Origin of the sequence: uncultured Psychroserpens sp. (assembly GCF_947500255.1) — a bacterium.
Lineage (GTDB): Bacteria > Bacteroidota > Bacteroidia > Flavobacteriales > Flavobacteriaceae > Psychroserpens.
In genome coordinates this window covers 1-230,686 of the sequence record NZ_CANMRL010000007.1, presented here as the reverse complement: position 1 = coordinate 230,686, position 230,686 = coordinate 1, and the positions used below count along the sequence as shown (strand labels likewise).

Below are 230,686 nucleotides of genomic sequence, written 5' to 3'. Positions count from 1 at the left end.
AATTGGAGTTGGCCCATCCAGCTCTCATACATTGGGACCATGGCGTGCTGCCGAACGTTGGATCAATGAGCTTAAAACCACAAAGAAGTTTGATAAAGTAGACAAAGTAACTGTTGATCTTTATGGTTCTCTTTCGCTAACAGGAAAAGGGCACGCAACAGATTATGCTGTGCTCCTAGGTTTAAGTGGTACCGATCCTGAACGCATTCCTGTTGAAACGATTGATGCTACTATTGCCACTATTAAAAACACCAATACATTAGTTTTTAATAATGAAAAACCAATTGATTTTGATATCAAAACCGATATTGTTTTTAACAGAAAGTTTTTACCATTTCATGCAAACGCGTTGACTTTTACAGCTACTATTAATGGTAGAAATTATAAATCTACCTTCTACTCCATAGGTGGTGGATTTGTTGTTAAAGAAGAGCGTACAAACCACAAGAAGAATTTTGAAATCAAATGCTCATTTCCTTATCCCATAGAAAAAGGCACAGAACTTTTAAAGTTTTGCAAGGATTTAAATAAGTCAATCTCTCAAGTCGTTTTAGAAAATGAAAAATCTATTCATTCTGAAGCCCATATCAACGCTGAGCTTAAGAGAATTTGGGACACTATGTTAGAATGCATGTATACAGGTTGTCATACAGAAGGTAATCTTCCTGGCGGACTCAATGTAAGACGTCGTGCTTATGATATGCATCAAAGTTTAAAAGGTGAAACCGCATATTCAAATCCTGTAGAATGGCTTTATGCTATACGAAACACCGAAGTAAAATTTAGACAAATCCTCAAATGGGTGAGCTGTTTTGCGCTTGCAGTAAATGAAGTCAATGCGTCTTTAGGTCGTGTGGTTACAGCACCAACCAATGGAAGTGCTGGAGTTATTCCAGCAGTATTAATGTATTACCTTGTGATTGAGAATCACGATGGTAATTTTGATGATATCAAACGATTTTTATTAGTTGCTGGCGAAATAGGAAGCATCTTTAAAAAAGGGGCAACCATTAGTGCTGCAATGGGTGGATGTCAAGCAGAAATTGGTGTATCTTCTGCAATGGCAGCAGGTGCGCTTTGTGAACTTTCGGGAGGAACACCTGAACAAGTTTTAGTTGCTGCCGAAATTGCTATGGAACATCATTTGGGACTTACTTGTGATCCTATTGGCGGATTGGTTCAAATCCCTTGTATTGAGCGTAATGCAATGGGAGCTATAAAAGCCATCAACGCTTGCGAATTGGCTTTAGATACAGATCCAAACAATGTTAAAGTGCCTTTGGACAAAGTAGTAAATACGATGTGGGAAACAGCTAAAGACATGAATACAAAGTACAAGGAAACCTCTGAAGGTGGTTTAGCTATTGGAGTAAATATGGCAGATTGCTAAATTCAAGCATTTAATATTAGATTAATCTAGCTAACATAGACATAACTATTTTTTCATACCACAAACTCCTTTTTTACATTTTATTAAATTTTAGTTTAGTTTCGGGTTAAGTCATATGCAGATATTTATACCTATTAAATACATGCAAAATGAAACATCTAAAGCCTTTACTACTTTTACCAATATTATTAATTTTTGTACTCCTCATCGAAGGAAAAAAACAAAAGCTTGAGACTGGAGACATCGCATTTTCCTCATTTCATTCAAAACATAATGACAGCTTTTCTATATTCACTTTAGAAGACATCCCAGCACATACTAAGATATATTTTACAGATTCTGAATGGAATGGTAATCGCTTTGGAATTGATGAGGGTAATCTCGTTTGGAATTCTGGATCCCAATCAATTTTATCGCATACAGAAATTGAATTTTCAGATATAAATAACACGCCAAAAACCAATATAGGTCTTGTACATGGAAGTTTAAATCTAAATCATAAAGAAGATGCCATTTTTGCGTACTCTGGGGAAAGCATAAAACAACCAACAGTTTTTATTGCTGCGGTATCTAACCATGCAAAAAGCTATGGAACTTTAATAAATACAAATTTAAAAGAAGGGCAAACCGCCATTACATATCCAAAAAATACATTCTCTGCAATCTATATAGGTGATCTAAAAGATGTTGAGAAAGTAGATGTATTAAAATCACTCAATGATTTTGATAACTACAAATTGAATCAGTTTAGTGACGGATTAGCAAAAAAATAAGACAAAAAAACTATTAGTCTTGCTTACAATCTCGTCTTCGCGTATCTATCAGGTAAATAATTTTCCATGTCCCTTCTTGCTTGAATAATTGGAATGAATTGACGCCACAATGACTAAAGTTTTTATCAAACCAAAAGTTATAAGGTGTCCACGCATGAGCCATATCACCATCTACTTGAATATTAAAACCTAGAAGTTCTTCCTTAAATGTTTTTTCTTTGGGAATAGATACAATTGAATTTAAAAACTTTTTAAATTCAGACGTGTTTAAAACAGCTTTACCTTCTCTGTTTTTTCCAATAGATTGCATTTTTATATCCTTGCCAACTGTTTCTAAAATGATTGTACTGTCCTGTTTATGAAAGCCTTCAAAAAAACGTTCGATAGTCGCTTTTACATTATCACTTTCTGAAGATTGAGAAAATGAAAATGACGTAATCATGATAGCAATAAAAAAGATATAATTTTTCATGTGTTTAAAATTTCAGTTAAATTATAAAATTAATAGTTTTTAGACGCTAGAATAAATAAAGTTTAACAAAACTCTGTATTTTTACACATAATTAATTTTCACACTATGTCTGTAGCAAAAAAAGATTACAAAAGAATTACAGTGAAGTCTCTTGTTGATATGAAAAAAAACAACGAGAAAATATCCATGCTTACTGCTTACGATTATACCATGGCCAAAATCGTTGATGAGGCTGGCGTTGATGTTATTTTAGTCGGTGATTCGGCAAGTAATGTGATGGCAGGACATGAAACCACTTTACCAATTACTTTAGATCAAATGATTTATCACGCGTCTTCGGTAGTAAGAGCTATTGACAGAGCCTTGGTTGTTGTTGACTTACCATTTGGAAGTTATCAAAGTGATCCTAAAGAAGCTTTACGCTCTGCTATTAGGATTATGAAAGAATCTGGTGGTCATGCAGTGAAAATGGAAGGCGGTAAAGAAGTCAAAGAATCTATTAAACGTATTCTAAATGCTGGTATTCCTGTAATGGGACATTTAGGATTAACTCCTCAATCCATATATAAATTTGGTACTTATACGGTTAGAGCTAAGGAAGAACAAGAAGCAAAGCAACTAAAAGAAGACGCCTTAATGCTAGAAAAAGCAGGTTGCTTTGGAATTGTACTTGAAAAAATTCCTGCAAAACTAGCTCAAGAAGTTGCTGAAAGTGTATCGATACCTGTTATTGGTATTGGTGCTGGTGCTGGAGTTGATGGTCAAGTTTTGGTTTTACATGATATGATTGGTATGACTCATGAGTTTAATCCTCGTTTCTTACGTCGTTATATGAACCTTTACGAAGATATGACAACAGCGATTGGTCAATATGTTGATGACGTAAAAGCAGTTAGCTTTCCAAACGAAAAAGAACAATATTAATTAAGATTTCTAGAATTGTCTAAAGGTAAGATCCTTTCAAATACATTTAATTTACAAGTACTCTACGAAGACAACCACATCATCATCGTAAATAAGCGCGCAGGTGATATTGTACAAGGCGATAAAACTGGTGACAAGCCGCTTAGTGATGTTGTCAAAGATTATATTAAAGACAAATACAATAAGCCAGGCAATGTCTATTTAGGTGTTGTACATCGTCTAGACAGACCAACAACTGGTGTTGTGTTGTTTTCCAAAACGAGTAAGGCTCTACCACGACTCAACAAATTGTTTGCTGAAAAAAAAGCAAATAAAACCTATTGGGCCATCGTAAAGAATCGTCCTAAAGTATCTCAAGACACTCTAATCCATTGGCTCAAAAAAAATCCAAAAAATAATAAATCTACAGCCTATCATAAAGAAATTAAAGACAGTAAAAAAGCCATTCTGCATTATAAACTGATTAAATCCTTAGACAATTATCATGTATTAGAAATTGAATTAGAGACTGGTAGACATCATCAAATTAGGAGCCAGTTGTCAACTATTGGGTCTCCAATAAAAGGAGATTTAAAGTATGGTTTTGATCGTAGTAATAAAGATGCGAGTATTAGTTTACATGCAAGACAACTACGGTTTATTCATCCTGTCTCAAAAGTTGAAATTGATGTTACTGCGCCATTACCAAAAGATGCTATTTGGCAGGCTTGCGAGCATTAATCATTAAATGGATATTTGATTCTAAGTTGAACACCTTCATTAGGTCGTGAAGTGATATCAAAAGTCGCATCAATCAATTCGGCTCTACTTTTCATATTAATAAGTCCTGACCCCTTTTCTGCGGAAGCTACATCAAATCCATTACCATCATCAGAAGCAATTATGGTCAATTGATTGGGTGTGTAACTTAAAACAACTTTTAAGCTATCGGCTTCAGAATATTTGACCGAATTAGAAAAGAACTCTTGAAGAATTCTAAAAATAATAATTTCATGTTTTTTCTCACTGAAATCTCTTTTTGAACCTTTGACTTCCAATTCTGCCGAAGAAAACTTCATACGTTTTAAACGGTTGAGCTCATTGTTAATAGATTCTTCAAAACCCATATTTAGTAGTACATCGTTATTTAAAGATTTGGACAACGCACGCACTTCCTTAAGACTATCCTTAACAATATCTGATGTTTCTTGTACTTTAGACTTAATATCTTCTGGGACTTTTGTGCCTAGCATGTTTAATTGCATACTGGCATAAGCGAGCAACTGACCAACATTATCGTGTAGTTCCCATCCAACATGTTTTAAGGTTTGTTCTTGTATTTCGGTTTGGGTACGAGAAAGTTCTTCATCAAACTCTTGCTGCTGTTTTATTTTATCTAAAAGCAATTTATTTTTTCGCTTCTGAAAGGTTACAAAAAACAATATCACCATTACAGATAGTAATAATAAGGCAAAAATGACATAACTAATTAAAGCAATTTGTTCTTCATTTATTGCTTGCTCTTCTTGAGCGAATACCAAAATCCAAAGGTGTAACATGAATAAGTAAATATGTTTATAATTAACAAAAACGAACTTCTAAACTCAACAAATTTCGTGTTAATTGCATAAAAATATGAGTCAAAGATAAATAATGGTGTAGCGCATAGATACCATAAAAGTAGCGCAACACTTATATAAAATGATGGTAATTTATTGTACACAAGAATATAATCACTTCTTATCAATTCAATAAAATACAAGACCACAAAAAGGCATATTATTATTGAACCTAAAACGTCATCGTATGGTATAGTTCTATAAAAAAACGCATCAGTAAAGGTATAAAAAAACACAGAGAATGCACTGTAGGCTATAACAATAGAGCGTATTAAAATTTTGAAATTTTTATTAGTGAGTAAATTAGAATAAAAGATTCCTAAAAGCCCTATACTCAAAAAACCATAAAGATTATACAACCATCTATTTCTGCAGAATACACTATTTTTCAGGTTTATATACCATTCATAATCATAGTTATTCTGCAGAATATATGAATACCTACCTATTAATTCAACGGCCACAATAAGCCATAAATAATTAACAAATAGTCTGAGCTTCTCATTTTTTGTTTTTCTTAGATAGATTGTCCCTGATATTGCAGCGATTATCTCCAGTGCATAATAGGTAAGAAAATCTAAGTTATTGAGAAGAAATTGCTTCAATCTAATTTTATATTATTGAGGGTAATTTGCTCCAGGTGGTTTACCTTCTCCTCCCATGTCTAATCCATTTCCATCAGGCATATCATCTCCTCCGCCTCCTTGCTTGAGACTGATCATATTACCTTCAGATTTGTCTAAATAGCCTGTTGGTACAAATAAAAATGTGGTATATCCTGGTCGTCCAGTTATAGCTGGAAGTGCTCCTGGATATATTCTTACACCATCCATAGTATATCCTTGCTCTGCCGCTTGTTTTTCTGCAAGCGTTAGATAGTTGCGTAAATCTTCTAAAGAATACCATGATGATCTGTTATCACCGCCTTCAACGCCTCTAAAAACAGTATTATTAATACTGTCATACCTAGAATTATAAGCTTCAGTTAATACTTTAATTTCTTTAGGCGAAATTATACCTTTTGGTGTTGGTGTGTCACTCATACCGTCAACATTTTTAATATTATGAAAGTAAAAATACATGGCAACAGCGCCAATAACAATCCCTAAAATAATTGGTCCTAATTTTTTCATAATTTGGTTAGTTTTGAATTAATTGTATCGTAATGTATTGAAAATCTAAATACAAAACCATTATTTATGTTAAAATTTAGGTTTTTTCTTACTATTTTATACGTTTAAACCGAATCATGTCACCCAAAAACTTTTGAGATAATACATTTATTGAGGCTTCTGTAAGTTGCAAAATTCTTGGATATCCACCTGTTATTTGACAGTCTCTCATTAAGACTATAACCTGCCCAGAAGGTGTTAATTGTATTGTTCCTGGTAACACCAAAGATGTGATGATACCTTCTAAAGAATTATGTAGGGTTTCGTTAAATTGATAAGCCATTCGGTTACTATTCACAGAGATTGTAAACTCTTGATTAACTAACAACTCTTGCAAATGTGTATCAAGTTTTTCATATTCAGGACCAATAGTTACCTCTATACTTTCATTATAAAAATGTGTCTTGTCAACTTTTATTGAAGAGAACATCTTCGAATCCACATAATGTCGCCCTACAATTGGCAGTATATCACCTTTTTTTAATTTTACATCATCAGTAATTCCCTTATACATACTCCTGCTATTCATAACCTTTTTAGTCTGAAAGCCTCCAGCAACGGCTATATAGATTCTGCAGCCATATTCCTTTTTTCCAAAACTTAATATATCATTTACTTTAACCGAAATTTCAATATTGTTTCTAACGGCATTTCCGTTTATAGCAGGCTGCATCTGAGCTCCTGTAATACAAATTGAAGTGTCTGCATGAAATTTTAGTTTAGGTCCGACTATCGTAGATTCGATAACTGCAGCATCACTAGGATTACCTAAGATAGAATTTGCCAATGCATATGAATAGTTATCCATTGCACCTGAAAACGGAACTCCAAACTCTTGGGAACCCACTCTGCCACTATCTTGAACAGTATCTAACAACCCAGCTTTAAGCACTTCAATCATCAACCACCTCACTTTCTAATTGATATGTACCCAAATCTATTTGAGTCAAGATATTTTGATATTCGTTCCTGTCTATTGGAAAAAACTGAATTTTATCACCTGAATTTGCAAAACATGGTCTGTCTTTGCTTAAATCAAAAAACTCTAAAGGTGTATTCCCAATGATATGCCATCCACCAGGACTCGAATTAGGATAGATTCCTGTTTGTTGTCCTCCTATTGCTACTGCTCCTTTTCTAACCTCAAATCTTGGACTCTTTTTCCTCGGAACATGTAAGCGTTTATCCAATCCGCCCAAGTATAAAAAGCCTGGTAAAAAGCCAATAAAAAAAACCGTATAATCAGCTTTAGAATGCAAAGAAACAATGTCAGTTTTTGAGCACTTTTTTTCTTCGGAAATTTCATCTAAATCCAATCCAAATTCATCATCATAGCACACAGGAATCTTCCATCGTCTTGTGATGTGCTTAGTTTTACTATTTCTACTGAAATAGAGTCTTTTTAAGATCGATATTTCATCATAGATTTTATCAATAGTGAAATTATAAATAACTAAAATCGAGCTATATGCGTTATTTACCTGAAGTATAGATTTAATATTTGAATTTTCTATATGATCTTTAAATATTAAGACATCGTTAAGGATGTTTAGAGCTATTTCGGCAGGCCATTCTATCAAAATAGAGCGCTCAGAAAATGGTTTATATTTAAGTTCAAAATCCATAACTCCCATTAAGTAATTTCGATATTATTTTGCTTCAATCTATGAATCAAATACTCTAAGTTTTGGACTACATTTTTCCCGTCTCCATGCACGCAAAACGTATCTGCTTTTAAGGCTACTTCTACTCCATTTATAACTGTCACTTTTTCGTCTAAAACAATCTGACTAACTTGCTGAAACATGACTTCCGCATCATGGATTAATGCATTTTCTTTGCGCCTTGACACTAAAGTCAAGTCTTGGTTATAATTTCTATCAGCAAAAGCTTCAAACTTGACTTGCAATCCTACTTGAGAAGCGATTTCTGCAATAACCGATTTATAAGGCGCATATAAAATCAAGCTCTTATCAATATCTCTAATCACATTAACAACGACCTTCGCTACTTCTTTGTTTGCTGAAACCCTATTATACAATGCGCCATGTGGTTTAACATGATGCAAACTAAGCTGTTTTTTGTCTAGGATTCTTTTTAAGCTCTTTATTTGATCATATAGAGTGTTATAGAGTGCTTCATCAGACATGTTCATTTCCTTTCGGCCAAAGTTATCTCTATCTGGAAATGAAGGGTGTGCTCCAATTTTGACTTTAAATTTTCGAGCCAAATCAGCAACAAAACTCATTGTAGCCTTATCTCCTGCATGACCACCACAAGCAATATTACATGAAGAAATTAAAGGCATAAGTAAATCTTCATTACCAATACCTTCGCCCAAATCACAATTGATATCTACTAGAATCATTACAATAGATTAAACACTTTTAGAATACTCTTTACACCTAAGAACAACGCTATTCCGAAAATAATGATTCCGAGACCATTTTGCAGAACCGAATTCTTATGCTTACCAAGAATCGATGATTTATTCATGATCCAAATTAAAAAGCCAGCAATAATAGGCAGTAATAAGCCATTAGCCACTTGAGCGAACTTTATAATTTCTATGGATTTAAACCCTACAGATGAAAATAACACACCTAAACCTAGAATAAACATCCAAACCGCTCTAAAACGAACAGATTTCATATCTGACTTCCATCCTAAACATCCAGAAGCAACATAAGCTGCTGCCAAAGGCGCCGTAATGGCACTAGTAATACCAGCGGCAAATAAACCAATCGATAAAAAATAGGATGCAAAATCGCCAAACAAAGGTTCTAAACCTTTAGCAAGATCTACTGCTCCATTAACTTCATACGTTTTTATTGCTGCAGCTGAAATAATAATACTCATCGAAACTATTCCTCCCAGAACAACAGCAATAATGGTATCTTTTCGAGCAAATTTTAGGTCGGATTCTTTTTTCCATTTTTCTTTTACCAAAGCCGCATGAAGAAATAAATTATAAGGAACCACTGTTGTTCCTACCAATGCAATGACTGTCAATACACTTTCTCCTGAAAACTTTGGTATAAATAACCCTCTAAATATCTCAGTTATGTTAGGCTTTGTAACTATCGCAGTAATTAAAAAGGCTAAACTCATTAAAATCACTAAAGTGATTAATGCTTTCTCTAAAACTTTATAATTTCCTATAAACAGTAACACAAAAGCAATAACGCCAATTATCACGCTGTATACAGCACTCGAATTAAATGATGAGCTTCCAAATAATGCTTCTAGACCTAATACACTACCGCTTATATTCCCTGCTTCATATGCGGCATTCCCAACAACTATTGCCGACAAAATTAAAATGATAGCCAAAGTCCTAAACAACGGGTTTTTAATTTCAGTTCTAATCACTTCCGACAACCCTTTTTGGGATACAATACCTAAACGTGCCGACATTTCCTGTAAAACAATTGTTGCAAAAATTGACAATAGCATTGCCCAAAGCAGTGAAAATCCAAAATTGACACCAGCAAGTGTGCAAACGGTCACCGTTCCTGGCCCAATAAAAGCTGCAGCAACCAGAGGCCCTGGACCAATATTTTTAAACCAACTCTTAATCACGATCTACAGAATTTAAAGCATAAATCGCAAAACTCCCTAGCCAGTGTCCGCCTTCATAGCTATCACCAACAATACTTGGCAACGAATAATTAATGTGCTGATTGGCTATGTTTTTAAGATGATTGTATTCTGGTAAATCGCGAGCAATTTCATTTAAACTCCATGCTCTTGAAAAATTCACACCATCTAAGTGTACTAGTTTTCCATCTGTTCTATCGCTTACTTTTCCAGTTTCAATACTGAAAGTATTATCTTTTAATTGTGGAAGAAATGAGTTAGCCCAAGTTTTAAAATCTTCTGTTGGCAATACACGTTTCATTAAAGCTGCTTCTTCAAGACAAGGTGACAAAAAATCAAAACCACTTGGCTCCCAAGATAGCGGACAATCAGCATCATTACTATAGAAATCTTTTGCGCGTTGCTCGATTATAGACTTTAAAGGTTCATGTCCAACGGTTTTAGCATAATCGTATGCAAATGAGAGTCCGAAAGCCGTATTAGGATGTTCACCTACGCGAATTGGATAATTCAGTTTGGGCAAGAATTCTAGATATTTGTTCACAATTAAATCGGTTAGCGGTTGTAGATTAGCTTCCAATGCTCTTGCGATAGGATCATCCCATGTATGCAACTCTTCAGCCAATTTTAAAAGCCAAGCCCAACCATAGGTGCGCTCATATGTTCCATTATATTTTCCGAAGAAATATGCTACCTCAGCTTTGATATTTGCCTCAGACATATTGTCAAGCAACATTTTTTTTGATTGCTCAGCAGACTCTAACTCAGGAAATTGTTTTAATAAGCTCACGAGACTCCAATGACCATGAACAGCCGAATGCCAATCAAAGCATCCATAAAAGGCTGGATGTAAATCTTGAGGTGATTGCAAATCGGCATCACTCCCAATTGTTTGATTGAGTTTATTTGGATATTCGGTTTGAATACAATGAATAGGCAATTGTGCTAAGCGATTGGCTTGCTCTAAATCAATTGTTGGAACCTGTGCTTGTTCAATTTTTGGTTTTACTTCAGAGGTTTCAGTAGTATTTTTTTCCGAAGTATTACAACTAAAAAAGCATAACAGCAGAACGAATAGCAAACTATAAGATTTCATTTAAAAAGGTATGGGTTAGTCAAGTAAAAATACAATTAAAATGTTCGTTTTATTAACTTTTAAAAACTATACCTATGAATTTTATGAATAGTGCTTATATTTACTTGTAAATTGAAATCATATTTTTAATTAGCTATTAAACATCTGAACAATGTCTACAGAGCCAAAAAGACAAAAGAAATGGATTAAGACCTTAAAAATTCTAGCAGCTTACCTTGTTGCCGCTTGGACCTTTTTACAATTTGTAGATTGGGTTTTAAATCGATATAATATTTCTCCTCATTGGGTTGATGTTTTACTTTGGTTATTTATTGGCATCATTCCTTCTCTTGCTATTTATCTGTATCACCAAGAACGCATTAATAAACGCATATTAAAGCTTCGCGAGAAAATACTCTTCCCTTTAAATATAGTTATCCTATGCATCGTCGTCTATTTTGGCTTTGGAAATAGTGACTTAGGTGCAACCACCAAGGAAATAAAATATACAAATGAAAGCGGACAAACAGAAAGCAAAACAATCACAAAAGAAGAGTTTAGAATAGGTATTCCGATTTTTGCATTTGAAAATTTGACCAATGATGACTCTCAAGAATGGTTACGTTATGGTATTGGCAGACTACTATATCAAGATCTGACGCAAAACAAAAGTTTGAGTCCAGATTTCGCTGACATCTCAAATACAACATCCAAGATTAAAGAGGCCAGTTTGTTCTATGACTTTTATGTAGATGGTACGTTTAATAAAATAGGTGATGATTATGAAATTAAAACATTCATAAAAAAATCTACCAATGGAAAAACCTTAAAAGAGCAAACATTTAAAGGACCAAATTTACTTGTGCTACTTGACGACATTAGCGTATTTATAACCAACCAGTCTGGTTTTGTAGAATCCAATACACTCAAGTATTTGGATTTTCCAATTAACGAATTTATGAGTAATTCTATGGAGGCTCTAAAAGAATTTATCCATGGAAATTATGACAAAGCCACATCTATAGACAATCGGTTTGCAATGGCTTATTTAGAAGACGCCAAACGTGCATTGCGTTTTAATCGTGGGAAATTAGAAACTCAAGATATTGCAGACAAAGCTTTCGCTCACAGAAACAAACTACCACTACAACGACAACTAGAAGTCAATATACAGCGTAATCTCGCTTATGAAAATTATGATTTAGCCGAAGAACAGGTAAAGCTTCAACTTGAAGTCGACCCAAACAACGACTTCTATAATCAGGTGCTATACGCCATTTATGGCGAAACACGTCAAACCAATAAATATTTAGAAACTACAGAACGCCTATTTACAAACGAACCAAATCCTGATAACGGTATTAACCTTGCTGTAGCATCAATGGTAAGAGGTGATGATGACCGACTGATCGCTGAGATTAAAAAATATGAAATTATTAATCCTTCGTTAAGCATATTTAAATTGCAACCTTTATTATTTAAAGGGAAGTTCACAGAGGCTAAAAACCTATTAAAGGACATTAAAACACTTCATCCAGGCTATGAAAACCGATGGCAAGTTTATGACACTGCTATTGCCTACCTAATAAAAAACAAGCTAGACACAGAACTCTATAAAGATTTTGTTGGTCGTTATCGCTATGATTACAATGAACAAACGCTCGATCTATGGATTGAAAATGACAGAATTATAAGATATGTCAAAAACCAGAGTATGGCGCCTTTACTTCTTGCTGGACCAAAATCTATTGTTGGTGGATTTATAAACAGTAGAACATGGCGATATGATTTAGTTTACAATAGTTCAGGGAAAGTAATTGCTATGAAAAATGCACAACATGATTATAAAAACTCTGTTTCCACTTGGTATTGGAAAGAAGACCAAAGTATACTCGATGCACACAGTGCTTTTGATGAAGGTAATTTAGAGGACGCCGAGAAGTTATATGAAATCGCGGTAAAAGAAAATCCAGAACACGCTTATCTCAAAAACATAGTTAAACATTTACAATACAGAAAAGCAATGACTCCCGATTCGTTACAGCTTCAGAACAAACATTTTGAAGGCAGTTATGGTCCACGCAAGTTTTGGGTTGAAAATGGAAAGTTTTATTATAAACGTAAGGAAGAGAATGTGAACTTGCCAAAGGTAGAGCTCCTACCAATTTCGGAGAATACCTATATGAACAATACAAAATTAGGAACGTTGATGACCTTTGAAACGACTGACGAAGGTAGGCTTGCGTCTGTACCCTATTCATTTAATACCGAGACCATGACATGGGATCGACTGGCTGATGAGACTAACAATTATTATGTAAAGGATAAGGATTAACTAACTCAGTCAATCTTCTCTATCTATTTGCCATATTTAATGACTAAGAAAATATGAACTCTTAAATCTGTAAACAGGAACAAAATGTCCTGATTACGGGAACATAGACCCAAAAACGCGTATATTTATCTCCATATAACGAGTTACCTGCAAGCTAAACAAACTATGTTCCAAGATTCAATAACACTGAAAAACCGACATCTGAAATTCATAAAAACTGTATCTGAAACGGAGATAGTTTACGGTTTGAAAAGTAAAAGTGGATTCGCCACATCTAGTTCAACTCAATATGAGGACGACGATGGAAATCCAATTGGAATGATATGCTTTTGGTCAGAAAAGGTAAGAGCTAAATCTTGTGCTAAAGACGAATGGAAAAAATATGAAGTGACTGAAATTTCACTATCTGAATTTATGGAAAACTGGTGTATTGGAATGGCAAATGACGAACTACTAATCGGAACTCAATTTGACCAAAATCTATTTGGATACGAAACTGAACCATTGGAATTGATTATAGAGTTAATTAATGAATTAAAATCAATCGGAAAAGAATTGAACTTTAGAAAGTTTAATGGAATTGTAGACTTGGAAAAACAAGTCAAAAAAGTAACTGAATGAAAAAAGTGGAACAAAAGATAGAAACACCTTTTAATGAGAAATTCTGCACTAAATTAGAGTTCAGGATTTGTAATGAATTAGAAAAATCGACTGACCCAGAATTAAAAGGGTTTTGGTGTGATGGAATTTCCTGGTTTCCAACTGAAAATCAGCTGACTAAAAAACACGTTAATGACAAGCGAAAGATAGAAACTAAAGCGTGGCTTGGAAAAACTGGACAAACAGAATTTAAAGCGATAATTAATTTCGGACAAAAAGCATTGAGCAAATATGCCAAAGAAATGGATTTAACAGAGTGCATTCCTGATTTGGAATCTCAAGCTGAATGGATTGAAATTGATATTGAGAGTAAAACAATAAAAATTGAACTGAATTAAAAAGCCAGCAGGTAACAACGTGTATAATTCATGCTTTACTCCTACTTCAATGAAAATTTGATATATTTAACTATCTGATTTGCTACATCTGAAAATCCTGTGGATTCTCAGCCGCACAAATCATACATAAGCACGTTAGCAAACATTTGATGAAACAATCCCAAATCATATTTATTCTATTTTTTTTATGCATAATCGCGTGCAAAAAGACATCGGAAAAAATTGTCGAAAAAGCAGATGTGAATAAAACGAAAACTGACACTACAAAGCGTTATCAAAGGATTACAATACAACAAGGTAATGAAAATGAATTGACAGCTGAATTCGAGGCTTATGTAACTAAGGAACATGACACATTTTGGAATACTTCGAAATATTATAAAAATGGAGTGATTGATAGTTCTAGAAGTAGTTTTTTTACTTACAAAATTGATAGACAAAAAGAAACAGACTCAATATTTAAAGGCGAAATTAAATTTTTCTCACCTGCTGACAGTATTCCTGATTCAAGGATAGACTCAAGAAATGTGACCTTCGTGTATTTACAAAAAGAAAAAGATTCTGTGTACGTAAAAGAAATTTATACTGATAAAAATACGATTGAATTTGAGTATAAAAACTATGAAAACTATAGCTTTGAAGGGCACATTATGGATTTACGGTTTATCAAAATGGATTCACTACCAGATGAATTGCTTTTAAACAGGAACTATTTCACAATTGATACCAAAGCTTGGACTGATAATATATTTGTAGACCTATTAAAAGAATAACGGAATATAAAAACGATTTGCTAACAACGTCTATAATCAATTGTTTGATTATAACTTACTCGGAAAATCCTGCGGATTTCCCTAACGGTTCGTTCCCTTTTATTATCTTAGACCTAGCCAACGCAACAACTATTAAAGCTAGTAGATTTTTGTTCGGCATTTTGAAAAAATGACGTTAACAAAAACGAACTAGGGAAAATAATCACCGAAGGTAAACCATACACGAACACGTTGGCAACAAGATGACAAACAGAATCGTAATGAATAATAATTTGAATATAATAATCTTATCTCTACTCGTTGTAAGTTTATTTTTTAGTTGTAAAACTGAAAATAAAAAGTCATCTGAATCAAAAAAAGGCTTTTACTCTATTAAAGCTGTTGGAAAGAAAAAAGACGCATCCTATACATTTTGCGGAGCTGTTGGTACAGAAGTAAACTATTCTTATCGGATTGGCACTTGGACATTTAAAACCAAAGACAATATTAAAATTGCGGAAGGGGAATATGACACGGTTATTAAAGTAAGTGATAGTACAAGTGGTAGTGGTTGCGAATTTACATACGTAGAAAATACTACTGATCCAGAAAAATGGAGATTTTGGAATAAAGATGGACAAATAATTGAACCAACAAATAGGCTAATTAATTTAATTGAATCTAATCAAGAAGAGCATAGTTTTTACTTGGAATAAACCCAGTTGCCAACAACGTGTATAACTAATTGCTAGTTCCGCTTGCACTCGCAAAACTCAACGGATTTTCATCTGGTTCGTTTTCTTTTACTAAATTAGTTCTAACCAACGTAACTATCCATAAACAAACACGTTAGCTGCACTATTCAAAAACCAACAACTGAATAAAATGATAAAAATTACTACTTTAATCACCTTTCTTTTAATGTCAAATAACATTTTATCTCAAACGCCTAAAAAATCCGGATCCGTTTCTGTAAATGGAAAAAATCTGTATTACGAAGTTTATGGAAAAGGGAAACCTTTACTTTTATTACATGGTTATACACAATCCTCTAAATCATGGAAACCTTATGTAAAAGAGTATACAAAAGAGCATGAAGTATATTTAATTGATTTAACAGGACATGGGAAATCAGAGCCATTTAAGGAGGATTTATCTATAAAATCTGTTGCCCAAGACCTTAACTCCTTAATTCAATATTTGCAATTGGAAAAAATCAAAGCCATTGGATTTAGTTTTGGTGGAGATGTGCTTTATCAACTAGCTTTAATCAATCCATCTCTAATAGAATCTATGATAACTATAGGTGCAGTTGGAACATGGACAATCAATGATTTTCCTGAATATTTAAAAGCTTTTACTTTTGAAAACCGAAATGATTTTCCTTGGCTAAAGATATCACACGATGGAGATGAGCACATAAAAGCAATGATGAATCAGTTTAAAAATTATACTATCAAAGTAAGTGATGAAGAGTTACAAAGCATAAAACCTGAGGTATTAATCATGATAGGTGATAATGATGAAGGTATGGATTTAGAAGAAGTGGTTCGCGTTAGGAAAAATCTACCCAAATCTGACCTTTGGATATTACCAAATGTAGCACATGGAGCTCACGAAGGTGAAACCAAAGATGAATTTATAATAAAATCAAAAACTTTTTTGTCAAAAAAATAATACAATGAATATTGAAATAAAACCTTTGACTAAAGATTTAAAAGAGGATTACCTGTTTCTCTTTGATAATATGGTCCACAAAGAAAACCCTGATTGGTCAAAATGCTATTGTAATGACTATCATTTCCTTGGAGATGTAGAAACATGTACGCGTGATACTAGTCGTTCTTTGATAATTAATCGTATCAATGAAAATGAGCTGCAAGGTTATTTGATTTTTGAAAATGATAACCCAATTGGATGGTGCAATGCAAACGACAGATTAAATTATCAAAGGTTATTGAGAGACTATGATTTGATTGATAATCCTGATGATAAAGTGTGTTCTGTTGTTTGTTTTTTAATACATCCTGATTACAGAAGGCAAGGGATATCCCAAAAGATTCTTGAAAAAGTTATTGCGGATTATTCAAATACAGACTATGATTATATTGAATCATATCCAAGGAAAGGAAAATCGAGCGCGAGTAATTTTAAAGGTCCCATAGAATTATATAAAAGAAACGGTTTCAAATTGCACAAAGAGTATGATGGTTATTATGTAATGAGAAAGACACTAAAATAATTACTGTGCAAAGTAGAGACCGTTGTATAACATTTGACCAAACGCCATAAGTTATAAAAGAATTATGTCGGCATTAGGCGAACTTATTATTTTCGGAATTTATGGGATATTAACTATTCCAATCATTCTGACTTTTATTGTGTTTATTAAACGAAAAAAGAAATGGAATGGCTTTATTTACTTGCTCATTTCTTCAATACCTCTAATGCTTTTTAGTTACAGTCAATATCAAAACAATAGAGAATCAGAATTACTATATGTTGGAACATATTATTTAACCGATTATTATGAGTGTAAATCCTGCATAATAAAACTAAAAGAAGATAATACGTATTCAGTAATTAATAATGATCACGAAATTGAAAGCGGAAAATGGAATTATAGAAGTGGTGGAGATTATTGGATTGTCGACTTGGGAGATTATGGACAACTAGGAAGCGGAAAATTTAAGTATACAAAATATAAAAACGGATTCTCAAAGGACTAAAAATAATTTATAAGCGTAAATCATAATTCAATACAATTTTGTTAATACCCTTGAATTCTTTATATTAGATCAATAAAGTGATTGACCTACAATCATTTAGCTTTATCGAACCCAAATCTGTGTCTTATGAAAACCTATTACACTATAGTCTTGTTTTCCCTATTGTCGTTTAATATTATTTCTGCAACCGACTATCACGTTGGTCCTGGACAACCTCTAACTAATATTTCCGAAGTGCCTTGGGATGCATTACAAGCTGGAGATAAAATATATATCCACTGGAAAAGCACGCCTTATTATGAAAAATGGGTCATAAATGCTCAAGGTACCGCACAAAATAGAATTGAAATTATTGGTGTGAGTGGTCCTAGCGGACAAAAACCTATAATTGACGGAAATGGAGCCGTCACTCCTACCTATTTAAATTATTGGAATGAAGTAAGAGGACTCATAAAAATAGGTGGTTCTAGTGTGCCTTCAGATGGTTTACCAAGCTATATTACTATAGAGAATTTAGAACTACGATCTGTAAGACCTGCCTACACCTTTACCACAGATAATGGTCAAACAGACACCTATGCTAGTAATGCTGCTTCCATTTATATAGAAAAAGGTGAGCATATCATTATTAGAGACTGCATTATTTACGATTCTGGGAATGGTATCTTTATTGGTGCTAATAATGGACAGTCAAAAGATATTCTCATTGCCAATAATTACATATACGATAATGGAATCGTCGGAAGTATTTTTGAGCACAACACCTATACAGAAGCTCTAGGAATTACTTACGAATACAATAGATTTGGTCCTTTAAGAGCTGGTGCCAATGGTAACAACCTTAAAGATAGGTCGGCCGGACTAGTAGTTAGATACAATTGGATTGAAAGCGGAAATCGTCAACTGGATCTTGTCGAATCTGGTACATCAGCATTGTATAACGATCCTTCGTATTCTACAACTTATGTTTATGGTAACATTCTCATAGAACCTAATGGTGCAGGAAACTCTCAAATCATCCATTATGGAGGAGATAATGGAACCACCTCACAATATAGAAAAGGTGATTTTTATTTTTATAATAATACAGTGATATCTACAAGAAACTCTAATACAACTCTAGCTCGACTTTCCACTCAGGATGAAACCATGCACAGTTTTAATAATATTATATATACGTCCAATAATGGGAGTAGTATGGCGATGATTAATGGTGATGGGACTATAAATAGTTATTACAATTGGATCAAAACAAATTGGGTAGATTCACACAGTGGATCGGGTACAGTAAACGATCAAGGTAATAATCTAACGGGCTCAGAGCCATTATTTGTAGATTTTAATAATCAAGATTTTAACTTACAAGACACATCTTTATTAATTGATGCAGGCAGTGCAATTCCGTCCATTCATCTTCCAGATCATGATCTGTTGAATGAATATGTTATGCACACCAATAGTGTTGCCAAACAGGTTGTAAATACGTTGGATATAGGTGCATTTGAAAACCTATCGGCTTTATCTGTTAGCGACTTTCCTCAAGAGCGCATCCTATTGTATCCCAATCCGAGTGCATCGTTGGTTTTTTTAAAAAACATTGAACCCAATACAATTAAGAGCATTGCATTTTATTCAGTGAGTGGGCAATTAGTTTTAACATCAACAGACACAGCTATTGATGTAAGAGCAATTGCTAGTGGGATTTATTTTGTAAAAGTTAATGCTTTAGATACTCAAGCCATATTCCGGTTTATAAAACAATAAACCCGTTGAATCCATCTTTAATATAGTTTTACGAAATAATTAGAATTCGCGGTATTATAAATTTGTAAACGGGAACAAAAGGTCCTGTTTATGGGAGTATAGACCCTAAAAACGCGTATATTTATCTCTATATAACGAGTTGGCAATCAATAAATAAGGAATATGAGTGAAATACACACAACAGAAGAATTAATTACTGCTATTGAGAAAGCGCCAGATTTCTTAGGTAGAAAATTAGTCAAGCTTGCTCCTAATAGAGTATTTGAAATCAATGAAACCATTTGGATTAGGCGTCGTATTATTTTAGAGGGGCAAGGTTCAGTATTACAATTTAAAGGAGAAGGAAACTGTCTAAAAATTGGAGAAGATTATAGTATAAATGACCCAAATCGTCCTGAACCAAAATTTGATTCAACATTGTCCACAATTCGTGACTTAGATATATTAGGAGACCCTACTATATATAATCCAGAAAATGACACTGGTTCTGGAATAGGAATCCTTTGTTGGTCTAATGGATTAAGAGTTTCTAATGTTCGTTTTTTGTATTGGAAAACTGGGATTGAGGTTTCTGGTTCAAACAATCAAAGAAATTCGAACAATACAGTTTTTAGGGATTTGTGGTTCGGTCAATGTAATACTGCCTTAAAGTATCTAGGCGGAGATGCACATGAAGGAATTTTAGATGGATGTCAAATAAGGTCTTGTCAAAATGGTATAGAATTAAGAGATATTTTTCACATGCTCTTTAGCGGAGTCTATGTAGATGGGACAGCAAAGCCAATCATAAATTCTCATGATTACTCTACTTGGATCGGTTGTAGTCCAGATGGTGCTGCTTTATCTAAAGATTTTAAAGGAGGTGGCGCAATCGTTGGTGGAGCTATGGTTTCGGCAGCAAGGAAGATAAAAGCCAAAGGAGACAGAATCGGACGAGGTGATAGTCAGCTTGCATTCACTGTTTTAAATGCAGATGATCCAACAAAAGGAATAAGAGTATTCGTTCCTGGAGAATATAATATAAAGGGAGAAATTGTTCAAGCTCCTATAAAATTTATACAAATTGAAAACCAGAATCCACCTGATGGCCCTAATTATGAATATCATGGAATAGTCTATAATCCAAGTGAAAAAAAATATTATTTAGGTAGTCAAAGATTTATCCCTACTTCTGTTCCTCCGTATGATCCAACTCTAAAAATTGGCGCAAAATGGGATGTAGAATAAAATCGATTGCTAACAACGTGTATAATTCATTGCGAAGCTGGTTAAGCAAAAGAAAAATTCCTACTTTTAATGAAAATCAAATCTAGCGGAAAATAACGTACGTTCTTTTCCGCAACTAATCATACACAAACACGTTACCCAACATTTCCGAAAAAAGTTAAATAAAAACTTAATTCTTAGTACTATATAATTTGATTTCTCTTTCAAAGTAAACTTTTTCTTTTTCATCTGGCTGATCTAACACATCACAATAGTAAACTTTACGAGCAAAAACTCTAACCTTTAAAGGCGTTTTTGGATTAACTTTCGCACAGACTATGTCACCTGATTTAAATTTATTTTCCATGATGATTTTTAAATTTTAATTTTTGCATATTTTCCTAATCATTCTTAATTGTAGTACAAATCATTTTAAACGGTTGGTTAGCCTCAATTGAACTGTTAACCGTACCTGGAATAAGGATTGAACTGCCCTTTTGCAAAAATGTAGAATTATTATTAATAACGACTTCGGCTTTCCCTTCGATTATATAAATAAATCTAGAGAACGGTGACTTTTTATATACCTGAACTTTCCCGAAATCAAAGAGCAATACTTGAATGACACACGTATTTCTAACCAATATATTTTTAACAACAATATTATTAGAAATATATTGTACTATATCAGACAGGTTAAATGTAACGTTTTCCTCAAACTCACCATTTTTCATCTTCCTTTTCTATTCTGAATGTTTTTTTAAATTTCTCTTCAAAATTTTGGCTGCTCTTTTTTCTTTGGCGGTTTTAGCCGCTGGAGTTTTTCCATTTTTTTGTTTCCCTTTTTCCTCTCTAGACATTGTTTTTAATTATTTAATGTGTTTGCCTTAAGTTAATATAAATATCCTTTATTATGTTATAATAAAAACTAAATAAGTTGCATACATCACAGATTGTCTTAGTGGTATAAATTTAAAAAGCAGACTGATTAGTCTGCTTTCTAATGCCAAATAAACTTATTACTTGGACTTCCCTAATTGATTAATAGCAACACAAATATGGTAATGAATTGCTCTACTTTAGTTACATACTTATTTCATTTAGTTACACATAATACTGATTTTATAATAATGAGAAATAATACATTCTTTTATCTTACAGAGTAATTATTCATTTTATAAATTTTCAAGATTACGTTTTCTTTTTTTACCTATTTTTTTGTAGTAAGAAGCTGTATGACCTGTCACTTTTTTAAATTGATTAGATAAATGTGCTGTACTACTATAATTCAGTTTAAAAGCAATTTCGGTGAGATTAAGTTCGTTATAAAGAATCAACTCTTTTGCCCTTTCAATTTTATGCTTAATAATAAAATGTTGAATAGTGATTCCTTTAACTTCAGAAAAAAGATTTGATAAATATGTATAATCATAGTCCAATTTTCCTGCAATATAATCTGAATAATTAGTTTTTGGTATTTCATCAGAATAATGAATCATTTCTATAATTATGTTTTTTATCTTATCAACTAGAATGCTTTTTTTATCATCTAATAATTCTAAACCTGACTTAGCTAAATTTGATTTTAGTTCTTGTCTTTGAGGTTCGGAAATATCTTCTTTTATTTCAATCATACCAAGTTCAACAATTATATAATGTAATCCTAGTTCCTCTAATTCATGTTTTACCATAAGCTTGCACCTTAAACTTACCATGTACTTGATATATAATTTCATTATACTATAACTTTACAATCTTAATTTCTTTTATATAATTTAGGTTGATTATACAAGAAAACCATCTTAATAGATGGTTTTTTCTTTTTAGACTTAGGTAAATTAAACTACACTTACTTTTATAGCGCTTAAGCCTTTTTCGCCTTTTTCCACATCGAATGTTACATTATCGTTCTCTTTTATTTGATCTATAAGATTTGATGTATGAACGAATATTTCTTCTTCAGAGTCTTTTACTGTAATAAAACCAAACCCTTTGGCGTTATTGAAAAATTTTACTGTACCTTCTTTCATAATTGTTTCTTTATTAGTTTTAATTAATTTATTTATAAATCTTTTTACCATAATTTCTAGTTTTAATTAATAACTATTATTAACCCAAATATTTTATTAATAGATGAGATTTGTTTGAGTTTTTGATTCTAAATATCGCTGACTCTTTGATTTGTCTAACTCGTTCTCTCGTTATTCCAAATAACTGAGCTATTTCTACTAAGGTCATTGACGATTCAAAACCTATACCATAATGAAGCTTAATGATGTCTGATTCTCTCTCTGATAGAGAATTCAGTACAGCTACTAAGTCTGTATGGAGCGAGTCTAATAATAACACATTATCTGGTGGAGGATACATATCTGTAATAATAATATTTTGCATATTAATATCTGTTTCTGGAGATAAAGGCGCGTCTATAGAAACACCATATGCTGAACTCTTAATGCAAATATCCACCTCTTCAACAGATACTTCAATAATTTTAGAAATTTCATATGAAGTAGGCTTACGGCCTTGTTTTTGTTCAAAAAAAGTTACTGCTTTTTTTATTTTGTTAATAACACCTATCTTATTTAGTGGCAACCTAACCATTCTTGAGTTTTCTGATAAAGATTGTACTATACCTTGTCTAATCCACCATACGGCATAAGATATAAATTTAAACCCACGAGTTTCATCAAATCGCTTAGCAGCTTTTAACAAACCTAAATTGCCTTCATTTATTAAATCAGGAAGTGACAACCCCTTATTTTGATACTGTTTCGCAACTGATACTACGAATCTTAAATTAGCTTTTGTGAGTTCATCTAAAGCAAGTTTATTACCTGCTTTGATTTGTATTGCTAACTCAACTTCTCTTTCTAATGATATTAAGCTAATTTTACTAATATCATTTAAGTATTTATTAAGTGAATCTTCATTTCTAATTGTAATTTGCTCAATTATTTTAAGTGATTTCATTTAAAACAAGGTTTTATTGAATCGTCCGAATAATAATGAGCCACCATTCTCAAAGGAACTTTTGTCATGAAAAGCATAAATTAACCACAAAATAACCTAGTAACAAATCTGGTTAGGAAGGAAAGTCATAAGTAAATATTATGCAATCTGAGTAAAGAAACGTCTTATTAATGGATTAATATGAGTAAGTCACTTTTATTTTCAGAAAATATCAAAACGTACAAATTAAATTTAAGCAAGCTCAACTATTTTAGGTTCAAAAATGATGAGTCTTAAGAATTATATTAAACGTTTCGAAAATACAGTATTGAATGAATAGGATCTAATATTAAACTGATTTAGAAACTGAAAGCCAATACTGAAATAAACTGTAGGTAACACCGTGTATAATTAACGACTAGTACAGCTTGTACTCAGAAAATCCTGCGAATTTTCCTAATGGTTAGTTCCCTTTTACTATCTTAGACCTAGCCAACATAAATAACCATACACGAACACGTTAGCATTCATTGCAAGCGAGAGAAAATTGAGCAATATAAATTTGAAAACTATGAACACTAATATCTTGCCTCATCACCAGCGTGCAATCAATAACCTTGTGAAAGAATACCAGAACGATAAGCGGTTTAAGGCTTTAATCATCGGCGGATCTGTTGCCAAAGGATGCGCCAGGCCGGATTCAGATATCGATTTTATGATGGTTGCTGCAGATGAAGAATTTATAAATCGACAAAAAGTAGGAGACTTTTTTATCAACCGAACAGACTTGACAGATTATCCCGGTGGCTTTGTGGATGGAAAAGTCATCGATATGCATTACCTCAGGCAAGTTGTTGACAGAGGAAATGAACCCACCCGATCGGCATTTGATCAAGCAATCATAGCTTTTTCAAAAGTAGATAAACTGGCTAGCATCATCCATTCTATCCAGCAATACCCAGAAGCTGACCGAGACCAAAAAATACGAAAATTCTATTCGATGACCTTTATTCAAAATTGGCTAATGGGTGAAGCAGAGCGGCATGGTAACATTTATACGAAAAGCCGAGCCGCATCACAGCTTGTCCTATTTGCCGGAAGGTTGATTCTCACATACAATCGCGTATTTTTCCCATATCATAAGTGGTTTTACGAATATTTGTCAAAATGTAATGCTAAACCCAAGAACCTGATCAAAGAAATGAATCAGGTTTTAAGCCAGCCTACTGTGGAAAATGCTAGTCGGCTGTTCGAAAACATCCGAGGATTTAGGAATTGGAATGTAACTGACATTGAAGCTTTTCGATGGTTTATGGAAGATGTAGAATGGTCCTGGAGAGATAACAAATCACCCCTTGAGGATTGGTAGTATATAAGAAAACGAACAACGAAATGCCAATAACGTGTATAGCTAATTGCTTGTTCTGTGTGTACTCGGACACAAGCGTAGCGAACTGGCGCTAGCAAAATCCTACAGATTTTCCTCTAATTCGTTTTCTATTTACTAACTTAGTCCTAGCCTACTCAACAACTATTAAAGCTAGTAGATTTTTGTTCGGCATTTTGAAAAAATGACGTTAACAAAAACGAACTAGGGAAAATAATCACCGAAGGTAAACCATACACGAACACGTTGTAGATAATTATTAGTATGAACGACTCTCCTGAAATAATAAGAAATAAAGCAACAGGAGACAGCATTGAATTTATTCAAACCGACAAAGGAACTGAAGGACGCATATCTGAATTCATTATGACATTATCACCCAAATCCTCTTGGGCTAAAAGCCCGAAGCACTTTCACGCTTTTCAAACAGAAACATTTAAAGTTATTTTTGGAGAATTAAATTTGAATGTAGGTAAAGAACATCTCGTTTTAACACCTAATCACAATAAAGTAACTGTAGATAAATTTGTGCTTCATAGCTTCTGGAATGACACTAATGAAGAGGTGAAATTCATTGCTGAAATTTACCCTCCTAGAAATATAGAAAAAGGTATTCGAATGACATATGAACTTGCTGGTAAAGGAAAAATCAATAAAAGAAATATTCCATACAACCCTTTTTATAGTTTGATATTGATGAAGCAATTTGATTCCTACTTCCCTTACATACCTTGGAAATTTCAAAGGCTGGTTTTTAATTTTGGCGCTGGAATCGCATCAATGTTCGGATATAAATAATTAATAATGAGTACAATCACAGTTAAAAATACCATCAACATTAAATCCACTAAAGAAAATGTCTGGGGTTTCACCCAAAACTTTGATAACAGAAAAGCTTGGGACGAGTCGATTTTGGAATGTCATGTTCTACAAAAAAAACCTTTTAAACTGATTTCGATAAAAACAATTGGTGGAATTAAAGCCAAACTGAAATATAAAATCTGTGATAAAGCGAATAAAACAACATTGAAACTTATAGATGTTAAATCCTTTATTATTAAAGGTGGTGGTGGATCTTGGAAATATGAAACAGAAAACAATGAAACAAAGTGGTCGCAAGTAAATTCACTGGTTTTTAAAAACAAGTTTTGGTTTTTAATCTTAGGCAATATTTTAAGAAATAGACTCGAAGCTAACACAAAAAAATCAATGGTGATTGCAAAGACTATGATAGAAAATAATAACAACCTACAACAACGTGTATAATTAATCACTTGTTCTGTGCATACTCGGACACGAGTGCAGCGAACTAGCGCTAGCAAAATCCTACAGATTTTCCTCTGGTTCGTTTTTGTTTACTAACTTAGTCCTAGCCAACGCAACTGAACCATACACGAACACGTTGGCAGCAATTACCAATTAAACTTTCGAATTTAATACCTGAATTATTTTTTGCAAAAAAAATTTGCGTAACCAAATAGTTACACATATATTTGTAACCGAATAGTTACATAATTTATGAGAAGAGATGTTTTTCAAGCGATTGCAGACCCAGTTAGAAGAGATATTATCGAATTACTAGCAAAGGATACTTTAAGCGTAAACGAAATAGCTGAACAATTTGACATTAGTAGGCCCGCAATCTCTAAACATTTAAAAATATTAAATGAGTGCGGAATAATAGATTATAACCAAATAGGAAGAGAACGTATATGTTTAATTCAACCACAAAAATTGATTCCTGCTTTTCTATGGATAAAACAATACAATAAACTTTGGGAAGATAGAATAGACTCTTTTGAAAATTATATTAATGAAATTCAAGCAAAACAAAAAAATGAATGATTTAAAAAACAGAACATTAACAATTGAAAAAAACTTTAATGCACCTTTACAGTTGGTTTGGGATGCTTGGACACAATCTGATCACATTATGAAATGGTGGGCACCAAAAGGAATCGACATTAAGGTTATCGAACACAACTTTAAAACTGGTGGAAAATGGAAATATTCTTCCATAATGCCTGATGGCAACGAATTTATAACAGAGGGGGTTTATACAGAAATTGTTAAGCTCAAAAAAATTGTTACTACTGCAGATTTTAAACCAATGACTGAGAATGTAATAATACAAGTATATTTTGAAGAAGATGGAGAAAGAACAAAATTTACTTTCAGTGTAGTCCACCCTACACAAGAATACTGCAAGCAACAAGAAGAATTAGGATTCTACAATGGTTGGGGTTCTGTTTTGAATAGATTAGATGAATTTTTAAATAACTACAAATAACTAAAAACATACAATTATGAAAACAATGACTTGTAACCAATTAGGGGGAGCATGTGAAAAAGAGTTTACTGCCAACACTTTTGAAGAAATAGCAGAAATGAGTAAAAAACACGGTATGGAAATGTTTCAGAAAAACGACAAACCTCATTTAGAAGCCATGGATAAAATGAAAGAATTAATGAAATCTCCAAACGCTATGAAAGAATTTCATGAAAGCAAAATAAGAGAATTTAACAATCTTCCTGAAAAATAATAACCACAAAACGAACTAGGGGAAATAATCACCGAAGGTAAACCATACAAGAACACGTAGGGTGTCATTATGAAAAAACTGATAGATAAAATATTTGGGGAAAAAAATAATATTGAAAAAACATCTTTTTTGACAGTTTCGGATAAGGATTTGACTATATCTGAACGATTTTCAAAATGGATTAATTTAATTGAATCTGGAAATCTGCCAACAGAAAAAATTCAGGGATTGAATTTTGGATTATTCCAATCATCTGATTCTTATATGATGTACTTGATTGGAGCCGAAATATTTGATGAGAAAGATGAAAATTGGGCGTGCGAAGTTGACTATGAACCTGAATATAAGTATTTGGATTTAAACGATTTAAAATTGAACGATTCTGATTGGAAATATGTATTAGATTACTCGGTTGAGTTGATATCGAACTACTTAAAACTTAACGATAGTTTTTTGAGTAAAATAGAAAATATCACGACTGGATTTGACAATGGAAATTTAATACGATTGAAATAAATAACGAACACGTTAGTATACATTAAAAATGACACTCTCCGAAGTTTACTTTTATATGATAATTATAATCTATCAGTTTTTAAGTCTTGTAATTTTGGTATTTACTGAAGATTTGAAAGATGAAAAGCGTTATAAGAAATATTTCAAAATTTCTTTTCTGATTGGGTTACTCGGAATTATTATGGAAGTATTGAATTGGAATTATTTCTGCCGATTTAATTGTGTTCTTATGACTTTTACTCCTTTTCTGACTTTGAATATAGCAAAAGGAACTATGATACTTTTCGAAAAGATTTTTAAAAAAGTTCCATATCAAACCCATCGTGGAAAATTGTCTGACGGAATTTGGATTGAAAACAAGGGAGATATTAAGTATAGAAATTATTACAACAAATACACTTTCAGTATTATGATTTTGCCGATTTTTATAATTACTGGATTATTCATACTGATTAAAGAAAACGTATGCTAATAACGTATATAACTCATTGCTAACTCTGTGTGTACTCGGACACAAACGCAGCGAACTGACGCTAGCAAAATTCTACGGATTTTCCCCTGGTTCGTTTTCTTTTGCTAAATTTAAACTAGCCAACGCATTTGAATGAATAAAACAATATTTGAAATTACCAAAATGGACTGTCCATCGGAGGAAAATTTAATCCGAATGAAATTGGACGGAATTTCAAGTATTGCCAATTTGGACTTTGACATTCAGAATCGAAAATTGATCGTTTTTCACAGCGGAGAAATTGACCAAATCGAAAAGTCCATTATCGAACTGAATTTAGGCGGAAAGAAAATTTCGACCGAACAAACAGACCAAACACAATTCAAAGAAAATACAAACCAAAAAAAATTACTTTGGTCTGTCCTTACCATAAATTTTGCCTTTTTTATTATCGAAATGACGACAGGAATTATATCTAAATCAATGGGATTAGTTGCCGACAGTTTGGATATGCTTGCCGATAGTTTTGTGTACGGAATTAGCTTATTTGCGGTTGGTGGAACGATAATAAAGAAAAAGCGGATTGCGAAACTTGCTGGATATTTTCAAATAATACTTGCTGTCATTGGGTTTGTTGAAGTTCTGCGGCGGTTTTTCGGAGCGGAAAAACTTCCTAATTTTTCGACAATGATTATCGTTTCAATTTTTGCACTTATCGCAAATGGAATCTGTCTTTATATTTTGCAAAAGTCAAAAAGTAAAGAAGAGGCTCATATGAAAGCGAGTATGATTTTCACATCAAACGATGTGATTATCAATTTAGGAGTAATAATAGCTGGACTTTTGGTAAATTGGATGAGTTCAAACAAACCTGATTTAATTATCGGAACAATCGTTTTTGTACTGGTAATTCAAGGAGCATTTAGAATATTAAAATTAAGTAAATAACACTAACCACAACAACGTATATAACTCATTGCGACTGATTTCATAATCGGAATTCATTGCAATTTGCTATCTTTCGGTTACGGTGGAAAATCATACTGATTTTTCTGAAACGAGCCATACGCAAAACCCTTAGCAACAAGCTAAAAAAACAATGCAAGATTATATTGATTTAGCCAAAAAAAATGGAGTGACTTTACTAGACCAAGGAAAATGTCAATTTTGTGGAGCAAATACGAAAAGAGGTATTCATGAATGCTTGGATATATTCAATCTTGGTTTTAAAGACATCGATTTTTCTAAAACAGAAAATCATATGTACAGATTTCTAATCGTTGACTCACATACTTTACAACATCCTGAAATACACGGAAGGTGGAACAACCACTTCCATCTTTCGAGATTGCATTTGATTTTTAAGTATGATGTTGAATGGACATACAGTTTATCACCAAAATTAAGTGCGTATCTTAATCAATATAAGATTTATAAGCAAGATGAATATTTGAATCCTCCTAAAGTTCTTGAAAGAGGAAATATAACAACCACTGACATTCTTGACAAACCCGTAAATGAAATAGAACGCAAGGATTTAATAAAAAAATGGGCATTAGAAGTATATGAGAAATGGGGTATTCATCAAAGTATCGTTGATAATATTGCAAAAGAGTTTTTAAAATTGAATTAAAGACTATCCCAACCAACCTACTCGATCCATACTTCGGTATTGAATGGCTTTAGAAATCTAGCATAATCAACAGCAGCTAACAAATTTGCAATCAGCAAATTTTGCTCCTGATTACGGGAACATAGAACCCAAAAACGCGTATATTTATCTTCATATAAAGCTATACGTTACTCAAGGAAACAGATTAAATAGATGAACTATCAGACATATAAACCAAATAGTAAATTAGAATCCATAGTCAAATTTTATTGGACTTTGGAAGTACCTTTTGACCCAAAAAATCAAAAGCAAAAAATTGTACCTGATGGCTGTATAGAAATGACTTTCAATTTTGGCGACAAGATTAAAAGATATACTTCAGAAAACGACTTTATCCTTCATCCTAATGCAATGCTAATGGGACAGAGAACAAAATCGTACTACATTTTGCCAGTTGGTAATGTTGAAACTTTCGCAATCTGTTTCTATCCTATCGGATTTATAAACTTCATAAAAACATCGCTTGAAAATTTAGTTAACAAGGAAACGCCTATTTCAAAACTTTTTGAACCAACAGAGGCTAATGATTTAGAGAAGCAAATGACTCAAGCTACTGATACTCAAGAAAGGATTAAAATTATTGAAACTTTTCTACTTAAAAAACTTAATGATAAAGATACGGTTAGCAACATTGTAAAATCTACAGTTGATGCTCTTCTCAAAACAAATGGGACAACTTCCATAAATGCTATTTTGAAAGATAATGTTTCAAAGAGAAGACAACTTGAAAGGTATTTTAGAAAACAAGTTGGAATTAGCCCTAAGCAATTAGGTAAGGCTATTCGATTGCAAACCACTTTAAATTTGTTGCTCAACAAAAAATCAGAAACTTTAACTGATATTGCATATGAGAATGAGTATTTCGATCAAAACCATTTCATAAAAGACTTTAAAGACCTTGTAGGAATTACACCAAAAGAGTTTTTAGGAAATGAACATATGGCTCTGTCTGCACTTTTCTACAAATAAATTTTATAGTGTCGCATTTCTACTATTTTGACTTTTAGCTTACCATTAATTTTGTATTTGAATTAAAATTAGCGCATCAATGACAGTCAAAAAAATAATTTTAGCTGCAATTGTTTCTGTAATGTGTTTTGCTTCCTGCAAAAATCCAAACAAAACAAATCCTGAAACAGCAACAAAAGACACTATAACAAAAGCAGAAGATATGAAAAATTACATTTCAATATTTGAGATTCCAGCAACGGACATTTCACGAGCGATCAACTTTTACAAGGAAATTTTAGAAGTAGAAATTGAAAAGTTAGATTTCCCAGAGATGGAAATGGGCTTATTGCCTTACCAAGACCAAATGGTTACAGGAGTAATTATGAAAGGTGAAGGTTACGAACCTTCTGTCAACGGAGTCACTATTTACCTGAATGGTGGAGATAATTTGCAAACTATTCTTGATAAGGTAGAAGAACATGGAGGAAAAATAATGATTCCTAAAACACCTCACGCTGACGAGAGTGGATATTTTGCTATTTTCCATGACTCAGAAGGAAACAAAATTGGACTTCATTCACCAAATTGAAATAGAGCGAATACACAACAATGTGCATAAGCAAAAGCGGTTTAAGTGCATACTTGAACCGTTTTTCATTTTATTAAAGTATATTGTATTTCGAAGCGTTGTCGTATAAAATCCGCCACTGCGCATACACCAACACGTTGTAATTAATCTTTTAAATTAAGTCTTATGCTGAAACTAATTTTTATAGCACTAGCATTTTCAACAAATCTGGTGTATTCACAGACAGAAAACAAGCCGTGTCCAAGAAATCAACCCGTTACAGCATATCATTCTAAGGAAAGTAAAATTTTCCTTTTCGGAGGTTATTGCAGTAGTGAAAAAAAAAGATTAAACGACTTTTGGAAATTTGACGGAAAAACTTGGAATGCTATACAAACAGATGTAGCTCCTGAACCTAGAAGCGGACATTCGATGATTTATGATTCAGCTAACAATCGTCTTTTAGTATTTGGTGGCAAAAATGAAAATGGAACTATTCTGAACGATTTATGGTCATGGAATGGTGATAATTGGAAAAAACTGAACGAATCCGGCCCAATTCCTAGGCAGTCACATAGAATGGTATTTAATACCGATAATGGTGATGTTTTTCTTTTCGGCGGATCAAACGCTTTAGGTCAGTCACTAAATGATACTTGGGTTTTCAGGAATGAAAAATGGTTGGAATTGAAATCAAAGGACTTACCTCCTCCTCGCTTACAACATACAATGGCTTATGATCAACAACAAAAAAAAGTAGTCCTTTTTGGAGGTTTCAGTAAAAATGGAACTGATAAAACTATTTACGGAGACACCTGGGAATGGCAATTACTAGAAGGTTGGAAACTAATTAATAAAAATGATCTATTGGCTAGAGACCACCATGCTATGGCATATGATGCAAAATCTAAAAGGATAATCCTATTTGGAGGATATAACAAACAATATTTAGGTGACACCCTGAGTTGGAATGGTAACAAATGGGTTTTAATTACAAATGAAGGTCCATCCAAAAGAGCAGGAAAACCAGCCTTGATGTATAGCTTTAAAGATGAATCATTAATTTTATTTGGAGGATGGGATAAAACTAATAAGCCGCTAATGGATTTTTGGAAATTTAATTCATATTCAAACTATTGGGAAGTCTACAATAAAAAATAAAAATCACTGACTATATAAAACAATTTAAAACTATGAGAGGAATAAGTATGTACCTCACGTTAAATACAGAAAAAAAGTAAATGAGTTTTTGGGTAATAACTTTTGGTATGATAACAGCGGATCCTTAGCAAATCGTGTTTTATTGCATCGAATTGAGAACAAATTAACAATGAGTAAATTGGTTAAATTATTGAATATAAGGTATCATACTATTGAACGGATTGAAAAAAAAGAAGTAATCAATTCCGAAACTATGAGGCAAACAGTTAACAATTTTATTAGTTAAATATTCATGAAAAGGTTATAGATTTCAAAACAATAATTAAAAAGGGCATGTTCTTAAATCCTTCGCTGAATGTCAATACATAGTAAAAAAGATGTTCATTTGAATATAGTCATTATTTTTATTCAGTTCTCTTATAATTCTGACCACTTTTAAACCCACAGTATGTTAGAAATATTAGTAATACTATTTGTGCTATTAAGAAGACACTAGATAATATTCCAAAATCATTTTCACTAGTATTATTAGTAGGAGGCTCAACTCCTTCCACACTCAAAGGCGGATAGATTGTCCAACCTGATACTCTATGCATTTCAGAATCTAAAATTGAAGTAATTTTACTTACCAATAAAATCAAAATAATTGTCACGGTAATTAAAATTATGTTTACCGTTAAATTTCTAAATTTCCAACGTAGCGTTCTGAAAAGATAAACTCCAAAAAACACAATAACGGCAAGAAGCAAAATAAAATTGATATTAGGAATTACAAAATAAGTATCGTGAACATTTATATCAAATACTGAATCAGATTTATAGCCACGAGTTCCAAAAGCAATGAGGTTAACGATTAATGCTAAGACGATGGTTCCGATCACCCAAAAAACTTCCTTTCTTTTTGATGAATTATTTAAGCATTTCTTTTCTGACATTATGTATAACGTGTTTGTATATGGTTAGCCTTTTAATTCTTCGAGTTTAAATTCAATATCACCTACTATATCAATAGAGTTATCATGAACACTGTATTTTTTAGATTAATAATTAATTTTTTGAAATAAACTCGGGTACGACAAATAAAATGATTTGTTCAATACAAAATATACGTAGAACTACGTATATTTATTTCAATACTTAACCCAACCAACCTTCTCTATCCATACTTCGGTATTGAATGGCTTCGGAAATGTGAGTTCCCATAATTTCCTCTGAAGCTTCTAAATCGGCAATAGTTCGCGATACTTTTAGAATACGATCATAAGCTCTCGCAGATAAGTTTAACTGCTCCATAGCATGTTTCAAAAGATCTAATGAAGCTTTATCGAGTTTGCAATACTTACGAATGTGCTTGACAGTCATTTGTGCATTATAATGCACTGTTTCCGAATTTGCAAAACGTAGGGTTTGTACCACTCTAGCTTCTGTCACACGCCTTCTTATCTCTACTGAAGATTCGCCTTTTCTATCATCGGATAATTTATCAAAAGGCACAGGTGTCACCTCTATATGTATATCGATACGATCCAATAATGGTCCAGACACCTTACTCAAATATCGTTGCATTTCCGCAGGCGATGATGTCACAGGAGCATTGGGATCATTAAAATAACCTCCCGGACTCGGGTTCATGCTGGCAACTAGCATAAATGATGATGGATAAGTTACCGTGAATTTTGCTCTGGAGATGGTGACTTCTCTATCTTCTAAGGGTTGTCGCATTACTTCTAGAACTTCACGCTTAAATTCTGGTAGCTCATCTAAAAACAACACACCATTATGAGACAACGATATTTCTCCTGGTTGTGGATAACTGCCGCCTCCAACTAGAGCGACATTGGAAATGGTATGATGCGGACTGCGAAACGGACGCTGTGACATGAGTCCTGTATGTGCTTTTACACGTCCAACAACCGAATGTATTTTAGTCGTCTCTAAAGCTTCGTGTAATGTCATTGGCGGCAAAATACTAGGCAATCGTTTGGCGAGCATGGTCTTCCCTGCTCCTGGTGGTCCAATCAAAATGATGTTATGTCCGCCAGCTGCTGCGATTTCCATACAACGCTTTATGCTTTCTTGTCCTTTGACATCGCTAAAATCAAATTCTGGAAAGTCTAAATTCTTATAAAATTCTTCTCGAGTATTGATAATAGTTTGTTCCAAAGGTTCTTCTTTATCAAAATAGTCAATGACTTGCTTGATATTATCTACACCATAAACATCTAAACCATCTACAATTGCTGCTTCTTTAGCATTCTGCTTCGGAAGGATAAATCCTTTAAAACCCTCTTCCCTAGCTTTAACTGCTATAGGCAAAGCGCCTTTTATAGGTTGTAGGTTTCCGTCGAGAGATAATTCACCCATAATAAGATAGTCATCAAGGTACTTGGCTTTAATTTGTTTGGATGCTACAAGAATACCAATAGCCAATGTAAGATCGTAAGCAGAACCCTCTTTACGTAGGTCGGCTGGAGACATGTTAATAATGATCTTCTTCCCTGGAATTTTATAACCGTTATTTTGAAGTGCAGCAGCAATACGAAAATTACTTTCTTTAATTGCATTATCTGGCAAACCTACCAAATGATAGCCAATACCAGAATCGACATTAACTTCTACAGTTATCGTGGTAGCTTCAACACCAAAGACAGCACTACCAAAAACTTTTTTAAGCATAAACAGAATATTTTTCTAAATATAGAAAATATTCTATAAATTATATAAATAGAAGTTATTTAATCAGATAGGTGAGATCACCTTTTATTTTTGAGCGCATCTGTAGGTTTAGGAACAAAGTGTCCTTTTCCACCTGCTCTATCATCATCAAACGTTACAGGAATATCATCATTAAGTGTGCGTTCATCCCAAGTTATATGTTGGGTACCATCATCCTTTTTGACCATTGTAATACAGTCTTCAACTGGGCAAACCAAAGAACACAAATTACATCCTACGCAGTTTTCTTCAATAATACTCGGAATTCTATTTGCTGGATCATCAGATAATGCAATGGCCTGATGCGCACCATCATCACAAGCTATATAACATAAATCACAGCCAATACATTTATCAGCATTAATTTCGGCTATGACCTTATGCTTTAAATTAAGGTGTTTCCACTCTGTAACATTTGGCAATGCTTTACCTGCAAAGTCATAAATGGTGTTGTATCCTTTGTCTTCCATAAACTGACGTAAACCAGCTTCCATCTCACGTACAATACCAAAGCCATAATGCATTACAGCAGTACACACCTGAACAGATGTAGCTCCTAACAAGATAAACTCTACAACATCACGCCATGTTTCAATGCCACCAATACCAGATAATGGTACTTTTCCAATTTCAGGATGCTGTGCTAAATCTTTTAGCATGTGCATAGCAATCGGTTTAACTGCTGGACCACAGTAACCACCATTTGTCCCTTTTCCATCTACAATTGGATATGGTGCATAGGAATCTAAGTCAATACCAACAATACTCTTAATTGTATTGATTAACGAAATAGAGTCTGTTCCACCTTGAACCGCAGCTAATCCAGGATCGGTGATATGAGATATATTTGGTGATAGCTTTGTAATTACAGGGATTTTAGCGGCCTCTTTAACCCAACCAACAATTGTTTTTAACACTTCTGGCTCTTGACCAACAGCAGATCCCATTCCTCTTTCACACATACCATGAGGACAACCAAAATTAAGTTCTATTCCATCGGCTCCTGCATTTTCAACATCCTTGATAATTTGTTCCCACTCTGCTCTGCTCTCCACCATTAAAGATGCGATAACAGCATGATCTGGAAAATATTTTTTTACTTCTTCGATTTCCCTGAGATTATCAGCTAAAGGTCTATCTGTAATTAACTCAATATTATTGAAACCCATCATTCTGGTATTTCTATAATTTACAGAACCGTAACGACTAGACACATTAACAACTGGCACACCTAATGTTTTCCATACTGCTCCTCCCCAACCTGCTTCAAAGGCCTTCATAATTTGGTATCCAGAATTTGTTGGTGGCGCTGAGGCCAACCAAAAAGGGTTAGGTGCTTTTATACCTGCAAAATTTATTGATAAATCTACCATGTCTATATCTTATTTATTTAACCAATTATGAATTCCTTGCGCTGCCATTTTACCATCATAGGCTGCATTTACAACTTCGGCTCCTCCATTTACGGCATCTCCTCCTGCAAAATACTTAGCATTGGATGTTTGAAATTCACTATTGATTTTAATTCTTGTTTTCTTATCTACATCTAAGCCATCAATTAAATCATATAAATGACCTTGTTTGGCTTGACCTGTTGCTTTGATAACCATATCACATCTAACAATGAATGTGTTATTCATATTTGTTTGCAATTTGCCTTCAACCAATTCTGTCTTGGCAAACTTCACACCTTCTACATGTCCGTTTCCAACAATTCCAATAGGTGTCACATTGAACAGGCTATCTACTCCAGCACTAATAGCTAAATCATATTCAAAACCATAAGCGCCCATATTTTCTTTCGAATTTCTATACGCCAAAACTGTTTTACGCGCTCCCATTCTAGCCGCTTCAGACGCAGCATCCATAGCTGTATTTCCACCACCAATAACCACAACTTTAGCTGGAACCTTAGTGTTATGATGTTTCATACGTAACTTTTCAATAAATTCAACTGCGCCAACAACACCTTTCTTATCCTCTCCTTCCAAACCTAAATGTCTAGTAGCTCCTAAACCGACACCAATAAATATGGCATCATAATTAGTTTCGAGCATTGTCAATTCGTCTTTTGAGTCAATTGTAGCATTATATTTAATGTTGAAACCTAACTGGTTTTGTAAATACTCAACTTCTTTTAATACTTCTTCATTAGTGATTTTATAAGGTGCAATACCATGAACCGTCAATCCAGAAGGCTTGTCTTTAGCTTCAAATAAATCAACCTCATACCCTAAAGTTCTTGCCTCACAAGCACAAGCTAGTCCTGCAGGTCCAGCACCAATAACGGCTATTTTCTTTCCATTAGATGCACCAACTTTAAATAGTGTTTTATTAGCATCTATTGTTTTATTGGTGGCATAATTTTGCAACCTACCTATTTGAATTGGTGGCACATCCTGATGGTTATATACACAGGCACCTTCACATAAAACACCAGTAGGACAAACGACACCACAAGCATTTCCTAACCAATTAGAATCAAAAATTGTTTTGGATGCACCTGTCACATTATCAGTATGAATTTGCTTTATAAATAACGGAATATCAATATGCGTCGGACAAGCCTGAATACAGGGTGCATCGTAACAAAATAGACATCGAGAAGCTTCATAATAAGCTTCAGTATCATTCATTAGCGGTTTTTTCTGCTTAAAATTCTTATCGAATTCGGCTTTTGTTGTTGGTCTTTTATATTCTGCCATATCTATAAATCTGTTAATCTACCATAAGTTTCTGGGCGTCTGTCTCTAAAAAATTGCCATGTAGAACGTACTTCTTCAATGAGATCCAAATCAAACTCGGCAACAAGCAACTCATCATCATCACGAGATGCTTCTGCAAAAATTTGTCCACGAGGATCAACGAAATAAGATTGTCCGTAAAACTTTCCAAGGTTCCAAGGTTTTTCTTCTCCAACACGATTAATACAACCCATAAAATAACCATTAGCTGCGGCATGTGCTGGCTGCTCTAGCTTCCATAAATACTCACTTAAGCCAGCAACTGTTGCCGAAGGATTATAAACGATCTCTGCGCCATTTAGCCCTAATGCTCTCGCTCCATCTGGAAAATGTCTGTCGTAACAGATATAAACACCAACTTTAGCGTACTTGGTTTGAAATACTGGGTATCCTAAATTTCCAGGTTTAAAGAAAAATTTCTCCCAAAATCCTGTTGTATGCGGAATATGATTTTTTCTGTATTTTCCTAAATAGGTTCCATCTGCATCAATTACTGCTGCAGTATTATACAAAACACCAGGCTGCTCTTTTTCATATATCGGAACAATAATGACCATATTATGTTTTTTTGCTAAAACTTGCATTTTCTCAGTAGTTGGACCTGGGACAGACTCGGCAGATTCGTACCATTTTCGGTCTTGGCCAGGGCAAAAATATGGTGTGTTAAAAATTTCTTGTAAACATAAAATTTGTACCCCTTGTCGTCCTGCTTCTTCTATGTAAGGAATATGTTTATCATACATAGCATCCATTATTTCTTGAATTGTTCCTTCTCCTTCAGTCATTGGAAGACTCATTTGTATCAATCCTGATTTTACTTTTCTTGGCATAATAGTTTAATTCTAAATTACTGTTTTTGATGTTTTTCCTCTCGGAATAAATTGTCCGTGACCTGCATTTAAAAGGCATTCTTCATTTTTGATAGCAACTTGACCTCTTAAAATTACAGTTTCAGTTTTTCCTGTTACTTTTTGACCCTCATAAGCAGAGTAATCACAATTCATATGATGGGTTTCTACAGAAATAGTATGTTCTTTTTTAGGGTCGAATATCACAATATCTGCATCACTGCCGATAGCAATAGTTCCTTTTCTAGGATACATTCCAAAAATTTTAGCTGCATTAGTTGAGCTCACTTCAACATATTTTGTCAAGGAGATCTTTCCTTTATGAACACCTTCTGAAAACAACAATTCCATACGGTGTTCTATTGCTGGATGTCCATTAGGTATTTTTGAAAAATCATCCTTCCCCATTTTCTTCTGTTCCCACATAAAAGGGCAATGATCTGTACCGACCACTTGAACCAAGCCTTGATTTATACCTGACCATAATGCAGCTTGATCTTTCTTTTCTCTTAATGGTGGACTCATCACCCATTTAGCGCCTTCAAAGTCATTTTCATATAAAGACGCATCTAGCATTAAATATTGTGTACATGTTTCAACAAAAACTTTTTGATTACGTTGTGTCGCCTTTCTAACAGCATTTAGAGCACCTTCACAAGTCATATGGACAATATAACCAGGGCAACCAGTATAATTTAGCATATCTGCAAAACGGGCAGATGCCTCCGCCTCGGTTACTTCGGGCTGAGACAAATAATGATATAATGGAGATAAATTTCCAAGAGCTCTATTTTTAGCAATTAATGAGTCAATCATATCACCATTAGTCGCATGTACAGTGACTAAACCGCCATGCTTTTTAACAACCTTCATGAGTTGTACCATTTGACCATCATCAATCATCAAAGCACCTTTATAAGCCATAAAGGTCTTAAAGGAGGAAATACCTTCCTCTTCAATCATCTCCACAACTTCTTTTGCAACATCATCATTAAAATCGGTCACAGCCATATGATATGAATAATCACCTATTGCTTTTCCATGAGATTTCTGTTGCCAGGTCTTTAATGCATTGTGAAGTGTATCACCTTGAGTTTGCAAAATAAAATCTATAACCATTGTAGTACCTCCATGAAGCGCAGCTCGTGTTCCTGTCTCGTAATCGTCACTTGAATAGGTCCCCATAAATGGCATATCTAAATGCACATGAGGATCAATACCTCCAGGAAACACAAGTTTATGAGTAGCATCAATTATCTTATCTGCTTGATAATTTAAATCTTTACCAATAGCGATAATCTTTTCAGCTTCGATATAAACATCTGCTATATAACTTTCAGAAGCTGTTACTATTTGGCCGTTTTTTATTAAAATTGACATGTCCGATATTAAATTTATAAGTTAATCGATTTCTTAAATTTACAAGTTTTTAATGAGTATCATCACTATTTAATTGACTTATTGATGTATTCTTTTCTGAAATTTTGCTCACGATTACTCCAACTATTATGGCTAAAATAAATGAAGGTCCTAGTTCTCCAAGTTTTTCAAAATAAACACCTATAGTATCTAAAGAGGCAAAGCCAAATTTAAAGAGTGGAACAGACAAAAATCCTGTAATCATAGAAGCAATGGCACCTTTTTCATTGAATCTATCCCAAAAGAGAGATAAAATAATTGTTGGGCAAAACGTAGCAGCAATACCAGACCAGCCAAAAATGACAAACCAAAATATGGTGCGTTCGGGAGTTGTAACTGCAACAATCATTGCAATCAATAGTGCGAATATTGCTAACAAAAATGTAATGCCTTTAGATATTTTCGCCAGTTCTTTTTCAGTTTTATTAGGCTTAAATATTTGCTGATAAAAATCCCTAGATATGGCACTAGACGCCACAACTAATAGAGAATCGATTGTAGACATAATTGCAGATAAAACAGCTGCAATATAAATCCCAATTAATGTAAGCGGCATTATTCTTTCAACTAAAAGTGGTAACACATTTTGCGCTCCATTACCTAAAATCACCTCAGGATCTGCATCGACAGATGTCAAAAGGTATCTACCAAAAATTCCAATAAGTACAGCACATGAATCTGTTAAGATGGTAAACACAAAAGCCACCCAACGTCCTTTTTTTATTTCTATTGTGCTTTTTATAGACATAAATCGCACAAATAATTGAGGAGATCCCATAAAGCCTAAACCAATACATAGAAACCCTAAAATTGTAAAGAGGTTTATTAAACTAAAGCCTCCTTCTCCCCAAATATTTAAAAATGAGGGGTCTAAAGCTATCAAACCTTCAGATATAGATACATTAGATGAAATTGAAAAATAGGCAACTATAGGCAATCCTACTAAGCCCAAAAGCATAATTAAGCCTTGGAATAAATCAGACCAAGCAACAGCCACAAAACCTCCTGAAAAAATATAAGCTAAGACTATAAAAAAGCCTACAATTGCTCCAGTAAAATAATTCCAGCCCAGAAACGATTCGAATGCTGATCCTGTGGCATCAATTTGTGCACTAACATATATCACTACAAATAATGACAATGCTGTTGCCGCAACAATGCGCAACGTGTTTGTTTTAGATTTAAATCGGCTTACTAAATAGTCTGGGATTGTTATTGAGTTATAGTCATCTGAAAGTTTTTTGAATTTCTCAGCCATAAAAAACCAGGAGACTGTTACTCCAATAACTTCTCCTAATACGACCCAAAATGCTGAAACACCGACCATAGCACCTAAACCAGTAAGTCCTAAAAGTAACCAAGCCGATTCTCCAGTAGCTCTTGCAGAAAATGCAACAACCCAAAAATTCAATTTCTTCCCTCCTACATAATAATCTTTAGTAGTCTTAATTCTTTTAGAAGCGATGTATCCAATAAAAAAGAGGATTGAAAAATAGATGAATAATATGATATACTTTGTAATCACTTTAGATAGTTTTTTTCATTAGAATACAGTACAAAACAAAAGAAATGATAAACCCTGTGAACCAAGATAATGAATACAAAAAGTTCAATGCTGGAACCCAGTATCCAATCAGAGCTGCAAATACACCAATAAACAATGCAATCATTGCCGCTTTATTAAATCCAGTTTTTTTATAAGAATAAATCCCATCTTCTTTATACAGTTCGGAGAGTTTCAACCGTTTTTTTCTTACTACGTAATAGTCTGCAATCAAAATCCCTAAAACAGGCCCTAGAAGTCCACTAACAAAAATTAAGAAGCCAGAAATTTCATTTAGTAACCACCAAGGCATAATAAGTATGCCAATAATTCCTGTAATCGTCCCTCCTTTTTTGAAGCTTATTTTTTTTGGCCATAGATTTGAAAATGCATTTGATGGTGCTATAACATTTGCTGCAATATTTGTACTCAAGGTTGCAATAATCATAAAAACTTGTGCTACAATTACAACTACTGGATTTTTAAACTTTGCGATTAATGACACTGGATCCCAAGGCGCATCATCAGCAATTAAGATCTCTTTAAAATTAATGATTGCAGCGCAAGTCACGAAGATACCAACAAAAGAGTACAACATCATTGTTGCTGGTAATCCAATAAACTGTCCTGCAATTTGGTCTTTTTGCGTTGCTGCATAGCGTGTAATATCTGCAATACTAATTGACATTGTTGCCCAAAATCCCACCATAGCAGTAAGCCACAGTAAATAACTCCACAATTTACTCCCAGAGTTTTCTGAAATTGCATTTGCAGTTACAACACTCGATAAAACATCATTGTTTCTAAATTGCACTTGGATATTTTCAGCAGAAGGAATTAGAATAGGATTTGAAGTAAATGTTTCCCAAGTTGAACTTTTATCTGATACGATATTATACTCTGAAGCTTTTAGCGCACCTTCTTTACTTTTTAAAACATTTAAATTAAGATAAAACTTATCGTCTTTTTCAGTGATGGTAGCTGCTGTTTTTTCTAATTGTACACTTTGATCCAAAACTACTGAAAAGCCTTCTGCCTTTGAATAACTCCAATAAATCAGAATCAATCCCATTATGATGAGTATTGGTGCAGAATAGGTTTCGAGCCATTTAATACTTTCTGTACCTTTCCAGATGAAGTACATGTTAACAAACCAAAATATAGCAAAGCCCACAAACTTACCAATAGACAATCCGAGCTCACCTGTAGAACCAGTTATAGCATTGAAAATAGCATAGATAGCCAAACCTCCTATCCATGTTTGAACACCAAACCAACCACAAGCAATAACACCACGAGTTACTGAAGCCAAATGGACACCTTTTGTTCCAAAAGCAGCACGACCTATCACTGGGAACGGTACACCATACTTCACTCCTGCGTGACCATTGAGCACCATTGGTATGGTAATAATTAAATTAGCTAAACCAATAATAATCAAAGCTTCATACCAATTTAATCCCGTTTTTATCATATAAGATGCTAACAGGTAGGTAGGAATGCATACAGCCATACCAACCCAAATAGCAGCTAAATGCCATTTACTCCAAGTACGTTGATTTGAAGGAACAGGAGCTAAATCATCACTGTATAAAGGTGAATCGGAAACGTCTTCGTGTAATTCTACTATATCTTTATTCATTTAGAAACAGGTATCTATTCTAATTTTCTTTTTCAAACCAAAGATTTCTTACACGACCATTTGTAACATAAAAACCTTGTATCTGATCCTTGGAATTTCGCTTAACCTTTATAACCACTCCCGGAACCATTTGCAATATATTTTTACCTATAAATTGCACAGGAAATTCTCCATGCCTTATATGCCTCCACTTTAAGTCACCATTTTCTAAGTAAAAACGATACTGTGTTTCTAATTCTGGACTATAATAGGTACCTACATAGGCTTTTTTGTCATTACTAGATGGTGAAACAGTATCAAATGCTTCCATGGTTATTGGTGCATCATCATCAATTAACACTAGCATTTCTTGCAGTTTATTGTTTTTAAAAACAAACTCTGTAACTAGGTCTACTTGAACATCTAACATTTTAAATTTAGACTTACCAATGGGTACAAGTTTATTTTCGTTTCCAGGCGCACGGTGATACATTAGCGTATCATTTTTAATATAGATTTTTCGTGCGTAACTTTCTTTATTGTTCCAAAATTGTCCTTCATACTTTTTCAGGTCTTTAGAATTGGAAGTTATAGCATCTGGAAGTTTAGATTTGAATTCATTTGTTTGATTATTTGCCTCTATAAATAATTGAGATAATGCATTATTCTTACCACCAATATTAGAAGACGAAAAATTAGATAAAATCACAATATTCAATTTTTCCTCAGGAAATGAACTAGCTGAGGCCCTGAATCCTCCAACAGCTCCATTATGCTGAATACGTTTTTTACCATTAAAGTCATCGATTACAACTCCGAAGGCATAGTTATTTGGTTTCCCATTATTAAATGTATCAAGGGTTTCCAACATTTTAAATGCGCTTTCCCATCCTTCCTTAGGCGCGTAAAAATTAGATAACCAACTTAACAACTCATTGGTATTAGAATGTACATTACCAGAACCCACATAACCCCAATATTCAACTGCACGTTCAAAAGCCTCTCCGTTATAATTATAAGACGTAGCATTATTAGGCACTATTCTATTATACTTATCTTCAGCATAAGAGTTAGTCATTCCTAAAGGATCAAATACTGACTTCTTCATCCAATCTGAAAATTTATCACCAGTAACTTCTTCAATAATATCTGCCATAAACATATAACCTGTGTTACAATACAAATATTCATCGCCAGGTTTAAAATTTAAATCTGTTTGATACTTCATAACTCGCCTTAAATCTGCATTAGTTTTAGAGTCATCATCACGCCATCCTGCAATTCCAAATAGCGCATGTAAACTTCTTAAACCACTTGTATGATGCAATAAATGTCTAATGGTGATTTTATGACCAAAATCTGGCAAATCAGTTAAGTATTTGCGAATATCGTCATCAACCGACAATTTGCCCTGTTCATGAAGTAATACGATACCCATGGCAGTAAATTGTTTGGAGACAGAACCAATATTAAATAAGGTTTCTGGAGAATTTGGAATATTGTATTCTAAGCTAGCTGCACCAAATGCCTTGGAATAAATTACTTCTCCATTTTTCATAACTCCAACGGCTCCGCCTGCCGATTTTGGATTATCCCATGACGCAAATATTTCATCTATTTGATCTTCAAGCGTAGTGGGTTTTTCTTTGACCTTTTCTGTTCGTTTAAAGGTTAGTGGTAAACTATTTCCATTCTGAGTGAACGTTCCATTAATTTCTTTACCCTTCAACTCTCCATTATAAATCACTTGAAGATCGGTAACTTCAACAGTTAGTTTAGGATTCTCAAAAGACAGGGATGATACAGGAATTTCTTGATTGCTTTGATCTGGGCTCATCATTATCGCTGAATAGTTATCGGCCGATTTATTAATTGTAAGATGAATTCGCAGTGAATTTCCTGGTATTTCTAAAAGGCCATACCATTTTCCTGTAATGTCTTGAGCATTTAGCGTTGTAGTAATAAATAATACAGCTAAGGTTTTTAAAAGTGTTTTCATGACCTATCAGATTTTAAATTAATTAGATTTAATCCGTTTTCTACTTAAGTAGAAATGTATTTAATTACAATATTCGTCAGCTATAGAAATTGCCTGGGAAATAATTTTTAAGCCTTCGTCCACTTCTTCTTTGGTTACATTTAATGGAGGCGCAATAAAAATCCAATTCCATCTCACAAATGTGAACATACCTAACTCTCTAATTTTAGAAGCCATTCTTTGTGTAGCTTCCATTTCATGAGGTTTAGCATTCCAAGGTGTAGTAGGTTCCTTGGTATTTCGATTTTTAACCAGTTCTATACATCCTAAAAGCCCAGTGTTTCTAAAATCACCAATAGAAGGATGTTTTGCTTTTAATTTTTCTACTTCTGCTTCAATATATAATCCCATTTCAGCAGCACGATTAACTAAGTTTTCTTCCTGTATAATTCGTATATTTTCTAGAGCAGCAGCACATAATGTTGGATGCGCAGAGTACGTTAGTCCAATAATCATTGGATTATCATTAAAATGCTCTGCAATTTTATCGGTCACTACAACACCACCTAGTGGTAAGTAACCTGAAGTTAAACCTTTAGCTAAACACATGATATCTGGTGTGACACCATGGTGATCAATTCCGAACATTTTTCCTGTACGACCAAACCCGCTCATGACCTCATCATCAATCATCATAATGCCATATTTATCACAAAGTTCACGAACATGTTTCAAATACATAGGCGGATATTTTAAGCAGCCGGAAGAACCAGACTCGCCTTCAAATAGAATAGCTGCAACACTATCTGGGTTTTCAAATTGGATGACACGTTCTAGGTGAGCTAAAGCGCGCTCACCGCATTCTTTTATTGAAGAAGAATTCCATGGACAACGATAAGCATAAGGATTTTCCACATGCACCACACTTGGCATTGCTTGTCCATCTACCGGAAATCTTCTAGGATCTCCTCCAGCAGTTATTGCTCCATATGTAGCGCCATGATATGCTCTGTAATGCGTAATAATCTTGTGACGACCTGTAACCATCCGAGCTAATTTGATACCATTTTCTATAGCCTCTGCGCCTCCAAGGGTAAAAAATGTCTTGGTTAAATTTCCAGGTGTTATTTCAGCTAGTTTTTTGCCCAAACGACCACGAATGTCAGTTGCCATTCCAGGGTAGACATAACTAACTTCTTGCATTTGTTTTGTTACTGCTTCTGTAATTCGTTGATCACCATGGCCAATATTTACATTCATTAACTGCGAAGTGAAATCTAGATATTTCTTTCCATCTCTATCGTATACATATGAGCCTTTAGCATGAGAAGCATTTATTGGGTTCAATCCTCCTTGTTTCCCCCAAGAGAATAAAGTGTAGTCTAAATTATCCTTTACGATTTGTTTATTATTCATTCATTTAAATAGTTGATTAATAGAGTCTTATTTGTTTTTATCTAAACAATAAATTAACTCATCCAGTTCGTTTGTGCTTCTGGATTCCATTTAGTAGTTGTCTTTTTATTCTGCGTCCAGAATTCAATTGAGCTACGTCCAGTAATATCGCCAACTCCAAATTTGGATTCATTCCATCCACCAAAAGAAAAAGGCTCTCTAGGCACTGGAACTCCAATATTAACACCAATCATTCCAGCACTTGCACGTTTCATGACTTGTTTTGCTAATCCGCCACTTTGTGTAAAAACAGCAGCAGCATTACCATAATTGGAACCATTTTCAATTTCAATAGCTTCATCCAAATCTTTAGCACGAATGATAGAAATTACTGGTCCGAAAATTTCCTCACGAGCCACAGACATATCTGTCGTAACATGATCTATAATAGTAGGCCCTACATAAAAGCCGCCTTCTTTACCAGGAACTGTTGCATGACGTCCATCTAATAATATCTTAGCTCCATTTCTTTCAGCTTCATCAATATAGCCTTCAATACGCTTTTTAGCCTCAGCAGTAATGACAGATCCGAGATTATCTCCAGGAACAATAGCTTTTGCATCTTCAACCATACGATCAATAATATGCTGTACTTTATCCACACCTACCATTACTGATGCTGCCATACAGCGCTGGCCAGCACAACCAGACATTGAAGCTACAACGTTAGACGCTGTCATTTCTGGGTTGGCATCAGGTAGCACCAACAAGTGATTTTTAGCTCCACCTAAAGCCACGCATCGTTTTAAATTAGACGTAGCGCGTTTGTAAACAATTTTGGCTACTTTGGTGGATCCAACAAAAGAAACAGCCTCTATTGAAGGATGATCGCAAATAGCTTCAACAACTTCTTTACCTCCATTGACAATATTAAACACACCATCGGGAAGACCTGCCTCCTTAAGAAGTTCGGCCATACGAACAGTGCTTAATGGCACCATTTCTGATGGCTTCATAACCATCGTATTTCCCAAAACTAAAGCGTTAGGAAGTGTCCAATGCGGTACCATATTTGGAAAATTAAAAGGCGTAATAGAAGCAACAACTCCTAGAGGTTTACGTTCAATTCGGCACTCTACACCCTTACTGACTTCCTGAACTTCATTAACAACAATTTGCGGCATAGATACAGCAAATTCACAAAGCTCCATGCTTTTTTCTACTTCTGCTTTGGCCTCACCATATGTTTTCCCGTTTTCAAGTTGCACTAAATTGGTAAGCTCCTCTATGTTTTGTTCTAATAGATTTCTATATCTAAAGAATATTTGAACCCGCTCTTTAAAGGTCATTTCTGACCAGCCTGGAAATGCTTTTTTAGCCGCTTGAACAGCAGCATCAACATCTTGTGTTGTAGATAATGGAATTGAAGAAATTTTGCTACCATCTAACGGACTTAAAACATCCATCGTATGTTGTTCATTTCTTTCAAATTTGCCATTTATATAATTTTTTACTTCGGAAAGTGTATCACTAACATTCATCATCAGCTTATCAGATTAATTTCATTAATAATTGAACAAAAAATAAGAATGCTATAAAAACCCCTTAGTTTTAAGGATTTCTAATCACACTCTAATCAAATATATGAAATATATATTGAAATACACCTTTTAGTGAAGTATCAATAATAATTTAAAAATTATACTGAATAATTATTAATTAAAACTTGATTTTCAAAAAATGTAATACAGACTTTTTGGCTCTATTATGCAATTACATCATCAATAATTGATTCTAAATCGTGATCATCATTGAGACTATTTAACCATGTAGAGGTATCTTGATGCATGACAAAGGAATTAAGAGCCTGACTTACACCATGCTTATTATCAGTTGGTAAGTTTTCAACCACAGTTTCTAAGTTTTCTAAGAGTTGTAATGGCGATACCTTTTCTTCACTTAGTTTAAAAGCTATCTTACCAGTAAGGTCTAAAAATTTCAGATAGTTGACCTTAGTTGTTATTGGTGAACTCACTCCTAACCTATCAAATACTTCTCTTGTAGCTGCTCTTGTTTGTGGTCCCGAAATACCATCAACAATAATTGATTTTCCGTAGATATATTTTAAAACCATTTGTAAATACAAGGTTTCAGATTTTGACGATTCGTTATAGTCTACATTAACACTAGTATCAAAGTGCCAATGATCGGCATGATTTGGGTACAAGTAATTGAGTACTATTCCGAAGTGTTTCCGCAAATAAGACTCTATACCTAAATACAGTTCTTTTTGGTGAATAAAATTATTGGTAATCAATGTATGATCGTCCCAAAAAATAGCATCTAAATCAAATGCCTTTCCTAAACCATGATGACCTGGTTTGTTTACTAAAATTCCAGCGCAAGTAATTACATTTGGTTTTCCTAATGGGCAATTTGTAAAGACCTCATCAAAAGCAGTCTTTAAAATTTCAAAGAAACCCTCTTCTACTTTAAAATCTTGTGGTCTTCCAATAGTTCCGTAAGGGTGTTGTGGCAATCTCGCATAATGCAAGGCAATACCATTAATAGCATTAATAGTTTTCATAACAAATGATTTAAAAGATTAATTATCTACTAATTAGTATTGTAAGGGAGAACTTAAATTTACGAAAAAGTTTTCAAGTTCAGGCTATAAAAGCATCCATTTAGATGGATTTAGTGATAAACTCTAAAGCTCGTTTTTCGTTGTAATAGATATTTCCGCGTTGTACAAACCCAACATGTCCACCATACTTTGGCATTTCTAAATAGAGATGTTTATTAGCTTTAGCCTCTTTAACAGGAAAACATTCATGAGACAAAAAGGAATCGTTAAGCGCATTGATAAGCAATGTTGGTGTTTGAATAGCTTTTAAAAACTGAAGGCTACTACATTTTTCATAATAATCAAGCGCGTTTTTAAATCCGTGAGCTTTCGACGTATACACTTCATCAAAATCTCTAAGGGTTTTAATAGAACGTATCTCTTCTTGAGAAATGTGATTAGGAAATGTCTTAATCTTATTTTTAAGTTTATCTACCAAATGTTTTCTAAATCTGATAGCAAAAGCCTTATTTTTTAATGTATGTAACTCTCTAGCCGAACCTGTAAGATGCACAGGAACAGATATCGCTATTGCTCTTTTAACCTCTTTGGGAATTAGTCGATCCTCTCCTAAAAATTTGAGTGTGATATTTCCACCTAAACTAATACCTTTAATATAAATCTTGGAATATCCTTTTTTCTTAATGCAATATTGAACCACATCATCTAGATCATTTGTTGCTCCAGAATGGTAACTATTATAAAACCGATTATCTTCTCCACTACAGCCTCTAAAATTTACTGAAGCTGCATCAATTCCATTCTCGTTGAATAATTTAGCTGTTCCAGTAATATAAGGTCGTTGTGCATGACCTTCTAAGCCATGAAGCAAGATCACTACTTCGTTTGATGTTTTTTTGGCATAACTCCAATCAATATCCAAAAAATCTTTGTCTCGGGTTTCTATGCGTTCACGCTCTTGTTTTAGTCCATTGACCTTGCGAAATAAACCTGAATATACTGTAGCTATAAATCCGTTTCTAAACAAAAACGGCACCTTATAGGTCGATTCTACTATAGGCATGCAGTTTGATCTATTATTTTAAAATAGTGAATTCAATTGACGAATCGTTATATACTTTATGAGTTTGCGTTTTGAAATCTTCTTCCTTCGCCTGAAAAATATTGTCGACATAGGTTTGCGGATTAGCATCTATATAAGGAAAAAATGTACTTTGAACTTGCACCTGTATTTTATGTCCTTTTTTAAAAGTATGAAATACATCCTGCAGCTCAATATTCACAGCTGTTTTTTGATTAGGAACAAAAGGTTCTGGATTACTCATGCTATTTCTAAAACGACCACGCATGGTTTCACTTCTCACCATCAAGTGATAATTACTAAGCTTCAAATGGTCTTGAACATCTTCATTATCATCAGGTGTTTCCATATCTGATGGATACACATCAATAACTTTCACAATCCAATCTGCTGCAGTCCCAGTTGTAGATACATTAAGTTTAGCCAAAATATCTCCAGCTAAGGTGATATCAGTTTCTAAAATTTCAGTTTCAAATACCAATACATCTGGACGCCGAGCTGCAAAACGCTGATCATCAGTCATAAACTTACGTGGTGTAAAGACGACCTTTATATCTTCGGTGTAAGGCACAGGTTTTTTGGGATCACTCACAAAATCTGATGTTGCAATCCTACGATTTGCTTGTTGTGTTAATCGTTCATAAGGCTGCATAAAATAACTTTCCTTTGTTGTATTCTCTGGTGGCCAAGTATCAAAACTCGACCATTCTTTTTTACCTGTATCAAACATATGTGCCTCTGGCAAGTTTACATTTTCACTAGCATCTCCTTTTAGAAAATGATTAAAGAAAGGCGTTTCTATGTCCTTCTGGAAATAATCTGAAAGGTTATCTCCAAAATGAATATTACCAATCACTTGTCGCTCTTTTGTTCTAGCCCAATCACCATGACTCCAAGGTCCAAATACAACAGAATTGAAATTGTCACTATTTTCCTCAATACTCGAATAGGTATTAAATGGGCCATATAGATCTTCAGCATCAAACAAACCTCCTACAATAAGTGTGGCTGGTTTGATATCTTTTAAATGTTGAATAATTCCTCTACTCTGCCAAAACTCATCATAGTTAGGATGCGCTTTTATTTGTTCATAAAATACGTTGTCTTCATCATAATATGTATCAAGATTGCTTAAAGGTCCAGCATCTAAAAAGAACTGATATTGATCTTCAGTTCCTATATCAGGGAACTCATACCAAGCTTCCTTTGTTGGAGTATCTTTCATATAACCAAAAACAGAGGTTGCTCTCCAATAACTCAATAAAAAAGCACCATTATGAATAAAATCATCAAAATAAAAATCACCAATACAGGCTTGAGGGGACGATGCTTTTAACGCTGGGTGTCCAGACAGTACAGAATATGTCGCATAAAACCCAGGATATGAAATACCGTAAGTACCAACATTGCCGTTGTTGTTATCTACATTATTGATTAACCATTCTATGGTATCATAAGTATCACTAGCTTCATCTGTTTGATCTCCAGTTTTATTTGGAATAAATGCTCTCATGTTATCATAAACACCTTCACTATTCCAGCGACCACGTACATCTTGGTAGACCATTATATTGCCTTCTTCCATAAGATATCTATTTGGTCCTACTTTTTTACTGAACTTATCTTCTCCGTAAGGTCGGCAACTATATGGCGTACGTTTCAAAAGAATTGGATACACTTTCGATGTGTCCTTTGGAGAATAGATAGTCGTATGGAGTTTGATTCCATCACGCATTTCTATCATGACTTCTTTTTTAGTGTAGTTATCTTTCGAATACGTATCTTCTACTTCTGTGGTTTCCGATCCCTCTACAACAGGTGTTTCAGTACGCTTACAATTAGTGAATATAATAGCTATTAAAGCAAGGATAATTAGTTTTTTCATTATAGTTGGAAATTTTTAAAGCTTAAAGATAATCTATTCTAAATTTATTAGAACACTAATTTATGATTAGATGATTCAAAAAAAAGCATATGTCGATTAATAGTTTAAATTTGCCAAATAATTTTAATTTATGGCAATTCTATCTTCTCTTGGCTTAATACTCATCACTTGTCTTGTTATTTGGCGTGCTTGTGATGGTTTTGAAATGGCTTCTAACTATTTAGGAAGGCATATGAAGGATGGTATTAAAGGTGCAACAATCAATGCCATTGGAAGTAGTCTACCAGAATTGTTCACCACTATATTTTTTCTATTTGTATTGAAAGATAAAGATGGATTTTCTGGAGGTATTGGAACCACTGCAGGAAGTGCCGTTTTTAATGCCATGATTATACCTGCAGTTGTAATTATGGTTGTGAAGGCAAAAGGTATTACATCAAAAATTAATATCTCACAAAAAGTAATTTTACGTGATGGTATTGCTTTGATCCTTGCCGAATTAGCGTTAATTTTTGTCATCACAGGTACTACTCTTAATTGGATTCATGGATTAGTTTTAATGCTTCTGTACATAGTTTATGTGAGTTATATGCTCTTAAGCCAAGGTGCAGGAGATGTTGAGAATGAGTATGAAGATGAAGCCGATGGTGGTAATAGAACTGTAGCACTGTTTAAAGGTGATCTAGCCACAGCTATACTTGGTGATTCTAAAATTAATACAACTAAAGCTGTTTTATTATTAATCGTTTCTGTTTTTTTTATAGGAATAGCATGCTTCTGGTTGGTTGAGGCTTGTGAGCAATTTGGGACTGCAATTGGAATGCCTATCTATTTTGTGTCAGTAGTATTAGCCTCTGCAGCAACTAGCGTACCAGACACTATAATTTCTTATAAAGATGCTATGAAAGGGAATTATGACGATGCCGTTGCCAATGCCTTAGGAAGTAATATTTTTGATGTTTGCTTTGCTTTAGGTTTTCCTCTTTTTCTATTCACACTTATTTACGGTCCGATAGAAATGAGTCCTGAAACCATAGAAAATGTAGGGCAGTTAAGGGTGTTATTACTTTTGTTAACTATCGTTGTGTTTTTGGTTTTCGTCTTCGCTAAAAAAGGGGTGGAACGCTCTCACGCCAAACTATTGATCACACTATATTTTATATTTGTAGCATATTCTATAGGAAAAGGAATCAACTATGACCTACCAGTTATTAGAGAAATTTCAGCATTCCTATCGGCTATATCACATTGGCTGACCTCATTGTTTTAACTGCTAGTTACAATTCGTCTTCACTCAATACAATGAGAAAGTCATTTTCATTGAGTTCAATCTCCATATTTTTATCTGGATTTAAAGTAATTCCAAAGTTGTCGTCAAGAGATTTACACTGATGTCCTTTCCTAATACCTAAACACACTTCATCTCGTTGCTGGGCACAAAATATAGCATCTACAAATTTGATATTCTGCGGAAAGGTATCAAAATACAAACTCGCAGGTTTCACATAAATCTCACTACCATCTTCTGAAAAGATATCATCATAAAATGCCTTCATCAAAGACTCCTCACTAAGCTGTGCTAAAATCATAGTAATCAACTTATTACTAATAATAAAGTCATCTACATTTGTTTGTGTTATGATTTCTTGATTTTCTGAATTTAATACTTGAGTTATAATTTGCAAGCCATCCTCTTCACTTACTACTTTTCTCAATAATAGCAAAATAATTAGTGTGTCAGAATCAATTTTATCAGCAGACTGTTCTTCCACACTTTGTGATAAAATAACAATGGTATCATAGCTTCCTGGATTTATATTCTCCAGATTTTCAAGATCCAAAGGATTAGAATCATGAAGCGAAATATTAAAATCTGAAAATTCTGAAGCGATGTCATCTATAGCTTCTTTTAATTCTTCAGTAGGCGCATTGAACATGATATCAAAATCTGAACCCTCTAACAAATAATCGGTAGCCTCTTCAATAAACACTTCCGCTACCTTGTGCCAACCTAAAATGAGAATACGTTTCTTGACTTGATCTAAGCGCTTATCGATAATTCTTTTCTCTTTATCAGGAAAGTAATACTGTTTGTTTTCATAAGCTATTGTAGAATCATCTTCTGCCAAAATAACGACACTGTCACCATCTTTTACAATGGTATCTTTTGCTGGTCTTAAGACTAAACCATCGTCTTCAGAATAAATTCCGAGAGGAATCCCATCTTTTAAATAATAGCTTAAATCGCTAAACAGTACATTATTCCAATTGTCTTCATAAAAATATACTTCACAACCATCAAAGGATAGAATTTCCTTATAGACAGTATCCAAACCACTAGTTAAAGATGTCTGAATGAGTAGTTTACCCATAATATTCCAACTATCAATCGCAATGATATTATCATCTTCAAAAAAGCTTATGATATCTCTTTTTTCTTTAGTAAATATTTCGGCAATAATTGGTAATTCATTGGTTCCATTTTGACATGCTGTTATAGCCAATATCGATTTCACTGATTGCACATCACTAGCAACTTTTTTATCGTTGGTAGCGCTTTCAGAACAATTCGCTAAAATAATAATAGACCTTGCTTGCTCTAAATTGATACGTTTCAACTCATTAATATTAGCGTAATCACCTTGCGTTGTAATCACTTCTGTTGTCATCATATCTGGAAGACGCTTAGTGATTAAATTATCCATGATCTCTTTATCTTCGCGAGATAAAATAACCACCGACGCTTTAGATTCACTCTCATTAGCCAAAATAAGTTCTCTAATTACATCTACCACACGTTCATTCCAACCTAAAATTATAGTATGGTTGCTTTCTATAACCTTTCCTCTACCCTTTCTGAAATCATACAGCATTGTATCTAAAGCAGTGGTAATAAAACCAATTAGCATGGAGAGCAAAATAACACCTGTTAATCCTGAAAGTACTGTTAATACTTTTAGATATGTTGGTGCCTCATTATCTTGATTCATATTACCTGGATCGGTCATCTCAAGGAAGGTTACCCATATATCTCTAAAAACATTGCCTGTATAATTTAAGCTTGGAAATATATTGATAAGTAATAGACGTAGCCCAACTAGGACAATAAATACGATAATGAAAATTATGAGCAAGCTTTTAAATATAGACGAACCGCCTTTACTTAAAAAACGTTCTGCTCTATAGTTCAAACGTTCTCTAAACGAATTTTTCATAAATAATGGTTAGTTAGTTTAATAGAAGATTAGTTGAGTTGCTCGACAAATTCTGCCATAATACCTTTAATGTGAGCTGATGACATTTCCATGATAGTTCCCATGTCTAGAATCATTTTTCGTTCAGACTCATCAAAATGACCATCAGAATAAGCCACATCAAGTGCACACTTAATTAAAAGTTCTTTTCCATGTTGATTTAAAGCTGGACCAACGTGTTTTAAATAGGTAGATATGTCACTACTATCTGCCTGAACTTCTTTGATATAATCATCTAATTGAAATGACGACATATCATTATGACCATACTTATTAATAATAGCTAAAACAGCTACTTTTTCATTGTTATCGATTACGCCATCTGCCAGCATGATTTTTACCATGACATGTCTAATAGCCTGTTCATACATAGCCATAAATGCTTCTTTATCTGTAGATTTAGAAGTGTCTAGAACACGAGTAATGAACGTTCCTTTACAGTGATTACATTCTACATATTCTCCTTTATTACCTAAAGGAATTAACGGAATAAAATATAATGTAAAAAATTGAGTGACTTTTCTGTGTCTGTAGCCTCTATCAGCTTCACATTGTGGACAATTAAAACTTCCAGTAGCTTTAGTAGAACGAACTCCGCGTGTTCCAAATATGATCATAAGTTAGATTTTTTTAGGTAAAAGTTAGATGTTAAATATAATAATCTTAATTATAATATCTAAACTTCTAAACTTACAAACTTAAAATCCTTACCATTAAATAATCCTTTATCACTTAGTTTTAATGAGGGAATAACTAATAATGCCATAAACGACAATGTCATATATGGTGCATTTAGAGAGCTCCCTAAGTCTTTCGCCATACGATCTAAAACTGCATAATCTTTTCCAATTGTTTGGCCGTCTTTATCACTCATAATTCCGGCTACAGGAAGTGGCACAATATGCTCTTCAGAATTGGAAACCGCGCAAATACCTCCTTTATGTGCTATGATAAGATTAACGGCCTTGCATATCATATCATCTGAGACACCAACAGCAATAATGTTATGTGAATCATGACCTACCGAAGATGCTATAGCGCCTTCTTTTAATCCGAAATTTTTAATAAATGCTAAAGCGGGTTTATCATTGTTGTAACGATTAACAACAGTCATTTTCAAAATATCTTGGTCTATATTAGACACTAGGTTACCGTTTTCGGTTTTTGTAGATGCTATCAATTCATTGGTAACCAATTGTCCTTCTTGCGCTTCAATAACTCGTATTTGTTTTGCTTCTGAAGGCACTCTAAAATCTGAAGACTCCTTTGGTAGAGTATTGAAGTTATTAAGAACTTCAAAAGGCACCGACTCTAAATTTGACACCCCATTTTCACTTACTAGTTGTCCATCAATATAGGTTTGCAGGACTTTAAACTCTTTTAAATCTTCAACAATAATACAGTCGGCTTGATCACCAACTTCTAATAAACCAACATCAAGACCATAATGCACAACTGGATTGACACAAGCCACTTGCAATACCTTAAACACATCTATACCATTGGCAACAGCTCTAGCGCAAAGTTTATTAATATGATCGACGATAAGATCGTCTGGATGTTTATCATCACTACAAAACATCATTCGTTCATAATCATCTGGCAACAGGTCTATCAAAGCATCAAAATTTTTGGCTGCACTACCCTCTCTAATCAAGACCTTCATACCTTTTTGAAGTTTCTCTAACCCTTCTTCATAAGTAAAACATTCATGATCGGTAGAGATGCCAGCATTGATGTATTTGGTAATATCATCACCAACCACACCAGGCGCATGGCCATCTATTGGCTTTTTATAATGTTTAGCCCAAGCTAATTTTTTAAGTACTTCTTCATCATCATAAATGACACCAGGATAATTCATCATTTCGGCTAGATACTTAATATCCGGATTAGCCATAAGTTGTTTAATTCCATCAGAATCTATAACAGCACCTGCTGATTCAAAAGAAGTAGCAGGAACACAAGAAGGTGCTCCAAAATTAAATTTGAATGGTGTCTTCTTGCCATTGTCAATCATAAAATTCACACCTTCAATACCAAGAACATTAGCAATTTCATGTGGATCAGAAACTGTAGCGACTGTGCCGTGATTTACGGCCAAACGCGCAAACTCACTAGGTACCAACATCGAGCTTTCAATATGAATGTGTGCATCAACAAAGCCTGGGAGAATGTACTGTTCATTTTGGTGTTCTTTTTCCATTATGGAGGTAATTTTCCCTTGAGAAATAAACACTTCTCCTTTAAAAATTCTATTGTTTTTTATATCGACTATCTGCCCTTGTAACTTTTTCATTTGAATCTTTTAATCTAAATCCATAGTAATTTTTAAAATACGCCTTGTTTGGTCTGTCACTTTGAAGCGATTGTCGGCACGCATTCCTACAACCCAAACAATAGCATTGTCAGAGCATAGCAACCAAGTATTTTCTTTATCTACCAAAGACAACTTTTCATCTTTAAAGTACTTACTAAGTTTCTTCTTGCCTGTCATTCCTAAAGGGTAGAACGTATCTCCTTCTTGCCAGTGACGCAATACTAAAGGGAACTTCAACATATCCTTATCAACAAAAATAGACATATCTATAGTTTTGGTTGCGGCATCTACATCATTAAATAATAGCATTCCCATAGGTGTTTGCAAACTCAAATCATCATCATGGATTAAAAAGGACTGCTCATTTTCAGAAGGCAATTCTGTTAAAATAAGATGCATTCTGTCTTTTATGAGTCGGTGCGTTTTAGAGTGCACTTGTTTCCCAGATTGGGCATCTAATAAGTGAACGATGTCACTCCATTCTGTAAACCCGTAATCTTTGAACATCTCATACATATAGGCTTTAGTATTATTCACCTTTTTAAATTCTGAAATTTTAAAGGTTATCTGTTGTTCATTAATAGTGTCAATAGCTCTTTTTGCAACCGCATTAAGACTTTCATCTACAATATCGGCAGTATCATTTAAGTTCTCTAAGGTTTGTTTGAAATTGGTTAGTAATTCTGGATTCACTTCTTTTAAAACTGGAATTACATGATGACGCAACTTATTTCGAAGGTACTTATCTGACGCATTGCTACTATCTTCTCGCCACTCATAATTATTGGCTTTAGCATATTTTTCTAAGTCTTCTCTAGAAAACGGAAGCAATGGTCTTACAATGGTATCATTTATTTCAGGAATTCCTGTTAACCCGCTTAAGCCTGTGCCTCTTGTGAGGTTGATTATAAACGTCTCGAGGTTATCATCAGCATGGTGTGCTGTGAGTATATAATCAAATTTGAGATCTTCAGCTAGATTATAGAACCAATCATAACGCAGTTCTCGAGCTGCCATTTGAGTAGACAATTTTTGCTGCTTAGCATAGGCTTCTGTATTAAAATGTTGTATAAACACTTCTAAGTTTAGTTGCTCAGCCAAGTTAACTACAAAAGTTTCATCTGCATCACTTTCGATACCACGTAAATTAAAATTACAGTGCGCTAATGCAACATTTAGCTTAAGCTGATGACATAGATGAGTTAGCACTACGCTATCTAATCCTCCAGAAATCGCAATTAAGAGTTTAGTTTCATTAAGAAACGGAAGGTTTTTATTAATATGACTATTAAAACTATGTAACATCCACCCAAAGGTATATTTTTAACAACTAACACAAAACTTTAGTTCTCCAAAACTTCGCGCATGGCTTTTGCCTTAACCAAACACTCCTCATATTCTTTTAAAGGATCGCTCTTGGCAGTTATTGCACCTCCTACAGAATAAGACACATAGTTATTGGTTGCATTATATAAAATACTACGTATCACGACATTAAAATCGAAATCATCATCAGGAGAAAAGTAACCCACAGCTCCAGAGTATAGTCCGCGTTTGGTCTCTTCCAAATCTTCTATAATTTTCATAGCTGAAATTTTCGGAGCACCAGTCATACTTCCCATTGGGAATGTAGTCTTGATAACATCTACAGGATGTGTACTACCATTAACATTTGAGGTTACCGTAGAAATCATTTGATGCACTTGATCAAATGTATATACTTTGCACAATTCCTCAACAACAACACTCCCTTTTGTTGCTGTTTTTGATAGATCGTTCCGTACCAAATCTACAATCATCACATTTTCGCTACGTTCCTTTATATCTTCGGAAAGTTCCTGTTTCAGACGTTTGTCTTCACTTTTATCTATTGAGCGTTTAGCTGTACCTTTGATAGGTTGTGATGTTATTTTTGAACCCTCTTTCTTGATGTAGCGTTCAGGCGAAGCCGACAATAAATATTTATCGTACACTTTTAAAAATGTGGCAAAAGGAGGTTTCGAAATCGCGTTGAGCTTATGATAGGTTTCTATGGGATTAATAATAGTGTCTTCAGCATAAAACTCTTGACAAAAATTAGCTTCATAAATATCACCTCTATGAATATGAGCTAACACGGTATTAATCTTTTTAAAGTAATCGTCTTTATGTATTCTTAGTTTTATCTTAACATGATGATCTTCTGAGGTTTTAGCATTCTCATTAACATGCGTCTCAGCTTCGATGTTCTTAAAATCTTGATCTAGTTCGTTTGCAACAACATTGAGATAGTGGGTTTCTAGCGTATTTCCTTTTAGAAAAAAGAGTTTTTTGGGTTGAAAAAACAACAACTCAGGGAACTGTAAACCATCAAAATTTCGTGACGTTAATTGCTCCACATCATTCTTTAAATCATATGAGAAATATCCAAAAATCCAATCGTTAACAGAAGACTGATACTCTTTAAACTGATTAAATGCATCATAATGATCGGTTTGGAAAACGGTTAGTGCTTCTACTGCTAAAACCGCATCATAACTAGTGTATGTTTGATGATAATCATTACTATCCAACCAAACGACTTCATCAAATTGCTGACTCCAATTTAAGAGTTGTACTTTAAATAATTCTGGATTTAAAATATGTTGTTTAGTGTGCGTTCTCAACTGAAAAATTTTGTGTAACAAATAACCGAATTAAAGCTGTGATTAACAAGTCTGTTTTTTCGAAGTAAAAAATTTACCTTTGCCACATGGAACAGCAAATTTCTTTTACCGATTTAAACTTGAACACACCATTGTATAATGCTTTGGATGACTTAGGTTTTGAAACCCCAACACCAATACAAGCACAAGCATTTAATGTGGTTGCTTCTGGTAAAGATGTGGTTGGTATTGCACAAACTGGAACTGGTAAGACATTTGCTTATATGCTGCCTATTCTACGTCACCTCAAATACTCTACTCAAGATCATCCACGAGTTTTAATTTTGGTTCCAACTCGAGAATTGGTAGTTCAAGTCGTTGATGAAATTGAAAAGTTAGCAGCTTATATCAATGTACGAGTGTTAGGTGTGTTTGGAGGCACCAATATCAATACACAAAAACAAGCTGTTGCTCAAGGTCAAGATATCATAGTAGCGACACCTGGACGCTTATTTGATTTAGCCGTAAGTCGTGTGTTACAATTAAAATCTATACAAAAATTAGTGATTGATGAAGTAGATGTGATGTTAGACTTAGGTTTTAGACACCAGCTTCTCAATATCTTTGATGTCTTACCAGAACGTCGACAAAACATTATGTTTTCTGCAACAATGACTGAAGATGTTGATGAGTTAATTAGTGATTTTTTCATAAAACCACAACGTGTTACAGTAGCAGTTTCGGGAACACCACTTCATAATATAGAACAGCAACGTTATAATGTGACTAATTTTTACACTAAAGTAAACTTACTAGATCATTTATTACATGATTCTGATATCTATGATAAAGTATTAATTTTTGTTGCATACAAGAAACTAGCTGATATGCTTTTTGATCAACTGGAAGAACATTTTCCAAATCAAACCTGTGTCATTCATTCTAATAAAACACAAAATTATAGATTGAGAAGTATAGAACAATTTCGATCGGGAGAACATCGTATTTTAATAGCTACTGATGTCATGGCTCGTGGGTTGGATATTGAAAACATTAGTCATGTCATTAATTTTGATACGCCTAAATACCCTGAAAACTACATGCATCGTATTGGTAGAACTGGACGTGCAGAGCAGCAAGGTCACGCTCTAACTTTTTCTACTGAAAAAGAACAAGAAGCCATACAGACTATTGAAAGTTACATGGACAAAACAATTACGCTTCTTGATTTTCCTGAAACTGTAGAAGTTTCTAAACAACTCATTGAAGAAGAGCGCCCGCAAATTAGAGAACGTAATAATCCAACAAAACGAAAAAAAGATGAAGATGCACCAGGACCAGCTTTTCATGAGAAAAAAGATAAAAACAAAAAAGAAAATCTAGGTGGCTCGTATAAGTTTAAAATTGCTGCAAAATACAAGAAACCTAAAACTAGAGGCGACAAAAATTACAACAAGAGAAATAAGCGTAAATAATATAGCTTTCAGTAACACTCAATTCCGTACAATGAAAATACAGTTTCTTACCTTACTTTTTTTAATATCAACATTTACGCTACACGCAACAACTCAGCCTGTTTGGGGAAAAACAGGTCATCGTGTAGTTGGTGCTATTGCTGATGATTATTTAAAAGGCCGAACCAAACGAAAATTAAAAAAATTACTCAATCACAAATCGTTAGCTTTAATCTCGACGTTTGCAGATGAGATAAAAACTGATGAACGCTATAAAAAATTTTATACATGGCATTTTTTGAATATGCCTTTGGATGGCACATATGAAACATCTAAAAAAAACCCAGAAGGTGATCTCGTAACAGGAATTGCATATTGTAAAAAAATAATTACTGATAAAACCTCTTCGGATGATGATAAAGCATTTTATTTAAAAATGCTTATTCATCTTGTTGGCGACTTACACCAACCTATGCATTTAGGACTACTAGAAGATCGTGGTGGGAATGATTTCAATGTGCAATGGCAATACAAGGATTCTAATTTACATCGCGTTTGGGATACCCAAATGATTGAATCGTATGGTATGAGTTTTTCTGAACTTGCTGATAATGCAGATCATCTTTCAAAAGCTGAAATAAAGCGTATTAGAAAGGGAACAGTATTAGATTGGATAGCAGAAACGCATCAATTAACTAAAGAGGTCTATACTTCGGTAAAGAAAGGGGATAATCTGCGTAATTCCTATTCTTACAAATATTTAAATGTTGCAAGACAACAAATGCAAAAGGCAGGTATACGCTTAGCTGAACTATTAAATACTATTCTTTAGGTACACTTATAATAGAAAACAATAAGGTTATGTGGCAAAAAATCCCTTTTCAAATTAATGAAAAGGGACCATGGAAAGCCCGGTAGATTAGATCATGTAATTGACATAATTAATCTATAACCCTAGATATCTAGTCTACAACCTTAATGTGGCTCTCCACTATATCTTTAACAGGGACTATAAGCTTTCCTTCTGAGTTCTTCAACACTACTGAGATATTTTCAATAGCATCAATTTCATATATTTTATTTTGAAACTCTATTTTTTTTCCAACTTCAAAAGTTTTTCTAGTATAAAATGTTTTTAATAAGCTACCAACTACTTCTTTGGCTCCAAAACCAAAAGCCAAGGCAAAAGCAGTTAAAAACGCTCCAAGTATTAATGTTAAGTTACTTGTAATAATATCTGTATTAATACCAGCTTGATTTAATGCTGTAATTGAGATAAATATGAGCAATAAAAAAAACACTAACTGACTTAGCATCTTACCACCAGATAAGTCCATAGACTCGAACAATGATTTCAGTCCGTTTTTGACAAAATTAGCAAAGAGTAATCCTATCATGAAAATTACAAGAGCAACTAGTAACTGAGGCAAATAACTTAAAAATTCGCCGATTTTTTCTGATAACATGTTAAGACCTAAAACATCAGAAATCACAACTATTATCATGATATATATGATGAACTTAACAAATTTGGTAACAACTTTTATTGTATTAAAATTAAGTTGCTTCCCTTCTACTATTTCAATCTCATTGATTTTTTCGTCTAGTTTGTGAACTTGAGCAAGTTTTAGAGCTTTTTTGATGATTTTTGTGACGATTTTTGTAACCAGCCAACCTATAACAAGAATAATAATCGCTATGACTACGTTCATTGCCCCATTAATTACATCTGGCCACATACTAGATAGTGAACTCAATGCAGTGTCTTTAAATTCTGATAACTTATCCATGATTAATTATTATTTATTTAATAGCTTATTTATATTATTTTTTATCTCTTCTACTCATAACCGTTTCTATAACATCTCCAAAATTATAAGAGAAAAGCTCTGCTAACTCCATAATCAATTTGGCAATGGCGATGTCATTCATAACCTTTGCTTTCAATTCCTCAGGAACCGATTTCAATGGCTTATCTATGTCTTTAAAAGGATTTTCCATCACTTAAAATTGTTAGCGTAAACGGTTAATAATTTATCTTTAGCACGCTTGATTCTCATCTTTACAGCGCTCTCCCCAACACCTAAAACCATCTCGATTTCCTTTATAGAAAGGTTATCTTGATATTTTAGTAAAAGTATCATCTTCTCATCAGGTGATACAAGTTCCAATGCTTTCTTGAGTTTATCAACTCTCATATCGCTAAAATCGGTCTCATCTGTTTCTTCAGATATGTTTTCTATATCGGCATAGTCAACAGATTGCTTTTCAAACTTTTTAGCAGTACTTCTCGTCACATAATTCACACAATGATTATATGTGAAAGCATATAACCAGGTTGAAAATTTAGACTTCCCCTTAAAACTGGCTAACTTTACAAAGAGCTTTAAAAATACATCTTGTGTTAAATCCTTAGCTTCATCTTCATCTCTTGCAAAACCGTAACATTTATTGTATACCAGAGTAGCAAAACGATCATACAGGACTTCGAAAAGTAATGTATCATTATTCTTTACTATAGCACTAACCAGCTCTTCGTCTGATAAATTTAAAATGTCACTAGAGGGTTGCAAAAATGTATTAGATTGGTTTAAGTGGTTTTTATTAAGACACCTGCCTTAGTATTAAGTCACATCTTTTTGAACTTGTATGTTAAATTTATGAAATTTAACAGTTGCAAACATTAAATATTTAAGATAAAAAAAGCGAACTCAATTGAGTTCGCTAAAGATGTCTATTTATCTCTTTATTTTTTTAAATCATCTAGCCTATCTTTATGATAAGAATTACCACTTATCATATAGGCTTTTTCCAAATAATCTATTGCGCTTACAGTATCACTTTTACTTATATAATAATCAGCCATGGCATCATAAGCATTGGCACTTTCGGGATAGTACTTAATAGCCATACTAAAAAACAAAAAGGCCTTTTCTGGTTGCCCCATTTGTAAATTCATGTAACCATAACCATTAAATAGTTCTTCAATCATTGGAGGCACTTTATACCTAAAGTTTTGGTTATAAACAATTTCTTGCTTATGAAGCAAAGCTTTAAGTTCACTTATAGTAGTTTTTGGATTATTATAAGTTTGAGGAGATTTAAATTGATACCATTTAAACAATGTTACAAGTCCGTCTCTCATAGCTGGTAATGGAATTGTTCCATGTAGATCTTCAGGATAGACTTTCCAATGAAAATTCAATTCATTTTGTGTTTCTGAGGTCACCAATTGTGAAAATTCAATTATTGATCGTGAAAACAGGCTAAATTCGGATGTATCCTCCATTAAATTCTCAATGGTCACTGAAGCATCTTGCATATGTAATTGTTCTGCTGCCAAAGCAACAAACAGGCCTTTGCCTTCTAAATTTTTAGTTTTCAATGTTTCTTTAGCTTCTTTCAAAAGTTTTTGATTATCCCAATCCAAACTTGGATCAATAGCAATATAATTGGTAAACAAGTGCGAATGGTTTAGTAACACGTTAATTGTAAATAAACCTGCATATGAATGTCCTATTAAAGTGCGATAAGTCGTTGTTGGATAGTTTTTATCGATATGAGTTATCAATTCATTCTCTAGAAATGACGTAAACATTTCAGCGTCTCCTGTCTCAGAATGCATAGCACTGCCACGGCGCATTTCAACTTTTGAAGTCGTTAAATCTCGTGTTCTATTTGATCTATTTGAAATACCTACCAAAATCATATGAGGCATGTAATGTCCCCAATAATTATCATAAACGACTTCCAAATTAGATTTTAACGAAAACCCATCCAATAAGTAAATCACAGGATATGTCATCTTGTTTTTTGGATTGTAATTATCTGGTAATTTCACCCAAAAATGGCGATAAGCACCTAATGTTTCAGAATAAATACTATCGGTAATCTCTCGATCTATTGGCTGAGATTCATTTTGATTTGTTTGCGCAAATAATGACAGACTAGAAACAATAAATAGGACTAAAATAATGTGTTGAAATGTTCGCTTCATGATATAAAATGTAATATTAGAAAATTATACTATAAGTTACCTCCATAAGATACAACAGCAGAACACATAACTTCTACGGCTTCGCCATTTTGGGTAGCAGGTTTCATAAGAGGTAGTTGTTTTATCACTCTAATAACTTCAGCTTGAATGACCACATTAGCTTTTCTCACCTTAAGTTTTGACGTTTTTCCGTCTCTACCAATTTTAAAAAACACCTCAACGTTTTGTGGTTCTGTAATTCCTAGATTTTTTGAAATATCAGAATTAAATTGAGTACCAACAAATGTATTAATACTCTCAATAAAACACGCTTTTAATTCTTGTTTAGAAAGACCTTCACAACCAGGGTAAATAGGACCATTTTCTACATCATCAAATTGAATGACATCTGTTATATCACTTTTGTAATTAACAAAACTATCATCAGCGAAAAGACTGGCAAGACTCAATATGGCTTGTTTTTCTTCTTCAGTTACATTGCCTTGAATCATAATTTGTTCATGAACAGCATTAATTCTATGTATCAGTTCACTATCAGAAGATTTAGTGCTATCCTTACAGGACAATAAGATGAATGTTATTAAAAATAGTAAACATCTAATATTTACTATCTTAAACTTTGGTAAATACGTCATACTGCTTTTGAATAACTATTCTGAAATATCTTCCGATTTCAATTTGAGTCTTAAAGCTATAATCCCAATTCTAGTAATGATAAACGTGAATAGTCCAAATGTCGCAGTTAATAATGATATTTTAAGTCCGGCCGCAAACATAGAAGGTTCAGCATTTCCCATTGCCTCTAAAGTATCAAACGCAGAGATCAACCCAATAATTGATGCAAAAAAGCCCATGACTAAGCCTAACAACCCAAAATCAATAGCTAGTTTTAATGATTTATGAGCTATAGATAATGATGTGTTTGCTTTTAAAAATCCTCTTATTACAAAGGCTAATGATGTTAGTAAACATATTAGAATGAGCGTCATAAACAATGGTCCACCATCTACATAAATATTTGCGCCTATTGGCATAAAACAAAAGTTTTTAATTGTGAGTGTTAGTGTATTCATAATGTATAAATTTAGTTATAGTTTTTTAAATAATAATGGTTTGTTATCGCCTCTTGTAAACCTTACGAGTCCGGTATCTGGATAAAAGTCAAGTACAACTCCTAAAGAGTCAAAGGTGAATTGATGTTGTTTGGTAGGAGTTAATTCTTTTAGATTGCTTTGTTCTGGTGCTCCAAGTAATATATTGCCTTTAGCTTTAAAAATAAGTTTGTATGGTACATCATCACATGCATATTCGCCTACATATAATTTAACCTGTTCTTCGGTAAGGTCAATATGCGTAAAGTTTGGAAGTGTAATTGGTTGTCCGTGACTAGACCCAAAAGCTGCGAGCATGATTCGCATTTTGCTAAAATCCAGACCATTACTCACTAGTGCAATAGTCGTTTTTGTTACAGGCACATGCACTAACATAGATTGAAATCCGTCAATACCACCTTCACTTGCATATAGATCGACCCCATTCATATTAGCATAAAAAAGTCCATGACAAACCTCTTTATTGTTGCTTTTTTTCATGGCTTCCAAACTTGATTTAGATATGAGATCACCATTAAAAAGTGCATCCATAAATTTTGTCAAATCACCAGATGTAGACACTATAGCTCCTGCACCTCCTGGATTAGACATATTGGTCTCAGGTTGAATCATCCAATCTTTATTCTCAATTTCGTATGAATTACTTTCATTAGCTTTAATATATATTTCACCACCATAATAGGTATGTTCCAAACCTATTTTCTTTACAATTCTTCTATCCAGACATTGCGAATACATATCTTTATCTAAACCTTCAATGATATAACCTAGTAACAGATAATTGGTATTACTATATGCTGTCTTTTCTCCTGGCTCAAAATCTAAAGTGTATTTTTTAATTCTCGATAACATTTGTCTTTTAGTAGAGGGGTTTAACATCCATTTACCAAAATCAGGATCATTAGTAATATTATACAATCCGCTACTATGATTTAACAGATTTGAGATTTTGATCTTTTCTGAACCAGGTACTTTTGGGTAAAACATTGAGAGCGGTGTTTCCAAAGTGATTTTTCCTTCATCTATAAGTTGAAAAACCATCACAGCCGTAAAAGCCTTAGTAATTGAGCCTATTCTAAATTTTGTGTTTGCACTATTTTTTGTTTTGGTTGCTACTTCAGAAAAACCAACAGCCTTATTATAAATTTCTTGATTATTTTTTGAGATAGTCATTGTAGCCATAAGTTTATTATTCTCCTCAAGAATATTTAAAAACTCATCTAATTGACTAAAGTTTGACTCTTGTGCTAAGCAACAATTGGAGAGTATTAAAATGATTAGAGTTAGCTTTTTGATTACTGATATCATCATCTGTTGTTTTTTGATTACTTACCAAAACTAAACACAAGATTCTAGCAAAATTATATTTTGCGACCAACTACCATTTTAAAACCCGATATGACGTTAATGTCAAAACCCTTGCTAAATTGGTCGTTCATCTCTAATTAGTGCTTATGCCTATAAAATTGTAGTATTATTGTATTGAGAATATTACATATGTTTACAAAACGGTTCATTCTAAAAAAAATCAGACAAGTCCTTTTACATCTTCTCTTTTGGGTTGGTGTTCTATTTTTCTACACCTATTTTTTTGGAGTTAACAATTCCACGTTTGATGACACATTACAGTTTTCGCTTTTTCTAATGCCAATAACAATAGCAACAACTTATGTTGCTACCTATAAATTAATTCCAGAATATCTCATTACAAAACAATATTGGCGTTTTACACTATACAGTTTATATACAATTATCATTTCTGTTTATTTATTAATGGTATCCATTTTTTTTAGTTTGATCTATCTATCAAATTTTGAATATGACGACATGAATCCTGCAACTAAAAATATCATCTTCATTTGCACAGCAGTATATTTGGTTGTTATTGTTGTTAGTGCATTTAAACTACTAAAACTTAATTTAGATCAAGCGTCTAGAACAAAGCAGCTAGAAACTAAAATATTAGACACCCAACTTAAATTAAAAGAGCAAGAACTTAACTATTTGAAGATGCAGATTCATCCACATTTTCTATTTAACACTTTAAATACCATGTACGGCTTTGCATTAAAAAAAGCAGAGCAAACACCAGATATGATATTAAAATTATCAAATCTATTAGACTATCTTTTGTACCAAGCCGAGAAACCTTTTGTTTTACTTACTGAAGAAATTGCGCATATTAAAGACTATATAGAATTGGAAAAAATGCGATTTCATAATACGCTAAACGTAGACATAAAAGTATCGGCAACTTCAGACGCTATAACAATCGCACCAATGTTACTAATACCTTTTATTGAAAACAGTTTTAAACACGGAAGTATTGTTAATGGTACTTTAAATATTGATATTCAATTAACCGCAAGTCTAGAGCATATCCATTTCAGTATAAAAAATTCAAATTCTGAAAACAACACCTCAAAGCCAGGTATTGGATTAGAAAACATTAAAAAGCGTTTAGAGCTTTTATACCCTGACAAGCATGAGCTTTCTATACAAAATGAGCAACATACTTTTGATGTCGAATTACAATTAAAAACCACGAGTAATGCCTAAAACACATCCCATTAATTGTTTAATTGTAGACGATGAAGCTATTGCAAGAGAGATTATTGAAACACATCTTTCTAACATTGAAAACATACATGTACTAGCCAGTTGTAGTAGTGCCATTGAGGCTTTTAACTATATAAGCAATCACACTATTGATCTTGTTTTTTTAGACATTAATATGCCTGAAATTTCTGGTATATCATTCGCAAAATCAATTAATACTGATATAAAAGTCATTTTCACGACAGCCTATAGAGACTATGCCGTAGAAGGGTTCGAGCTTAAAGCTGTTGATTACTTATTAAAGCCTATTTCATTTGAGCGCCTACAAAAAGCAATTCATAATTATTTTGAAATCTACGGAAAGACGGAAGAAAAAACCGCTCCAGCCATTGAGGAATCTAACTTTATGTTTGTGCGTTCTGAGCGCAAAATGATAAAAATAGATTATGAGGCTATTATATTTATTGAAAGTTATAGTGACTACCTAAAAATTCATTTAGATGATAAAATTATAGTCACAAGAGAAACCATAAGTGCCATTGAAGCTAAGCTACCAAAACTACAATTTCTAAGAATACACAGATCGTACATTATTTCGATAAATTCGATACAATCGTTTACAAACGAACACATTACAATTAGCAATCAATCTCTACCGATTAGCAGAAGTTATAAGAAAGATGTCTTAACGCATTTAGAAAAATTTTAGAAGTTATTCAATAAAAACGTATATTAGACGTTGCCTTATAAATCACTTTTTTTAAAAGTCCGCTAAATGAAAGAATACCTACACAAGACTATTCCTAATTTGAAGCCATTTGATTATGCACGTCATCACGATGATTTGTTTATCAATCAGCAGTGGGTTCTAGTTAACGGTATTTCCAAAAAGAAATCTATATATACGTTCAGAAAAGACAATATTCTTGAAATATCCAGAAAACGGTCTGTTATAGAAACCTCGTGGACTATTGATATTCAGAATGTCTTCTCTATTGAAACCGAAGACGGATTAATTACAGTTAAAGCCTATTTTAAGGATGATGATATCTTAGTACTTAATCACCAAAACAAGAAGGAATTTGCGTTGTTTATTAATACCACGAATTACGATGAAAATTTAAATTCAATTGAAGACGTACAAGCCTTTTTAAAAGAAAAATATAGGCAGAAAGTGGCCAATTTAATTTACGGTCATGAGTTTTATTACATTGAAAAATCTGAAGAATTTGGTCCCTTTACGGTTGAAGAGCTTGAAGAAAAGGCAAAAAAGGAAGAAATAAGTATGTATTGCTTCGTGAGAGATATTAACGAAAATGATTATAGTAAGCGCTTACGAATTTACGATCTCATAAAAGAGCTTTAAGACTCTTTATTTCTTCTTCAAATGGCTTTCTATGTCTCTTAAATGTAAACTCAGTGCCTGTGTAGATATTTGAATTTCTTTAACCAGCAGCGCCAAAGATAAAATCAATAGAATCAAAGCAATACCAAACACGTAGATAGCAAAAACGTGATAGTCAATGTATATCAAGAACATTGTCAATACACAGAGTAGTAAACTTGTGATTCCTAATATTTGCATCCATCTCGTTAGGCTTAGTCTTAATTTTAAGTTCTTAATTTGTTCAATTAGCGACTCATCCATTTTCTCCAAATATTTGTCGTGCAAATTTCTAATCACTGCAGCATAAGCCAAAAATCGGTTTGTATATGCCAGCATAATCAATGAAATTGCCGAAAACAGTAATGCTGGTGTGGTAAGTGTTAATTCTTCCATATGGTTTGTATAGATTATTTAGGAGGCAAAGTCATTACGTAATTGTAGCTTTCATTGAAATAGTCAACTAGTAACTGTATTTCAGTGTATAAAGCCTCAGGAACTTTTACATAATCACGCATCACAGCACCATACGATCTGTATTCTGTAGCATTATATTTCTCTTTAAATGCCTTTTGCGATGCTTTTGATAAACGAATACCTATTTCTGCATCTTTATTTAACAAAGTAAACATGTAGCCATTAGCAGAGGTGTAAATCATCTTCTTACCTTTTCGTTCAAAATCTGGACATTGTTCGACAATGCTATCGTAAAATTTCAATTGTTCTTCCCACATGATTGCTTATTTTGAATCTTAAATATAATAAAACCAAATATATAAGTTGGTCTTTTAGTTCCAACTATCATTCATTTCATTCCAACCATACATAAGCTCTTGTATATGAGCGAAACCATAGTTATTTTTAAAGTTCTTATATTAAGGGTAGAACTAATTTTAACTAAAACAACAAAGATGAAAACTAGATTTCTTTTTCTGCTTTGCCTCACCTTATCTTTTACATCCTGCAAAACCGATAAAGCTTCTAATGAAGAGGTTACCATTAAAACTCCTCCGCTACCAAAATATACCTGTGCACCAAGAATTACAGATGCAGATTGGTATAAAATAGACAATAAAGCCCCTTTGTTTGAAGGTCTTGGAACTCTTAATTATCCAATCACCACAACTAACGATTTGGTTCAAAAATATTTCAACCAAGGATTAACTTTGGCTTATGCTTTTAATCATGCCGAAGCTGCTCGTTCATTTTTTTATGCAACCAAATTAGATCCAAACTGCGCTATGGCTTTTTGGGGTTATGCCTACGTATTAGGACCAAATTACAATGGTGGTATGGAAGATAACCACTATGAGCGCGCTTATAATGCCATTCAAGAAGCAAAAAAACTATCCAATACTGTTACTGAAAAGGAAAAGGCTATGATTAATGCTATGGCTGAGCGGTATTCGGCTACACCTCCAGAAGATCGCTCACAATTAGATATTAATTATTCAAATGCCTTGAAAACGGTTCATGATACATATCCAGATGATTTAGAAATAGCAACAATGTATGCCGAATCTGTTATGAACCTACACCCTTGGGATTTAAATGAAAAAGACGGTACCGAAAAACCGTGGACACCAGAAATTGTAGCTCTATTAGAAAGCATTATAAAGGCTTATCCTACGCATCCTGGAGCTAATCATTTTTATATTCATGCTGTTGAAGCCTCTAGTACACCAGAGCGAGCCTATGCTTCTGCTAAAGTTTTTGATGATGGGACAATTCCTGGCGCTGGACATCTCGTACATATGCCTTCACATGTCTACATACGTACAGGCGATTATCATAAAGGGACTGTGTCAAATATCAATGCCGTAAAAGCCGATAGTACTTATGTAACGCTTTGTCATGCACAAGGTGCTTATCCGCTCGCCTATTATCCGCATAACTACCATTTTATGGCAGCTACAGCAGCTTTAGAAGGTAACAAGCATTGGGCAATGATTGGCGCAAATAAAGTATCAAAGCATGTTCATCCAGATATTATGGCCGAGCCAGGTTGGGGAACATTACAGCACTATTATGTGATTCCTTACTATTCTATGGTGAAATTTGGAATGTGGGATGAGATATTAGCGCATAAAGAATTGAGTAGCCTAAAATATCCTCTAGCGATGCAGCATTATGCTAGTGGTATGGCTTACGTTGCAAAGAATGAATTGGATAAAGCGAAGACCGAACTAGAAGCACTAAAAGTATATGCTAGCGACGAGGGTATGAATGAAATTACCATTTGGGATATAAACACAGTAGGCACCTTAATTGGTTTAGCTGATATGGTTTTAGAGGCCGAATTATTAGCTGCCCAAGGTGATTATAAAACGAGTATTGATCTACTTAAAGATGCTGTAGTTATTGAAGATGCTTTGAATTACAACGAACCTCCAGATTGGTTTTTCTCTATTCGTCATCATTTGGGAGATGTATTGATCAAAGATGGACAATATCAAGAGGCTGTTACTACCTATCAAGACGATTTAAAACGATTGCCAAAAAATGGTTGGGCTCATCACGGACTTAAACTCGCCTATGAAAAATTAGGTGACACCGAAAATGCATCTAAAATGGAAACTGCTTTAAAAAGTAGTTGGGCAACTGCTGATATTGAATTAGTTGGATCTAAGGTGAAATAAAAAAGATAATATCTTAAATATAAAGAGCGAATCATCGGATTCGCTCTTTATATTTTATTCTATTCTTTCAATTTAAGACCAAATGTTTCTCGCCCATTTTGGTTCAAGGTCATACTTTCAATATCTCCATTCGCATTTCTATTAAAAGTGACTTCTGCTTTTACTTCATCTACAAAGAATTTATCTTCAGACATTGGAATAAGCATAACCATACTTTGTCCTGTTGGTGTTGCAGTTAATTTATTTTCATCTCTTGCTATAGTAACTATAAACTCTGCTGCTAACTGATACTTACCAATGTAATCATCTAATTTAGCCGTATCAATTTCAAATGCTTTTGGTAAATTACTTATATCAACGTTTAGATTTTTTAATACCTGAACACCATTGGTATTTGCTGGATTGAGTTCCACCGATTTTTTGTAATTTATAATTGCTTCTTCTTTATTGCCATTGGTTAGGAGCGCTTCACCATAACTATCATAAACGTTTGATGATTCAGGAAATTGATCGACATTTAACTTAAAAATTGCCATAGCCTTATCAATCTCTTTTCTACTCATATAGTAGTAACCAAAACTATTCAATATGTCTTCGGAAAAATTATAAGCATCTGCATTATTTAGTTTTAGATTGTTATAAGCAGAAGCCAGATTATCGATACCTTCAGCATCTATAATTGTTTTTAGTTTGGCTGCAATAGATGGTTTGATAATACACCTATTCCCCATTGAAGCACCTGTTTTCCATTGAATCCAATCACAAAATACTTGTCTGTAAATATTATGACCAGAACCACCATTGGTAATCATAATAAAACCATCATTGGTATCTGGGTTGACTCTAAAAAATGCATGCCAACCTGTATTAGCGCCTCCATGGCCTTTTAAGGTATACGATACACCAGGAATACTCTGCACCTGATATCCTAAACCATAGCTGTCATTTGAAGCTGGAGCCGGTTGCATCATGTCTTTAAGAGTGCTCGACGTCAAAACACTATTGTATTTTTTGTTGTTTTTGTAGGCAAAAAGACTTGCATAAGCAAACCGTGTAAAATCTTCAATCGTTGTGTGCAATCCCGCTGCAGCTTGTGCTGTAAACAATTCAAAATCTATTCGTTCTCCAAAATTATCGTATTCAAAAGATGAGTTTTTAAGTATGGTTTTATCAATTTTATAGCTACTATTGGTCATGCCTAATGGCTTTAAAATTTGTGCTTGCATATAATCTTCAAACTTTTGCCCTGTGACTTCTTCCATAATGAGTTGCAAGATGGTATATCCGCCTCCAGAATACTTCCATTTTGTTCCTGGTTCCATAATCATTTCTACTCTGCCTGGTCCATTATTGCGACCATTTAAAGATTCTTCTATAGTAGATAAACGATCATCAGGTGTCCATCCAGGATAACCATGTAACGATAAACCAGCTGTATGACTTAACAATCGCCTTACGGTTACTTGTTTAGAATCAAACTCTGATTCTGGCAATTTCCAACGTGTTAAATAGTTTTCGGCTGGTGCGTCTAAGTCAATCTTACCTTCTTCTACTAGTTTCATAATTCCCCAAGCTGCAATTGTTTTGGAGATAGAACCAATATTAAAGCCCGTTTGCGCTGTTACTTTTGTTTTTGTATCTACATCGGCATAACCATAGGCTTTTTGTAATACCAATTCGCCATTTTCGATAATAGCAATTGCTGTACCTGGTACTGTAAATTCTTGCAGTAATTTTGGGATTTTTTGATCTAGATCTTTCGTAAAACTATTAATCTCTTGAGCGTTTTTTTGTCCGTAAAGCGCTAAAGACATTAAAAAGAAGAGAAGTGTGATTTTTTTAAACATGTCAATTGGATTAAAATGATTAGCAAAAGATAGTATACATCATATGACGACAGTATAACACTTTAGTTACAATAACTATCTGTCATTAAAGATAATATAATGTTACAGACCAAAGAAATATCCATAAAAAAAGCGAACCATGTGGTTCGCTTTAAATTGTTATGATGTTGACCTATGAGATTCCTCGACTACGCTTGGAATGACAGTCGTGGTGTTCTAAATATGCAACGGTCTGTCATCTGTTGCTGCTAAAGCCGCTTCTTTAACTGCTTCTGCAAACGTTGGGTGTGCATGAGACATACGCGAGATATCTTCAGCAGAGGCTCTGTATTCCATTGCTACAACAGCTTCAGCAATTAAATCGGCACAGCGAGCACCAATCATATGAATTCCTAAAACTTCGTCTGTAGTTTTATCGGCTAATATTTTTACAAACCCATCAAGGTCTCCTCCTGCTCTAGCACGACCTAGCGCTCTAAACGGAAACTGTCCAGCTTTATAGGCTACTCCTGCTTCTTTCAATTCTTCTTCCGTTTTACCAACAGCTGCAACTTCTGGCCATGTATATACAACTCCAGGAATTAAATTGTAATTGATATGTGGTTTTTGTCCGGCTAAAGTTTCAGCAACAAACACACCTTCTTCTTCAGCTTTATGTGCTAACATAGCACCTTTAACTACATCACCAATCGCGTAGATATTAGACACATTGGTTTGCAAATGATTGTTAACTTCTACTTGGCCTCTATCATTTAGCTTCACACCTGCAGCTTCAGCATTTAATCCATCAGTATATGGACGACGACCTACAGACACTAAACAGTAATCACCTTTAAACTCAACAACTTCACCTTTTTTGTTTTCAGCTTTTACGATAACCTCATCACCGTTTCGTTCAACCGATTGCACTTTGTGAGACATCATCATTTTGAATTTTGCCTTTTTAAAGACCTTATTCAATTCTTTTGAAAGTCCTGCATCCATTGTTGGAAGAATGCGATCCATATATTCAATAACGGTCACCTCTGCTCCTAAACGTCTATAAACTTGCCCAAGTTCCAATCCAATAACACCACCACCAATTACGATCATGTGCTTTGGAATTTCTTTAAGCTTCAACGCTTCAGTAGACGTAATGATACGTTCTTTATCTAAAGTGATAAACGGTAAATTTGATGGTTTCGAACCTGTAGCAATGATAATATTCTTTGCTTCAATCTCGCCAGCATCCTTTCCGTCGATCTTAATATGCGTTGCGTCTTTAAAGCTACCTAAACCTTCATAGACGTCTATCTTATTTTTTTTCATTAAGAAATCAATTCCGCCAGTAGTTTGATCAACAACAGCTTGCTTGCGTCCGATCATTTTTTCTAGGTTGACTTTTATATCTCCAGGAATTTCAATTCCATGGTCTTCAAAATGCTTTGTTGCTTCTTCATAATGATGAGAAGACGCTAAAAGCGCTTTACTTGGAATACAACCAACATTTAAACATGTACCTCCTAGTGTAGAATATTTCTCGATTATTGCTGTTTTCATGCCTAGTTGTGCACAACGAATTGCTGCCACATATCCACCAGGACCAGAACCTATTACTGCTACATCGTATGATTTCATAAGAAAATATTTATCAGTTTTAATAAAATGAGTACAAAAATACGACTATTTTTAACTGATAGCAATAGATTATTGGAGTAATGCTTTTGCCTTTTTTCTTACTATTGCCAAATTGATATTATTTCGATCATTTAAGGTCAATATTTTATTAAGATACAGTGTTGCTTCGGCCTTTTTATTTTGTTCTATCAACGCTCTAGCTAACCAATATTGTGTCAATGGATCGTTAGTATCGCATTCAAGCAATTGTTGAACAGCCATATCATAAGACGCTTTAGCAAACAACAATTTTGCTCTTAATAGTTTGGCAGCTTCTGTATCTTCTCCATGCGCCAAATTGAAGGCTTCTAGTTTACTCATGGCTCGATTAAAATCACCATCTATAAAGGCACTATAACTCTCATAATATAACCCTAGATCTAAAATACGCTTCTTTGTTTTTTCATTTTTAATTGTATTCTGAACGTAAGTGTTCCATTGTTGATACTCATTCCACCCTTCATCACTCTGACTATTCTCAAAATACAAACGTGTTTTCCTTAGGAAAGCGTAATAGATGTGAAATATAGGTTCTCGTTTATTCTTACCAGATAAACTTTCCTGTTTTTGTGCTTCGAGTGTTTTTGTAGCATTTTTATAATCGCCTTCATCCAAATAGGACACTATTTCTGAACGCCAACGGTGTCTATATTCATAATCACTCAGGGTTGATATATCTAAATCCTTAAGAGTCTGTCTTGCCTCTTTATGCTTGTCTAAGAAATTGAGATTAGCCGCAATTCCCATAATAGCCCATGGAAATTTTGTGTCAATTTCTAGAACATTATTGTAATATTCTATCGATTTTTGATATTCACCATTTCGCATAAAAATTTCGGCATACGTATCTAATGGGTTTACAGAATTAGGTAGTAATTCAATGTATACTTTTGCAATATCTTTTGCTTTTTCATAGTCTTTAACATCCATATATGCATAGGTTAATTCGTTATATGCAGCGGTGTATTGAGAGTTAATATCTATTGCTTTTTTAAAGTGTTTAATTGCCAACTTGGGGTTATGACCTCCATGATGCACATTAACAAATCCAAATAAATAATTGGCTTCCTCATCTTCTGGATACAATGCGACCAATTCTTTAAAGTAACCATACTCTTTTGACCCATCATATCCTAAAGAATAAAAATCTACGCGGCCTTTAATTAAGAGCTGTTCTCCCTCAGAAATTAAATCAATATATTTCAAAGCGTCATTTAGTTTTTCTCTTCGATAATCATAATTATCTCTCAGCATCGCCAAACGGAAATGTGCCATTGCAAATGTTGAATCTAATTGCAATGCGTTTTGATATAAGGTTTCTGCCTGATCTAAATTTAGTTCATTTTCAAATGTTCTTGCTTGATTATAGTGTCTAATAGCCTCAGTAGAATGTGATGTTATCGGAATTTTTGGCGATTGTCTAATTGCTGTAAAATCATCCCAACCTCGTTTAATCCATTTACCATCAATTAATAACTCTGTGTACCAATCTATGGCATTGTTAGATTTAGGTGTAAATGTTTCACGAAAGGTTCTTACCCAACCGTCTTTCTCGGGAAATGGAATGGTACTATCTCCTTTAGGATAATACACTTTGTACTCACGTCTTACCTTATTATCACCAAGCAATTGGTATTCGCCTTCAAAAAGCATGGAACCATCAATTTGATATTCTATCCAAACAATCTTATCTGTAGTTGGATTATAAGTAATGAGACCTTCTGACATTACTTTCTTTTTAGTAGCCGAATAGAATCCTGTCTTAGAATAGATAACCTTCCTGTCTGTTCCCCATTCAAAATCTATAACCTTTAGGTCTTTCATTTTAGGTTTCTTTTCTAACATTGGATGATCTGGAGAAGGCTGCCAAATGCCGATATAGTATGATAATTCTTCTAGCTTATTTTTATGATTTTGAGCGTTTGTATATGGGCTAAAACATCCTGTAATAATAAAGCATAGCGCTATTTTGGTTAATAAATTCATGTTCCTAATTTTTATATCTATTCAAATAAGACATTACATTGGTTTTTTCTTTTTCATTTTTAGTTAACAACAAAGCTTCATTAAAAGCTTTAATAGCCATTTCTTTTTCTCCCATCCATCCATGAGCATTCCCAATAAGCATTTTTGCTTTATAAGATTCTGGGAAATACTTTAAGGTAATTTTAAATAATTCTATAGCTTTTTTAGGTGAATTGTGATGTCCTAACGCTTCTCGACCTACATATAGAAACATATTTTCATTTCCTAGTTTTAAGGCTTCTTCCATTAAGATACTGGATTCATTGCCCTTACCCATTGAAGCCAAGATGAGTGCTTTTTGATACATGTTCTCAAACCTTCTTTCATAACTAATAGACCTATTAATTAACTCTAAAGCCAGATCAAGATGAGTATTATGTAACCAACAATATAATGCGGCTTCTCTGTTCCCTCTCCAAGAAAATCGTGGCAGAGTTCTTAATTCATCTTTAATAACATCTAGAGTGCTATTGATTTCATCAACTTCAATCTTAAAAGATACTTTTGTACTTGCCCAAAGCAAAGCAATATTTACACTATTCTCTTTTAAATTTTCAAAGTCATATTTTAAATACTCGATATGAGCATGTTCTTCAGGCTTGACCTGTATTCTTAGTGCATCTTCATTTTGATCGTAGTAAAAGCTTCCCCATTGCACATGATTGTTGGAAAAAATAATAGTCCATTCCGTTTTATTAGGAATCATATGTATCCCATAAACCCCTCTTTTTAGTTTGTTTCCATTAATAATCACATCATCTTGAAACTTAATGGTAGTAGATTCATTTGCTCCAGCTCTCCAAACCTTTCCATACGGAATGAGATTTCCAAATATTTGTCTGTTTCTAACAGCTGGTCTATGGTATTTAATGTCAATTTCAGTAATACCTATTGTTTGAGATATTTTAGCCAACTTACTGGTCTCAGGATAAGTAATATTATCATTAGTTATTATGTCTCTCGATTCCCACTGTGAAAATGCAAATTGAGATATGATCAAGAAAAAAACGAAGTAGACTTTTTTAGCTGTCATGATTAATTAAGAAATGTTTTCGAATACTTTAAAATAAAAACCTGATTGTCTGTAAAAGGCAATCTAGGGTTCAAACTATCTCGATTAATATTTGCATTGTGATTATAAACAATATATAAATCGGTTCCTTCTATTGGATTAAATCTAAATCGCAGATTTAGACCTAATTTTTCAGTTCTTGTATCATACTGAAAAAATGAATTCAATGAAGATTTTGATGAGAAGTTAAACTTTAGTCTAGTAAAATAGCGACTTAAATTAATTTTTCTTGATGTATCTACGGCGTAACTTTCTGGGAAACGAAGTTGATTATAAGTTCCTCCAATTTCGGCCTTGAATAGCTGACTAAAATCGTAAGACACATTAAGATTTGTTGTGAATTGGTTACCACCATAAAACTCTCCAACTTCTATGTCTAAGTTTGCGCGATACGCTCTAGCTCTTCCTGTATCAAAAATGGGATTAATTTTCCACATCACATACTGATTGGCAGGAATAGTAATGCCTTCGGAAATATTCCAATCTTGATATAAGTTATCTTCTTGGTATATTGGAAAAAACATTGTAAAACGTGCACCTTTTTTATGAATTGCAGTGAGGTAAATATTAGTTTGAAAAAATTCATGCTGACCAGTTGAGGACACCCAAAATTTATTGAAATAATGCCCTAAGGTTAGATATCTTAAAAACGTTGAATTGGTGTATGTTCTTCTCCAACCATTGTTTAACGTAAGCCGTTTTGTATCTGGTCTTGGTACAAAACCTAATTCTGGATTAAAATCTTTCGTGTATTCTCTAAACCTATAATTGATACCAAAGCCATTGGCTCGAAAGGTATTAATTTCGGCCCCATACATAGATTTCCAATTTCCTGTTACATCATCAAATGTCGACCCTACAGTAAAACGTGTTCTAATATTATCTGAAAATCTAATATTAGCATCAATAGCTACCAAATGATTACTCTTATCTCTATTAATTTTATTGGTGTTTATTATACCTATGTTGGAACCAAAATTCCCAATAGTATGCCTCAATCTGGTCACACTCATATTATTTGATAAAGCGATGCCCTCAACCTTATGTGTTTGCATACTTAACAAACCATATTGCCATTTTGATGAATTACCAGCATACCTCAACCCTGCTATAATTGGAATTGCTTGACCATCTTCAATACCAATACGTCGAGAATTAAACAAACGATGTCCGAACAGATTAGAATTGAATAAGTCTGCATTTTCGAGAAAGAACAGACGCTTTTCGGGTAAAAAAATAGGAAACCTAGAAATATTAATTATTCTATCGTCTGCTTCAACTTCGGCAAAATCTGTATTGATACTAAAATCTATGGTTTGATTAGCATTAGGTTTATATTTAATATCTAAACCTAAATTACTCAATACTTTATCAAGTACTTCATTTGAAGCATAGCCTTTTTCTTCTAAAAAAGTAGTCTCGTTTTCATAGGCTGTTTCATCTGCATTTAATTGATTTTGACTAATTACATTTGCTTTCACATACGGCGTGATATATAATGGCTTTGATCTAGGTAAGTTTTTAAAACGTACTTCCTCAGAGTTACTAAAGTGGTATTGAGCTGAAGCTAATTCGGTGTTATTTTGAGGTGCTATAACACGTTCGTTTTTTTGCTTATAATTAACTATTGCTTTAATTCGCATTATATTTTCCGAAGACACATTATAACGCAATGACGAGAAAGGAATACGCATTTCTGCACTCCAACCATCATCATTTATTTTTGATTTGGCATCCCAAAATGTGTTCCAAGACAAGTTAAATACATCGCCATTTCTATTAACTTCAAAATCTTGTCTTGCACTCAATGGGTTTGTTCTAAACACCAAAGTATTGAGCTTATCATTATAACTATCAATATGAACCTCAATATAATCATCATTATCAAGTGTTTTGTCACGTTCTAATGTTGCTGCAAAGATTTGATTTGGATCTTTAAAATAACAGTAAGCACCAACATATAAATATTGATCGTCATACATAAATTTCACAATCACCTTTTCAGTAGTATTTGCGCCAAGGTTTGGTTCTATCTGCTTAAAACCATTAAACTCAAATGCACTATCCCAACTTGTCTCATTTAATACGCCATCAAGTTGAATTGATGCATTAGATTTTGGCAGATCATCTTGTGAAAATGCAAGAAAACTGATTAAAAAAAAGAAAATAAACGTTTGTCTATAAAGCATTTCACAGAAATATTTGATTGATTTAATTATGGTTATGAGGTTATACTTTCTTTGCTACTAGTACCAAATCTGGTTCATGAACTGTCAATGACTTCACTCTATTGTTTTCAAGCTGAAATGTGATGTATACTGACGAAATACCATTGTATAAAAACTTATGCTCTTCTATTCTAATTAAACCACCTCCTGACTTTCCTAATTTCCCAAGAGATATCATTTTTCTCATATTAAGAGAGATCGAAAACCCATCATTCTCACCATCTCCATATCTATAATCACCAAGATATTTCTGCTTTTCAGATTCACTTAATGCGGTATATGTTTTAGTATCTGGAGCTTTAAAAGACCTTAAAAAATCGATCAGTTTTTCAGAGTTATTGATATTATCTTTAGACATGGTATCCTTCATTCGCAAACCAGCTCGTGCATGTTGAAGTAAGCTAATTCCATGAGGTCCTGGTTGTGACTCAATTCCAGGTGTCATGGTTATCATAGCTTTTACAATATCAAATGCACCAAGCATCGCATAGGTATACATAGTTGGTCTAGCACCTTTGCTCATTAGGTAGTATACTATGTCTCTTCTTCCAACATGTGATGCAGCGCCTATAGCAGATTCCCAATCTCCAAAACTCCAATCCCAGCTTGCTCTAGCTAATTCTGGTCTTTTATCAACTAACTTCTTAACTGTGTCGATATCAAAATGAGATTTACCAACAACCTCATTAACAACTTCATCATCAATTGAAGGGTAACGATTGTTTGGTTGTGGGTTTAATTTATCATCAGAAACTATAGATGATGCGTAAGTGACATTTGGGATAGATACTGCTAGAAGTCCAAAAATTGAACTTCCAACAAATTGACGTCTAGAACTTTTTAAATTATTCATCTAACTTGATTTTTAATACTATGGGCTGATATAATTTATTCATTGGAAATAAGTTGCCTTGTTCATCAAAACTTCCAAATTGTGCGTTAGCGATATAATAAAGACTACTGTTATGAAGCACTCCAGTTGTTGGATTATTCATCATTGGGTGACCAACTTCTAATAATGTATTGCCAATTATGGTGTCTAAGTTTTCATTAAGTATCAGTTTTTGCACCGATTTAATATCTGGATGTACACTAATTAATGTATTCATATAAAAATACACGCCATCTATACTTTCTCTCTTAGCTATTTTTACTGAGTTTGGGTTCTTAATCTCTTGGTGTTTTTTAGAGTCAACCTCAATACGCATAATGCCTTCAGAATGCGCTACAAATAAAAATCTATCGTCATTTGTGATTGTAATCCCGTTTGGATATTTAAGTCCGTTTGGAGTTAAAAACAGTGATAACGTATCATCTTTTTTCTGAATAGTATAAATTGAATGTTCATCAAACATATGCGTTACGTATACATTTCCTTCAGAATCTATAACGAGGTCATTAAAAAAATGCACCTCTCCTCTTTTATCTAATACATACCTCTTGATCAATTTACCTGTATCCAAATTGAATTTGAAAACACCAGCTGGTCTTCCGTCTAAGTCGTCCTTTAAATTATAACCTACTAGATTATCTCCTCCAGAGCTACAAACCCAAAGCCAACGATTATTTGTATCTATTTTCATACCTATAACCATCCACAAACCACCTTGCTTTGGGCTAATAAACTCAGTTTCGTTTCCGTTTTTATCTATTTTAACGACTTTTCCTTTTCTGGTACTTCCAACATAGTAGGTTTCCGTTTTCGGGTCGTATGCTATATTTTCTGGAAGCAAGTCTTTTTCTTCAAGATTGAATGCTATCTCACTATTGTTAATCGCATTTGATTTCTCTTGTCCTATCAGTAATAATGGGAAAGCTAGAAACCATAAAAAATAAAGATGTTTTCTCATGTGTTAATGGTATACCTTCAAATTTAGAGTTAACTTAAAATCTCTTTATAAAATTTATCTCAAACACATTTTTACTTATGCAAAACAAGCCTTTTCCTCAAATCGTCTTATTTACATAAAGAATTAAGGACTTTGCATAAATTTTAAGGCAAGCAATAAATAAACCATTATAAATCCAATAGATTTGTGCTATGAAAAGTTTGAACATTTGGTTTCATATAGGATTTTGGATAGCCTATACTCTTATCTATACGTTAATTCAAGCGAGCTATAAAGGTGATTACGAAGGTGCTTTTATTTACGAGTTAATGAACCTTCCTTTACGATTGGCTGTTGTCTACTTTAATTATTTCTATTTATTACCTAGGTTTTTACTGAAAGGAAAGGTGGTGAACTATTTTGTTTACACCATAATAACTTTATGTATTGCTGGCTTTTTTCAACGCATAATTAATTATGAACTCCTAAATATTCTAAATCCTGAAATGCGAGATTATGGTTTGTGGTTGCCATACAAATTTTTACAATCAACTGTTATTATAGCCTCTCCTCTCATTTTTGTAATAGGAATTTCAGTGGTATGGAAAGTATCTCAGTTACAGAAACGCACCAATGAACTTGAAAATGAAAAACTTCAATCTGAATTAAAATATTTAAAATCACAGATCAACCCACATTTTTTGTTCAATACATTAAACAACATCTATGGGCTATCACTAGAGAACTCAAAAAAAACACCAGAGCTTATTTTAAAGCTTTCTGATTTCTTAAGTTTCTCATTATATGAAAGCAACCAGAAGATGATTCCATTAGATAAGGAGATTGCACTAATGACCGATTTCATCACGCTAGAGAAAAGTCGGTTCGAAGATCGTGTTGCAATTGATTTTAGTAAGCCAAAATCTACCGAGAATATTTCTATACCTCCACTAATCTTAGTACCTTTTGTTGAGAATGCATTTAAGCATAGTTTAAAAGATGAAACAAAGATTGCAGATATCGCAATTGATCTTAAAATAGATAACGATATGTTGTTATTTGAAGTAAAGAACTCAAAATCGCATAATATAACTGAATCCAATACTAAAAAAGGTCTTGGATTAGAAAACATAAAAAAACGATTAGATATACTTTATGGAAGTGATTATGAGTTAGCCATAAATGACAGTAAACACCTGTTCTCTATTAATCTTAAAATCAAGTATTTATGAACACAAAGTGTGCTATAGTTGATGATGAACAAACGGCAAGAAATATATTGAGAACATATGTTAATGATGTTCCTCACCTAGAGGTTGTCAACGAATCAAAAAATGCACTTGAAGCTTTAGACTATATACAAAACAATGAGATAGACCTTATTTTTTTGGATATCGAAATGCCTAAATTATCTGGATTGAATTTTGCCAAACTCATTAATAAGAATACCAAGATTATATTTACAACTGCACATAGAGAATTTGCTATCGAAAGTTATGAATTAAATGCCACAGATTATCTACTCAAACCTTTTTCATTTGAACGTTTTCTAAAAGCTGTACAAAAAGTAGCTAAGCCAGTTTCTAAACATGTTGAGTCAAAAAACAGTACATACATTTATGTAAAAGTGAATAAGCAAATGGTAAAGGTGTCCTTTTTAGATCTATTGTATGTTGAAGGTATGAGCAATTATATCAAAGTGCATACAACTACTGAAGTTTTAGTAGTCTACGAAAAGCTAAGTACTATCATTAACAATTTGCCATCAAGCATGTTTGCTAGAATACATAAATCTTACATTGTTAACATTTCAGAAATTGAAGCCTACACAAAAGAATATGTCGTTGTTAATAAAAAACATATTCCAATAGGTCAAACCTATAGAAAAACTGTTTTAGAAGCTCTTAGATAAAAAGCTATAATAATTACCAAATACGTTCTTATTGTATGCCTATTATTCTTTAATAATTTTTATCACTCTTTGATCTCCATTCTCATGACTTACAACAAGGAAATTTAACCCAAAATTAAACACTTCTGCTTTTAATTTAAGTACGTTAATTCCATTTTTTACATAGTTCTCTTGAGTTGAACTGACAATACCATTTATGCTCTTGATAGTAATGGTTGCTTTACCTGAGTTTAAAGCAGTATATTCAACATTAAGAAATTCCTTATCCGTTGGTATTGGATTAGGGTAAGCAGACAACCTTGAATGATTACCATTTGCAATTTTATTTTGATCACAATTAATTTCATTAATATCAATAAGAAATTCTGATAAACTCTGGTGAGTTACTTCACCAAAGTCTGTAGAAATTCGCTCAGGGCTAAACACCAAATTATTTTCGACGTTTCCACTTTTCATTTCCAAATTGTTGGCACAAATTAGATTGCCATTAGCTATAACTGAGCTTAATGTATATCCTCTTTGATAAAAGAGCCTAAATGAAGATATCCCTTTTAAAATATATTTATTGTTGTCCATTGCAGGTACCATCGTCGTTGGATATGTGCCAAAAACAACTTGTTGTTCATAGTTTTGACGTTGAGATTTTATAATATTTCCATTATCGTCTACAGTCATTAAGATTGGTGATGCTGTATGATTGTTCCATGAGCCTAAAAGAATGTCGTAATTAGTATTCGTAATAGAGTTTCTCTTATAAATACTTGCACCATAGTATGCGAGCATACCTTCTTGCGCTGAATATCGTTTGCTCCAAACGGGCTCTCTGTTTTCATTCAACTTTGTCAATACCGCAAACTGAAATGTTTCCTCTACTAGATCTCTAATTAAATCATATGAGGCATAGGTAACTAAGAAACCATCTTCAACTGCTGTAATAGCTCCCATATGAGATATAGTACTAAAATGTCCAAACCTTTTATATAGGTTAGTTATGTTTCCATTTACAGGGTTAACGCCTAAGGTAAATAAACCTGCAGTTTCAAATTCATCATTAAAATTACCAATAAGAATAAGGTTTCCGTCGTCATCAAAAACAGCATCGTTTGGAACATCTCCTGTATTATCCCAAGGTGAGGTCTCAACATATCTCTTTTTCCAATATATGGTTCCATTTCCGTTCATTGAAAACGCCATTGTTCTTTGGCTAGCATCATTAGAGCCGTAATCTGCCGCTTCACCCAAAACAATAAATTTTGAATGTATTCCATCTTCTGTGATTTTCTTAATAGACCAAGCTCTGTCAATACTTTTTGGTTCTCCAAAACTTTTAGACCATACGATATCACCATTTTGTGTGTCAATAAGTAACATCAATACATCAAAATCTTTTAGGAGATGTCCAAATTGTGAATTAAAAAATCCGACTTCAATTTGTCCAACAATTAATGCATAATTGTCTTGAGCAAATACGCTTACACTATTTGCTGATTCTGTTTTCCCAGGTGTTCCATATCTTCTTTTCCAAATAACTTCTCCATTGGTACCAATTTTAGAAATCAAAACATCTGTATTCTCAAAGCCATCTTCCAAAACACCATCAACATTTATAACCTCACCTGATTGCATTGGTGCTATTGAAATTGTTGCTGGTTTACTGTATTCTAGAAATTGACTAGTTTGGTATGTACGAGCATATTGCTGTGCATTTACAGTAATACCACACAGAACTAAGAGTATTCTAAGGGTTATATTTTTTTTCATAGGTTTAGCTAATTACAAGGATAATGTTAGTGAAAATGCAGTGAATTCAATTTAATGTACTTCTCAAAAGAGTAACAGTTAGCGACATGCAACTCTTTTGATTTTTTCTACCGTTTTGTCTATTTTGTTAATCATAACATCAGTCATCCTTTTGGTAACACAACACATGGTATTGGTCACGGTTTTACCTATTTAAGAACAGACACAAAAGTGTTTTAGAATTCCTGACACATTATTATACAGACTCTTACAATTAAAACAAAAACCTCTTTTATTACTGTCCTTTAAAATAATTATATGCTTTGGTAATGGATTCAATCAATTTTTCGTACTCATCATTCATTTGTTTGTAACTGAGTTTATTAGTTACAATAGTCTCCATTCCTCGAACTCTACTCGTGTGAATTAAATAATCTGGATCGTTCTCTGGCATTGCATTTCTTCTATTATCAAGGGCATTTTGGAGGCCGTTTTTTGCTTTTTCAAGAAGTGAAAGAGCAGTATCTCCTTTACCTAAGACTTTATATGAGTTAAATTGGTAGGCAGGTAATAAAAAAGACTGATATGCACCATTATAGTCTATGGTTTTTAACTCTTCCTCTACCAACTCTACGACTTTTTTATGATTATTTTCACCTGCATGTTTGCCACAAACATTATTTACGGGTTCAAACATATAGTATTGATCTTTAGGGTTGGGTTTGAAATGCTTTCTAAATTCTGAAATCTGCTTTTCAACTTCCCCATGCTTTTCAAAAGCTCTGAAATTAATTTGCATAATTCGTTGCCATGCCGCTCTACTAATCTCGTCGTTACCATCCTTTACTTTAGAAAATGCGTCTAATGATTCTTGCGGCATAAAATTCCAAAAATAGACATCCCCTAAATAGAACTGTTCTTCTCGTGACAGTTCGGTAGTGATAACCCTTGGCAGATAGGGCTTAGTTGCATCAATCCTCTTCTTTTCTGGATGCATATTCACCTCATTCATCATAAGTGTTAATGCTTCAGAAGGTAACAGCATATTAGAGTTTGAATCTTCGTCTTGGGCAATTGCATTTGCATTAAAAAGTAGTATAAGGCATAGCAATAGTTTTGATAATTGATTTGCAGTTTTCATTTTGTCTTGTTTTAAATTATTAGGTAAATTAATAGTATCCTAATCACTTTAAGCGCTAATTTTAAGCCAAAACAAGTATCATTTTACGAAATGCAACCTTATCTTCTTTCGAGCAAGTATTTAAGTATATTATGATTTATTTTTCAGTCTATAGTTATAAGGAGTTGTTTCAACAATTCTCTTAAAGGTTCTATGAAAGCTAGCTTTGTTAGAAAACCCAGAATCTAAAGCCACGGCCAATATCTTAATATTTGTAGTTAATAGTAAGTGTTTTGCGTGTTCAACTCTAAATTCATTAACATATCTAAAAAATGTTTTATTAAATCCATTATTAATAATCTTAGATACAACATAAGCAGGCATTTCTAATTCCTCGGCCAAGTCATTAATAGTAAAATCAAAATCGAGAAATAATTGCTTTTGAGTCATTATGAAATTAATCCTATCCAGGTTTTTTTGATCAATGTTTATATTGGTCTCGTCAGGTTTATCTACGCTGTTTTCATTTTCTATTATAGATAATTCAAAGGGAATGATTTTATTTTGCATGATTACTATAACGGTTAATGCTATTAAGTTTATCGTTAATAGTAAGGACATTATATAGAAGAGGTTTGACGCGTCAAAAATTTGTAATTGTCTCAGAAAAACGGCTATAACGTAACCAAAGAGCACAATCAGACAAATAAATGAAAACCTTTGAAAATAGAATACCCAAATTCCTCTCTCGTTACTATGATATTGTTCTGTTAACCGTCTGTACTTTGCAATTTTTCTGACACTTACAAGAACATAAGCAAACATGCTTACCACTGACACCATAGAAATCAACGATGTTTTTATAAATAAACTATTGCCAAATGGCACATAATTCGAGAATAGATTCGCCTTATCTGTCTGACCTAGGAAGAAGAGGGGGAAAAACAAAATTACAGATATGAAGGCAGGTATAAAATGTACAGCGACTTTCCAAACGCTTAATTTATTTCTTTGCGTTAGTTTTATAGTGTAAAGCAAAAATAATGGTCCAATACTTAGTCGTATAGGATATCTGTAGCCAAATAAGTCAATCGCATTAAAAAAACCATTAGGAGTTAGAAAGAGGCTGTATTCGATTAAATGTATGCTAAACAAAAGAATAAGAAGCCCAAAAATTCGCTTATGACTATTCTCTTTACTCGAGAAAAGTAAAACTAATCCCATAAGCAGTCCTTGAGCTGCTCCTGCAAATAAAATGACACTTTTCCAATCAAATAACATTAAACGCGTAATTAAAGTTTTTCAAAAATGACTTTTAATGAAGTTCAGTAACATCTATTTGCATAATTACTCCATTCAACTCATAAAAAAAGTAATGTCCATCTGGGGACAAAGTTGGTGTTAACTCCCAATCATCAGGAGAGTTTATTTTATCAAGTCTCTTTGGCACTTTCCAAACATTTCCTTCTTTATATGATATATATAAATCAATTTCATTACTCGAATCGATATACCGATTAAATATTATAAACCGTTCATTAGGATCAATTACTAGATCATTCTCTGAATGAGTTGAGTTTATTTCTTTAATATTAATTGGCTTTTGGTATACACCATTATCATAATATGAAACGTATATATCCATTCCGCCTTTACCACCTGGTCTGTCAGAATTAAAATATAGATTATTACTACTAGCTATTGATGGATAGGAATCATAACTCGAAGAGTTTATTTGTTCTAGCAATCTTGGTTTAGACCAACCTTTAGGTGTTTTTTCAGAACACCAAATATTATGAGGAACAGATATGTTTATAGAATCTGGATGAGACCTAGAGTTAAAAAACAGTTTTTGATTATCAGTTGATAGTACCGGATGATAGGCATCTATCATAAAATCTATATTCAATGGAGTACTCCAACGTCCTTCATCATACTTATATTGGACTATTCCCATAAACGATTTACCGTTTTTAAATGTTTTGGCTTTAGGTTTAGATACGTATAAATCTTTTCCATTTTTGGAAAAATTGATTCCATTATTTGTAGTTATTTCTCCGTTTGCAAACTTAATGGGTGTTTTTAGTTCATAAGACAAACAATACGATGCATGACAATTGGTTCGATTATCCGAATGCTTACAACCTATAAATAAATATATTAATAGTAAGTATGATAAATACCTCATATTAGTTGAATTGTTATAATAAAATCTGTTATTACAAACGTATGTTTAATTTAATTATTAATGAATTCTGATAAAATCAAATCTAAGACAAATTTTGAGTTAGCCGTTTCCTCTCTAGATAGGAGTTTATCTGGTATACACCCATTACCTTCTAAGCGTTGATTGCTAAGCCTTAAATATTCTCCTGTAGGATAAAACAAGACCATACCATTATTTAATTTATAGCTTTCTCCAGATAGCACTTGTCCTGCTGTTTTATTCCCAATAATTTTTCCTCTTTGAACATCTTGCACACATGACGGAAAAACATCTCCACCACTACCAGAACGCTCATCTACTATAACAAAAATATTTCCAGAATATACTTTTAAGCTTGATTTTAATTTTAAAGGTTTAAATTCTCTACCATTATAATTTATGAGTTCAATTAAGGATTTTGGATTGCGATTATGTTTTTTAACAAATGCCTCATGATCTTCCCGATGCATGAAGTATTGACAAACTCTATCGCGAGGGATAATCATACTTAATAGATGCTGTACATTTTCAGAATTACCTCCTCCATTACTTCTTAAATCTAATATAATATTTTCAGTATGTTTAGCTTTGTCAAAAAAAGACTCAATAGCTCGCCTATCGTATACATTTGAAATAAATGAATTCACAGTAATTACAGTTGTATTTGCGTTTAGAGCGTACATAGAATCCTTAGAAAAAGATCTGAACGAAAAGTATTCTATATTCAACTTTAATAAGGTATCATTTCTAATAACTGATACTGTATCGACTTGACCATTATATCCTTTCAACAGGTCTTTAAATTTAATTTTTTTACTATTAACTTCTATAATATAATCGCCAGTTTTAATGCCAGATTTTTGAGCAGGACTATTGTCTACGATCTTTGTTACAAAGTATCCCAATTCTGTTTTTGCAAGATTCGCTCCTAAACCAAAGCTTGAATTATCTTTTAGTTCTTTGATCTCATCTGGTGTCCAAATCCAAAAATGCGACAATCCGTAAGAATCAAAAATTTCATTCATTGTTAGGACAAAAGTCTTAACTGTTGTCGTAGTATCAATATATTTTTGATGTTCTACAATTCTATCTTCAAAGTCATCAAAAGTTTGATTAAAGGCATAGCCTTCTTTTTTTACTTTTTTAATTGTCTTTGCAATTGCTTTTTGTTTTTCAGAAGTGTTCACGCTATTTTGAGGAGATACATAGCAACAATAAAAACATACAAAAATCAATACGATTGATTTGTTTTTCATAAATAAAACGCTTCTTATTCCAAGTTTACAATAATGTCATTTAATAAAACTAGCACAAATTCTTCTTACGAAAGTTATTTGAAAATAAAAACAGTTGCACTTTACAAAATGTGACCAAACTGTATTTTTAATCACATGAGTATACCAAAATATTTACTCGGTCTCTATAGCCTTCTTAGCGTTAATTTCGCTAAGAGTTTTCCAATTACCTTCTTCTGTAACTATCTCGTATTTCCATTGGAAAGAATCGTTAGTTATATTGTGAAAAGTTATTTGCCAAGTTTTAGTTGTATCACTTATTTTCAGATTATCATCCATTCGGTTCCCTTGAAATTGAGATGATAATTTATGTGGTCTGGAATTCATGACTGTAATCTCCCAAAGTGCTGTCTCTGGATTAAAAATAAACACTCCAGATGCAAAATACTCTTTTGTAACTGCATTCGGAGAATTGTCTTCTTGCCACCAATTGTTGAGTATAGCATGACCTCCTAAAATATACTCCCATTTCCAAAACGCTTTATTAGTATACCACTTTTCATTTCCATTTTCATCCTTTACCAAATCTTTTGAAACACAATCCCATAAGCCGACAAGTTGCCCAAACTCAATGGTTTGTTTTGGAGCTTCAGGATTAATCATTCCATAGTCGTAATTGTATGGATCATTATTATTCTCAGTTTCAATTTCCGTTGTTTCTTTTTTACCATTTGAAGTACCATTACAATTTAGCAAGCTTAATACTAATATGGCCATAAAATATCGTTTCATATATTCTAAATTGATTGTTAGACTACTTTCATTAAATAGCTATAACTGATTAAATTAAATGCTGTGTTAAAACTAAAGTTTAGTAGTTTAAAGTTCCGTTTTTATCATCTGGTGGTATTAAAACAAAATCGTAGCTAATCAAACCAAAGGCAACAATTTCATTCTTGGTATTGAGCTGTCCTTCAAGCATCATTTTTCTAATTGGTCTTAGATCTATTAGTGTCCATTTATTCTTTTTTCCTAAACTTAATACTATAGATAAGCTTTTAAATTGGTCATTATTAATAAGATCTTCACCATTCTTGTAACGTGGTAAATAGAAAAAAGATAAAAATTCGGTGTTATTGGCCTTTGCCTTTTCGCTTAAAAATTTCCCAATATCATTTACACCTAACTGAGAGGTTGAATGGGTTAAGTGCACACTACCAAGTTTTAAAACAACTTTTGGTTTGGCTTCTTTTTTAAGCAGTTGATTATACTTTATCATGAAATTAGATTTCATGTAATCTGCTCGCTCTTGGTTACCACCTGAAGCTGTTTCTTGTTTACAATAAATACCCATACTTGTTTTAAGAGCATTAATGTATTTAATTGCGGAATCGTTGCTATCAAACTTTGAAAAAAAAGCATTGAGTGTCTCATTATCTTTTAGCCAACAATTTGATGTTTCGCCCTTAGGTAATTTATTTTTGAATATGGCATTCTCAAGCACTACTTTGCTTGCATTATAAAGTTGTATAAATTCTGGTGTCTTATTATTATAGTGCTCATAGAGTCTATCTAGATGCATTTCATACGAAAAGAGATACTCTTGATCCAAGCCCCAAAAATTATAACCTAGAGACGAGGCTGTATTGATAAATTTGACATCTTCAACTTTATCAACAAAAATCAAAGGGATTTTCGGGAATTCTTTCTTACCATATAACCTATTCAGTTTATTAATATTTAATCGAGTGTCTTCAGGGTTAACAGATATTTCTGCAAGTATTTTGGCAGAATACGGACCTAATTCAAGTGCAAAATTATTAAAACATTGCTCACTCAATAGTTCTAAAAAGCTGGATGTAAAATAGCTTAATTGCTCTGATTGATGAACTTCTGCAATACCAATGAATTGTGCATTTTTAGTAATTTGTTTTAATTTTTTATACATCTTATTTCCTTGAAACTGATGATCCTTACTAAGACTGAAATACGTGGTATGATCTTTAAAATCATTTGTAGTCATACTGTTTTGAGAAAAACTATAATGAGAGCAAATGATTAGAGCAACAAATCTAATTATGTTATGTAGTACTTTATTTTTCATAATTCATCTTACTTAAATATTTTTTTGTGATTCCTTTTAACTCGCTTTACAAATTTTTCGGCATCGTCATTTGAAATTATGGAATAGTTAGAGAGCCATTTAACAATGTCAATTTCTAGATAAGGATATCTACTTTTTTGATCATTAATATCATTAAATGAGTGATCTAAATTTTTATATTCTATGTAGGTAAGGTCAATTTTCTCATTGAGCTTATTATTTAAAGTTCTAGCAGACTCAACTGGGACATTAGTATCTTTACTACCATGTAGAAGCAAAACAGGTATTTTAATATGTTCTAAATAATTAATGCTAGGATCGTTCCAAAATGATTTCCACCTCTTATAAGGTAATCCAGCCCATAATAAACTATCGTCTTTTGAATTATTGATCTCTTTAACCTTCCGTTTGAGATCATTTTCAGATTTTAGGTTTAAATAACCTGGCTCTTCTTTAACTAAGATTTCTAATTCTTCAATTTGAGATATTCCTCCTCCACTACCAATTAAAATCAAATGGGTAACCTTGTTACTTTTTGCTGCTATCTTTGCTGCGATATCTCCACCTTCACTACCTCCTATTAGAATAATAGGAATATCATTTACATCTTTTGAAAAATACTCGATAACTCTCAAATGGTCAGACAAGCGCGTGTCTTTATCATAAAACCGATGGCACTCTTTTGTGTTAATTTTATCAGGCAAACAGCCACGTTTTTCCATAACTATGGCTCGCCCTCCCATTATGATTGCACTGGCAAGGAAATTTATTTTATCTGTGACACTATTACATCCAGAACCCTGAATGTAAAAAAATAGCGCTGTCGTTTTGTTACTTAGTTTTTGCTTCGTTATGAGTTCATACGTATTGAGTTGATATCCATCATTGGCCACAACGATTTGATCTTTAGCATAAATTTTAACTTGAGAAAATACACTGTACGAAAAAGTCAAAATAAAGCATAATAGTAGTGTTCTAAACATATGATCAATATTTGAAGGTTAATTAAATGAGAGAAGCATAGATTAACACATGAAAATCTAATCTTAAAAAATTTTAACTAAAACAAACCTTACTTCTCTCATTACTACTCTATAAATTAATAGTTATAGTTTTTAATCTGAGTATTATCCGCTAGCAGTTGTTATACAATAATAAATAATCATTAAATCAAATACTTATGAGAATACTTCAATTGAGTCACTTATTATAAAGTGTGACTCATTTAAAACACTTTATTTAGTTTCCAAGTTCCACCAGCTCCTTTAGTTTTCATTTTCACGGCATAACCCAGATCTTTACTAATCCAAATTGTTTTCTCTCTTATTCCAATTGATGAAACTTTCCAAGTATCATATTTCTTTCCAGCTACTTTTACGATTTCTTCATCTACTACTTTAATATTTGCCCAAATCATTGATGATTCACCGTTTAGATCAAATGTAGGAATAGAAGCTGTATAGCCCATTTTTAGTGGTAATGCTGCTATATAATAATTAATTATAGCTGGTTCGAAGCCGTTATGAGGATATTCTTTATTGTAATCGACTGGTTTATAATCTGATCCTCCCTTAGGTTTTAAATTCCCTTTAAATACACTTTCTTTAAAACTAACATCAATGATATAATCCTTAAGATCTAATACTCTTCCTACATATTCAAGTGAATTAATATCAAAATAGATTTTGTCTGGAGTACCAGACTCATTTCCAAAATAAATATTCATTTCATAAACCTCTTTGTCATACTTATTTACTTTTTTTAGGTCATAAATCATTTTGCCTCCCATTTTTTTGTATTCAATTTTATGAGGCTGGATTTTTGAATATTCAATTTCGGCTTGTCCTGGAATTACTTTGTCATAAATAGGCCCTTCACTTACTTGTCCATTAGAACAAGAAAACATGAACATACAGCAAACAAGTACAATTATATATTTAGCTTTCATTTTTATAGTTTTTAGTCATTATTTATAGGATTAAAATTTCCAGCTACCTGCTGCAGGTGGTTTAATTCCTTTCGCTCTCAGATACATCATGGTTTTACCGTGTTCGCGTTGCAAATGGCTAAAAACAATCAAGATACCTTTAAGTCTGGTAATTTTAATTCCACTCCCTTGTCTTCCCCAACTTATAGTTTCAGACAAGCTTTCATCACTAAGAGCTTCTATGTTTTCCTTGAAATACTCAAAAGATTTCTCAAGTATATCAACTACCGCTTTTTTCTCTTGAGGTGGATTTTGAGGATTTGGCATTTTAAATGAAGGCATTTTCCCAAAAATCATAGACCCTAAACCAATATTGGATTTTGTTGTATGATTTAATTGATTAGCAAAGTTTCTAATAGGTTCTCCTGGGGAATAATTAAAATCATCGGCTGGCATAGCTTTAGCAGATTCGACCACCATGGCCGACATAATCTCCCAAGAATCCACCAAGTCTTTTTTCGTTATTGCTTGATTTTGAGAATACATAAATGAGGTGCATATAAATGCAAAAATCATTGTAATTGAACGTTTCATTTTTTTATAAGTTTTAAGTTTAAAATAAAACTAGCGACATTGAGATTCAACAAAAAAGAAATGTTATAACTGGAACTAATCTTGTTATAAACTTCAAGTCTAAAGTTGAGGCACTTTGTTAGGATTTAAATCATGTGTTGACGTTCACAACAACAAAAGAGTTTTTCATAACAATAAATTCTATATCATTTGATTTTTTATAATTTAGAGACTTACTATCTAGATGAAAAGACTAATCGAAATTATATTGAATGTTGTTTTGTGGGCTCTTGCTATGCATTTCATAATTAGAATATTTAGCTTTGAGACTGAAAACGTAACCTATTATGACATTGGCGGCTTAGAGTCTATTACTAAGACATACAATTACAAACTCCAATATGCTTTAAAGACGACATTTATCTTTAAAATTGTGTTTTTCTATTTAAACCTCTTTTACTTTTCTAAATTATTCTTTCTTAAAAAGTATCTTAAATATATTCTACTATTAATAGTAAGTATAGCTATACTTCTTGTTGCAGAGTGGATATTACTATCTTATACATGCGAAATTTTATGTTTTGAAAGCTATAAAAACATAGGCATTGGTCTTTATATTTTTTTAGTTGTAATATCATTAATTTATAGTTCGTTTTTGCAATGGAAAAAAGATTTGAAAATCAAAAATCAGTTAGAGCAGCAAACCACTAAAACTGAGCTTAAACTTCTGAGATCTCAATTAAATCCACATTTCCTGTTCAACAACTTAAACAACTTACTATATATTTCAAGAAAAGAGAAACAAACTGAAGTTTCAAAAGGCATTAAAGGACTATCAGAATTGTTGCGTTTTATGCTATATGACAATAGTCAAGAAAAGATTTTTTTAAAAAAGGAAATCCAATTCATTAACAGCTTTATTGATTTAAACAAACTAAGATTTGAAAAAACCGATGATATCAAAATCACTTTTGATATTTATGGTGATACAGAAAACATTAAAATCACGCCATCTCTGCTCATTCCATTTGTAGAAAATGCTTTTAAACATGGGATTGACATTTATCAAAAATCCTATATAGCTATTACTTTGACAGTAGAAAAAAACAACATTATATTTACAGTGACAAACTCTATAAGTACCGAAGTGCCTATTGCTAGAGAAGACTCAGGTGTTGGATTGGAAAATGTAAAAAAGAGACTAAATATCCTTTATAAAAATAAACATAACTTAAAGATTATTAAAGCCCCAAATACCTTTACAATAAAGCTACAATTAGAAGTTGACATATGTTAAATACAATAATCATAGATGATGAGCCAAATGCAATTAATTTGCTAAAAGACTATAGTAGTAACATAGGCAAAATAAACCTTATGGCGTCTTTTAGAAATGCCATAGATGGTATGAATTTTATTGAAAATAATGTTGTTGATTTGGTGTTATTAGATATAAACATGCCAAAGTTATCAGGTATTTCATTGGCGAAACTTATCAATACAAAAGTTGGAGTTATCTTCACAACTGCTTATTCTGAATATGCCGTTGAAAGCTATAAACTAAATGCCATGGACTATTTATTAAAACCCATAGATTTTGACAGATTCATTGAAGCTATAAACAAAGCAGATAATATTATCAATAGCGCTCCCTCAAACGACACAATAATTATCAAAAGTGGTTATAAAATATTTCAAGTTCATTTAAATGACATTTTATATTTAGAGAAAGAAGGCAATTATATCACTTATCATCTTAAGGGCAAATCAATTTTAGTGAGAGAAAATGTTGGTACAACTTTAGATAACTTACCAAACTATTTTAAGCAAATACATAAATCGTATATAGTTCCACTTAGCAAAATTGAAATCATTGAACAAAATCATGTGCTCATTGGCTCTAAAAAAATTCCAATAGGTAGAAGTTATAAAAACGAAATTGATCGTTTTTTTAAAAGTGATCATAAATCATGACCTATTAGTTATCTAAAATCTTCATCAAGTCAACAATAGAAATATTCTTCTTTACTATCTTTCCTTCTAAATCAATTAAAAAAGTTGTAGGTAATTCTGTTATTCCATATTTAAAAGCTGTACTTGGATTTTCTTGTTCATTAATGAGATTAATCCATGGTATACTATTCTTACTAATTGCTTGTTTCCAACTTTCTAAATTTTTATCTGTAGAAATAGAAATAATTTCCAATCCTTTTCCTACATCCTTATATTTATCATATATATTTTTATATACAGGAATTTCTTTAATACAAGGTCCGCACCAAGATGCCCAAAAATCTATCAAGATGTATTTTTTACCAATATAATCTTTAATATCAATTAGGTTTGACGAGCTGTCTTTTAAAACAAAGTTTATGACAGGCCTATTTAAAATAATTCTCGATTTTAATTTTTTAGCTTCTTCAATAATTATTGGTGTAATAAATGAATTTAGCTTATCTCTTTTAAACCTATGAAGTACAGTGTCGACTAACTCTAAATGTGTTTCATCCCATGTTTGCATTACTTGATACAAACTAATCGAAGATCCCATTTTATTTATAACAATATTTTTAGTGATCTCGTACTGCTCTTTTTTATATGTTTTTAATAGAGTGTTGAGGCTATCCAATTGTTTTGAATGTTTTGATTCATCTTGTTTAGAGAGTTGATTAATTTGCTTTTTTATTGGAGATATATAATTCATGTAATAAGTGCTTCCAATTGAAAAATATTCATTGGCGAGATCATTATCTATGGAACCATGAATACCAACTTGTTTATTATTTGAATTACGCCATTTTTGAAAAGGAAGGTTTATAGAATCGATTGTAACATATATTTTTGTTGCATTTTTATTAAAATACAAAGGTGTTGATGCTGAGCACGTAGAATCCTTATACCTAATCGCATAATAACCTGGCTCTACCAAAGGCAATGAAAACTTAAAAGTCCCATCCTCATTTGGTACTAGCGAATCAATAATTAAGTAATCCAATTTTGGCATTAAGCGCTTCTCTAAAAAAACCTGACTGCTACTTATTGAATTAACAACCTTACCAGATATGAATGCTTTTTTGTTATCATCTATAAGATACTTTTCATAGAGTATATAACCTCCCATTATAAATATCAATATAAAAATCACATAATATAACAATCTGTTAGTTCGCTTATTCTTCATCTTTAGTTTATTATAGGTGATTCTTCCCATTTAATGAGTTCGTGATAGCAATTGCCAACATATACATTAATTATGGTTAATTTAAGTCGTATATCATATTTGGATAAAAACCATTGGTCATAATCATCTACATAGAGTTCCGATACTTGATTTCCATTTTCATCCTCCATAAAGGCGTCATCACTAACGCGTATTAATAGTCTACCAAGATCAAGATTATCAGAAAATAAAATTTCAATCTCACCATCTTGTGTTTCAATATCAGACATTGGACACGCATTATCTGGATTTAACTGCTCCTGAGCTGGTTCAGTTTGCTCGCAACTAAAAAGGTCGTCAAAATTAAATATCCATGAAGGCGATTCACAACTAATATATATAGCTCCAATTCTTTGATTCTGATTGTCATTGGAAGGACTCTCTTGAGTGTTTTCTGAACATGATAGCATTAGAAAGAAAGCCAGTACAAATGCTATTTTTTTAAAATCATTTTTCATAATAACAGTTTTTACTTCTTAAATATTTTAAACTAAGGACTTATAATTATCTTCATCAATCATTTATCAAAAACAACTTAGATATATCATAAACCTCTTGCAAATCAAAGTTTTGAGGTCTCAAAATACCTGTATCACTATTAGCACATATCGCAACTACAATATCATCTTCAACAAGCTTTAAAAGAAATGCTCTTCCGCCAATTGAACTGCCTCCATGGTGTATTAATGTACGTCCTGTGTTACTAAGATAGGTATTCCTAAAGCCAAGAGCATAGTCTGAAGCAGTATCATCTCCATTCTTAAACTTTTGAATTTCAAATAGTTTTGATTGCGACTCTTTGGAAAGCAGACTATCTAAATTTTGCATCATGAGCACTAAATCTTTAGCCGTTGAAATATAGCCTCCACCAGCATATTTATTACTTAAATCCACCTCTATTGCATTTTTAATTTTAGTAGAATTTATTCCAGAAGAATACCCCATTATAGAATCTGATTTCTTTTCTGGAAACGTTGATAGCATTTGTAATGGTAAAAAGACCTCTTGACTCATGAAATTGATATAGTTAGACGATGTAATAGTTTCAATCAAACGACTTAAGAGCACATAATTATATGTACTGTACTTATAGTTAGTCCCAGGTTCAAAAAGCAATTGATCATTTACAAAAGGTTCTAAACTTTCTTTAACGCTGTTGTAGTGTTTATTAGACAACATTTCAAAACCGTTATAATGTCTTATACCACTTTGATGAGACGCCAAATATTTTACTGGGATAGTATATTCTTTTTTTGGAAATTGAGAATAGTAATGAGATACGTTTTGATTGAGATCTATTTTGCCATCCTGAACAAGCTTCAATACACCTATAGCCGTCATACTTTTAGAAATACTGCCTATTCTAAATAAAGTTTCATTAGTAACAGGACGGTTATTTTCAATATCTGAACAACCGAAACCTTGATTCCAAATAATTTCACCCTGAATTGATACACAAATTGAAAGTCCAGGGATATTGTATGTTTTCTTTAATTTCAGAATGCTATCTCTCGCCTCAACAATTACTTCTTGAAAGCGACCGTCTTGCAATGTATATTTATTATCACTACCCAAATCACAGTTTGCTTGAGTATATGTATAGGACTCTCCTCTTTGAATTAGGCGATAAAATGTATCATAATTAAAAAGAATTACACCAAAAATAACAACCAGAAGTAATAAAAATATTCTTTTTATCAGTCTACTAACAAATCGTCTTCTATTTAATTTAAAGGTCATTCTTTTATCTTTTAAAGTGGAGGTTTACGTTCAAACTAAAAGAAATAGTTGCGTATTCCTTGGTATCTATTTCTATGTCTGTTGTTTCTTGTTCTATGCCTTTCTTTTCTTAACTTGTTTCTTAATTCAATATTTTCACCTGTAATCGTCTCCACTTGATACTCAGAATTTTTCGAATTATCTGTGACTTTAGGTCCACAAGACCAAATACACGCTATAGTTATGGCTATAACAATTAATAAATAAAATAAGGTTCTCATAATTTTATGTGTTTAGTTTGTGCTGATTATCATTCAATCATCATTCCTGCAAATTTTAATTGACCTTCATTATTATTTTCAATATTTATAATTAACGTTTCCGTACTATTTTCAGTTTTAACAGTTACAATTACCTCATCCAAATCAATGTTTATTCCAACAACTTTCCCTCCTTTTATTTTCTGATGGAACTTTTTAAAATAATTAAGATGCAATTCCATAGGAGCCATATTAATAAAATGATTGGTTCCATTGTTTTGTATGAAGGATGTCCACTTATTTTCATCGTTTTGGTTTAACGTTTTGACAACTAATTCTACCAAATCATCAACTTCATCTTCATTAAAATCTTCCATTTCTATATCTCTGTTTTCAGGATACATAGGTTCAAAATCTTTAAGTATGTACAAAGCTCCAATTTGAGAAGCTATAATCTCGGAATAACGCGTGGCCTTATTATTTAATACGATAATCACCATATCATCGTCCAAATATCTCCAGAAGTCGGCAAAGAAAATACCATTCCCTCCATTATGAGCTGCAAGTGTTGTGCCTCGTGAAGTTTTGTACATTGCCCAACCATAAGCATAATAGGATTGAGCATCACCTTCTTTAACATAAGGCGTGAAATATTTAGTAATTGCCTCTTTTGATAAAACCACATTAGATTTTAAAGCGTTATGCCATTTGTACATATCATTAGCCGTAGATAGTATGCCTCCATTTGCTTTTAAATGCCAATACGGTGCATCTATATCCCAAGTTAACTCATTTGGCTTACCAAGAGCTTTGTCTTTTATATCATATCCATATGCTACATTTTGATCTGAAAAAGTAGGTCGAGTATATCCCGTTTGTTCCATTTTTGATGGTTTCCACAAATTGGTATATAAATAATTTTCATAGGATTGTCCTGATACCTTTTCTATAATCATTCCCAACAGGGAATAACCAACATTTGAATATTCATAGGCGCTACCTGGTTCAAATAAAAGTCTTTTCTTAAAAGCTCGGTTAATAAAACCTTGGGATGTAATAGCCTCGTAATCATCACCAATTCCAGATAAGAATCCCGAAGAATGTGTTAACAATTGATGAATAGTAATGCTTTTTTTATCCTCTGGTATATTATCAAAATATTTAGTAATCTTATCATCAACCGATAGCTTTCCTTGCATTTCTAATTTTAATATCCCAGCCGCAGTGAATTGTTTTGTAATAGAACCTATATCAAAAACAGTTTGAGACGCATTTTTTATTTGTTTACTCCTGTCACTAAAGCCGTATCCCTTATTAATTAAGACCTTGTCATTTTTAGCAAATAAAATAGAACCTGAAAACCCACTTTCTTCAAGTTTAGATAGGTAAGCTTCTATACGATTCACTGGGTTATTTACATTTGAGCTTTGAGCCATATGAGCTTCCTTTTGTTTGTCTTGTGATTGACAGCCAAGTGTTAACAAGACAGACAATACCATTGTTTTTAAAATTGTATGTTTCATGACGTTAAATTTTAATTCAAAACTAAAAGGATGTGCTCGCTTTTCTTAAAATAGTTTATTTAACCCACAATATTTGTTATGAAATTCTTTCTGTTTTAAATATTTAATAGTTCATCACAAAAAATATTCATTTGATAACATTTCATTTACCGCACTATTATTTTACTTACTATGGTTTCAAGGTTATACTCATTTTTAAAAACAATGATATAATAACCTAAGGCTAGATTATGTGTTATTCTATTCAAACCTTTGTGTATTGGTTTTGTAAAAACCAAGCTTCCTAGGTTGTTATAGATGCTAATTTTTCCTGATTCATTAGACTTTAGATTGAAAGTTGATTTTGAAGGGTTGGGATAGATAGTAAATGTATTTAGAGCTAATTCTTCTTCATCAATAGACAATGATGATTCATTTAGATGAAATGACAATAAACCACTCCATATGATATCGGGTAAACCGTCATTATTTAAATCATTAGTATTAGTTGTTCTAATAGTGATAATGTCATTTTGAAATACTAAAGTTCTAGGTCCAAAATCACCTCCTCCAAGGTTTTCATACCATACAGCAATTGCCAATTGAGGAATCACTGTAAAAATATCTGTATCTCCATCATTATCGAAGTCGGCTGTAGCAAATGATTTTGACCTTGAGTTAGTATCAAAAACATTGGGTAAGCTATTAAAAAAGCCGTTTCCTAAGTTTTCATACCATCGAAAATCTGAATTAGAATTTCCATTTATGAGCAAGTCTTCGTCTCCATCATTATCTAAATCATCTAAATGAACCTCTAGTAAAACCAAATTGTCTTCAGGTAAAATAGTAGCACTTCGAGCAGCGTCATACATTAGGGCTCCATTTACATTCATAAAAATGAATAATTCTAATGATGCGATCAATACATCTTCATCTCCATCATTATCAATATCGCTTAATTCAAAACCATAATACTCTGCTAAAACTGGTAACTCTGTAATCGCCCAAGTAGTACTACCTATATTATTGTATATTCTAAAATTAACATCACCTAATGCCAAAATTTCCTTCACTCCGTCGTCATCTACATCTGTGATTTTTATACCAGCAGGATATGGCAATGGTGTCATATTAATAATTTGATAAGATGAAAAAGCACCTTCATCATTGTAAAACACATAAACAAGGCTATCATTAATTAATGGTCCTGTAGCCACAATATCAATCCACCCATCATTATTTAGATCGCCAGCGTCTAAGTAAGTAAAACTCGTAATTTCAATATCATCAAAATGCACGATTGTGAAATTATTATCTCCTTGATTCATGTACAAGGATATACCTTCATTACTACCATTTTTAGCAATTGCAATGTCATTAAAACCATTATTATCAAAATCATGACTTATGATTTCGTTTGTCAAAACTGAAGAGTTCACCAAATCCAATTGTGTTCTTGCACCAAATTGAGCATAACAACTAAACGTCATTAATAAAGAATACAATACTATTGCGCATTTTAGACAATTTATTTTCATAACATTTACTCTAAACGAATTATATAACTGTTATTTAATGTCTTCAAAAGATTCCTTAGGTACCAATTGTTATTGTGATTATTTGTGCAAGAAAACACAGCGAAAGACATAAATATTAGCGCAATAACTTTATCCGTTTTCATATTTTTTCACTAAGTAACAACAAAAGCTATTGTTTTTAAGCTATTGTGTTCTTAACAGGATTACAATTTGCAAAGTGTGACTTCTTTTCAATTACTACGTCTTATAATAGATTTCAAAATTTCATAACATGAAAAAGTAGTTTCATAACAAAGACTATAAAAGAGCATTTAACTTATTAGTAAAAACCTATTTTTACTAAACTTTGTAGTATGAAACGAACATTAGAAATAGTATTAAATATTATCTTTTGGGCAATATGTGGTTATGCCATCTTAACCATATTTGTTCCTCAAAGTATTGATGTGGATATTGTTAATGATAAAGAAATAGTAAAAAATATATATGGTTACGATAAGTTTGAGAATCGTATTCTAATAACAAACATATTAAGCATCCTCATAACCATAATTTTCTATTATTTTAATGTTTATTTTCTTTCAAGATACTTTTTCAAGCAACAGCATAAAAAATATATCAAATTCTTAGTACTGTATATTGGTATTGTCTTTTTAATTAAACTAATAATAAATGTTCTATTCTTTGGGTCTGAATTTCTCGCGGTCAAAAGTCTAATCATAAGTCTATTAATTCTACTTTTCTTTGCTGGTATTTCCTTTGTTCATATTATCATACTGAGATGGCAAAAGGAAGAAGCTCTTAAGCAAAAATTAAAGGAAGATAAACTCACTGCCGAATTGCAATTACTAAAATCGCAAATCAATCCGCACTTCTTATTTAATGCGCTAAACAACTTACTATCCATTGCCGAAAAACACAAACAAACTGAAGTCTCTTCTGGCATAGCGCAGCTCTCAGAATTATTGCGTTTTCTATTACATGACACCTCAGATGAAACCATTCTTTTATCAAAAGAGATTGAGTTTATAGAACATTATATTCAGCTCAACAAACTGAGATTTGATACTAATGACCCAATATCAATAGCATTTAAAAAAGAAGGCGATTTAAGCAATATACATATTGCTCCTGCTCTATTAATTCCATTTGTAGAAAATGCTTTTAAACATGGTATTGATATTTATAACAAGTCATTTATAGATATAAATTTAACGGCGAGTAATAATACCATACACTTTGTATGCAGAAATTCATTAAAAGAAACGAGTAATACAGATACGATGTTAGCTAAAAACTCTGGAATTGGCTTACAAAATGTGAAGCGAAGATTGGACATTTTATATCCAAATAAACACGATTTAAATATTTCAATAACCGATAATACTTATATTGTTGATCTTAAATTAGCTTATGATTGAAGCCATAATCATAGACGATGAGCCAAAAGCCATTGAACTATTGGAGAATTACTGCAATAGGTCCAGTGCAATTTCATGTATAAAATCATTTAGAAACCCTATTGAAGCTTTACAATTTATAGAACAAAAAACACCTCAAGTCATATTTCTTGATATTAATATGCCCAATTTATCTGGCACGCAATTAGCCAAACTAATTCCGTCTAATTGTCATATTATATTTACAACTGCTTATCCAGAGTATGCTGTAGAAAGCTACAATTTAAATGCCACGGATTATTTGCTCAAACCCATAACATATCAGCGGTTTTTTAAAGCTGTAGATAAGGTATCAATAGCTTTAAAAAAAGAAACAGAACTTAAAAACAAAAGTACTAAGCCCACTATTATTGTAAAAAGTGGGTACGAGAAACATCAAATTTCTATAGATGACATTCTGTATTTAGAAAAAGACGGTAATTATATGGTGTATCATACTCTCAAAAAGAAGATTTTAGCCAGAGAAACTATAAATACAGCTCTTGAGCGATTACCTGAAATGTTTATTCAAACTCATAAATCTTTTATCGTATCTATACAACATATAGAAGTACTAGAATCAAAGTATATATATATTAGCGATGTTAAAATTCCTGTGAGTCATCGCTATAAAGCCAATCTGGAGCAAAAACTATCCTAAGACGGAAAACCAAGCATTTCTCCCATTCCAACTGTAAATAACCAACAGCCATATATGGCATGCTCAATAGAAACTAAAAGTGTTGACTTTGTTTTCTGAAATGTTAATGCGAAAAGAATTCCTCCAATAAAAGTCAATATCATAACCAGTCCGTTTCTAAAAAAAATATGTGCTAATGAAAACAGTGCTGCATTGATACATATGAACAATGTATTACTTTTAAATAGTTTTCTATAACGCTGAAAAAAGAAGGTTCTATAAATTAATTCCTGCGGATATACCGAAAAAAAACTGTACACAAATAGAATCATTAACCATAAAAGTGGTTTGTTTAAAAGTACCACAAAGAGGTTCTCAGTATCGACAAACCACATATAAAGTGTTGTCAAAACAGCTATACCTACCAATTGAATTAATGTACGCTTAAAAAAGGTATTCCAATCCAAGGTTGGTGACATTTTAAACATCAATTTTTCAATTTTCAGCAAAACAAAAATCACATATAAAAAACCTAAAAGTCCTATGACCATTTTTATCCATAACGGATAATGTATAGCAAAACTTACTGGGACTAAAATGAAAATGATAAAAAACTCTGAAAGTTTATAACGTGTTGATTGCATGATCTAAATATAGGCAATTATTAGTGTTAGATACTAATAGCTGTTGTATGTTTTACTTCATTGATCATGAAAGCGCTATGTGTACTTCCAATATGGCTAATACTGGTAAGCTTTTTCACCATAAACTCTCTAAATTCGTCCATGTCTGCTACTAAAACTTTTAATAAATAATCATAATCACCACTAATATGATAACACTCTAATACTTCATCTAATTTAGTTACTTCCTTTTCAAAATCAACGACATAGTTCTTAGTATGTTGGAGCAACTTTATACTACAAAAGGTCACAAACCCTTTATCTACAATTTTTTTATCGATAAGTGTAACATATTTGGAAATAACACCCTCTCGCTCTAATTTTTTAATTCGCTCATAGACCGCTGTTACAGAAAGGTTTAATTTATTAGATAATTCCTTATTTGTTTGTTTGCTATCCTCTTGAAGAAAATGCAATAATTTTTTATCAATAGCATCCAATTGTATCATTTTGAAAAATTTTCAGTTTTGTAAATCGAAACTCAATAACCTAAACAAAAATAACTATTAAATGGCAATTATATAGTTTTATTTTCTAAATATGACTTTAATCATTGATATATAATCTAAATAGAACGACTTTTGATGTCATATAAACTAGGCTTCGATTATATTTAGCCAACTAAACGATACTCTAATGGCTTTTAAACCAGCTAACAACATTCAAGACTTACAATATTTTGGTGAATTTGGAGGTGTTAATCCTTCCATATCAGATTCATCTACTTATACATTTTTATCTGCAAAAACGATGTTCGATACATTTGAAGGTAATGCAGATGGTTGTTATTTATATTCACGTCACTCCTCACCTTCCAATTTATATTTAGGTGAAGCTTTAGCTGCAATGGAGGGTACCGAAACTGCTAATGTTTCAGCTTCAGGAATGGGAGCTATAACACCTGTATTAATGCAACTTTGTGGAGCTGGAGACCATATCGTATCTAGTAGAACAATTTATGGTGGCACCTATGCTTTTCTTAAAAATTTTACACCTCGATTTGGTATTGAAACCTCTTTTGTAGACATCACAAAACTGGATATTGTAGAGTCAGCAATCACTAAAAACACGAAAGTATTATACTGCGAATCTGTAAGTAACCCATTATTAGAAGTTGCAGATATAAAAGGACTTGCAGAGATTGCTAAACGTCATAATTTAAAACTTGTAGTCGATAACACCTTTTCTCCTTTGTCTATTTCTCCAGCTAAATTAGGAGCAGATGTGGTGATACACAGTTTGACTAAATTTATTAATGGGTCTAGTGATACCGTTGGCGGAGTGGTATGTGGTACTCAAGAATTCATCGATGATTTAAGAAATGTTAATGATGGCGCCTCAATGTTACTAGGATCAACAATGGATAGTTTACGCGCATCTTCAGTATTAAAAAACTTAAGAACATTACATATCCGTATGCAACAGCATAGCTATAATGCTACATATCTTGCAGAAAAATTTGAACAAGATGGACTAAAAACCGTGTATCCAGGATTGGCTTCACATCCATCTCATGAGTTATTTAAGTCAATGATGAATGAAAAATATGGTTATGGAGGTATGTTAACCATTGATGTTGGGAGCTTAGATAAAGCTAATGAGCTCATGGAAATGATGCAAGAGAAGAACCTTGGTTATCTTGCCGTAAGCTTAGGGTTTTATAAAACACTATTCTCGGCTCCAGGAAGCTCAACATCTTCTGAAATTCCTGAAGAAGAGCAAAAGGAAATGGGATTAAGTGATGGCTTAATACGTTTCTCAATTGGTTTAGATGCCGATATTGAGCGTACTTACCAAATTATGAAGAGCTGTATGATTGAACTAAACATTCTAATTCCTGAATTAGTATAGTCTACTTCAATCCAGTCATTTTTAGGCACATTTAGTTTGTAAAGATTTGTAGTAAGCTAATTCATTAGATAACTCTACTGTTTTACTTTGTACATCTTTCTTTAGGTCATAATATTCTTGAATAACCGAAGGCAAGGTATTCTCTTCTTGATATCGAGATTCTAATTCTGAAAGAAATATCAATGTTTCTAAGTTCTTTTTTAGTTTCCAATTCAATAAACGTATTTGAGAATCATAATCGTATTGTTTAAAAGAATCTAAATATAAAGTGGGTAACATACTGATAGCTAATTAATTATTGTTACTATTTGGACACCATAATTAATGAAGGTCACAACAATTCGATATAAAGTAAATTTCAATGTTTAAAGGATAGGAAAATCCGACAAAGTGCTGATACTAAGTACAAATCTTTCATTAAAGACGGGTGAAAACAGTTTAATACATCGTAATTATTTTCCTTTGAGTCGTTCCCAAAGTGCTGACATGGTAAAACTAAAATCCTCCATTTCTGGTTCAAAAGGTTTCATATCTAAACGTCCTTCAGACTCGTAAAGTTTTAAATTAAAAACAGATTTATAACCTTCACGTGTTTTTACCAAAGGATATCTTAGGTCATTATATATAAACTCTCCATTGTCTAGTTCCTGAACATTATAATAATGGTTACTAAACCATGACAAATATTCTATATCACTATCATAACGTGTATTTAACAATCGTTTTTTAGAAATAGTTCTCCATTCTGAAAACTGATTAGATTTGTCCAGTAATGAATAAAAAGCAACTTGATAATCGGTTTCGGTTTCGGCTATGCCATACCATAAAATATTATTCAAAATAGAAGGTTGAGCACTGAAACGCTTATATGTAATATTTTGCTCGGCTAAAGACGTCTCAAATACATTATCAATATGAAGTTTATTAAAAATCGTAAATATCATATAAGCCGAACTTATACCTATACCTAGCTTAAGCCATAGTCGGCGTGTATTATTTTGTCGATTAAAAAACATCAAAATAATCATACATAATAAAAATGGTGTAGTATATAGTAAATCGGCCACCGCAATATTATTAAACGCTACACGGTAATTTGAAAATGGTGCGAAGAGCTGTGTGCCATAAGGTGTGAAGCAATCCAAAATTGGATGCGTAAATAACGACCAGAAAAATAATGATATCCAATCTTTTTGGGTCGTTGTATCCAATCGTTTACCTCTATCATATAATTTATGAACTAGCCATCCTAACAGAAAAGCTGCCAAAACAGAAAACAAAATAGAATGCATAAAGCCTCTATGGAACAACATGGCATCAATCTCATTGTTATGTAAAAGACTTCCAATAAATACGTCCAAATCGGGAATGGTTCCACCAATAGCACCAAACAATAAAGCTTTATTTCCAATTTTTTTACCTAAAACTGCCTCTCCGCAAGCAGCACCTAAAACAATCTGAGTTAATGAATCCATTTACATTTTGAGAATTGAAATGTAAAAGTACGGAACAATTATGATTTGCAGAATAGACAACATTATCGTAACATTACAAGCACAAATAGTCACTAAAACCAAATGAGCGAAGACAATAATATCTCAGAATTTAAAGCTAAAGATCAGAACATCGTTGAAAATAAGGAACTTAATTTCTATGAGGCTCTGATTCCTGTTGTTATACTAATGGCACTACTTGCTTACAACATCTTTTTTGTTGAGAGCCAAGAGTGGTTTGGCACTTACACTAATCAAATAATTTTATTGCTTGGAGGGCTAGTTGCAGCAGCAGTAGGCTTTTTTAATAAAGTGACTTTGGGAGGTATGATCAAAGAAATTTGGGAAAACCTCAAAAGTGTTTTTGTACCTATCATGATTTTATTTTTAGTTGGAGCACTTGCAGGCACTTGGCTTATTAGTGGTGTTATTCCTGCTATGGTCTATTATGGTCTTCAAGTGTTAAGCCCAGAAATATTCTTGCCAGCTTCAGTTGTGATTGCCGCTGTGATTTCGATTGCTACTGGAAGCTCATGGACAACCTCTGCAACTGTTGGTATTGCCCTTGTTGGTATTGGAACAGCATTAGGTATTAATCCAGGAATGATTGCTGGTGCTGTTATTTCAGGCGCCTATTTTGGAGATAAAATGTCTCCTTTAAGTGATACTACAAACCTCGCTCCTGCTATGGCTGGAACAGATTTGTTTACGCATATAAAATACATGGCTTTTACAACGGTTCCAACAATTATTGTGACATTGATTGTTTTCGGAATTATAAGCGTTTCTATAGAATCTACAGGAAGTTCAGACACGACATTTATATTAGGTGCAATAGATAACTATTTCAATATTACACCTTGGTTATTCTTGGTTCCGGTTGCTGTAGTTGGGTTAATTTTACTCAAAACAAAACCCTTAGTCGCGCTCGCTTCTGGTGTAGTTTTAGCTATCGTTTTTGCGTTTATTTTTCAACCAAAACTTATTGATACAATAACAGATTCTTCAACCAAAACTGTTGTGAATTCTATATTTACAGATACAAATATTGAAATTTCTGATAAAGAATACTTAGCAGCCTTATCTGAAACCGATTTAGAAAGAATCAATAATGATGAAGGTCGGCTAGCTAATCTTTTTTCAGATGACGATCTAAAAGGACTTTATACAATTGAAAGTTTAAAAGAATTTTTCTCTTCCGATTATCAAGATGCTTCTATTATTCAGACCAAAGCTGAAAATTTAGACAAATTAATAACGATTAAGCGACTTAAAAAACTTTTTAGTTCTGGTGGAATGAATGGAATGATTTGGACTATCTTACTAATTGTTTGTGCTATGGTGTTTGGAGGTATCATGGATGCCATTGGAGCCTTAGCTAGAATTACCAAAGCTTTATTATCGGTTGCTACAACAGTATTTGGATTATTTGCAAGCACAGTTATTAGTTGCCTTGGGCTTAATGTTATTGCTTCAGACCAATACCTTGCACTTGTTATCCCTGGAAAAATGTTTAAGCAAGCCTATGAGGACAGAGGTTTAGCTCCTGAAAATTTAAGTAGAACTCTTGAAGATTCTGGAACTGTAACTTCGGTATTAGTTCCATGGAACACCTGTGGTGCATACCAATCTGGAGTTTTAGGTGTAGATGTGAGTCAGTATTTCATGTATGCTATCTTCAACTGGTTAAGTCCGTTCACGACATTATTATTTGCCGCTTTCCGAATAAAAATTAGACAAATTTCAGGTAAATTGAACTAAACTATAGTGAGATAAAATTAAATGATATGCATCATTTTTTTGAACAGTTCGATTGACTATATTTGCAGCCAAATTTAAAATTTAACTCAAAAAAAACATATTAAAAAATGGCTGTATTAGTAGGAAAAAAAGCACCTCAATTTAATGCACAAGCGGTTGTAAACGGTCGCGAATTTGTAACTAACTTTTCTTTAGATCAATTCATTGGTAAAAAACACGTTGTCTTATTCTTTTACCCAAAAGATTTTACATTTGTTTGTCCAACTGAACTACATGCATTTCAAGAAAAATTAGATGAATTCAAATCTAGAAATACTGAAGTAATAGCTGTTTCAACAGATACAGAACAATCACACTATGGTTGGTTACAGATGGATAAAAACAACGGAGGTATTAAAGGTATAACATATCCTCTAGTTGCAGATACGAACAAAACGATTTCTAAAAATTATGACGTTTTAGCTGGAGATTACTTCTATGATGAAGATGATATGCTTCAAGCTGAAGGCGAATTAATTGCTTATCGTGGATTATTCTTAATTGATAAGGAAGGGATTGTACGTCACCAAATCGTAAATGACTTACCATTAGGTAGAAATGTAGATGAAGCCTTACGTATGGTAGATGCTTTACAATTTGTTGAAGAGAATGGTGAAGTTTGTCCAGCAAACTGGAATAAAGGAAAAACTGGAATGCAAGCAACTCATGAAGGTGTTGCAGAATTTTTAGAAAAGCACGTTAACTAAATTGCATTATCACTTATAAAAAAAGCTACTTAAACTAAGTGGCTTTTTTTTATTAAGAATATATTATATTTTCAAAAGCTTGACCAGATTTTTGAATCCTTTCTCAACGGCATGATCATAAGCTGTTCGTCCTTCATTGTCTTTTATATTTTTATCAGCACCTGTCTCCAATAGCAATTTTATGATTTCTTCTTTATTATACATTGTCGCAAATATCAATGGTGTCGTTCCCATATTATTAACAACATTAATATTAGCTCCATGTTGAATTAGAGTTCTTGCTAATTTTTCATTCCCTTTAAAACAAACACCAATTAATGCTGTATTACCTGTAGCATCTTGGTCATCAATTTCAGCATTATTATCTAATAAAACTTTAGTCGCTTTTTCATTATCAAAATATGTTGCAAAAATTAATGGTGTAAAGCCACGTGAGTCTTTTGCATTGACCAACTGCGGATTGATATTTAAAAAGGCCTGAAGCCTATCTGGTTCTCCAGCACGTATAGCATTGAAAAACAAATCTGTATCTTTCATTATAGTAAATTTTAATTAAAAAAGGATGAGTTAATAACCCATCCTTATTCTTAATTTAGCGTTATAATTATTTTAAATCGAAACGGTCTAAATTCATCACTTTAGACCAAGCAGCAACAAAATCATTTACAAATCGTTGTTCTCCATCATTTGCGCCATATACTTCACATACAGCTCTCAATTCTGTATTAGAACCAAATATAAGGTCTGCTCGTGTTCCTTTAAATTTAACTTGTCCCGTTCTACGATCTTTTCCTTCAAAAATTCTATCGTCCTCAGAAGTGGCACTCCATGTATAGGTGAAATCTAAAATATTGACAAAAAAGTCATTAGTTAAACGTCCTACTGTGTCAGTGAACACGCCATAATTAGACCCATCATAATTTGCTCCTAAAACTCTTAACCCTCCAACTAAAGCGGTCATTTCAGGAATAGAAAGCGTTAATAGATTTGCTCTATCAACTAATAAGTCTTCTGCAGCTACTTCAAGATTAGCTTTGATATAATTTCTAAAGCCGTCAGCTAAAGGTTCTAAATAACCAAATGATTCTAGATCTGTTTGGTCTTGTGAAGCATCACCTCTTCCTTGAGTAAAATCAACTGAAATATCATGACCTGCCTGCCTTGCAGCTTCTTCGACGCCAGCATTACCAGCTAAGACTATTAAATCTGCCATAGAAATTGTACCACTAAACTCATTTTGTATAGCCTCAAGTACATTTAAAACTTTATTTAATTCTGATGGGTTATTTACTTCCCAACTGCGTTGTGGTTCCAATCGTAATCGACCACCATTAGCTCCTCCTCTCATATCAGAACCTCTAAATGTAGAAGCCGAAGCCCAAGCAGTAGTCACTAATTGTGATACTGAAAGCTCAGAAGCCAAAACCATTTTCTTTAATGAGGATATATCAGAATCTGATAAGTTATAATTTACTGATGGAATAGGATCTTGCCACAAGAGCTCTTCTTGAGGAACCTCAGGACCAAGATAACGTGAAATAGGTCCCATATCTCTATGAGTTAATTTATACCAAGCTCTAGCAAATGCATCTTCAAAAGCTTTATGGTCGTTATGGAAACGCTTAGATATTTCTAAAAATCCAGGGTCTATTTTTAAGGCCATATCTGCTGTAGACATCATTAAGGCTTGTTTGCCATTTGGATCACCCGCTTTAGGTGCCATAGGAGCTCCTGAATTTGCCGTTGGTGTCCATTGATGTGCTCCAGCTGGGCTTTTTGTTAATTCCCAATCATAATTTAACAACACATCAAAATACTCATCATCCCATCGCGTTGGATGTGGTGTCCAAGCACCTTCCAATCCACTTGTAATAGTATCATCCAAAACACCAGTCCCAAAAGTATTCTTCCATCCAGTACTCATTTCTTCTATTGATGCTCCATGAGGCTCTGTTCCAACATATTGATCGGGATCAGCAGCTCCGTGTGCTTTTCCAAAAGTATGTCCGCCAGCTACCAAAGCAACAGTTTCTTCATCATTCATCGCCATACGACCAAAAGTAATACGAATATCATGAGCCGATTTTAAAGGGTCTGGATTTCCGTTTGGACCTTCAGGATTTACATAAATCAATCCCATATGAACAGCACCTAGATGTCCTTCTAAATCACCATCACTTGTATCATAGCGTTCATCATTATCTAACCAACCTGTCTCACTTCCCCAATATATATCTTGTTCTGGTTCCCAAACATCTTCTCGTCCTCCAGCAAAACCAAATGTTGGGAATCCCATAGATTCTAAAGCACAGTTTCCTGCTAAAATCATTAAATCTGACCATGAAATTTTATTTCCGTATTTCTTTTTTACTGGCCATAATAACAAACGTGCCTTGTCTAAGTTGCCATTATCTGGCCAACTATTTAATGGTGCAAAACGGTGAGTCCCTGTACCAGCTCCTCCTCTTCCATCACCAACACGATATGTACCTGCACTATGCCAAGCCATTCTAATCATAAACCCTCCATAATGCCCATAATCTGCTGGCCACCAATCTTGAGAATCTGTCATTAAATCAATGACATCCTGTTTTAAAGCCTTGAAATCAAGACTATTAAATGCCTTTGCGTAATCAAAATCGTCTCCCAATGGATTGGATTTAGGTGCATGCTGACGTAAAATATTTAGCTTTAATTCGTTAGGCCACCAATCGCGATTTTTGGTTCCTCCTCCTGCTGTTTTCTTTTGTGTTCCACTTAAAAAAGGGCATTGACTTGCATCACCATTCATATGGTGATCTTCGTTGTTATTCATGATTATATTGTTTAGATGATTCTTTGATTCTATAAAGTTAGAAAATTTACGTCCTAAATTAAAGGAGTTATACATTTTTTAAAATTATATCATGATAGGTAAAATTTATCAATATGTGATTTTTTCATTAATATAATCTATGCCTAACAATATATAAAACTAAAATAGAGAACATGAAAAAAGCCACATTCATTCCGAACGTGGCTTTTTAACAACCTAACTAAATCAATCAAAATATTATCTAGCGATAATTACTTTATTTGTTTAACAAATTTAAAAATTAATTAAACAAAAATATAATCATTATAAAAATTTTAACGTTTAAATTAAGTATCTAAAGATTCAACAAGTGGTACATTTTTTGTAACTTATAGATTAAATAGAATACTAATATATGAACCATAACATTTAAAATTATGTCAGATACAACCTATACAAAAATATTTTCAGGAAATTTCATTATTGTCCAATTAGCATTAGACAGATTAAAAAGCGCTGGTATTAATGCCATTATAAAAGACGAATCTGAATCTGGAAGATTAGCTGGATTTGGTGCTTCAATACAAGGTTACCAAGAACTTTATGTAAGTGATGAAGAATTAGAACAAGCGAAAGCCATCATTGATAGCGTCAACGAAGAACTAAAATCTTAACATAGCTTGATATCAATTAAGCCGTTACCGCGTACATTTTTTCTCGTAGCTCCTTTATCTTTTTATCGCTCATGTATTCATCAAAAGTCATATAGCGATCAATAATACCGCTCGGAGTTAACTCGATAACTCTATTGGCTACTGTTTGTGCAAACTCATGATCATGTGTTGTAAACATTACAGTACCTTTAAAGTTCTTAAGAGAATTATTAAATGCTGTAATACTTTCTAAGTCCAAGTGGTTAGTTGGCTCATCTAGCATAAGCACGTTAGCTCTTACCATCATCATACGACTAAGCATACAACGTACTTTTTCTCCACCAGATAGTACATCTGCAGTTTTTAAAGCTTCTTCTCCACTAAAAATCATCTTTCCTAAGAAACCTCTAATATATACTTCCTCTCGCTCCTCTTCAGTTGTTGCCCATTGTCTTAACCAATCGACTAATGTTAATTTATTATTGAAGTATTCACTGTTGTCAAGTGGAAGATAAGATTGAGATGTTGTCACTCCCCAAGCATATTTACCAGCATCAGCTTTTTCTTTATTATTTATAATCTGATAGAACGCCGTAGTAGCTCTAGAATCTTTTGAATATACAACCACCTTGTCTCCTTTAGTCAGGTTGATATCTATATTTTGAAATAAGACTTCACCATCAATAGATCCTGCTAAGCCTTCAACATTTAATATTTGATCTCCTGCTTCTCTTTCACGCTCAAAAATAATGGCAGGATAACGTCTACTAGATGGTTTAATATCTGATATATTAAGCTTATCGATCATTTTTTTTCTACTTGTAGCTTGTTTTGATTTTGCTACATTAGCAGAGAAACGTCTAATAAATTCTTCTAATTCCTTTTTCTTTTCTTCCGCTTTTTTGTTTTGTTGTGCACGTTGTCTGGCTGCCAATTGAGACGATTCGTACCAAAATGTATAGTTACCTGAGAAGTGATTTATTTTTCCAAAATCAATATCAGAGATATGAGTACATACAGCATCTAAAAAGTGTCTATCGTGTGATACAACAATTACACAGTTATCATAATTAGCTAAAAAGTTTTCTAGCCATGAAATTGTTTCATAATCAAGATCATTGGTAGGCTCATCCATAATAAGCACATCAGGGTTTCCAAAAAGAGCTTGCGCTAATAGCACACGAACTTTTTGCTTACCATCTAGGTCATTCATTAAAGTGTAATGGAAATCTTCCTTAATACCAAGATTTGATAACATTGCCGCTGCATCACTATCAGCATTCCAGCCATTCATTTCTTCAAACGTAACTTGTAGTTCTCCTATTTTCTCAGCATTTTCATCTGTATAGTCCGCATAAAGCGCATCGATTTCAGATTTCAACTTAAACAAAGGTTTATTACCCATAATTACTGTTTCTAAAACAGTATGCTCATCATATAAGTTGTGATTTTGTTCCAAAACAGACATACGCTTACCAGGTTCTAAATGAACATGACCAGAAGTAGCATCTTGCTTTCCAGCAAGAATCTTTAAAAATGTAGATTTTCCGGCACCATTGGCTCCTATAATCCCATAGCAATTCCCATTGTTGAACGTCGTATTAACTTCATCAAAAAGAACTCTTTTTCCAAATTGAACCGAAAGGTTTGATACTGATAACATAATGCGTGTTTTAATTTCGCTGCAAAAGTAGAAAATTATGTTCATTGAGAGAAACTAAAAGCCCTTAATTTTATGAGTTCATTCGTTTCATAATTACAGTAAAATCAACATTTAACAACGTATTAACAAGACTTACTATTCGCAACGTTTATTTTTGTTGCAAATAGATAATGCCGACGATTTTAAATACTTATGAAACTATATTTAGTTACATTCTTAATATCATCTCTTTTTTTTGGTTGTAATTCTAATACTGAAAAAGGAGATACAGCCTATTTTGGTGGTGAAATAATTAATCCAAACAACAACTATATTACGATTTACTGTAATGAAAAAGAGCGTGATACAATTTATTTGGATCGAAACAATCGATTTCTCCACAAAATAGAAAACCTACAAACTGGTTTATATTCATTCACTCATGGCGGTGAGTATCAATCACTACTTATTGAACCTAATGACAGTATTCTATTTAGATTGAATACTAACGATTTTGATGAGTCACTTGTATATACTGGAGAAGGTTCAAAAAAGAACAATTACTTTATCAAAGCATTTTTACATGATGAAAATGAGAGTAAGAAATTTAGAAAACTTCAACATTTAGAGCCTGAAGAATTTGAAGTTCATATTAAAATGCAAAGGCAACAAAAAATTGAAAATTTAGAGCAATTTTTAGCGTCTCATCAAACCTCATCCTTATTTGCTAAAATAGCAAGAGCGAGTATCAATTATGATTATTATGCTTATAAAGAGCTATACCCGTTTGGTTACTTTGGTAATAATCAACTCATACACTTTAAAGATTTACCAGAAGGCTTTTACAGTTATCGCACTGATGTAAATTTTAATGATGCTAGCCTTAGCGGAATGTACTCATACAATCGCTTCTTACTTTGGTATTTTCAAAATATAGGACTTCAAAAATACTATGAAGATGGTTCACATCTTGCTTTTAATAGACATTCTTTAGACTATAATCTCGATAAACTTACAATGATTGATAGTGTTGTTCACAATGAGACCATCAAAAACTATCTCCTCATGTACGCAACTCGAGAGTTTGTTTTCAACAGTACAAATGCTGAAAAATCTAAAAGTATGTTAGATGCTTTTCTCGAAAAAAGTACCGACAATAAGAATGATGAATACTTAAGTGACCTAGTCGCTTCTACTATAAATCTATTCCCTGGAAATACAATTCCTACTATAGAGATTGTCGATTTTAAAAACAATGTATTGGATTTACATTCGGTAATCAATGAACCTACAGTTATTTATTGCTGGTCGTCAAATTTTAAATGGAGTTATAGAAATAATCATTATATGATGACAAAACTCAAAAAGGACTATCCGGAAATGAATTTTATTGCCATCAACATCAATGATATGAATACGGCTTCTTGGAAGAAAACATTGGAACTTTTAAAATTTCCTACTGCAAATGAATATATGTTCAAAAATCCAAATGAAGCCAAAAAGACATTCGCTATTGTTTATTCTCAAAAAGTAATTATTGTTGATAAAGACGGTACCATTGTAAAATCAAATGCCGACTTATTAAATGATAAAATTGCCTACCATATAGAAAAGGCTTTAGCATCTGATAAAAAAGCCTCAAAGAAATACACTTTGAAATAAAAAACTCCTGATTAATTCAAATCAAGAGTTTCTTATCTTTTTTTCTATTCTGAAATTTGTTTAGTTTCCCTTCTTATAATCTGCAAGAAACTTCTCTAAACCTATATCTGTTAATGGATGTTTTAATAAGCCCATTATCGAACTTAACGGTCCAGTCATAACATCAGCTCCTAATTTAGCACAATCGATTACGTGCATTGTATGACGAACTGAGGCTGCTAATATTTCGGTATCGAAACCATAATTATCATAGATCATTCTAATTTCGGCTATAAGATTTAAGCCATCTGTAGAAATATCATCCAAACGACCAATAAAAGGAGACACATAGGTTGCACCTGCTTTTGCTGCCAATAGGGCTTGACCAGGAGAAAACACCAACGTTACATTTGTCTTAATACCTTTATCTGTAAAATATTTGCATGCTTTTACACCATCTTTAATCATTGGTAATTTCACTACAATTTGGTCGTGAAGATCGGCTAGCGCTTCACCTTCTCTAATCATGCCTTCAAAATCGGTAGAAATCACCTCAGCTGAAACGTCGCCATCAACAATATTGCAAATATTAACGTAATGCTTCATAATATTATCATGACCTGTGATGCCTTCTTTGGCCATTAATGACGGATTGGTAGTTACACCATCCAAAATACCAAGATCTTGTGCTTCTTTGATTTGATCTAAGTTAGCTGTATCAATAAAAAATTTCATGTGTAGTTATGTTATAGTTGTGATTAAAATTACGGGACGAATTTACAATTTTATCACACCTTTATGAGAACATATTATCAAATGATATTAACAATACACCATCTAAGGGTTAATGCTTATCATATACTCTTTTGAAGTCGATTCAGAACATAAGGGATCATCATATTGATCTGTTTCGTAATCATAACTAACAGGTGGATCGACAAACAGAAGTACAGTAAATCTATATGTTCCGGGATTTGTAGGCAATCCTTCTATTGAGACCGTTCTGTAATTCACAAACATTTCTAAGCCTTCTGGTAATTCACCATCAATTTCAAAGAAATAGCCATAATCATCATCGCGTGGTTCATTTTTAATTTCTGCTTTGAATTCTTCGTAATAGTAAGTCTCTAATTCTCCAACACCAAAAGATTTGTTGGGCAACTCTGGTCGTCGATTAATAATGCAGTCAAGGAAATCCTCGCAACCAGATAGTGTAAATAAGCTTAAAACTAATAGTAGAGGTAATAGTCGTTTCATGATGATGAGTTTTTCAATTCATATCAAAAAACATACCAGAGACTATAATTTATAATGATTCATAAGTAATTTTTCATAAATCTTATCAGGAAGAATTCGTTTCAATACAATTGAAAATTTTTGCATAAAGGCACCAACCTTGTAATGAATTTTAGGGTTTGGAGTATTAATAATTTTGTAGATCATATGTGACACCATAATTGGATCGTCACCACTATCAACATGGTCATCAATAGATTTTAAAACTGCTCCATATTGCTTTTCATAGGGAGAGCCAACTACAACAGGAGCATGATAACGACCAGCCGCTATATTAGTTGCAAAATCTCCCGGAGCAACATTGGTCATATGAATATTAAATGCTTTAATTTCCATTCTAAAGGCTTCAGTAATTAATTCGAGAGCGCCTTTACTTGCACTATAAATACCACGATATGGTAGTCCCATATATCCAGCAATAGAAGTAACGTTTATAATAAGCCCTGAGTTTTGCTTACGCATTTGAGGTAAAACTGCTTTGATGACGTTTATTGGTCCGAAAAGATTAGTTTCAAAATTACGTTTGATCTCATCGTTAGGAACTTCTTCAATTGGACCTGTAATACCAGCACCTGCATTATTGATAACAACATCTATTTTACCAGAGCTTTCAATAACGGTTTTAATTGCAGTATCAATAGAACTAGTATCTGCGACATCTAAAGCGACCAACTTGATTTTAGAATTTGGATAACGTTCGGGAGACCGACTTGTACCATAGACTATAAATCCTTTTTGGGATAAAAATTCTCCTATGGATTTACCAATTCCTGAAGATCCGCCTGTAATTAAAATAACTTTAGACATAAAACGATGGGCTAATTTGACTTTAAAAGTACAATAAAATAGGAAAGTATTGGGTACAAAAAAAGGCAAGCTACCTACATCACACCGCTACGACCGCATACCTTTGCTTCGTTCCCGACCTGGAGGATTAAGCAGGAGCTGGTTGTGTAGGACTTGCCCGGCTGCAAAGATACAATCTTTTAATACTTATGCAATGATTTTTTAAACTGAATTTTATTAAATAACTTGCATCAAAATCAAATAAAAAATGCGCTCAATTAAAGCTTTCATAATCACTGTTTTAAGTGTAATATTAATCTCTTGTGGAAACTCAGGTACTCAGAAAACGAGCTTATCTATTGTTACAGACGCAAAAAAAAATGTAGCCAAACTTGGTGAGACTGTTAAGTTATCGATTAAAAACCCTAAAGGTCTTGAAATTTCTTCTGTTGATTATACATTAAATGGGATAGCTGTAGGTGAGACATTTACACTTGATGATGAGCGACTAGGTGTTCAAACCATTACCGCTACTGTAACATATGCTGATACTTCTGAAGACATTACTACCAAACTTACTATTTTAAATAACCAAACACCTAAAGTATATGGTTATAATATCATTAACACCTATTCTCATGATATTACTTCTTATACTCAAGGTCTCGAGTTTCATAATGGAGAACTCTACGAGAGTACAGGTCAGTACGGTGAATCAAAATTGAGAAAAGTAGACTATAAAACTGGTGAGGTTTTGCAAAATATAGATTTAGCAGATCAATATTTTGGTGAAGGTCTTACTATTTTCAACAATACTATTTATCAATTAACTTGGCAAGAAGGCATTGGTTTTATTTATGATGTTAATACGTTTGAAAAAACGGGTAGTTTCTCCTACGGAAAAAGCAAAGAAGGTTGGGGAATTTGTAATGATGGAAAGAACATATACAAAACTGATGGTACTGAGCAAATCTGGTTTTTAAATCCCGACACCTTAGTCGAGGAAGGAAAACTCCAAGCATATACCAATAAAGGTAAAATTGTTGAACTTAACGAATTAGAATGGGTAAACGGAAAAATATATGCCAATCGCTACCAAAAAAATGGTGTGGCCATTATTAATCCAAAAAATGGAGCCATTGAAGGTGTAATCGATTTTTCCCCTTTAAAAAAATTAGTTAAGCAGCATAGTGGTTTAGATGTACTTAACGGGATTGCATACAATCCAGAAACAAAGACCTTATTTGTTACAGGAAAACATTGGGATAAATTATTTGAAGTAGAAGTTTTTGAAAAGTAGGCTTCACTCATTCAAAGGACACGTTCACTCATTAACCATTTCATATTTCTAATTTCTTTTGGTTCTTTGAATCATGAGAACATCTATAAGCGTTAATATTCCTGAGCCATGTCATAAAAGTTGGGATCAGATGACAGCTAATGAAAAAGGTCGTCATTGTAATTCATGCAACAAAACAGTTTTAGACTTCACAAGTAAAACTGATGAGCAAATCGTCAAAACATTTCAAACCGAAACAAATCTCTGTGGACGATTCAAATCGTCACAACTAAAAAGAGAACTGGTATTAAATCGAAAAGAAAAAAACAACTACTTATCCTACATCGCCTCTACCCTTTTTGCTTTTTTAACTTTAGGAACTCAAGATGTTCAAGCGCAAGGTAAACCTCGAATGATAAAGGTTGATTCTTCTCAGCACAATAGCCTGAGAGGAAAAGTAGGCGTTTCTGTTCTTAGAAATAAGATGATTTCAATAACCGTTTTTGGAAAATCTAAACACAGACTTCCTAATGCTTTTGTTTCATTAAAAGGAAGCTCTAATAAGAAAAAAACCAACATGGCTGGAGATGCTTCTTTAAAGTGCGGAATAGGAGATATATTAATCATTGAATGTCAAGGTTATGAAACAATAACTATTACGATTAAACAATCGAGTACTTATAAAGTAACATTAATACCAGAAGCTAAAGTAAATTCCAATTTAACTGGCATGGTTTCTTCAGTAAATCCTGAGAAAAGACAACCAAATGCGTCTAATATTTTAATTCTCGGAGGCGTTCGCTCTATATCGCAGACAAATTCAAGAAGAAAAGAACGTCGAAAACTTATTAGAAAAGGAACTATTGAGCGCACTTCTATTGGAAACTTCTTATATAATATAAGTTCTATTTTCAGAAGGAAAGAATAATATCTACTTTTAAGTTTTTATTTCAATAATGAAAATATGCAAATCCACGAGCAAAAACTTACGGTTACTAAAGATCATTTAGATTCACGCCAGCATGTTAACAATGTACATTATGTACAATGGGTTCAAGATATTGCCGAAGCACATTGGATCTTAAAGTCTTCAGAAACAATTAGAAGTGATTATTATTGGGTTATGATAAGTCACCATATTCAATATAAAGCTCAAGCCGTATTAGGAGAGACCTTGTTACTTAAAACTTTTGTTACAAAATCTCAAGGCGTAAGGTCTACAAGGATCGTTGAGATTTATAATGCAACAACAAAGCAATTACTTACCACTTCAGAAACTATTTGGTGTTTTATGTCTCATGATACTAACAAACCAACACGCATTCCTGAAAGCATAAATGTCTTATTTAGTTAAAAGAACATTAAAGTGGCTGTTAAAGTCTCTTAATAAGAATACGCCTACGCATAAATTTCTCTTAATTTGAGATAACAACCATCAACAATTATTCTTGAAATCACTAAGATTATTTTTCTTTATACTTATTCCTATATTTTCTGGAGCTCAAACAATTAAAGGGGTTATATATGATGCAGAGGCCACAGTAAAAGGTGCGAAATTTGTCAATAAAACTCAAAATATTTTAACCTATTCTGACGGTAAAGGTCTTTTTGAAATTCAAGCAAAACTTAATGACACAATTGTAGTAAGTTCCTATTTCCATCATGAGCAAAGCATTACAGTGACACAAGATTACTTTGGTCAAGATGTGGTTATCGAGCTTAAAAAAATCACCAATAAATTAGATGAAGTTGAAGTCACCAAAATCAACGAAAAAAAAGTGGATACTTTGGCGTTATCAAGTACAACTGCAAAACAAGGACAAATAGCTTTTAAAAAAAGAGTCTTTGGTAGTGGAAAAAACCTCCAGCCCACTCTTGATTTGATTGGTTTAGCAAAAGCTATAGGCAAACTCTTTAAAAAGAAAACAGTAGAAGTAAAAGTTATTGAAGTTGAAGATCTTCTGAAGCTATTTGAAAAGGGCGCACTATTCAATACGGTTTTTTTGCGCAACGAACTTAACATTCAAGAAGCCTACGACTATTTGTTTTTTGAATATTGTAGTGCCCAACAGCTAAGCCCTTCTCTACTCTTAAAAGATAATGAGTTCATGTTGCTAGACGAACTACTCAAACATAGTAAAGCTTTCAACATACTTCTCGAAGAACACAAAAAAGATTAAATTTCTAATATTTTTTTACTATCTATACTAAAAGATGACTTCAAAAGTTATACTTTTAGCACATAATATGCATTAGTTTTTCTCACTCATGCGTAATAGAGACAGAATACATTTATGAAACGAATATTATACTTTCTTTTAACTATTTCTATATTGGTCTTTTGGAGTTCATGTCGCAAAGATTTTGATTTTTCTCCAAGCACTGGAAATCTAACATTTTCTAAGGATACCATCTATTTAGATACTGTATTTACTAATATTGGATCAAGTACTTACAATTTAAAAGTCTACAATAGAAGCGACGAAGATATTTCAATTCCAACTGTTCGCCTCAGTCAAGGAGAAGCCTCAAATTATAGGCTTAATGTTGACGGGCTTCCAGGCAAAGAATTTCAAAATGTAGAACTTTTAGCGAATGATAGCCTCTTTATTTTTGTTGAAACTACTGCAGACATCCAAACACTAGCTCAAAACAGTTTAGAATTTTTATATACAGATGCTATCGAATTTGATAGTGGAGCAAATCTTCAGAAAGTAGAATTAGTCACCTTAATAAAAGATGCTGTTTTTATCTATCCTGATAGAGACAACACCACTGGCGTCATTGAAACATTAACTTTTGATGCTAATGGAGACGGTACTCCAGATGAAACAACACTCCAAGGTCGTTTTCTTGAGGATTCAGAACTTACATTTACTAATGAGAAACCTTATGTAATATATGGCTATGCAGCTGTTGATGAAGGTGATGTTCTTACAATTGAAGCTGGAGCACGAGTTCATTTTCATGCGAATTCAGGTTTACTCGTTACAAATAATGCCTCACTAAAAGTTAATGGTGCCCCAAGTAACGATCAAGACTTGTTAGAAAATGAAGTTATTTTTGAAAGTGACCGACTGGAACCTGTTTTCTCTGATGTTCCTGGGCAATGGGAAACCATCTGGTTATTTGATGGAAGTATTGATAATGATATTAATTATGCCACTATAAAAAATGGTACAGTTGGTATTGTTTCTGACGGAAATGCTGCAGCAACAGATGATAAATTAACAATCACCAACTCGCAGATATACAACTCTAGTAATTATGGTATTCTAGCAAGAGGAAGCTCTGTTAGAGGTGAAAATCTAGTCATAAATAATTCTGGACAATCTTCATTTGCAGGTATTTTTGGCGGAAAATATAATTTCACCCATTGTACATTAGCGAATTACTGGAACAATAGTTTTAGACAATTTCCATCGGTATTGGTCAATAACTTCTTTACAGATGAAAATGGTATTGATAATGGTGTTGACTTGATAGAGGCTAATTTCAATAATTGTATCATCTTCGGAAATGATAATCCTGAAGTGATTTTAGACGATATTGATAATGGTACATTGTTTAACTTCAAGTTTACTAATTGCTTGATTCGCTTTCAGGACAGTAACAATAACTTTCCTCAAGATCAATACAATTTCAATAATGAAACTTTATATGACGATTGTATTTTCAATAGCGATCCCGATTTCAAATTACCCTTTGAAAATAAGCTTATGATTGGTGATAATTCTGCAGCTATCGATGAAGGTGATCCTTTATTTTTGATTACTACAGATATTTTGGGAACTAACCGAACATTTACTCCAGGTGAAGGTCCAGATCTAGGCGCTTATCAGCATGTGACCTTTGATGAGGATTAACAAGCACTTAACATCAATACATCATATAATTGAGTAATTTAGAGGCAACAATCAATCTCTTATAATTATGAAACGACTATTATGCATTCTAACGTTATGCTTGTTTAGCTACACAGCTTTTTCTCAATCTTCAGCATCTGGTGTTACTAAAGCCTGTATAAATTATCTTGAAGGCTTTTATGAAGGTGATACATTAAAACTTAAAGCTAGCTTACAACCTACGCTCCATAAATTTGGCTTTTGGAAAGACAAAGGAAAGGATGATTACAGACAAGTAAATCATATGTCGTTCGAAGCGGCATTGGCATTTGCAAAAGACGTTAAAGAGAATAAAAAATTTCCTGCAAAAGATGCACCAAAAGAGGTGACCATATTAGATATTGGTGATACAATTGCCGCTGCTAGAGTTACTGCTTGGTGGGGAATTGACTTTATTCTTTTGTCCAAAAGAGGAGACAAATGGATGATAGAACAAGTCCTTTGGGAAGGTCCATTAAAAAAGGAACATCAAGGAAAAAACTAAATAAAAAACCCTTTCAAATTGAAAGGGTTTTTTATGTATAATTTCAAATGTATTACGAGGTAAATAAAGGCTTACCACTCATCATGACATTAACTTGTTCTGCGATAGATTCTAGCTTAGCCTCTTCTTGATAATTCATTATTGCTTCATCCATAAAACCAACAATAGTTTCCATATCTGTCTCTTTCAAGCCTCTAGTTGTAATAGCTGCTGTACCTACTCTAATTCCTGAAGTAACGAACGGACTCTTATCATCAAAAGGGACCATGTTCTTATTTACAGTAATATCTGCCTTTCCTAATGCTTCTTCAGCATCTTTACCAGTGATATCCTTATTTCTTAAATCTATAAGCATCATATGATTGTCTGTTCCTCCAGAAATAATATGATAACCTCTATCTACAAATGCTTTGGCCATAGCCGCTGCATTTCGTTTCACTTGCAACATATAATGCATAAACTCATCAGAAAGCGCTTCTCCAAAAGCGATAGCCTTAGCAGCTATAATATGTTCTAAAGGCCCTCCTTGATTACCAGGAAAAACTCCAGAATCTAATAGACCTGACATTTTTCTCAGATTTCCATTTTTAAGTCGTAAACCAAATGGATTCTCAAAATTCTCTCCCATCATAATTAAACCTCCACGGGGACCACGTAAGGTTTTATGCGTTGTTGTGGTCACAATATGACAATGTGGTAATGGATCGTTTAAGATGCCTTTAGCAATCAAACCAGAAGGGTGAGAAATATCGGCAAGCAAAATGGCACCAACATTATCAGCCACTTCTCTAAATTTGGCAAAGTCCATATCTCTAGAATAGGCCGATGCTCCTGCAATGATTAATTTTGGTTTTTCTTGTTCAGCAACATCAGACAACATATCATAATCGATAAGCCCAGTGTCTTTTTTAACACCATAAAATGTTGGATTATATAATTTACCTGAGAAATTTACTGGAGAACCATGAGTTAAATGACCACCATGTGATAAATCAAATCCTAAAATGGTGTCACCAGGTTTTAAGCAAGCTGCAAACACTGCAGTATTGGCTTGACTTCCAGAATGAGGTTGTACATTGGCATAGGCTGCTCCAAACAAAGTCTTTGCTCTATCAATTGCAATTTGTTCAACCTCATCTACAACTTCACAACCTCCATAATAACGCTTTCCAGGATAACCTTCGGCGTATTTATTGGTTAATACAGAACCTGCAGCTTCCATAACTTGGTCACTTACAAAGTTTTCAGAAGCAATAAGCTCCAAACCATTTATTTGTCTATCTTTTTCAGCATTGATGAGTTCGAAAATCTGTGAATCGCGTTGCATATATCAAGTTTAAATTAAATTTTACCAAAAATAAGAAATCATTATCGCAAAAAGATTCAAAAAATTCAGTTTAACGCTATCTTTTATGAGCATGTTATCAACAGGTAAAATTAGTTCGAATTTTTATGGTTTTATGCAATTAAATATGTAGGTTTGAATAGAAAACAAAAACATTTAAACTCTCTACAATATGCCTTTATCTGCAAATAATCCTGATCGCTCATCTTGGTTGCACGTTGGAAAAAACTCAGATTTCCCAATTCAAAACATTCCATTTGGTGTTTTTCTTACACGTGATGATATCATTACTATTGGAACTCGAATTGGAGATACAGCAATAGATCTTGGAGCACTACATCAACTAGGGTATTTTGATGGTATTCCATTAACTGATGATATTTTCCTTCAAGATACACTGAATGATTTTATTGCTGATGGTAGAAAAACTTGGCGTTTGGTTCGTAATCGTATAGCTGAAATTTTTGATGCTGAGAGTGATAAATTAAAAAACAACAATCCACATAAAGAAATTGTATTGTTTCGTTTAGATGAAATTGAAATGCAATTGCCAATTCAAATTGGTGATTATACAGATTTTTATGCGAGTAAAGAACATGCTACAAATGTAGGTACCATGTTTAGAGATCCAGACAATGCTTTAATGCCGAACTGGTTGCATTTACCTGTAGGTTATCATGGTCGTAGCTCGTCCATTATTCCTTCTGGAATCCCAATTCACCGTCCGCAAGGTCAAACCATGCCTGAAGGTGCTAAAAAACCTGTTTTTGGCCCATCAAATCTTGTAGACTTTGAATTAGAAATGGCTTTTGTTACCACAGACGCTAATGATTTGGGAGAGCCAATTCCTATTGAAGAAGCTGAAGAATATATCTTTGGATTAGTATTGTTTAATGACTGGTCAGCTCGTGATATTCAAAAATGGGAGTATGTACCATTAGGTCCTTTCTTAGGAAAAAACTTTGCATCTTCTATGTCGCCATGGATTGTAACCCTTGATGCCTTAGAACCTTTTAGAGTTGAGAGTCCGAAACAAGACCCAAAACCTTTAGAGTATTTACAATCGAAGGGTAAAAAGAGCTTTGATATTCATTTAGAAGCAGCAATTCAACCAAAAGGTGCAAAAGAAACAACGGTTTGTAAGTCTAATTTCAAATATATGTACTGGAATATGTCTCAGCAATTGGCGCACCATACAGTTAATGGTTGCCCTGTAAATTCTGGAGATATGATGGGAAGTGGAACCATTTCTGGTCCGACAGAAGATTCGTACGGCTCAATGCTAGAGTTATCATGGAAAGGAACTAAACCATTAAAAATGAAAGATGGTAGCGAACGCAAATTTATCAATGATTATGATACTGTTATCATGAGAGGATATTGTGAAAATGATGGTACTCGAATTGGATTTGGCTCTGTTAAAACACAATTACTACCTGTTTTTAATCCTAAGAAAAAGAAGTAAAAAAACACTTATAAACGCTAGAAAAACTCGAAGTAGAAAAGAACAATTTCTACTTCGAGTTTTTTGTTTGGCATCATATTTGGTTTTAATGATATAAATAATCAATAAAATCCAGAATTATGAAGCAATTACTACTCACAACAGTACTTCTTCTGGTACTAACATCGTGTAGCGGAAGAAAACAAATTGAACAAGCAATTAGTCATGGTAATTATGACCAAGCGATCAATGATGCGTTACGAAAACTCGAAAACAACAAAGACAAAAAACGTAAGCAAGATTATATCGTCATGCTTGAAGATGCGTATTACAAAGTTTTAGAGGAAGACCTACAAGACATCCAACATTTAAAAAAAGATGGCAACCCTGAACAATATAGAACCATCTATGAAATCTATTTAGATCTAGAAGCAAGACAAGATGCAATTAAACGTGTATTGCCATTACAAATCAATGGTAGAAACCTAAATTTAAAATTCAATGATTATACTTCGGAGATTGTCGATTATAGATATAAGACCTCTGAATATTTAATTGATGAAGGAATTACACTTTTAGATTCTGAAGACAAATACAATGCTAGAGAAGCATATAACATCTTTAAGTATATCGAAAACATTAATCCAAACTTTGAAGAGACTAGAAGTTTAATGACTGAGGCTCATCAAAAAGGAACAGATTATGTGATCGTGTCTATCGAAAATCAAACTCGTCAAATCATTCCACAACAATTGGAAGCTGATCTTTTAAACTTTGATACCTATGGATTAAATCAGTTTTGGACAGTATATCATGCAAATCAAGTATCAGATTTAAATTATGATTTTGCAATGCAACTGCAATTAAAACGAATTAATATTTCTCCAGAGCAGGTCAATACTGTACAAAAGCTAAGGCAAAAAAATATTGTTGATGGTTGGGAATACCAAACAGATAGCAATGGAAATGTGATGGTGGATAGTCTAGGAAACAAAATAAAAGTTGACAAGATCGTAAATGTGAGAGCTCGTTACTTTGAAGTGAATCAGTTCAAATCAACTCAAGTTATTGCAGATGTGGTTTACACCAACTTAAAAACAAGTCAGACACTTGATGCTTTTCCAATTGACAGTGAGTTTGTATTTGAACACTTTTATGCAACAGTTAGAGGTGATAAAAGAGCCCTAAATAGAAGAGAATATGACCTAACCAGAAATAGAAGAGTTCACTTCCCTAGTGATGCTCAAATGGTTTATGATACAGGTGAAGATTTAAAACTGAAATTAAAAAACATCATTAACTCTTATCGTATGAGAAGAAGTTAATTCATTTATATATCCAAAAAAAACTCCCAAAGTGATGCTTTGGGAGTTTTTGTTTGTAATTTGACGCAACCTTTTGTAAGAAAGTTCATCTATTAAAAAAACTCTAATGTCAACTATGAAAAAATTAGCTCTTCTTACACTTATCGCTTTATCGTCTGCTTTTTGCTTTTCACAAGATCCAACAGTTTATATTACAAATGGTGGTTTTAATTATGCTGTCATTGAGGGAAACACCTATACATTTTCAGTAAATTTATATAGTGCTGCAGCAACTGATGTCATTGTTGATGTTGTTACTATCGATGATTCTGCAGATGCTTCAGATTATACGCCTTTAAATACAACTGTGACTATTCCTGCCGGACAATTGAGTAGTAACTTACTAACTATTCCAACAGGAAATGATTCAACTGTAGAAGATAATGAGTCTTTTACAATTCAAGCAACTGTTACTAGTAATAATACTGAAAACACTGAAATCAACAGATTAATTTACATCTTTGATAATGACGCTACTCCAACAATAAATATTTCAACTAGCACTAATCTAATAGAAGGACAAGGCTATAATTATAGTATAAGCTTAAGCAATTATTTTAACTCAGATGTGACTATAGATTTCACAACATCGTCTGGAACAGCTGAGCCATCAGATTATATTGAAACCAACACTTCAGTGACTTTTTTAGCTGGCGAACGCTTTGCTCAATTTCCTATAACCTCAGTAGAAGATGCTTTAATTGAACCCGACGAAACCTATACCATAACTGCAACTGTAACATCTGCAAATACTACAAATAATTTAATTTCCATAACGGTGACCATTATTGATAATGATACCACACCAACTCTAAATGTTTATAGTTATGAAGTCAATGAGGGTAATACTATAAATGTTAGCACAAATTTAAACAGAACGTTTAGCAGTGATGTGATTGTAGAGCTTGTAACCACAAATGGAACCGCAAGTAACGCTGATTATACAAATATCAATCAAACTAAAACCATTGTTGCAGGAGATTATGGTGTTAATTTTCAAATTCCCACGGTAGATGACACTTTAGATGAGCCAATCGAATCAATTAACTATACAATTACTGTAACATCTGCGAATACAACAAATACTTCGGAAACTGGAACCGTTGACATTATTGATAATGATGGGTTTCCCGATTTGCGCTTAAGATCAGTTTATAATTTTGATGGTACTCAAAATTATGGAGATAGTATAGCTGTTGAGGAAGGCTTTCCGCTTAAATTTAGACCAGGACTCACACACCCAAGTCCTGTAGATACTGAAATTACAATCACATCAACCAATGGAACGGCAGACGCCTCAGATTATACAACGTCTACCATAACAACAATTATTCCTGCAGGTCAATATTTTAATTATCAAGATCAATTAAGCTATCCTACTATTTTAGATCAATTGGATGAAGACGATGAGAACCTCTTTATTACGGCCCAAGTGACATCTGGAAATACGTTCAATACAAGTACTACAGAAGAAGGCATTATTTTAGACAATTACAATATTAACGCTCAACCCGATGTAATTACTTCTATTTTAGAAGTTGGCACTACGTTTCAAGTGCTTGATAATGATACATTTGAAGGATTACCAGTCGACGCTTCCAACTTAAATATCACCATACTTGGAACAAACTCCGTCGGTATTACATTAAGTGCCACAGGTGTTTTAACTATTCCATCTACTGCTCCATTGGGTAATTATTTTTTATACTATGAAATCTGTGAATCTGCAAATCCAAATAGTTGTGATGTCGCTAGTCTAACAGTTAGAGTAGAATCTCCTCTGGAGGCAAGCTATACTGTTGCATATGTTGATTTTAATGGTGACGGATTTACGAGCGTTGGTGATACCATCGAATATGAGTTTACAGTCACAAACAACGGAAATGCAGTTATATCTGATATTTATGCAGACGTGTCCTTTCCAGATTTGAACATTGTTGGAGGTCCTTTGGCAAGTTTAGCACCTAGTCAAACAGACAGTACAACATTTACAGCAACGCATATCATAACACAAGATGATATTAATTTTGGATATTTTGACGGTGGTCTAGAAGGTGTAAACTTTTTTGGGACTTACTACGGTTATGAGGTTCAAGATAATGTGTACAATTCTAATGAGATTTTTCAATTACAACAATCTGATGGTCTAAAACTAAACGCTTTTGTAGATACCAATGGCAATGGAACGCAAGATGATGGAGAAATCAACTTTCCGTTAGGTCAATTTAATTATGAAGTGAACAATGATGGTATAGAGCATAATTTATATGTGTCACCACATTACTTATACGAATCTAATCCTAGTACTACTTATAATCTAAGTTATACTGTAAATACAGAATATGCCGCAAATAATACAACCACTGCTAGTTATTCCAATATAACCGTCCCTATTGGTTCTGGTATTACGACTTATGATTTTCCAATTACAGTGACTCCTTATAACGATTTGTCGGTTAATATTTCGTCAAATTTAGAGGCTGCTGTTCCAGGTTTTAATTATTCTAATTACATCACATATACAAACAATTCTAATATTGCCGTCCCATCTGGAACTATTGATTTTACTATGGATAGTGCACTAAACTTACTTGGTGTATCTGAAAGTTGGCTTACGCTAAATTCTGCTAATATTACAGCAACACCAACTGGTTTCTCATATACATTTTCAAATTTAGAACCCTATCAAACTCGCTATCTTTGGGTAAGAATGGGCGTTCCTACACTTCCAACAGTAAGTCTGGGGCAATTAGTTACAAACTCTGTAGATATAACTATGCTTACAGGAGACATTTTACCATTAAACAATTCATCGAGTTTAACACAAACTATTGTAGGTTCATATGATCCAAATGATATTACCGAACGTCATGGTCCTGAGATTGTATTTTCCCAATTTACAACAGATGATTATTTGACTTATACCATACGATTTGAAAATACGGGAACTGCAAATGCAATCAATATAAGAGTTGAAGATGTTTTAGACGAGCAACTGGATGAGTCCACACTTAGAATGGTGGATGCTAGCCATGCCTACAGCTTAGAACGTGTAAATAAAGATTTGGTGTGGAATTTCTTCGGAATTAATCTACCACCTTCAGAAGATGATGACTCTACTACAGGACATGGTTATATCACTTTTAAAATAAAACCATTCCCAGATTATGCCATAGGAGATATTATTCTTAATACAGCAGAAATTTACTTTGATTTCAATCCAGCTATAATTACCAATACTTGGATGACAGAATTTGTGGAAGAAAACTTAAGTACTGAAAATGGAACATTTTCAAATCTATCCATCTACCCAAACCCAGTAAAAGATAAGCTGTTTCTATCAAATAATACACCAATTGAAACTGTAAAAATCACATCGCTATTAGGGCGAGAAATTTTAACCAAAGACATTAATAGTCTTGATGGAAGTCTAGATTTAAAAGCTATTTCAAATGGCATATACTTGATCACAATTACGTCTAATGCACAAGAAAAAACAATAAAGATTATTAAGGAATAAACTCAATGTAAATCACGTATTTCAATTAAAAGTTTTTCTAAATTCTAATGGCGATTGTTCCGTTTTACTTTTGAAAAGCTTTGTAAATGATGCAGGACGTTCAAAACCCAAACCGTAAGCAATTTCACTAACTGAAAGCATAGATGTTGATAGTTGCTCTTTGGCTTTTTCTATCAATTTATTATGAATGTGCTGCTGCGTGCTTTGTCCAGTAAGTGATTTAAGTATGCCGCTCAAATAGTTTGGCGACAAGTTAAGGTTTTCTGCAACCCATTGTACTGTAGGTAATCCTTTATCAATCAAATTATCATCTTCAAAATAATCTGATAATAGTATTTCCAAACGCGTTAAGATTCCATGATTTGTAATTTGTCGTGTAATAAACTGACGTTCATAGAACCGTTCAGCATAATTAAGCAGTAACTCCAATTGTGAGATAATAATATTCTGACTAAACTTATCAATATTAGATTGGTATTCTCGTTGTATATTTTTCAGAAGATCAACCATCATCTGCTCTTCTTTTTCAGAAAGAAATAAACCTTCGTTAATAGCATAACCAAAAAACTCATAGTCCTTAATGCGTTTGGACAAAGATGTATGCCATAAAAAATCGGGATGCACCAACAACAACCAACCAGAAGGTTTATCACTAGTTACATTAGGATTACTCCCTAAACTCATGACTTGATGTGGTGCCACGAATGTCATGACACCTTCATCAAAATCATATTCTTGCTGACCATAAAAAAACTTATAAGGTATGTTACGCTTTAATCCGATGGTATAGTAATCCTGTTTCCATTTTAAAGTATGTATATCTTCTGGATACTGTACCTCACTATAATCTACTAGACTAATCAACGGATGCTCAGGTGCTGCAATATTTGCCAAATTATGGTAATCTCCTATTCTTTTAAAATGCTTTAGGTCTTTCATCATTATAAATTTATGGAAAAGATCTTACACTAACATGCCACCAGAGACTTCAATACGTTGTCCGTTAACCCATCCTGCTCTATCCGAACATAAGAAAGCGACAGTGCCTCCAATATCTTCGGCTTCACCTACACGTCCTAGAGCTGTAATACTAGCTATCAAGGCTCCTTTTTCTGGATCACGATTACTACCTCCTGCAAAATCAGTTGCTATAGCTCCAGGAGCAATCACATTAGCTGTGATTTGTCTTGATCCCAATTCTTTTGCCAAATAACGTGTAAACACCTCTAATCCGCCTTTCATCATGGCGTAAGCCGACATACCTGGTAAACTAAAACGTGCCAATCCACTAGAGATATTGATAATTCGGCCGCCTTCGTTGATATGTGGTAATGCTACCTGTGTCAAAAAATAGATGCTTTTAAGATGCACATTCATCATGTCGTCAAATTGTGCTACTGTAGTATCAGTAATGAGATTATATGTTCCTGTGCCTGCATTATTAATCAAAAAATCGAAATTTGGGCTCCCATACTCTTCATTTAAATATGCAGTAGCCTTGCTAATGAATTCTTTTCCGCTATTATAGTCATTCGCATCAAAAGGAAAAGCAATTGCTTTTTGCCCGAGCGATTCAATCTCTGAAATCACTTCCTTTGCTTTCGCTTCATTACTGTGGTATGAAAATATAATATTCGCTCCATCTTTTGCGAGATTAAGTGCCATATCGCGACCCAATCCTCGGCTTGCTCCTGTAATAATTGCTGTTTTTTGTCTCATTTTTTATATTGTTTTTTAATTACAATACAAAGTTGAGTCTATCTCCATTACTATACTTTTCCAAATCTATGATTGTCTTATCCTAATCTCAGCTCTAGTGTTTTAATGGTGTTAATTAGCAACGTACACGACTGGTATATCACACGCCATACAACAACTACCAATCTTCATTTGGTGGCCTTCCAATACCATTGTATTTTTTACATGAGTAGTAACTAATTCATCACTTATTGGTGTGATGGATAGAAGTAGATCTCTAAATCAGTCTCTTATTTTTTTCAGAATTGCAAAATGTCCATATATGTTCTCTGGAATAAATACCTCATAGACACCAGTATGCTGCTTAGTAAATTCATCAACAGCTGTTTTCGCTCCTGTTGAAAAGAAATCATAATCATCAATCATAAAAATAGCGCCTTTCTTAGAGACTTTATGCAGAAAATCTAGAGCAATTTGAATTGGTTCGTAGAAATCGAAATCGACATAAGCAAATGACACACACTTAGGAAAGGATTCAAATTTGGTCTTTATTAATTCTTCAATAAATCCTTTATGAACCACAAACCTGTCTTCTGGGAATTTCATTTTGTCTAGTCCGTTCCTTACTAAAGTTTCGGGATTACTAATAGTACCAGCATAAGCTTTAATATCTCCTAAATTAAAAATATCATCTTTAAGTACATCTTTTTCTGTAGGTTCAGGAAGACCTTCGAATGAATCAAATAAATGAAGTTTTTTAGTCCAATCTCTTATTTCATTAGCGATGAGTTGAGAGGTTTTTCCTTGTGCCACACCAAACTCACAAACCTCCCCTTCAATAGTTCTGGTCTTGTGTAATGAGTTGATAATGAAATAGGCCTCAGATGGTGGCGTTCCAGATAAATCTTTGATGAGCTCAGATCGTGTTTCATTTTCAGGAATCTCACCAAACTTTTGACCAAACAAGCTTTCAAAATTAGAGACTAGGTTTTCGAAGTTTTTATTCAATGCATAAACATCTCCTTTGAAACTGTTTGATCGAACAATGTCTAATCCAAATTTGCCCAAAATAACTCGTATTAGTTTCTTCATAATTTAATTTTAATAGAAGCATACAAATACACTGTACTTTCAACTCAAATTTAAAGACCTATAGATGTATTGAACCAAAATAAGTATTTATATTTAATTAGCACTATTTAGCTCTTCAAAAATTTAAGCAAACCGCTCTAAATCAAGATCATTGATTGCTCCATGAGAGGCATGTGCCACAGTAGTACCATTTTTAATAATCAATAATTGTGGAGATTGATGTATCACCTGAAACTTATATCCTACTTCATTAGACACTTCTCTATAACTTAAGAGATCGAGATAATAGAGATCAAGATTAGCATCAACGTTATAAGCACTTACAAATTGGTTCATCACCATACTGCTAATTCCACAGCGAGTTGAATGCTTAAAAATAACTTGCGTTTTCGCTTGCGAACGTTGTGCGATCTCAGCAAGTTGCGCAACATTAGTTAATGCTTGCCAAGGCAATACTTTTTCTTCTTTTGGCTCAGACGATCCGAATATACTCTTTAAAAATCCCATAGTTAATCTTTACATAAATTTCACATGCGTTAAGCACGTTTCCATAGTATAAGTCGTACCTTTAGTATAAACTTACAAACTGACGAAAAGTCACGCTATCACACACTAAATCGGTCATTTTGTCGTTTAATTTTCATCTTTTATAATTGGTAAGGTTATTGACCTATAGCTTCCGAAAAATACTAATAAAATAATAGTTCAAGATATATGAATTTTAATAATTATACTATAAAATCCCAAGAGGCGATTCAGCAGGCACAACAGCTGGCGCAAAGCATGGGACATCAACAAATAGAAAATGAGCACATTATTAAGGCCATTTTCGATGTTGATGAGAATGTATTACCATTCATTTTGAAGAAACTGAATGTTAATATAGACGTATTAAAGTTAGCCTTAGATAAGCAATTGGAAAGTTTTGCGAAAGTATCAGGAGCAGATCTCATGATCTCGCGTGAAGCTAGCAAATCTCTTAACGAAGCATCTATCATTGCTAAAAAAATGAATGATGAGTTCGTTTCCGTAGAACATTTGATATTGGCAGTTTTTAAGTCGAAAAGCAAAATTGCCCAAATGCTCAAGGATCAAGGTGTCACTGAAAATGCATTAAATGTAGCTATTGAAGAGCTGCGTAAAGGTGACCGAGTGACTTCTCAAAGTCAGGAAGACACTTATAATTCACTTAATAAATACGCTAAGAATCTCAATCAGTTAGCCAAAGACGGTAAACTCGATCCTGTGATTGGTCGCGATGAAGAAATACGACGAATTCTTCAAATTTTATCAAGACGTACTAAGAACAATCCGATTTTGGTTGGAGAACCAGGTACTGGTAAAACAGCTATAGCAGAAGGTTTAGCACATCGTATCATTGATGGCGATATTCCAGAAAATTTGATTGATAAGCAAATCTACGCACTGGATATGGGTGCTTTAATTGCTGGTGCGAAATTTAAAGGCGAATTTGAAGAACGTTTAAAAGCCGTGATTAAAGAAGTGACGACCAGCGAGGGAGATATCGTTTTATTTATTGATGAGATCCACACGTTGGTTGGTGCTGGAGGCGGTCAAGGTGCTATGGATGCAGCAAATATCCTGAAACCTGCTTTAGCTCGTGGTGAACTGCGTGCTATTGGTGCAACCACACTAGATGAATACCAAAAGTATTTTGAAAAGGATAAAGCCTTAGAGCGTCGTTTTCAAAAAGTCATGGTCGATGAGCCTGATACTGAAAGTGCAATCTCTATTCTACGAGGTATTAAAGAAAAGTATGAAACCCATCATAAAGTACGTATTAAAGATGAAGCTATTATTGGAGCTGTAGAGCTTTCAGAACGTTACATCACGAATCGTTTTCTTCCAGATAAAGCTATTGATCTTATGGATGAAGCTGCCTCTAAATTACGCATGGAAATCAATTCAAAACCTGAAGAACTTGATGTATTAGATCGAAAGATTATGCAACTGGAAATTGAAATTGAAGCCATTAAGCGAGAAAAAGATGAAGTGAAATTAAAATCTTTACGTTCAGATCTGGCGAACCTTAAGGAAGAGCGCAACGAGATTAATGCGAAATGGAAAAGTGAAAAGGAAGTGGTTGATAATATTCAAACCACAAAATCAAATATTGAAGAGTACAAACTTGAAGCCGAACGTGCAGAGCGTGAAGGTGACTATGAAAAAGTAGCTGAAATTCGCTACGGAAAAATTAAAGAGGCACAAGAGGCTCTTGAAGGCTTTCAGAAAGAATTACAAAAAAATCAGAGTGAAAGTTCACTAATCAAAGAAGAGGTTACTTACGATGATATAGCTGAAGTTGTAGCAAAATGGACAGGTATTCCTGTAACAAAGATGCTACAGAGTGAGCGAGATAAATTACTGAAACTGGAGGACGAATTACACAAACGTGTTGTTGGACAAGAAGAGGCTATAACTGCCGTTAGTGATGCTGTAAGACGTTCAAGGGCAGGTTTACAAAATCCACAAAAACCAGTCGGCACCTTTTTATTCTTGGGAACAACAGGTGTTGGTAAGACTGAATTAGCAAAAGCGTTAGCAGAATACTTGTTTGATGATGAGAATGCGATGACTAGAATTGACATGAGTGAGTTTCAAGAAAGTCATAGTGTAAGTCGATTAGTTGGTGCGCCTCCAGGATATGTTGGTTATGATGAAGGCGGACAATTAACTGAAGCTGTTCGTAGGAAACCTTATTCTGTAGTATTGCTAGATGAAATCGAAAAAGCACACCCTGATACGTTCAATATTTTATTACAAGTATTGGATGAAGGTCGATTAACAGACAATAAAGGTCGTGTGGCTGATTTCAAAAATACCATCATAATCATGACATCTAATTTAGGAAGTCATATTATACAAGAACGATTTGAAGCAATAAAAGATATAGATTCAGCAATTGAAGCCGCTAAAATTGATGTCTTAGGCTTATTAAAGCAAAGTGTTCGTCCGGAGTTTTTAAACCGAATTGATGATACTATTATGTTTACACCGTTAAGCAAAGCCAATATTAAAGACATTGTTGGTCTGCAGCTAAAAGGTGTTCAAAAAATGATTGCAAAACAAGGCATCACTTTTGACGCAACTCCTGAGGCTATAGGGTATTTAGCTGAAAAAGGATTTAATCCAGAATATGGAGCAAGACCTGTAAAACGAGTGATTCAAAAAGAAGTATTAAATGCTTTGAGCAAAGAAATTTTATCAGGAAAAGTAACAACAGATAGTATTATTTTACTGGATTCGTTTGACGATAAACTCGTATTTAGAAACGAAGCAAGTTTTGTTTCAGAAGAAATTTAAATATTCGTGTAACAAAATGATTATATAACAGTCTTTTAAGTGGTTGGTTAGTTGAAAAGCAACGTAAGTTTTAGAAATAAAACGAGCGTTGCTTTTCCGTTATAAGTGTTATAGATAATTAATTTTTATTAGAATTTCATACCTACTCCAAACCCAATTATTAAAGGATCTATATCTACTTTAGCTTCAGTAGATGCATCATTATTTAAAGTCACATCTGTATTAAGAAATAACTTCTTGACATCTAGGTTCAAGAACCATTTGTCGTTTAAGTTGTAATCTAATCCTGCCTGTAGTGAAAAACCAATTGTATTTTCATAATCAATATCATCCAAATCACCTGCGTCTTCTGCATAGAATATGGTATAATTTATTCCTGCCCCAACATAAGGCTTAAACTCATCGGCATAAAAATGATATTGTAAATTTAGCGTTGGTGGCAATAACCAAACATATCCTAAATCTGGACCATTCTCTACCTCTACCTCATGCTTTGTCGTTGCTAAAATTAACTCTGCAGCAAGATTTCTATTAAAGAAATATGTAAAATCCACCTCAGGAACAAAAGTTGTAGAAATATCAACATCTGCACCATCGATATCATCATCTGGAGAAGGGATTACTGCAACCACTCTAAAGCGTGCTTGCCATCTATTAAAACTTGTGTCATCAGTTGAATTTGTCTCTTGAGCATTGACATTGGTCATCGTAAAAAGACCTGTCATTAGTAATGCGAAAATTATTTTTTTCATGTTATATCTATTTAAGATTTACACAAAATTAGATTGAAAAAACATTAAGATTTATGACAAAAATCATAGTCTAAAAACTTTGTTTTAAAAGCTGTTTTAAACTCGCTTATTTAAAACTATTTTAGATTTAGAAATCACTGAAAAACAACCTGTTACTGTTTATTTCTAATAAAATGATTATTTTTAAAAGATGAATCTTAGTATATATCAAATTGATCGTGTTCTTTAAACAGATTTTCTTTAACCTATAAAACCCTCAACCATGAAAACAAAATACACTTTCCTACTTCTATTTACTTTTATTTACTCTAGTACCAGTGCACAATGGGTGAATTTTGATGATGAAACCGATACACGTATTGTTATTACTAATGTCACTGGAAATACTGATGTTAATGCTGTTGATGATCAAGAAAAAGATTTAGCAGTTGGCGATTTTGACAAAGATTCAAAAATGGACCTAGTTGTCGTGAGAAAATCACCGTTTTCCGCTCCTGGAGCTAAAACAGATTTGCTATTTATGAATAGAGATGGTGTTTTAACAGACGAAACTAATCTTTATGCTCCAGATTTTTTATCAGATGTTACAGATTCAAGAGATGTGGTTTGTGTTGATGTGAATAATGATGAATGGTTAGACCTCTTTATCATTAGTACCTTTGGCGATCAACCAAAACTCTTTATCAATCAAGGAAATGATGCATCTGGTGATTGGCAAGGCTTTGCAGACGAATCCAGTACACGATTGCCTACAATTACAGTAAACCCAATACAATTTTGCGCAGGTTGGGGAGGCGATTTAACAGGAAATAATTCCAACGATCTATATATGATAAATTATGCACCTTCTGGGAATGCAAGAGACGTACTATTAATTAATGATGGTACAGGAAATTTCACCGATGAGACCGTAAGTCGATTAGGTGATCTAAGGAATTCTAGTTTTGGAACTGGTGTAGAATTTCATGATGTAGATAATGATCTTGATTTAGATATCGTCAAAAATTTAGGCTTAAATGACATCGCTCCCTTTAATACCAAAGGCACTATAATTTTATACAATAATGGTGATGCAACATTTACCAATTGGCAAAGATTACCTGGTCCAAATCCATACATGTTTACAGCAGGTGATTTAGATGATAATGGCTTTCTTGATTTTTATTTAGTCGATGATGCAGCCGATTATGTTGATAAGGTCACAAGTGTCATTATAGACCAAAGCGTTAGCGCTACGCAATATACTATGCCAACGAATAGAACTGATGGTTTTGGCGGAAATGTAAAAATGATTGACTTAGATGATGATGGCGATTTAGATATTGGTCTATCTAGTGTAGATACAGATCTCCCACCTTGTGAAACTAGTGAAATTAGACGATTTATTATTTTTGAAAATGACGGCCTTCACAGTGGTAATTTAATACATCCTTATGGAAGCACAATTAATGCTTGGAATGTCTCAACCTATGATCATGATTATATAGACATTAACGACGATGGTTTTATGGATATCATTCTTGGTACATGTGATGGCTATAAAATTTTTATGCAAGAAAACACCTCACTTTCTAATCAAGAATTTAATAATGAAGATCTCGTTAGCATTATTCCTAATCCAAGTAATGGGGTAATCACTGTCACATTAGATGATCGTATTTCATCCAATTTTTCAATTCAAATCTATAGTATTAATGGCAAAAAACTACTCCGTATAGATGATAGCAATAGAGTTTCCAACAAGATTACCATTGATATTAGAGATCAAATTAGTAGCGGATTATATATTTTCGAAATAAAATCTGACAAAGGAATGACAACTAAAAAACTAATCATTGATTAGGTATTCATTAAAGGTTTGCACTCTGTTTTTCTTATAAGTGCATCCAAATAAAAATTCTTTTTGTTTTTTAATATACCAATTGGTATATTTTATATATATTTGTTGTCATGCAAACCAAAGCAGAACTTACAAAGCAGTTTATTTTAGAGACAGTAGCACCAATTTTTAATCAAAATGGTTATGCTGCAACAAGCATGAGCGATATAACACAAGCTACTGGTTTAACTAAAGGAGCAATCTATGGCAACTTTAAAAATAAAGAAGAACTTGCCATTTCTGCATTTAAATTTACTGTGAAAGCCTTAATGAAACGCATTGCTAGACATTTAGAACTCAGCGATTCGCCTATTCAGAAGTTATTTTTAATTTCAGATTTTTACAGAAATTATTATGATTATAGTAAACAACTTGGTGGTTGTCCTGTACTTAACATTGGTGTAGATGCGAATAATCAAAATACACCTCTATTGGAAAATGTAAAAATAGTAATTGAGAAAATTCAAGACCAAGTCGCTACAATTATAGAAAATGGTATAGAAGCAGGTGAAATTTCAACCGAAATAAACGCCATGCAGTATGCTAAACGATTGGATACTATGATTCAAGGTGCAGTGTTTATGACCTACACCATGGATGACGAATTTTATATGAAAGACACTATGAATCAAATCGATCAAATGATTCATAACGAATTAAAAGTTTAAAAAAATTTAACCAATAATATACCGTTTGGTATATTTTAAAAAATGATAATTATGGAATTACCAAAAATTGTAAGTAGTAAAACAAAAATTAGATTTCAAGATTGTGATCCTTTCAATCATTTAAATAATGGAAGCTATATTAATTATTTCATGAACCATCGTGAAGATCAATTAGTAGAGCATTATAATGTAGATATCTATAAAATGGCACAGCAAATTGGAAAGAGTTGGGTCTCAAGCAGTAATCAAATTGCCTATTTAAAACCTGCTTTTTTAATGGAAACTGTAACTATAGAATCACAATTAATATACTATGATTCTAGTCAGTTGAAAGTAGAAATGCGAATGTACAATGAAGATAAATCACAGTTAAAAGCTGTCATATGGTGTAGTTTTGTGCATTTTAATCTTCTCAAGCAATCTAGAGAAACACATTCCGAAGATCTTATAGGTCTATTCAAGAGTATTGTTACACCTATAAATGCTGATAAATTTGAAGATCGCCTATTAGAATTTAAAAGAATAAAGGCTGAAATTTAAAATAGATGTAACATTTTGGTAGCTACTCATACATATTATAAAATCTAAACTTTAATTATGAAAAAACTACTATTATGTTTGGCGCTATGTCTTGGTGTATTTAATCTATCATGTGCCCAAGAACTTGAAAAGTCATTACTATGGGAAATATCTGGTAACGGTTTAAAAGAATCATCATTTCTTTATGGCACAATACATATGACCTGTAATGCAACTTTAGACGAAGATGTTCAAAAAGCCATGAAAGACACGAAACTTTTAGTTTTAGAGCTAGATATAGACGACCCATCTATGCAAACCACCATGATGAGTGGGCTTTATATGAAAGATGGCAAAACCATTAAAGACTTAGTTAGTGCTGAAGAATATGAGACATTATCGAAATTTATTAAAGAACAAATGGGAATGCCTCTAGAATCTCTCGGAAACGTTAAACCATTCTTTATAAGTGCTATGTTTCTTCCAAAATTACTAGGCTGCCCAATCCAATCATACGAGGAGGAATTAATGAAAGTAGCTCATGAACAAGAGGAAGAAATTCTAGGTCTGGAAACAGTTGAAGAACAATTAAACGTTTTTGATGAAATCCCTTATAAAGATCAGGTGGCTGATTTATTACGTTCAGCAAAAGATAATTTAGCTCACGACAAAGAATCTTTTGATAAAATGCTCAAACTCTATGATACAGAAGATATTGAAGGTATGGATACCATGATGAAAGAAGATAAAAATTTGTCAACGACTAAGCATAGAGATAAACTTCTTGACAACAGAAATAAGAATTGGATTTCAAAAATTGAAGACTTTTCTAAGAAACAACCTACTTTTTTTGGAGTTGGAGCAGGCCATCTTGCAGGAGAAAATGGCGTTATAAAGCTATTGCGCAAAGCTGGATATACTGTAAAAGCAGTAAACTAAATCAATACAAATTAAGCGTTAAGCCTCTAATTTAGAGGCTTTTTTGTTAAAAAACTGTTTAAAACTCATTGTTTACACAATAAAACTTTAGTAATTAAGGTTATGATTGTTAGATTTAATTACTAACTTTGAACCGCTATTAATTCCCAAATTTACATTAGTTAAAAGCGTACTAGTTCTTCTTCAAATCAAGGATTAGTAAAAATTTGCCTACTTTAATATGAATATTAACTCATATATTGACCACACACTCTTAAGTGCATCTGCCACTGAACGTGACATTATCGATCATTGCAATCAAGCCAAGAAACATAAATTTTATGCTGTATGTATCAACAGTTGCTATGTCCCTTTAGCAAAACAATTATTAAAAGATACCAAAATAAAAATATGTACAGTTGTTGGATTCCCTTTAGGCGCCTCTTCTACTGAGGCAAAGGTTTTTGAAGCCAAACAAGCAATAAATGATGGTGCGCATGAAATAGACATGGTTATGAACATTGGAGTTTTTAAAAGCAAGAACTATGTTGAAGTTTTTAAAGACATCAAAGACGTTAAAACCGCAATTGGAAAAACCCCATTAAAAGTTATTATAGAAATTAGCGAACTTTCAAAAAACGGAATCGTAAAAGCTTCTGAAATTTGTCTTGACGCAAAAGTTGATTTTGTAAAAACATCAACAGGATTCACAAAAAGCGGAGCTACTCTTACTGCTGTGAAGATTATTAGAAAAACCGTTAGAGATAAATGCAAAATAAAAGCCTCTGGTGGCATAAGTGATTACGAAACTGCTCGAAAATATACAGATATTGGTGTTGAACGTATTGGAACATCAAAAGGTGTAGCAATTTCTAATGGTGAGTTTTCACGTGCTAATTACTAGTAGCTGTACTGTACTCTATCACAATATAAGATTTAACATAGTTTTTTCAGTTTTAGAATTAGAGTCATTTATATTTGATTATCACTAAAAACTCTAAAATGAAATCTTCCGTTTTCATCTTTATTAGTCTATTAACTCTCCTATTTGCCTGTAATGGTGATGTGAAAACAGAGAACACTACATCTGAAAACAATGACAATCGTGTTCGTTTCTATACAACAGACAGTATTCAAATCCAAGGTAAACTGTTTAAAACCAATAAAGAGGCTTCTATAATTCTATTATTCCATCAAGGTGGATCTAATTGGGAAGCCGAATATCATACCATTATACCCAAATTAACGAACAAAGGTTTTAATGTTCTTGCTATAGACCAGCGAGTAGGCGGACAAATTTATGGTAATCATAATAAAACCGTTTCTGATATATCTACCAATAATTACGGATACTGTGATGCTTATCCAGATTTAGAACGTACTCTAGATTATGTGATTTCTGAAGGGTTTACTGGCAAAAAATTAGTTTGGGGAAGTAGCTATAGTGCTTCGTTAGCTATCCAGTTAGCTCATAATAGATCAAAAGATATCGACGCAGTTTTGGCATTCTCACCAGCTTCAGGTGATCAATTAAAAGATTGCCTTCCTAATCCGTATTTTGAAACCTTGAAAGTTCCAATGCTGTTATTGCGGCCTCAAAGAGAAGCCGAATTTCAAAGCGTGAAAGATCAACTAGCATTGGCACAATCTTTCGGACATAAAACCTATGTGGCTCAATATGGTGTTCATGGCTCATCAATGTTAGTTGAAAGTCGAGTAGATCATGATGTCACAGACAATTGGAATGTTGTAAATGAATTTATAGACCCTTTTAAAAATTAAAACCTAATGAAACATATTTTTACACTTTTACTTATCGTTGCTATCTCTTTACCTTCATTTTCTCAAGAAAAAACTAAAGTAGAGTCTGAGACCACAACTTATTATTTTATTCGTCATGCCGAAAAAGATAGAAGTGATAAAACAAACAGAAATCCAGACTTAACTCAAACTGGTAAAACAAGAGCTATCCATTGGAGTGAAATTCTTCAGCATGTGAAATTTGATGCTGTATACTCAACACAATACAACCGAACTATGCAAACAGCAGCTCCAACAGCTGAGAAAAATAAAGTTGAAATTCAATTTTACGATCCTAGAGCATTATATTCTGAAGACTTCGCTACAGCAACAAAAGGTCAAACAGTCTTAGTTGTAGGTCATAGCAACACCACACCTGCTTTTGTCAATATGGTTTTGAAGGAAAAAAAATATGAAGATATTGATGACAATAATAACGGAAACTTATATATCGTTACTATTTCCAATGGAAAAACGATAGATCAAGTCCTAACTATTAATTAACCGTCACATTTTCCAATTCTATCTTAGATAAGAGTTTCAAGGCACCTTGATCAAATAGCTCTGCCAATTTGATCAATGGTATTGAAGGATTTTCAGGTTTGTAATTATTATAATCTACAAAGCGAATTCCCTCAACATAGCGTTCATTATACGCTTCTCTAAACCGTAATCCCAATCCGTCACTCTCATCATAGGAATAAGCGAGATAATCGACTTTAAAAGTATCTTTATTGATCCAATAGATAAAAACATCTTCATAGTCCTCTCCTCCTCCATCTTCGTTGAATGTGACTTTAATTGTATGATAAGTCTTATTTTTGATTGTTGTGTCATCTAACAATTCCTTATTAACAGCCTTGTCATTTAAACCATATGGCAATACAGAAAAATAATGAACAGAGTTCACTGAAGCTGAATATTTAACAGCCATTGAATCTCTAACAGCCATAGGAAAGTTATTTATAAGTCTCATGAATCCTTTATTGTTAAGGATATCCTTAGTCTCGTTAACCGAATCTTTAAATCTACGCTCTAAGTGGAAAACACCTTTGTTTCTAAAAGACATATAATGCTTGTCTCTAAAATCAAAATCTATGATAGTAGAATCTATTAAATGCCCTCCAGATACTTCAATACTTCTATCAATAAGTGATTGAGCAGACATATCTTCACGAACATCCTGTTTACAATTTAGAAAACAAAAAGACAAAATAACAACTACTAGATATTTCATATACGATTGGTTTAAAACTAAGTCGGAAAACTAATCATTTCATAACAGCTATAAAAGTTAAAAATAATTACCTTTGCTCTCCATGCAAAAACCGGTTAACATAAAGAATAAAAAAGCAAAATTTGAGTACGAAATTCTCGACACTTATACTGCTGGTATTGTGCTTACTGGAACTGAAATTAAATCCATTAGAGATAGCAAAGCTTCTATAGCCGAAAGTTTTTGTGAGTTTAATGATCGTGGTGAGTTATTTGTCATTAATATGACGATTCAAGAATATATCTACGGCAACTACTACAACCACAAACCTAAAGCCGAGCGTAAGCTTCTACTTAATAAACGTGAACTTAAAAAGTTAGAAAAAGAAGTTAATGTTAAAGGAAATGCAATTATTCCACTGCGTTTATTTATCAATGAAAAAGGCTTAGCAAAATTAGAAATTGCATTAGGAAAAGGTAAAAAACTCTTCGATAAACGTGACACCATTAAAGATCGTGACAATAAGCGAAACCTAGATCGTATTAAAAAAATCTACAAATAACACATTGTAAATTACCATGTATTCCAAGGCAATATTTAACAGTAAACTTGGTTTTATTTATGATTGTTTAACAAAAGTCATTTAAATTAATGGCTATGTTTGGCATCGCTTAGGCAACCTTTTTATAAAAAAATGCGTCTATATAAAAAAACCATCAATCAATTCTTATGAAACAAAATTTACTCCTTGCATTTACCCTTTTATTTAGTATTCACAGTTTTTCCCAAGTTAAAGGAACAGTAACAGACAATAATGACAAAGCCTTACCTTTTGTAAATATTTACATTGAAAACACATATACAGGAACCACTAGCAATGAAGACGGAAACTATGAGCTCAATATTACCAAATCTGGAAATTACACTGTTGTATTTCAGTATTTAGGTTACAAAACAGTAAAGAAAAAAGTAGACATCAATTCGTTTCCATATACTTTGGATGCAACTTTGTTAGATGAGGAAATCTCCCTAAATGAAGTAATTGTTAATGCCGAAGAAAACCCTGCAAATATCATCATGCGTCAGGCTATTGCCAAACGAAAAGAAAACCAAGCGAAAATACAGAGCTACAAATCAGATTTTTATTCTCGCGGATTGATCCGAATTAAAGATGCTCCAGAAAAAATTCTCGGTGCCGAAGTTGGTGATCTCGGAGGTGGATTAGACTCAACAAGAAGTGGTGTCATCTATTTATCTGAAACCGTTTCTAAATTAGAATTTTTAAGACCAAGTAAACTCAAAGAAAAAATATTAGCCTCTAAAGTGAGTGGTGATGATAATGGTTTTAGTTTTAATAATGCTATTGATGTCGATTATGATCTTTACAATAATACAGTAGAAATAGGAAATCAAATCATTACACCTATTGCAAATAATGCTTTTGGATATTATCGCTATAAATTAGAAGGTATCTTTTATGATGATAGAGGAAACCTCATCAATAAGATTAAAGCAACGCCAAGACGTGAAAATGACCCTGTTTTTGAAGGCTATATCTATATTGTTGAAGATCAATGGACTATATATGCGGCCGAATTAGATATCACAGGAACACAAGCCCGAATTCCTGCAGTTGATAAAATTACTATTACTCAAAACTTTTCGTTTTCTGAAAAAGATAATATTTGGGCAAAGATCTCTCAAAATATTGATTTCAAGTATGGTATCTTAGGAATTAAAGGAGATGGTCGATTTACTGCTGTATACAGTAGTTATGAATTCAATCCTGGTCTAACACGTAAGGATTTTACTCGAGAAATAGTATCGTTTGCAGACGAAGCCAATAAAAAAGATTCTACCTTTTGGAATACCATAAGACCTGTACCATTGACACTTGAAGAAGTCACAGATTATGTCAAAAAAGATAGCATCCAAATTGTAAGAGAATCTAAAACCTATAAAGATTCTGTAGACAGCGTTAATAATAAGTTTAAACTCGGTGATGTTATTGGAGGTTATACCTATAGAAATTCTTATGAAAACTGGAGCGCTGGCATTTCTTCTCCTATAGAAGCTATTAGTTTTAATACTGTTCAAGGTTGGAATGCCAATATTGGTGCGTTCTACACAAAAAGTTTTGATGACTTTGAGCGCTTCTTCTCTATAAGAGGAAATATTAATTATGGGTTTAGTGATGATCGCTTAAGAGGAACACTTTCTGCTACATACAAATTTAACAATAAGAGTAGACCATTCTTAACACTTTCTGGTGGTGTTACAACGCAACAGTTTAATGCGAGTAACCCTATTTCTAAAGCATTGAATACTGGTTTTTCTTTATTTTCTGAAGAAAATTACATGAAGATCTATGAGAATAGTTATGTTCAAGCCTCCTACTCTAATGAGTTATTTAACGGATTTAGAATTAATGCAAATTTAGGTTACCAAAGGCGCAAAGCATTATTCAATACCACAGATCAAGCTTGGTACCCTAAAGACGATAAGGTGTATACTAGTAATAATCCATTAGATGAAACGGCATATGGTGTAGCTCCTTTTGATACACATAACATTATGAAGTTTAATCTTACTGCACGTATCAATTTTGCACAAGATTATTTGAGTTATCCTAATGGAAAATTTAATGTCCCTAATTCTAAATACCCAACAGTTATTTTAGGTTATGAAAAAGGATTTGCATCATCTGTAGATGACTATAATTTTGATCAAGTAAAGCTTAGAGTTACACAAGGACTTAATTTAGGAGACAAAGGACGTTTTAGGTATAATGCGAAAGCTGGCAAATTCTTTGGTGGTGATGATATCGCTTTTGTTGATTTCCAGCACTTTAATGGCAACCAAACCCAGGTTGGTTCTGGCTCATATCTAAATGTATTTAATAATTTACCATACTATACAGCGAGTACAAATGATTCTTATTTAGAAATGCATGCCGAGCATGATTTTAATGGCTTCTTGCTAGGAAGAGTTCCGCTTTTAAAGAAACTTAATTTTAATTTAATTGTTGGTGCTCATGCTCTATCTACTCCAGACAACAAACCGTATCAAGAATATACAATAGGTTTAGACAATATTGGTTGGGGAAAATTTAGATTTTTACGTTTAGATTACGTACGTTCGTATCAAAGCGGATTTCAAAGCGATGCGATTTTGTTTGGTTTGAAATTCTTCTAATCTAAACATTATGAAAAATTTAGTTCTAATTGTTTTTGTTGTTGGTCTATTTAGTTATGGTCAAAACAATGACTATGCAAAAAAAGTTGAATCATTAGATAGCACAATAGAAACCCTTTACAGTGTAATCTCTGGCGATAAAGGTGAAGCTCGGAATTGGGAACTATTCAAATACCTTTTCCATAAAGACGCAAAGCTCATTCCTACTGGTAAGACTAAAGAAGGTGTACATGGTGCGACTTTCATGACGCCAGATGATTATATTCAACGTGCTGGTAAATGGCTTGTTGAAAATGGGTTCCACGAAGTTGAAATAGGTCGTAATGTGCAAACCTTTGGAAATATCACTCAAGTATTTAGCACCTATGAATCCTTTAGAAATAAAAGCGATACAGAACCTTTTATGCGAGGCATTAATAGTATTCAACTGCTTAATGATGGTAGTCGTTGGTGGATTATCAATATTTATTGGCAACAAGAAACAGATGATAACCAAATACCAAAAAAGTATCTTAAAAACAAATAAGATGATGAAGCTTATATTATGTATTTGTTTATCAATTTTTACCTATAAAAGTGTATATTCCCAAGAGAAAAAGACACTTACCCAAACCCTAGCAAAGCAAGATACCCGAAGCGCTAAACTAAAGGATATTTTAAATAAAAAAGTGGATTCAATAAATAGTCATTTCTCTAATACAGCATTAAGACAAAAGTTGAGCTCTAAATTAAATACTATTGGAAAAATCAAAACACAATATCAGCTTTCCGCTATCACAAAGCTAGATGACGATGAAATTAAAGAACTCTTTAGCAGAATGGCATTTATAGCACAACAATTCTATAAAGAACATGATTTTTATCTATTTGAATATTCTGTTGGATGGGCCGCTCCTTTTCTAATAAAAGAAAAAACAATCAATAACAAATCCGTAAGTATTATAAATGTACATGGCGGTTGTGTCGTAGGTGAGAAAACTAAAAAAGAAGCAGAAATTCTTGAGGTTTTCAACTATGAGATGAAACAACTACTATCAAAAGGTTAAATCATTTCAGTTTAGACATTTTACTTCTTATTTTTATCAAAACATTATTATCACATTAGCTATGACATTTTCATTTAAATCAAATACTCTTACACTATTAGCATTGTCTATAGGTTTTTTGACCTCTGCTCAAGATACTTCAATTAAAGCTCAACCTGTTTTTAAAGATGGTGAAGCTCAGATTGTCAAAGCATTCAGTGATTCGGGAAATTGGATCAGGCATGATCTCTGGGTCGAAACAAATTTTGATACTGATGGTGATGGTAAACCAGATCGCATGCATGTTGATGTAACACGACCTGAGCAAACTGACAGTGAAGGTTTAAAACTTCCTGTAATTTATGAAACTAGTCCATACTATGCTGGAGTTGCAGCCGATGTTGAAGGTGTATTCTGGAATGTAAAAGTAGAACTAGGAGAAGCTGCTGAAGAACGAGTGCATCCCGAAGTAAAGCGTCGCGGAAAACGTCCGATTATTTCCAATTCATTAATTAGAACTTGGTTGCCACGCGGTTATATAGTAGTACATTCATCATCGCCTGGAACAGGGCTGTCGCAAGGTGCTCCAACCGTTGGAGGTGATAATGAATCATTAGCACCAAAAGCTGTGATCGATTGGCTAAATGGTCGAGCAAAAGGTTACACCTCTCCTTACGGAACAGAGGAAGTAGAAGCATTTTGGTCTACAGGTAAGGTTGGCATGACTGGAACATCTTACAATGGAACTTTACCTCTAGCTGCAGCCACAACTGGCGTAGAAGGTTTAGAAGTGATTATTCCTGTAGCTCCTAATACATCCTATTATCATTACTACAGATCTAACGGATTGGTACGTTCTCCAGGTGGTTATTTAGGAGAAGATATAGATGTACTTTACGATTATATTCATAGTGGAGATGAAAGTAAACGTCCTTATAACAACAAAACAGTTAGAGATACAGAAATGGCAAATGGTATAGACAGAATTACTGGAGACTATAATGACTTTTGGGCTGGACGTGACTATCTTAATAAAATGAAATCAATGAAAGCTGCTTTATTAATGTCTCATGGATTTAACGATTGGAATGTTATGCCAGAACATAGCTTTCGTATCTATAAAGCTGCAAAAGAAAAAGGATTACCAACACAAATATATTACCATCAAAATGGACATGGTGGTCCTCCTCCAACTGCTATGATGAACCGTTGGTTTACACGATACTTACATGGCATTGAAAATGGTGTTGAAAATGAAGAGAACAAAGCATATATTGTTAGAGAGGATGATAAAAGAGCAAATCCAACAGCTTATAAGGATTATCCAAACCCAGATGCTACAAATGTTATTTTACATCTCTCTTCTGGTGGAAATAACGTTGGAGGCTTGACTACATCCAAAACTAAAGGTAAGGTAAAAACCGAACAACTCATTGATAATGTAAGCTTCTCTGGAAAAGATTTAGCGAAAGCTGAAAGTTCAAAAAACAGATTGTTATATGTCTCTCCAACACTTACTGAAGATATACATATCTCAGGATTAGCAAACATAACTATTGAATTAAGTAGTAGTAAACCTGCAGCAAACCTATCGGTTTGGCTAGTTGCATTACCTTGGGATGGCGGAAAAATTACTAACGACATTATTACTCGTGGTTGGGCAGATCCTCAAAACCATAAGTCGCTTAGCGAAAGTGAACCGTTACAACCCAATAAAACATATAGCTTAAATTTTGACTTGCAACCAGATGACCAAATCATTAAGAAAGGCCAGCAAATAGGATTAATGATCTTTTCAAGCGATCAAGAATTTACACTGCATCCAGATTCGGGAACTCAGTTAACAATTAACATTAAAAACACCAATTTAAAGCTTCCAATAGTTGGAGGAATAAAGGCTTATAAGAAAGCTACAAACAAATAAATGACAGAAATTCGTATTGTAAAAAATAAAGATGACTGCCATACTATTGCACAGTTAGCCAACCTCATTTGGCATGAGCATTACACACCTATAATTGGAGTTGACCAAGTCGAATACATGTTAGCTAAATTTCAGTCTCCTGAAGCCATTAGTACGCAAATTGAGAATGGTTATATGTATTATATCATCAGTCACAATCAAAACCTAGCAGGTTACTTATCTATTAAAAAGAAAAACACTTCCTTATTTCTAAGTAAAATATATGTATCAAAAGACCTTAGAGGTCTTGGTATTGGAAAAACAGCATTAAACTTTATTGAACAAGAAGCAATTAATAATAGATGCCAATCTATAACGCTAACTATAAATAGACATAATACGCATTCTATTAAAGCCTATGAGAAATTAGGGTTCATAAAAACAGGAACAGTAGTTCAAGATATAGGCCAAGGGTATGTTATGGACGATTATACAATGGAAAGGTTCTTATAAGACTAGTTTTTGCAAAAATCCGTGACTTATACCTACTTTTTAATCAACTTAAACATATCTTCAACACCATTTGAAGCCACTGTAAAAAAGTATAATCCTGAAGCTAAACCAGTAGTTTCAATACTTTCTGGATTTTGAAATTCAATTTAATTCTTATCCTCTAACAAAGGCACAAATCGAAATTCTCCAAACTCATGTTGTTCAAACTCTTTGAGACCTTTTCTAATGAAGAGTGTCATAATTTGTATGTCATCTCCAACTGGAATAACCAACCGACCTCCTATTTTTAATTGACTTAATAATGGTTTTGGGACAAAAGGCGCTCCAGCCGTGACAATAATACTATCAAAAGGTGCTTCAGATTCTAAACCTATATAACCGTCTCCAAAAATGAATTTTTTGGCTCTATATCCTAACTTTGGTAAAAACTTACTGGTTTTTTTATATAGTTCATGCTGACGTTCAATACTAAACACCTTTGCTCCTAACACACACAATACAGCAGTTTGGTAGCCACTTCCAGTTCCAATTTCTAAAACTTTATCGCCAGATTTAACTTGTAATAATTCGGTTTGAAAAGCCACTGTATAAGGCTGTGAAATCGTTTGATCTGCTGCAATAGGAAAAGCTTTATCTTGATAGGCATGATCTAAAAACCCAGAATCCATAAATAGGTGTCTAGGAATTTTACCAATAGCATTTAACACCTGTTCGTTGGTAATCCCTTTCTTTTTAATCGTTGCGACCAGTTTTTGTCGTAGTCCTTGATGTTTAAGCGTGTCTTTCAAAGTAGTTAAGTTTACTATGCTAAAATAACTGAAACATTTTTATACTGAAAGTTAAATCTAATTGATTTATCAACTACATAAAAACAACTATTTTTTATTATTCATTTCACACAAAAAAACTCTGAAAAATCTTATTTTTGTTGAAAACATAAAATAATGCTAAAAGCAGGTGTTCTTGGTGCTGGTCACCTTGGTAAAATTCATTTAAGACTTCTTAATCAATCTGATAAATATAATCTTGTTGGGTTTTATGATGCAGACGAAACCAATGCAAAAAAGGTAGAAGCAGAATTTGGTTACAAATATTTTGATTCAATTGAAGGGCTTATAGAAGCTGTAGATATGGTAGATATCGTTACGCCAACCTTATCTCACTATGATTGTGCTAAAAAAGCCATTGCCAAAGGCAAGCATATTTTTATTGAGAAACCTATTACGAATACAGTTGAAGAAGCAGAGCACATTAGGTCTTTATTAGCTGAACATGATATTAGAGGGCAAGTTGGGCATGTAGAGCGTTTTAATCCTGCATTTATTGCGGTGAGAGATCAAGTAAACAATCCAATGTTTATTGAAACACATCGATTAGCTGAATTCAACCCTCGTGGTACAGATGTTCCTGTTGTTCTTGACTTAATGATTCATGATATTGATATTATCTTGAGCGTAGTGAAGTCTAAAGTAAAGAACGTCTCAGCTAGTGGTGTTTCAGTTATTAGTGATACTCCTGATATTGCAAATGCACGTATTGAATTCGAAAATGGCTGTGTTGCCAATTTAACAGCCAGTCGTATTTCACTAAAGAATATGAGAAAAACACGTTTCTTTCAAAAAGATGCTTATATCTCTGTAGATTTTCTTGAAAAGAAATGTGAAGTTGTAAAAATGAAAGATGCACCTGAACAACCTGGAGATTTTGATATGATACTCCAAAATGCTGAAGGTATAAAAAAGCAAATCTATTTTGATAACCCTGAAATAGCTAACAATAATGCTATTTTAGATGAGCTAGAAACCTTTGCCGATGCTATTAACAATAATACCACGCCTATCGTGACATTACACGATGGTACCGAAGCATTACGAGTTGCAACGATGATTATAGATCAATTTTAATCTCCTTTGAAGAAGGAAACCTCAATACTTAAAAAAAAACAATAATACGATTTCCAATCTTATGGAAATAAAAACTAATTTTCAATGAAAAATGTAGCAGTAATTGGAGCTGGAACTATGGGAAACGGAATTGCCCACACCTTCGCTCAATCTGGATTTAAAGTTCAATTAATAGATATCAGCGAAGACTCTCTTAAACGAGGCATGGCTACCATTTCTAAAAATTTAGATAGAATGGTTGCTAAGGAGAAAATTTCCGAAGCCGATAAGCAAGCCACTTTAGATAATATTACAACGTTTACTAATATCACCGAAGGAGTAGAATATGCTGGTCTTGTCGTTGAAGCTGCCACAGAAAATATTGATTTAAAACTAAACATCTTTAAACAGTTAGATGACGCTTGTCCAGATGATACTATTTTAGCTACTAATACGTCTTCGATTTCTATTACGCAAATTGCTGCCGTGACCTCTCGTCCAGATATGGTTATTGGGATGCATTTTATGAATCCTGTACCAATCATGAAGCTTGTTGAGATTATTCGTGGCTACAATACTAGTGATGATGTAACTAATACGATTATGGAATTGTCAAGAACTCTAGGTAAAACACCTACAGAAGTTAATGATTATCCTGGATTTGTAGCTAATCGTATTTTAATGCCAATGCTCAATGAGTCTATCGAGACCTTGTATAATGGTGTTGCTGGTGTCGAAGAAATAGATACGGTTATGAAATTAGGTATGGCACATCCAATGGGTCCTCTACAACTAGCCGATTTTATTGGACTTGACGTGTGCTTATCTATTTTGAACGTAATGTACGACGGGTTCAAAAACCCAAAATACGCACCTTGCCCTTTACTTGTTAATATGGTAAGAGCAGGAAAGCTAGGTGTTAAATCTGGTGAAGGGTTTTATGATTATTCTGAAAGCCGAAAAGCAGAAACAGTAGCAAAACAGTTTGTAAAGTAACTTCCTTTTTTAGTATTTGTATGAAGCGTTTGTTTATTTGTGGTGTTATCTTTTTTTGTACAATGGCATGCAAACAAGATAACAAAACAATATCTAAACCAGTGATATCTGTAACTAAAGTAGATAGTAAACAAGATTCTGTTTTAGTTACTGAGAAAAAAACAGACTATTATAAACTCTTCGAGGACCAACTAAATTACAACTCAGACGGTTTTGACTTTCCAGTTGGAAAACCCAATGCTCGTGGTTATTACAATGCTCAAAAATTTCAAGATAATGATCATCTTGGTGATGATTGGAATGGTGTTGGTGGCGGAAATTCAGACTTAGGAGACCCTATATATTCTTTAGCAAATGGTTATATTAGTGAAGTAAAAGATTATGAAGGTGGTTGGGGTAATGTCGTTAGAATAGTGCACTTACATAACAATAAACTATACGAATCCTTATATGCACATTGTGATACTATCATGGTGTCTGAGAATCAATTCGTAAAAAAAGGTGAGCAAATTGCTACTATTGGCAACTGTAATGGTAACTACCTCGCTCATTTACATTTAGAGTTAAGGGATTCGGTTGGCTTAAGTATTGGTCCTGGATATTCTTCAGATACAACAGGATATTTAGACCCTACAGATTTTATAAATAAAAACAGAAACTAATTGGCAAAAATACTTCCATTTAAAGCAGTTCGACCTACACGAGATAAAGTGAGTTTGGTGGCTTCTCGCTCGTACCAAACTTATACACAAGCTGAACGTGAAGCTCGCTTAGATTATAATCCTTTTTCATTTTTACATATTGTAAATCCAGGTTATAAGTACGCAAGAGAAATTACAGGTACCGAACGCTATACTCTGGTAAGAAACCGTTATTTAGAATTTAAGGAAGATAATGTATTTGTACATGACAAAACACCCTCATTTTACATTTACAAGATTGTAGATAGAGACCATCAAGTATTTAATGGAATTGTGGCAGCCGCTAGTGCTGAAGATTATGAAAATGACGTTATAAAAAAGCATGAAGATACTATAGAGTACCGTGAGCGTATTTTTAAAGATTACCTAAAAACTGTAGGTTTTAATGCAGAGCCTGTGCTCCTTACCTATCCTGACAATAAGGTCATCTCAACAATTATCGCTAAAGCACAGAAGGAGCGCGCAGAATTTGAATTTACTACCACCTACAGAGATACACATTATCTTTGGAAATTGGATGATCCAAACCTCATTGAGGTTGTAAAAAATGAGTTTGAAAAGATGTCGACCATTTACATAGCCGATGGACATCATCGCTCTGCGTCGTCTTACTTATTATACCAAGACGAAAAAAGTAATAATCCAGACCATAAAGGTGATGAATCTTATAACCAATTTATGACCTTTCTCATACCTGAGTCTGAATTGCGTATTCATGAATTCAATAGACTGGTTAAAGATTTAAATGGTCTTACAAAAGAAGAATTCTTAATTGAATTAGATACCATATTCAGAATAGAAAACAGAGGTATTATGCCATATAAACCATCTAAAAAGCATCACTTCAGCATGTATCTTGATGGTGAATTCTATTCCTTATACCTAAGAAAATCGCTATACAATTTCAAAACCTCCTTGGACGCTCTAGACCCTCAGATCTTATACAATACTATTCTCAAACCCATTTTAGGTATTGATGATTTACGAAACGATGTACGTATTGATTATGTTAACGGAAAGAAAGACATCATTAATGTAAAAGATCGTATTGACAATGGCGAATTTGCTGTTGGTTTTGGTATGGTTCCTGTAGATATCAATGAAATGAAGCATATTGCTGATGACGGACTCAAAATGCCACCGAAGAGTACATTTATTGAACCAAAACTACGAAGCGGTGTTACTATATACGAATTCTAAAAATGAGCATACAAGACAACCTAAATAAAATAAACTCTCAACTCCCAGAACATATCACGCTTGTTGCCGTGTCTAAAACCAAACCTGTAAGTGATTTGATGGAAGCCTATAAAGCTGGTCAACGGATTTTTGGAGAAAATAAAATCCAAGAAATGGTTGAGAAACATGAGCAAATGCCAAATGATATTGAATGGCATATGATAGGTCATGTGCAACGCAATAAAGTCAAATACATGGCTGAATTTGTACATTTAATTCATGGAATAGACAGTTTAAAATTACTCAAGGAAGTTGATAAACAAGCTAAAAAACATGACAGAATCATTAATTGTCTACTTCAAATTAAAATTGCAGAAGAAGACAGTAAATTTGGTCTGTCTTTAAGCGATGCTAAAGAATTATTGACATCAGAAGAATTTTCACAATTAAACAACGTTAACATTAGTGGTGTTATGGGAATGGCAACATTTACTACTAACAATTCACAGATTGAACAAGAATTTAAGAGACTTAAAACGACGTTCGATGAATTAAAAAGCATACAGCATTCAATTGAAATTATAAGCATGGGCATGAGTGGAGATTACCAATTAGCGATTGATTGTGGAAGTACTATGATTCGTGTAGGAAGTAGTATATTTGGTAGTCGTAATTATTCAAATTAAAAACAGAGATATATCTACGCAATTTTAGACATAGAGACCACTGGAGGAAAATACAATGAAGAAGGTATTACAGAGATTGCTATTTATAAGTTTGATGGTCACCAAGTACTTGACAAATTTATTAGTTTGGTCAATCCTGAACGAGAAATTCAACCCTTTGTAGTTAATCTAACAGGTATAAACAATAATATGCTTAAAAGTGCACCAAAGTTCTATGAGGTAGCCAAGCGTATTGTTGAAATTACTGAAGATTGTATTATTGTTGCCCATAATGCACAATTTGATTATAGAATTTTACGCACCGAGTTTAAGCGTTTAGGCTTTGGCTTTAAGCGAAAAACATTATGCACAGTAGAACTTTCAAAGCAATTAATTCCAGATCAACCGTCTTATAGTTTAGGCAAATTAACGCGTGCTCTTGGCATTCCTGTTAGTGATAGACATAGAGCCAATGGTGATGCTATGGCAACAGTAAAGCTTTTTAAAATGTTACTGTCAAAAGATTTGGATAAGCACATCATAAAAGACAATATAAAAACGGAAATCATCAAACGTCTTAATGATAACCACCGCGTAATTATTGATAAGTTACCATCCATTACAGGTGTTTATTACATTCATGATGAAAATGGTGAAATCATATACATTGGAAAAAGTAAAAATATCAAGCATCGTATTAATCAGCATTTCACAAATAATAGTACCAAGTCAAAAAAACTACAACTCTTAGCTAAGTCTGTGACCTATGAAGCTACAGGTAGTGAACTAGTTGCATTGCTAAAAGAAAGCGAAGAAATAAAAAGAAATAAACCTCTGTATAACAGGGCGTTAAGAAGAACTATATTTACTCATGCTTTATATCATTTTATTGACGAAAATGGTTATATCAATTTAAAAATTGACAAAACAAATACTAAAGAAAAACCTGTCACCACATTTAGCAATATGCAAAGTGCCAAAAGTTTCATGTTCAAAGTTGTGGAACATTATGGGCTTTGTCAAAAACTAACAGGATTATATTCTACAAAATCAAATTGTTTCAACTACACCATTAAAAGCTGTAATGGCGCATGCCTTAACGAAGAATCCCCTGAAGACTATAACAAACGTGTTCATGAGCTCATTTCAAAAAATAGCTATGAAAATAAAAATATGGTCATTATAGATCAAGGTCGCGACATTGATGAAAAAAGTGTAATCTATATAGAAAATGGAGTCTTTAAAGGTTTAGGTTTTTATGACCTCAATCACCAGATTAATACTATCGAAGTCCTTGAATCTATAATTACACCTATGGAAAATAATAGAGACACGCAGCACATTATACAAAGCTACTTAAGACGAAACAAGAAAGTTAAGACAATTTCACTCAACAGTATATGAAATATATTACTCTTATCTTACTTTTATTTTTTTTAACAGCAAATGCCCAAAATGAGTATCACTCTGAAGGCTTCGAAGTAACAAAACCTGATATTGAGCAAAAAATTTTCGCAAAAGACTCTACGGCGAATGCCTTGGTTATATATGAATATGGAAATAGTTATGTGGACAAATCTTCTTATAAACTAAACACTGAAGTCAAGCGAAAAATAAAAATTCTAAACCGAAATGGTTTTGAACATGCCGAAATCTCAATTTTTCTCTATGATGACAAAAAAGGAGGTAAAGAAAAAATTAAAGACATTAATGCTACGGTTTATAATATCAAAAATGGTGAAGTTATAACGACCAAACTTGAAAAAGCTGCCATTTTTGAAGAGCAATACAACGACAAATACAAACTTGTAAAATTTGCTTTTCCAAGTATCAAAGAAGGCTCTGTAATTAACTATAGCTATACCTTAGAATCTCCGTTTATGTTTAAGTATAAAGGTTGGAATTTCCAAGATGATATCCCAGTATTGTATAGTGAGTATAACGCCAGCATACCTGCAAATTGGGAATATAATATTAAACTAGTCGGCGGACAAAAATTAACTACCAACTATTCTGGAGTAAAAAAGAATTGCTTACAAGGTGGCGGAGGTGCTAATGCAAATTGTGGTGTATATAAATATGTTATGAAGAATATTCCTGCTTTTATTGAAGAAGGTTATATGACAACTAAAGATAATTATCTGGCAAGAATTGAATATGAATTGAAAGTATTTAGAGGTTTTAATGGGTCTATTGATAATATAACCAAAACATGGAAGTCTACAGATAATGAAATTGAAAAAGATACCGATTTAGGCATTCAACTTAGAAAAACCAAAACTGTAAAAAACGCAATAGATTATGATTTTAATATTGAATCTGACGATTTAAAAAAAGCACAAAGTATATTTAAATACGTCCAAGAAAATTTTGTTTGGAATGAAAAGTTTAGGGTTTTAGAAAATATTTCGATCAAAGATCTTATCAAAGAAAAATCTGGAAATGTTGGAGAAATCAACACTTTTCTAAATAACCTTTTAATTGCCTATGGTATAGATGCCAAACCAATCTTATTGTCAACAAGAAGAAATGGCTTTGCTACAAAGATATATCCTGTATTATCAGATTTCAATTACCTTATTGTTAAGGTAGACATAGACGGAAAAACATATCTTTTAGATGCCACTGACGACTATCTAACATTTGGTCAAATTCCATTTAGATGCCTTAATCAATATGGTAGATTACTAGATTTTGACAAAGGAAGTCAATGGTATGATATCGATATTAAGGATTTTAGTTTAGCCGAATACAGTTATACTCTAGATTTTGATGCCAATCAACAATTAAAAGGTAATGTCAACTATAAGACTACTGGTTATAATGCATTAAGTGATCGTAAAAACTACTTTAACAATACCGCTGCTTATGTAGATCGTATTAAAAGTCGATATGCGTCGGTAGATATTTCGGATTCAAAAATTATAAGTACTGATAAAAAAAGTTCTGATTTTTATTTTAATTTCAAAGTAGAAACAACACCTGACATTGTTGGCAATACAGTTTACCTTAACCCGTTTCTGTTTAAGTTTTTTACAGAAAACCCATTCAAACTTCAAGAAAGAACGTATCCCATTGACTTTGGGTACAAAGACGTTTTTATTCATAAGATCAAAGTCAATATTGATGAGTCCTATCAAATTAATGAAATTCCAGAATCTTTTAATTTAAAGTTACCGGAAAACAAAGGTTCTCTTTTTGTGTCTACACAGCAAAATGGAAATTCAGTAACCTTATATTTAAAATTATCGTTCAATGAGTCCATATACGACTCTATTTATTATGACGCCTTAAAAACGATTATGACTAAAGTCATCGATACTCAAAACAATGCACTTATTGTTTTAGAGAAAAAACAATAAACTTTTTAGTATTTTTGAATTAATGAGCAACCTAACATCAAAGTGGCAAAAAAAACTTCATGAAATAATTTATGAAGCAGACACACCTGCTGGAAAATTATTTGATGTGGTTCTGCTTATTGTTATTCTTACTAGCATTATTTTAGTTATGCTAGAAAGTGTTGACAGTATTGATACAAAATATCATAACTTTCTTGTTGTTTCTGAATGGATTATTACTATTTTATTTTCTATAGAATATATTGCTAGGGTCATCACTGTTAAAAAACCATGGAAGTATGTTTTTAGTTTCTATGGCATTGTAGACCTCTTATCTACAATACCTATGTATCTATCATTCTTTTTTGTAAGTTCTAGTTCATTTGTTGCGTTTAGAGCTTTACGACTATTACGAGTCTTTAGAATTTTAAAACTTACTCGCTATATAGGTGCTTCAACAAATTTTGTTCGCGCCTTAAAAACGAGTCGTGCAAAAATTGCCGTTTTTCTTTCATTCGTGATCATTCTTTGTATCATTTTAGGTACAGTCATGTATTTGGTTGAAAGTGAAGAAGGTAGTGGGTTTACAAGTATTCCTAGAAGTGTCTATTGGGCTATTGTCACCTTAACTACTGTAGGTTATGGAGACATTGCTCCCGCAACACCTTTAGGTCAATTCATTGCATCCTTAATAATGATAATGGGTTACGGGATTATTGCTATACCAACTGGAATCGTTTCATCTGAAATGACAAAAATAAAAAAGCATGATGTACACACAAACACACAATCCTGCCCAAACTGTTTAGCTGGTAATCACCGCGATGGTGCTCACTTTTGCCATAATTGTGGTAATATTTTAAATGAAGAATAAATATTTAATATCTATTGTTGGTCCTACTGCCATAGGAAAAACAGCACTTAGTATTAAACTAGCTAATTATTTTAATACGGAAATCATATCGGCAGATTCTAGACAATTCTACAAAGAAATGCAAATTGGAACTGCAGCGCCAACGCCATCAGAATTAGCAGCCGCTCCACATCATTTTATTAAACATTTATCTGTAGAGAATTATTACAATGTTGGTGCTTTTGAAAATGACGCTATTGCCTTACTTAAAACACTTCATGAAGAACATCAAGTTGTTATTATGGTTGGCGGCTCTGGGTTATATGTTAATGCGGTCACAAAAGGTTTAGATGAATTGCCAAAGGTTGATATAGCCATAAGAGAGCAACTTAATACTAGACTACAAACCGACGGACTTGAAGCCTTACAATTTCAGCTGAAACAATTAGACCCAAAAGCTTATCAATCTATTGCTATAAATAATCCACAACGTGTGATAAGAGCTTTGGAGGTTTGCTTATCTAGCGGAAAGCCCTACTCTTCCTTTTTAAAAGGTCAGGATAAATCGAGAGTCTTTAAAACAATTACAATTGGTTTAACAGCCGATCGAGCTGTTATATATGATAGAATTAATAGACGTGTTGATTTAATGATTGATGAAGGACTAATTGATGAGGTCAAAAGCTTACAATCTAAGCAGAACCTTAATGCTTTAAATACGGTTGGTTATAAAGAGTTATTTAAGTATTTGAATGGAGAATGGGATCTAAATTTTGCCATTTCAGAAATAAAAAAGAATACGAGACGCTTTGCAAAACGACAACTTACTTGGTTTAAAAAAAATGAAGATACACTTTGGTTTGATTATGAATACGACCTAGAGGCTATTATAAAAGCCATCAAAACACAAATTTAACCAATAAAAAAGCCAATCATTAAATGACTGGCTTTTTGTTTTATAACTAATTCTCTTTAAGCATCTTGATTAACTACTAATCTAAAGCCTTCACCATGAATATTTAAAATTTCAACGTTTTCATCTAATTTTAAATACTTTCTTAGTTTAGCGATATATACATCCATACTACGTGATGTAAAATAGTTATCGTCTCTCCATATTTTGGTTAACGCTAATTCACGAGGCATTAAATCATTTTCATGCAATGCTAACATACGGAGTAATTCATTTTCTTTTGGAGATAATTTAATAGGATCTTTACCATTAAATTTCAAGAAACGCAACTTAGAGTTTAAATCAAATCTTCCAATTTTGAATTCAAATTGCTTACTATCTGCGATTGTATCTGTAGCTTTTCTTTGCATGATCGCCTTGATCTTCATTAAAAGTACTTCGCTATCAAATGGCTTATTTAAATAGTCGTCTGCTCCTACTTTATAACCTTTAAGCACGTCCTCTTTCATAGCCTTGGCTGTTAAGAAAATAATCGGTACATCAGTATTCTTTTCTCTAATCTCTTTGGCTAGAGTAAATCCATCTTTGTAAGGCATCATTACATCTAAGATACACAGATCGTAATCATCCTTTTTGAATTTTTCGAAACCTTCCATTCCGTTTTTAGCATGAACCACATCATAGTCGTTCATATTTAAATAATCTTTTAAAACAGTTCCAAAATTTGGATCGTCTTCTACTAAAAGTATTTTCTTATTTTGCTCTTCCATAATTTATGATATTAATGGTAGCTTTATTGTGAATGTGCTACCTTTTCCCTTTTCACTTTCTACTGATATATGACCTTGATGGTCGTCTACAATTCGTTTAACATATGCCAAACCTAAACCATGACCTTTTACATTGTGTACATTTCCTGTGTGCTCTCTATAAAACTTCTCGAACACTCGCTTTTGAACTAACTTAGACATTCCATTTCCTTGATCTGAAATCTTAAGTAGTACATTATTACCAATATTTTCAGTATAAACATCAATTTTAGGAGCATCATCACTATATTTAATAGCATTGTCTAAAATATTGACAATCACATTTGTAAAGTGAGTTTCGTTAGCTAAAACTGACGATTTATCTGCTTCTAGATGTGTCTTAACATAGCCTTTTCTATCTTCAACTATCAGTTCTACATGAGTGACTGCATCTTCAACTAGGTCGTGTAACTTTACACGTTCCTTACTAATATTAAGTTCATTTTTTTCTAACTTAGAAATTCGCAATACATTTTCTACTTGAGCGTGCATTCGCTTATTTTCATCTTTAATCATTTTCAAGTAGCGCATGACTTTATCTTGATCTCCTATTATTTTTGGGTTTCTAATAGAGTCTAAAGCTAAATTTATTGTCGCAATTGGTGTTTTAAACTCATGCGTCATATTGTTTATAAAATCTGTTTTTATTTGAGAAATTTGACGCTGTCTAATTAATTGATAAATGGCGCTTGAATATGCCAAAATGATTATTGATGTAAAAATGATAGATAATACAATCATTCCTAATATAGAAGACAACAAATACTTTCTTCGCTCCGGAAAATCTACATAGAGCGAAAATTTACTTCTTCCTTTATCGTCCAGAAAAACTGGAATTCCAATAGTTGATTCTGGGTTTAATTCGAAATTATCTGATCTAATCTTCGTGGATAAATCCTTATCATAAATCGCGTATTCAAAAGCTGTTTTAATACCGCTTATAGAAAACTGCGATTGCAAAAAATCTGAAACTTCATCATTAGTAATACGCTTGTAAATTGGATAATTTTTATATACAGCGCGATAGTTTTTTTTGTAAAAACTACGACCTAAATCATCCATTGTACTATAATCTCTGAATGTTTGTGTTGGGCTTAAGCTAATTTTACCATCTATAGGACTGCGGTCATAAACTTTGGTTTCACTTATATTAGTAAACCTACTTATGTTTATACTGTCTGTACCAATGTCAAAGAACAATGATGGCACTTTAAAGCTTTCTTCCGCAATCGCATTTTTAAATCGAATCGCCTGATTTGTGTCTTCATCAAAAGAATCATAAATCAAGAGTTGCTTGATTTCTGTTGTATCAGGTGTTCGACCATTTTTAGTTACCTCTTTATATAATCTATCGTAACTAAGAAGCTCTTTATCTTCTATCGCTTTAGACACTAAACTTAGAGATCGAATTACGTCAGACGTAAATTGTTTCTCCTCGTTTTTTAAGGTATTATTAATAAAAAATGCTTGAACGAAAATGATGCCGATGAGTGACAAACTCATCAAAACCACCAATAAAATGAATAGCTTTTTGCCCATCGTTCAAATTTAGTATTTTAACATTTAGAACGATTGCCATTTAACCTTACATTAACAAATATGTTAAAATTGAAGTTTTTTGATTTTTTTAAGGATAGATTGATGAATTTTTTGAACTTGTTTTTTCACATCTTCTAAATCATCGTTAACAATCACAAAATGAGACTTTTCTATTTTTTCTTGATCACTCATTTGATTATTTAAAATCGCCATGATTTTTGATCTACTGCTATTATCTCGCTTGATAACACGTTTAATCCGTTCTTCAATATCTGCAGTTACTGTAATAATAAAGTCGTATTGTTCTTCTTTACCTTGTTCAAAAATGATAGCTGCTTCTTTAATAACGTATTCAGATTTTTGTTTAGCCATCCATCTTTTAAAATGTGAAGCCACTTTAGGATGCACTATAGCATTCATTCTTTCTAAGTACGTTTTATCATTGAAGATTTTCGATGCAATATATGCTCTATTAAGTTCATTGTCTACATAAGCCTCTTCTCCAAAAAGAGCAATGAGCTTGCGCCTAATTACTTTAGATCTACCCATAAGTAGTTTAGCTTCTACATCTGCAATATAAATAGGAACATCTAAGGCTTTAAAAAAAGCTGCCACCGTAGTTTTACCACTACCAATACCTCCTGTAAGTCCAACTATCGTCATTTAATGATTATATATTCTACTTTATTCTGCTTCATTTTTGCAGACTTCACTTTACTCGAATTGACAATTAATTTAGGTGTGAAATATGGATTTCCAGATTTTAAGACTTCATTGTAGTCACACTCAATCTTAAAGTCATTTGGCGTCACATGCTTATAGTCTTTCAAACTAATATAATATGAGACTGTTATATGCTTCGGAAAAAAATTAACATCCTTTTTATTAGGCTTATTTAATATGGTGATCGGAATTTTGAATGTTCCTTCTGTAAACTTGTCGACCTCTGCTTTAATTCTTATTTTTTCTGCTGAAAGCTTCAAATGTTTTGAGGCATTTACGAATTCTAGATCGACCAAAGTATTTATATTAGTTTTTACATCGCTTAAATCAAAAGGTTTGGTTTCAATAAATTCAATTTCAGAAATTTCCTCTTCAGCACCAATGATTTTAACAGAATCTGGAATAAGAACTATCTCGTTTAAGACATCATATCCACTACGAAAATTGATCTTCGATTTTAAGATAACTGGTACTTTCTTAGTACTTAACTTTCCAAACGGAAATACTAAGGTATCTGGTTTTACCGAAACAATTTCAACCGAATTTCCAAATTGTTCTTTAATCGCATATCTTCCTTTTTCGGCAACCCACAGATACGTATTATCTTTTAAATCAGTACTATTTTCAAAATCTAGTATATAAGTCTTGTCATAAAAATAATAAGAGAATAAGTTAAACCCATGTGTAGACACCGTAACATTCACCTTAGGAATACTATCTAATGTAATAACATTAGTCTCTGGTAAATTTTTATACTCGATACTTAGAGGGATTGTTTCTACATAGTTTTCTGAAAGTTTGGTCACCACTAATATTAAAAATGCTATTAAAAAGAAAAGTCCAAAAACATTTAATTTCTTGTTTCTAATTGACTGTCCTATTTTTAGTTTTATACTATTTAGCATTTTTAAAAAATAATTTAGGAAATCTCTGTTCAGGACGTTTATTTAAAACCGAAATGGCAAATGTAGATTTTAAAAATCCATAACCATAACCAAAGAACTGAATAAAAATAGCCAAAATGGATTGAATGGCCACACTAAGATTTAATGTTTTGGTATATGCGAGAATAAATGCCAATGCAAGATAAAAGATATAAATACCCAAAAAGAATTGATAATCTAATAAGAACAATACAATAGAAACAATAAAACCTATTGAAAACAATGTAGGGAACCAATATGTTAGACGTGATGTTTTTGGATGCCACTTATTAAGGATTGGCCTTACCAAACCAAACTTATGAACTTGTTGATAGAATTTTTTCCAAGAAATTCGTCGTTTATGATAGACGTAAGCTTCATTAATTAATATGGTCTCATAACCTAGATTATTTAATCTTATCGATAAGTCAGGGTCTTCGCCTGGATGAATCACACCAAAACCTCCAGATTTCAAAAAGGCTTCCTTTGACAGCCCCATATTAAAACTACGAGGTTGAAATTTATCGCCAGATATACGACCTCCACGTATACCACCTGTTGTAATAAAGGATGTCATTGCAAAGTTTATAGCTTTTTGCAAATCTGTAAAAGAACTATGAGCTGCATCTGGACCTCCATAGCAATGCACAAAATTAGAGGACAAATAGTTATTTACAATGGTCAAGTATTGTTTAGGTAATAAACAGTCAGAATCTAAAATAATAAAGTAATTCCCTTTAGCTTTTTGCATTCCGAAATTTCTAGAATCTCCAGGTCCAGAATTTTCCTTGTAGTAATATGCAATATTTAAATCATCAAAATTTTCAACAATGGTCTTACAATCAATGCTAGAACCGTCTTCTACAATAACAATCTCAAACGACAAATCGCCATCCAAACTACTAAAACTACTAAGGAGTTCCTGTACTTCATCTGGTCTATTAAATACAGGAATTATAAAGGAAAATTGCAATGCTTTCATACCTCACAAAGGTAAGTAAAGAAAATACAAAAGCCACCTTTAAGGTGGCTTTTGAATAAGTATTTAAGTTTAAGCTTATTGCTTAATAATTCTCACAGTTTCTGTAACATCACCAATTGTAACCTGAACGAAGTAAGCACCTTGGCTTAATGCATTCATGTTAATAGTGCTTTCAACAGCATTAGGAGCAGTTCTAAGAACTTCTTGTCCTAACATGTTAAATACAGCAACATTTTGAATATCTTTTTGTGCATTTAATGTTAACTCACCTTTCACTGGGTTAGGGAAATATGTAAATGCATTTTCATTTTCAAATTCTTCAGTACTTAATGTAGCATCTGCAACAACATCAAATGTTCCTTCGATACGAGCTTCGGTAGGAGCTTCTCCAGAAAGTCTTGGTGCAACACCATCACTCCAAACACGGATTAAGTAAGTTGTACCTGCTGGCGCAGCAATTGTTAATGTTTCACCTGCAACTCCACCTGTATCATCACAAGCTAAAATATTAGCATCAAGAATGTTACAGTCATTTGGATAAATTGCTAAGTTAGCTTCAGAAGATGTACCAGAAACAGTAGTCGTTACATTTAAAGTATTTGTTCCAACTGGCATTGTGAATGAGTACCAAACATCAGCAATAGTACCAAATGGATCACACCCTGGCTTCTCATGAGAAAGGTCTTCTGTAGCACCTGCTGTAGTTCCACTTTCAGGAGTTAAAAGGGTTAATCCAATAGCATTAGCACACTCATCATTTGCTGGAGGAGGTATAGTTCCAGCACATTCTACTAACAATTCGAATGCACCATTATTAGCATTAAATCCTTCGACAGCTATATAATAAGTTGACGTTCCATCTGCAGTAAACGTTGTAGAAGAACGTGTACCACAAGAATCATCATTAGAAGCAATTTCTGAACCACCACAAGCATCAAATACTCTAATAAAAGTATCATAGCTTGAGTTACATAAACTTACAGTAATATCTCCTGCAGGACCAGCATAAGAATACCATAAATCATTTGATGGGTTACCAACTGTATCCGTAACACCGCTAACTGAAGTATCTCCTGTTACAACATCATCACAGTTTACAGCAATAGCATTTGCACAATCATCATTTGATGGAGGTGGTGTATCATAAGCAGATGCTTGGAATGTATCTGTAATACCTCCATTATACTCCCATACTCTTACATATAGTACTTCTCCAGGTGTTCTTCCTGTTAACTGCACTAAAGAAAAAGCACCAGGTCCACCGTCATCGTTACAGCCTTCTGACACGAAAGCTCCAATAGCTCCAGAATACACCTCAAGAACTGTATCAGTCATAGTAGATCCAGCATTTGCATCAGTTCCTAGACTAACGTTACCTGTAGCAGGAACTGTAACTGTAAACCATACATCTTCTCCAGCATATGCTCCACACGTCGTAGTAGGAATTGAAGGATCTGCTACTTCAGAATCCGTAGAGGCTACATTAGTTGCAACAACTGCGTTATCTGCAAATACAACACCTACAGTCAAAGCTGTAGCTCCAGAAGGATCATCATTTGCAGGTTGTGCAAAACAAAAACCGCTTACCAAAGCAAACATTAATAATAAAGTAATTTTTTTCATATTTAGTCGAATTTAATTAATAAGTCTTAAAATTATGATATTTCTCTAATAAACAGAAATGTATATTATATAATCGATAAAAAGAAAAAAACACCGATGAAAAGAGGTATTAGTTTTGAAATCAATGGATTAAAAAATCTGATTGACCTCAATAAAAAATAATCAAAAAATTTTGGTTAAAAATGTCACTATCTAAATCATTTTTATTCAAGTTAAATTATAAGCGATTATTACTGTTTTAGCACTTGGATAACTTCTATTTTATTTTTGATAGAAGCTTTTAAGATATAGGCTCCAGATTGCAAACTAGACATGTCTATGTTTTGGATTGTATGTTGGCCATCAACAGCAATGATTCGCTGTCCTAAAACAGTAAATACTTCAATTGTATCAATAACTTCAGTAGACTCAAGTTTCAATAGATTTGTTACTGGGTTTGGAGAAGCAGTCAAACCATAATCAATCGCATTCTCATCAACCCCTAAAGCGCTACCCTCTAAAAGAGTAAGTATTTGATTAGATTGAATATTAAAATATGTTTCCTCTAAGCCACTTGGCCAAAATACTTTAATATAATCAATCAACACATTGTCATCTAATCCAAAATGCATTATGTTAGAGTTTTGTCCTAGATAACCTTCGCCGCATAACTTATATCCATATTGTTTTTCTCCATTGACAGAAACCTCAACCCTTGCTCCTATCGCATTTTTATTACTTTGAGTTCCTTCTAACTTCAGTTTTATCCAATGTAATGAATTAAGCGTCATGTTTTTCCACAGAAATATATCTTGACCATCATTACTAACAACGATATCCAACAATCCATCATTATCAATATCACCAACAGCATTAGAATAGCTTGTCCCATTGTCTCCTGGAAAACAACTATTATTTAAGGTAAATGTATTGTTATTGTTGTTTTCATAAAATGCCGCAGACAATAATCCTACTTGACTTCCGTTTAATTGTCCGCTTACATACAAATCGAGGTCACTATCATTATCAGCTTCAAAAAATACAGCTCCCCAACCAATACTATCAAAGCTAGTTCCTGTAGACACTGCTACATTCTGAAAGGTTTCATCTCCATTATTTTTCAATAGATAATTCCCAGAGGGACTATTTGTTATATAAATATCGAAGTAGCCATCTTTATTATAATCGCCAACAGTAGTAGACATAGCATCAATAGCAATATTTGTTCCAGATGATACACTTATATCGGTAAAGGTTCCGTCACCATTGTTCTTATAAAGTTTATTCTCATAACTAAACTTATCATTGGAAACATAAATGTCTTGATGACCATCATTATTAATATCTAAAAATGCAGAACAAAATGAAAATACAGGGCTACCGTTTATTCCTGCTAGTATGGTAACATCTGTAAATGTTCCATCTCCATTATTCTTATAAAGTATATTAGAAAATATTGATGTCCTATTACTTAAAAACACATCTAAATATCCATCATTATCATAATCTCCCCAAGACGCACCGAAGGTAAACACATTGCCAGTTACCATACCAGTAGTAGCAGAAATATCTTCAAAGACCATATTCCCTTGGTTTCTTAGCAGTTTATTTCCATTTGTATCACTAGTCACAAATAAATCGTTGTCTCCATCATTATCGAAATCTACCCATACAACACATCGGGTTTGATAATTTATATAAGACAAATTAAAATCTTGTTCTACAAAAACGCCATATATATTTTTAAAAAACCTAAGTTCATTATTATCTGCCGTACTTATAGTAATATCGTCCCATCCATCATTATTATAATCGAAAAATGAAATCCCATTACCATAGGATGTCAATCCTGGTGAAATGTCAGCACCAAGATCATTAGCTACATTTGCAAATTGTATTTGAGAATACATCAAAGAGACTAAAAAGAAACAAAATAGAGAGGGAAAATATGTTTTTCTCATAATCTAAAAATTAACTTATACAATATATGAATAAAAAAGAGGTCCATACAGACCTCTTTTAATTTTATCAAATAACAATACGATTATTATTCTTTCAGCACTCTTATCGCTTTGGTTTGACTTTCAATAGAAACCTTAACGATATATGCTCCCGATTGTAAATTAGACATATCAATGTTTTGGATTGTATTTTGACTATCAATAGCAATAATACGTTGTCCTAAAACATTAAATACTTCAATTTTATCAATTGCTCTATTAGGAGAATCAAGTGTTAATACATCTTTAACTGGGTTTGGATAATAATTAAATCCAGCAAACGTATCGTCTTCCACTCCTAAACTCGTTGGAGACCATGCACAAATATTAAAGTTTCCTTTAGTATCATCGCCAAATTCCCAAACACGCACTAAGAGCACATCTCCTGGAGTAAGGCCAGATAATGCTACTTGAGAGAATAATCCAGCTGCACCATCATCATCACATCCAACTTCTACTAAAGCTCCAGATGTTCCAGAATACACTGCCATTACTGTATCAGTAATAGAACTAGCGTCTCCAGAATTTGAAGTTTCAATAGTTAACTCTCCTGTAAATGGAACCATGACTTTAAACCAAACGTCTCCTTCTGGTGTACCACAAGAAGCTCCTTCATTTTCTGCTGAAGTTGTAGAAGCAACATTAGTTCCTAATACCGTAGTTTCACAAAGCGTATTACCTACTGGCAAATCAATAGCACCTGCAACGTCATCATTTTCTGGTGGATTTGCTGGTTCCTCACATGAAATGGTTAATTCATAATCACCCGAATTAGAACCAAAACCTTCAACTCTAATAATATAGGTAGTTGCACCATCTGATGCGAATGTTAATTCAGATTGCAGCCCACATGAATCATCATTTGAAGCTACTATATTTCCATCACAAGCATCAAATACTTCTAATCTTGTGTCAAACGATGAACCACATAAGCTAACAGTTACCACTTCATCTAAAGCTGTACCTGATAATGAATAGAATACATCTGGTGAAGCAGTTCCTCCACTATCGGTAGCATTTGCTGTTGAACCTGTTACCGTATCGCCGCATGCTATAGCTGTCGCATCAATACAATCATCATTATCTGGACCAGGTAATGGGCACGTAAACTCAAATGTTCCAACAGTTGAACTACATGCTGGGTCTAAAGCTGTTAATTCTATCGTAACTGAATCACCACTATCATATGGCCCCATCGTTACTGTACCAGCTACAACTGCCTCAGTTGGGTTTATACCATCATCAAATACACTTCCTGCGTCTCCAGCATCAGAAACAACAATATCTACCGTAAAGGTTCCTGTACCATCTGGATTACAACTATCAACTACCGTTGAACTATCTATTGTTGCAGGTGTACATGCTGGTGGTGGCACACATGATACTGCTAAAGCATAATCACCAGAATTAGATCCAAAACCTTCAACCCTTACAATATATGTTGTTGCTCCATCTGAAGTAAATGTCAATTCAGATTGTAAACTACATGAGTCATCGTTGGTTGCTACCACATTTCCACTGCAGGCATCAAATACGTTTAGTACTGTATCAAATGAAGAGCCGCATAAACTAACTGTAATTTCTTCACCATTAGCTGTTCCTGCTATTGAATAAAATACATCTGGCGCAGCATTACCTTCGCTATCTGTTGCACTTGCTGTTGATCCTGTTACAGAATCCCCACAAGCAATTGCTGTTGCATTGACACAATCGTCATTATCTGGTGCTGGTTGCGGACATGTAAACTCAAATGTTCCAACAGTTGAACTACATGCTGGGTCTAAAGCTGTTAATTCTATCGTAACTGAATCACCGCTATCATATGGCCCCATCGTTACTGTACCAGCTACAACTGCCTCTGTTGGGTTTATACCATCATCAAATACACTTCCTGCGTCTCCAGCATCAGAAACAACAATATCTACCGTAAAGGTTCCTGTACCATCTGGATTACAACTATCAACTACCGTTGAACTATCTATTGTTGCAGGTGTGCATTCTGGTGGTGGCACACATGATACTGCTAAAGCATAATCACCAGAATTAGATCCAAAACCTTCAACCCTTACAATATATGTTGTTGCTCCATCTGAAGTAAATGTCAATTCAGATTGTAAACTACATGAGTCATCGTTGGTTGCTACCACATTTCCTCCACAGGCATCAAATACGTTTAGTACTGTATCAAATGAAGAACCACATAAGCTAACTGTTACTTCTTCCCCATTGTCAGTTCCAGATATTGAATAGAACACATCAGGTGCTGCATTACCTTCACTATCTGTTGCAGCTGCTGTTGATCCTGTTACAGAATCCCCACAAGCAATTGCTATTGCGTTAACACAATCGTCATTATCTGGTGCAGAAGGAGGGTCTTGTACTACCCATTCGAGTGTAAAGGTACCTGATCCTGTAGAAAATGCAGACTGAGTCCAAAAAACAGTTTGATCAGATCCAGTATCATTATCCCAAGTTATTGTTTGAGTGTCTGGGTCATCAGTACAATCAATAAGTATTTCTCCTGGACAAGTACCATAAGCGACTCTATGCTTAGAGTCATAACCATTAGCAGATTGCCCAATAACTAGTTGTTGTCCTGCTGGAACAAGAATTGAGAACACCTGATCTGGTGCATCAGCATTGGTTAAACAATCCTGTCCGAAATCATTAATAGCGCCCGTCGTATCCCCATTATATGGACTTGTCAAAGCGCTTAAATCTACTACTCCAGCACAATCCTCTTGGGAGAATGTAAAACTGGTGACCAGTAGAAAAATCAATAAAGTAATTTTCTTCATTTTTTGTTGGTTTTTAGTTAAAGAATTAATTAATGCCTTGTAAATTATTCATATTAAAAGCTTTAGGCTGAAAAAGAACTTAACAAGATATTAACAATTCGATGAATCTTAATAAAAAGCCGACAAATGGTTACACCATACTTTATAAATTTTAAAGTTTTAACATAAAAACTGAAAATAATTCTATTTTTTAGTGTTTTTATTAAAAAACAATAGTCATTTACAAATAATTATATCGAAAAAAAAAGCATTTCATCTATTCAACGAGTGAATTATTTTATAAAGTAGACACTTCTAAAATAAAAAAAACCGATGCGTTAACATCGGTTATAAGTTATATGTATTGAGAGCTTATTGATTATCCACAAAAGTATCCATAACTGCATCACTCACACCCATATTACTAAACCCTCCATCATTGTATAAGTTTTGTAATGTCACTCGCTTTGTTAAATCACTAAATAAAGTTACTGTGTAATTCGCACAATCTAGAGCTGTTGCATTTCCTAATGGTGACATTTTTTCTGCATAAGCTATAAATCCGTCAAAACCTTTTACACCTTGTCCAGCGGTAGTTGGAGTTGGTGATTGAGAAATGGTATTGACTCTTACCTTTTTATCTCTTCCGAAGAAATAACCAAAACTACGTGCTATACTTTCTAAATACGCTTTGTTATCAGCCATATCATTATAATCAGGAAATACACGTTGAGCAGCCATATATGTTAAGGCGACAATACTTCCCCATTCGTTCATAGCATCTGCTTTGTATAAGGTTTGCATAACTTTATGAAATGACATTGCAGATACATCTGTTCCTTTTTGTGTCCAATCGTATTTTTGATCAGTATAAGCCCTACCTTTTCTTACATTTATAGACATCCCAATAGAATGCAATACAAAATCAAGCTTACCGCCAAGAATCTCCATAGACTTAGCAACTAAATTTTCTAAATCCTCCTCAGAGGTTGCATCAGCCGGAATAATTTGTGATCCAGTTTTTTCTGCTAAATCATTGATTTGTCCCATTCGCATTGCAATTGGTGCATTTGTTAATACAAACGTACCTCCTTCTTCATGAACACGCTCTGCTGTTTTCCAAGCGATTGAATTTGGGTCTAATGCGCCGAAGATAATTCCGCGTTTTCCTTTTAATAAATTGTATGACATGCGTATATAATTAAGATGTTAGTTGATTATTTATGGTTCAAAGATAGTATTAATTGAGTAATTGTTTTGCATGCTCTATAGCTGAATTTGTAACATCTATACCTCCAAGCATCTCTGCGATCTCAACAATACGTTCATCTGGATTTAATTTTTTAAGCTGGGTTTGAGTCACATTATCTATATCTGTTTTATAGACTTTAAAATGAGAATCGCCCTTTGCTGCTATTTGTGGTAAATGTGTAATGGTAAATACTTGCATCGTTTTACTCATCTGCTGCATAATACCAGCCATTTTATTCGAAATTTCACCAGATACACCAGTATCTATTTCGTCAAACATTATGGTTGGCAACTGTTTGTATTTTGATAAAACCGATTTAATAGCCAACATGATTCTTGATAATTCTCCTCCAGAAGCTGATTTTTTAAGATCATTAAACTGACCACCTTTATTTGCTGAAAATAAAAATCGCAGACGATCGGTACCGTTTGTTAAAAATGAATCTGAGGTTTCCAATTCTATTTTGAATTTAGCATTAAGCATTCCCAATGTTGATAAAATCGTTTCCAATTGCTGAATTAACTCTGGAATAATTGCTGCTCGATTATCGTGAATAGAAATAGCCATAGACTTTAATTGCCTTTCTAAATCATTTATTTCGTTTTCTTTTTCAATAATGACAGCATCTAAGCTTTCAGTCATAGAAACGTTTTGAGATAGCTTCTCTTTAATAGTAATGAGTTCTTCCACAGATGATACGGTATGTTTTTGCATCAAGTTGTGAATGACCTGTAATTTAGTATTGACACTATCCAGGCGATTTGGATCTGCCTCTAACTGATCTTCAAGCTGTTCAATTTCCGAAAAAATATCATCTAATTCAATTAAAGTACTAGCAACACGCTGAGAAACATCTTCATATTGCTTTCCATAGCCAGATAATTTACCTAATAGATTTTTGACCTCTGTGAGATGATTTATAATGCCTACATCATCATTATTTAACAACTGATGAGAATGGGCTAATTTTTCCTTTATCTCCTCAACATTATTGAGCGTTTCGTACTCACTTTCTAATGCTTCCAGTTCTCCAGACACCAATTTAGCTTCATCCAATTCCCTTAATAAAAACAAATTATAGTCAAATTCTTTTATAGACTCTGCTTTTTGCTTTTGCACAGCTTCTAACTGAAATTTTAAATCTTTGTAACTGTTAAGCGCTTCGGAGTAGGCAGTCAAACTATTTGAATTATCTGCTAAAGCATCAATAATTTGAAATTGAAAATCATCATTGGTAAGCTGCAAAGTTTGATGCTGCGAATGAATATCTAATAAGTGCTCACCTATAACCTGGAGGTTATTTAAATTTACTGGAGTATCATTAATAAATGCTCTAGACTTCCCTGAAGGTAAAATCTCCCTTCTAATAATAGTGAAAGCCTCATAATCTAAATCTTCAGTATCAAATAAAGACTTCAAATTATATTTAGCAACGTCAAAAGTCGCTTCAATTATACACTTTTTTGACGAGTCTTTAATACTACTAAGGTCTGCTCGTTTACCTAAAATTAAGGACAGTCCTCCTAACAAAATAGACTTTCCAGCTCCGGTTTCCCCTGTAATAATAGACAAACCGTTATTGAAACTTACATGAAGTTCATCAATAAGCGCATAATTTTTTATGGTAAGTTGTGTTAGCATTTAAGCAGTAATAATTACAGTATGAAAATACTGAAATTAAGTATAAAACAAGTGAAAGCTTAGAAATTTATTTTACGCCATTTGGCAGCATGGAAAGGTGCAATCTTAGTTAATGTAGATATAAGATCAGATACATTAACCGAAGGCCCATCACTAAATATGTCCTGAATCTCATCTGATTTAGCATCAAAAAACACACGCATTAAATACGAGTTTGGACGACGATTATTTAGAGTCTGTAAATCTGTAATTGTTTTTGCAATGGTTTGTTTGCCCTCTTTTGCATCATTACTCATTTCATCCAAGCCTTTGCGATGGTAATTATACATAACATCTCTAAACTCTTTAAACGTTGGTGACAGCACATTATCTATCAAAACAAAACGTGTTTGTTGACCATCAGACAACTTCCAACCTTTTGCATTATTTTGCTGTGAATAATTAACAATAGTTTGAGCTTGTTTGTAATATTCTTCTCCTCCTTTAAGAGAGAATGTATCTGCATCCAACCCTAACATCATGTATATATGAAACGTAATCATCGATACTAAATTAGACTCAAATTGATTTGGATTGTAGACGAAGTTCTGAAACTCTAAATATTGAAAGTTAAAATCTTTATCATTATAATTATAGATAGGTGTTCCATAGGTAGAACCAAAAACAGGGCGTGTACTTTGTACCTGTAGTGTAGCCTGAAACAAATCGGTATCATAATTTTCGATAGTAATCACCATCCCGCAATCTATACGCTCTTGAGGCTTAAAGGACTTGTCTGTCCATTTGGTATTATTAATAAATTCTGTTAGCTGACGTTCTAGTGTTTTAAACACTTGCACATTTTCGTTACCAGTTTTTTGTGCATTTACTACAACATTACAATTTAGTTCTTGCGACCAAGACACCGTTGTCATTAAAGCTAATAGAATATATATGAAATTACGCATCTGTTTGTTTTAAAATTTGTTGCATTAAGTCTTTCGCTACTTCTGCCTTAGATTTTAACTCATGAGCTATAATCTCATGAGAAGCTGTTATAAAAGTAACTTTATTTGTTGAACCACCAAAACCTGCTCCTTTATCATTTAAAGAATTAAGAACAATCAAATCTAGATTCTTAGATTCAAGTTTACCTTTAGCATGCTCTAATTCGTTATTGGTTTCTAATGCAAAACCTACGAGAAATTGTAGCTTTTTAATAGCACCTAAAGACTTTAAAATATCTTTAGTCTTCTCTAACTCGATAGTAAACGTTGTTTCCTTCTTTTTTATTTTTTGATCTGCCACATTTTTTGGTCTATAGTCGGCTACAGCAGCAGAAAGTATAGCAATATCAACTGAAGCAAAATATTTATGTACTTCATCATACATCTCTTGCGCACTCTTTACTCTAATCACATTGATCAAACTATGAGTTACCACTTGCGATGACGGACCAGAAACAAGAGTCACTTCAGCTCCAAGATTAGCTGCTGCTTTGGCAATTTCAAATCCCATTGTACCACTAGAATGATTTCCTATAAATCGTACAGGGTCTATTGCTTCATAAGTTGGACCAGCAGTTATCAATACTTTTTTTCCTCTTAGAGGCAATTTATCTAAAACATCATTTTCTATAAAAGAAACAATATCTTCAGGTTCTGCCATTCGACCTTCACCCACAAGACCACTTGCTAATTCTCCTGATGTAGCAGGTATCATCACATTTCCGAAGGCATTCAACTTTTCAAAAGAATTTATAGTAGATTGGTGTTTATACATATCTAGGTCCATCGCTGGTGCAAAATAGACAGGGCATTTTGCAGAAAGATAGGTCGCCAACAATAGATTATCACAAGTGCCATTTACCATTTTTGACATGGTATTTGCCGTTGCTGGTGCGATAATAAATAGATCAGCCCAGAGTCCTAGCTCTACATGATTATTCCACATAGCATTATCATCATCTTCATTAGTAAATGATGAATAGACGGGATTTTTTGATAAAGTTGAAAGTGTTAAAGGTGTGATGAAGTCTTTAGAAGCAGGTGTCATAACGACCTTTACGTTAGCACCTGCTTTTATAAATAGCCTTACTAGGCTAGCTGTCTTGTAAGCAGCGATACCAGCAGTTATGCCTAATAGTATATTTTTGCCGCTTAATATTGACATGCTTGTATTATTCCTGAACGTCGTCTTCAGTATTTCTGTAATAAATCTTGTCGTCTAACCATTCTTGAACAGCTAAAGCGTGTGGCTTAGGCAATTTTTCGTAGAACTTAGACACTTCGATTTGCTCTTTATTTTCAAAGATTTCCTCAAGACTATCGTTATATGTTGCGAACTCTTCAAGTTTGTCAACTAACTCACGTCTGATATCAGTGTTGATCTGTTCTGCTCTTTTTGAGATCACAGAAATTGCTTCATAGATATTATCTGTTGGAGCGTCAATGACATTTCTATCATAAGTTTCTGTTGTAACAGGAGCATTGGTTTTCTTTAAATCCATTATATATGTAAATTAACTTTTTGTATTAAATTGTTGTACCGCTGTTGTCATTTCTTCATTCATCTTATCTGCATCTTTCAGCAATTCTGAATTTGGAAAAAACTTTTTAAAACTATCATAATAATTGATAGCTGTATTTAATCTTGCTTCTTTTTTAGCATCAATACTGTTGATTCCTAATTTGTATGCAGAATCTAACCTATAAAACATCGCTTGTTCTTTGAAAGATGTTCCAGGGAAATCTGCCAAGAAATTATCAAAAGCTTTTATTGCTGCTTCATAATCTGAAGATTCAAAATAAGCAACTCTATTATATTGTTTTGCAATTTCAAATGCTTTGCGTTCTAATTTATAATCTAATTCTTTGATCAACTTATTCGCTTCTGGCAAGAGTTCAGAATTAGGATATTTATTTACAAATAATTGAAGTTTTTCTAGAGCTTCCACAGTCTCTTGCTGTTCTTTACTGTAAACAGGAGACACTTGATAATAACTTTTAGCAGCTAAAAATGCTATTTCTTCAACCTTTTCACTGTTTGGATATGCATTTTCAAATCGACCTAATTGATAACCGGCTTCTATGTAACTTTTCATTTCATAAAATGATCTCGCATACATATACATCAATTTTTCTGCTTGAGGTTTCCCTCTATAATTGGGTACTATTTGAGCGAAAATTCTATTGGCCTTAGACCATTTACCAGCATCATACATTTGAGTACCAACCTCAAACTTAGTTTTTATATCCTCAGACTTTAATGCCTTTTGATATTCACTACATGAACTAAATGCTAAAAGAATTGCTAATAAGTAAACTAATTTCTTCATAAATAAAAAACAGGTTGCAAAAGTACGTATTTCTAACGTATTATAAAAACTAAATTTCATGCTAAAATAACGGTTGAAATTAGGCTGCTATTATGTTTAAGTAATATTTAACTATTTATCTCGCCTTCTATTTTTTGAAGTGCCATTTTAATCTTTTGTTTAAGATCACTTGTTGCTTCAACTAATGGCAATCTAACAGTAGATTTTGATAAGTCCAATGCTTCTAAAACTGCTTTTATACCAGCAGGATTATTTTCAGAAAAAATAAGTGATGTCATTTCCATAAGACCAAAATGAATCTTATAGGCTTCTTTGGCCTTTCCTTCCAATCCTAGATTTATCATTGTCGTAAATTGCTTAGGTAACGCTTGACCTAAAACCGATATAACGCCAGCTCCTCCAGCTAATACAACACCAAGTACAAGATCATCATCTCCAGATATGATTAAAAAATCTTCTGGCTTATCTCTTAATAATGTTAAGTACTGGTGCACATTATTTCCAGCTTCTTTTACCGCAATAATGTTTTTAAAATCTCTTGCTAAGCGCAAGGTTGTTTCTGGCGTCATATTTGATGACGTACGACCAGGAACATTATACAAAATAATATCAACAGGAGATGCTTCAGAGATAGCTTTAAAGTGTTGATAAATTCCTTCTTGCTGTGGCTTACTGTAGTAAGGTGAGACTGATAAAAGTGCATCTATAGCACTTAAATCTGTTGTTTTAATTTCATCAATAACCTGAGCTGTATTATTCCCACCAATACCTAAAACCAAAGGCACTCGCCCATTATTGGCTTCTACAATTGTTTTAATAATAGCCTGTTTTTCATGTTTAGTGATAGTCACACTTTCTCCAGTTGTACCGCTAATTACTATATAATTGGTGCCATTGTCTATGTTAAAGTTTACCAAGTTTGCTAATGCATTGTGATCTACGGTAAGATCTGCATTAAAAGGTGTAATAATAGCCACACCTGTACCATGAAATTTAGTCATTATAATTTATTTAGAACTGTTAAATATTTTTTCATTTCTGTTTTAAAAACTGAAAACTCTTTCGGTTTTATATCAATCATCAAATCGTAAAAACGTTGATCATCATTTGTTAAACCCACTTTAAAATTTGCTTTAGATAGCGCTGTGATCATGTCAAGCTCTAAATGATGCTCTTCATAATAGCAAATCAATACATCAAACTTTGTGTCTATAAAGGTTTGTAAGTCGATATTATTTATCTTTCCTTTCCAACCAAAATCTTTAGGGTTGAAATAGGTATCCCAAAGCACATTAGAATCTTTAGGATCTTCGACAAAAGCGATAATTTTGGTTTTTGCCTCATGAATTCCCAACTCTTTAAAATATATTCTAAACGACTCAAAATCTGAATATTCACTCATATTCAGAATAACACCAACAGTATTCATTTTGGTGTTACTAACTGCAACACTCCTAGCACTTAACAATTTGTTGATGTATTTTTGATTTGATTTTGTCTTAAATGCCTTTAAAATCATTTATATTTATGCTTTGTACAAATGTAGTAAAAACACATCGTACGATATTCTAAACATTTCACAATAAATTCTATGAATTATAAACATTTTATACTTCTCGTTTGCCTAGTTGCTTTTAGCTCTTGTAAAAAAGAGGTGCATCTCAATAAAGTTGAAGGAAAGCAAATTAATATTTCTGACAGCCTAGACATAGATCAAGCTGTTGAAGACTTTATCAAGCCTTACAGAGACCATGTTAATGCTAACCTAGATAGTGTTTTAACCTACGCTGTAGATACCTATTCTAAAGGAGATGGTGAATATAATACAGCCATTGGCAACATGATGGCAGATGCCGTTTACGAACAATCCAACCCAATTTTTAAAGGCAGAACTGGAGAAGATATTGATTTTGTATTACTAAATCACGGTGGTATACGTGCTATTATTTCTAAAGGAAATGTGACTACAAGAACCGCTTACGAAGTGATGCCATTTGACAACTCCACTGTAGTTGTCAAATTAAAAGGCGCACAAGTAAAAGAACTTATTGACTATCTCGTCAAAGCTAAACGAGCACATCCTATTTCAAAATTGAATATAGTTTTGGATGTCAATGGTAATTTTAAATCTGCTGGTCTTAATGGACAAAATATAGATTTTAATAAGACCTATAATGTTGCCACTAACGATTATTTATACAACGGAGGAGACCGCATGGATTTCTTTAAAACTAATGACAGCCTTTATGTTTTGGATTATAAAATTAGAAATGTCCTTATTGACTACTTTACTAAGATAGACACCCTTAATCCTGTTATTGATAACCGCTTTATTCAGCTAAAAAACTAATGACTATGAAAAGAAGAGAGTTTATACAACAAACAGCTGCAGCATCGGCTTTAATTGGTCTTGGAGGAATGGGCTTAACATCATTCGCTCCTGCAACAAAAAAGATTACCATATTACATACTAATGATGTTCACAGTCATATTGATGCTTTTGGACCAGATGATGGACGAAATCCAAATCAAGGTGGTGTTGCTAGACGTGCAAGCTTAATAGCTGCAATTAGAAAGGAGAATCCAAATACATTATTATTAGATGCTGGCGATATTTTTCAAGGCACACCTTATTTTAATTACTATGGTGGAGAACTTGAGTTTAAACTTATGAGTATGCTTAAATATGATGTAGCTACCATAGGAAACCATGATTTCGACAATGGTATTGATGGTCTTTATGCACAATTACCGCATGCTGAGTTTGATTTTGTTTCAGCTAATTACGACTTTACAAATACGATTATGGATACCCATGTTAAACCTTATCGCATCATTGTTAAAGACGGTATTAAAATTGGGGTTTTTGGACTAGGCATTGAATTGAGCGGACTTGTAGACAAAAAAATGTATAAAGAAACTAAGTATTTAGACCCGACAGAAGCCGCTCAAGAAATGACAAGAATATTGAAACAAGACGAACAATGTGATCTCATCATCTGCCTCTCTCATTTAGGGTATAATTACCGTAATCGTCCAGAAAAAATTAGTGATCTTAAATTAGCGGAAGTCACAAAAGATATTGATTTAATAATTGGAGGTCATACACATACATTTCTAAAAAAACCTACAGTTGTTAAAAATTCTATAGGAGAAAACCTTTTGGTAAACCAAGTTGGCTGTTATGGTATTAATTTAGGACGAATAGATTTTTACTTTGATGCCGATAAGAATAAAGCAGCAAATGGTAAGTCTATAATTGTCTAACTATAGATTGACTTGTATTTCGCGTAAGGATTCTGTGGTAGGGATGAAGTACTCAGAAAAATTAATTCGTTTATCACTATTCCTATTCATATGATGGTCAAATACATATTTATACAAAAGAAACAATCCTGCTGTATGAAGCACTTTTTCAAACACCTCAAAAATCCAAAAGTACACATACAAATTACAGATATAGTTTAATACATCTGAAAACACAAAACAAAAGACCATTAATAAAAATGTAATTGATTGTGCTGTTTCTCTACTTAAATAAACCGCAAAAGCAAAATAAGTCATAGCTATAAGTGTAATTCCGTGGCATACATACAAAACCAAATTCACAGTATCTACAAAATTTTCTTTAGCTACACCATATAAAGTATACAAGAAATATGAGTTGAGCATTAATACAAGCACTAAATATACGCTAACCAAACCTTCAAATTTAACACGCTTCAACTTCCCAAGAAGTACAAAAATGAGTAATAGGTAAGCTCCAATGTACATGGATTTAGACAATTTGGAAGATAGTGCTCCAAAATCAAACACAGATAACGCATCACCAATAAAAAAGACTAAAAACAGAGTTAAAAATACATTAGCCATCTTGTTAAGCTGACAAAAATAAAATGTAAGCAAAACCGTAACTGTTATTAACTTAGCTATTTTTGTTACAATAACATAGTCAAAATAAGTCGCAATAGATGTAGCCAATAGCAACACAAATAAGACTATAACTAAAGCCATATTTGGCCTTATTTTTTGCTTTTTTTGCATGGTAGATTTTTAATTGGGTGAGACAAATATAATAAAAATTATGTATTTCAACGTATAAAATGTGCGTTTTGTCGATTTTTTGTCAAATTTTAGAAATCTGTGTAGGGTTTATTTTTCTAATCGTCTAATACACAATACAATTATATTATGAAAAAACATTTTCCACTCATTTTAAGAATTATCGTAGCTGTAATTTTAATCCAAACATTACGATTTAAATTTACAGGACATGAAGACAGTATTTATATTTTCACAAAAGTTGGATTAGAACCTGTAGGAAGAATAGGAATAGGAATTACCGAATTAATTGCTGGGATCTTATTACTGTTCAAAAAAACTGCTTGGGCTGGTGCAACTTTAACCTTAGGTGTTATTGGTGGCGCTATATTAATGCACTTAACTCAACTAGGTATTGAAATAAAAGGTGATGGAGGCGTGCTATTTTATACCGCTGTTGCAACGTTTATCTTATCATTTGTTGTTCTTTATATCTACAGAAAAGATATTCCAATAATTGGAAAGAAGTTAAGCTTTTAATTCTTGATGTTGTTCATAGACAGCATTGTACTCATGGGCTAACCTTGACTGAAGGTAAAAGAATACAAATGCACCTACTAAAAAGAATGAGTAGATAACACTTAAAGTATTATCAAAATCTGAAATATAGTAGTAAGCTATTTGAATGACTTCGGAAAACACTATACATATACAACCTATAAGTAGATTCATAGATTTTTTGCTATCATTATACATATAGTTAACCAATGCTAAGCAGACTAAAAACATGATAATAGAATTATACACCATTTCTACAGTATAACCATAGTCAAGCCCTATCCCCTCTTTAGATAAATCAGTAATCATGTAAACTACAAAAATACCTAAAGCGAAAAGAAGCAACGTCTGCATTGAAAACCTCAAAATCGCTTTTTTGAAGTTCATAATGGATAAAATTCTAGCTATTAAAAATAAATATGCCGAAATGTAAAGTCCGTTTCCAATAAGATAATGAATATCATAAGTCGCATTTTCTGGAGGAAAGTGATTGTAAGTAAAATAATTATGTATTTCGGCAGCAGCATAAGTCACTAAAAACAGTATAAATAAAATATGCTTTCGTTTTACATTGACGAAATACAAAATAGTCAATAACATCATAGCCAGAGCTTTGACACCAAAAGCATCAAACTCTTTTCCTAAAGACTGTAGTCCTAGAAATAGTATACTCAGCAGTATGAGTATAATCCCTAAAATTTTACTTGAGTACATAATTTATTCCTTAATAGCAAAGCAAATATATACAAAAAATACATATAAACGTTAAAAAATGCATTTAATCGATAAAAAATAACTTTTTGTAGGATTTTTATTTCAACTTTAATAAGAAGTCTTTTTCTGTAATTATCTCCACACCTAATGTTTCTGCCTTAGTACGCTTACTTGGTCCCATTTTATCACCAGCCACTAAAAAATTGGTCTTAGAAGAGATTGAAGACGAGACCTTTCCGCCATTATCCTCAATTAGTTTTTTGAGTTCAGTTCTTGAAACTGTTTCAAATACTCCAGAAACGACTATAGACAACCCTTTTAGTTTATCGGTTTGATTTGCCAGCTTATCCGCAGACACTTCTAGTTGCAATCCATGATTTCTCAGTTTTTGAATAATCGTCTTATTTTCTTCTGAAGCAAAGAACTCCACAACACTATCGGCTATTCGATCGCCAATTTCATCAACTGATACCAAGTCTTCAACTGTAGCTTCAACAATCGCATCTATACTCTTATAATGTTTCGCTAGTTTTTTTGCAACAGTCTCACCTACATATCTAATACCAATAGCGAATAAAACCCGTTCAAAAGGGATTTGCTTGGATGCTTCTATACCATTAATCAAGTTTTCTGCACTTTTTTCAGCCATTCGCTCTAATGGCATCACTTCATCCTTTTTTAAGGTATATAGATCTGAATAGTTAGAAATCAAACCCTCGTTAACCAATAACGCTACAGTTTCACCTCCCAAACCCTCAATATCCATAGCTTTTCTAGAAATATAATGTTGTATACGCCCAATAATCTGAGGATTACATCCATTATAATTAGGACAATAGTGCTTAGCGTCTCCTTCCTGTCTTATAAGTTCGGTTTGACATTCAGGACAATGCGTTATATACTGTGTTGGTACAGAGTTTACTGGTCGCTTACTCATATCAACAGCAATAATCTTCGGAATAATCTCTCCTCCTTTTTCAACAAACACTTCATCACCTTCCCTAATATCCAGCTTTTCTATTTGATCCGCGTTGTGTAATGATGCACGCTTTACAGTAGTACCTGCCAATTCTACGGGTTCTAAATTAGCAACAGGCGTAATCGCTCCAGTTCTTCCCACTTGATAGGTGATTTCATTTAAACGAGTAGATACTTGCTCTGCTTTAAACTTATAAGCCATGGCCCAACGTGGTGCTTTTGCTGTATATCCTAACTCTTCCTGTTGTTGAAGATTATTCACTTTAATTACAACACCATCAGTTTCATAAGGCAAATCATGACGATGTACATCCCAATAAGCTATGAATTCTAATACCTCATCAATAGAAGTTGCTAGTTTCGCAGCGTCTGGAACTTTAAAACCCATTTGTCTAGCTTTGTCTAGAGTTTCAAATTGCGTATTAAATCCAAGGTTATGCCCTGTAATATTGTATAATAAACATTCTAAAGGGCGTTTCGCTACTTCGGCACTATCTTGAAGTTTTAAACTTCCAGAAGCTGTATTTCTCGGATTTCGATAAGGCTCCTCTCCTGCTTCTAAACGTTCTTCATTCATTTTATTGAATCCTTCAAAAGGCAATACAATTTCTCCTCTAATATCAAACTTAGGTGGAAAATCACCCTTCAGCTGTAATGGTACAGATTTAATTGTTTTGATATTAGCAGTAACCTCATCGCCTTGAGTGCCATCACCTCGAGTCACTGCTCGTAGTAAATTTCCGTTTTCATAAGTCAAACTTATTGAAGCGCCATCATATTTTAATTCACAAGTGTAATACACCTCTCCATCCACAAGTTTCTTAATTCGTTTTTCCCAATCCAACAAATCTTCCTTCGAATACGAATTATCCAATGAATACATACGATGCTCATGAACAATCGTATTGAAATTTTTAGTCACCTCTCCACCAACTCGTAATGTAGGGGAATTTGGATCATAAAATTCTGGGTGTTGTGCTTCTAATCCCTGTAGTTCCTTGAGTTTCACATCAAACTCGTAATCACTTATTGTGGCATTATCAAGAACGTAATAATTATAGTTATGCTCGCGTAATTCATTGCGAAGGTCTTGAATTTTTTGTTGTATACTCATTAAAATTGTCGTGAAAAAGTTATCTTTTTACCTTATATTTAAAGCACACTAATATACTAAAATGTCATTCAAAAAAATTGTAGCACTCAGTGTTTTTATCAGCTTTTTATTCAATTGTAAAAACGAAGAACTACCTTACGTAAACCCACAAATAATTCCTGCTCCTAATCACCAAATCATAACCGATGGTTTTTTTATGTTAACACGTACAACAGGCTTATCTTATGATTCAAAATTTGAAGTTTCCGGAACATTTTTAAAGTCTTTTATTGAAAACAATAGCAATATCACGCTTACAAATTCTGATGACATCCTGTTTATATATGATGCTTCAATTGACAATAGTGAAGGCTATAAGCTAGATGTTGGCACTAAATCTATTACTATTAAAGCAAAAACAGATCAAGGCGCATTCTATGCCGTACAATCACTAAGGCAGTTGTTACCTATTGGTTTCGAAAATAAAACGCATGCGGATATTCGTGTTCCTATTAAATGTATTTCTATTGAAGACGCTCCTCAATTCAAATATCGAGGTATGCATTTAGATGTTGGACGACATATGTTTTCTGTAGATTTTATCAAAAAGTACATAGATGCTTTAGCCATGTTAAAGATGAATACTTTTCATTGGCATTTAACCGAAGATCAAGGTTGGCGTATAGAGATTAAAAAATATCCAAAACTTCAAGAGGTTGCTGCTTTTAGAAATGAAACACTAATTGGCCATTATAGCGACCAACCACATCAATTTGATGGAAAGCGTTATGGTGGATTTTATACTCAAGAGGAAGTCAAAGATATAGTTACCTATGCTCAAAGTCGTCATGTAACTGTTATTCCTGAAATTGAATTACCTGGTCATGCTCAAGCAGCTATTTCGGCATATCCAGATCTAGGTTGCACTGGCGAACAAGTAGATGTTGCCACAAAATGGGGTGTTTTTGAACATATTTATTGTTCTAAAGATGAAACCTTTAATTTTCTAGAAGATGTACTTGATGAAGTTGTTGCCCTTTTTCCAAGTGAGTATATTCATATTGGTGGAGACGAAGCGCCAAAAACGAAATGGAAAACCTGCCAGCAATGCCAAAATCGCATCAAGTCTGAAGGTTTAAAAGATGAGCACGAGCTTCAAAACTATTTTATTACACGAATAGAAACTTACCTAAACGCTAAAGGCAAACAAATTATAGGTTGGGACGAAATCTTAGAAGGCGGCTTAGCCCCTAATGCCACAGTCATGTCATGGCGAGGAACTAAAGGTGCTGTGGAAGCAGCCAAACAAAAACACAATGTCGTCATGACACCTACATCACATTGCTATTTTGATTATTACCAATCAACCAATACCGATGAACCCACTGCTATTGGTGGATTTCTACCTCTTGAAAAAGTCTATAATTTTAACCCTATTCCTGAAGAATTAGATCAAGAGGAATCAAAATATATCTTAGGCGCTCAAGGAAACATATGGACAGAATATATGCCAACTCAAGAGCACGTAGAATATATGGCATTCCCAAGGATGTTAGCCATGAGCGAGGTCGTTTGGTCAAAAGACAACAATAAAGATTACACAAATTTTACTCAACGTGTTGAACATTTTAATGAACGACTAGACGCATTAAACATAAACTATGCTAACCATCTCTATGAGATTTCTGGGGAACTCGTTTCAAAAAACAATACCACATCTTATCACCTTTCAACAACAATACAGGATAAACATATTAGATTCACATTAGATGGTTCTGAGCCCAATTTAACTTCGGAAATATACACACAAGCTATTCCTATAGATACAAGCCAAACTATTAAAGCTGCAGTGTTTAATTCTGAAAAACAATTAGGTACAGTATTTTCTGAAACCATCAACTATCACAAAGCGGTTGGCAAAACAATCACCATTAACAAAACACCACATAAGTCTTACTCTGGAAGTGGACCTGAAGGATTGATTAATGGAATTTCTGGAAGTGACTCGCGATATGGAGACAAAGAATGGTTAGGGTTTTGGGGAGAGGATATTGAGATTATGATTGATTTGGGCGAAGACACTGAAATTAATTCAATTCAAACTAGGTTTTATAATGGTAATGGACAATGGATCTATATTCCAAGTGAGATCAAAGTAGATCTTTTCAAAACTGAAACAGAAAGTCTTTATGGTAATGGTTTAACACTTATATTTTCACCTGATTCAAAAAACATTGCGTCTGCGGGAATGGGTTTTGAAGGTGTAACAACAAGATATATAAAACTATATATCAAAAATTACGGAACCATTCCAGATGGTAAACAAGGTGCTGGTAATAAAGCTTGGACTTTTATAGACGAAATCATAATCAACTAGTATGCTATTAGAAATCTGTACCAACTCCTACCAATCTGCTAAACATGCTCAAGAAGCTGGAGCACATCGCATTGAGCTTTGCAGTGAATTATCCATTGGAGGCATTACACCTAGTTTTGGGTTGATAAAAGAAGTTATGTCAACATTAGATATTGAAACTTTCGTGCTCGTTAGACCTCGAAGCGGTAACTTTTGCTATACTGAAAAAGAATTCGAGATTATTAAAAGTGATATTCAAATCTGTAAAGACTTAGGATGTCATGGTATTGTATCTGGTGTTTTAAATCCTGATCACACTATAGACATTGGACGTACGCAAGCACTCGTCGAATTATCAAAACCTTTATCATTTACCTTTCATCGTGCCTTTGATATGGTTCCAAACGCAAAAGAAGCCTTAGAGCAACTTATTGATCTTGGTATTGAAAGGGTTTTGACCTCTGGTCAACAACCAAAAGCTATTAATGGATTAGATCTTTTGAAAACATTAAATCAACAAGCAGATAACCGAATCACGATTTTAATTGGAAGTGGTGTCTCTTCTAAAAACACAAAGGCTTTTAAAGATGCTGGTTTTAAAGAATTACATGCGTCTGCTTCAGAAGTCATAACTACCGAAAGTTCTGTCCATTTTGGAAATACACCTCAAACCGTTTCTAGCATAAATGAAATAAAAGCCATTTTAAAAACAATTAATGAAAACCTATAGTATTCTAGTCATAACGGTATTAATGTTGATGAGCTGTCGACCAAAACATGATGTCCCAGTAGCAATAGATCTACATAGCAATTGGTCTTTTAAAGCCGTTAATGATTCTTTATGGAAGCCGGCTTCAGTTCCTGGAAATGTACATTCAGATCTTTTAAACAATAAGCGGATTGAGCATCCATTTATTGGTGCTAATGAAGACAGTTTGCAATGGATTTCTGATACTGACTGGGAATACAAAACATCATTTTCAGTAGCTAAAGAAACACTCAATAAAAAACACCTTTCGCTAAACTTTAAAGGTTTAGACACGTATGCTTCTGTCTTTTTAAATGATAGCTTAATTCTCAAAACAAATAATGCATTTCGAGAATTTTCAGTTGATGTGAAATCGATTTTGGCATCAGAAAACAACTTACGCATTGTATTTGAACGTACGTCTATTTCCGAAGAACACGATAAAGAAAAACTCAATTATCAATTACCTGAAGGAAATCGTATTTTTACTAGAAAAGCACAATTTCAATATGGTTGGGATTGGGGACCAAAACTTAATACTAGTGGAATTTGGCGACCTGTGACATTAAATGCCTGGAATGACTTTAAACTAGAAAGCATCCAAGTTACACATCAAAAATCTGCAAATTCAATCACTAAATTATTCCTAGATATAAAAAAAATATCATCTGTTGAATTAGATAAAAACCTAACTTATGAAATTTACATTAATGATGAATTATATAAAACTTCAAAAGACGTTTTTAAAGGTTACAGTTGGACAACACAAGTAGATATTAAAAACCCTAATCTCTGGTGGCCACATAATTTAGGTGACCCTTATTTATACGATATCAAAGTTGTTGTAAAAAACGGCAATAGCATTCTTGATAGTATTTCAACAAAAAAAGGGATTAGAACGGTTGAGCTTGTTACTGAAAAAGATAACCATGGGGAATCTTTTTATTTCAAAGTTAATGGTATTGATGTCTATATGAAAGGTGCAAACTACATTCCGCAAAACAGCATGCAGAACCAAGTGACTGATGCACATTATGAAAAACTTTTAGATGATGTTGTTGATGCTAATATGAATATGCTTAGAGTTTGGGGAGGTGGTATCTATGAAAATGACATCTTCTATGATCTGTGTGATGAAAAAGGTATTTTAGTATGGCAAGATTTCATGTTCGCCTGTGCTATGTATCCAGGAGACAACGCATTTCTTGAAAACATACAACTGGAAGCCACTCAAAATGTAAAACGATTGAGAAACCACGCTTCCATTGTCTTATGGTGCGGCAACAATGAAAACTCCGAAGGTTGGCATCGTTGGGGTTGGCAAGCTAACCGAAGTGATGAAGAAAAAGAGGACATTTGGAATAACTACCTTAAAGTCTTTGATTCTATTTTACCTAATACTGTTAAAGGTCTTACTGATATTCCATACTGGGAGTCTTCACCAAAATACGGTCGCGGAAACCCGAAATACAAAACAGAGGGTGACGCTCATGATTGGTGGATTTGGCATGACGCTTATCCTTTTGAACATCTTGAAAAAAATGTCCCAAGATTTATGAGTGAGTTTGGATTTCAATCGTTTCCTAGTTATGAAGCTATTCGTTATATCAACCAGAGCGATACTATAAATATTACTTCAGAAAGCTTTAAAAACCATCAAAAGCATGTGCGCGGATTTCAACTCATTGACGAATATATGCAACGTGATTTTCCTGTTCCAACTAATGCTGAAGATTACGTATATGTGAGTCAGTTATTACAAGCTTACGGTATCACAAAAGGCATTGAGGCTCATCGTAGAGCTAGACCTTACAATATGGGTACTTTGTATTGGCAACTTAATGATTGTTGGCCAGCTGTATCTTGGTCGAGTATTGATTACTTCGGAAATTGGAAAGCGTTGCATTATCATGCTAAGAAAAGTTTTGATAATATAATAGTATCAACTAGTGTTGAAAACAATAGTTTAAAAACGTATTTGATAAATGATGGTTTGAAACAAATAGATGTACATAATGAGTTTCAAATGATATTCAATTTTGATGGCGATATGCTTTGGACACGTAATTTTGACGCCACACTATATAATACTTCAAGTATTTTAATTAATGAACTTGATTTAAAGGATTTAGATATTGACTATGAAGACGTTTATGTGTTAACGACATTAAACGGCAAAAGCTATATCTCTTACTTAGCAAAACCCAAAGATCTAAAACTTAAAAAAGCGCCAGTAAATCAAACCATTGCTAAAACCCAAAAAGGATTCAAAATCTTTTTACACAGCACTACACTTCAAAAGAATGTATTTCTTCAAGCCAATGCCAAGGGGCATTTTAGTGATAACTATTTTGATTTGAAACCTGGTGAAATACTAGAAATTGAATTTGAGACTGATGCAGAACATTTAGATGATTTAAAGATAAAGACCTTAAATGACTTGATAGACTAATCACTTAACACCTTTTATCATTCGGTCCTTACCAAACAAGTCTTGTTTTAATTCAATGTCTTTAAAATTGAAATTAGTTAAGAGCTTAACCATTTCCTTACCGAGATACTCATTAATCTCAAAATATAAAACGCCACTCTCTTTTAAGTGTGTTTGCGCAAATTCACAAATCGCTTTGTAGAATTGTAACGGATTTTCATCATCTACAAACAACGCGAGGTGCGGCTCATGATCTAGTACATTAGGTTTTATTTCTGTTTTCTCCATATGTCGTACATAAGGCGGATTAGAGACAATAGCATCATAATCATGAGATCCAGAAATAGATTCGGTATGGCGAGAATTTAAAATATCATCTGTTATAAAGTTTATATCTACAGTATTAATCTCGGCATTTTGTTTTGCTATGATTATAGCATCTTCGGAAATATCAACAGCAGATACACTTGCATATTCATTATGCTTTGCCAATGAAATAGCAATACAACCTGTACCTGTTCCTATATCAAGAATCTTACAAGATCGTCCTTTAAAATCTTCCAAGATTAAAGCCACTAGCTCCTCTGTTTCTGGTCTCGGAATTAATGTATATTTATTAACCTTAAAGGGCAAACCAAAAAACTCAGTTTCTCCTAAAATATATTGGATAGGTTTCTCTAATTTCAACTGACTCAAAGTCTCAAATAGTGGCTGCTCTTCTATTTTTGTAATCGAATAATCAGGCTCCATTAAAAGATGTACCCTATCGAGTTTCAAATAATAATCAATAGCAAGATTAAAGAACGCATCTACTTCATTTTTTCCGTAGATAGCATCTAACTCTTTATGATAAATATCCTGAATATCCTTTAACCTCATAGTGCTTTAGTCATCCAAACACCACAAGAATAGTGTCCTGTGTTACCTAAAGGCTCATTCCTGTGCTCAAATCCGAATTGCTCATAGATATGGATAGCCGCTTTAAGTTGCGATGCCGATTCTAAATAGCAAGTCTCAAAACCAAAATCTTTGGCAGCCTCTAAACATTTGGTAAACATTTTTTTACCAAACCCCTTCCCTCTAACTTTAGGCGAGAAATACATTTTTTGAAGCTCACAAACATTGCCATCGTAGTCTTTTAATGGCTTGATTCCCCCTCCACCTAAAACTTCTTTATCATTTGCAACCACATAATATATTTCTTTATCACCTTGATAAGATTCATACATAAAGGGTGTTTCGGCATCTTCATAAGCCGTGCCTTTCAACGGAATTTTAAATTCTGGAAAACAACCTTTGATTATGGCTTCAATTTGCGGATTATCTTCTGGACGAATTTCTCTAATAATGATATTATCTTGACTCACTTTATTGTAGTATTTTTGCTTTCTAATTTCGGTATGAAGATACAGATAAATCTATTTTAAAGAGATGAGAAAATTCATTTTATTATTAACAGTATCACTAGTATGTTTTAATTGTAGTGTTAATGAAAAACCCTTGTTTGTTGCTATTGAAGATATTAAACTTGATGAGTCTACATCAAAAACAATAACATTAAAGGCTAATGCGATTTTTCAAAACCCTAATGATGTAGGCGGCCGATTAGAAAGTGATAACATTTCGGTATATGTTAATGATGTGAAAGTTGCCCATGTATCTTCTGAAAGTTTCAAAGTACCAGCAAAAAAAGAATTCACCATTCCTCTAAAAGTTAAAGTAGATACAGATAGTATTTTAAGAAGCGACAATAAGAATATACTTGGAAATATTTTAAACAGTGTCATTAATAAAGAGATCAAAGTTCAATATAAAGGTGATATTATCTACAAAACGCTAGGATTCTCATATACTTATCCTGTAGATGAAACAGAAATGGTAAAAATTAAATTTTGACCGCACACGAAAACTACATAAAACGTTGCATCGCTATTGCAAAAAAAGGGTTAGGCACAACAGCGCCAAACCCAATGGTTGGTTGCGTGATCGTATATCAAAATCAAATTATTGGCGAAGGTTACACTAGTGCTTATGGCGGCGCACATGCAGAGGTAAATGCTATTAATTCGGTTCAGGACAAAAGCTTGCTCAAAGAAGCTACACTATATGTAACTCTAGAGCCTTGTGCTCACTTTGGAAAAACACCTCCTTGCAGTGACCTCATTATTAAACATAATATTCCCAATGTAGTGATTGGATGTATTGACGATAATGAGCAAGTAGCTGGACAAGGTATTGCTAAACTAAAAGCAGCTGGATGTGATGTGACTGTTGGTGTTTTAGAACATGAATGCAAAACGCATCACAAACGTTTTTTTACATTTCACAATAAAAAGAGACCTTATATCATATTGAAATGGGCCGAAACCAAAGACGGTTTTATTGCACCTATTTCGAAAGATAAAAAACAACCTGTTTGGATTACAAATGTGCGTTCTAGACAACTCGTGCACAAATGGCGAGCAGAAGAGCAAGCCATTTTAGTTGGTACAAGTACAGTTCTAGAAGATAATCCGAGTTTGACGGTTAGAGATTGGACAGGAACACACCCAATTAGGATTGTCATTGACAGAATAACTAAATTATCCAAAGATCATTTGGTATTTGACTCAAAAGCTAAAACATTAGTTATTTCAGAAGCAAACACAGATTTCGAAAAACCGCTTCCGCAACAAATTGGAGCATTCTTACATTCAAAAAATATTAATTCAGTCATTATAGAAGGTGGTGCAAAAACGCTTCAAGCATTTATAGATGAAAATTTCTGGGATGAAGCCAGAGTGTTCACTGGGACTTCAATTTTCTCTAAAGGAACTAAAGCTCCACAATGTTCAGGACAGCTCATTTCAGAAACACCTATTATTGAAGATTCTTTAAAAATATATGTCAACAATTAAAACTATTATTTTCGATTTTGGAGATGTCTTTATCAATTTAGATAAACAAGGTGCTATGCAGAATGCACTAAATCTATTTCAGTTGGAAGATCTTCCAGAGGATCTGGTTGCTATAAATACTTTGTATGAACAAGGTCTGATATCTACAAAAGAGTTCATAGAATTTTATACTGATAACTTTCCTCATTTATCTCAAAAAGACATTGTTGATGCTTGGAATTTCATATTGAAAGACTTTCCTATTCATCGTCTAGAGTTTATCAAATCACTAGTAAAAGATAATAACTACCAACTCATTTTACTGAGCAATACTAATGATTTGCACATCACATGGATTAAAGACAAGGTTTCATTCTATGATGAATTTAAAGCCTGCTTTCATAAATTTTATCTGTCTCATGAAATCAAATTAAGAAAACCCAATAGAGATATTTACGAATTTGTATTAACCGAAAACGATCTAAAAGCAGAAGCCTGCTTATTTGTTGATGATACTAAAGTCAATACAGATGCCGCTTCTAAACTAGGTATCCACACATGGAATATTGATGAAACCAAAGAGGATGTCATCAATCTATTCAACATTAAAAAAGAATTATTTTGATATATCTCTTACTTAGTATTGCAGCGTCTACAGGTATATTCATACTATTTAAACTTTTCAACACATATAGAATCAATACGCTCCAGGCCATTGTTGTTAATTATCTCACAGCTTGTTTATTTGGATTATGGATCTATGACGAGCCTATTATTATTAAAGATATTATAAGGTCTGAGTGGATTTATGGCGCAGTAGGTTTAGGGTTCTTATTTATTGCAGTTTTTAACATTATGGCTTTAACAGCCCAACGCAACGGACTCTCAGTAGCCTCTGTTGCAGCTAAGATGAGCGTGATTATTCCTGTAATCTTTGGAATTTATGTTTATAATGAAGGGGTTGGTTTTCAGAAAATTTCGGGTATTATTCTAGCGCTTGTAGCAGTATACCTTGCTTCAGTAAAACCAAAAACATCAGATAATATAACAAAAGGTCTATGGTTACCTCTATTATTATTTATAGGTACTGGAGTTATAGACACTTCGATAAAATATGTGGAAACCACATACTTACCTGAAAACGGAATTCCTATCTTTTCGGCAACAATTTTTTCCTTTGCTTTTTGTATTGGCGCCATTTTGTTATGTATCAAAAGCGCTAAGAGCTTAGAAAAATTCCAACTCAAAACAATTTTAGGAGGAGCAATTTTAGGTATTATCAATTATTTCTCCATTTATTATTTACTCAAAGCACTTAATCACGAAAATCTGGAAAGCTCTACCCTATTTACAATTAATAATGTAGCGATAGTAATGGTATCAACACTATTAGGTGTTTACATATTTAAGGAAAAAATTTCTAAAATGAATTGGATTGGAATAGCGCTCGCTATTATTTCGATAGTAATAGTAACTTTGGCCTAAATGAAAGATACCGATATTTACAAAACAATAACCAAGCCTTCTCCTGAGGTTTTATTTAAAGATCGTAATAGTAAGTTTTTTGGTTATGCCTTTCCAGTGACTTCTGAAGACGAAGTAAAACACCATATAGATGTTCTAAAAAAACAACACCACCAAGCAAGACATTGGTGTTATGCTTATCAATTTGGTATGCAAGAAGAAGATCTAGTCTATAGAGCTAATGATGATGGTGAGCCAAATAATAGTGCCGGAATGCCAATCTATGGTCAAATTCAATCTTTTGAAGTAACCAACATACTGATTGTCGTTGTTCGCTATTTTGGAGGTACAAAATTAGGTGTAGGCGGATTAATAAATGCATACAAAACTGGAGCTCAACTTGCGCTTGAGGCTTCTACAATTATATCAAAAACGGTCAATATAGACTATGCTATCTCTTTTGATTACAAAAACATGAATAAAGTGATGAGGATTGTAAAAGAGAAGCATCTAAATATTATAAATCAAACACTAGAATTGAGTTGTGAAATTATAATTTCTGTAAGATTAAAAGACGCACAATCTATTTTTGAAATTTTTGATGCACTTTACGAGATTAACATTAAGAAGTTGAACGATTAAATTTGCAGTTTGTCTAAAATATAATCTGGACATCTTGTAGGCCGATTCTTATGAATATCCATAAATACCAAAATAGAATTTCCCGTAGTTAAAATTTCATCGTTTTCATTTACAATTTCATAATCAAATTCTATTTTCGCAGTTGGCTTTTTAACAAGTTTAGTTTTTACTTTAATGAGGTCGTCATAACACGCTGACTTTTTGTAATTTATATGCAATGAAATTACAGGCAACATTATTCCGTCATCTTCCATTTCTTTATAAGAAAATCCCATTTTACGCAACCATTCTGTTCTTCCCATCTCAAAATATTGTGCATAATTACCATGATACACAACTCCCATTTGATCTGTTTCGCCATAACGCACTCTAAATTGTATTTCATCAGATTTGGAAACATTCACCATAGTTTTTGATATTTTTTTTGTATTTTCGAATCGATTTAAACATGAGGAAAAAATTCTAGAAAATCAACCCATTTTGATTTTTTTATTAAAAAATTTGTTCACATATTTGTCATGTTAAAATTACACAGAGAAACTCGAATTTCTCTTTTTTTTGCTAACTAACTAACAATACAAAAATTAACTTAGAGAATGGATGTAACTGCGCAATCGGTTTGGACTAACTGTCTGTCATTTATAAAAGACAACATACAACCTCAAGCCTATAAAACTTGGTTTGAGCCTATAGTAGCAGTAAAACTTACAGATAACGCTTTAAGTATTCAAGTACCAAGTAAATTTTTCTATGAGTGGTTAGAAGAACACTACGTAAAAATTTTAAAAGTAGCCCTTACCAAACAATTAGGTGAAACCGCCAAATTAGTTTACGTTATCAAAATGGAAAACACTTACGGCAATAAACAACCGTTTACAGAAAAGATTCCTAGTTCTAATCGTGGTGCTTTGAAATCTCAAGATGTAGATGTTCCATTGAACAATAAAAACCCTGAACTCAAAAATCCATTTGTAATTCCTGGAATTAGAAATGTAAAAATTGAGTCTCAACTTAATCCAAACTACAGTTTCGAAAATTTCTTAGAAGGTGATTCGAACCGTTTAGCTAGAAATGCTGGTTTAGCAGTAGCAAATAAGCCTGGTGGCACATCGTTCAATCCTTTATTAATATTTGGAGGTGTAGGACTTGGAAAAACACACTTAGCTCATGCTATTGGTGTTGATATTAAAGATAAGTATCCTGAAAAAACAGTATTATATATCTCTGCTGAAAAATTCACACAGCAGTATATTGATTCTGTAAAGAAGAATAATAGGAATGATTTTATTCATTTCTACCAAATTATAGATGTTCTTATCATTGATGATGTACAATTCTTATCTGGAAAATCAGGAACGCAAGATGTATTCTTCCATATTTTTAATCATTTACATCAAAACGGAAAGCAAGTTATCCTAACAAGTGATAAAGCTCCTGTTGATATGCAAGATATTGAACAACGCTTGCTGTCTCGTTTTAAATGGGGACTTTCTGCAGAATTACAGAGCCCTGATTTTGAAACACGAGTATCAATTCTTAAAAATAAATTATATCGCGATGGTGTTGAGATGCCAGACGAAATCATTGAATATGTCGCAAAACATATCAAAACCAATGTACGCGAATTAGAAGGCGCAATAATTTCTTTAATTGCACAATCGTCGTTCAATAAAAAAGAAATCACAGTTAACCTCGCTAAAGAGATTGTTGAAAAATTCGTCAAAAACACCAAACGTGAAGTCTCTATAGATTACATCCAAAAAGTTGTTTCTGATTATTTCCAAATGGATGTGAGCACACTTCAATCTAAAACGAGAAAACGTCACATTGTTCAAGCCAGACAATTAGCTATGTTCTTTGCTAAAAAATACACCAAAGCATCACTAGCAAGTATTGGTTCTCAAATTGGAAAACGTGACCACGCAACGGTTCTTCACGCTTGTAAAACTGTAGACAACTTATCTTCTACAGACAAGCAGTTTAGAAAATATGTTGAAGATCTTTCAAAAAAATTATCGCTTTAAACTAATATCATGACTAGTATTCTAATGGTATGTTTAGGCAATATTTGTCGCTCACCATTAGCTCATGGTATTTTGCAATCTAAACTCTCTCAAGACCATTTTTATGTCGATTCGGCTGGAACTGCCAACTACCATGTTGGGGATTCGCCAGACAATTGTTCGATTGCTGTAGCCAAATCACATGGTATAGACATTTCAAATCAGCGCGGTCGACAGTTTAAAGTATCAGACTTTGACACCTTCGACTTTATTTATGTTATGGATCAATCTAATTTTGACAATGTGGCAAAACTCGCCAGAAACAATAAAGACATTGCAAAAATTAAGCTTATTCTAGAAGTTGATAGTTCTGTTAATGATAAAAGAGTTCCTGATCCATATTATGGTGATATTTTAGATTTCGAACATGTATTTTCCCTTCTTGATAGTGCCTGCGAGATTCTTTCTAAGGAGTTGACAAACAGTTCTAGATAACGAATTTGTAAATAAACTCTTATTTTTTTTCGTACTTTGTAAAAAAAATTCCTTAAAATCTAGAAAAATGAAAAATTTAACTCTTTTCCTAGCCTGCTTTATTGTATCCCTAAGTTACGCACAAAATATCAACTTAGAAGTTTATGCATCAGGCTTTTCGTCTCCAGTAAACATCAAACATGCTGGTGACGACAGACTTTTTGTCGCCGAACGCGGTGGTGTAATCAAAATCCTAAATACAGATGGTACTGTAAACACATCTCCCTTTTTAGATATTGATCCAATTGTTACTAATAATGGTGGTGAACAAGGATTGCTCGCTATAGCATTTCATCCAAACTATGCCACTAATGGTTTCTTTTACGTAAATTATATTGATAATGGTGGAGATACCGTTATTTCAAGATTCACAAGGAGTACAGCAACTTCCGCAGACCCAAATTCTGAAGTGGTTTTACTAAACATCTCACAACCTTTTGGAAATCACAATGGAGGTGATATGCATTTTGGACCAAATGATGGCTATTTATACATTTCTACTGGTGATGGTGGATCTGGCGGAGACCCAGGAAACAGAGCTCAAAATCTAACATTATTATTAGGTAAAATACTAAGATTAGATGTCGATGTCACACAAGCACAAATAGATGCTGGTACCACATATCTTATTCCAACAGATAATCCTTTTGTTAGTGACTCTGCTGTTCTAGATGAAATTTGGTCTTATGGATTAAGAAATCCGTGGAAGTTTTCTTTCGATAGATCTAATGGAGATATATGGATTGCAGATGTTGGACAAAGTAATAGAGAAGAAATAAATAGAGTTCCTTCTACATCTCCAGGTGGAGAAAATTATGGCTGGAAATGCTATGAAGGCACCTCAACTTTTAGTAACGTATCTGGTTGTAGCACAATAACACACACAACTCCTGTAGCCGAATACAACTATGGTGGAAGTCCGTTTAAATGTTCAATTACTGGTGGTTACCGTTATAGAGGTACCATGCAGACTGGTTTACAAGGCCTCTACTTTTTTGGAGACTATTGCAGTGATGAAATTGGAGTTGTACAGGAAACAGGACCTGGAACCTTTGCTTTAAATTTTGTTGATGATTTTTCTGGCCAAGGCTGGTCAGGCTTTGCCGAAGATATCAACGGAGAGCTATTTGTATTTGGTTTACTTTCTGGAACGGTATACAGAATTACCGATGACAACTTAAGTGTAAATGAGCAAACAATTGATGCTATTAAAATGTATCCAAATCCAGCAAAAAACACACTCACTTTTGATTTCCTAAATGCTTCTGGCCAAATAAGCAATATCAACATACATGATATTCAAGGTAAGTTGGTACAATCACAATCTAATTTTAATGAACAATTGGTAACCATAACTACAAAATCTTTAACGAGCGGATTGTATATTGTAGAAATCATGGGAACTAATGGTAAGAAGAGTGTGCGTAAACTAATTGTAGAATAACTAATGAATTCAAACTTTGGAAAGCTATATCTTATTCCAACGCGTCTTGGCGATAATCCTCCACTTGAGGTTTTACCCATTTCAGTAAAAAAAATTATTGAACTAGTAGACGACTATATTGTTGAAAATGAAAAGACAGCAAGACGATTTATAAAAAAGGTAGATTCGCGGAAACAACAATCTACCTTAAACTTTAAGATTTTAAATAAGTACACACAACCAGAAGAAATTGAAAATTTTCTTGATGATTGTAAAAGTGGCAAACCTATGGGATTACTTTCTGAAGCTGGTTGTCCTGGAATAGCAGATCCTGGATCAGATATTGTAAAATTGGCTCACAATAATAACATTCAAGTAGTACCACTGGTTGGTCCTTCCTCTATAGTATTAGCATTAATGAGTTCAGGAATGAATGGACAAAGTTTTGCTTTTAATGGCTACATTCCTATCGATAAACAAGAACGAAAAGCCACTTTAAAACGATTGGAGCGCTTATCATTTGAACAAAATCAAACGCAATTATTTATTGAAACACCATATCGTAATAATAAGATCTTAGAAGACATATGCACGACACTTCATAAGAATACACGTGTATGTGTGGCTTGCGATATCACCCTACCTACAGAATATATTAAAACTATGACTGTTGGTGAGTGGAAACACACCAATATTGACCTACATAAACGTCCAGCTATTTTTGTGATTCATAAGGATTGAGAGAACGTAATTCTTGTCACTCAAATTAGATATCAAATCATAATAGCACCAAATAAAAAATACACCTGATGAAAAAAAACGTAACCATTATTTTAGTCTCAGTATTTATTACACTAAGCTTCTCATGTAAACAAAATGTAAATAATGTGACAACGATTAATGAAGACACGTTTGAGGTTAATGCCGAGAATGAAAAGATCAAATTGGCAGTAAAAGAAGCACAAGAAACTCTTGATTATTTCATTGAAGAACTAAGTAAACATGCAAAAGACACTAACTATTGGTTTGTTGTAAAAACTAAATTTGAAAGTGCCGATTATAATGAACATATGTGGGTAAGCACATTAGGTTTTGATACTAATCATTTTACTGGAATTTTAATTAACGAACCATATTGGGTACAAAATGTAAGCATTGGCGATACCGTTAAAATTATTAGAACTGATATTGAAGATTGGGTAATCACCAATGATGTAAAACAGATTTCCGAAGGTGATTTTACGGAAAAATATCTGTTTGAAGAACAGTAATAGTTTAGAAGTTATAGATAGGAAAAATAATTTTCAATCTATAGATCACCATTTCTCTCTAATAAAACACCAACATCTTATCTGAATTCAGCGTGATTCACACTAATTTTACACTTTTTTGACATTTCAAATAAAGCTTAATCTGCTTCATATCATATATTTATAACTATGAATCAATAGATATATGTCATATGAAAAAGAATAGTATAATTATTAGCATAGCCCTTATTGTTTTGAGCTTAGTGGCTTATGGAGTATTAAACGTTGATACTAAAGTAACGGATCAAACTGAAGTTTCTGAAGATAATCGACTTGCTTCTATTAATGGTACTGGAGTTTCTAAAAACATGAAAAAAAATAGTCCTCGCTTTTTTTACTCAGTAGGCACTAGATATGATGCTATTAAAAAATCAGACCTCATCAAAGCCAGTTCTATAAATGATTTCTTATCAAAACAACAAATGCCTCCTTTAGAATCTTACCAGTCCGTAAGTATTGTTGTAGTTAAAGATAACAAGCAAACCAATATTGTTGCACTAAGCAAGGATGATAAATTATCTAAATCTCAAATCGAGCTATTAAAAGCAGCAGACTTTTCAACAAATATTTTAGTAAGAGGAGATTATGAACAAATAAGCGAAGAAACATTGCAAACCAAACACGAATATTGGTGTCCGCACTTTACAATCGTTCCCAATCAACAAGCTAAATATATAGATGGTGAAGACGCACTTATAGCATATCTCGAAGAACGTGGGCATGATCTATTAGGACATATAGACCAAGAAAAACTCAATTTTGCAAAGGTTTACTTTACAGTAACACAGCAAGGCAAGATTACTAATACTAGGATAGAATCAAAATCAAGCTACCCAGATATTGACAAGAAGATAATTGAAGTAATTAATACAACATCAGGAGCATGGAAACCAGCAAAGAATGTTAATGGAGAGTATGTGGATCAAGAACTCGTATTTACTTTTAGCACAGGATGTTAAGCTCACACGATACATATTTAAACTAAAAAAAGCCACATATAATATGTGGCTTTTTTAACTATTTATTATCAATCTATTATAATGTCGCTTTCGCTTTCTTATCTGCTTCTATAAATGATGTATCATAACCTGAAAACTTCTTCATGTAATGTCTTACTGTTGTTCCATAAGCATCAGAGAAATTATTACCTCCATAGCTTCTTAAAAACTTCTTCACACTACCAGGACCTGCTAGGTGAGCTGCAGCTAAAATACCAGATTCTGTGATCTCTACACCACTAATTTTCTTTCCTACAAAACGCTTAATATCCTTTCTTAAAATCCACTTATTACGCTCTGCGTTCGCTAAAAACGCCTTTTCCTGTAACTCTGGATTATATAAAAATTGTGTTGGATTGTAAATTCCTATCATTTTTAAAGTTTCAGCTCCAAACTGATATTTACCCAAATAACCAAGTGTATTTACTGTAAAGTAATTCCCTCTAGATTCTTTAAATGCTAAAGCCTCCTTAAACCCATGATATGATTTACCTAAATATGGGAAATAAGTATGAGTTGATTGAAACGGGTTAGATAATTCTGCTGAAGTATTTACATCATCAGAAGCATCTTCAGTAAAAGCCATTTCCTTAGATATGTTGTAATCAAGTTCTAAACCTTCAGTTGAATAATCGGCATAATTGATCGATTGTTCAGGTTTAAGTGCCATATAAAGTGTGACACAAATAGCTAATGGTACAACAAAATAATTACCTACTTTTTTAATCATAATAGCTAATTTTAGTAAGTCAAAAATGTCCCCTTGTATGACTTACAAATTGCGCCTGCAAATATACGCTTTTTTCTATATATTTGAAAATAAGCTGTTAAAGTGTTGTTAAAAGTAGATATAGTGGAGCTTTATGCCGTTTTTTCCGTTGAATTCAATAGCCGGAAATGGCACCTTAATCACGTTCAAAACGTCAAATACAGTCCTCAACACTCGAGAATTTGTCTGTATTTTAGACAAATCTACGTCTAAACTCAGGAAGAATTGTCGTCTCCTGTCTTGAGTTATAAATATGTTATCAACATTTTCATTTTTTCCAGTGAGCATTCCTTCTGCACTATAGCCAACAGCAACATTGATCCACTTAGGAATTTTACTTTCTTTAAAGAACGAATGTAAATTAGCACTTAACCAATACGTTTGACCATTATAATCCTTTAGCATTTCCTCAAGAAACCCTTCGCCTAATTTATCTGGTCGCTGACTGGCGTATTGTGTTTGATGAAATGAATATTTCATTGTGATACGTTGTTCATCCCAAAGTAATTCTTGCCCAATATATAATCCAGTTCCCAATCCGTTAGCAACCATATCTGACCATGAAAATCCCCATTCTTCAGAATAACCATCAAAGATTTCTACTGCAGTCAAAAATCCGAAACCCAATGTCGCACCAAAGATGAGCTGATCTTTTTCACCTACTCCACTCCATCGCAGTGTATTAGCACCTATTCGTCCGAGTTGATATGAAGAAAACACATGACCCAATTTGTCCATTTGCAGCCATTCATCTGTATCATCAATGGTTTTAAATTTTGATCTCGGAAAATCGGCATACCACAATTGATCCAAGCCTACTAAAGTTAAAGAGGCTAAAGAGGCTTGTGTAATGACAACAGCATTACGTCTTGACTTATTTAATGTATCACTAGGTTTTAAAAAAGAATCGATCTTGGATTGCGAACTTACTGAAAGCGCTACCATACAGCAAAAACAAATAAGAATGTAACGACTTATAGACATTATTTATTTATCCCTTGTGACGATAAGTAACGTTGATATTCTCTTGCATTTACATTATGCTGCGTTAATGTTTTTGCAAACTTATGAAACCCAAGTTTTTTTGCATTAGCAGCAAAATAAAGGTAATTGTGTTTTTCGTAGTTCAGCACAGCATTAATTGCTGAAATATCAGGCATTGCAATCAGGCCTGGAGGCAAACCTGCGTTCATGTAAGTATTGTAAGGTGATTTGATCTCTTTATGTTTATTTAGTACACGTTTAATCACTGTATTCTTATATTCTGGTAATTGGTATGCAGCAAATTTCAATGTAGGATCTGCTTGAAGTGGCATTCCAATGCGAATACGGTTCATATATACACCAGCTATCCTCGGTTGCTCACTGGCTTGCTTCGATTCTTCATGTACTATAGATGCTAATGTCATCACTTGGTCTCTGGTCAAGCCAATAGCTTTTGCTTTTGCATTTCTGTTACCATTCCAAAAACTATTATACTCTTTTAGCATTCGGTCTCTAAAACCTTCTGGTGACGTATTCCAGAAAAACTCATAGCTATTAGGAATATACATTCCTAAGGCCGTTTGTTTTGCAAATCCGCTCGCTTTCAAGAACGTATCATCGGTCATCGCAGCAATAAGTGATATACTATCTGCATCGATTTGAGCACTAATACGACCTGCTAATTTCTCTATGCTCTCTTGATTATTAAAAGATATCCTAATAGGAATATTATTGCTTCTAATAGAATTGATAATATCGTTATTACTCATTCCTTTCTTAATCACAAATCGACCTGCTTTTAAATTGGTTGTGTATTTTTTTCGTTCTGCTAATGCATCAAAATTGTCTATATCCTTAAGTAAAGGCTCTAACTGTATTCTAACATCTTTATAGGTATCATTTTTAGAGACAAAAATATAGGCTTCGTCATTATTAAAATTTGTATTAGGTGCTATCATAGCATTGTATACATAAAAACCAAAATATGCAGCAACAACCAAACCGACTAAAGCAATAGCCCAAAGTATTTTTTTTAAGTACATTTAATTAAATAGTATTTGTAATAGGTATTCATTCTTATAAGAACCGTTCACGTAGTTCCAATCTTTTTTTAGTCCGATGATTTCAAATCCTTGATTTTCAAATAGTTTCAAACTTATAGTATTGTCTTCGGAAATATTACAAAATAACTGATGCATATCTAAATGAGATGTACAATAGTTTATTAATAATTGTAAGGCTTCCTTTCCATAACCTTTCTGCCTATTGGCAGATTCTTTGATCAAAATACCAACACCAGCTCGCCTGTTTTTAAAATCAAAATCAAACAAATCTATCATACCAAGCGCTTTATCATTAGTATCACAGATAACCAAGCGCAATTGCTTGACTTCAAAAATATCTTTATGCGCTTGTTCCAAATATTGTTTAATTAAGAACTTAGAATATGGTGTAATCGTATTACTAATCTCCCAAATATCTTGATTATTCTCAATCTCATGAATAAATTCGAGATCTTCTGGCTCAAGTGCCCTTAAATAAATATGCGTGCCTTTAAGTGTTTTCATTAGATTTCACCTTTAAAAACTAGAGTTGCTGGACCTATAAGCCATATATTTTTATAAGCATTTTCATACCTTTCAAACGACACTTGAAGAATTCCTCCTTCAGTTTGCAAAGTAATCATATCCTTAGTGGTCTCACCAATATAGTTCATTGCCAAAGCAACAGCAGTAACTCCTGTTCCGCATGAATAGGTCTCATCTTCAACACCTCTTTCATAGGTTCTAACAGAAAAATTATCATCAGTATTTTTACTAACAAAATTCACATTACTACCTGCTTCGTTGTAAGGTGGACTTGTTCTAATTTGCCTTCCGTAAGTTTTTACATCAAACTCACTTAAACTATCTGTCATCTGAACATGATGCGGTGAACCTGTATCCAAAAACGTATGTGACTCATGCACATCGATATCATCAACATCTTGCATTTGTATGCTTACCAAGCCATCTTCTATTTTAGCTTTATGTAAACCATCAATAGCTTCAAAAGTAGCTTCATTCTCTATAACACCCAAATAGTTAGCAAAAGCTGTGATGCAGCGACCACCATTTCCACACATTGAACTTTCATTTCCATCAGCATTAAAATATACCATTTTAAAATCACATGATTCATGATCTTCTAAAAGAATCAAACCATCTGCTCCAATACCAAAACGTCTATCACACAAAAAGGCAATACGCTTGGTATCTTTTTTGTTGAAAGTTTGCCGACGATTATCAATTATTACAAAGTCGTTTCCTGTTCCTTGATATTTATAAAATGTAAATGCCATAAGTGTTGCAAATATATAAATAATGACGCGATAATTGTGCTGTTAAATGAGCGTTAAATTCAACGTTAAAAATCGTTAAAGTTGAATTTCAATTTCAATAAATAACTAAATTTAATCGTTAAATATTCTATTAAACATTTTAAAAACCTAATAACTTATGAAAAAGATTTTAACCCTAGTATTTGTGTCTGTTTTAGGTGGAATTATTGCATTAGCTACCTACACTCACTTTATAGAAAAAGAACAAACCATAACTGTAACTGAAAGTTCAAATGAACCTCAGTTTTTAAACGCAAGCTACAATACAAAAACAGCTAATCTCTTTAATGGTGAGCAATCAGACTTCTCATTAGCTGCTGAGAATACTATAAACTCTGTAGTTCATGTAAAGAATACCTCAATTGTGAGTGGTGCTCTTACTTTTGAAGATTTATTCTACGGAAGACGCTCTCAACGTGCTCAAGTTGGAACTGGAAGTGGTGTTATCATTGATAAAAATGGATATATTATCACCAACAACCATGTCATAGCTGGTGCAAGCAACATTTCAATTACCTTAAATGATAATAGAGTGTTTGAAGCAGAGCTAATTGGTACTGATGAAAAAACTGATATTGCACTTTTGAAAATTGATGCAGAAGAAGATTTACCAGCTATTGAGTTTGGTGATTCAGATCATGCAAAAGTAGGTGAATGGGTTTTAGCTGTTGGTAATCCTTTTAACTTAACATCTACAGTTACTGCAGGAATTATTAGCGCTAAATCTAGAGACTTATCTGGACGAAATTCTCAATCCTTTATTCAAACGGATGCTGCTGTAAATCCAGGAAATTCTGGAGGTGCTTTAGTGAATTCTAACGGACGACTTATAGGTATTAACACAGCGATTAGCTCAAGAACAGGTTCGTATATAGGGTATTCATTTGCAGTACCAAGTAATATTGCCAGAAAAGTAGTTCAAGACATTATGGAATATGGCGATGTTCAAGAAGGTGTTCTTGGTGTGTCTATTTTAAATAGAAACTCAGATGAAGCTAAAGAATTAGGTGTTAGTGAAATTCAAGGAGTATACATTAGTAATGTTGAAGATAACTCTGGTGCTAAAAAGGCTGGTATTAAAAATGGAGATATCATCAGAAAGTTAGATAATGTAGAAATTTCGAAGTTTTCAGATTTAAGTGGCTATATTAAAACCAAACGCCCAAATGATGTTGTTAATGTAGAAATTGAAAGAGACAGTAAAGTAAAGATTATACCTGTAACACTATCTAAAAGTGATATTATAACTGTTGAGTTTATTAATATGGAATTACGTAACCTTCCATCTAAATTAAAAAAGGACTATGATATTAAAAATGGAGTTATAGTACAAGACAATAAAAATAAATTTCTCTATTCTAAATTAGGCATCAGACGTGGTTATATCATTACAGGAATAAATGATATTACAATACATAGTGTTGACGATATTACAAAGTTTACAAAAAAGTATGGCGATAATGCTCAAGAAAACATTTTCAAACTAGAATATTTAAATACAGATCTAGAACGAAAAGAAGTCATCTTTAGATAGATAAAAATTAAACGTATACAAACCCCTTCAGAACATAAAATTTTGAAGGGGTTTTTATTTTATCAAAAAACGTTACGAAAACGTTTGAAATATATTATTTTTGCAAAAATTTTTAAACACACAACACACTAAATCATTTACAATGGGTTTGAACGGAACTTATGAAAAAGAACTTGCTTTTCAGGCAGATCGTAGAAGAGCTACAGTTGAATTTATTAAAATTGTTAGCGACCTTTGGTACGATAAATCAATAGAATTGGTGCTATTTAGAAACCAATTAATTGATCGCAATGTGAGCGAAATTTTAAATCTTCACGAATATGCTGGAGAATTTGTACAGAAACCAATTTCAATTTTTGACTCTGTAGAAATTGCCCAAGCAATTAAAACTCTAGACCTTCCTCCTGCTAAATTAGACATTGGAAAGTTAACTTATGAGTTTCATTTAGAAGATCAAAAATATAGCAATGCTACAGGTTTTGTTGCGGCTAAACTTAAAGACGCAAAGAAAAATAAAGCCATACAACCTAAGGATGTTGTACTTTATGGTTTTGGTAGAATTGGTCGTCTAGTAGCAAGAGAATTAATGACTCGAACTGGAAAAGGGAGTCAACTACGTTTAAGAGCTATTGTTACTCGCGGTGCTATAGATCAGGTTGTTTTAGAAAAAAGAGCGTCGTTACTACGTAATGATTCTGTACATGGAGATTTTCCTGGTACTGTTGTTGCAGATGCTAAAAACAGCGCCTTAATTATTAATGGAACTACTGTAAATGTTATTTCGGCAAATGCTCCAGAAGACATCGACTATACTAAATTAGGTATCAATAATGCCTTAGTTATTGATAACACTGGTGCTTTTAGAGATGACGAAGCTTTAGGAAGGCATTTAAAATCTAAAGGTGTAGAGAAAGTATTATTAACAGCTCCAGGTAAAGGTGTTCCTAATATTGTTCATGGTGTAAATCACCTTGAAAACAATCCTGATAAAGTAGATATCTTTTCAGCAGCATCTTGTACTACAAATGCAATTACGCCTGTTTTAAAAGCTATGGAAGATACATTTGGAGTTGTAAGTGGACATTTAGAAACGATTCATGCCTATACAAATGACCAAAATTTAGTTGATAATTTCCATAAAAAATACCGTCGTGGAAGAGCTGCGGCACTCAACATGGTTATTACTGAAACTGGTGCTGGTAAAGCGGTGTCAAAAGCCTTACCTTCTCTTGAAGGTAAACTAACTTCTAATGCGATTAGAGTTCCTGTTCCAAATGGTTCTTTAGCTATTTTAAATTTAGAATTAGAAAAAGAAGCCTCTGTAGAAGGTATTAATACCATCATGAAAAAATATGCACTTGAAGGTGATTTGGTTGAACAAATTAAATATGAAATGAGTGACGAATTAGTATCTAGTGATATCGTTGGAAGTTCTGCGCCTTCAATATATGATAGCAAAGCTACAATTGTTCGTGGTGATGGAAAAAATGCCATTCTTTATATCTGGTATGATAACGAATATGGTTATAGTCATCAAGTTATTAGGCTTGCAAAATACATTGCTAAAGTAAGACGTTTTTCATACTACTAGTCTGTATAATACTATTGATAAAAATCCCATTTTGAATAAAATGGGATTTTTTTGTTTATCGAAGCAACCTTTTAAGGGTTTCTGCATCTAGTAATTAGAACTATTAAATCAATTGCTATGAAAATGAAACCTTTTGTGATGCTAATGCTCTTATGCTTTAGCCTCAGCTTCCAGTCTTGCTGGTTTTTAAATCCAGAGGATGACGATATTATTCTCACACAAGTTGAAGATTACTACGAACCGGTGATTATGCAACGTTCAAATTTTGAAAACACTACAAGCCTCCAATCTACACCTGAAGTCATTGTTAATTCAGGGAAAATTTACGTAAAAGACAATTATATTTTTGTCAATGAACGTAATAAAGGATTTCATATCATTAATAATACTGACCCTTCAAACCCACAAAATGTAGCTTTTCTTAATGTATTAGGTTCTTCAGATCTGACTATTAAAGGAGAATCAATTTATGTCAATAATGCAACCGATTTATTAGCACTTACTTTAGATCCTCAAAATGGAACTATGGAAATCACCAAACGCATTCCTAATGCATTTCCTCAACTAAGATCTCCGTTTGGGGCTTATTTCTATGGGATACAAGAGAATGAAATTATTGTAGACTGGACTATAAATGAAAACAACTAAAACGCAAAACCTAACAATTATGAAAAAATATATCATTTTATTAGTAGTAGGACTTATGTTGAGTTGTGATTCCGACAGTACAAGCAACTCAGATAGCGCTTCAAATGACACTGGAAAAGCAGGCTCATTAGCACGCTTTACAACATATAATGACTATTTATACACTGTTGATAATCAAAACCTAAATGTATTTAGCATCGTTAATCGCGAAGAACCTGTAAAAGTTAATGAACTTATCATTGGCTTTGAAATTGAGACCTTATTCAATTACAAAGAATACCTGTACATAGGTTCTCAAAACGGCATGTACATTTATAGTGTTCAAAATCCGGAACAACCAGAATATCTGTCTGATGTACAACATTTCACCGCATGTGATCCTGTAGTAGCCAATGCTACTCATGCCTATGTAACCTTACATGCCGATATTGGTTGTGGTACTACTATTAATATTCTAGAGATTTACGATGTTACAGATGTAGTTAACCCTGTTTTAATTTCTAGTAGAAACTTAACCAAACCTATCGGATTAGGATTATACAATGATTATCTCATCGTATGTGATGATGAAGTGAAAATTTTTGATGTGTCAGATCCTGAAAATTCGGTCTTAGTTCATGCTATTAATCGAGATGCTTTTGATGTTATTATTAACAACGACACTTTAATACTTATTGGCGAAAATGGATTATACCAATACAGCCTCAACCCAAATAGTATTCAAAACACAGAAGAATTAAGCACTATCAACATCTAAAATCAACTTTCATTCGTATATAATTTAGCCTCGCATTTAGTGAGGCTTAATGTTTATATCAACATCCTGATTTACACCTAAATTATCATATAAATTATTATATTGCTACCATAAATTAAGCTATTAAAACTCAACCAAACCAAAATGAAATTTTTTAAGACGCTATTATTCACAGCCCTCACAGTATTATGTTTCTCTACGGCTTCTGCACAAACAGCCAATAATGAAGAAAAATTATCATTAAATAGTGGGACGATCGACAATCAGTTTGAATATGTTATTAGACGTTCAAACAGTTGGCAAGATTATAAAACGGTAAAGAAAACTTGGTTATACGCACTTAAGGCGCACACTATTGATTCACTTAATGCAGTTCATAAAGATTTAAACGACACACGTGCTGTTGTTCAAACTCAAGCTAAAGAGATTGAAGGTTTAAAAGCTAATCTTGCAAACACCAAAACAAGTTTAGATAATACCATTGCTGAAAAAGATAGCATGGTACTTTTTGGAATGCAAACGAGTAAACCTAACTACAGCTTGATTTTATGGAGCATTGTTGGTGTATTATCGGCTTTATTATTATTTTTTATTTACAAGTTCAAAAACAGTAATGCCATCACTAAGCAAGCCAAAAAGACCTTGGCCGAAACCGAAGAGGAATTTGAAGAACACCGACGTGTCGCATTAGAGCGTGAGCAAAAAGTAAGACGTCAATTACAAGACGAAATCAATAAACAGAAGAATAACGGATAATCGTTTCTTCAGAACTATGAAATCTCTAAAGATTTTAAATAAAAATCTGTAACTTTAGGTTACAGATTTTTTTTATGACCATATATCACGCACAACTTAGAGATTTAGAAGGATTGATTAATTTATTTGATGGCTATCGTGTCTTCTATAAGCAGGATTCTAATCCAGCTGCGGTAAAACGCTTTTTAACACAACGCATCGTTAAAAATGACTCTATTATCTATATTGCCTATATTAATGATGAAGCTGCCGGATTTACCCAACTGTATCCTCTATTGTCATCTGTATCTATGAAGCCAATGTATTTGCTTAATGACTTATATGTACATTCAAAGTTTAGAGGTCAAGGGATTGGTGAAGCCCTCATCAATCGTGCAAAACATTTATGCCAATCTGAAAATAATAAAGGCATGGCTATACAAACAGCTTTTGACAATCCTGCGCAAAATTTGTATGAGCGTCTCGGTTTTGTAAAGGATAGCGATTTACATTTTTTTTGGAGTAATAAATGATAAGTCAATATGGAGTCGAGGTATTCATGCTTATAGCATTATTGATTACCCAAGAAATGATCAAAGGCTAAAAAAAATGCTAATTTTAAATAAAACTAACTCTATTAATCATTACATTAATTTTAAGTTTTAGCTGTCAAACTGAAAATCAAATGAAGGCAAAGCAAAAAGACATCGTAAAAAACTATGTCGCATCTTATAACAATTTTGATGTAGATGGTATGATTAAAGATTGTCACCATGATGTTATTTTTGAAAACACATCTAATGGAGTTGTGGATTTAAGAACCGAGGGATTAAAAGCGTTTAAAGTTCAGGCCGAATCGGCAAAGCAGTATTTCAAAGAGCGAACACAAACGATAACGTCTTGGATGCATAAAAACACAACTGTCACTATTGATATTGATTATAAAGCCATATTGGCTTTGGACTTACCAAACGGACTTAAAGCTGGAGACTCTTTAGAATTAAAAGGACAATCTGAATTTGAATTTCTCGACGGAAAGATCAAAAAAATTACAGATAAGAGTTAATTCATCTATCTTTGCTGTCTTAATTATCATCCATGCGTATAGACATTATAACCGTTCTACCAGAATTATTGAGAAGTCCGTTCGAAGCTTCAATCCTTAAGCGTGCTATCGAAGCTAATTTGGTAAGCGTCCATTTTCACAATTTACGAGACTATGCTACAGGTGGTTACAAAGCTATAGACGACACTCAATTTGGTGGTGGTGCAGGTATGGTTATGATGATCGAACCTATTGATAAATGTATTTCAAAATTACAAAGTGAACGTACATATGATGAGATCATTTATATGACACCAGATGGCGAACGTCTCAACCAAAGTATTGCCAATCAAATCTCACTAAAAAAGAATATCATCATTTTATGTGGTCATTACAAAGGAGTTGATGAACGTGTTCGTGATAAATTTATTACACGAGAAATCTCTATAGGTGACTATGTTCTGTCTGGTGGTGAATTAGGTGCAGCAGTCTTATGTGATGCTATTATTAGATTGATTCCTGGTGTATTGGGAAATGAAACCTCTGCCCTAACCGATTCGTTTCAAGATGGATTATTAGCGCCTCCTATCTATACTAAGCCAAGAGAATATGATGGTATGAAAGTACCTGAAGTATTATTTAGCGGAAATTTTCCTGAAATAGAAAAATGGCGAGAAGAACAAGCGTATAAACGAACCAAAGAGCGTCGACCTGATTTATTGGACGACTAACTCTTCATTAAATATAATCATCATGTTAGAATCGACAGAATATTTATATACCATTAGTGCGATTGTAAATGTCTTTGCAATACTTTTAGTGACAGCTGCCAGTATCATTATCTTTATTAAAAATAGAACCATAACTACGACTATCATATTTATTGGTGCCATTCTAATGGTGATAACGACAATAATTGGCTTTCTAATAAATATATCTTCAACAAGTGATAACTTTGAAATGATGTTCAAAGTAAGAGGAGCCATCGCTATTTTATCTAGTTTATCTTATGGACTCTTTTGTTTTGGTTTATTCTTTTTTGCTCTTGAGTATTTTAAAAAGCCAATGCCCAAAAATGAATTCTTGGACTAACGCGTTAAGGATTGGCAGCATTGTTGGAGCTCCTCGCAGAGAGCGACTGCAAAAAGCCTGGCGTTTGGCTTGGTGAAAAAGCCAAACGAAACGCCCAAAAAATTATTGATTAATAATTGCGCATTATCAATTATTAATTATCTTTGCACCACTTTTGGATTAACCTCTGGCGAGAATCGTGAATGTTGGTTTGAAACAACTTTATAAACACAATAAAATGAGTTCTTTAGTAAAATTTGTACAAGACGAATTTGTAACAAAAAAAGATTTTCCAGAATTTGGAGCAGGTGATACAATCACAGTGTATTACGAAATTAAAGAAGGAAACAAAACACGTACACAGTTCTTTAAAGGTGTTGTACTGCAAGTAAAAGGATCTGGTACTTCTCAAACATTTACCATTAGAAAAATGTCTGGAACTATTGGAGTAGAACGTATCTTCCCAATTAACTTACCTGCACTTCAAAAAATTGAAGTGAATAAAAGAGGTAAAGTTAGAAGAGCAAGAATCTACTACTTTAGAGGTCTTACTGGTAAGAAAGCTAGAATTAAAGAAGTTAGAAGATAGTAAGCTTCGACCACATAATTTCAAAAGAGCCTTGACAAATGTCAAGGCTTTTTTAGTTATGAACTTTTGTTAATAACTATGGTTTATAAAATGTGAATATCTAAATCGGTCAAAAATTTGGAATTCTCAAACAAAAACATACTTTAGCTAAACAATTAACAACAAACCTAGTTTGGTTTTGAATTAAGTTTCGAATTTATGTTAAATTGTAATAAAGCAACGTTCTTTATATAGTATTGTTTTTTGAGGTTTTGAAAACTGCAGGTGTAAGCGTGTAAGTAGCAGAATCATGAAACTTGAGGTAAATTAGATGTGTAAGCAGGTGATTTGGTTGAAGTGGAAAGCTTTGAAAAAGTAACAGGAGCGAAAGTGAATGTGAAAAGGATGAGCAATGTTTATTGAGGCATTCCAACACGAAAGTGAAAGATTAAGAGAAATAAACATCAAGGAAAACAATCTAAAACGAAACTGATTAGTAACAGGTCAATACATTTTGAAAGTTATGAAACGTTTCATTGAAATAGTGAAGCTTGAACCGAAAAAGACAAGAGAGCGCAAGCTCAGTTGTTTTGATTTTAACAGTGATGTTAAATAGGTCACGTGTAGCTATCTCAAAAAAGCCATGTCAAAGTAGTTCTGCTACAGTGATATGGCTTTTGTTTTTTATATGCTCTCCTTTTTATAACTTTGATTAATAAACTATAGCATATATGAACTTTCCTTTTATTAGTGATAAAACCTACAAGAATGTAAACTACACCAACACTAATCTTCCTAAGGCTGAATACGATAACTGCACTTTTATTAATTGTAATTTTTCAGAATCCTATATCTCTACTATTAGTTTTATGGATTGTGAATTTATAGATTGCAATTTTAGCATGGTGAAAGCAAAAGATGCCATTTTTAAAGACGTCTTATTTAATAATTGTAAGTTGGTAGGTTTTCCATTTCATGAATGCAATTCTTTCTTAATGTCCATGACCTTTAAATCATCGCAATTAAACTTCGCTTCTTTTCAAGATTTGAAATTAAAAGAGACCACTTTTGACCAATGTAAGTTAGAACAAAGCGATTTTACCAATACAGATCTAAGTGGTTCTAAATTCAATAATTGTAATTTACATCAAGTCGTTTTTAATCACTCTAATTTGACAAAAGTTGATTTCACCAATTCATATCATCTATCAATTAATCCAGAAATCAATATAATTAAACATGCTATATTCTCTAAAGAAAATGTGCTAGGACTCTTAGATACTTATCAAATTAAGATTGAGGCCTAATTTTTAACTCCTTTTTCTGAAATTGATAAAAGTAACGTCATAAATTATCGATTTCATAATTTCTTACATAAAAGAACACACTTCAATAAAAAGCACTGTTTATGCGAGTTTTACATTTCTAAGAAACTTTAGTTTTTTGTATATTTGCACAGCTTAAAAACTAAGCGTTTTCTATACACTAAATACTAAACATTTTTATGGCAAATACTCCTACAATCATTTATACGAAAACAGATGAAGCTCCAGCATTAGCAACACATTCATTATTACCCATTATAAAATCGTTTACAAAATCTTCAAACATCAATATCGAAAGTAGAGATATTTCTCTTGCTGGACGTATTTTAGCAAATTTTCCAGATTTTTTAAATGAATCTCAACGTGTTCCTGACGCCTTGGCAGAATTAGGAGAACTGGCAAAAAACCCAGAGGCTAATATTATTAAACTTCCAAATATTAGTGCCTCTATTCCACAGCTAAAAGCAGCGATAAAAGAATTACAAGCACAAGGTTATGGATTACCAGACTATCCTGATGAACCAGAAAATGATAATGAAAAAGCAATCAAGTCTCGTTATGACAAAATAAAAGGTAGTGCCGTAAACCCTGTACTTCGAGAAGGAAATTCAGATAGACGTGCACCAAAAGCAGTAAAGAATTTTGCAAAAATGAATCCGCATTCTATGGGAACATGGTCTTCAGACTCTAAAAGTCATGTAGCTACTATGTCTCATGGTGATTTTGCACATAACGAAGTTTCTGTAACTTTAGCCAAAGCTACTTCAGTAAGCATTGTTCATAAGGATACTGATGGAAACGCTACAGTACTAAAAGACAACTTAGCATTATTAGAAGGTGAAATTATCGATGCTACAGTTATGAGTAAAAAAGCCTTATTGGCATTTTTAGATGAGCAAGTAAAAGATGCTAAAGCACAAGGTGTTTTATTTTCATTGCATATGAAAGCAACAATGATGAAAGTATCTGATCCCATTATTTTTGGTCATGCGGTTCGTGTGTTTTTTGCAGATTTATTTGAAAAACATGGTGATACATTCGAAGAGATTGGTGTTGATGTTAATAACGGATTTGGAAACCTTATCAGTAAATTAAATGAATTGCCAGAGGCCAAACGTTTAGAAATACAAGCAGATATTACTTCAGCATTTACAAATGCGCCAGATGTGGCTATGGTCAATTCTGATAAAGGAATTACAAATTTACACGTACCTAGTGATGTCATTATTGATGCCTCTATGCCAGCAATGATTCGTACTTCAGGTCAAATGTGGAATGCCGAAGGTAAACAACAAGATACAAAAGCAGTTATCCCAGATAGTAGCTATTCAGGTATTTATACAGCAACTATCAATTTTTGTAAACAACATGGCGCTTTCGACCCAACTACAATGGGAACTGTTCCCAATGTTGGATTGATGGCTCAAAAAGCTGAAGAGTATGGCTCTCATGATAAAACCTTTGAAATCTCTTCAAATGGAACAGTAGAAGTTATTGATGCTTCTGGAACTGTATTGACATCCCATAATGTTGAAGAAGGTGATATTTGGAGAATGTGCCAGGTAAAGGATGCTCCAATACAAGACTGGGTCAAACTTGCTGTTACAAGAGCACGAGCATCACAAACACCAGCTGTATTTTGGTTAGACGAAAATAGAGCTCATGATGCTGAGTTAATTAAAAAAGTAAACACATATTTACCAAATCACGATACTTCTGGATTAGACATTAGAATCCTCTCTCCTATTAAAGCCACTGAATTTACCTTAGAGCGTATCAAAGATGGAAAGGACACTATTTCTGTTACAGGAAATGTATTACGTGATTATTTAACCGATTTATTTCCAATTTTAGAATTAGGGACTAGTGCTAAAATGTTGTCAATTGTCCCACTTATGAATGGTGGTGGCTTATTTGAAACTGGAGCAGGTGGTTCTGCACCAAAGCATGTTCAGCAATTCACAAAGGAAAATCATTTACGTTGGGATTCTCTTGGTGAATTTTTAGCACTTGCTGTGTCTTTAGAACACTACGGAAATGTAAATAATAATTCTAAAGCCATTATTTTATCAGAAGCATTGGATGATGCAACCGAAAAATTATTGACTAATGGAAAATCACCATCAAGAAAAGTTAATGAACTTGATAATAGAGGAAGCCACTTTTATTTGGCTTTATTTTGGGCAGAAGCTTTAGCTAACCAGACAAAAGATGACGATTTAAAAAATGAGTTTGCTCAATTGTTTGAAGAGTTAAAAGCGCATGAAACAACAATTGTGAATGAATTGAATGATGTTCAAGGACAAGCCATGGATATTGGAGGTTATTACGAGTCTAACGACGATTTGACTTCTAAAGCTATGCGACCAAGTGACACTTTAAATAAGATCATAGGATAAATGTTAAGCTAAATATAAAATCAAAGACTGTCTTAAAAGACAGTCTTTTTTTTGTATCAAACAAGTTGTAAATTTACAGAATGACAAAAGAAAACCTTACAGCTTGCCATAATAGAATTAGACCGTTTATTCATAATACACCTGTTTTGAGTTCCAGACTCATTAATAAATTAGTTGGAGCTCAACTTTTTTTTAAATGTGAAAACTTTCAGAAAACAGGTGCTTATAAAATGCGTGGTGCTACAAATGCAATTATGCAATTAACCGATGCACAAAAAGCTAAAGGTGTTGTGACGCATTCTTCAGGAAATTTTGCTCAGGCCTTATCTTTTGCAGCACAGAGTTTGGGAGTTAAAGCGACCATTGTGATGCCATCTAATTCTCCTTCTGTAAAAAAGAATGCTGTATCAGAATATGGAGGATATATCATAGAATGTGAACCTAATATTGAAGCACGACAAAATGCGGCCAACAGTATAGTTAATGATACAGATGCAACTTTTATACATCCATCTAATGATCCAGATGTAATTCTAGGTCAAGGAACAGCATGTATTGAACTACTTAACGAACAACCTGATCTAGATGCTGTGTTTTGTCCTGTAGGTGGAGGTGGTCTAATCGCTGGTTCAGCATTAGCTGCTCATTATTTTGGAAATGACTGTAATGTGTTTGGAGGCGAGCCGTTTGAAGCTGATGACGCCTATCGTTCGTTACAATCAGGAAAAATAGAAACTAACGATACTGCAAATACTATTGCAGATGGTTTACGAACACAATTAGGACATCATAATTTTCCTATTATACTAAAACACGTTAAACACATCATAAGAGTTACCGAAAATGAAATTATTGAAGCCATGCGTTATGTTTGGGAACGCATGAAAATTATTATAGAACCTTCAAGTGCAGTAGCCTTAGCTGCTGTTATAAAAGAGAAAGATCAATTTAAAAACAGAAAAGTTGGAATCATTATTTCTGGCGGAAATGTTGATGTTAATGCGCTCCCTTTTTAATAATTAATTAACTTTTAATGCTGTAATTGTCAGATAGTTCTTTCTTAATTTTGTTTTATGATGTTAATTAAGAAAAGCCTCCTCCTTCTATTTCTGTTTATTACCAATTGTATATATGCCCAAGAAAAGTTCACACTAAGTGGTACAATTACCGATAGTAATAGTAACGAAACTCTAATTGGAGTGAATATTATTTTTCCTGAACTTCAAACTGGAACGAATACTAATGAATATGGTTTCTACTCTATTTCACTTCCCAAAGGTGACTATAAAATACAGATTAGCTATTTAGGCTTTACGACCATTTCTGAAACTATTTCTTTTTCCGAAGATAAAACCATCAATTATAAATTAACAGAAAGCTCTGAAAGTCTTGATGAGGTCGTCATTGAACAAGATGTAGAAAAGCTTAATATAAAGAAGCCACAGATGAGCGTTAATGCCTTATCTATTAACACTATCAAACAAATGCCTGTGGTTTTAGGTGAAGTAGATATCATTAAATCAATAACTCTTTTACCTGGTGTAACGAATGCTGGTGAAGGTGCCTCTGGATTTAACGTAAGAGGAGGTTCGGCTGATCAAAATTTAATTTTATTAGACGAAGCGATTATATTTAATTCATCACACCTATTTGGATTTTTCTCTGTGTTTAATCCTGACGCAATTAAAGATTTAAAATTGTATAAAGGTGGAATTCCTGCACGTTATGGTGGACGAGTGTCCTCAGTATTGGATATCTATCAAAAAGAAGGGAACAGCAAAAATTATAAACTTAGTGGTGGAATTGGAGCTGTATCCAGTCGTTTATTAGCTCAAGGACCTATTGTTAAAGATAAAGGTGCTTTTCTTATTGGAGGAAGAGCGTCTTATGCACACTTATTCTTGCCTATTATCGATGACGAAAATAATAATGTGGCGTATTTCTATGATTTAAATACCAAACTCAATTATAAAATAAATGATAATAACAACCTATATTTGTCTGGTTATTTTGGTCGTGATGTTTTCAGTATTGATGATAATTTTGAAAACACTTACGGAAATACAGTCGTTAATTTGAGATGGAATCATTTATTTTCAGATAAGATCTTTTCAAATCTTTCGTTGATATATTCAGACTATTTTTATGGACTTGAACTTGACTTTGTAGGGTTTGAATGGGATTCTGGTATAAGAAATTTTAATCTAAAGTATGATTTCAAACATTACCTTAATACTAAATTCCAACTGAGTTACGGTATCAATAATATTTACTATAAATTTAATCCTGGTGAAATAAAACCTAACCGTGAAGACTCAGGAATTGTTAGAGAAAAACTTATAGATAAATATGCTAATGAATTTGCAGGTTATTTTGATGTGGAACACAAAATATCAAATAAACTCATTTTAAGATACGGAATTCGCTTAAGCAATTTTATTCGATTAGGACAAGATGAATTAAATGTATATCAAGACGATAATCCGCTCTTATTCAATGAAGAACTTCAAATTTATGAAGCAGCAGAACCAATAGATATAAACCGATTTAGTAGGAGTGATAGAATTGAAACCTTCACAAATTTAGAACCAAGGCTTTCTGTAGCCTATGCCTTCAATGACAATACTTCAATAAAAGCTAGTTATAATCGTATGGCCCAATACCTACATTTATTGTCAAATACGAGTTCTCCAACCCCTCTTGATGTTTGGACACCTAGTGGAAAATATATCAAACCGCAATTACTAAATCAGTATGCCTTTGGGTATTTCAAAAATATCAAAGACAATACATACTCTTTAGAAACCGAAGTGTTTTATAAGGATATAAAAAATCGTATTGACTATATAGATGGTGCAAATCTAATCGCAAATAATGCCATTGAACAAGACATTTTAAATGGTGAAGCTCGGGCTTATGGTTTAGAAATTTTACTACGGAAAAATGAAGGAAAATTAAAAGGATGGCTAGCTTATACCTTATCAAAATCTGAACAAAGAACACCTGGAAGAACGTCTCTTGAAACAGGAATAAACAATAGTGAATGGTACAATACAGGTTATGATAAAACCCATGATATTTCTTTCAATGGAAATTATGAACTTAATGATAAATGGACATTTGGAGCGAATTTCATATTTCAAACAGGACAGCCTACAAATTATCCCTCTGGACAATTTCAATTTCAAGGTTTAACAGTTCCAATTTATGAAGGAGCTAGAAATAGTGAACGCTTACCTGCATATCATCGTATTGACATTTCTGCAACTTTAACTCCTAGAAAAAATAAAAATAGAAAATGGAAAGGTGAATGGGTCTTTAGCATTTACAACTTATATAACAGAAGAAATGCAGCCTCAATTAATTTTGCAAGAAATCAAGATACCTTTGTAAACGAAGCAACTCGAACCTCCATTTTTGGAATCATACCAGCGTTTACTTATAATTTTAAATTTTAACGTATGAATCGGTTAATATATATTTTGATAATACTTTTTACATTCACAAGTTGTGAAGATGTAATTGATGTTGAAGTTCCTAACAGCGACCCTCGTTTGGTCGTTGATGCATCTTTTGAATTTTATTTTAATGAAAATCCTATTACTATAGATGGTTATTTACGTTTAACAATGTCTGCTCCATTTTTTGACGATAGTGTGCCTGCAGTTAATAATGCGACCGTATTTATAACAAATTTAGAAGACAATTCAATCGTAAATTTTGAAGCCTCAGGGGATCAAGGGTTTTATACGCCAATTGCTAACTCTGTAATAGTTCCTGAATTTGATGTTCTATATGAATTAACAGTGATTTATAACAATGAAACCTTTAAAGCGACAACTCAACTTTATCCAACTACCTCTATAGATAGTGTTGAACAAGGTGATGGAACATTATTCGAGGGTGACGAAACTGAAGTAAAAATCACTTTTACTGATGATGGTACTCGAGACGATTTTTATCTATTTGATTTTGATTTCGACTTATTAGAAGTAAGTGAAGATAGATTTTACCAAGGGGAAAGTTTCACATTCTCCTATTTTTATGAAGATATGCTTCCTGGTCAAGAATTAACTATTAAAATCTTAGGAATTGACGAACGCTATTTCAATTACGCTGGTTTACTTATTGAACAAAGTGAACAAGAAGGAGGCAATCCTTTTCAAACTACTCCAGCATTATTGCGTGGTAATATTATAAATACAACAAATCCAGACAATTATGCCTTGGGTTACTTTAATCTTTCTGAAGCCAATAGAATTAATTTCACGATTCAAGAATAGCTTTATTCAAAATATATAGATAGAAGTCAAAAATACTTTATTTTTGATTTATGACATTTATAAAAACAACTGAACAAGATTCTAATTACAATCATTTGGAAAAAATGAATGTTAATGAACTCTTGATCCATATGAATAATGAGGATAAAACTGTTCCTCTTGCTGTAGAAAAAGCTATTCCACAAATTGAAATTTTAGTTGAGCAGATTGTCTCAAAGCTAAAAAATGGCGGGAGATTATTTTACATTGGAGCAGGTACAAGTGGTCGATTAGGCATTTTAGACGCTTCTGAATGCCCTCCAACCTTTGGCGTTTCTCACGACTTAGTTATTGGTCTTATTGCTGGTGGAGATTCAGCTATTAGAAAAGCTGTTGAGTTTGCTGAAGACTCTACAAGTCAAGGTTGGAAGGACTTACAATACTATGGTATTTCTAAAAACGATGTTGTAATTGGTATTGCTGCATCAGGAACTACTCCATATGTTATTGGAGCATTAGAGCAATGTAATAAAGAACATATCATTACGGGTTGTATTACTTGTAATAAAAACAGTCCATTATCAAACGTGTCAAAATATCCAATTGAAGTTGTTGTAGGTCCCGAATTCGTAACAGGTAGCTCTCGTATGAAAGCTGGAACAGCCCAAAAATTGGTTCTTAATATGATTTCCACTTCTACTATGATTAAACTCAATAAGGTAAAAGGAAATAAAATGGTAGATATGCAATTGAGTAATAATAAGTTGGTAGATAGAGGTATTAAAATGCTTATAAAAGAATTGAATATCAGCTTTAAAGAAGCAGAGCATTTATTAGAAAAGCACAAAAATGTTAGAACCGCAATACAACACTATACTAATGGAAACAAAAAGAACTAATAAAGAACTATTAGTAAAAGGGATTAAAACTATGGGATTAACTTTAGTTTTAATGTTCTTAGGGCCAACGCTCTTTTATGTTGGTCTTTCCAATCCAGAAAAAACCTTATACATTCCAATTTTAATTGTAGCTTCGATTCTTTGTATTCTAGCCATATACTTTGCTTTTAAAGGATTAAAAACTATAATGGATAGTATGTTCAAAAATTCTTAGATACTTTTTTTTCTAGATCTTTTATAAAAATAATAAGTATACAAAAAACAAAAACCCCGTTCTATAAATAAGAACGGGGTTTCAAAAAAGGCGACGACCTACTCTCCCACGA

At 33.2% G+C, this 230,686-nt stretch carries 220 protein-coding genes and 1 other RNA gene (1 of these 221 cut by a window edge); 112 read left to right on the top strand and 109 right to left on the bottom strand.

Going from position 1 to position 230,686, the window contains the following annotated elements; translation table 11 throughout:
- Both Q0783_RS17550 and Q0783_RS17545 read left to right on the top strand, forming a co-directional pair.
- Positions 1–1,390, top strand: the 3' portion of a protein-coding gene (locus Q0783_RS17550) for an L-serine ammonia-lyase (RefSeq protein WP_298897328.1). 32 nt of this gene lie to the left of the window's left edge; the window shows 1,390 of its 1,422 coding nt (coding positions 33–1,422); its start codon lies beyond the left edge, outside the window; it ends in the stop codon at positions 1,388–1,390.
- A gap of 149 nt (positions 1,391–1,539) precedes the next feature.
- Positions 1,540–2,163 carry a hypothetical protein gene (locus Q0783_RS17545; RefSeq protein ID WP_298897326.1) on the top strand — a complete coding sequence of 208 codons (624 nt, stop codon included), beginning with the start codon at positions 1,540–1,542 and terminating at the stop codon, positions 2,161–2,163.
- Between the two features lie 13 nt (positions 2,164–2,176).
- Here Q0783_RS17545 and Q0783_RS17540 read toward each other — a convergent pair whose 3' ends face one another.
- A complete protein-coding gene (locus tag Q0783_RS17540) occupies positions 2,177–2,635 on the bottom strand; it encodes a nuclear transport factor 2 family protein (RefSeq protein WP_298897324.1) in 459 nt (152 codons plus the stop codon).
- A gap of 105 nt (positions 2,636–2,740) precedes the next feature.
- Here Q0783_RS17540 and panB point away from each other — a divergent pair, with 105 nt between their 5' ends.
- Both panB and Q0783_RS17530 read left to right on the top strand, forming a co-directional pair.
- On the top strand, positions 2,741–3,559 hold the full coding sequence (panB, locus tag Q0783_RS17535) for a 3-methyl-2-oxobutanoate hydroxymethyltransferase (RefSeq protein ID WP_298897322.1): 819 nt from the start codon (positions 2,741–2,743) through the stop codon (positions 3,557–3,559).
- 15 nt (positions 3,560–3,574) lie between these two features.
- Entirely contained in the window at positions 3,575–4,279 is a 705-nt protein-coding gene (locus Q0783_RS17530; RefSeq protein ID WP_298897320.1) for an RluA family pseudouridine synthase, read from the top strand.
- Here Q0783_RS17530 and Q0783_RS17525 read toward each other — a convergent pair.
- The 7 genes from Q0783_RS17525 to Q0783_RS17495 form a co-directional block, all read right to left on the bottom strand.
- Positions 4,276–5,097, bottom strand: a complete 822-nt coding sequence (locus tag Q0783_RS17525; RefSeq protein ID WP_298897317.1) for a histidine kinase — start codon at positions 5,095–5,097, stop codon at positions 4,276–4,278. The genes Q0783_RS17530 and Q0783_RS17525 overlap by 4 nt on opposite strands.
- A 677-nt stretch (positions 5,098–5,774) precedes the next feature.
- Positions 5,775–6,290: a hypothetical protein gene (locus Q0783_RS17520; protein ID WP_298897315.1), complete on the bottom strand. Its 516-nt coding sequence runs from the start codon at positions 6,288–6,290 to the stop codon at positions 5,775–5,777.
- Between the two features lie 91 nt (positions 6,291–6,381).
- Positions 6,382–7,230 carry a biotin-dependent carboxyltransferase family protein gene (locus Q0783_RS17515; protein WP_298897313.1) on the bottom strand — a complete coding sequence of 283 codons (849 nt, stop codon included), beginning with the start codon at positions 7,228–7,230 and terminating at the stop codon, positions 6,382–6,384.
- On the bottom strand, positions 7,223–7,954 hold the full coding sequence (pxpB, locus tag Q0783_RS17510; protein WP_298897311.1) for a 5-oxoprolinase subunit PxpB: 732 nt from the start codon (positions 7,952–7,954) through the stop codon (positions 7,223–7,225). The genes Q0783_RS17515 and pxpB overlap by 8 nt, the downstream gene beginning before the upstream one ends.
- A gap of 8 nt (positions 7,955–7,962) precedes the next feature.
- A complete protein-coding gene (pxpA, locus tag Q0783_RS17505; RefSeq protein WP_298897309.1) occupies positions 7,963–8,697 on the bottom strand; it encodes a 5-oxoprolinase subunit PxpA in 735 nt (244 codons plus the stop codon).
- Complete coding sequence (locus tag Q0783_RS17500; RefSeq protein ID WP_298897307.1) at positions 8,697–9,911, bottom strand: Nramp family divalent metal transporter; 1,215 nt, start codon at positions 9,909–9,911, stop codon at positions 8,697–8,699. Before Q0783_RS17500 ends, pxpA begins: the two co-directional genes overlap by 1 nt.
- Positions 9,904–11,025: a DUF2891 domain-containing protein gene (locus Q0783_RS17495; RefSeq protein WP_298897305.1), complete on the bottom strand. Its 1,122-nt coding sequence runs from the start codon at positions 11,023–11,025 to the stop codon at positions 9,904–9,906. Before Q0783_RS17495 ends, Q0783_RS17500 begins: the two co-directional genes overlap by 8 nt.
- A gap of 151 nt (positions 11,026–11,176) precedes the next feature.
- Between Q0783_RS17495 and Q0783_RS17490 the strand changes: the two genes are divergently transcribed.
- From Q0783_RS17490 to Q0783_RS17445, 10 genes are all read left to right on the top strand, one after another.
- The gene (locus Q0783_RS17490) at positions 11,177–13,339 is read left to right on the top strand and encodes a hypothetical protein (protein WP_298897303.1); all 2,163 of its coding nucleotides are present in this window, start codon (positions 11,177–11,179) and stop codon (positions 13,337–13,339) included.
- A 165-nt stretch (positions 13,340–13,504) separates the two neighbouring features.
- Positions 13,505–13,960 carry a DUF2750 domain-containing protein gene (locus Q0783_RS17485; RefSeq protein WP_298897301.1) on the top strand — a complete coding sequence of 152 codons (456 nt, stop codon included), beginning with the start codon at positions 13,505–13,507 and terminating at the stop codon, positions 13,958–13,960.
- Entirely contained in the window at positions 13,957–14,337 is a 381-nt protein-coding gene (locus tag Q0783_RS17480) for a hypothetical protein (RefSeq protein ID WP_298897299.1), read from the top strand. The genes Q0783_RS17485 and Q0783_RS17480 overlap by 4 nt, the downstream gene beginning before the upstream one ends.
- Before the next feature lie 239 nt (positions 14,338–14,576).
- Complete coding sequence (locus Q0783_RS17475) at positions 14,577–15,110, top strand: hypothetical protein (RefSeq protein WP_298897297.1); 534 nt, start codon at positions 14,577–14,579, stop codon at positions 15,108–15,110.
- Positions 15,111–15,370: 260 nt separating this feature from the next.
- Positions 15,371–15,805 (top strand): hypothetical protein, encoded by a 435-nt coding sequence (locus Q0783_RS17470; RefSeq protein WP_298897295.1) that lies wholly within the window; start codon positions 15,371–15,373, stop codon positions 15,803–15,805.
- A 169-nt stretch (positions 15,806–15,974) separates the two neighbouring features.
- Positions 15,975–16,766, top strand: a complete 792-nt coding sequence (locus tag Q0783_RS17465; protein ID WP_298897293.1) for an alpha/beta hydrolase — start codon at positions 15,975–15,977, stop codon at positions 16,764–16,766.
- 4 nt (positions 16,767–16,770) lie between these two features.
- Positions 16,771–17,331, top strand: a complete 561-nt coding sequence (locus tag Q0783_RS17460; RefSeq protein ID WP_298897290.1) for an N-acetyltransferase — start codon at positions 16,771–16,773, stop codon at positions 17,329–17,331.
- Between the two features lie 64 nt (positions 17,332–17,395).
- Entirely contained in the window at positions 17,396–17,818 is a 423-nt protein-coding gene (locus Q0783_RS17455) for a hypothetical protein (protein WP_298897288.1), read from the top strand.
- A 126-nt stretch (positions 17,819–17,944) separates the two neighbouring features.
- Positions 17,945–19,582 (top strand): T9SS type A sorting domain-containing protein, encoded by a 1,638-nt coding sequence (locus tag Q0783_RS17450; RefSeq protein WP_298897286.1) that lies wholly within the window; start codon positions 17,945–17,947, stop codon positions 19,580–19,582.
- Between the two features lie 162 nt (positions 19,583–19,744).
- Positions 19,745–20,809 (top strand): hypothetical protein, encoded by a 1,065-nt coding sequence (locus Q0783_RS17445; RefSeq protein ID WP_298897284.1) that lies wholly within the window; start codon positions 19,745–19,747, stop codon positions 20,807–20,809.
- 169 nt (positions 20,810–20,978) lie between these two features.
- Here the strand turns inward: Q0783_RS17445 and Q0783_RS17440 are convergent, their stop codons facing one another.
- The 4 genes from Q0783_RS17440 to Q0783_RS17425 all read right to left on the bottom strand — a co-directional run bounded on the left by Q0783_RS17440 (position 20,979) and on the right by Q0783_RS17425 (position 23,761).
- On the bottom strand, positions 20,979–21,155 hold the full coding sequence (locus Q0783_RS17440) for a hypothetical protein (protein WP_298897282.1): 177 nt from the start codon (positions 21,153–21,155) through the stop codon (positions 20,979–20,981).
- An 808-nt stretch (positions 21,156–21,963) separates the two neighbouring features.
- A complete protein-coding gene (locus Q0783_RS17435; protein ID WP_298897280.1) occupies positions 21,964–22,524 on the bottom strand; it encodes an AraC family transcriptional regulator in 561 nt (186 codons plus the stop codon).
- Positions 22,525–22,626: 102 nt separating this feature from the next.
- Positions 22,627–22,869: a cold shock domain-containing protein gene (locus tag Q0783_RS17430; RefSeq protein ID WP_366915448.1), complete on the bottom strand. Its 243-nt coding sequence runs from the start codon at positions 22,867–22,869 to the stop codon at positions 22,627–22,629.
- A gap of 28 nt (positions 22,870–22,897) precedes the next feature.
- Positions 22,898–23,761 (bottom strand): RNA polymerase sigma factor RpoD/SigA, encoded by an 864-nt coding sequence (locus Q0783_RS17425; protein WP_298897277.1) that lies wholly within the window; start codon positions 23,759–23,761, stop codon positions 22,898–22,900.
- 550 nt (positions 23,762–24,311) lie between these two features.
- Here Q0783_RS17425 and Q0783_RS17420 point away from each other — a divergent pair.
- The 13 genes from Q0783_RS17420 (at position 24,312) to Q0783_RS17360 (ending at position 32,989) form a co-directional block, all read left to right on the top strand.
- Positions 24,312–25,109 (top strand): nucleotidyltransferase domain-containing protein, encoded by a 798-nt coding sequence (locus Q0783_RS17420; protein WP_298897274.1) that lies wholly within the window; start codon positions 24,312–24,314, stop codon positions 25,107–25,109.
- 282 nt (positions 25,110–25,391) lie between these two features.
- Positions 25,392–25,925, top strand: coding sequence for a hypothetical protein (locus Q0783_RS17415; RefSeq protein WP_298897272.1), 534 nt, complete (start codon positions 25,392–25,394; stop codon positions 25,923–25,925).
- Positions 25,926–25,931: 6 nt separating this feature from the next.
- Entirely contained in the window at positions 25,932–26,393 is a 462-nt protein-coding gene (locus Q0783_RS17410) for a hypothetical protein (RefSeq protein ID WP_298897270.1), read from the top strand.
- 252 nt (positions 26,394–26,645) lie between these two features.
- Positions 26,646–26,972, top strand: a complete 327-nt coding sequence (locus Q0783_RS17405; RefSeq protein WP_298897268.1) for a metalloregulator ArsR/SmtB family transcription factor — start codon at positions 26,646–26,648, stop codon at positions 26,970–26,972.
- The gene (locus Q0783_RS17400; protein ID WP_298897266.1) at positions 26,941–27,417 is read left to right on the top strand and encodes an SRPBCC domain-containing protein; all 477 of its coding nucleotides are present in this window, start codon (positions 26,941–26,943) and stop codon (positions 27,415–27,417) included. Before Q0783_RS17405 ends, Q0783_RS17400 begins: the two co-directional genes overlap by 32 nt.
- A 16-nt stretch (positions 27,418–27,433) precedes the next feature.
- Positions 27,434–27,670, top strand: a complete 237-nt coding sequence (locus Q0783_RS17395) for a DUF1059 domain-containing protein (protein WP_298897264.1) — start codon at positions 27,434–27,436, stop codon at positions 27,668–27,670.
- Between the two features lie 69 nt (positions 27,671–27,739).
- Positions 27,740–28,186: a hypothetical protein gene (locus tag Q0783_RS17390; RefSeq protein ID WP_298897263.1), complete on the top strand. Its 447-nt coding sequence runs from the start codon at positions 27,740–27,742 to the stop codon at positions 28,184–28,186.
- 28 nt (positions 28,187–28,214) lie between these two features.
- Entirely contained in the window at positions 28,215–28,658 is a 444-nt protein-coding gene (locus Q0783_RS17385) for a hypothetical protein (protein WP_298897261.1), read from the top strand.
- A gap of 132 nt (positions 28,659–28,790) precedes the next feature.
- Positions 28,791–29,585, top strand: coding sequence for a cation transporter (locus Q0783_RS17380; protein WP_298897259.1), 795 nt, complete (start codon positions 28,791–28,793; stop codon positions 29,583–29,585).
- Between the two features lie 187 nt (positions 29,586–29,772).
- Positions 29,773–30,270, top strand: coding sequence for a DUF5946 family protein (locus Q0783_RS17375; RefSeq protein ID WP_298897258.1), 498 nt, complete (start codon positions 29,773–29,775; stop codon positions 30,268–30,270).
- A gap of 192 nt (positions 30,271–30,462) precedes the next feature.
- The gene (locus tag Q0783_RS17370; protein WP_298897256.1) at positions 30,463–31,278 is read left to right on the top strand and encodes a helix-turn-helix domain-containing protein; all 816 of its coding nucleotides are present in this window, start codon (positions 30,463–30,465) and stop codon (positions 31,276–31,278) included.
- 79 nt (positions 31,279–31,357) lie between these two features.
- Entirely contained in the window at positions 31,358–31,849 is a 492-nt protein-coding gene (locus Q0783_RS17365; RefSeq protein WP_298897254.1) for a VOC family protein, read from the top strand.
- A 165-nt stretch (positions 31,850–32,014) separates the two neighbouring features.
- A complete protein-coding gene (locus Q0783_RS17360) occupies positions 32,015–32,989 on the top strand; it encodes a kelch repeat-containing protein (protein WP_298897253.1) in 975 nt (324 codons plus the stop codon).
- A gap of 404 nt (positions 32,990–33,393) precedes the next feature.
- Here the strand turns inward: Q0783_RS17360 and Q0783_RS17355 are convergent, their stop codons facing one another.
- The 14 genes from Q0783_RS17355 to Q0783_RS17290 all read right to left on the bottom strand — a co-directional run bounded on the left by Q0783_RS17355 (position 33,394) and on the right by Q0783_RS17290 (position 52,805).
- Entirely contained in the window at positions 33,394–33,924 is a 531-nt protein-coding gene (locus Q0783_RS17355) for a hypothetical protein (RefSeq protein WP_298897252.1), read from the bottom strand.
- A gap of 202 nt (positions 33,925–34,126) precedes the next feature.
- Positions 34,127–35,665, bottom strand: a complete 1,539-nt coding sequence (locus tag Q0783_RS17350) for a YifB family Mg chelatase-like AAA ATPase (protein ID WP_298897251.1) — start codon at positions 35,663–35,665, stop codon at positions 34,127–34,129.
- A 77-nt stretch (positions 35,666–35,742) separates the two neighbouring features.
- Positions 35,743–37,077: an NAD-dependent dihydropyrimidine dehydrogenase subunit PreA gene (gene preA / locus Q0783_RS17345; protein ID WP_298897250.1), complete on the bottom strand. Its 1,335-nt coding sequence runs from the start codon at positions 37,075–37,077 to the stop codon at positions 35,743–35,745.
- Between the two features lie 9 nt (positions 37,078–37,086).
- On the bottom strand, positions 37,087–38,409 hold the full coding sequence (locus Q0783_RS17340; RefSeq protein WP_298897249.1) for an FAD-dependent oxidoreductase: 1,323 nt from the start codon (positions 38,407–38,409) through the stop codon (positions 37,087–37,089).
- A gap of 2 nt (positions 38,410–38,411) precedes the next feature.
- Positions 38,412–39,278 (bottom strand): nitrilase-related carbon-nitrogen hydrolase, encoded by an 867-nt coding sequence (locus tag Q0783_RS17335; protein ID WP_230935497.1) that lies wholly within the window; start codon positions 39,276–39,278, stop codon positions 38,412–38,414.
- 12 nt (positions 39,279–39,290) lie between these two features.
- The gene (gene hydA / locus Q0783_RS17330; RefSeq protein WP_298897248.1) at positions 39,291–40,676 is read right to left on the bottom strand and encodes a dihydropyrimidinase; all 1,386 of its coding nucleotides are present in this window, start codon (positions 40,674–40,676) and stop codon (positions 39,291–39,293) included.
- A 49-nt stretch (positions 40,677–40,725) separates the two neighbouring features.
- On the bottom strand, positions 40,726–42,240 hold the full coding sequence (locus Q0783_RS17325) for a sodium/proline symporter (protein ID WP_298897247.1): 1,515 nt from the start codon (positions 42,238–42,240) through the stop codon (positions 40,726–40,728).
- Position 42,241: 1 nt separating this feature from the next.
- Positions 42,242–43,900 (bottom strand): NCS1 family nucleobase:cation symporter-1, encoded by a 1,659-nt coding sequence (locus Q0783_RS17320; protein ID WP_298897246.1) that lies wholly within the window; start codon positions 43,898–43,900, stop codon positions 42,242–42,244.
- A gap of 19 nt (positions 43,901–43,919) precedes the next feature.
- Positions 43,920–45,878, bottom strand: coding sequence for a serine hydrolase domain-containing protein (locus tag Q0783_RS17315; RefSeq protein ID WP_298897245.1), 1,959 nt, complete (start codon positions 45,876–45,878; stop codon positions 43,920–43,922).
- A 60-nt stretch (positions 45,879–45,938) separates the two neighbouring features.
- Positions 45,939–47,273, bottom strand: a complete 1,335-nt coding sequence (locus Q0783_RS17310; protein ID WP_298756998.1) for an aminotransferase class III-fold pyridoxal phosphate-dependent enzyme — start codon at positions 47,271–47,273, stop codon at positions 45,939–45,941.
- A 53-nt stretch (positions 47,274–47,326) separates the two neighbouring features.
- Positions 47,327–48,796 carry a CoA-acylating methylmalonate-semialdehyde dehydrogenase gene (locus Q0783_RS17305; protein WP_298897244.1) on the bottom strand — a complete coding sequence of 490 codons (1,470 nt, stop codon included), beginning with the start codon at positions 48,794–48,796 and terminating at the stop codon, positions 47,327–47,329.
- Positions 48,797–49,017: 221 nt separating this feature from the next.
- The gene (locus tag Q0783_RS17300; RefSeq protein WP_298897242.1) at positions 49,018–49,839 is read right to left on the bottom strand and encodes a hypothetical protein; all 822 of its coding nucleotides are present in this window, start codon (positions 49,837–49,839) and stop codon (positions 49,018–49,020) included.
- 100 nt (positions 49,840–49,939) lie between these two features.
- Complete coding sequence (locus Q0783_RS17295) at positions 49,940–50,902, bottom strand: alpha/beta fold hydrolase (RefSeq protein WP_298897240.1); 963 nt, start codon at positions 50,900–50,902, stop codon at positions 49,940–49,942.
- A 13-nt stretch (positions 50,903–50,915) separates the two neighbouring features.
- Complete coding sequence (locus Q0783_RS17290) at positions 50,916–52,805, bottom strand: CocE/NonD family hydrolase (protein ID WP_298897239.1); 1,890 nt, start codon at positions 52,803–52,805, stop codon at positions 50,916–50,918.
- 130 nt (positions 52,806–52,935) lie between these two features.
- Between Q0783_RS17290 and Q0783_RS17285 the strand changes: the two genes are divergently transcribed.
- Entirely contained in the window at positions 52,936–54,075 is a 1,140-nt protein-coding gene (locus Q0783_RS17285) for a sodium:calcium antiporter (RefSeq protein ID WP_298897237.1), read from the top strand.
- Positions 54,076–54,082: 7 nt separating this feature from the next.
- Here Q0783_RS17285 and Q0783_RS17280 read toward each other — a convergent pair whose 3' ends face one another.
- The 5 genes from Q0783_RS17280 to pabB are packed head-to-tail and all read right to left on the bottom strand — an operon-like array spanning position 54,083 to position 61,024.
- Complete coding sequence (locus Q0783_RS17280; protein WP_298897236.1) at positions 54,083–56,020, bottom strand: hypothetical protein; 1,938 nt, start codon at positions 56,018–56,020, stop codon at positions 54,083–54,085.
- 29 nt (positions 56,021–56,049) lie between these two features.
- Positions 56,050–56,676: a TerB family tellurite resistance protein gene (locus tag Q0783_RS17275; RefSeq protein ID WP_298756979.1), complete on the bottom strand. Its 627-nt coding sequence runs from the start codon at positions 56,674–56,676 to the stop codon at positions 56,050–56,052.
- A gap of 59 nt (positions 56,677–56,735) precedes the next feature.
- Complete coding sequence (gene ade / locus Q0783_RS17270; RefSeq protein WP_298897234.1) at positions 56,736–58,358, bottom strand: adenine deaminase; 1,623 nt, start codon at positions 58,356–58,358, stop codon at positions 56,736–56,738.
- Between the two features lie 9 nt (positions 58,359–58,367).
- Positions 58,368–59,684: a tRNA lysidine(34) synthetase TilS gene (gene tilS, locus Q0783_RS17265; RefSeq protein ID WP_298897232.1), complete on the bottom strand. Its 1,317-nt coding sequence runs from the start codon at positions 59,682–59,684 to the stop codon at positions 58,368–58,370.
- Between the two features lie 38 nt (positions 59,685–59,722).
- Complete coding sequence (gene pabB / locus Q0783_RS17260; RefSeq protein ID WP_298897229.1) at positions 59,723–61,024, bottom strand: aminodeoxychorismate synthase component I; 1,302 nt, start codon at positions 61,022–61,024, stop codon at positions 59,723–59,725.
- Between the two features lie 86 nt (positions 61,025–61,110).
- On the opposite strand from pabB, the gene Q0783_RS17255 reads away from it, so the two are divergent.
- Entirely contained in the window at positions 61,111–62,478 is a 1,368-nt protein-coding gene (locus tag Q0783_RS17255; RefSeq protein WP_298897227.1) for a DEAD/DEAH box helicase, read from the top strand.
- Positions 62,479–62,509: 31 nt separating this feature from the next.
- A complete protein-coding gene (locus Q0783_RS17250) occupies positions 62,510–63,289 on the top strand; it encodes a S1/P1 nuclease (RefSeq protein ID WP_298897224.1) in 780 nt (259 codons plus the stop codon).
- A 130-nt stretch (positions 63,290–63,419) separates the two neighbouring features.
- Here the strand turns inward: Q0783_RS17250 and Q0783_RS17245 are convergent, their stop codons facing one another.
- The 7 genes from Q0783_RS17245 to Q0783_RS17215 all read right to left on the bottom strand — a co-directional run bounded on the left by Q0783_RS17245 (position 63,420) and on the right by Q0783_RS17215 (position 68,877).
- A complete protein-coding gene (locus tag Q0783_RS17245) occupies positions 63,420–64,247 on the bottom strand; it encodes a hypothetical protein (protein WP_298897222.1) in 828 nt (275 codons plus the stop codon).
- Positions 64,248–64,281: 34 nt separating this feature from the next.
- Positions 64,282–64,458 carry a hypothetical protein gene (locus Q0783_RS17240; protein ID WP_230935516.1) on the bottom strand — a complete coding sequence of 59 codons (177 nt, stop codon included), beginning with the start codon at positions 64,456–64,458 and terminating at the stop codon, positions 64,282–64,284.
- A complete protein-coding gene (locus tag Q0783_RS17235; RefSeq protein WP_298897220.1) occupies positions 64,458–65,030 on the bottom strand; it encodes a sigma-70 family RNA polymerase sigma factor in 573 nt (190 codons plus the stop codon). Before Q0783_RS17235 ends, Q0783_RS17240 begins: the two co-directional genes overlap by 1 nt.
- Before the next feature lie 173 nt (positions 65,031–65,203).
- Positions 65,204–66,454, bottom strand: coding sequence for an alpha/beta hydrolase-fold protein (locus Q0783_RS17230; protein WP_298897218.1), 1,251 nt, complete (start codon positions 66,452–66,454; stop codon positions 65,204–65,206).
- Positions 66,455–66,483: 29 nt separating this feature from the next.
- Positions 66,484–67,089, bottom strand: a complete 606-nt coding sequence (locus tag Q0783_RS17225; protein WP_298897217.1) for a hypothetical protein — start codon at positions 67,087–67,089, stop codon at positions 66,484–66,486.
- A 15-nt stretch (positions 67,090–67,104) separates the two neighbouring features.
- Complete coding sequence (locus Q0783_RS17220; RefSeq protein ID WP_298897216.1) at positions 67,105–67,527, bottom strand: MotA/TolQ/ExbB proton channel family protein; 423 nt, start codon at positions 67,525–67,527, stop codon at positions 67,105–67,107.
- A gap of 15 nt (positions 67,528–67,542) precedes the next feature.
- The gene (locus Q0783_RS17215; RefSeq protein ID WP_298897214.1) at positions 67,543–68,877 is read right to left on the bottom strand and encodes a serine hydrolase domain-containing protein; all 1,335 of its coding nucleotides are present in this window, start codon (positions 68,875–68,877) and stop codon (positions 67,543–67,545) included.
- A gap of 333 nt (positions 68,878–69,210) precedes the next feature.
- Between Q0783_RS17215 and Q0783_RS17210 the strand changes: the two genes are divergently transcribed.
- The 3 genes from Q0783_RS17210 (at position 69,211) to Q0783_RS17200 (ending at position 71,491) form a co-directional block, all read left to right on the top strand.
- A complete protein-coding gene (locus tag Q0783_RS17210; protein ID WP_298897211.1) occupies positions 69,211–70,125 on the top strand; it encodes a histidine kinase in 915 nt (304 codons plus the stop codon).
- Positions 70,118–70,834, top strand: a complete 717-nt coding sequence (locus Q0783_RS17205; protein WP_298897209.1) for a LytTR family DNA-binding domain-containing protein — start codon at positions 70,118–70,120, stop codon at positions 70,832–70,834. Before Q0783_RS17210 ends, Q0783_RS17205 begins: the two co-directional genes overlap by 8 nt.
- Positions 70,835–70,900: 66 nt before the next feature.
- Entirely contained in the window at positions 70,901–71,491 is a 591-nt protein-coding gene (locus Q0783_RS17200; RefSeq protein ID WP_298897207.1) for a hypothetical protein, read from the top strand.
- 6 nt (positions 71,492–71,497) lie between these two features.
- Here the strand turns inward: Q0783_RS17200 and Q0783_RS17195 are convergent, their stop codons facing one another.
- Positions 71,498–71,905: a DUF2721 domain-containing protein gene (locus Q0783_RS17195; RefSeq protein WP_298897205.1), complete on the bottom strand. Its 408-nt coding sequence runs from the start codon at positions 71,903–71,905 to the stop codon at positions 71,498–71,500.
- A 14-nt stretch (positions 71,906–71,919) separates the two neighbouring features.
- Positions 71,920–72,243 (bottom strand): hypothetical protein, encoded by a 324-nt coding sequence (locus Q0783_RS17190; RefSeq protein WP_298897203.1) that lies wholly within the window; start codon positions 72,241–72,243, stop codon positions 71,920–71,922.
- A 177-nt stretch (positions 72,244–72,420) separates the two neighbouring features.
- On the opposite strand from Q0783_RS17190, the gene Q0783_RS17185 reads away from it, so the two are divergent.
- A complete protein-coding gene (locus Q0783_RS17185) occupies positions 72,421–74,148 on the top strand; it encodes a hypothetical protein (protein WP_298897202.1) in 1,728 nt (575 codons plus the stop codon).
- 59 nt (positions 74,149–74,207) lie between these two features.
- On the opposite strand, the gene Q0783_RS17180 is transcribed toward Q0783_RS17185, so the two are convergent.
- The 7 genes from Q0783_RS17180 to Q0783_RS17150 all read right to left on the bottom strand — a co-directional run bounded on the left by Q0783_RS17180 (position 74,208) and on the right by Q0783_RS17150 (position 84,826).
- Positions 74,208–75,995, bottom strand: a complete 1,788-nt coding sequence (locus Q0783_RS17180) for a serine hydrolase (protein ID WP_298897201.1) — start codon at positions 75,993–75,995, stop codon at positions 74,208–74,210.
- A gap of 216 nt (positions 75,996–76,211) precedes the next feature.
- On the bottom strand, positions 76,212–77,612 hold the full coding sequence (lpdA, locus tag Q0783_RS17175; protein WP_298897200.1) for a dihydrolipoyl dehydrogenase: 1,401 nt from the start codon (positions 77,610–77,612) through the stop codon (positions 76,212–76,214).
- 69 nt (positions 77,613–77,681) lie between these two features.
- Entirely contained in the window at positions 77,682–79,637 is a 1,956-nt protein-coding gene (locus Q0783_RS17170) for a hypothetical protein (protein ID WP_298897198.1), read from the bottom strand.
- Positions 79,638–79,641: 4 nt separating this feature from the next.
- Positions 79,642–80,709, bottom strand: a complete 1,068-nt coding sequence (locus tag Q0783_RS17165) for a DUF2911 domain-containing protein (protein WP_298897195.1) — start codon at positions 80,707–80,709, stop codon at positions 79,642–79,644.
- Positions 80,710–80,711: 2 nt separating this feature from the next.
- Positions 80,712–82,937, bottom strand: coding sequence for a DUF5916 domain-containing protein (locus Q0783_RS17160; RefSeq protein ID WP_298897193.1), 2,226 nt, complete (start codon positions 82,935–82,937; stop codon positions 80,712–80,714).
- Positions 82,938–82,977: 40 nt separating this feature from the next.
- Positions 82,978–83,829 carry a hypothetical protein gene (locus Q0783_RS17155; protein WP_298897191.1) on the bottom strand — a complete coding sequence of 284 codons (852 nt, stop codon included), beginning with the start codon at positions 83,827–83,829 and terminating at the stop codon, positions 82,978–82,980.
- Complete coding sequence (locus Q0783_RS17150; RefSeq protein WP_298897189.1) at positions 83,822–84,826, bottom strand: SMP-30/gluconolactonase/LRE family protein; 1,005 nt, start codon at positions 84,824–84,826, stop codon at positions 83,822–83,824. Before Q0783_RS17150 ends, Q0783_RS17155 begins: the two co-directional genes overlap by 8 nt.
- Positions 84,827–85,017: 191 nt before the next feature.
- Between Q0783_RS17150 and Q0783_RS17145 the strand changes: the two genes are divergently transcribed.
- A complete protein-coding gene (locus tag Q0783_RS17145; RefSeq protein WP_298897187.1) occupies positions 85,018–86,037 on the top strand; it encodes a histidine kinase in 1,020 nt (339 codons plus the stop codon).
- Positions 86,034–86,717 carry a LytTR family DNA-binding domain-containing protein gene (locus Q0783_RS17140; protein ID WP_298897185.1) on the top strand — a complete coding sequence of 228 codons (684 nt, stop codon included), beginning with the start codon at positions 86,034–86,036 and terminating at the stop codon, positions 86,715–86,717. The genes Q0783_RS17145 and Q0783_RS17140 overlap by 4 nt, the downstream gene beginning before the upstream one ends.
- A gap of 42 nt (positions 86,718–86,759) precedes the next feature.
- Here Q0783_RS17140 and Q0783_RS17135 read toward each other — a convergent pair whose 3' ends face one another.
- The 10 genes from Q0783_RS17135 to Q0783_RS17090 all read right to left on the bottom strand — a co-directional run bounded on the left by Q0783_RS17135 (position 86,760) and on the right by Q0783_RS17090 (position 97,643).
- Positions 86,760–88,478: a T9SS type A sorting domain-containing protein gene (locus Q0783_RS17135; RefSeq protein ID WP_298897183.1), complete on the bottom strand. Its 1,719-nt coding sequence runs from the start codon at positions 88,476–88,478 to the stop codon at positions 86,760–86,762.
- 274 nt (positions 88,479–88,752) lie between these two features.
- Positions 88,753–89,598, bottom strand: a complete 846-nt coding sequence (locus Q0783_RS17130; RefSeq protein WP_298897181.1) for a hypothetical protein — start codon at positions 89,596–89,598, stop codon at positions 88,753–88,755.
- A 129-nt stretch (positions 89,599–89,727) separates the two neighbouring features.
- The gene (locus Q0783_RS17125; RefSeq protein ID WP_298897179.1) at positions 89,728–90,858 is read right to left on the bottom strand and encodes an AraC family transcriptional regulator; all 1,131 of its coding nucleotides are present in this window, start codon (positions 90,856–90,858) and stop codon (positions 89,728–89,730) included.
- A gap of 34 nt (positions 90,859–90,892) precedes the next feature.
- Positions 90,893–91,765: a hypothetical protein gene (locus tag Q0783_RS17120; RefSeq protein WP_298897177.1), complete on the bottom strand. Its 873-nt coding sequence runs from the start codon at positions 91,763–91,765 to the stop codon at positions 90,893–90,895.
- Positions 91,766–91,815: 50 nt separating this feature from the next.
- Positions 91,816–93,039, bottom strand: a complete 1,224-nt coding sequence (locus Q0783_RS17115; protein ID WP_298897174.1) for a S41 family peptidase — start codon at positions 93,037–93,039, stop codon at positions 91,816–91,818.
- Between the two features lie 153 nt (positions 93,040–93,192).
- A complete protein-coding gene (locus tag Q0783_RS17110; RefSeq protein ID WP_298897171.1) occupies positions 93,193–93,810 on the bottom strand; it encodes a hypothetical protein in 618 nt (205 codons plus the stop codon).
- Positions 93,811–93,889: 79 nt separating this feature from the next.
- Complete coding sequence (locus tag Q0783_RS17105; RefSeq protein WP_298897169.1) at positions 93,890–95,122, bottom strand: hypothetical protein; 1,233 nt, start codon at positions 95,120–95,122, stop codon at positions 93,890–93,892.
- An 8-nt stretch (positions 95,123–95,130) separates the two neighbouring features.
- Positions 95,131–96,105: an alpha/beta hydrolase gene (locus tag Q0783_RS17100; RefSeq protein ID WP_298897167.1), complete on the bottom strand. Its 975-nt coding sequence runs from the start codon at positions 96,103–96,105 to the stop codon at positions 95,131–95,133.
- A gap of 242 nt (positions 96,106–96,347) precedes the next feature.
- Positions 96,348–97,070: a hypothetical protein gene (locus tag Q0783_RS17095; RefSeq protein WP_298756873.1), complete on the bottom strand. Its 723-nt coding sequence runs from the start codon at positions 97,068–97,070 to the stop codon at positions 96,348–96,350.
- A gap of 30 nt (positions 97,071–97,100) precedes the next feature.
- Positions 97,101–97,643, bottom strand: a complete 543-nt coding sequence (locus Q0783_RS17090; protein WP_298756871.1) for a DinB family protein — start codon at positions 97,641–97,643, stop codon at positions 97,101–97,103.
- Between the two features lie 223 nt (positions 97,644–97,866).
- Between Q0783_RS17090 and Q0783_RS17085 the strand changes: the two genes are divergently transcribed.
- Together Q0783_RS17085 and Q0783_RS17080 are read left to right on the top strand one after the other, a co-directional pair.
- Complete coding sequence (locus tag Q0783_RS17085) at positions 97,867–98,919, top strand: histidine kinase (protein WP_298897165.1); 1,053 nt, start codon at positions 97,867–97,869, stop codon at positions 98,917–98,919.
- Positions 98,913–99,596, top strand: coding sequence for a LytTR family DNA-binding domain-containing protein (locus Q0783_RS17080; protein WP_298897163.1), 684 nt, complete (start codon positions 98,913–98,915; stop codon positions 99,594–99,596). Before Q0783_RS17085 ends, Q0783_RS17080 begins: the two co-directional genes overlap by 7 nt.
- 4 nt (positions 99,597–99,600) lie before the next feature.
- On the opposite strand, the gene Q0783_RS17075 is transcribed toward Q0783_RS17080, so the two are convergent.
- The 6 genes from Q0783_RS17075 to Q0783_RS17050 all read right to left on the bottom strand — a co-directional run bounded on the left by Q0783_RS17075 (position 99,601) and on the right by Q0783_RS17050 (position 105,813).
- Positions 99,601–100,803, bottom strand: a complete 1,203-nt coding sequence (locus Q0783_RS17075; RefSeq protein WP_298897161.1) for a TlpA disulfide reductase family protein — start codon at positions 100,801–100,803, stop codon at positions 99,601–99,603.
- A 2-nt stretch (positions 100,804–100,805) separates the two neighbouring features.
- A complete protein-coding gene (locus Q0783_RS17070) occupies positions 100,806–101,300 on the bottom strand; it encodes a hypothetical protein (protein WP_298897159.1) in 495 nt (164 codons plus the stop codon).
- Between the two features lie 55 nt (positions 101,301–101,355).
- The gene (locus Q0783_RS17065; protein ID WP_298897157.1) at positions 101,356–102,582 is read right to left on the bottom strand and encodes a serine hydrolase domain-containing protein; all 1,227 of its coding nucleotides are present in this window, start codon (positions 102,580–102,582) and stop codon (positions 101,356–101,358) included.
- Between the two features lie 35 nt (positions 102,583–102,617).
- On the bottom strand, positions 102,618–102,842 hold the full coding sequence (locus tag Q0783_RS17060) for a hypothetical protein (protein ID WP_298897155.1): 225 nt from the start codon (positions 102,840–102,842) through the stop codon (positions 102,618–102,620).
- 29 nt (positions 102,843–102,871) lie between these two features.
- Positions 102,872–104,344: a serine hydrolase domain-containing protein gene (locus Q0783_RS17055; RefSeq protein ID WP_298897153.1), complete on the bottom strand. Its 1,473-nt coding sequence runs from the start codon at positions 104,342–104,344 to the stop codon at positions 102,872–102,874.
- Between the two features lie 146 nt (positions 104,345–104,490).
- The gene (locus tag Q0783_RS17050) at positions 104,491–105,813 is read right to left on the bottom strand and encodes a T9SS type A sorting domain-containing protein (protein ID WP_298897151.1); all 1,323 of its coding nucleotides are present in this window, start codon (positions 105,811–105,813) and stop codon (positions 104,491–104,493) included.
- Between the two features lie 401 nt (positions 105,814–106,214).
- On the opposite strand from Q0783_RS17050, the gene Q0783_RS17045 reads away from it, so the two are divergent.
- On the top strand, positions 106,215–107,282 hold the full coding sequence (locus Q0783_RS17045) for a histidine kinase (RefSeq protein ID WP_298897148.1): 1,068 nt from the start codon (positions 106,215–106,217) through the stop codon (positions 107,280–107,282).
- A complete protein-coding gene (locus tag Q0783_RS17040; RefSeq protein WP_298897146.1) occupies positions 107,275–107,961 on the top strand; it encodes a LytTR family DNA-binding domain-containing protein in 687 nt (228 codons plus the stop codon). The genes Q0783_RS17045 and Q0783_RS17040 overlap by 8 nt, the downstream gene beginning before the upstream one ends.
- Here the strand turns inward: Q0783_RS17040 and Q0783_RS17035 are convergent.
- Both Q0783_RS17035 and Q0783_RS17030 read right to left on the bottom strand, forming a co-directional pair.
- Positions 107,958–108,584: a CPBP family intramembrane glutamic endopeptidase gene (locus Q0783_RS17035; protein ID WP_298897144.1), complete on the bottom strand. Its 627-nt coding sequence runs from the start codon at positions 108,582–108,584 to the stop codon at positions 107,958–107,960. The two genes, Q0783_RS17040 and Q0783_RS17035, sit on opposite strands and share 4 nt — an antisense overlap.
- A 26-nt stretch (positions 108,585–108,610) precedes the next feature.
- Complete coding sequence (locus Q0783_RS17030) at positions 108,611–109,069, bottom strand: Lrp/AsnC family transcriptional regulator (RefSeq protein ID WP_298897355.1); 459 nt, start codon at positions 109,067–109,069, stop codon at positions 108,611–108,613.
- Between the two features lie 190 nt (positions 109,070–109,259).
- On the opposite strand from Q0783_RS17030, the gene Q0783_RS17025 reads away from it, so the two are divergent.
- Positions 109,260–110,474, top strand: coding sequence for an aminotransferase class I/II-fold pyridoxal phosphate-dependent enzyme (locus Q0783_RS17025; RefSeq protein WP_298897142.1), 1,215 nt, complete (start codon positions 109,260–109,262; stop codon positions 110,472–110,474).
- 21 nt (positions 110,475–110,495) lie between these two features.
- On the opposite strand, the gene Q0783_RS17020 is transcribed toward Q0783_RS17025, so the two are convergent.
- Complete coding sequence (locus tag Q0783_RS17020; RefSeq protein WP_298897140.1) at positions 110,496–110,753, bottom strand: hypothetical protein; 258 nt, start codon at positions 110,751–110,753, stop codon at positions 110,496–110,498.
- 173 nt (positions 110,754–110,926) lie between these two features.
- The gene (locus Q0783_RS17015; RefSeq protein ID WP_298897138.1) at positions 110,927–111,949 is read right to left on the bottom strand and encodes a metal-dependent hydrolase; all 1,023 of its coding nucleotides are present in this window, start codon (positions 111,947–111,949) and stop codon (positions 110,927–110,929) included.
- Between the two features lie 102 nt (positions 111,950–112,051).
- Here Q0783_RS17015 and Q0783_RS17010 point away from each other — a divergent pair, with 102 nt between their 5' ends.
- Complete coding sequence (locus tag Q0783_RS17010; protein WP_298897136.1) at positions 112,052–113,728, top strand: Na+/H+ antiporter NhaC family protein; 1,677 nt, start codon at positions 112,052–112,054, stop codon at positions 113,726–113,728.
- Between the two features lie 107 nt (positions 113,729–113,835).
- Positions 113,836–114,474, top strand: coding sequence for a peroxiredoxin (locus tag Q0783_RS17005; protein ID WP_298897134.1), 639 nt, complete (start codon positions 113,836–113,838; stop codon positions 114,472–114,474).
- A gap of 63 nt (positions 114,475–114,537) precedes the next feature.
- Here the strand turns inward: Q0783_RS17005 and Q0783_RS17000 are convergent, their stop codons facing one another.
- Together Q0783_RS17000 and katG are read right to left on the bottom strand one after the other, a co-directional pair.
- Positions 114,538–115,011 (bottom strand): ankyrin repeat domain-containing protein, encoded by a 474-nt coding sequence (locus Q0783_RS17000; protein WP_298897132.1) that lies wholly within the window; start codon positions 115,009–115,011, stop codon positions 114,538–114,540.
- Positions 115,012–115,078: 67 nt separating this feature from the next.
- Positions 115,079–117,289: a catalase/peroxidase HPI gene (gene katG / locus Q0783_RS16995; RefSeq protein ID WP_298897130.1), complete on the bottom strand. Its 2,211-nt coding sequence runs from the start codon at positions 117,287–117,289 to the stop codon at positions 115,079–115,081.
- A gap of 416 nt (positions 117,290–117,705) precedes the next feature.
- On the opposite strand from katG, the gene Q0783_RS16990 reads away from it, so the two are divergent.
- Positions 117,706–117,942: a DUF2007 domain-containing protein gene (locus tag Q0783_RS16990; RefSeq protein ID WP_230935548.1), complete on the top strand. Its 237-nt coding sequence runs from the start codon at positions 117,706–117,708 to the stop codon at positions 117,940–117,942.
- A 16-nt stretch (positions 117,943–117,958) separates the two neighbouring features.
- Here Q0783_RS16990 and Q0783_RS16985 read toward each other — a convergent pair whose 3' ends face one another.
- Positions 117,959–119,584: an ABC-F family ATP-binding cassette domain-containing protein gene (locus Q0783_RS16985; RefSeq protein WP_298897128.1), complete on the bottom strand. Its 1,626-nt coding sequence runs from the start codon at positions 119,582–119,584 to the stop codon at positions 117,959–117,961.
- Between the two features lie 192 nt (positions 119,585–119,776).
- Between Q0783_RS16985 and Q0783_RS16980 the strand changes: the two genes are divergently transcribed.
- The gene (locus Q0783_RS16980; protein ID WP_298897126.1) at positions 119,777–121,225 is read left to right on the top strand and encodes a hypothetical protein; all 1,449 of its coding nucleotides are present in this window, start codon (positions 119,777–119,779) and stop codon (positions 121,223–121,225) included.
- A 60-nt stretch (positions 121,226–121,285) separates the two neighbouring features.
- Here Q0783_RS16980 and fsa read toward each other — a convergent pair whose 3' ends face one another.
- The 4 genes from fsa to ffs form a co-directional block, all read right to left on the bottom strand.
- Positions 121,286–121,939 (bottom strand): fructose-6-phosphate aldolase, encoded by a 654-nt coding sequence (gene fsa, locus Q0783_RS16975; protein WP_298897124.1) that lies wholly within the window; start codon positions 121,937–121,939, stop codon positions 121,286–121,288.
- Positions 121,940–122,041: 102 nt separating this feature from the next.
- Positions 122,042–122,461, bottom strand: a complete 420-nt coding sequence (locus tag Q0783_RS16970) for a hypothetical protein (RefSeq protein ID WP_298756766.1) — start codon at positions 122,459–122,461, stop codon at positions 122,042–122,044.
- 42 nt (positions 122,462–122,503) lie between these two features.
- Positions 122,504–123,307, bottom strand: coding sequence for an SDR family oxidoreductase (locus Q0783_RS16965; protein WP_298897122.1), 804 nt, complete (start codon positions 123,305–123,307; stop codon positions 122,504–122,506).
- 60 nt (positions 123,308–123,367) lie between these two features.
- Positions 123,368–123,466: signal recognition particle sRNA small type (gene ffs / locus Q0783_RS16960), an RNA gene on the bottom strand.
- Positions 123,467–123,554: 88 nt separating this feature from the next.
- Between ffs and Q0783_RS16955 the strand changes: the two genes are divergently transcribed.
- From Q0783_RS16955 to Q0783_RS16930, 6 genes are all read left to right on the top strand, one after another.
- The gene (locus Q0783_RS16955) at positions 123,555–124,586 is read left to right on the top strand and encodes a glutaminyl-peptide cyclotransferase (RefSeq protein ID WP_298897120.1); all 1,032 of its coding nucleotides are present in this window, start codon (positions 123,555–123,557) and stop codon (positions 124,584–124,586) included.
- Positions 124,587–124,659: 73 nt separating this feature from the next.
- Entirely contained in the window at positions 124,660–125,493 is an 834-nt protein-coding gene (locus Q0783_RS16950; protein ID WP_298897116.1) for a hypothetical protein, read from the top strand.
- 36 nt (positions 125,494–125,529) lie between these two features.
- Positions 125,530–125,919 carry a thioesterase family protein gene (locus Q0783_RS16945; RefSeq protein ID WP_298897114.1) on the top strand — a complete coding sequence of 130 codons (390 nt, stop codon included), beginning with the start codon at positions 125,530–125,532 and terminating at the stop codon, positions 125,917–125,919.
- Positions 125,920–126,013: 94 nt separating this feature from the next.
- Entirely contained in the window at positions 126,014–126,745 is a 732-nt protein-coding gene (locus Q0783_RS16940; RefSeq protein WP_298897112.1) for a hypothetical protein, read from the top strand.
- 114 nt (positions 126,746–126,859) lie between these two features.
- Complete coding sequence (locus Q0783_RS16935; protein WP_298897109.1) at positions 126,860–128,431, top strand: choice-of-anchor Q domain-containing protein; 1,572 nt, start codon at positions 126,860–126,862, stop codon at positions 128,429–128,431.
- A 67-nt stretch (positions 128,432–128,498) separates the two neighbouring features.
- The gene (locus Q0783_RS16930) at positions 128,499–128,954 is read left to right on the top strand and encodes a nuclear transport factor 2 family protein (protein WP_298897108.1); all 456 of its coding nucleotides are present in this window, start codon (positions 128,499–128,501) and stop codon (positions 128,952–128,954) included.
- A 52-nt stretch (positions 128,955–129,006) separates the two neighbouring features.
- Here Q0783_RS16930 and glyA read toward each other — a convergent pair whose 3' ends face one another.
- Positions 129,007–130,281, bottom strand: coding sequence for a serine hydroxymethyltransferase (gene glyA, locus Q0783_RS16925; protein ID WP_298756742.1), 1,275 nt, complete (start codon positions 130,279–130,281; stop codon positions 129,007–129,009).
- A 190-nt stretch (positions 130,282–130,471) separates the two neighbouring features.
- Between glyA and fahA the strand changes: the two genes are divergently transcribed.
- The 3 genes from fahA (at position 130,472) to Q0783_RS16910 (ending at position 136,627) form a co-directional block, all read left to right on the top strand.
- The gene (gene fahA, locus Q0783_RS16920) at positions 130,472–131,764 is read left to right on the top strand and encodes a fumarylacetoacetase (RefSeq protein ID WP_298897106.1); all 1,293 of its coding nucleotides are present in this window, start codon (positions 130,472–130,474) and stop codon (positions 131,762–131,764) included.
- A gap of 119 nt (positions 131,765–131,883) precedes the next feature.
- Entirely contained in the window at positions 131,884–133,068 is a 1,185-nt protein-coding gene (locus Q0783_RS16915) for a hypothetical protein (protein ID WP_298897104.1), read from the top strand.
- A gap of 115 nt (positions 133,069–133,183) precedes the next feature.
- Positions 133,184–136,627 carry a Calx-beta domain-containing protein gene (locus Q0783_RS16910; RefSeq protein ID WP_298897102.1) on the top strand — a complete coding sequence of 1,148 codons (3,444 nt, stop codon included), beginning with the start codon at positions 133,184–133,186 and terminating at the stop codon, positions 136,625–136,627.
- Positions 136,628–136,648: 21 nt separating this feature from the next.
- Here Q0783_RS16910 and Q0783_RS16905 read toward each other — a convergent pair whose 3' ends face one another.
- From Q0783_RS16905 to ytxJ, 4 genes are all read right to left on the bottom strand, one after another.
- The gene (locus Q0783_RS16905; protein WP_298897100.1) at positions 136,649–137,566 is read right to left on the bottom strand and encodes an AraC family transcriptional regulator; all 918 of its coding nucleotides are present in this window, start codon (positions 137,564–137,566) and stop codon (positions 136,649–136,651) included.
- Positions 137,567–137,590: 24 nt separating this feature from the next.
- The gene (locus tag Q0783_RS16900; protein ID WP_298897098.1) at positions 137,591–138,346 is read right to left on the bottom strand and encodes an SDR family oxidoreductase; all 756 of its coding nucleotides are present in this window, start codon (positions 138,344–138,346) and stop codon (positions 137,591–137,593) included.
- A 261-nt stretch (positions 138,347–138,607) separates the two neighbouring features.
- Positions 138,608–139,417, bottom strand: coding sequence for a TylF/MycF/NovP-related O-methyltransferase (locus Q0783_RS16895; RefSeq protein WP_298897097.1), 810 nt, complete (start codon positions 139,415–139,417; stop codon positions 138,608–138,610).
- Between the two features lie 123 nt (positions 139,418–139,540).
- Entirely contained in the window at positions 139,541–139,924 is a 384-nt protein-coding gene (gene ytxJ, locus Q0783_RS16890) for a bacillithiol system redox-active protein YtxJ (protein WP_298897092.1), read from the bottom strand.
- Positions 139,925–140,131: 207 nt separating this feature from the next.
- Between ytxJ and clpB the strand changes: the two genes are divergently transcribed.
- The gene (gene clpB, locus Q0783_RS16885) at positions 140,132–142,741 is read left to right on the top strand and encodes an ATP-dependent chaperone ClpB (protein WP_298897090.1); all 2,610 of its coding nucleotides are present in this window, start codon (positions 140,132–140,134) and stop codon (positions 142,739–142,741) included.
- A 128-nt stretch (positions 142,742–142,869) separates the two neighbouring features.
- Here the strand turns inward: clpB and Q0783_RS16880 are convergent, their stop codons facing one another.
- Positions 142,870–143,493 carry an OmpW family outer membrane protein gene (locus tag Q0783_RS16880; protein WP_298756699.1) on the bottom strand — a complete coding sequence of 208 codons (624 nt, stop codon included), beginning with the start codon at positions 143,491–143,493 and terminating at the stop codon, positions 142,870–142,872.
- A 262-nt stretch (positions 143,494–143,755) separates the two neighbouring features.
- On the opposite strand from Q0783_RS16880, the gene Q0783_RS16875 reads away from it, so the two are divergent.
- From Q0783_RS16875 to Q0783_RS16845, 7 genes are all read left to right on the top strand, one after another.
- Positions 143,756–145,336, top strand: a complete 1,581-nt coding sequence (locus Q0783_RS16875; protein WP_298897088.1) for a T9SS type A sorting domain-containing protein — start codon at positions 143,756–143,758, stop codon at positions 145,334–145,336.
- Positions 145,337–145,443: 107 nt separating this feature from the next.
- Positions 145,444–146,040 carry a TetR/AcrR family transcriptional regulator gene (locus Q0783_RS16870; RefSeq protein ID WP_298756693.1) on the top strand — a complete coding sequence of 199 codons (597 nt, stop codon included), beginning with the start codon at positions 145,444–145,446 and terminating at the stop codon, positions 146,038–146,040.
- 51 nt (positions 146,041–146,091) lie between these two features.
- Positions 146,092–146,580 carry an acyl-CoA thioesterase gene (locus Q0783_RS16865; RefSeq protein WP_298897086.1) on the top strand — a complete coding sequence of 163 codons (489 nt, stop codon included), beginning with the start codon at positions 146,092–146,094 and terminating at the stop codon, positions 146,578–146,580.
- Positions 146,581–146,637: 57 nt separating this feature from the next.
- Complete coding sequence (locus Q0783_RS16860; protein WP_298897084.1) at positions 146,638–147,498, top strand: TraB/GumN family protein; 861 nt, start codon at positions 146,638–146,640, stop codon at positions 147,496–147,498.
- 220 nt (positions 147,499–147,718) lie between these two features.
- The gene (gene deoC / locus Q0783_RS16855) at positions 147,719–148,381 is read left to right on the top strand and encodes a deoxyribose-phosphate aldolase (RefSeq protein WP_298897082.1); all 663 of its coding nucleotides are present in this window, start codon (positions 147,719–147,721) and stop codon (positions 148,379–148,381) included.
- Positions 148,382–148,479: 98 nt separating this feature from the next.
- On the top strand, positions 148,480–149,259 hold the full coding sequence (locus tag Q0783_RS16850; protein ID WP_298897080.1) for a hypothetical protein: 780 nt from the start codon (positions 148,480–148,482) through the stop codon (positions 149,257–149,259).
- Positions 149,260–149,265: 6 nt separating this feature from the next.
- Positions 149,266–149,781: a phosphoglycerate mutase family protein gene (locus Q0783_RS16845; protein WP_298897078.1), complete on the top strand. Its 516-nt coding sequence runs from the start codon at positions 149,266–149,268 to the stop codon at positions 149,779–149,781.
- Here Q0783_RS16845 and Q0783_RS16840 read toward each other — a convergent pair.
- On the bottom strand, positions 149,774–150,514 hold the full coding sequence (locus Q0783_RS16840) for a DUF6503 family protein (RefSeq protein ID WP_298897076.1): 741 nt from the start codon (positions 150,512–150,514) through the stop codon (positions 149,774–149,776). The genes Q0783_RS16845 and Q0783_RS16840 overlap by 8 nt on opposite strands.
- Positions 150,515–150,596: 82 nt before the next feature.
- Between Q0783_RS16840 and smpB the strand changes: the two genes are divergently transcribed.
- From smpB to Q0783_RS16805, 7 genes are all read left to right on the top strand, one after another.
- Positions 150,597–151,055: an SsrA-binding protein SmpB gene (gene smpB, locus Q0783_RS16835; RefSeq protein WP_230935582.1), complete on the top strand. Its 459-nt coding sequence runs from the start codon at positions 150,597–150,599 to the stop codon at positions 151,053–151,055.
- 167 nt (positions 151,056–151,222) lie between these two features.
- Positions 151,223–153,688: a DUF5686 and carboxypeptidase regulatory-like domain-containing protein gene (locus Q0783_RS16830; RefSeq protein WP_298897074.1), complete on the top strand. Its 2,466-nt coding sequence runs from the start codon at positions 151,223–151,225 to the stop codon at positions 153,686–153,688.
- Between the two features lie 10 nt (positions 153,689–153,698).
- Positions 153,699–154,214, top strand: coding sequence for a hypothetical protein (locus Q0783_RS16825; protein WP_298897072.1), 516 nt, complete (start codon positions 153,699–153,701; stop codon positions 154,212–154,214).
- 1 nt (position 154,215) lies between these two features.
- Positions 154,216–154,734 carry a hypothetical protein gene (locus Q0783_RS16820; RefSeq protein WP_298897070.1) on the top strand — a complete coding sequence of 173 codons (519 nt, stop codon included), beginning with the start codon at positions 154,216–154,218 and terminating at the stop codon, positions 154,732–154,734.
- A gap of 61 nt (positions 154,735–154,795) precedes the next feature.
- Positions 154,796–156,637, top strand: coding sequence for a Xaa-Pro dipeptidyl-peptidase (locus Q0783_RS16815; RefSeq protein ID WP_298897068.1), 1,842 nt, complete (start codon positions 154,796–154,798; stop codon positions 156,635–156,637).
- Entirely contained in the window at positions 156,638–157,129 is a 492-nt protein-coding gene (locus Q0783_RS16810; RefSeq protein WP_298897066.1) for a GNAT family N-acetyltransferase, read from the top strand.
- 9 nt (positions 157,130–157,138) lie between these two features.
- Positions 157,139–157,267 carry a hypothetical protein gene (locus tag Q0783_RS16805; protein ID WP_298897064.1) on the top strand — a complete coding sequence of 43 codons (129 nt, stop codon included), beginning with the start codon at positions 157,139–157,141 and terminating at the stop codon, positions 157,265–157,267.
- Between the two features lie 8 nt (positions 157,268–157,275).
- Here the strand turns inward: Q0783_RS16805 and Q0783_RS16800 are convergent, their stop codons facing one another.
- Entirely contained in the window at positions 157,276–157,917 is a 642-nt protein-coding gene (locus Q0783_RS16800; RefSeq protein WP_298897062.1) for a protein-L-isoaspartate(D-aspartate) O-methyltransferase, read from the bottom strand.
- A 156-nt stretch (positions 157,918–158,073) separates the two neighbouring features.
- On the opposite strand from Q0783_RS16800, the gene Q0783_RS16795 reads away from it, so the two are divergent.
- The 9 genes from Q0783_RS16795 (at position 158,074) to miaA (ending at position 167,663) form a co-directional block, all read left to right on the top strand.
- Positions 158,074–159,033, top strand: coding sequence for a Gfo/Idh/MocA family oxidoreductase (locus tag Q0783_RS16795; RefSeq protein ID WP_298897060.1), 960 nt, complete (start codon positions 158,074–158,076; stop codon positions 159,031–159,033).
- An 84-nt stretch (positions 159,034–159,117) separates the two neighbouring features.
- Positions 159,118–160,008, top strand: a complete 891-nt coding sequence (locus Q0783_RS16790) for a 3-hydroxybutyryl-CoA dehydrogenase (RefSeq protein WP_298897058.1) — start codon at positions 159,118–159,120, stop codon at positions 160,006–160,008.
- 62 nt (positions 160,009–160,070) lie between these two features.
- Complete coding sequence (locus Q0783_RS16785; RefSeq protein ID WP_298897056.1) at positions 160,071–160,670, top strand: M23 family metallopeptidase; 600 nt, start codon at positions 160,071–160,073, stop codon at positions 160,668–160,670.
- Entirely contained in the window at positions 160,671–161,909 is a 1,239-nt protein-coding gene (locus Q0783_RS16780; RefSeq protein WP_298897054.1) for a DUF1015 domain-containing protein, read from the top strand. It abuts the gene before it with no gap.
- 2 nt (positions 161,910–161,911) lie between these two features.
- The gene (locus tag Q0783_RS16775) at positions 161,912–162,574 is read left to right on the top strand and encodes a YggS family pyridoxal phosphate-dependent enzyme (RefSeq protein ID WP_298897052.1); all 663 of its coding nucleotides are present in this window, start codon (positions 161,912–161,914) and stop codon (positions 162,572–162,574) included.
- Positions 162,575–162,586: 12 nt separating this feature from the next.
- Positions 162,587–163,957 (top strand): exonuclease domain-containing protein, encoded by a 1,371-nt coding sequence (locus Q0783_RS16770; RefSeq protein WP_298897353.1) that lies wholly within the window; start codon positions 162,587–162,589, stop codon positions 163,955–163,957.
- The gene (locus Q0783_RS16765; protein ID WP_298897050.1) at positions 163,954–165,915 is read left to right on the top strand and encodes a DUF3857 domain-containing protein; all 1,962 of its coding nucleotides are present in this window, start codon (positions 163,954–163,956) and stop codon (positions 165,913–165,915) included. The genes Q0783_RS16770 and Q0783_RS16765 overlap by 4 nt, the downstream gene beginning before the upstream one ends.
- Positions 165,916–165,937: 22 nt before the next feature.
- Entirely contained in the window at positions 165,938–166,768 is an 831-nt protein-coding gene (locus Q0783_RS16760) for an ion transporter (RefSeq protein WP_298897048.1), read from the top strand.
- On the top strand, positions 166,758–167,663 hold the full coding sequence (miaA, locus tag Q0783_RS16755) for a tRNA (adenosine(37)-N6)-dimethylallyltransferase MiaA (RefSeq protein ID WP_298897046.1): 906 nt from the start codon (positions 166,758–166,760) through the stop codon (positions 167,661–167,663). Before Q0783_RS16760 ends, miaA begins: the two co-directional genes overlap by 11 nt.
- A 56-nt stretch (positions 167,664–167,719) precedes the next feature.
- Here miaA and Q0783_RS16750 read toward each other — a convergent pair whose 3' ends face one another.
- The 16 genes from Q0783_RS16750 to Q0783_RS16675 form a co-directional block, all read right to left on the bottom strand.
- Entirely contained in the window at positions 167,720–168,430 is a 711-nt protein-coding gene (locus Q0783_RS16750) for a response regulator transcription factor (protein ID WP_230935597.1), read from the bottom strand.
- A 3-nt stretch (positions 168,431–168,433) separates the two neighbouring features.
- Entirely contained in the window at positions 168,434–170,008 is a 1,575-nt protein-coding gene (locus Q0783_RS16745; RefSeq protein ID WP_298897041.1) for a HAMP domain-containing sensor histidine kinase, read from the bottom strand.
- A gap of 63 nt (positions 170,009–170,071) precedes the next feature.
- A complete protein-coding gene (gene coaE / locus Q0783_RS16740) occupies positions 170,072–170,671 on the bottom strand; it encodes a dephospho-CoA kinase (RefSeq protein ID WP_298897039.1) in 600 nt (199 codons plus the stop codon).
- Positions 170,668–171,636: a CdaR family protein gene (locus Q0783_RS16735; protein ID WP_298897036.1), complete on the bottom strand. Its 969-nt coding sequence runs from the start codon at positions 171,634–171,636 to the stop codon at positions 170,668–170,670. The genes coaE and Q0783_RS16735 overlap by 4 nt, the downstream gene beginning before the upstream one ends.
- Entirely contained in the window at positions 171,626–172,636 is a 1,011-nt protein-coding gene (locus Q0783_RS16730; protein WP_298897034.1) for a glycosyltransferase, read from the bottom strand. The genes Q0783_RS16735 and Q0783_RS16730 overlap by 11 nt, the downstream gene beginning before the upstream one ends.
- 75 nt (positions 172,637–172,711) lie before the next feature.
- Positions 172,712–174,259, bottom strand: a complete 1,548-nt coding sequence (locus tag Q0783_RS16725) for a T9SS type A sorting domain-containing protein (protein ID WP_298897033.1) — start codon at positions 174,257–174,259, stop codon at positions 172,712–172,714.
- A 230-nt stretch (positions 174,260–174,489) separates the two neighbouring features.
- Positions 174,490–176,199, bottom strand: a complete 1,710-nt coding sequence (locus tag Q0783_RS16720) for an FG-GAP-like repeat-containing protein (RefSeq protein WP_298897030.1) — start codon at positions 176,197–176,199, stop codon at positions 174,490–174,492.
- An 86-nt stretch (positions 176,200–176,285) separates the two neighbouring features.
- Positions 176,286–179,036, bottom strand: coding sequence for a T9SS type A sorting domain-containing protein (locus Q0783_RS16715; protein WP_298897028.1), 2,751 nt, complete (start codon positions 179,034–179,036; stop codon positions 176,286–176,288).
- A gap of 351 nt (positions 179,037–179,387) precedes the next feature.
- Entirely contained in the window at positions 179,388–180,206 is an 819-nt protein-coding gene (locus tag Q0783_RS16710; RefSeq protein WP_298756604.1) for an SDR family oxidoreductase, read from the bottom strand.
- Positions 180,207–180,255: 49 nt separating this feature from the next.
- Positions 180,256–181,908: a DNA repair protein RecN gene (gene recN / locus Q0783_RS16705; protein WP_298897026.1), complete on the bottom strand. Its 1,653-nt coding sequence runs from the start codon at positions 181,906–181,908 to the stop codon at positions 180,256–180,258.
- 59 nt (positions 181,909–181,967) lie between these two features.
- The gene (locus Q0783_RS16700; protein ID WP_298756600.1) at positions 181,968–182,855 is read right to left on the bottom strand and encodes a DUF4835 family protein; all 888 of its coding nucleotides are present in this window, start codon (positions 182,853–182,855) and stop codon (positions 181,968–181,970) included.
- Positions 182,848–184,059: a bifunctional phosphopantothenoylcysteine decarboxylase/phosphopantothenate--cysteine ligase CoaBC gene (gene coaBC / locus Q0783_RS16695; RefSeq protein ID WP_298897024.1), complete on the bottom strand. Its 1,212-nt coding sequence runs from the start codon at positions 184,057–184,059 to the stop codon at positions 182,848–182,850. The genes Q0783_RS16700 and coaBC overlap by 8 nt, the downstream gene beginning before the upstream one ends.
- 7 nt (positions 184,060–184,066) lie before the next feature.
- The gene (locus tag Q0783_RS16690; protein WP_298756595.1) at positions 184,067–184,396 is read right to left on the bottom strand and encodes a DNA-directed RNA polymerase subunit omega; all 330 of its coding nucleotides are present in this window, start codon (positions 184,394–184,396) and stop codon (positions 184,067–184,069) included.
- A gap of 12 nt (positions 184,397–184,408) precedes the next feature.
- Positions 184,409–185,224: an outer membrane protein assembly factor BamD gene (gene bamD / locus Q0783_RS16685; RefSeq protein WP_298897022.1), complete on the bottom strand. Its 816-nt coding sequence runs from the start codon at positions 185,222–185,224 to the stop codon at positions 184,409–184,411.
- A 107-nt stretch (positions 185,225–185,331) separates the two neighbouring features.
- Positions 185,332–186,225: a 4-hydroxy-tetrahydrodipicolinate synthase gene (gene dapA / locus Q0783_RS16680; protein WP_298897020.1), complete on the bottom strand. Its 894-nt coding sequence runs from the start codon at positions 186,223–186,225 to the stop codon at positions 185,332–185,334.
- Positions 186,225–186,743: a hypothetical protein gene (locus Q0783_RS16675; RefSeq protein WP_298897018.1), complete on the bottom strand. Its 519-nt coding sequence runs from the start codon at positions 186,741–186,743 to the stop codon at positions 186,225–186,227. The genes dapA and Q0783_RS16675 overlap by 1 nt, the downstream gene beginning before the upstream one ends.
- A 72-nt stretch (positions 186,744–186,815) precedes the next feature.
- On the opposite strand from Q0783_RS16675, the gene Q0783_RS16670 reads away from it, so the two are divergent.
- Both Q0783_RS16670 and Q0783_RS16665 read left to right on the top strand, forming a co-directional pair.
- Positions 186,816–187,574 carry a 5'-nucleotidase gene (locus tag Q0783_RS16670; RefSeq protein ID WP_298897016.1) on the top strand — a complete coding sequence of 253 codons (759 nt, stop codon included), beginning with the start codon at positions 186,816–186,818 and terminating at the stop codon, positions 187,572–187,574.
- A 5-nt stretch (positions 187,575–187,579) separates the two neighbouring features.
- Positions 187,580–188,491 carry a bifunctional UDP-sugar hydrolase/5'-nucleotidase gene (locus tag Q0783_RS16665; protein WP_298756580.1) on the top strand — a complete coding sequence of 304 codons (912 nt, stop codon included), beginning with the start codon at positions 187,580–187,582 and terminating at the stop codon, positions 188,489–188,491.
- Here Q0783_RS16665 and Q0783_RS16660 read toward each other — a convergent pair whose 3' ends face one another.
- Positions 188,492–189,268, bottom strand: coding sequence for a hypothetical protein (locus Q0783_RS16660; protein WP_298897014.1), 777 nt, complete (start codon positions 189,266–189,268; stop codon positions 188,492–188,494). It abuts the gene before it with no gap.
- Between the two features lie 147 nt (positions 189,269–189,415).
- On the opposite strand from Q0783_RS16660, the gene Q0783_RS16655 reads away from it, so the two are divergent.
- Positions 189,416–189,805: a DoxX family membrane protein gene (locus tag Q0783_RS16655; RefSeq protein ID WP_298897012.1), complete on the top strand. Its 390-nt coding sequence runs from the start codon at positions 189,416–189,418 to the stop codon at positions 189,803–189,805.
- Here the strand turns inward: Q0783_RS16655 and Q0783_RS16650 are convergent.
- Positions 189,794–190,537 (bottom strand): hypothetical protein, encoded by a 744-nt coding sequence (locus Q0783_RS16650; protein WP_298897010.1) that lies wholly within the window; start codon positions 190,535–190,537, stop codon positions 189,794–189,796. The two genes, Q0783_RS16655 and Q0783_RS16650, sit on opposite strands and share 12 nt — an antisense overlap.
- Positions 190,538–190,634: 97 nt before the next feature.
- Complete coding sequence (gene ligA / locus Q0783_RS16645) at positions 190,635–192,629, bottom strand: NAD-dependent DNA ligase LigA (RefSeq protein WP_298897008.1); 1,995 nt, start codon at positions 192,627–192,629, stop codon at positions 190,635–190,637.
- A gap of 61 nt (positions 192,630–192,690) precedes the next feature.
- Between ligA and Q0783_RS16640 the strand changes: the two genes are divergently transcribed.
- From Q0783_RS16640 to Q0783_RS16630, 3 genes are read left to right on the top strand one after another with little or no spacing between them, the layout of a single operon-like run.
- Positions 192,691–194,985 carry a family 20 glycosylhydrolase gene (locus tag Q0783_RS16640; protein WP_298897006.1) on the top strand — a complete coding sequence of 765 codons (2,295 nt, stop codon included), beginning with the start codon at positions 192,691–192,693 and terminating at the stop codon, positions 194,983–194,985.
- Position 194,986: 1 nt separating this feature from the next.
- Positions 194,987–195,694 (top strand): copper homeostasis protein CutC, encoded by a 708-nt coding sequence (locus Q0783_RS16635; RefSeq protein ID WP_298897004.1) that lies wholly within the window; start codon positions 194,987–194,989, stop codon positions 195,692–195,694.
- The gene (locus tag Q0783_RS16630) at positions 195,681–198,164 is read left to right on the top strand and encodes a glycoside hydrolase family 2 protein (RefSeq protein WP_298897002.1); all 2,484 of its coding nucleotides are present in this window, start codon (positions 195,681–195,683) and stop codon (positions 198,162–198,164) included. Before Q0783_RS16635 ends, Q0783_RS16630 begins: the two co-directional genes overlap by 14 nt.
- Here Q0783_RS16630 and prmC read toward each other — a convergent pair whose 3' ends face one another.
- Together prmC and Q0783_RS16620 are read right to left on the bottom strand one after the other, a co-directional pair.
- On the bottom strand, positions 198,165–199,022 hold the full coding sequence (gene prmC, locus Q0783_RS16625) for a peptide chain release factor N(5)-glutamine methyltransferase (protein ID WP_298897000.1): 858 nt from the start codon (positions 199,020–199,022) through the stop codon (positions 198,165–198,167). It lies immediately after the preceding gene.
- Positions 199,019–199,510, bottom strand: a complete 492-nt coding sequence (locus Q0783_RS16620; protein ID WP_298896998.1) for a GNAT family N-acetyltransferase — start codon at positions 199,508–199,510, stop codon at positions 199,019–199,021. Before Q0783_RS16620 ends, prmC begins: the two co-directional genes overlap by 4 nt.
- Before the next feature lie 64 nt (positions 199,511–199,574).
- Here Q0783_RS16620 and Q0783_RS16615 point away from each other — a divergent pair, with 64 nt between their 5' ends.
- The 5 genes from Q0783_RS16615 to Q0783_RS16595 are packed head-to-tail and all read left to right on the top strand — an operon-like array spanning position 199,575 to position 203,125.
- Positions 199,575–200,039, top strand: a complete 465-nt coding sequence (locus tag Q0783_RS16615; protein WP_230935623.1) for an LEA type 2 family protein — start codon at positions 199,575–199,577, stop codon at positions 200,037–200,039.
- Positions 200,036–201,040, top strand: coding sequence for a bifunctional diaminohydroxyphosphoribosylaminopyrimidine deaminase/5-amino-6-(5-phosphoribosylamino)uracil reductase RibD (gene ribD, locus Q0783_RS16610; RefSeq protein WP_298896995.1), 1,005 nt, complete (start codon positions 200,036–200,038; stop codon positions 201,038–201,040). The genes Q0783_RS16615 and ribD overlap by 4 nt, the downstream gene beginning before the upstream one ends.
- Positions 201,027–201,644 (top strand): HAD family phosphatase, encoded by a 618-nt coding sequence (locus Q0783_RS16605; protein WP_298896994.1) that lies wholly within the window; start codon positions 201,027–201,029, stop codon positions 201,642–201,644. The genes ribD and Q0783_RS16605 overlap by 14 nt, the downstream gene beginning before the upstream one ends.
- Positions 201,641–202,504 (top strand): DMT family transporter, encoded by an 864-nt coding sequence (locus Q0783_RS16600; protein WP_298896992.1) that lies wholly within the window; start codon positions 201,641–201,643, stop codon positions 202,502–202,504. Before Q0783_RS16605 ends, Q0783_RS16600 begins: the two co-directional genes overlap by 4 nt.
- Positions 202,505–203,125: a YigZ family protein gene (locus Q0783_RS16595; protein ID WP_298896991.1), complete on the top strand. Its 621-nt coding sequence runs from the start codon at positions 202,505–202,507 to the stop codon at positions 203,123–203,125.
- Here the strand turns inward: Q0783_RS16595 and Q0783_RS16590 are convergent.
- Entirely contained in the window at positions 203,122–203,532 is a 411-nt protein-coding gene (locus tag Q0783_RS16590; RefSeq protein WP_230935628.1) for a thioesterase family protein, read from the bottom strand. The two genes, Q0783_RS16595 and Q0783_RS16590, sit on opposite strands and share 4 nt — an antisense overlap.
- Before the next feature lie 189 nt (positions 203,533–203,721).
- Between Q0783_RS16590 and dnaA the strand changes: the two genes are divergently transcribed.
- The 6 genes from dnaA to Q0783_RS16560 all read left to right on the top strand — a co-directional run bounded on the left by dnaA (position 203,722) and on the right by Q0783_RS16560 (position 209,354).
- On the top strand, positions 203,722–205,149 hold the full coding sequence (gene dnaA / locus Q0783_RS16585) for a chromosomal replication initiator protein DnaA (protein ID WP_230935629.1): 1,428 nt from the start codon (positions 203,722–203,724) through the stop codon (positions 205,147–205,149).
- Between the two features lie 9 nt (positions 205,150–205,158).
- Complete coding sequence (locus tag Q0783_RS16580) at positions 205,159–205,623, top strand: low molecular weight protein-tyrosine-phosphatase (RefSeq protein WP_298896989.1); 465 nt, start codon at positions 205,159–205,161, stop codon at positions 205,621–205,623.
- Between the two features lie 67 nt (positions 205,624–205,690).
- The gene (locus Q0783_RS16575) at positions 205,691–207,106 is read left to right on the top strand and encodes a PQQ-dependent sugar dehydrogenase (RefSeq protein WP_298896987.1); all 1,416 of its coding nucleotides are present in this window, start codon (positions 205,691–205,693) and stop codon (positions 207,104–207,106) included.
- Between the two features lie 3 nt (positions 207,107–207,109).
- Positions 207,110–207,826, top strand: coding sequence for an SAM-dependent methyltransferase (locus Q0783_RS16570; protein WP_298896986.1), 717 nt, complete (start codon positions 207,110–207,112; stop codon positions 207,824–207,826).
- Between the two features lie 68 nt (positions 207,827–207,894).
- Positions 207,895–208,356, top strand: a complete 462-nt coding sequence (locus tag Q0783_RS16565) for an alpha amylase N-terminal ig-like domain-containing protein (protein ID WP_298896984.1) — start codon at positions 207,895–207,897, stop codon at positions 208,354–208,356.
- A gap of 191 nt (positions 208,357–208,547) precedes the next feature.
- The gene (locus Q0783_RS16560) at positions 208,548–209,354 is read left to right on the top strand and encodes a hypothetical protein (RefSeq protein ID WP_298896982.1); all 807 of its coding nucleotides are present in this window, start codon (positions 208,548–208,550) and stop codon (positions 209,352–209,354) included.
- Positions 209,355–209,430: 76 nt separating this feature from the next.
- Here the strand turns inward: Q0783_RS16560 and Q0783_RS16555 are convergent, their stop codons facing one another.
- From Q0783_RS16555 to dapF, 5 genes are all read right to left on the bottom strand, one after another.
- Positions 209,431–210,123, bottom strand: coding sequence for a peptidoglycan-binding protein LysM (locus Q0783_RS16555; RefSeq protein WP_230935635.1), 693 nt, complete (start codon positions 210,121–210,123; stop codon positions 209,431–209,433).
- Between the two features lie 108 nt (positions 210,124–210,231).
- Entirely contained in the window at positions 210,232–211,146 is a 915-nt protein-coding gene (locus Q0783_RS16550) for a DUF2279 domain-containing protein (RefSeq protein WP_298896979.1), read from the bottom strand.
- Positions 211,146–212,189, bottom strand: a complete 1,044-nt coding sequence (gene mltG, locus Q0783_RS16545) for an endolytic transglycosylase MltG (protein WP_298896977.1) — start codon at positions 212,187–212,189, stop codon at positions 211,146–211,148. The genes Q0783_RS16550 and mltG overlap by 1 nt, the downstream gene beginning before the upstream one ends.
- Positions 212,190–212,714 (bottom strand): GNAT family N-acetyltransferase, encoded by a 525-nt coding sequence (locus Q0783_RS16540; RefSeq protein ID WP_298896975.1) that lies wholly within the window; start codon positions 212,712–212,714, stop codon positions 212,190–212,192. It lies immediately after the preceding gene.
- On the bottom strand, positions 212,714–213,487 hold the full coding sequence (gene dapF, locus Q0783_RS16535) for a diaminopimelate epimerase (protein ID WP_298896973.1): 774 nt from the start codon (positions 213,485–213,487) through the stop codon (positions 212,714–212,716). Before dapF ends, Q0783_RS16540 begins: the two co-directional genes overlap by 1 nt.
- A gap of 157 nt (positions 213,488–213,644) precedes the next feature.
- On the opposite strand from dapF, the gene Q0783_RS16530 reads away from it, so the two are divergent.
- The 17 genes from Q0783_RS16530 to Q0783_RS16450 all read left to right on the top strand — a co-directional run bounded on the left by Q0783_RS16530 (position 213,645) and on the right by Q0783_RS16450 (position 230,574).
- Positions 213,645–215,060, top strand: a complete 1,416-nt coding sequence (locus Q0783_RS16530; RefSeq protein ID WP_298896971.1) for a trypsin-like peptidase domain-containing protein — start codon at positions 213,645–213,647, stop codon at positions 215,058–215,060.
- Between the two features lie 142 nt (positions 215,061–215,202).
- Positions 215,203–216,651 carry a glyceraldehyde-3-phosphate dehydrogenase gene (locus tag Q0783_RS16525; RefSeq protein ID WP_230935641.1) on the top strand — a complete coding sequence of 483 codons (1,449 nt, stop codon included), beginning with the start codon at positions 215,203–215,205 and terminating at the stop codon, positions 216,649–216,651.
- 117 nt (positions 216,652–216,768) lie between these two features.
- On the top strand, positions 216,769–217,299 hold the full coding sequence (locus Q0783_RS16520) for a hypothetical protein (protein ID WP_298896969.1): 531 nt from the start codon (positions 216,769–216,771) through the stop codon (positions 217,297–217,299).
- A 19-nt stretch (positions 217,300–217,318) separates the two neighbouring features.
- Entirely contained in the window at positions 217,319–218,056 is a 738-nt protein-coding gene (locus Q0783_RS16515) for a hypothetical protein (protein ID WP_298896967.1), read from the top strand.
- A gap of 144 nt (positions 218,057–218,200) precedes the next feature.
- On the top strand, positions 218,201–218,812 hold the full coding sequence (locus Q0783_RS16510; RefSeq protein ID WP_298896965.1) for a tRNA (guanine-N1)-methyltransferase: 612 nt from the start codon (positions 218,201–218,203) through the stop codon (positions 218,810–218,812).
- 74 nt (positions 218,813–218,886) lie between these two features.
- The gene (locus tag Q0783_RS16505; RefSeq protein WP_298896963.1) at positions 218,887–219,324 is read left to right on the top strand and encodes a GNAT family N-acetyltransferase; all 438 of its coding nucleotides are present in this window, start codon (positions 218,887–218,889) and stop codon (positions 219,322–219,324) included.
- 152 nt (positions 219,325–219,476) lie between these two features.
- Complete coding sequence (locus Q0783_RS16500; RefSeq protein WP_298896961.1) at positions 219,477–219,857, top strand: nuclear transport factor 2 family protein; 381 nt, start codon at positions 219,477–219,479, stop codon at positions 219,855–219,857.
- Between the two features lie 32 nt (positions 219,858–219,889).
- Entirely contained in the window at positions 219,890–220,567 is a 678-nt protein-coding gene (trmD, locus tag Q0783_RS16495) for a tRNA (guanosine(37)-N1)-methyltransferase TrmD (RefSeq protein WP_298896959.1), read from the top strand.
- Between the two features lie 22 nt (positions 220,568–220,589).
- A complete protein-coding gene (locus Q0783_RS16490) occupies positions 220,590–220,928 on the top strand; it encodes a hypothetical protein (protein ID WP_298896957.1) in 339 nt (112 codons plus the stop codon).
- Positions 220,929–221,145: 217 nt separating this feature from the next.
- A complete protein-coding gene (rplS, locus tag Q0783_RS16485; protein WP_298896955.1) occupies positions 221,146–221,496 on the top strand; it encodes a 50S ribosomal protein L19 in 351 nt (116 codons plus the stop codon).
- A gap of 710 nt (positions 221,497–222,206) precedes the next feature.
- Positions 222,207–222,782: a pentapeptide repeat-containing protein gene (locus Q0783_RS16480; protein ID WP_298896953.1), complete on the top strand. Its 576-nt coding sequence runs from the start codon at positions 222,207–222,209 to the stop codon at positions 222,780–222,782.
- A gap of 197 nt (positions 222,783–222,979) precedes the next feature.
- Positions 222,980–225,199 carry an NADP-dependent isocitrate dehydrogenase gene (locus Q0783_RS16475; RefSeq protein ID WP_298896951.1) on the top strand — a complete coding sequence of 740 codons (2,220 nt, stop codon included), beginning with the start codon at positions 222,980–222,982 and terminating at the stop codon, positions 225,197–225,199.
- Positions 225,200–225,279: 80 nt separating this feature from the next.
- Entirely contained in the window at positions 225,280–226,215 is a 936-nt protein-coding gene (locus tag Q0783_RS16470) for a threonine/serine dehydratase (protein ID WP_298896949.1), read from the top strand.
- A gap of 57 nt (positions 226,216–226,272) precedes the next feature.
- Positions 226,273–228,657, top strand: a complete 2,385-nt coding sequence (locus tag Q0783_RS16465) for a TonB-dependent receptor (RefSeq protein ID WP_298896947.1) — start codon at positions 226,273–226,275, stop codon at positions 228,655–228,657.
- A gap of 3 nt (positions 228,658–228,660) precedes the next feature.
- On the top strand, positions 228,661–229,482 hold the full coding sequence (locus Q0783_RS16460) for a DUF4249 domain-containing protein (RefSeq protein WP_298896945.1): 822 nt from the start codon (positions 228,661–228,663) through the stop codon (positions 229,480–229,482).
- Positions 229,483–229,532: 50 nt separating this feature from the next.
- Entirely contained in the window at positions 229,533–230,360 is an 828-nt protein-coding gene (murQ, locus tag Q0783_RS16455; protein WP_298896944.1) for an N-acetylmuramic acid 6-phosphate etherase, read from the top strand.
- Positions 230,341–230,574, top strand: a complete 234-nt coding sequence (locus tag Q0783_RS16450) for a DUF6095 family protein (protein WP_298896943.1) — start codon at positions 230,341–230,343, stop codon at positions 230,572–230,574. The genes murQ and Q0783_RS16450 overlap by 20 nt, the downstream gene beginning before the upstream one ends.
- The last annotated feature ends 112 nt before the right edge of the window (positions 230,575–230,686 follow it).

Coding starts and splice junctions, on each gene's coding strand:
- Q0783_RS17545 (WP_298897326.1), top strand. CDS start 1,540: ATGAAACATCTAAAGCCTTTACTACTTTTACCAATATTATTAATTTTT.
- Q0783_RS17540 (WP_298897324.1), bottom strand. CDS start 2,635: ATGAAAAATTATATCTTTTTTATTGCTATCATGATTACGTCATTTTCA.
- panB (WP_298897322.1), top strand. CDS start 2,741: ATGTCTGTAGCAAAAAAAGATTACAAAAGAATTACAGTGAAGTCTCTT.
- Q0783_RS17525 (WP_298897317.1), bottom strand. CDS start 5,097: ATGTTACACCTTTGGATTTTGGTATTCGCTCAAGAAGAGCAAGCAATA.
- Q0783_RS17520 (WP_298897315.1), bottom strand. CDS start 6,290: ATGAAAAAATTAGGACCAATTATTTTAGGGATTGTTATTGGCGCTGTT.
- Q0783_RS17515 (WP_298897313.1), bottom strand. CDS start 7,230: ATGATTGAAGTGCTTAAAGCTGGGTTGTTAGATACTGTTCAAGATAGT.
- pxpB (WP_298897311.1), bottom strand. CDS start 7,954: ATGGATTTTGAACTTAAATATAAACCATTTTCTGAGCGCTCTATTTTG.
- pxpA (WP_298897309.1), bottom strand. CDS start 8,697: ATGATTCTAGTAGATATCAATTGTGATTTGGGCGAAGGTATTGGTAAT.
- Q0783_RS17495 (WP_298897305.1), bottom strand. CDS start 11,025: ATGAAATCTTATAGTTTGCTATTCGTTCTGCTGTTATGCTTTTTTAGT.
- Q0783_RS17490 (WP_298897303.1), top strand. CDS start 11,177: ATGTCTACAGAGCCAAAAAGACAAAAGAAATGGATTAAGACCTTAAAA.
- Q0783_RS17485 (WP_298897301.1), top strand. CDS start 13,505: ATGTTCCAAGATTCAATAACACTGAAAAACCGACATCTGAAATTCATA.
- Q0783_RS17480 (WP_298897299.1), top strand. CDS start 13,957: ATGAAAAAAGTGGAACAAAAGATAGAAACACCTTTTAATGAGAAATTC.
- Q0783_RS17470 (WP_298897295.1), top strand. CDS start 15,371: ATGAATAATAATTTGAATATAATAATCTTATCTCTACTCGTTGTAAGT.
- Q0783_RS17465 (WP_298897293.1), top strand. CDS start 15,975: ATGATAAAAATTACTACTTTAATCACCTTTCTTTTAATGTCAAATAAC.
- Q0783_RS17460 (WP_298897290.1), top strand. CDS start 16,771: ATGAATATTGAAATAAAACCTTTGACTAAAGATTTAAAAGAGGATTAC.
- Q0783_RS17455 (WP_298897288.1), top strand. CDS start 17,396: ATGTCGGCATTAGGCGAACTTATTATTTTCGGAATTTATGGGATATTA.
- Q0783_RS17450 (WP_298897286.1), top strand. CDS start 17,945: ATGAAAACCTATTACACTATAGTCTTGTTTTCCCTATTGTCGTTTAAT.
- Q0783_RS17445 (WP_298897284.1), top strand. CDS start 19,745: ATGAGTGAAATACACACAACAGAAGAATTAATTACTGCTATTGAGAAA.
- Q0783_RS17440 (WP_298897282.1), bottom strand. CDS start 21,155: ATGGAAAATAAATTTAAATCAGGTGACATAGTCTGTGCGAAAGTTAAT.
- Q0783_RS17435 (WP_298897280.1), bottom strand. CDS start 22,524: ATGAAATTATATATCAAGTACATGGTAAGTTTAAGGTGCAAGCTTATG.
- Q0783_RS17430 (WP_366915448.1), bottom strand. CDS start 22,869: ATGGTAAAAAGATTTATAAATAAATTAATTAAAACTAATAAAGAAACA.
- Q0783_RS17425 (WP_298897277.1), bottom strand. CDS start 23,761: ATGAAATCACTTAAAATAATTGAGCAAATTACAATTAGAAATGAAGAT.
- Q0783_RS17420 (WP_298897274.1), top strand. CDS start 24,312: ATGAACACTAATATCTTGCCTCATCACCAGCGTGCAATCAATAACCTT.
- Q0783_RS17415 (WP_298897272.1), top strand. CDS start 25,392: ATGAACGACTCTCCTGAAATAATAAGAAATAAAGCAACAGGAGACAGC.
- Q0783_RS17410 (WP_298897270.1), top strand. CDS start 25,932: ATGAGTACAATCACAGTTAAAAATACCATCAACATTAAATCCACTAAA.
- Q0783_RS17405 (WP_298897268.1), top strand. CDS start 26,646: ATGAGAAGAGATGTTTTTCAAGCGATTGCAGACCCAGTTAGAAGAGAT.
- Q0783_RS17400 (WP_298897266.1), top strand. CDS start 26,941: ATGAAATTCAAGCAAAACAAAAAAATGAATGATTTAAAAAACAGAACA.
- Q0783_RS17395 (WP_298897264.1), top strand. CDS start 27,434: ATGAAAACAATGACTTGTAACCAATTAGGGGGAGCATGTGAAAAAGAG.
- Q0783_RS17390 (WP_298897263.1), top strand. CDS start 27,740: ATGAAAAAACTGATAGATAAAATATTTGGGGAAAAAAATAATATTGAA.
- Q0783_RS17385 (WP_298897261.1), top strand. CDS start 28,215: ATGACACTCTCCGAAGTTTACTTTTATATGATAATTATAATCTATCAG.
- Q0783_RS17380 (WP_298897259.1), top strand. CDS start 28,791: ATGAATAAAACAATATTTGAAATTACCAAAATGGACTGTCCATCGGAG.
- Q0783_RS17370 (WP_298897256.1), top strand. CDS start 30,463: ATGAACTATCAGACATATAAACCAAATAGTAAATTAGAATCCATAGTC.
- Q0783_RS17365 (WP_298897254.1), top strand. CDS start 31,358: ATGACAGTCAAAAAAATAATTTTAGCTGCAATTGTTTCTGTAATGTGT.
- Q0783_RS17360 (WP_298897253.1), top strand. CDS start 32,015: ATGCTGAAACTAATTTTTATAGCACTAGCATTTTCAACAAATCTGGTG.
- Q0783_RS17355 (WP_298897252.1), bottom strand. CDS start 33,924: ATGTCAGAAAAGAAATGCTTAAATAATTCATCAAAAAGAAAGGAAGTT.
- Q0783_RS17350 (WP_298897251.1), bottom strand. CDS start 35,665: ATGCTTAAAAAAGTTTTTGGTAGTGCTGTCTTTGGTGTTGAAGCTACC.
- preA (WP_298897250.1), bottom strand. CDS start 37,077: ATGGTAGATTTATCAATAAATTTTGCAGGTATAAAAGCACCTAACCCT.
- Q0783_RS17340 (WP_298897249.1), bottom strand. CDS start 38,409: ATGGCAGAATATAAAAGACCAACAACAAAAGCCGAATTCGATAAGAAT.
- Q0783_RS17335 (WP_230935497.1), bottom strand. CDS start 39,278: ATGCCAAGAAAAGTAAAATCAGGATTGATACAAATGAGTCTTCCAATG.
- hydA (WP_298897248.1), bottom strand. CDS start 40,676: ATGTCAATTTTAATAAAAAACGGCCAAATAGTAACAGCTTCTGAAAGT.
- Q0783_RS17320 (WP_298897246.1), bottom strand. CDS start 43,900: ATGAATAAAGATATAGTAGAATTACACGAAGACGTTTCCGATTCACCT.
- Q0783_RS17315 (WP_298897245.1), bottom strand. CDS start 45,878: ATGAAAACACTTTTAAAAACCTTAGCTGTATTATTTATTACTACAACG.
- Q0783_RS17310 (WP_298756998.1), bottom strand. CDS start 47,273: ATGAATAATAAACAAATCGTAAAGGATAATTTAGACTACACTTTATTC.
- Q0783_RS17305 (WP_298897244.1), bottom strand. CDS start 48,796: ATGATGAATGTTAGTGATACACTTTCCGAAGTAAAAAATTATATAAAT.
- Q0783_RS17300 (WP_298897242.1), bottom strand. CDS start 49,839: ATGAAAACTATTAATGCTATTAATGGTATTGCCTTGCATTATGCGAGA.
- Q0783_RS17295 (WP_298897240.1), bottom strand. CDS start 50,902: ATGCCTATAGTAGAATCGACCTATAAGGTGCCGTTTTTGTTTAGAAAC.
- Q0783_RS17290 (WP_298897239.1), bottom strand. CDS start 52,805: ATGAAAAAACTAATTATCCTTGCTTTAATAGCTATTATATTCACTAAT.
- Q0783_RS17285 (WP_298897237.1), top strand. CDS start 52,936: ATGGCAATTCTATCTTCTCTTGGCTTAATACTCATCACTTGTCTTGTT.
- Q0783_RS17280 (WP_298897236.1), bottom strand. CDS start 56,020: ATGAAAAATTCGTTTAGAGAACGTTTGAACTATAGAGCAGAACGTTTT.
- Q0783_RS17275 (WP_298756979.1), bottom strand. CDS start 56,676: ATGATCATATTTGGAACACGCGGAGTTCGTTCTACTAAAGCTACTGGA.
- ade (WP_298897234.1), bottom strand. CDS start 58,358: ATGAAAAAGTTACAAGGGCAGATAGTCGATATAAAAAACAATAGAATT.
- tilS (WP_298897232.1), bottom strand. CDS start 59,684: ATGTTACATAGTTTTAATAGTCATATTAATAAAAACCTTCCGTTTCTT.
- Q0783_RS17255 (WP_298897227.1), top strand. CDS start 61,111: ATGGAACAGCAAATTTCTTTTACCGATTTAAACTTGAACACACCATTG.
- Q0783_RS17250 (WP_298897224.1), top strand. CDS start 62,510: ATGAAAATACAGTTTCTTACCTTACTTTTTTTAATATCAACATTTACG.
- Q0783_RS17245 (WP_298897222.1), bottom strand. CDS start 64,247: ATGGATAAGTTATCAGAATTTAAAGACACTGCATTGAGTTCACTATCT.
- Q0783_RS17240 (WP_230935516.1), bottom strand. CDS start 64,458: ATGGAAAATCCTTTTAAAGACATAGATAAGCCATTGAAATCGGTTCCT.
- Q0783_RS17230 (WP_298897218.1), bottom strand. CDS start 66,454: ATGAAGCGAACATTTCAACACATTATTTTAGTCCTATTTATTGTTTCT.
- Q0783_RS17225 (WP_298897217.1), bottom strand. CDS start 67,089: ATGACGTATTTACCAAAGTTTAAGATAGTAAATATTAGATGTTTACTA.
- Q0783_RS17220 (WP_298897216.1), bottom strand. CDS start 67,527: ATGAATACACTAACACTCACAATTAAAAACTTTTGTTTTATGCCAATA.
- Q0783_RS17215 (WP_298897214.1), bottom strand. CDS start 68,877: ATGATGATATCAGTAATCAAAAAGCTAACTCTAATCATTTTAATACTC.
- Q0783_RS17210 (WP_298897211.1), top strand. CDS start 69,211: ATGCCAATAACAATAGCAACAACTTATGTTGCTACCTATAAATTAATT.
- Q0783_RS17205 (WP_298897209.1), top strand. CDS start 70,118: ATGCCTAAAACACATCCCATTAATTGTTTAATTGTAGACGATGAAGCT.
- Q0783_RS17200 (WP_298897207.1), top strand. CDS start 70,901: ATGAAAGAATACCTACACAAGACTATTCCTAATTTGAAGCCATTTGAT.
- Q0783_RS17195 (WP_298897205.1), bottom strand. CDS start 71,905: ATGGAAGAATTAACACTTACCACACCAGCATTACTGTTTTCGGCAATT.
- Q0783_RS17190 (WP_298897203.1), bottom strand. CDS start 72,243: ATGTGGGAAGAACAATTGAAATTTTACGATAGCATTGTCGAACAATGT.
- Q0783_RS17185 (WP_298897202.1), top strand. CDS start 72,421: ATGAAAACTAGATTTCTTTTTCTGCTTTGCCTCACCTTATCTTTTACA.
- Q0783_RS17180 (WP_298897201.1), bottom strand. CDS start 75,995: ATGTTTAAAAAAATCACACTTCTCTTCTTTTTAATGTCTTTAGCGCTT.
- lpdA (WP_298897200.1), bottom strand. CDS start 77,612: ATGAAATCATACGATGTAGCAGTAATAGGTTCTGGTCCTGGTGGATAT.
- Q0783_RS17170 (WP_298897198.1), bottom strand. CDS start 79,637: ATGAATTTATTAACCAAAATAGCGCTATGCTTTATTATTACAGGATGT.
- Q0783_RS17165 (WP_298897195.1), bottom strand. CDS start 80,709: ATGACAGCTAAAAAAGTCTACTTCGTTTTTTTCTTGATCATATCTCAA.
- Q0783_RS17160 (WP_298897193.1), bottom strand. CDS start 82,937: ATGCTTTATAGACAAACGTTTATTTTCTTTTTTTTAATCAGTTTTCTT.
- Q0783_RS17155 (WP_298897191.1), bottom strand. CDS start 83,829: ATGAATAATTTAAAAAGTTCTAGACGTCAATTTGTTGGAAGTTCAATT.
- Q0783_RS17150 (WP_298897189.1), bottom strand. CDS start 84,826: ATGAGAAAACATCTTTATTTTTTATGGTTTCTAGCTTTCCCATTATTA.
- Q0783_RS17145 (WP_298897187.1), top strand. CDS start 85,018: ATGAAAAGTTTGAACATTTGGTTTCATATAGGATTTTGGATAGCCTAT.
- Q0783_RS17140 (WP_298897185.1), top strand. CDS start 86,034: ATGAACACAAAGTGTGCTATAGTTGATGATGAACAAACGGCAAGAAAT.
- Q0783_RS17135 (WP_298897183.1), bottom strand. CDS start 88,478: ATGAAAAAAAATATAACCCTTAGAATACTCTTAGTTCTGTGTGGTATT.
- Q0783_RS17130 (WP_298897181.1), bottom strand. CDS start 89,598: ATGAAAACTGCAAATCAATTATCAAAACTATTGCTATGCCTTATACTA.
- Q0783_RS17125 (WP_298897179.1), bottom strand. CDS start 90,858: ATGTTATTTGATTGGAAAAGTGTCATTTTATTTGCAGGAGCAGCTCAA.
- Q0783_RS17120 (WP_298897177.1), bottom strand. CDS start 91,765: ATGAGGTATTTATCATACTTACTATTAATATATTTATTTATAGGTTGT.
- Q0783_RS17115 (WP_298897174.1), bottom strand. CDS start 93,039: ATGAAAAACAAATCAATCGTATTGATTTTTGTATGTTTTTATTGTTGC.
- Q0783_RS17110 (WP_298897171.1), bottom strand. CDS start 93,810: ATGAAACGATATTTTATGGCCATATTAGTATTAAGCTTGCTAAATTGT.
- Q0783_RS17105 (WP_298897169.1), bottom strand. CDS start 95,122: ATGAAAAATAAAGTACTACATAACATAATTAGATTTGTTGCTCTAATC.
- Q0783_RS17100 (WP_298897167.1), bottom strand. CDS start 96,105: ATGTTTAGAACACTACTATTATGCTTTATTTTGACTTTTTCGTACAGT.
- Q0783_RS17095 (WP_298756873.1), bottom strand. CDS start 97,070: ATGAAAGCTAAATATATAATTGTACTTGTTTGCTGTATGTTCATGTTT.
- Q0783_RS17090 (WP_298756871.1), bottom strand. CDS start 97,643: ATGAAACGTTCAATTACAATGATTTTTGCATTTATATGCACCTCATTT.
- Q0783_RS17085 (WP_298897165.1), top strand. CDS start 97,867: ATGAAAAGACTAATCGAAATTATATTGAATGTTGTTTTGTGGGCTCTT.
- Q0783_RS17080 (WP_298897163.1), top strand. CDS start 98,913: ATGTTAAATACAATAATCATAGATGATGAGCCAAATGCAATTAATTTG.
- Q0783_RS17075 (WP_298897161.1), bottom strand. CDS start 100,803: ATGAAGAATAAGCGAACTAACAGATTGTTATATTATGTGATTTTTATA.
- Q0783_RS17070 (WP_298897159.1), bottom strand. CDS start 101,300: ATGAAAAATGATTTTAAAAAAATAGCATTTGTACTGGCTTTCTTTCTA.
- Q0783_RS17065 (WP_298897157.1), bottom strand. CDS start 102,582: ATGACCTTTAAATTAAATAGAAGACGATTTGTTAGTAGACTGATAAAA.
- Q0783_RS17060 (WP_298897155.1), bottom strand. CDS start 102,842: ATGAGAACCTTATTTTATTTATTAATTGTTATAGCCATAACTATAGCG.
- Q0783_RS17055 (WP_298897153.1), bottom strand. CDS start 104,344: ATGAAACATACAATTTTAAAAACAATGGTATTGTCTGTCTTGTTAACA.
- Q0783_RS17050 (WP_298897151.1), bottom strand. CDS start 105,813: ATGACGTTTAGTTGTTATGCTCAATTTGGTGCAAGAACACAATTGGAT.
- Q0783_RS17045 (WP_298897148.1), top strand. CDS start 106,215: ATGAAACGAACATTAGAAATAGTATTAAATATTATCTTTTGGGCAATA.
- Q0783_RS17040 (WP_298897146.1), top strand. CDS start 107,275: ATGATTGAAGCCATAATCATAGACGATGAGCCAAAAGCCATTGAACTA.
- Q0783_RS17035 (WP_298897144.1), bottom strand. CDS start 108,584: ATGCAATCAACACGTTATAAACTTTCAGAGTTTTTTATCATTTTCATT.
- Q0783_RS17025 (WP_298897142.1), top strand. CDS start 109,260: ATGGCTTTTAAACCAGCTAACAACATTCAAGACTTACAATATTTTGGT.
- Q0783_RS17020 (WP_298897140.1), bottom strand. CDS start 110,753: ATGTTACCCACTTTATATTTAGATTCTTTTAAACAATACGATTATGAT.
- Q0783_RS17015 (WP_298897138.1), bottom strand. CDS start 111,949: ATGGATTCATTAACTCAGATTGTTTTAGGTGCTGCTTGCGGAGAGGCA.
- Q0783_RS17010 (WP_298897136.1), top strand. CDS start 112,052: ATGAGCGAAGACAATAATATCTCAGAATTTAAAGCTAAAGATCAGAAC.
- Q0783_RS17005 (WP_298897134.1), top strand. CDS start 113,836: ATGGCTGTATTAGTAGGAAAAAAAGCACCTCAATTTAATGCACAAGCG.
- Q0783_RS17000 (WP_298897132.1), bottom strand. CDS start 115,011: ATGAAAGATACAGATTTGTTTTTCAATGCTATACGTGCTGGAGAACCA.
- katG (WP_298897130.1), bottom strand. CDS start 117,289: ATGAATAACAACGAAGATCACCATATGAATGGTGATGCAAGTCAATGC.
- Q0783_RS16990 (WP_230935548.1), top strand. CDS start 117,706: ATGTCAGATACAACCTATACAAAAATATTTTCAGGAAATTTCATTATT.
- Q0783_RS16985 (WP_298897128.1), bottom strand. CDS start 119,584: ATGTTATCAGTATCAAACCTTTCGGTTCAATTTGGAAAAAGAGTTCTT.
- Q0783_RS16980 (WP_298897126.1), top strand. CDS start 119,777: ATGAAACTATATTTAGTTACATTCTTAATATCATCTCTTTTTTTTGGT.
- fsa (WP_298897124.1), bottom strand. CDS start 121,939: ATGAAATTTTTTATTGATACAGCTAACTTAGATCAAATCAAAGAAGCA.
- Q0783_RS16970 (WP_298756766.1), bottom strand. CDS start 122,461: ATGAAACGACTATTACCTCTACTATTAGTTTTAAGCTTATTTACACTA.
- Q0783_RS16965 (WP_298897122.1), bottom strand. CDS start 123,307: ATGTCTAAAGTTATTTTAATTACAGGCGGATCTTCAGGAATTGGTAAA.
- Q0783_RS16955 (WP_298897120.1), top strand. CDS start 123,555: ATGCGCTCAATTAAAGCTTTCATAATCACTGTTTTAAGTGTAATATTA.
- Q0783_RS16950 (WP_298897116.1), top strand. CDS start 124,660: ATGAGAACATCTATAAGCGTTAATATTCCTGAGCCATGTCATAAAAGT.
- Q0783_RS16945 (WP_298897114.1), top strand. CDS start 125,530: ATGCAAATCCACGAGCAAAAACTTACGGTTACTAAAGATCATTTAGAT.
- Q0783_RS16935 (WP_298897109.1), top strand. CDS start 126,860: ATGAAACGAATATTATACTTTCTTTTAACTATTTCTATATTGGTCTTT.
- Q0783_RS16930 (WP_298897108.1), top strand. CDS start 128,499: ATGAAACGACTATTATGCATTCTAACGTTATGCTTGTTTAGCTACACA.
- glyA (WP_298756742.1), bottom strand. CDS start 130,281: ATGCAACGCGATTCACAGATTTTCGAACTCATCAATGCTGAAAAAGAT.
- fahA (WP_298897106.1), top strand. CDS start 130,472: ATGCCTTTATCTGCAAATAATCCTGATCGCTCATCTTGGTTGCACGTT.
- Q0783_RS16915 (WP_298897104.1), top strand. CDS start 131,884: ATGAAGCAATTACTACTCACAACAGTACTTCTTCTGGTACTAACATCG.
- Q0783_RS16910 (WP_298897102.1), top strand. CDS start 133,184: ATGAAAAAATTAGCTCTTCTTACACTTATCGCTTTATCGTCTGCTTTT.
- Q0783_RS16905 (WP_298897100.1), bottom strand. CDS start 137,566: ATGAAAGACCTAAAGCATTTTAAAAGAATAGGAGATTACCATAATTTG.
- Q0783_RS16900 (WP_298897098.1), bottom strand. CDS start 138,346: ATGAGACAAAAAACAGCAATTATTACAGGAGCAAGCCGAGGATTGGGT.
- Q0783_RS16895 (WP_298897097.1), bottom strand. CDS start 139,417: ATGAAGAAACTAATACGAGTTATTTTGGGCAAATTTGGATTAGACATT.
- ytxJ (WP_298897092.1), bottom strand. CDS start 139,924: ATGGGATTTTTAAAGAGTATATTCGGATCGTCTGAGCCAAAAGAAGAA.
- clpB (WP_298897090.1), top strand. CDS start 140,132: ATGAATTTTAATAATTATACTATAAAATCCCAAGAGGCGATTCAGCAG.
- Q0783_RS16880 (WP_298756699.1), bottom strand. CDS start 143,493: ATGAAAAAAATAATTTTCGCATTACTAATGACAGGTCTTTTTACGATG.
- Q0783_RS16875 (WP_298897088.1), top strand. CDS start 143,756: ATGAAAACAAAATACACTTTCCTACTTCTATTTACTTTTATTTACTCT.
- Q0783_RS16870 (WP_298756693.1), top strand. CDS start 145,444: ATGCAAACCAAAGCAGAACTTACAAAGCAGTTTATTTTAGAGACAGTA.
- Q0783_RS16865 (WP_298897086.1), top strand. CDS start 146,092: ATGGAATTACCAAAAATTGTAAGTAGTAAAACAAAAATTAGATTTCAA.
- Q0783_RS16860 (WP_298897084.1), top strand. CDS start 146,638: ATGAAAAAACTACTATTATGTTTGGCGCTATGTCTTGGTGTATTTAAT.
- deoC (WP_298897082.1), top strand. CDS start 147,719: ATGAATATTAACTCATATATTGACCACACACTCTTAAGTGCATCTGCC.
- Q0783_RS16850 (WP_298897080.1), top strand. CDS start 148,480: ATGAAATCTTCCGTTTTCATCTTTATTAGTCTATTAACTCTCCTATTT.
- Q0783_RS16845 (WP_298897078.1), top strand. CDS start 149,266: ATGAAACATATTTTTACACTTTTACTTATCGTTGCTATCTCTTTACCT.
- Q0783_RS16840 (WP_298897076.1), bottom strand. CDS start 150,514: ATGAAATATCTAGTAGTTGTTATTTTGTCTTTTTGTTTTCTAAATTGT.
- smpB (WP_230935582.1), top strand. CDS start 150,597: ATGCAAAAACCGGTTAACATAAAGAATAAAAAAGCAAAATTTGAGTAC.
- Q0783_RS16830 (WP_298897074.1), top strand. CDS start 151,223: ATGAAACAAAATTTACTCCTTGCATTTACCCTTTTATTTAGTATTCAC.
- Q0783_RS16825 (WP_298897072.1), top strand. CDS start 153,699: ATGAAAAATTTAGTTCTAATTGTTTTTGTTGTTGGTCTATTTAGTTAT.
- Q0783_RS16820 (WP_298897070.1), top strand. CDS start 154,216: ATGATGAAGCTTATATTATGTATTTGTTTATCAATTTTTACCTATAAA.
- Q0783_RS16815 (WP_298897068.1), top strand. CDS start 154,796: ATGACATTTTCATTTAAATCAAATACTCTTACACTATTAGCATTGTCT.
- Q0783_RS16810 (WP_298897066.1), top strand. CDS start 156,638: ATGACAGAAATTCGTATTGTAAAAAATAAAGATGACTGCCATACTATT.
- Q0783_RS16795 (WP_298897060.1), top strand. CDS start 158,074: ATGCTAAAAGCAGGTGTTCTTGGTGCTGGTCACCTTGGTAAAATTCAT.
- Q0783_RS16790 (WP_298897058.1), top strand. CDS start 159,118: ATGAAAAATGTAGCAGTAATTGGAGCTGGAACTATGGGAAACGGAATT.
- Q0783_RS16785 (WP_298897056.1), top strand. CDS start 160,071: ATGGCATGCAAACAAGATAACAAAACAATATCTAAACCAGTGATATCT.
- Q0783_RS16775 (WP_298897052.1), top strand. CDS start 161,912: ATGAGCATACAAGACAACCTAAATAAAATAAACTCTCAACTCCCAGAA.
- Q0783_RS16765 (WP_298897050.1), top strand. CDS start 163,954: ATGAAATATATTACTCTTATCTTACTTTTATTTTTTTTAACAGCAAAT.
- Q0783_RS16760 (WP_298897048.1), top strand. CDS start 165,938: ATGAGCAACCTAACATCAAAGTGGCAAAAAAAACTTCATGAAATAATT.
- miaA (WP_298897046.1), top strand. CDS start 166,758: ATGAAGAATAAATATTTAATATCTATTGTTGGTCCTACTGCCATAGGA.
- Q0783_RS16750 (WP_230935597.1), bottom strand. CDS start 168,430: ATGGAAGAGCAAAATAAGAAAATACTTTTAGTAGAAGACGATCCAAAT.
- Q0783_RS16745 (WP_298897041.1), bottom strand. CDS start 170,008: ATGGGCAAAAAGCTATTCATTTTATTGGTGGTTTTGATGAGTTTGTCA.
- coaE (WP_298897039.1), bottom strand. CDS start 170,671: ATGACGATAGTTGGACTTACAGGAGGTATTGGTAGTGGTAAAACTACG.
- Q0783_RS16735 (WP_298897036.1), bottom strand. CDS start 171,636: ATGCTAAATAGTATAAAACTAAAAATAGGACAGTCAATTAGAAACAAG.
- Q0783_RS16730 (WP_298897034.1), bottom strand. CDS start 172,636: ATGAAAGCATTGCAATTTTCCTTTATAATTCCTGTATTTAATAGACCA.
- Q0783_RS16725 (WP_298897033.1), bottom strand. CDS start 174,259: ATGAAAAAAATTACTTTATTATTAATGTTTGCTTTGGTAAGCGGTTTT.
- Q0783_RS16720 (WP_298897030.1), bottom strand. CDS start 176,199: ATGAGAAAAACATATTTTCCCTCTCTATTTTGTTTCTTTTTAGTCTCT.
- Q0783_RS16715 (WP_298897028.1), bottom strand. CDS start 179,036: ATGAAGAAAATTACTTTATTGATTTTTCTACTGGTCACCAGTTTTACA.
- Q0783_RS16710 (WP_298756604.1), bottom strand. CDS start 180,206: ATGTCATACAATTTATTAAAAGGAAAACGCGGAATTATCTTCGGCGCA.
- recN (WP_298897026.1), bottom strand. CDS start 181,908: ATGCTAACACAACTTACCATAAAAAATTATGCGCTTATTGATGAACTT.
- Q0783_RS16700 (WP_298756600.1), bottom strand. CDS start 182,855: ATGCGTAATTTCATATATATTCTATTAGCTTTAATGACAACGGTGTCT.
- coaBC (WP_298897024.1), bottom strand. CDS start 184,059: ATGTCAATATTAAGCGGCAAAAATATACTATTAGGCATAACTGCTGGT.
- Q0783_RS16690 (WP_298756595.1), bottom strand. CDS start 184,396: ATGGATTTAAAGAAAACCAATGCTCCTGTTACAACAGAAACTTATGAT.
- bamD (WP_298897022.1), bottom strand. CDS start 185,224: ATGAAGAAATTAGTTTACTTATTAGCAATTCTTTTAGCATTTAGTTCA.
- dapA (WP_298897020.1), bottom strand. CDS start 186,225: ATGACTAAATTTCATGGTACAGGTGTGGCTATTATTACACCTTTTAAT.
- Q0783_RS16675 (WP_298897018.1), bottom strand. CDS start 186,743: ATGATTTTAAAGGCATTTAAGACAAAATCAAATCAAAAATACATCAAC.
- Q0783_RS16670 (WP_298897016.1), top strand. CDS start 186,816: ATGAATTATAAACATTTTATACTTCTCGTTTGCCTAGTTGCTTTTAGC.
- Q0783_RS16665 (WP_298756580.1), top strand. CDS start 187,580: ATGAAAAGAAGAGAGTTTATACAACAAACAGCTGCAGCATCGGCTTTA.
- Q0783_RS16660 (WP_298897014.1), bottom strand. CDS start 189,268: ATGCAAAAAAAGCAAAAAATAAGGCCAAATATGGCTTTAGTTATAGTC.
- Q0783_RS16655 (WP_298897012.1), top strand. CDS start 189,416: ATGAAAAAACATTTTCCACTCATTTTAAGAATTATCGTAGCTGTAATT.
- Q0783_RS16650 (WP_298897010.1), bottom strand. CDS start 190,537: ATGTACTCAAGTAAAATTTTAGGGATTATACTCATACTGCTGAGTATA.
- ligA (WP_298897008.1), bottom strand. CDS start 192,629: ATGAGTATACAACAAAAAATTCAAGACCTTCGCAATGAATTACGCGAG.
- Q0783_RS16640 (WP_298897006.1), top strand. CDS start 192,691: ATGTCATTCAAAAAAATTGTAGCACTCAGTGTTTTTATCAGCTTTTTA.
- Q0783_RS16635 (WP_298897004.1), top strand. CDS start 194,987: ATGCTATTAGAAATCTGTACCAACTCCTACCAATCTGCTAAACATGCT.
- Q0783_RS16630 (WP_298897002.1), top strand. CDS start 195,681: ATGAAAACCTATAGTATTCTAGTCATAACGGTATTAATGTTGATGAGC.
- prmC (WP_298897000.1), bottom strand. CDS start 199,022: ATGAGGTTAAAGGATATTCAGGATATTTATCATAAAGAGTTAGATGCT.
- Q0783_RS16615 (WP_230935623.1), top strand. CDS start 199,575: ATGAGAAAATTCATTTTATTATTAACAGTATCACTAGTATGTTTTAAT.
- Q0783_RS16605 (WP_298896994.1), top strand. CDS start 201,027: ATGTCAACAATTAAAACTATTATTTTCGATTTTGGAGATGTCTTTATC.
- Q0783_RS16595 (WP_298896991.1), top strand. CDS start 202,505: ATGAAAGATACCGATATTTACAAAACAATAACCAAGCCTTCTCCTGAG.
- Q0783_RS16590 (WP_230935628.1), bottom strand. CDS start 203,532: ATGGTGAATGTTTCCAAATCTGATGAAATACAATTTAGAGTGCGTTAT.
- dnaA (WP_230935629.1), top strand. CDS start 203,722: ATGGATGTAACTGCGCAATCGGTTTGGACTAACTGTCTGTCATTTATA.
- Q0783_RS16580 (WP_298896989.1), top strand. CDS start 205,159: ATGACTAGTATTCTAATGGTATGTTTAGGCAATATTTGTCGCTCACCA.
- Q0783_RS16575 (WP_298896987.1), top strand. CDS start 205,691: ATGAAAAATTTAACTCTTTTCCTAGCCTGCTTTATTGTATCCCTAAGT.
- Q0783_RS16570 (WP_298896986.1), top strand. CDS start 207,110: ATGAATTCAAACTTTGGAAAGCTATATCTTATTCCAACGCGTCTTGGC.
- Q0783_RS16565 (WP_298896984.1), top strand. CDS start 207,895: ATGAAAAAAAACGTAACCATTATTTTAGTCTCAGTATTTATTACACTA.
- Q0783_RS16560 (WP_298896982.1), top strand. CDS start 208,548: ATGAAAAAGAATAGTATAATTATTAGCATAGCCCTTATTGTTTTGAGC.
- Q0783_RS16555 (WP_230935635.1), bottom strand. CDS start 210,123: ATGATTAAAAAAGTAGGTAATTATTTTGTTGTACCATTAGCTATTTGT.
- Q0783_RS16550 (WP_298896979.1), bottom strand. CDS start 211,146: ATGTCTATAAGTCGTTACATTCTTATTTGTTTTTGCTGTATGGTAGCG.
- mltG (WP_298896977.1), bottom strand. CDS start 212,189: ATGTACTTAAAAAAAATACTTTGGGCTATTGCTTTAGTCGGTTTGGTT.
- Q0783_RS16540 (WP_298896975.1), bottom strand. CDS start 212,714: ATGAAAACACTTAAAGGCACGCATATTTATTTAAGGGCACTTGAGCCA.
- dapF (WP_298896973.1), bottom strand. CDS start 213,487: ATGGCATTTACATTTTATAAATATCAAGGAACAGGAAACGACTTTGTA.
- Q0783_RS16530 (WP_298896971.1), top strand. CDS start 213,645: ATGAAAAAGATTTTAACCCTAGTATTTGTGTCTGTTTTAGGTGGAATT.
- Q0783_RS16525 (WP_230935641.1), top strand. CDS start 215,203: ATGGGTTTGAACGGAACTTATGAAAAAGAACTTGCTTTTCAGGCAGAT.
- Q0783_RS16520 (WP_298896969.1), top strand. CDS start 216,769: ATGAAAATGAAACCTTTTGTGATGCTAATGCTCTTATGCTTTAGCCTC.
- Q0783_RS16515 (WP_298896967.1), top strand. CDS start 217,319: ATGAAAAAATATATCATTTTATTAGTAGTAGGACTTATGTTGAGTTGT.
- Q0783_RS16510 (WP_298896965.1), top strand. CDS start 218,201: ATGAAATTTTTTAAGACGCTATTATTCACAGCCCTCACAGTATTATGT.
- Q0783_RS16505 (WP_298896963.1), top strand. CDS start 218,887: ATGACCATATATCACGCACAACTTAGAGATTTAGAAGGATTGATTAAT.
- Q0783_RS16500 (WP_298896961.1), top strand. CDS start 219,477: ATGAAGGCAAAGCAAAAAGACATCGTAAAAAACTATGTCGCATCTTAT.
- trmD (WP_298896959.1), top strand. CDS start 219,890: ATGCGTATAGACATTATAACCGTTCTACCAGAATTATTGAGAAGTCCG.
- Q0783_RS16490 (WP_298896957.1), top strand. CDS start 220,590: ATGTTAGAATCGACAGAATATTTATATACCATTAGTGCGATTGTAAAT.
- rplS (WP_298896955.1), top strand. CDS start 221,146: ATGAGTTCTTTAGTAAAATTTGTACAAGACGAATTTGTAACAAAAAAA.
- Q0783_RS16480 (WP_298896953.1), top strand. CDS start 222,207: ATGAACTTTCCTTTTATTAGTGATAAAACCTACAAGAATGTAAACTAC.
- Q0783_RS16475 (WP_298896951.1), top strand. CDS start 222,980: ATGGCAAATACTCCTACAATCATTTATACGAAAACAGATGAAGCTCCA.
- Q0783_RS16470 (WP_298896949.1), top strand. CDS start 225,280: ATGACAAAAGAAAACCTTACAGCTTGCCATAATAGAATTAGACCGTTT.
- Q0783_RS16465 (WP_298896947.1), top strand. CDS start 226,273: ATGATGTTAATTAAGAAAAGCCTCCTCCTTCTATTTCTGTTTATTACC.
- Q0783_RS16460 (WP_298896945.1), top strand. CDS start 228,661: ATGAATCGGTTAATATATATTTTGATAATACTTTTTACATTCACAAGT.
- murQ (WP_298896944.1), top strand. CDS start 229,533: ATGACATTTATAAAAACAACTGAACAAGATTCTAATTACAATCATTTG.
- Q0783_RS16450 (WP_298896943.1), top strand. CDS start 230,341: ATGGAAACAAAAAGAACTAATAAAGAACTATTAGTAAAAGGGATTAAA.